At 63.6% G+C, this 224,842-nt stretch carries 208 protein-coding genes and 5 tRNA genes (2 of these 213 only partly in view); 126 read left to right on the top strand and 87 right to left on the bottom strand.

Annotation, left to right across the window (positions count from 1 at the left end; all coding sequences use genetic code 11):
• A protein-coding gene (locus tag BMI86_RS14145; protein WP_078541967.1) for a hypothetical protein crosses the window boundary here: on the top strand, positions 1–68 show its end. Its footprint begins 340 nt before the window's first position; only the last 68 of its 408 coding nucleotides appear in the window; its start codon lies beyond the left edge, outside the window; its stop codon occupies positions 66–68.
• A gap of 4 nt (positions 69–72) precedes the next feature.
• Here the strand turns inward: BMI86_RS14145 and BMI86_RS14140 are convergent, their stop codons facing one another.
• On the bottom strand, positions 73–735 hold the full coding sequence (locus tag BMI86_RS14140) for an arylesterase (protein WP_246831717.1): 663 nt from the start codon (positions 733–735) through the stop codon (positions 73–75).
• Between the two features lie 40 nt (positions 736–775).
• On the opposite strand from BMI86_RS14140, the gene BMI86_RS14135 reads away from it, so the two are divergent.
• Positions 776–1,474: an ABC transporter ATP-binding protein gene (locus BMI86_RS14135; RefSeq protein ID WP_078541965.1), complete on the top strand. Its 699-nt coding sequence runs from the start codon at positions 776–778 to the stop codon at positions 1,472–1,474.
• On the top strand, positions 1,471–3,978 hold the full coding sequence (locus BMI86_RS14130; protein WP_078541964.1) for an FtsX-like permease family protein: 2,508 nt from the start codon (positions 1,471–1,473) through the stop codon (positions 3,976–3,978). Before BMI86_RS14135 ends, BMI86_RS14130 begins: the two co-directional genes overlap by 4 nt.
• 137 nt (positions 3,979–4,115) lie before the next feature.
• Here BMI86_RS14130 and BMI86_RS14125 read toward each other — a convergent pair whose 3' ends face one another.
• Complete coding sequence (locus BMI86_RS14125; RefSeq protein WP_078541963.1) at positions 4,116–4,577, bottom strand: lytic transglycosylase domain-containing protein; 462 nt, start codon at positions 4,575–4,577, stop codon at positions 4,116–4,118.
• Positions 4,578–4,679: 102 nt separating this feature from the next.
• Complete coding sequence (locus BMI86_RS14120; protein ID WP_078541962.1) at positions 4,680–6,908, bottom strand: heavy metal translocating P-type ATPase; 2,229 nt, start codon at positions 6,906–6,908, stop codon at positions 4,680–4,682.
• Between the two features lie 126 nt (positions 6,909–7,034).
• Between BMI86_RS14120 and BMI86_RS14115 the strand changes: the two genes are divergently transcribed.
• The 3 genes from BMI86_RS14115 (at position 7,035) to mnmH (ending at position 9,021) form a co-directional block, all read left to right on the top strand.
• Positions 7,035–7,241, top strand: coding sequence for a DUF2892 domain-containing protein (locus BMI86_RS14115; protein WP_078520385.1), 207 nt, complete (start codon positions 7,035–7,037; stop codon positions 7,239–7,241).
• 146 nt (positions 7,242–7,387) lie between these two features.
• Positions 7,388–7,972, top strand: coding sequence for a L,D-transpeptidase (locus tag BMI86_RS14110; protein WP_078541961.1), 585 nt, complete (start codon positions 7,388–7,390; stop codon positions 7,970–7,972).
• Entirely contained in the window at positions 7,972–9,021 is a 1,050-nt protein-coding gene (gene mnmH, locus BMI86_RS14105; RefSeq protein WP_078541960.1) for a tRNA 2-selenouridine(34) synthase MnmH, read from the top strand. The genes BMI86_RS14110 and mnmH overlap by 1 nt, the downstream gene beginning before the upstream one ends.
• Before the next feature lie 173 nt (positions 9,022–9,194).
• Here mnmH and selD read toward each other — a convergent pair whose 3' ends face one another.
• Entirely contained in the window at positions 9,195–11,360 is a 2,166-nt protein-coding gene (gene selD, locus BMI86_RS14100; RefSeq protein WP_078541959.1) for a selenide, water dikinase SelD, read from the bottom strand.
• Between the two features lie 137 nt (positions 11,361–11,497).
• Here selD and BMI86_RS14095 point away from each other — a divergent pair.
• A tRNA-Met gene (locus BMI86_RS14095) sits at positions 11,498–11,574 on the top strand.
• Between the two features lie 76 nt (positions 11,575–11,650).
• Here the strand turns inward: BMI86_RS14095 and BMI86_RS14090 are convergent.
• The 10 genes from BMI86_RS14090 to xdhA form a co-directional block, all read right to left on the bottom strand.
• The gene (locus BMI86_RS14090; RefSeq protein ID WP_078541958.1) at positions 11,651–13,840 is read right to left on the bottom strand and encodes an OmpA family protein; all 2,190 of its coding nucleotides are present in this window, start codon (positions 13,838–13,840) and stop codon (positions 11,651–11,653) included.
• A 161-nt stretch (positions 13,841–14,001) separates the two neighbouring features.
• Positions 14,002–15,288 (bottom strand): FAD/NAD(P)-binding oxidoreductase, encoded by a 1,287-nt coding sequence (locus tag BMI86_RS14085; RefSeq protein ID WP_078541957.1) that lies wholly within the window; start codon positions 15,286–15,288, stop codon positions 14,002–14,004.
• Positions 15,289–15,504: 216 nt separating this feature from the next.
• Positions 15,505–16,590: a BMP family ABC transporter substrate-binding protein gene (locus tag BMI86_RS14080; protein ID WP_078541956.1), complete on the bottom strand. Its 1,086-nt coding sequence runs from the start codon at positions 16,588–16,590 to the stop codon at positions 15,505–15,507.
• Between the two features lie 55 nt (positions 16,591–16,645).
• Positions 16,646–17,578 (bottom strand): ABC transporter permease, encoded by a 933-nt coding sequence (locus BMI86_RS14075; RefSeq protein WP_078541955.1) that lies wholly within the window; start codon positions 17,576–17,578, stop codon positions 16,646–16,648.
• Entirely contained in the window at positions 17,575–17,910 is a 336-nt protein-coding gene (locus BMI86_RS14070; protein WP_078541954.1) for a hypothetical protein, read from the bottom strand. The genes BMI86_RS14075 and BMI86_RS14070 overlap by 4 nt, the downstream gene beginning before the upstream one ends.
• Complete coding sequence (locus BMI86_RS14065; protein ID WP_078520376.1) at positions 17,907–18,986, bottom strand: ABC transporter permease; 1,080 nt, start codon at positions 18,984–18,986, stop codon at positions 17,907–17,909. Before BMI86_RS14065 ends, BMI86_RS14070 begins: the two co-directional genes overlap by 4 nt.
• Positions 18,983–20,497 (bottom strand): ABC transporter ATP-binding protein, encoded by a 1,515-nt coding sequence (locus tag BMI86_RS14060; protein ID WP_078541953.1) that lies wholly within the window; start codon positions 20,495–20,497, stop codon positions 18,983–18,985. The genes BMI86_RS14065 and BMI86_RS14060 overlap by 4 nt, the downstream gene beginning before the upstream one ends.
• Positions 20,494–21,429, bottom strand: a complete 936-nt coding sequence (gene xdhC / locus BMI86_RS14055; RefSeq protein ID WP_078541952.1) for a xanthine dehydrogenase accessory protein XdhC — start codon at positions 21,427–21,429, stop codon at positions 20,494–20,496. Before xdhC ends, BMI86_RS14060 begins: the two co-directional genes overlap by 4 nt.
• Positions 21,426–23,705, bottom strand: a complete 2,280-nt coding sequence (xdhB, locus tag BMI86_RS14050) for a xanthine dehydrogenase molybdopterin binding subunit (protein ID WP_078541951.1) — start codon at positions 23,703–23,705, stop codon at positions 21,426–21,428. The genes xdhC and xdhB overlap by 4 nt, the downstream gene beginning before the upstream one ends.
• Positions 23,702–25,072, bottom strand: coding sequence for a xanthine dehydrogenase small subunit (xdhA, locus tag BMI86_RS14045; protein ID WP_078541950.1), 1,371 nt, complete (start codon positions 25,070–25,072; stop codon positions 23,702–23,704). Before xdhA ends, xdhB begins: the two co-directional genes overlap by 4 nt.
• Before the next feature lie 245 nt (positions 25,073–25,317).
• Between xdhA and dnaE the strand changes: the two genes are divergently transcribed.
• On the top strand, positions 25,318–28,818 hold the full coding sequence (gene dnaE, locus BMI86_RS14040) for a DNA polymerase III subunit alpha (protein WP_078542101.1): 3,501 nt from the start codon (positions 25,318–25,320) through the stop codon (positions 28,816–28,818).
• Positions 28,819–28,821: 3 nt separating this feature from the next.
• Here the strand turns inward: dnaE and BMI86_RS14035 are convergent, their stop codons facing one another.
• Together BMI86_RS14035 and BMI86_RS14030 are read right to left on the bottom strand one after the other, a co-directional pair.
• A complete protein-coding gene (locus BMI86_RS14035; protein ID WP_078541949.1) occupies positions 28,822–29,247 on the bottom strand; it encodes a hypothetical protein in 426 nt (141 codons plus the stop codon).
• Positions 29,247–29,453 carry a SlyX family protein gene (locus BMI86_RS14030; RefSeq protein WP_078541948.1) on the bottom strand — a complete coding sequence of 69 codons (207 nt, stop codon included), beginning with the start codon at positions 29,451–29,453 and terminating at the stop codon, positions 29,247–29,249. The genes BMI86_RS14035 and BMI86_RS14030 overlap by 1 nt, the downstream gene beginning before the upstream one ends.
• Before the next feature lie 75 nt (positions 29,454–29,528).
• On the opposite strand from BMI86_RS14030, the gene hisS reads away from it, so the two are divergent.
• The 3 genes from hisS to hisG are packed head-to-tail and all read left to right on the top strand — an operon-like array spanning position 29,529 to position 32,811.
• The gene (gene hisS / locus BMI86_RS14025) at positions 29,529–31,031 is read left to right on the top strand and encodes a histidine--tRNA ligase (RefSeq protein ID WP_078541947.1); all 1,503 of its coding nucleotides are present in this window, start codon (positions 29,529–29,531) and stop codon (positions 31,029–31,031) included.
• Positions 31,031–32,101 carry an ATP phosphoribosyltransferase regulatory subunit gene (locus BMI86_RS14020; protein ID WP_078541946.1) on the top strand — a complete coding sequence of 357 codons (1,071 nt, stop codon included), beginning with the start codon at positions 31,031–31,033 and terminating at the stop codon, positions 32,099–32,101. The genes hisS and BMI86_RS14020 overlap by 1 nt, the downstream gene beginning before the upstream one ends.
• Positions 32,098–32,811, top strand: a complete 714-nt coding sequence (gene hisG / locus BMI86_RS14015) for an ATP phosphoribosyltransferase (RefSeq protein WP_244176591.1) — start codon at positions 32,098–32,100, stop codon at positions 32,809–32,811. Before BMI86_RS14020 ends, hisG begins: the two co-directional genes overlap by 4 nt.
• Positions 32,812–32,874: 63 nt before the next feature.
• Here hisG and BMI86_RS14010 read toward each other — a convergent pair whose 3' ends face one another.
• From BMI86_RS14010 to BMI86_RS13980, 7 genes are all read right to left on the bottom strand, one after another.
• The gene (locus BMI86_RS14010) at positions 32,875–33,816 is read right to left on the bottom strand and encodes a glyoxylate/hydroxypyruvate reductase A (RefSeq protein ID WP_078541945.1); all 942 of its coding nucleotides are present in this window, start codon (positions 33,814–33,816) and stop codon (positions 32,875–32,877) included.
• A complete protein-coding gene (gene rodA, locus BMI86_RS14005) occupies positions 33,813–34,958 on the bottom strand; it encodes a rod shape-determining protein RodA (protein WP_078520366.1) in 1,146 nt (381 codons plus the stop codon). The genes BMI86_RS14010 and rodA overlap by 4 nt, the downstream gene beginning before the upstream one ends.
• Positions 34,955–36,904 carry a penicillin-binding protein 2 gene (mrdA, locus tag BMI86_RS14000; protein ID WP_078520365.1) on the bottom strand — a complete coding sequence of 650 codons (1,950 nt, stop codon included), beginning with the start codon at positions 36,902–36,904 and terminating at the stop codon, positions 34,955–34,957. Before mrdA ends, rodA begins: the two co-directional genes overlap by 4 nt.
• An 11-nt stretch (positions 36,905–36,915) precedes the next feature.
• The gene (locus BMI86_RS13995; protein ID WP_078520364.1) at positions 36,916–37,455 is read right to left on the bottom strand and encodes a rod shape-determining protein MreD; all 540 of its coding nucleotides are present in this window, start codon (positions 37,453–37,455) and stop codon (positions 36,916–36,918) included.
• Complete coding sequence (gene mreC / locus BMI86_RS13990; protein ID WP_078520363.1) at positions 37,452–38,414, bottom strand: rod shape-determining protein MreC; 963 nt, start codon at positions 38,412–38,414, stop codon at positions 37,452–37,454. Before mreC ends, BMI86_RS13995 begins: the two co-directional genes overlap by 4 nt.
• Before the next feature lie 52 nt (positions 38,415–38,466).
• Positions 38,467–39,498, bottom strand: coding sequence for a rod shape-determining protein (locus BMI86_RS13985; RefSeq protein WP_038064670.1), 1,032 nt, complete (start codon positions 39,496–39,498; stop codon positions 38,467–38,469).
• Positions 39,499–39,823: 325 nt separating this feature from the next.
• A complete protein-coding gene (locus BMI86_RS13980) occupies positions 39,824–41,383 on the bottom strand; it encodes a 2-isopropylmalate synthase (protein WP_078542099.1) in 1,560 nt (519 codons plus the stop codon).
• A 310-nt stretch (positions 41,384–41,693) separates the two neighbouring features.
• Between BMI86_RS13980 and BMI86_RS13975 the strand changes: the two genes are divergently transcribed.
• Genes BMI86_RS13975 through BMI86_RS13965 form a run of 3 tightly spaced genes read left to right on the top strand, consistent with a single transcriptional unit; the run spans position 41,694 to position 44,570 of the window.
• Entirely contained in the window at positions 41,694–42,359 is a 666-nt protein-coding gene (locus tag BMI86_RS13975) for an SDR family NAD(P)-dependent oxidoreductase (RefSeq protein WP_078541944.1), read from the top strand.
• Complete coding sequence (locus tag BMI86_RS13970) at positions 42,353–43,051, top strand: SDR family oxidoreductase (RefSeq protein ID WP_078541943.1); 699 nt, start codon at positions 42,353–42,355, stop codon at positions 43,049–43,051. The genes BMI86_RS13975 and BMI86_RS13970 overlap by 7 nt, the downstream gene beginning before the upstream one ends.
• Entirely contained in the window at positions 43,044–44,570 is a 1,527-nt protein-coding gene (locus tag BMI86_RS13965) for a cryptochrome/photolyase family protein (RefSeq protein ID WP_078541942.1), read from the top strand. Before BMI86_RS13970 ends, BMI86_RS13965 begins: the two co-directional genes overlap by 8 nt.
• A gap of 22 nt (positions 44,571–44,592) precedes the next feature.
• On the opposite strand, the gene BMI86_RS13960 is transcribed toward BMI86_RS13965, so the two are convergent.
• Complete coding sequence (locus BMI86_RS13960; protein ID WP_078541941.1) at positions 44,593–46,080, bottom strand: 2-isopropylmalate synthase; 1,488 nt, start codon at positions 46,078–46,080, stop codon at positions 44,593–44,595.
• A 228-nt stretch (positions 46,081–46,308) separates the two neighbouring features.
• Between BMI86_RS13960 and BMI86_RS13955 the strand changes: the two genes are divergently transcribed.
• Positions 46,309–47,967: an NAD+ synthase gene (locus BMI86_RS13955; RefSeq protein WP_078541940.1), complete on the top strand. Its 1,659-nt coding sequence runs from the start codon at positions 46,309–46,311 to the stop codon at positions 47,965–47,967.
• Between the two features lie 21 nt (positions 47,968–47,988).
• Here the strand turns inward: BMI86_RS13955 and BMI86_RS13950 are convergent, their stop codons facing one another.
• Genes BMI86_RS13950 through BMI86_RS13940 form a run of 3 tightly spaced genes read right to left on the bottom strand, consistent with a single transcriptional unit; the run spans position 47,989 to position 51,085 of the window.
• Positions 47,989–48,645 carry a hypothetical protein gene (locus BMI86_RS13950; protein WP_143593819.1) on the bottom strand — a complete coding sequence of 219 codons (657 nt, stop codon included), beginning with the start codon at positions 48,643–48,645 and terminating at the stop codon, positions 47,989–47,991.
• An 18-nt stretch (positions 48,646–48,663) separates the two neighbouring features.
• Positions 48,664–49,248, bottom strand: coding sequence for a hypothetical protein (locus tag BMI86_RS13945; protein WP_078541939.1), 585 nt, complete (start codon positions 49,246–49,248; stop codon positions 48,664–48,666).
• Between the two features lie 16 nt (positions 49,249–49,264).
• Complete coding sequence (locus tag BMI86_RS13940; RefSeq protein ID WP_078541938.1) at positions 49,265–51,085, bottom strand: TadE/TadG family type IV pilus assembly protein; 1,821 nt, start codon at positions 51,083–51,085, stop codon at positions 49,265–49,267.
• A gap of 376 nt (positions 51,086–51,461) precedes the next feature.
• On the opposite strand from BMI86_RS13940, the gene dnaG reads away from it, so the two are divergent.
• The 8 genes from dnaG to ribD all read left to right on the top strand — a co-directional run bounded on the left by dnaG (position 51,462) and on the right by ribD (position 59,528).
• Positions 51,462–53,441: a DNA primase gene (gene dnaG, locus BMI86_RS13935; RefSeq protein WP_078541937.1), complete on the top strand. Its 1,980-nt coding sequence runs from the start codon at positions 51,462–51,464 to the stop codon at positions 53,439–53,441.
• A gap of 182 nt (positions 53,442–53,623) precedes the next feature.
• Positions 53,624–55,639 (top strand): RNA polymerase sigma factor RpoD, encoded by a 2,016-nt coding sequence (rpoD, locus tag BMI86_RS13930; protein ID WP_078541936.1) that lies wholly within the window; start codon positions 53,624–53,626, stop codon positions 55,637–55,639.
• A 62-nt stretch (positions 55,640–55,701) separates the two neighbouring features.
• On the top strand, positions 55,702–56,070 hold the full coding sequence (locus BMI86_RS13925) for a hypothetical protein (protein WP_078541935.1): 369 nt from the start codon (positions 55,702–55,704) through the stop codon (positions 56,068–56,070).
• A gap of 191 nt (positions 56,071–56,261) precedes the next feature.
• Positions 56,262–56,981 (top strand): hypothetical protein, encoded by a 720-nt coding sequence (locus tag BMI86_RS13920; protein WP_078541934.1) that lies wholly within the window; start codon positions 56,262–56,264, stop codon positions 56,979–56,981.
• A 94-nt stretch (positions 56,982–57,075) separates the two neighbouring features.
• Positions 57,076–57,399: a hypothetical protein gene (locus BMI86_RS13915; protein WP_078541933.1), complete on the top strand. Its 324-nt coding sequence runs from the start codon at positions 57,076–57,078 to the stop codon at positions 57,397–57,399.
• Positions 57,399–57,815 carry a secondary thiamine-phosphate synthase enzyme YjbQ gene (locus BMI86_RS13910; protein ID WP_078541932.1) on the top strand — a complete coding sequence of 139 codons (417 nt, stop codon included), beginning with the start codon at positions 57,399–57,401 and terminating at the stop codon, positions 57,813–57,815. The genes BMI86_RS13915 and BMI86_RS13910 overlap by 1 nt, the downstream gene beginning before the upstream one ends.
• A 142-nt stretch (positions 57,816–57,957) precedes the next feature.
• A complete protein-coding gene (nrdR, locus tag BMI86_RS13905) occupies positions 57,958–58,428 on the top strand; it encodes a transcriptional regulator NrdR (RefSeq protein ID WP_075774214.1) in 471 nt (156 codons plus the stop codon).
• The gene (gene ribD / locus BMI86_RS13900; RefSeq protein WP_078541931.1) at positions 58,425–59,528 is read left to right on the top strand and encodes a bifunctional diaminohydroxyphosphoribosylaminopyrimidine deaminase/5-amino-6-(5-phosphoribosylamino)uracil reductase RibD; all 1,104 of its coding nucleotides are present in this window, start codon (positions 58,425–58,427) and stop codon (positions 59,526–59,528) included. The genes nrdR and ribD overlap by 4 nt, the downstream gene beginning before the upstream one ends.
• Here ribD and BMI86_RS13895 read toward each other — a convergent pair.
• The 3 genes from BMI86_RS13895 to BMI86_RS13885 form a co-directional block, all read right to left on the bottom strand.
• On the bottom strand, positions 59,498–61,513 hold the full coding sequence (locus tag BMI86_RS13895; RefSeq protein WP_078541930.1) for a capsular polysaccharide biosynthesis protein: 2,016 nt from the start codon (positions 61,511–61,513) through the stop codon (positions 59,498–59,500). The two genes, ribD and BMI86_RS13895, sit on opposite strands and share 31 nt — an antisense overlap.
• Positions 61,513–62,637 carry a polysaccharide biosynthesis/export family protein gene (locus tag BMI86_RS13890; RefSeq protein ID WP_078541929.1) on the bottom strand — a complete coding sequence of 375 codons (1,125 nt, stop codon included), beginning with the start codon at positions 62,635–62,637 and terminating at the stop codon, positions 61,513–61,515. Before BMI86_RS13890 ends, BMI86_RS13895 begins: the two co-directional genes overlap by 1 nt.
• 85 nt (positions 62,638–62,722) lie before the next feature.
• Positions 62,723–64,009 (bottom strand): capsular biosynthesis protein, encoded by a 1,287-nt coding sequence (locus BMI86_RS13885; RefSeq protein ID WP_078541928.1) that lies wholly within the window; start codon positions 64,007–64,009, stop codon positions 62,723–62,725.
• 208 nt (positions 64,010–64,217) lie between these two features.
• On the opposite strand from BMI86_RS13885, the gene BMI86_RS13880 reads away from it, so the two are divergent.
• From BMI86_RS13880 to BMI86_RS13855, 6 genes are all read left to right on the top strand, one after another.
• Positions 64,218–64,841: a riboflavin synthase gene (locus tag BMI86_RS13880; protein WP_078541927.1), complete on the top strand. Its 624-nt coding sequence runs from the start codon at positions 64,218–64,220 to the stop codon at positions 64,839–64,841.
• Positions 64,838–65,995, top strand: a complete 1,158-nt coding sequence (gene ribB / locus BMI86_RS13875; protein ID WP_078541926.1) for a 3,4-dihydroxy-2-butanone-4-phosphate synthase — start codon at positions 64,838–64,840, stop codon at positions 65,993–65,995. The genes BMI86_RS13880 and ribB overlap by 4 nt, the downstream gene beginning before the upstream one ends.
• A gap of 3 nt (positions 65,996–65,998) precedes the next feature.
• Positions 65,999–66,544, top strand: coding sequence for a 6,7-dimethyl-8-ribityllumazine synthase (locus BMI86_RS13870; protein WP_078541925.1), 546 nt, complete (start codon positions 65,999–66,001; stop codon positions 66,542–66,544).
• Positions 66,541–67,059 carry a transcription antitermination factor NusB gene (nusB, locus tag BMI86_RS13865; protein WP_078520341.1) on the top strand — a complete coding sequence of 173 codons (519 nt, stop codon included), beginning with the start codon at positions 66,541–66,543 and terminating at the stop codon, positions 67,057–67,059. Before BMI86_RS13870 ends, nusB begins: the two co-directional genes overlap by 4 nt.
• A gap of 122 nt (positions 67,060–67,181) precedes the next feature.
• On the top strand, positions 67,182–67,526 hold the full coding sequence (locus BMI86_RS13860) for a hypothetical protein (protein WP_078541924.1): 345 nt from the start codon (positions 67,182–67,184) through the stop codon (positions 67,524–67,526).
• A gap of 374 nt (positions 67,527–67,900) precedes the next feature.
• Positions 67,901–68,359 carry an MmcB family DNA repair protein gene (locus BMI86_RS13855; protein WP_078520588.1) on the top strand — a complete coding sequence of 153 codons (459 nt, stop codon included), beginning with the start codon at positions 67,901–67,903 and terminating at the stop codon, positions 68,357–68,359.
• A 3-nt stretch (positions 68,360–68,362) separates the two neighbouring features.
• Here BMI86_RS13855 and BMI86_RS13850 read toward each other — a convergent pair whose 3' ends face one another.
• Positions 68,363–68,572 carry a DUF6324 family protein gene (locus BMI86_RS13850; protein WP_078520339.1) on the bottom strand — a complete coding sequence of 70 codons (210 nt, stop codon included), beginning with the start codon at positions 68,570–68,572 and terminating at the stop codon, positions 68,363–68,365.
• A gap of 130 nt (positions 68,573–68,702) precedes the next feature.
• Between BMI86_RS13850 and BMI86_RS13845 the strand changes: the two genes are divergently transcribed.
• The 4 genes from BMI86_RS13845 to BMI86_RS13830 all read left to right on the top strand — a co-directional run bounded on the left by BMI86_RS13845 (position 68,703) and on the right by BMI86_RS13830 (position 73,390).
• Positions 68,703–68,779: transfer RNA gene (locus tag BMI86_RS13845), tRNA-His, on the top strand.
• 100 nt (positions 68,780–68,879) lie between these two features.
• Entirely contained in the window at positions 68,880–69,443 is a 564-nt protein-coding gene (locus BMI86_RS13840; protein ID WP_078541923.1) for a PAS domain-containing protein, read from the top strand.
• Positions 69,444–69,609: 166 nt separating this feature from the next.
• Positions 69,610–73,026, top strand: a complete 3,417-nt coding sequence (locus BMI86_RS13835) for a CheR family methyltransferase (RefSeq protein WP_246831716.1) — start codon at positions 69,610–69,612, stop codon at positions 73,024–73,026.
• Positions 73,010–73,390 (top strand): response regulator, encoded by a 381-nt coding sequence (locus BMI86_RS13830; RefSeq protein ID WP_078542098.1) that lies wholly within the window; start codon positions 73,010–73,012, stop codon positions 73,388–73,390. The genes BMI86_RS13835 and BMI86_RS13830 overlap by 17 nt, the downstream gene beginning before the upstream one ends.
• Here the strand turns inward: BMI86_RS13830 and BMI86_RS13825 are convergent.
• Positions 73,374–74,270 carry a LysR substrate-binding domain-containing protein gene (locus BMI86_RS13825; RefSeq protein ID WP_078541921.1) on the bottom strand — a complete coding sequence of 299 codons (897 nt, stop codon included), beginning with the start codon at positions 74,268–74,270 and terminating at the stop codon, positions 73,374–73,376. The genes BMI86_RS13830 and BMI86_RS13825 overlap by 17 nt on opposite strands.
• Positions 74,271–74,385: 115 nt before the next feature.
• On the opposite strand from BMI86_RS13825, the gene BMI86_RS13820 reads away from it, so the two are divergent.
• The 5 genes from BMI86_RS13820 to BMI86_RS13800 all read left to right on the top strand — a co-directional run bounded on the left by BMI86_RS13820 (position 74,386) and on the right by BMI86_RS13800 (position 80,288).
• Entirely contained in the window at positions 74,386–75,450 is a 1,065-nt protein-coding gene (locus tag BMI86_RS13820; protein ID WP_078541920.1) for a putative sulfate exporter family transporter, read from the top strand.
• 150 nt (positions 75,451–75,600) lie between these two features.
• Positions 75,601–76,080, top strand: coding sequence for a MarR family transcriptional regulator (locus tag BMI86_RS13815; RefSeq protein WP_078541919.1), 480 nt, complete (start codon positions 75,601–75,603; stop codon positions 76,078–76,080).
• Positions 76,077–77,852: a hypothetical protein gene (locus BMI86_RS13810; protein ID WP_078541918.1), complete on the top strand. Its 1,776-nt coding sequence runs from the start codon at positions 76,077–76,079 to the stop codon at positions 77,850–77,852. Before BMI86_RS13815 ends, BMI86_RS13810 begins: the two co-directional genes overlap by 4 nt.
• A 4-nt stretch (positions 77,853–77,856) precedes the next feature.
• The gene (locus tag BMI86_RS13805) at positions 77,857–78,897 is read left to right on the top strand and encodes an HlyD family secretion protein (protein WP_078541917.1); all 1,041 of its coding nucleotides are present in this window, start codon (positions 77,857–77,859) and stop codon (positions 78,895–78,897) included.
• A gap of 953 nt (positions 78,898–79,850) precedes the next feature.
• On the top strand, positions 79,851–80,288 hold the full coding sequence (locus BMI86_RS13800) for a hypothetical protein (protein ID WP_168173858.1): 438 nt from the start codon (positions 79,851–79,853) through the stop codon (positions 80,286–80,288).
• A 173-nt stretch (positions 80,289–80,461) separates the two neighbouring features.
• On the opposite strand, the gene BMI86_RS13795 is transcribed toward BMI86_RS13800, so the two are convergent.
• The gene (locus BMI86_RS13795) at positions 80,462–80,968 is read right to left on the bottom strand and encodes a hypothetical protein (RefSeq protein ID WP_078541915.1); all 507 of its coding nucleotides are present in this window, start codon (positions 80,966–80,968) and stop codon (positions 80,462–80,464) included.
• 597 nt (positions 80,969–81,565) lie between these two features.
• Here BMI86_RS13795 and BMI86_RS13790 point away from each other — a divergent pair.
• From BMI86_RS13790 to BMI86_RS21025, 4 genes are all read left to right on the top strand, one after another.
• Positions 81,566–82,333, top strand: a complete 768-nt coding sequence (locus tag BMI86_RS13790; RefSeq protein ID WP_210402726.1) for a recombinase family protein — start codon at positions 81,566–81,568, stop codon at positions 82,331–82,333.
• Between the two features lie 171 nt (positions 82,334–82,504).
• Complete coding sequence (locus BMI86_RS13785) at positions 82,505–82,894, top strand: hypothetical protein (RefSeq protein WP_078541914.1); 390 nt, start codon at positions 82,505–82,507, stop codon at positions 82,892–82,894.
• 3 nt (positions 82,895–82,897) lie between these two features.
• The gene (locus tag BMI86_RS13780; protein WP_078541913.1) at positions 82,898–83,545 is read left to right on the top strand and encodes a hypothetical protein; all 648 of its coding nucleotides are present in this window, start codon (positions 82,898–82,900) and stop codon (positions 83,543–83,545) included.
• A 588-nt stretch (positions 83,546–84,133) separates the two neighbouring features.
• Positions 84,134–85,240, top strand: a complete 1,107-nt coding sequence (locus BMI86_RS21025) for a hypothetical protein (RefSeq protein ID WP_143594809.1) — start codon at positions 84,134–84,136, stop codon at positions 85,238–85,240.
• On the opposite strand, the gene BMI86_RS13765 is transcribed toward BMI86_RS21025, so the two are convergent.
• Both BMI86_RS13765 and BMI86_RS13760 read right to left on the bottom strand, forming a co-directional pair.
• Entirely contained in the window at positions 85,129–86,811 is a 1,683-nt protein-coding gene (locus BMI86_RS13765) for a site-specific integrase (protein WP_348638956.1), read from the bottom strand. The two genes, BMI86_RS21025 and BMI86_RS13765, sit on opposite strands and share 112 nt — an antisense overlap.
• A 138-nt stretch (positions 86,812–86,949) precedes the next feature.
• Positions 86,950–87,024 (bottom strand) — tRNA-Gln (locus BMI86_RS13760).
• A gap of 99 nt (positions 87,025–87,123) precedes the next feature.
• Here BMI86_RS13760 and BMI86_RS13755 point away from each other — a divergent pair.
• On the top strand, positions 87,124–88,314 hold the full coding sequence (locus BMI86_RS13755) for an NAD(P)/FAD-dependent oxidoreductase (RefSeq protein ID WP_078542096.1): 1,191 nt from the start codon (positions 87,124–87,126) through the stop codon (positions 88,312–88,314).
• A 140-nt stretch (positions 88,315–88,454) separates the two neighbouring features.
• On the opposite strand, the gene BMI86_RS13750 is transcribed toward BMI86_RS13755, so the two are convergent.
• Positions 88,455–89,759 (bottom strand): UDP-glucose/GDP-mannose dehydrogenase family protein, encoded by a 1,305-nt coding sequence (locus BMI86_RS13750; protein WP_078541909.1) that lies wholly within the window; start codon positions 89,757–89,759, stop codon positions 88,455–88,457.
• A gap of 312 nt (positions 89,760–90,071) precedes the next feature.
• Here BMI86_RS13750 and BMI86_RS13745 point away from each other — a divergent pair, with 312 nt between their 5' ends.
• The 4 genes from BMI86_RS13745 to BMI86_RS13730 all read left to right on the top strand — a co-directional run bounded on the left by BMI86_RS13745 (position 90,072) and on the right by BMI86_RS13730 (position 92,431).
• Complete coding sequence (locus BMI86_RS13745) at positions 90,072–90,260, top strand: hypothetical protein (RefSeq protein ID WP_172976163.1); 189 nt, start codon at positions 90,072–90,074, stop codon at positions 90,258–90,260.
• A 272-nt stretch (positions 90,261–90,532) separates the two neighbouring features.
• Positions 90,533–91,576, top strand: coding sequence for a TRAP transporter substrate-binding protein (locus tag BMI86_RS13740; RefSeq protein ID WP_078541908.1), 1,044 nt, complete (start codon positions 90,533–90,535; stop codon positions 91,574–91,576).
• 162 nt (positions 91,577–91,738) lie between these two features.
• Positions 91,739–92,056: an antibiotic biosynthesis monooxygenase gene (locus tag BMI86_RS13735; protein ID WP_078520328.1), complete on the top strand. Its 318-nt coding sequence runs from the start codon at positions 91,739–91,741 to the stop codon at positions 92,054–92,056.
• A gap of 102 nt (positions 92,057–92,158) precedes the next feature.
• Positions 92,159–92,431 (top strand): hypothetical protein, encoded by a 273-nt coding sequence (locus BMI86_RS13730; RefSeq protein WP_078520327.1) that lies wholly within the window; start codon positions 92,159–92,161, stop codon positions 92,429–92,431.
• Positions 92,432–92,446: 15 nt separating this feature from the next.
• On the opposite strand, the gene BMI86_RS13725 is transcribed toward BMI86_RS13730, so the two are convergent.
• A complete protein-coding gene (locus BMI86_RS13725; protein ID WP_078541907.1) occupies positions 92,447–92,911 on the bottom strand; it encodes a YdcF family protein in 465 nt (154 codons plus the stop codon).
• Positions 92,912–92,987: 76 nt separating this feature from the next.
• On the opposite strand from BMI86_RS13725, the gene BMI86_RS13720 reads away from it, so the two are divergent.
• A complete protein-coding gene (locus tag BMI86_RS13720; protein ID WP_078541906.1) occupies positions 92,988–93,587 on the top strand; it encodes a rhodanese-like domain-containing protein in 600 nt (199 codons plus the stop codon).
• Positions 93,588–93,590: 3 nt separating this feature from the next.
• Here BMI86_RS13720 and BMI86_RS13715 read toward each other — a convergent pair whose 3' ends face one another.
• A complete protein-coding gene (locus BMI86_RS13715) occupies positions 93,591–94,304 on the bottom strand; it encodes a DUF6782 family putative metallopeptidase (protein WP_143594808.1) in 714 nt (237 codons plus the stop codon).
• 41 nt (positions 94,305–94,345) lie between these two features.
• Positions 94,346–96,529: an excinuclease ABC subunit UvrB gene (uvrB, locus tag BMI86_RS13710; RefSeq protein ID WP_078542095.1), complete on the bottom strand. Its 2,184-nt coding sequence runs from the start codon at positions 96,527–96,529 to the stop codon at positions 94,346–94,348.
• Between the two features lie 413 nt (positions 96,530–96,942).
• On the opposite strand from uvrB, the gene BMI86_RS13705 reads away from it, so the two are divergent.
• Both BMI86_RS13705 and BMI86_RS13700 read left to right on the top strand, forming a co-directional pair.
• Positions 96,943–97,254 (top strand): ETC complex I subunit, encoded by a 312-nt coding sequence (locus tag BMI86_RS13705; protein ID WP_078520323.1) that lies wholly within the window; start codon positions 96,943–96,945, stop codon positions 97,252–97,254.
• Positions 97,255–97,610: 356 nt separating this feature from the next.
• Positions 97,611–98,141 (top strand): hypothetical protein, encoded by a 531-nt coding sequence (locus BMI86_RS13700; protein WP_078541904.1) that lies wholly within the window; start codon positions 97,611–97,613, stop codon positions 98,139–98,141.
• Between the two features lie 70 nt (positions 98,142–98,211).
• On the opposite strand, the gene BMI86_RS13695 is transcribed toward BMI86_RS13700, so the two are convergent.
• From BMI86_RS13695 to BMI86_RS13680, 4 genes are all read right to left on the bottom strand, one after another.
• Positions 98,212–99,417, bottom strand: a complete 1,206-nt coding sequence (locus BMI86_RS13695) for an ABC transporter permease (RefSeq protein ID WP_078520321.1) — start codon at positions 99,415–99,417, stop codon at positions 98,212–98,214.
• Complete coding sequence (locus BMI86_RS13690; protein WP_078541903.1) at positions 99,417–100,121, bottom strand: ABC transporter ATP-binding protein; 705 nt, start codon at positions 100,119–100,121, stop codon at positions 99,417–99,419. Before BMI86_RS13690 ends, BMI86_RS13695 begins: the two co-directional genes overlap by 1 nt.
• Complete coding sequence (locus tag BMI86_RS13685) at positions 100,118–101,335, bottom strand: efflux RND transporter periplasmic adaptor subunit (protein WP_246831714.1); 1,218 nt, start codon at positions 101,333–101,335, stop codon at positions 100,118–100,120. The genes BMI86_RS13690 and BMI86_RS13685 overlap by 4 nt, the downstream gene beginning before the upstream one ends.
• 223 nt (positions 101,336–101,558) lie before the next feature.
• Positions 101,559–103,631: a [FeFe] hydrogenase, group A gene (locus BMI86_RS13680; RefSeq protein ID WP_078541901.1), complete on the bottom strand. Its 2,073-nt coding sequence runs from the start codon at positions 103,629–103,631 to the stop codon at positions 101,559–101,561.
• 159 nt (positions 103,632–103,790) lie between these two features.
• Here BMI86_RS13680 and BMI86_RS13675 point away from each other — a divergent pair, with 159 nt between their 5' ends.
• From BMI86_RS13675 to BMI86_RS13655, 5 genes are all read left to right on the top strand, one after another.
• On the top strand, positions 103,791–104,639 hold the full coding sequence (locus BMI86_RS13675; RefSeq protein WP_078541900.1) for a hypothetical protein: 849 nt from the start codon (positions 103,791–103,793) through the stop codon (positions 104,637–104,639).
• Between the two features lie 128 nt (positions 104,640–104,767).
• Positions 104,768–105,589: a lytic transglycosylase domain-containing protein gene (locus tag BMI86_RS13670; protein ID WP_246831713.1), complete on the top strand. Its 822-nt coding sequence runs from the start codon at positions 104,768–104,770 to the stop codon at positions 105,587–105,589.
• A 68-nt stretch (positions 105,590–105,657) separates the two neighbouring features.
• The gene (locus BMI86_RS13665) at positions 105,658–106,125 is read left to right on the top strand and encodes a GNAT family N-acetyltransferase (protein ID WP_078520315.1); all 468 of its coding nucleotides are present in this window, start codon (positions 105,658–105,660) and stop codon (positions 106,123–106,125) included.
• Positions 106,126–106,167: 42 nt separating this feature from the next.
• A tRNA-Arg gene (locus tag BMI86_RS13660) sits at positions 106,168–106,244 on the top strand.
• 500 nt (positions 106,245–106,744) lie between these two features.
• Positions 106,745–107,218 (top strand): glycine zipper 2TM domain-containing protein, encoded by a 474-nt coding sequence (locus BMI86_RS13655; protein WP_078541898.1) that lies wholly within the window; start codon positions 106,745–106,747, stop codon positions 107,216–107,218.
• Positions 107,219–107,266: 48 nt separating this feature from the next.
• Here BMI86_RS13655 and BMI86_RS13650 read toward each other — a convergent pair whose 3' ends face one another.
• The 5 genes from BMI86_RS13650 to BMI86_RS13630 all read right to left on the bottom strand — a co-directional run bounded on the left by BMI86_RS13650 (position 107,267) and on the right by BMI86_RS13630 (position 113,581).
• Positions 107,267–109,105 carry a heavy metal translocating P-type ATPase gene (locus tag BMI86_RS13650; RefSeq protein WP_078541897.1) on the bottom strand — a complete coding sequence of 613 codons (1,839 nt, stop codon included), beginning with the start codon at positions 109,103–109,105 and terminating at the stop codon, positions 107,267–107,269.
• A 132-nt stretch (positions 109,106–109,237) separates the two neighbouring features.
• Positions 109,238–110,482, bottom strand: a complete 1,245-nt coding sequence (locus BMI86_RS13645) for an MFS transporter (RefSeq protein ID WP_078541896.1) — start codon at positions 110,480–110,482, stop codon at positions 109,238–109,240.
• A 169-nt stretch (positions 110,483–110,651) separates the two neighbouring features.
• Entirely contained in the window at positions 110,652–111,641 is a 990-nt protein-coding gene (locus tag BMI86_RS13640) for a PAS domain S-box protein (RefSeq protein WP_078541895.1), read from the bottom strand.
• Positions 111,642–111,782: 141 nt separating this feature from the next.
• A complete protein-coding gene (locus BMI86_RS13635) occupies positions 111,783–112,682 on the bottom strand; it encodes an HAD-IIA family hydrolase (RefSeq protein WP_348638955.1) in 900 nt (299 codons plus the stop codon).
• 116 nt (positions 112,683–112,798) lie between these two features.
• Positions 112,799–113,581 (bottom strand): DeoR/GlpR family DNA-binding transcription regulator, encoded by a 783-nt coding sequence (locus BMI86_RS13630; RefSeq protein WP_246831712.1) that lies wholly within the window; start codon positions 113,579–113,581, stop codon positions 112,799–112,801.
• 181 nt (positions 113,582–113,762) lie between these two features.
• On the opposite strand from BMI86_RS13630, the gene BMI86_RS13625 reads away from it, so the two are divergent.
• Positions 113,763–115,400, top strand: a complete 1,638-nt coding sequence (locus tag BMI86_RS13625; RefSeq protein WP_078541893.1) for a Na/Pi cotransporter family protein — start codon at positions 113,763–113,765, stop codon at positions 115,398–115,400.
• Positions 115,401–115,442: 42 nt separating this feature from the next.
• Here BMI86_RS13625 and BMI86_RS13620 read toward each other — a convergent pair whose 3' ends face one another.
• Complete coding sequence (locus BMI86_RS13620; protein ID WP_246831724.1) at positions 115,443–116,357, bottom strand: LysR family transcriptional regulator; 915 nt, start codon at positions 116,355–116,357, stop codon at positions 115,443–115,445.
• A 153-nt stretch (positions 116,358–116,510) separates the two neighbouring features.
• On the opposite strand from BMI86_RS13620, the gene chvE reads away from it, so the two are divergent.
• The 14 genes from chvE (at position 116,511) to BMI86_RS13555 (ending at position 132,901) form a co-directional block, all read left to right on the top strand.
• Positions 116,511–117,566, top strand: a complete 1,056-nt coding sequence (gene chvE, locus BMI86_RS13615) for a multiple monosaccharide ABC transporter substrate-binding protein (protein ID WP_078541891.1) — start codon at positions 116,511–116,513, stop codon at positions 117,564–117,566.
• An 82-nt stretch (positions 117,567–117,648) separates the two neighbouring features.
• Complete coding sequence (gene mmsA / locus BMI86_RS13610) at positions 117,649–119,169, top strand: multiple monosaccharide ABC transporter ATP-binding protein (RefSeq protein ID WP_078541890.1); 1,521 nt, start codon at positions 117,649–117,651, stop codon at positions 119,167–119,169.
• 8 nt (positions 119,170–119,177) lie between these two features.
• Positions 119,178–120,380: a multiple monosaccharide ABC transporter permease gene (gene mmsB / locus BMI86_RS13605; RefSeq protein WP_078541889.1), complete on the top strand. Its 1,203-nt coding sequence runs from the start codon at positions 119,178–119,180 to the stop codon at positions 120,378–120,380.
• Between the two features lies 1 nt (position 120,381).
• The gene (gene araD1 / locus BMI86_RS13600) at positions 120,382–121,368 is read left to right on the top strand and encodes an AraD1 family protein (protein WP_078541888.1); all 987 of its coding nucleotides are present in this window, start codon (positions 120,382–120,384) and stop codon (positions 121,366–121,368) included.
• Between the two features lie 8 nt (positions 121,369–121,376).
• Positions 121,377–123,119 (top strand): L-arabinonate dehydratase, encoded by a 1,743-nt coding sequence (araD, locus tag BMI86_RS13595; RefSeq protein WP_078541887.1) that lies wholly within the window; start codon positions 121,377–121,379, stop codon positions 123,117–123,119.
• The gene (locus BMI86_RS13590; RefSeq protein WP_078541886.1) at positions 123,119–124,030 is read left to right on the top strand and encodes a Gfo/Idh/MocA family oxidoreductase; all 912 of its coding nucleotides are present in this window, start codon (positions 123,119–123,121) and stop codon (positions 124,028–124,030) included. The genes araD and BMI86_RS13590 overlap by 1 nt, the downstream gene beginning before the upstream one ends.
• Positions 124,031–124,040: 10 nt before the next feature.
• Complete coding sequence (locus tag BMI86_RS13585) at positions 124,041–125,558, top strand: aldehyde dehydrogenase (NADP(+)) (protein WP_078541885.1); 1,518 nt, start codon at positions 124,041–124,043, stop codon at positions 125,556–125,558.
• Positions 125,559–125,582: 24 nt separating this feature from the next.
• Positions 125,583–126,431 carry an SMP-30/gluconolactonase/LRE family protein gene (locus tag BMI86_RS13580; RefSeq protein WP_143594807.1) on the top strand — a complete coding sequence of 283 codons (849 nt, stop codon included), beginning with the start codon at positions 125,583–125,585 and terminating at the stop codon, positions 126,429–126,431.
• A gap of 496 nt (positions 126,432–126,927) precedes the next feature.
• The gene (gene pstS, locus BMI86_RS13575; RefSeq protein WP_078541883.1) at positions 126,928–127,980 is read left to right on the top strand and encodes a phosphate ABC transporter substrate-binding protein PstS; all 1,053 of its coding nucleotides are present in this window, start codon (positions 126,928–126,930) and stop codon (positions 127,978–127,980) included.
• Positions 127,981–128,059: 79 nt separating this feature from the next.
• Entirely contained in the window at positions 128,060–129,028 is a 969-nt protein-coding gene (gene pstC, locus BMI86_RS21020; protein WP_143594806.1) for a phosphate ABC transporter permease subunit PstC, read from the top strand.
• Between the two features lie 3 nt (positions 129,029–129,031).
• Positions 129,032–129,871, top strand: coding sequence for a phosphate ABC transporter permease PstA (gene pstA, locus BMI86_RS21015; protein ID WP_143594805.1), 840 nt, complete (start codon positions 129,032–129,034; stop codon positions 129,869–129,871).
• A 29-nt stretch (positions 129,872–129,900) separates the two neighbouring features.
• A complete protein-coding gene (pstB, locus tag BMI86_RS13565; protein WP_075776999.1) occupies positions 129,901–130,680 on the top strand; it encodes a phosphate ABC transporter ATP-binding protein PstB in 780 nt (259 codons plus the stop codon).
• A 69-nt stretch (positions 130,681–130,749) separates the two neighbouring features.
• Positions 130,750–131,847, top strand: a complete 1,098-nt coding sequence (locus BMI86_RS13560; protein ID WP_078541882.1) for a transglutaminase domain-containing protein — start codon at positions 130,750–130,752, stop codon at positions 131,845–131,847.
• 79 nt (positions 131,848–131,926) lie between these two features.
• A complete protein-coding gene (locus BMI86_RS13555; protein WP_078541881.1) occupies positions 131,927–132,901 on the top strand; it encodes a glyceraldehyde 3-phosphate dehydrogenase NAD-binding domain-containing protein in 975 nt (324 codons plus the stop codon).
• A 55-nt stretch (positions 132,902–132,956) separates the two neighbouring features.
• On the opposite strand, the gene BMI86_RS13550 is transcribed toward BMI86_RS13555, so the two are convergent.
• Both BMI86_RS13550 and BMI86_RS13545 read right to left on the bottom strand, forming a co-directional pair.
• Entirely contained in the window at positions 132,957–133,676 is a 720-nt protein-coding gene (locus BMI86_RS13550) for a Bax inhibitor-1/YccA family protein (protein ID WP_078541880.1), read from the bottom strand.
• Positions 133,677–133,810: 134 nt separating this feature from the next.
• Positions 133,811–134,041, bottom strand: coding sequence for a DUF1127 domain-containing protein (locus tag BMI86_RS13545; protein ID WP_078541879.1), 231 nt, complete (start codon positions 134,039–134,041; stop codon positions 133,811–133,813).
• A 111-nt stretch (positions 134,042–134,152) separates the two neighbouring features.
• Between BMI86_RS13545 and BMI86_RS13540 the strand changes: the two genes are divergently transcribed.
• Complete coding sequence (locus BMI86_RS13540; protein WP_168173857.1) at positions 134,153–135,001, top strand: LysR family transcriptional regulator; 849 nt, start codon at positions 134,153–134,155, stop codon at positions 134,999–135,001.
• Here BMI86_RS13540 and BMI86_RS13535 read toward each other — a convergent pair.
• Entirely contained in the window at positions 134,992–135,960 is a 969-nt protein-coding gene (locus BMI86_RS13535; RefSeq protein ID WP_078541877.1) for an NADPH:quinone oxidoreductase family protein, read from the bottom strand. The genes BMI86_RS13540 and BMI86_RS13535 overlap by 10 nt on opposite strands.
• A 394-nt stretch (positions 135,961–136,354) precedes the next feature.
• Between BMI86_RS13535 and BMI86_RS13530 the strand changes: the two genes are divergently transcribed.
• Both BMI86_RS13530 and BMI86_RS13525 read left to right on the top strand, forming a co-directional pair.
• Entirely contained in the window at positions 136,355–136,717 is a 363-nt protein-coding gene (locus tag BMI86_RS13530) for a helix-turn-helix transcriptional regulator (RefSeq protein WP_078541876.1), read from the top strand.
• 147 nt (positions 136,718–136,864) lie between these two features.
• Positions 136,865–137,683: an inositol monophosphatase family protein gene (locus tag BMI86_RS13525; protein WP_078541875.1), complete on the top strand. Its 819-nt coding sequence runs from the start codon at positions 136,865–136,867 to the stop codon at positions 137,681–137,683.
• Between the two features lie 132 nt (positions 137,684–137,815).
• Here the strand turns inward: BMI86_RS13525 and BMI86_RS13520 are convergent, their stop codons facing one another.
• Complete coding sequence (locus BMI86_RS13520) at positions 137,816–138,799, bottom strand: Hint domain-containing protein (RefSeq protein WP_078541874.1); 984 nt, start codon at positions 138,797–138,799, stop codon at positions 137,816–137,818.
• Positions 138,800–139,011: 212 nt separating this feature from the next.
• On the opposite strand from BMI86_RS13520, the gene BMI86_RS13515 reads away from it, so the two are divergent.
• Together BMI86_RS13515 and BMI86_RS13510 are read left to right on the top strand one after the other, a co-directional pair.
• Positions 139,012–139,791 (top strand): SDR family oxidoreductase, encoded by a 780-nt coding sequence (locus BMI86_RS13515; RefSeq protein ID WP_078541873.1) that lies wholly within the window; start codon positions 139,012–139,014, stop codon positions 139,789–139,791.
• A gap of 87 nt (positions 139,792–139,878) precedes the next feature.
• Positions 139,879–140,979: an ABC transporter ATP-binding protein gene (locus BMI86_RS13510; RefSeq protein ID WP_078541872.1), complete on the top strand. Its 1,101-nt coding sequence runs from the start codon at positions 139,879–139,881 to the stop codon at positions 140,977–140,979.
• A 4-nt stretch (positions 140,980–140,983) separates the two neighbouring features.
• Here the strand turns inward: BMI86_RS13510 and BMI86_RS13505 are convergent, their stop codons facing one another.
• From BMI86_RS13505 to ccmI, 3 genes are read right to left on the bottom strand one after another with little or no spacing between them, the layout of a single operon-like run.
• A complete protein-coding gene (locus BMI86_RS13505) occupies positions 140,984–141,229 on the bottom strand; it encodes a DUF1289 domain-containing protein (RefSeq protein ID WP_078520289.1) in 246 nt (81 codons plus the stop codon).
• Entirely contained in the window at positions 141,226–141,699 is a 474-nt protein-coding gene (gene ruvX, locus BMI86_RS13500) for a Holliday junction resolvase RuvX (protein ID WP_078520288.1), read from the bottom strand. The genes BMI86_RS13505 and ruvX overlap by 4 nt, the downstream gene beginning before the upstream one ends.
• The gene (gene ccmI, locus BMI86_RS13495; protein ID WP_078541871.1) at positions 141,696–143,270 is read right to left on the bottom strand and encodes a c-type cytochrome biogenesis protein CcmI; all 1,575 of its coding nucleotides are present in this window, start codon (positions 143,268–143,270) and stop codon (positions 141,696–141,698) included. Before ccmI ends, ruvX begins: the two co-directional genes overlap by 4 nt.
• 192 nt (positions 143,271–143,462) lie before the next feature.
• Here ccmI and BMI86_RS13490 point away from each other — a divergent pair, with 192 nt between their 5' ends.
• From BMI86_RS13490 to BMI86_RS13470, 6 genes are all read left to right on the top strand, one after another.
• The gene (locus BMI86_RS13490) at positions 143,463–144,707 is read left to right on the top strand and encodes a sarcosine oxidase subunit beta family protein (RefSeq protein WP_078520286.1); all 1,245 of its coding nucleotides are present in this window, start codon (positions 143,463–143,465) and stop codon (positions 144,705–144,707) included.
• Positions 144,707–145,066, top strand: coding sequence for a hypothetical protein (locus tag BMI86_RS21010; RefSeq protein ID WP_143594803.1), 360 nt, complete (start codon positions 144,707–144,709; stop codon positions 145,064–145,066). Before BMI86_RS13490 ends, BMI86_RS21010 begins: the two co-directional genes overlap by 1 nt.
• Positions 145,066–145,389, top strand: coding sequence for a sarcosine oxidase subunit delta (locus BMI86_RS13485; RefSeq protein ID WP_078541870.1), 324 nt, complete (start codon positions 145,066–145,068; stop codon positions 145,387–145,389). Before BMI86_RS21010 ends, BMI86_RS13485 begins: the two co-directional genes overlap by 1 nt.
• Positions 145,386–148,340 (top strand): sarcosine oxidase subunit alpha family protein, encoded by a 2,955-nt coding sequence (locus BMI86_RS13480; protein WP_078541869.1) that lies wholly within the window; start codon positions 145,386–145,388, stop codon positions 148,338–148,340. The genes BMI86_RS13485 and BMI86_RS13480 overlap by 4 nt, the downstream gene beginning before the upstream one ends.
• The gene (locus tag BMI86_RS13475; RefSeq protein ID WP_078541868.1) at positions 148,333–148,884 is read left to right on the top strand and encodes a sarcosine oxidase subunit gamma family protein; all 552 of its coding nucleotides are present in this window, start codon (positions 148,333–148,335) and stop codon (positions 148,882–148,884) included. Before BMI86_RS13480 ends, BMI86_RS13475 begins: the two co-directional genes overlap by 8 nt.
• Positions 148,885–148,947: 63 nt before the next feature.
• Entirely contained in the window at positions 148,948–149,418 is a 471-nt protein-coding gene (locus BMI86_RS13470) for a hypothetical protein (protein WP_078541867.1), read from the top strand.
• A gap of 194 nt (positions 149,419–149,612) precedes the next feature.
• Here BMI86_RS13470 and BMI86_RS13465 read toward each other — a convergent pair whose 3' ends face one another.
• Both BMI86_RS13465 and BMI86_RS13460 read right to left on the bottom strand, forming a co-directional pair.
• The gene (locus tag BMI86_RS13465; RefSeq protein ID WP_078541866.1) at positions 149,613–151,202 is read right to left on the bottom strand and encodes a hypothetical protein; all 1,590 of its coding nucleotides are present in this window, start codon (positions 151,200–151,202) and stop codon (positions 149,613–149,615) included.
• Between the two features lie 218 nt (positions 151,203–151,420).
• A complete protein-coding gene (locus BMI86_RS13460) occupies positions 151,421–154,855 on the bottom strand; it encodes a pyruvate carboxylase (protein WP_078541865.1) in 3,435 nt (1,144 codons plus the stop codon).
• 190 nt (positions 154,856–155,045) lie between these two features.
• Between BMI86_RS13460 and BMI86_RS13455 the strand changes: the two genes are divergently transcribed.
• Positions 155,046–156,494, top strand: coding sequence for a TrkH family potassium uptake protein (locus BMI86_RS13455; protein WP_078541864.1), 1,449 nt, complete (start codon positions 155,046–155,048; stop codon positions 156,492–156,494).
• Here BMI86_RS13455 and BMI86_RS13450 read toward each other — a convergent pair whose 3' ends face one another.
• Positions 156,495–158,369: a trypsin-like peptidase domain-containing protein gene (locus BMI86_RS13450; RefSeq protein WP_168173856.1), complete on the bottom strand. Its 1,875-nt coding sequence runs from the start codon at positions 158,367–158,369 to the stop codon at positions 156,495–156,497. It abuts the gene before it with no gap.
• A gap of 276 nt (positions 158,370–158,645) precedes the next feature.
• Here BMI86_RS13450 and BMI86_RS13445 point away from each other — a divergent pair, with 276 nt between their 5' ends.
• The 8 genes from BMI86_RS13445 (at position 158,646) to glmM (ending at position 169,308) form a co-directional block, all read left to right on the top strand.
• Complete coding sequence (locus BMI86_RS13445) at positions 158,646–159,593, top strand: glycine--tRNA ligase subunit alpha (protein WP_078541862.1); 948 nt, start codon at positions 158,646–158,648, stop codon at positions 159,591–159,593.
• Positions 159,590–160,066, top strand: a complete 477-nt coding sequence (locus BMI86_RS13440; protein ID WP_078541861.1) for a DUF6446 family protein — start codon at positions 159,590–159,592, stop codon at positions 160,064–160,066. Before BMI86_RS13445 ends, BMI86_RS13440 begins: the two co-directional genes overlap by 4 nt.
• Position 160,067: 1 nt before the next feature.
• Positions 160,068–162,230: a glycine--tRNA ligase subunit beta gene (gene glyS / locus BMI86_RS13435; RefSeq protein ID WP_078541860.1), complete on the top strand. Its 2,163-nt coding sequence runs from the start codon at positions 160,068–160,070 to the stop codon at positions 162,228–162,230.
• 165 nt (positions 162,231–162,395) lie between these two features.
• Positions 162,396–164,936, top strand: coding sequence for a putative PEP-binding protein (locus tag BMI86_RS13430; protein WP_078541859.1), 2,541 nt, complete (start codon positions 162,396–162,398; stop codon positions 164,934–164,936).
• Between the two features lie 256 nt (positions 164,937–165,192).
• Entirely contained in the window at positions 165,193–165,873 is a 681-nt protein-coding gene (locus BMI86_RS13425) for a cell wall hydrolase (RefSeq protein ID WP_078541858.1), read from the top strand.
• Between the two features lie 114 nt (positions 165,874–165,987).
• Positions 165,988–166,908: a dihydroneopterin aldolase gene (locus BMI86_RS13420; protein ID WP_078541857.1), complete on the top strand. Its 921-nt coding sequence runs from the start codon at positions 165,988–165,990 to the stop codon at positions 166,906–166,908.
• Positions 166,909–166,948: 40 nt separating this feature from the next.
• Complete coding sequence (folP, locus tag BMI86_RS13415) at positions 166,949–167,968, top strand: dihydropteroate synthase (RefSeq protein ID WP_078541856.1); 1,020 nt, start codon at positions 166,949–166,951, stop codon at positions 167,966–167,968.
• On the top strand, positions 167,965–169,308 hold the full coding sequence (gene glmM, locus BMI86_RS13410; RefSeq protein WP_078541855.1) for a phosphoglucosamine mutase: 1,344 nt from the start codon (positions 167,965–167,967) through the stop codon (positions 169,306–169,308). The genes folP and glmM overlap by 4 nt, the downstream gene beginning before the upstream one ends.
• A gap of 130 nt (positions 169,309–169,438) precedes the next feature.
• Here glmM and BMI86_RS13405 read toward each other — a convergent pair whose 3' ends face one another.
• A complete protein-coding gene (locus BMI86_RS13405) occupies positions 169,439–169,831 on the bottom strand; it encodes a hypothetical protein (RefSeq protein WP_078541854.1) in 393 nt (130 codons plus the stop codon).
• A 161-nt stretch (positions 169,832–169,992) separates the two neighbouring features.
• Here BMI86_RS13405 and BMI86_RS13400 point away from each other — a divergent pair, with 161 nt between their 5' ends.
• Entirely contained in the window at positions 169,993–170,598 is a 606-nt protein-coding gene (locus BMI86_RS13400) for a hypothetical protein (protein ID WP_078541853.1), read from the top strand.
• A gap of 64 nt (positions 170,599–170,662) precedes the next feature.
• On the opposite strand, the gene ilvC is transcribed toward BMI86_RS13400, so the two are convergent.
• A complete protein-coding gene (gene ilvC / locus BMI86_RS13395) occupies positions 170,663–171,781 on the bottom strand; it encodes a ketol-acid reductoisomerase (protein WP_281478199.1) in 1,119 nt (372 codons plus the stop codon).
• Positions 171,782–171,810: 29 nt separating this feature from the next.
• On the opposite strand from ilvC, the gene BMI86_RS13390 reads away from it, so the two are divergent.
• The 7 genes from BMI86_RS13390 (at position 171,811) to ureC (ending at position 176,257) form a co-directional block, all read left to right on the top strand.
• Positions 171,811–172,269, top strand: a complete 459-nt coding sequence (locus BMI86_RS13390; RefSeq protein WP_078541851.1) for an Lrp/AsnC family transcriptional regulator — start codon at positions 171,811–171,813, stop codon at positions 172,267–172,269.
• A complete protein-coding gene (locus tag BMI86_RS13385) occupies positions 172,266–172,727 on the top strand; it encodes an Lrp/AsnC family transcriptional regulator (protein WP_078520267.1) in 462 nt (153 codons plus the stop codon). Before BMI86_RS13390 ends, BMI86_RS13385 begins: the two co-directional genes overlap by 4 nt.
• A 177-nt stretch (positions 172,728–172,904) precedes the next feature.
• Entirely contained in the window at positions 172,905–173,690 is a 786-nt protein-coding gene (locus BMI86_RS13380) for an urease accessory protein UreD (RefSeq protein ID WP_168173866.1), read from the top strand.
• Positions 173,691–173,699: 9 nt separating this feature from the next.
• The gene (locus BMI86_RS13375; RefSeq protein WP_075776945.1) at positions 173,700–174,002 is read left to right on the top strand and encodes an urease subunit gamma; all 303 of its coding nucleotides are present in this window, start codon (positions 173,700–173,702) and stop codon (positions 174,000–174,002) included.
• 59 nt (positions 174,003–174,061) lie between these two features.
• A complete protein-coding gene (locus BMI86_RS13370) occupies positions 174,062–174,241 on the top strand; it encodes a hypothetical protein (protein WP_143594802.1) in 180 nt (59 codons plus the stop codon).
• 4 nt (positions 174,242–174,245) lie between these two features.
• Positions 174,246–174,551 (top strand): urease subunit beta, encoded by a 306-nt coding sequence (locus BMI86_RS13365; RefSeq protein ID WP_078520264.1) that lies wholly within the window; start codon positions 174,246–174,248, stop codon positions 174,549–174,551.
• Positions 174,551–176,257 (top strand): urease subunit alpha, encoded by a 1,707-nt coding sequence (gene ureC / locus BMI86_RS13360; RefSeq protein ID WP_078541848.1) that lies wholly within the window; start codon positions 174,551–174,553, stop codon positions 176,255–176,257. Before BMI86_RS13365 ends, ureC begins: the two co-directional genes overlap by 1 nt.
• Before the next feature lie 8 nt (positions 176,258–176,265).
• Here ureC and BMI86_RS13355 read toward each other — a convergent pair whose 3' ends face one another.
• Positions 176,266–176,616: a hypothetical protein gene (locus BMI86_RS13355; RefSeq protein WP_078520262.1), complete on the bottom strand. Its 351-nt coding sequence runs from the start codon at positions 176,614–176,616 to the stop codon at positions 176,266–176,268.
• 70 nt (positions 176,617–176,686) lie between these two features.
• On the opposite strand from BMI86_RS13355, the gene ureE reads away from it, so the two are divergent.
• From ureE to BMI86_RS13300, 11 genes are all read left to right on the top strand, one after another.
• Positions 176,687–177,199 (top strand): urease accessory protein UreE, encoded by a 513-nt coding sequence (gene ureE, locus BMI86_RS13350; RefSeq protein ID WP_078541847.1) that lies wholly within the window; start codon positions 176,687–176,689, stop codon positions 177,197–177,199.
• On the top strand, positions 177,192–177,830 hold the full coding sequence (locus BMI86_RS13345) for an urease accessory UreF family protein (protein ID WP_078541846.1): 639 nt from the start codon (positions 177,192–177,194) through the stop codon (positions 177,828–177,830). The genes ureE and BMI86_RS13345 overlap by 8 nt, the downstream gene beginning before the upstream one ends.
• Positions 177,831–177,839: 9 nt before the next feature.
• On the top strand, positions 177,840–178,466 hold the full coding sequence (gene ureG, locus BMI86_RS13340; RefSeq protein ID WP_078541845.1) for an urease accessory protein UreG: 627 nt from the start codon (positions 177,840–177,842) through the stop codon (positions 178,464–178,466).
• A 289-nt stretch (positions 178,467–178,755) separates the two neighbouring features.
• The gene (gene urtA / locus BMI86_RS13335) at positions 178,756–180,036 is read left to right on the top strand and encodes an urea ABC transporter substrate-binding protein (protein ID WP_078542093.1); all 1,281 of its coding nucleotides are present in this window, start codon (positions 178,756–178,758) and stop codon (positions 180,034–180,036) included.
• A gap of 58 nt (positions 180,037–180,094) precedes the next feature.
• Positions 180,095–182,077, top strand: a complete 1,983-nt coding sequence (gene urtB / locus BMI86_RS13330; protein ID WP_078541844.1) for an urea ABC transporter permease subunit UrtB — start codon at positions 180,095–180,097, stop codon at positions 182,075–182,077.
• A gap of 94 nt (positions 182,078–182,171) precedes the next feature.
• Positions 182,172–183,395 (top strand): urea ABC transporter permease subunit UrtC, encoded by a 1,224-nt coding sequence (gene urtC, locus BMI86_RS13325; RefSeq protein ID WP_078541843.1) that lies wholly within the window; start codon positions 182,172–182,174, stop codon positions 183,393–183,395.
• Positions 183,392–184,162 (top strand): urea ABC transporter ATP-binding protein UrtD, encoded by a 771-nt coding sequence (gene urtD / locus BMI86_RS13320; protein WP_078541842.1) that lies wholly within the window; start codon positions 183,392–183,394, stop codon positions 184,160–184,162. Before urtC ends, urtD begins: the two co-directional genes overlap by 4 nt.
• A gap of 16 nt (positions 184,163–184,178) precedes the next feature.
• Complete coding sequence (gene urtE, locus BMI86_RS13315) at positions 184,179–184,874, top strand: urea ABC transporter ATP-binding subunit UrtE (protein WP_075776995.1); 696 nt, start codon at positions 184,179–184,181, stop codon at positions 184,872–184,874.
• Between the two features lie 216 nt (positions 184,875–185,090).
• On the top strand, positions 185,091–185,564 hold the full coding sequence (locus BMI86_RS13310) for a c-type cytochrome (RefSeq protein WP_078541841.1): 474 nt from the start codon (positions 185,091–185,093) through the stop codon (positions 185,562–185,564).
• Positions 185,565–185,653: 89 nt separating this feature from the next.
• Complete coding sequence (locus tag BMI86_RS13305) at positions 185,654–186,148, top strand: DUF6647 family protein (protein WP_078541840.1); 495 nt, start codon at positions 185,654–185,656, stop codon at positions 186,146–186,148.
• A gap of 166 nt (positions 186,149–186,314) precedes the next feature.
• Positions 186,315–186,878 carry a CHAP domain-containing protein gene (locus tag BMI86_RS13300; RefSeq protein WP_078541839.1) on the top strand — a complete coding sequence of 188 codons (564 nt, stop codon included), beginning with the start codon at positions 186,315–186,317 and terminating at the stop codon, positions 186,876–186,878.
• Positions 186,879–186,899: 21 nt separating this feature from the next.
• Here BMI86_RS13300 and BMI86_RS13295 read toward each other — a convergent pair whose 3' ends face one another.
• Entirely contained in the window at positions 186,900–187,301 is a 402-nt protein-coding gene (locus tag BMI86_RS13295; protein ID WP_078541838.1) for a hypothetical protein, read from the bottom strand.
• 27 nt (positions 187,302–187,328) lie between these two features.
• Positions 187,329–188,531, bottom strand: a complete 1,203-nt coding sequence (locus BMI86_RS13290) for a pyridoxal phosphate-dependent aminotransferase (protein ID WP_078541837.1) — start codon at positions 188,529–188,531, stop codon at positions 187,329–187,331.
• Between the two features lie 82 nt (positions 188,532–188,613).
• Here BMI86_RS13290 and BMI86_RS13285 point away from each other — a divergent pair, with 82 nt between their 5' ends.
• From BMI86_RS13285 to BMI86_RS13265, 5 genes are all read left to right on the top strand, one after another.
• A complete protein-coding gene (locus tag BMI86_RS13285) occupies positions 188,614–188,991 on the top strand; it encodes a helix-turn-helix transcriptional regulator (protein ID WP_078541836.1) in 378 nt (125 codons plus the stop codon).
• A complete protein-coding gene (locus BMI86_RS13280) occupies positions 188,991–189,266 on the top strand; it encodes a succinate dehydrogenase assembly factor 2 (RefSeq protein WP_078541835.1) in 276 nt (91 codons plus the stop codon). The genes BMI86_RS13285 and BMI86_RS13280 overlap by 1 nt, the downstream gene beginning before the upstream one ends.
• A gap of 158 nt (positions 189,267–189,424) precedes the next feature.
• Positions 189,425–189,907, top strand: coding sequence for a winged helix DNA-binding protein (locus BMI86_RS13275; RefSeq protein ID WP_093477043.1), 483 nt, complete (start codon positions 189,425–189,427; stop codon positions 189,905–189,907).
• Between the two features lie 103 nt (positions 189,908–190,010).
• The gene (locus BMI86_RS13270) at positions 190,011–191,183 is read left to right on the top strand and encodes a serine hydrolase (protein ID WP_143594801.1); all 1,173 of its coding nucleotides are present in this window, start codon (positions 190,011–190,013) and stop codon (positions 191,181–191,183) included.
• A 16-nt stretch (positions 191,184–191,199) separates the two neighbouring features.
• On the top strand, positions 191,200–191,589 hold the full coding sequence (locus BMI86_RS13265; RefSeq protein ID WP_078541834.1) for a DUF2237 domain-containing protein: 390 nt from the start codon (positions 191,200–191,202) through the stop codon (positions 191,587–191,589).
• A 3-nt stretch (positions 191,590–191,592) separates the two neighbouring features.
• Here BMI86_RS13265 and epmA read toward each other — a convergent pair whose 3' ends face one another.
• Entirely contained in the window at positions 191,593–192,633 is a 1,041-nt protein-coding gene (epmA, locus tag BMI86_RS13260) for an EF-P lysine aminoacylase EpmA (RefSeq protein ID WP_078541833.1), read from the bottom strand.
• 98 nt (positions 192,634–192,731) lie between these two features.
• On the opposite strand from epmA, the gene efp reads away from it, so the two are divergent.
• Positions 192,732–193,301, top strand: a complete 570-nt coding sequence (efp, locus tag BMI86_RS13255; RefSeq protein WP_078520244.1) for an elongation factor P — start codon at positions 192,732–192,734, stop codon at positions 193,299–193,301.
• A 66-nt stretch (positions 193,302–193,367) separates the two neighbouring features.
• Here the strand turns inward: efp and BMI86_RS13250 are convergent, their stop codons facing one another.
• Together BMI86_RS13250 and BMI86_RS13245 are read right to left on the bottom strand one after the other, a co-directional pair.
• The gene (locus tag BMI86_RS13250; protein ID WP_078541832.1) at positions 193,368–194,258 is read right to left on the bottom strand and encodes a DMT family transporter; all 891 of its coding nucleotides are present in this window, start codon (positions 194,256–194,258) and stop codon (positions 193,368–193,370) included.
• Entirely contained in the window at positions 194,255–195,079 is an 825-nt protein-coding gene (locus BMI86_RS13245) for an alpha/beta hydrolase (RefSeq protein WP_078541831.1), read from the bottom strand. The genes BMI86_RS13250 and BMI86_RS13245 overlap by 4 nt, the downstream gene beginning before the upstream one ends.
• Positions 195,080–195,142: 63 nt before the next feature.
• On the opposite strand from BMI86_RS13245, the gene BMI86_RS13240 reads away from it, so the two are divergent.
• Positions 195,143–195,733 (top strand): hypothetical protein, encoded by a 591-nt coding sequence (locus BMI86_RS13240; protein ID WP_078541830.1) that lies wholly within the window; start codon positions 195,143–195,145, stop codon positions 195,731–195,733.
• Between the two features lie 7 nt (positions 195,734–195,740).
• On the opposite strand, the gene BMI86_RS13235 is transcribed toward BMI86_RS13240, so the two are convergent.
• The 5 genes from BMI86_RS13235 to fabA all read right to left on the bottom strand — a co-directional run bounded on the left by BMI86_RS13235 (position 195,741) and on the right by fabA (position 200,100).
• Positions 195,741–196,412 carry a haloacid dehalogenase type II gene (locus BMI86_RS13235; RefSeq protein WP_078541829.1) on the bottom strand — a complete coding sequence of 224 codons (672 nt, stop codon included), beginning with the start codon at positions 196,410–196,412 and terminating at the stop codon, positions 195,741–195,743.
• Between the two features lie 51 nt (positions 196,413–196,463).
• Entirely contained in the window at positions 196,464–197,243 is a 780-nt protein-coding gene (locus BMI86_RS13230; RefSeq protein WP_078541828.1) for a pyrroline-5-carboxylate reductase dimerization domain-containing protein, read from the bottom strand.
• 255 nt (positions 197,244–197,498) lie between these two features.
• A complete protein-coding gene (locus tag BMI86_RS13225) occupies positions 197,499–198,287 on the bottom strand; it encodes an SDR family oxidoreductase (RefSeq protein WP_075776916.1) in 789 nt (262 codons plus the stop codon).
• 42 nt (positions 198,288–198,329) lie between these two features.
• On the bottom strand, positions 198,330–199,559 hold the full coding sequence (fabB, locus tag BMI86_RS13220) for a beta-ketoacyl-ACP synthase I (RefSeq protein ID WP_078541827.1): 1,230 nt from the start codon (positions 199,557–199,559) through the stop codon (positions 198,330–198,332).
• Between the two features lie 31 nt (positions 199,560–199,590).
• Positions 199,591–200,100: a bifunctional 3-hydroxydecanoyl-ACP dehydratase/trans-2-decenoyl-ACP isomerase gene (fabA, locus tag BMI86_RS13215; RefSeq protein WP_075776914.1), complete on the bottom strand. Its 510-nt coding sequence runs from the start codon at positions 200,098–200,100 to the stop codon at positions 199,591–199,593.
• A gap of 151 nt (positions 200,101–200,251) precedes the next feature.
• Between fabA and irrA the strand changes: the two genes are divergently transcribed.
• Positions 200,252–200,677: an iron response transcriptional regulator IrrA gene (gene irrA / locus BMI86_RS13210; RefSeq protein WP_078520235.1), complete on the top strand. Its 426-nt coding sequence runs from the start codon at positions 200,252–200,254 to the stop codon at positions 200,675–200,677.
• A gap of 166 nt (positions 200,678–200,843) precedes the next feature.
• Here the strand turns inward: irrA and BMI86_RS13205 are convergent, their stop codons facing one another.
• The 7 genes from BMI86_RS13205 to BMI86_RS13175 form a co-directional block, all read right to left on the bottom strand.
• Positions 200,844–201,791 (bottom strand): AEC family transporter, encoded by a 948-nt coding sequence (locus BMI86_RS13205; RefSeq protein ID WP_078541826.1) that lies wholly within the window; start codon positions 201,789–201,791, stop codon positions 200,844–200,846.
• Positions 201,791–202,594 (bottom strand): MBL fold metallo-hydrolase, encoded by an 804-nt coding sequence (locus BMI86_RS13200; protein WP_078541825.1) that lies wholly within the window; start codon positions 202,592–202,594, stop codon positions 201,791–201,793. Before BMI86_RS13200 ends, BMI86_RS13205 begins: the two co-directional genes overlap by 1 nt.
• Complete coding sequence (locus tag BMI86_RS13195; RefSeq protein WP_078541824.1) at positions 202,591–203,409, bottom strand: TatD family hydrolase; 819 nt, start codon at positions 203,407–203,409, stop codon at positions 202,591–202,593. The genes BMI86_RS13200 and BMI86_RS13195 overlap by 4 nt, the downstream gene beginning before the upstream one ends.
• Positions 203,410–203,431: 22 nt before the next feature.
• Positions 203,432–204,556 (bottom strand): DNA polymerase III subunit delta', encoded by a 1,125-nt coding sequence (locus tag BMI86_RS13190; RefSeq protein ID WP_078541823.1) that lies wholly within the window; start codon positions 204,554–204,556, stop codon positions 203,432–203,434.
• Positions 204,557–204,784: 228 nt separating this feature from the next.
• On the bottom strand, positions 204,785–205,399 hold the full coding sequence (tmk, locus tag BMI86_RS13185; protein ID WP_078541822.1) for a dTMP kinase: 615 nt from the start codon (positions 205,397–205,399) through the stop codon (positions 204,785–204,787).
• A gap of 6 nt (positions 205,400–205,405) precedes the next feature.
• On the bottom strand, positions 205,406–206,581 hold the full coding sequence (locus BMI86_RS13180) for a D-alanyl-D-alanine carboxypeptidase family protein (RefSeq protein WP_078541821.1): 1,176 nt from the start codon (positions 206,579–206,581) through the stop codon (positions 205,406–205,408).
• Between the two features lie 15 nt (positions 206,582–206,596).
• Entirely contained in the window at positions 206,597–207,562 is a 966-nt protein-coding gene (locus tag BMI86_RS13175) for an SPOR domain-containing protein (protein ID WP_078541820.1), read from the bottom strand.
• A gap of 182 nt (positions 207,563–207,744) precedes the next feature.
• Here BMI86_RS13175 and BMI86_RS13170 point away from each other — a divergent pair.
• Together BMI86_RS13170 and BMI86_RS13165 are read left to right on the top strand one after the other, a co-directional pair.
• A tRNA-Ser gene (locus tag BMI86_RS13170) sits at positions 207,745–207,834 on the top strand.
• A 162-nt stretch (positions 207,835–207,996) separates the two neighbouring features.
• Positions 207,997–209,271, top strand: a complete 1,275-nt coding sequence (locus BMI86_RS13165) for a tyrosine-type recombinase/integrase (RefSeq protein ID WP_078541819.1) — start codon at positions 207,997–207,999, stop codon at positions 209,269–209,271.
• Positions 209,272–209,474: 203 nt separating this feature from the next.
• Here the strand turns inward: BMI86_RS13165 and BMI86_RS13160 are convergent, their stop codons facing one another.
• Both BMI86_RS13160 and BMI86_RS13155 read right to left on the bottom strand, forming a co-directional pair.
• Positions 209,475–209,996, bottom strand: coding sequence for a hypothetical protein (locus BMI86_RS13160; RefSeq protein ID WP_078541818.1), 522 nt, complete (start codon positions 209,994–209,996; stop codon positions 209,475–209,477).
• A 259-nt stretch (positions 209,997–210,255) separates the two neighbouring features.
• A complete protein-coding gene (locus BMI86_RS13155) occupies positions 210,256–210,654 on the bottom strand; it encodes a transcriptional regulator (protein ID WP_078541817.1) in 399 nt (132 codons plus the stop codon).
• A 356-nt stretch (positions 210,655–211,010) separates the two neighbouring features.
• Between BMI86_RS13155 and BMI86_RS13150 the strand changes: the two genes are divergently transcribed.
• Entirely contained in the window at positions 211,011–211,829 is an 819-nt protein-coding gene (locus BMI86_RS13150; protein WP_210402724.1) for an HNH endonuclease signature motif containing protein, read from the top strand.
• 113 nt (positions 211,830–211,942) lie between these two features.
• On the opposite strand, the gene BMI86_RS21005 is transcribed toward BMI86_RS13150, so the two are convergent.
• From BMI86_RS21005 to BMI86_RS13130, 5 genes are all read right to left on the bottom strand, one after another.
• The gene (locus BMI86_RS21005) at positions 211,943–212,716 is read right to left on the bottom strand and encodes a hypothetical protein (protein WP_143594800.1); all 774 of its coding nucleotides are present in this window, start codon (positions 212,714–212,716) and stop codon (positions 211,943–211,945) included.
• Positions 212,700–214,220: a dGTP triphosphohydrolase gene (dgt, locus tag BMI86_RS13145; RefSeq protein WP_210402723.1), complete on the bottom strand. Its 1,521-nt coding sequence runs from the start codon at positions 214,218–214,220 to the stop codon at positions 212,700–212,702. Before dgt ends, BMI86_RS21005 begins: the two co-directional genes overlap by 17 nt.
• A 146-nt stretch (positions 214,221–214,366) precedes the next feature.
• Positions 214,367–215,413 (bottom strand): P63C domain-containing protein, encoded by a 1,047-nt coding sequence (locus tag BMI86_RS13140; protein WP_210402722.1) that lies wholly within the window; start codon positions 215,411–215,413, stop codon positions 214,367–214,369.
• Between the two features lie 258 nt (positions 215,414–215,671).
• Positions 215,672–216,694 carry a hypothetical protein gene (locus BMI86_RS13135; protein WP_078541814.1) on the bottom strand — a complete coding sequence of 341 codons (1,023 nt, stop codon included), beginning with the start codon at positions 216,692–216,694 and terminating at the stop codon, positions 215,672–215,674.
• Positions 216,694–217,398, bottom strand: a complete 705-nt coding sequence (locus BMI86_RS13130; RefSeq protein WP_078541813.1) for a hypothetical protein — start codon at positions 217,396–217,398, stop codon at positions 216,694–216,696. Before BMI86_RS13130 ends, BMI86_RS13135 begins: the two co-directional genes overlap by 1 nt.
• A 965-nt stretch (positions 217,399–218,363) precedes the next feature.
• On the opposite strand from BMI86_RS13130, the gene BMI86_RS13125 reads away from it, so the two are divergent.
• From BMI86_RS13125 to BMI86_RS13110, 4 genes are all read left to right on the top strand, one after another.
• The gene (locus BMI86_RS13125) at positions 218,364–218,666 is read left to right on the top strand and encodes a hypothetical protein (RefSeq protein WP_168173855.1); all 303 of its coding nucleotides are present in this window, start codon (positions 218,364–218,366) and stop codon (positions 218,664–218,666) included.
• Positions 218,667–218,742: 76 nt separating this feature from the next.
• Positions 218,743–219,279: a hypothetical protein gene (locus BMI86_RS13120; protein ID WP_078541811.1), complete on the top strand. Its 537-nt coding sequence runs from the start codon at positions 218,743–218,745 to the stop codon at positions 219,277–219,279.
• Between the two features lie 569 nt (positions 219,280–219,848).
• A complete protein-coding gene (locus BMI86_RS13115) occupies positions 219,849–220,274 on the top strand; it encodes a hypothetical protein (RefSeq protein ID WP_168173854.1) in 426 nt (141 codons plus the stop codon).
• A gap of 111 nt (positions 220,275–220,385) precedes the next feature.
• A complete protein-coding gene (locus BMI86_RS13110) occupies positions 220,386–222,371 on the top strand; it encodes a DUF927 domain-containing protein (protein ID WP_078541809.1) in 1,986 nt (661 codons plus the stop codon).
• Between the two features lie 77 nt (positions 222,372–222,448).
• Here the strand turns inward: BMI86_RS13110 and BMI86_RS21000 are convergent, their stop codons facing one another.
• Positions 222,449–222,898: a hypothetical protein gene (locus BMI86_RS21000; RefSeq protein WP_143594798.1), complete on the bottom strand. Its 450-nt coding sequence runs from the start codon at positions 222,896–222,898 to the stop codon at positions 222,449–222,451.
• Between the two features lie 206 nt (positions 222,899–223,104).
• Between BMI86_RS21000 and BMI86_RS13105 the strand changes: the two genes are divergently transcribed.
• Together BMI86_RS13105 and BMI86_RS13100 are read left to right on the top strand one after the other, a co-directional pair.
• Positions 223,105–224,550 (top strand): serine protease, encoded by a 1,446-nt coding sequence (locus BMI86_RS13105; RefSeq protein WP_078541808.1) that lies wholly within the window; start codon positions 223,105–223,107, stop codon positions 224,548–224,550.
• Between the two features lie 99 nt (positions 224,551–224,649).
• Positions 224,650–224,842, top strand: partial view of a class I SAM-dependent DNA methyltransferase gene (locus BMI86_RS13100; protein WP_078541807.1) — the start only. It continues 1,829 nt past the right edge of the window; the window shows 193 of its 2,022 coding nt (coding positions 1–193); its start codon is at positions 224,650–224,652; its stop codon lies beyond the right edge, outside the window.

The raw sequence follows: 224,842 nt of genomic DNA, 5'->3' as shown, positions 1-224,842 counted from the left end.
AGCTGTCGAAGGCCGCCGAGGCGCAGATCGCGGCCTGCAAGGCGGCCTATCCCGAAGAGGAGAGCTGAGCGCTCAGCTCCCCGTTTTCACCTTCGCCAGAAGCTCCAGCACCTTCGGCCCCAGAGCAGAGACCACCTTCTTCACCCCTTCGGGCGAGGGGTGGATATTGTCGGGCTGCATCAGGTCGGTCTTGGCGCGCTCCTCGATCGGGGTCTCCGTGATCGGAGCGAGCAGGTTGGGCACCAGAACCGCATCGTATTTCTGCGCCAGATCGGGATAGATCGCGTCGAAATCCTGCTGGTATTTCGGCCCGAAATTCCCCGGCGCGGGCAGCCCCGCCAGCAGCGCCGGGATGCCCTTCGCCTGAAGTTTCGCCAGAATGCCATCGAGATTCGCCCGGGCCTGTTCGGGCGGCAGTCCGCGCAGCAGATCGTTGCCGCCCAAGGCCACGAGCACCGCGTCGGGCTGCGGCGTCAGAAGCCAGTCGATCCGCGACAGCCCGCCCGCCGTCGTGTCGCCCGAGACGCCCCCATTGATCACCTTCACATCCTGCCCATGACCCTGCAGCCAGCCCTGCAGCTGCGGCACCAGCCCGTCGGCCGGATTAGCGAGCCCATAGCCTTGGGTCAGCGAGTCCCCCAATGCGAGGATCGACACTTCCGCCATCGCGGGCCCGGCCCCCAGAGCCAGCCCTGCGGCGATAAAACCCGCAGCGATCCGCTTGCGTATCCCCATCCGCGGCCCATATCCCTTTGAAGCAAAAGAAAGACGGCGCATGAGTGACACGATCCTTGAGTTGAAAGACGCGCGGCTTGCGCTCGATGGCAATACCGGGCCGGTCGAGATCCTCAACGGGATCGACCTGAGCATCGCGAAAGGGGAAAGCGTCGGGCTTACGGGGCCGTCTGGATCGGGCAAATCGTCGCTCCTCATGCTGATGGGCGGGCTCGAACGCGCCACCTCCGGGTCTGTCACCGCTTTGGGCCATGATCTCTCGAAGCTGTCCGAGGATGCATTGGCGCGGTTTCGTCGGGGTAATATGGGGGTGGTTTTCCAAAGCTTCCACCTCATCCCGACGATGACGGCGCTGGAAAACGTCGCGATGCCGCTGGAAATCGCGGGGGTGGAGCGTCCGTTCGAGCGTGCCGCGGCAGAGCTGGAGGCCGTCGGGCTGGCGCATAGGCTCGATCATTATCCCAGCCAGATGTCGGGTGGCGAGCAACAGCGCGTGGCCCTGGCCCGCGCGGTCGCGCCGCGGCCTGCGATCCTGCTGGCCGATGAACCCACCGGCAATCTCGACAGCGCCACGGGCGAGACGATCATCGAGCTGCTCTTCGGCCTTCAGGAAAAGCACGGCGCGACGCTGGTTCTCGTGACCCACGCGCCCGAACTGGCCGCGCGCTGCGACCGCATCGTGGAGCTGCGCGACGGCGAAGTCGTGGGCGATCACATTGCATCGGGCACCCCCGCATGAGCCTCGCGCTCTCCATCGCCCGGCGCGAGCTGCGCGGCGGCATTCGCGGCTTCTGGGTGATGCTGCTCTGCCTGATGCTGGGCGTGGCGGCAATCGCCTCGGTCGGGCTGGTGCGGTCTGCGATCGAGCGCGCGCTGTCGGATCAGGGCGCGGTGCTGCTGGGCGGCGACGCGCAATACGAATTCACCTATCGCCGCGCCAAGCCCGAGGAACTGCAATGGATCACCGATCGCGCCACCGCGGTCTCCGAGGTGATCGATTTCCGCTCGATGCTGTCGACCGGCACCGATCCCGCCGACCGCGCGCTGACGCAGGTGAAGGCGGTGGACGGGGCCTATCCGCTGACCGGAAAGCTGCAGCTTGATCCGCCCGTCGCCTCCGATGCGCTGAAGGGGCAGGGCGGTGTGCCGGGGATCTTCCTCGATCCGATCCTCGCTGATCGGCTAGGCCTGAGCCCCGGTGATAAGGTGCAGCTTGGCGGGCAGGATTTCGTGATGATGGCGCGGATCGTGCGCGAGCCGGATTCGACCCGGACGGGGATGGGGCTTGGCCCGCATTCCATCGTCTCGCTGTCGGCCATCGAGAACACGCCGCTTCTCTCGCCGGGTTCTCTTTTCGAGACCGAATACCGCGCGACCCTGCCGCCAGACACCGACCTCGCCACCCTGAAACAGCAGGCCGAAACCCGGTTCGACGGGGCCGGTATGCGCTGGTCCGACCGTCGCCGTGCCGCGCCGGGGGCGGAGCGTTTCGTGCAGCGGCTGGGCTCTTTCCTCGTGCTGGTCGGGCTTGCCGGGTTGGCCGTGGGCGGGGTCGGCATCTCCGCCACCGTCGCTGCGTGGATCGAACGCAAGGCGCCCACCATCGCCACTCTGCGCGCGCTCGGCGCGACCGGAGGCACGATACGCGCAGCGTTTCTGCTGCAGCTCGCAGCCCTCGGCCTTGCGGGTATTCTCGCCGGGCTCGTCCTTGGCGCCGGTCTCGTCCTCGGCGCATCCGGGCTGATCGAACGCTCGCTGCCGCTGCCGGTCGAGATCGGCCTCGATCCCGGCCCGCTGGGCGAGGCCGCGCTTTACGGCGCACTCGTCGCGATGCTGTTTGCCCTCTGGCCGCTCTCGCGCATGTCGAAGATGCGCGCGGCGACGCTTTACCGCGACACCGGCGCAGGCCGCCGCCTGCCGGGCTGGCCCACGCTTGTGCTGACGGCGGCGCTTCTGACGATCATCGTCACCGTCTCGGCGTGGTTCTCGGGCCTTTGGACGCTGACGCTGGCGAGCCTCGGCGGCATCGCCGTGGCGCTTCTGATCCTGACGCTCGCGGCGAGCCTGATCCGCTGGCTGGCGCGCCGCGCCCAGCATAGCGCCCGGGGCCGCCCGGTGCTGCGCGCAGCCCTTGCCGCGATTGGCGCGCCGCGTTCCGAAGCGCGCTCGGTCATCCTGTCGTTGGGCCTCGGCCTCTCGGTTCTGGCGGCCGTGGGGCAGGTCGATAGCGGTTTGCGCGGGGCGATCGACCGCGATCTGCCGAAGGTCGCGCCCGCCTATTTCGTGATCGACATCCAGCCCGATCAGATCCAGCCCTTCACCGATCTGCTGGCGGAAATGCCCGAAGTCACCAAGGTCGAAAGCGTGCCGATGCTGCGCGGCGTGATCACCAAGATCAACGGCGAGGACGCGCGCAAGACGCATGGCGAGCATTGGGTGCTGCGCGGCGATCGTGGCGTGACCTATGCCGAGACCCCCCGCGAGAAGATCACTGCGGGCGAGTGGTGGCCGAAGGATTATAGCGGCCCGCCGCTGGCCAGCTTCTCGGCCAAGGAGGCGCAGGAGATCGGCCTGAAGCTCGGAGATACGATCACGGTGAACATCCTCGGGCGCGACATCACCGCGAAGGTGACCTCGTTCCGCGATGTGGATTTCTCGACCGGCGGGATCGGTTTCGTTCTCACGCTCGATCCGGCGGCTTTGCGCGGCGCGCCCCATACATGGCTCGCCACGATCTACGCGCCGCCAAGCGCCGAGGCGCAGGTGATGCGCGATCTGGCGGAACGCTTCCCGAATATCACCGCGATCCGCGTGCGCGATGCCCTGCAGCGCGTGACCGATGCGCTCTCGGCTATCGCGCGGGCGACCTCGCTGGCGGCGGGCGTGACGCTGCTCACCGGCTTCGTCGTGCTGATCGGCGCGGCGGCCGCGGGCGAGCGGGAACGCGCCTGGGAGGCGGCGATGCTCAAGACGCTCGGCGCCACGCGCGGTGCGATCCTTGCGAGCTTCGCGCTGCGTTCGGCGCTGATGGGCGCGGCTGCGGGTCTGGTCGCGATTCTGTTTGGCGGGCTCGCGGGCTGGGCCGTGGTCGATCTGGTGATGGGGGCGGAGTTCCATTTCGCGCCGCTCCCCGCGCTCCTGATCGTCGCGGGCGGCGTGATTGCGACGCTGCTGGCTGGTCTGGTTTTCGCACTGCGCCCGCTTGCGGCCCGGCCTGCGGGGGTGTTGCGCGCGCCTGAGTGAGGGCGGCGTTGCCTGCAAAGGTTGGTCGCCTCCGGCGGGGATATTTCGGCCAAGAGGAAGGTAAGGCGCTTTGCTTCGCCTTGGTTCAAATATCCCCCGCGGAGCGGCCCTCAGGCAGGCCCTGCGCAGGTCGCGGGTCAGCGCAGCCCGGTTTCGCGGAGCAAGCCGCGCCGTTTTGCTTCGTAGTAATAGCCGCGCGAATACCATTTCACCGCGCGATCTTCCGAGCCGTCCGAGACCAACCACGCGCCGCGCAGGTATTTCACGGCGTATTTCAGGTTGGTGTCGGGATCGAGCAGGTCATGCGGTTTGCCCCGAAATCCCATGCCGCGCGCGGTCTGCGGCAGGATCTGCATCAGCCCGTAATAGGGGCCGTTGCGGGCATCGGCGCGGTAGCGGCTCTCGCGCTGGACCACGCGGTGGGTGAGGCTGCGCGGCACCCCGTAATGGTCGGAATAGCGGTTGATCAGAGCGCGGATTTCCGGCGTCTCGTTGCGATGGAGCGGCAGGGCATAGGCCGGTTTCGCCATCGGTCGCGGCGAGCCGCCACAGGCCGCGAGAGCGCCGAGCGAGAGCAGAAAGAGGCGACGAGTCAGCATACGGGCGCTCCGAAGGTGGGACGTCGCAGCTAAACGTCCTCCTTGCCGCTTGGGAAGGGCGGAGTTCCAGCCTCGGCGCGCTCTCGCCGATCCGCGCCCGGATCAGCGCAGGGCGCGGCGCAGGCGCAGCGCGTTGGTGACCACGAAGACCGAGGAGAATGCCATCGCGCCCGCCGCCAGCATCGGTGACAGGCCGGGCCCGCCGAAGGGCACGAGGATGCCCATCGCGACCGGGATCAGCGCGACGTTATAGGCGAAGGCCCAGAACAGGTTCTGCCGGATATTGCGCATCACCGCGCGCGACAGCTCCAGCGCCATCGCGACGCCGTTGGGATCGCCGCGCATCAGCACGACCTCGGCTGCCTCGATGGCGACATCGGTGCCGGTGCCGATCGCGAGCCCCACATCGGCAGCCGCGAGCGCAGGCGCGTCATTGATGCCGTCGCCCACGAAGGCGACCGGGCCGATCTGGCGCAGGCTTTCGACCGCGTCGCGCTTGCCGTCGGGCAATACTTCGGCCTCGATCCGGTCGATGCCGAGATCGTGGCCGACCGCTTCCGCAGTGGCGCGGGTGTCGCCGGTCACCATCGCCACCTGCTTGCCCGCCTTGTGCAGGGCGTCGACCGCTTCGCGCGCCTCGGGTTTGATCGGGTCCGACAGCGCCATCAGCGCGACGGGCCGGTCGTCGAGCGACATCCAGACCGGGGTTCGGCCTTTCGCGGCCAGCGCCTTCGCACGTTCGGCAAAGGGTGCGATATCGGCCCCGGCCTCTTCCATCGCACCGGCATTGCCGATCCAGAGCTTGGCCCCTTCTGCCTGCGCGCGCAGCCCCTTGCCGGACAACGCCTTGACGCGTTTGACCGGCGCATGGGCGATGCCGCGCGTCTCAGCCTCGGCGAGGATCGCACGGGCCAGCGGATGCTCCGAGCGCGCCTCGGCGCCTGCGGCCAGCGCGAGGATTTCCGCCTCGGGCAGATCGGCGAGCGGTTCGAGATCGGTCAGGGCGGGGTGGCCTTCGGTCAGCGTCCCGGTCTTGTCGAAGCCCACGACTGCGACTTCCGAGAGGCGTTGCAGCGCGTCGCCGCGGCGGAACAGCAGGCCCAGTTCGGCGCCGCGCCCGGTGCCCACGAGGATCGAGACGGGCGTCGCCAGACCCATCGCGCAGGGGCAGGCGATGATCATCACCGAGATCGCCGCGACGAAGGCATGCGAAAAGCCCATGCCCGCGATCATCCAGATCGCGAAAGTCAGGAGCGACAGCGCCATGACTACGGGCACGAAGACGCGGGTGACCTTGTCGACCAGCGCCTGCACCGGCAGTTTCGCGCCCTGCGCGGCTTCGACCATCGCGATGATCCGCGACAGGACGGTGTCGCCGCCGGTCGCGGTGACGCGGTAGCTGAGTGCGGATTCGCCGTTCACGGTCCCACCGGTGATCACATCGCCTTCGGTTTTTGCGACAGGGACCGGCTCGCCGGTCAGCATGCTCTCGTCGATATGGCCCGCGCCCTCGGCGATTACCCCATCGAGTGCCACGCGCTCGCCGGGGGCGAGCAGCAGGATGTCGCCGGGCACGAGTTCCTCGATCGGACGTTCCTCGACGCCGTTTTCGGTCTGCACGCGCGCGGTCTTGGGCTGCAACCCGATCAGCCGCGAGATCGCCTCGCCTGCGCGGCCCTTGGCGCGTGCCTCCAGCCAGCGACCCAACAGGATCAGCGTGACGATGGTCGCCGCCGCCTCGAAATAGACGCCCCGCGCGGCCTCTGGCAGAAGGCCGGGCGCAAGCGTGACAAGGGCGGAATAGATAAACGCGGCGAGCGAGCCCATCGCGACGAGCGAATTCATCTCGGGCGAACCGCGCAACAGCGCGGGCACCCCGATGCGCAGAAAAACGCGGCCTGGGAAGGCCAGCACCAGCGCGGTGAGGATCATCTGCACCCACCAGCTTGCCTGAATTCCGATCGTATTGGCGATCAGGTGATGCATGCCGGGGATCATATGCGCGCCCATTGCGAGCACGAAGACCGGGGCGGTCAGCGCGAGCGCGGTCAGGAACTGGCGCTTGAGCTGGCGCGCCTCCTGCATCTGGCGCTCGGCGGCGCTGGGACCGCTGGCCATCTCCTCTTTCAGACGGCCCGGATAGCCCGCCTGGTCGAGCGCCGTTTTGAGGCTTTCGAGATCGGCAGGCCCGTCGAACTCGACATGCGCACTGCGCGCCATCAGGTTGGCCGAGGCGTTCTGCACGCCGGGTTGTGCCATGAGTGCGCGTTCGACCCGTCCGGTGCAGGCCCCGCAATGCATGGCGTCGATGATAAAAGTGGCTTCGCTCATAGGGCGTTATCTGATCCTGCACGGGGCTGCGGTCAAGCGTCGCGCGACATATGCAAACAATTGAATTTGTCGTGAGGAACTGTTATATCTTCTGACAACGTAACCTTTTTCGTGGAGTGCCCTCGAATGAACCTCGACCGTGCGATTTTTGCCTTTGCTGGCGTGATGATCCTAATCTCGCTGCTGCTGGCCGTTTATGTCTCGATGTACTGGCTGTGGTTCACCGCCTTCATCGGCGCGAACCTGCTGCAATCGGCTTTCACCGGCTTCTGCCCGGCTGCGATGATCTTCGGCAAGTTCGGCATCAAATCGGGCTGCGCTTTCGGTAAGTAATCGACAAAGCGGCAACGATTGGCGCTGGCCTTTTTCTGACCCGAGACCAAATTCTTGAGAGGGTGGGGCGGCTTTGCTAGCCTCACCCTTGGTTTGTGTCGAACGCTTTGCCGGGAGACGCCGCAGGATTTTGCAGGAGTTTGATCATGGATCGCCGCGCTTTTCTTCTTTCGCTGGCCGCTTTGCCCTTCGCAAGCCTGCCCGCTTTCGCCGCAAGTGAGCCTGCGCAAACTATTGAGACCGCGCCCGCGAAGCGCTGGCCGATCGGCTCGCAATATTACCCGACCAAGGTCACGGTGAAACCCGATCTGCCGGTGGGCTCGATCATCATCGTCTCGGATAAGTTCTTCCTCTATCACATCACCGCGCCGGGCGTGGCGATGCGCTATGGCGTGGCCGTGGGCAAGGATGAGCTGAAGTTCCGCGGCACCGCGACGGTGGCGCGCAAGGTCAAATGGCCGAGCTGGACGCCCACGCGCGAGATGATCGAACGCAATCCGGCTTACAAGAAATACGAGGACGGGATGAAGGGCGGGCCGGAAAACCCGCTCGGCGCGCGGGCGATGTATCTCTATCAGAACGGGCGTGACACGGCGATCCGCATCCACGGCACGACCGAACCGCGGTCGATCGGCCATGCGGTCTCGAACGGCTGCATCCGGATGGTGAACGATCACGTCATCGAGCTGTTCAACAGCGTCCCCGTCGGCACGCAGGTCACTGTCTACTGATGAAACTTACCTCGATTGCCGAGGTCGCCGCGCTCGATTTCGACACGATCATCGATGTGCGCTCACCTTCGGAATTCGCCGAGGATCATATCCCCGGCGCCATCAACCTGCCCGTGCTCGACGATGAGGAGCGCGCCCGTGTCGGCACGATCTACAAGCAGGTCGCGCCTTTTGACGCCCGCAAGATCGGCGCGGCGCTAGTGGCGCAGAATGCCGCCAAACATCTGCAGGGGCCGCTGGCCGATAAGGAAGGCGGCTGGCGGCCGCTGGTCTATTGCTGGCGCGGCGGGCAGCGGTCGGGGTCTTTCGCGACGATCCTCAAGCAGGTCGGTTGGCGCGTGGAGCTTGTCGAGGGCGGCTACAAGGCCTTCCGGTCGCTGGTGGTGGAGGCCGGGCTTGCCGAGCTGCCCTGTCCGGTGGTCGTGCTCGATGGCAATACCGGCACCGCGAAGACCGACATCCTGAAAGCCGCGCGGGCGCAGGGTGCGCAGGTCATCGATCTGGAGGGGCTCGCCAACCATCGCGGCTCGCTCTTCGGGGCGATGGAGGGCGGTCAATCGAGCCAGAAGGATTTCGAATCGCGGCTGATCATGGAGATTGCGGCGCTCGATCCGGCGCGGCCGGTGCTGCTGGAGGCGGAAAGCTCCAAGATCGGCGATCTGCAGCTACCCGCCGGGATCTGGGCCGCGATCAAGGATGCGCCGCGCCTGCGGGTCAGGGCGCCGCTGTCGGAGCGGGCGGAGTATCTGGCGCGGGCCTATGCGGATATCACGGCGGATGCCGATCGGTTGCTGGCGGTACTCGATCAGCTGCGGCCCTTCCAGCCCGCCGAGCGGATCGCGGCGTGGCAGGCACAGGCCACGGCGGGGGAATATGCGGCGCTGGCGGGCGAGCTGATGCGCGACCATTACGATCCGCGCTATGAGAAGCACCGCGCGCGCCATGTGGAGCGGGAGCGGGTGATCGAGGCGCAAAGCCTCGCGCCGGAGGCGATCGAGGGGCTGGCTGCGCAGGTGGTGAAAGAGGCGCAGGAGATGGCGGAGCGCTGAGGGACGCGCCCGAGCCTCGGGCGGGCGCCCACCTCGATGCGTGGCTGGGTGATTTATTTAGCAAGCCCGAAAGACCGTTAGGCCCGCGATGCCATCGCCAATGCGCCCTCCCGGAGGGAGGGTCGGGCGCGGCCCGGGCTGGTCGCCCGTGCCGGAAGAGAGATGCGAGGCACTCACCGCACCCGCAGGAACGCCGGACCCTCCGCAATCACCCCGATCTGCGCGGCGCGGTAGCCTGCCGCGTCCAGCTTTGCCAGAACTTCCGCCGCCTGAGCCTCCGGCACGCTCGCCAGCAGCCCGCCCGAGGTCTGCGGATCGTGCAGCAGCTCCGCGCGTGGTCCCGGCGGGGCGGTCATACGGCCTGCGCAATTGGCGATGTTCTGCGGCAGAAGCGTCGAGTGCTCGCCTGACTCGGCCAAAGCCTCGGCCCCGTTGAGCAGCGGGATCGCGGCAAGGTCCAGCTCTGCCGAGACGCCAGACGCCTCGCACAGCCCCAGCAGATGCCCGGCGAGGCCAAAGCCCGTCACATCCGTCATCGCCGAGGCCACGGGCGCGAGGATCGCGGAGGCCTCGGCGGAACTGCGGCCCATGCTCTCCAGCGCGCCTGCCACCACCTCGCCCGGCGCGTGTTTCGCCATCTCGGCGGCGAGGATCACGCCCGTTCCAAGCGGCTTCGTCAGGATCAGCACCTCGCCGGGCGTCGCGCCATCTTGGCCCAGCGGCCTCCCTGCCAGCCCGGTCACGGTGAAGCCCAGTGTCAGCTCCGCGCCCATCGAGGTGTGCCCGCCGACGAGGTCGCAGCCCGCGTCGCGGAAGGCCTCGGACGCGGCGCCCAGCATTTCGCGCAGGGCCCGCGCGCCCAGTTCCTCGGATTGGCGGGGCAGGGTGACCTGGGCGAGGGCCGCCTGCGGGGCCGCGCCCATCGCCCAGGCGTCGCTCATCGCATGCAGCGCCACGATCCGGCCCAACAGCCACGGGTCCTCGGTGAAGGCGCGGACGTGATCGGTGGTGAAGGCCTGCGTTTGCGTGCCGCAAGACAGCACGGCGGCATCGTCGCCCGGACCACTCAGCACATCGGCGCGAGCGGGCGCGGGCAGATCGGACAGCGCCTCGCGCAGCGCCTGACCGCCGAGCTTCGCGCCGCAGCCGCCGCACATCGGTTTGCTGCCCAGCACCTCCGCGATCCCTTGCGCATGCTCGCGCGGCAGGGGCGGCGTCGGCATCGCGGGCAGATCGTGGACCTTCGCCATGAACTTGCGGTCAATGTGGTCCTTCCACCGCCACAGCCATTTCCCGTTCAGCGGCAGGCCCCATTTGTCCGCCACCGCCTGTTTGCCGCCCGTGGAGATCAGCTTCAGATAATCGCGTTGCGGCTGATAGGTCTTCATCGGTCCGCCTGACGCCGCCGCGCGCAGGTTGGCGAAAAGCGGCTTCGCTTCGCGCACCGCATAGACGCCCGCCTTGGGGCGCGGCGCGTGGCTGAGATGTGCGATGTCGCCTGCGGCGAAGATCGCGGGGTCGGAGCTTTGCAGCGTCGGGCCGACCGTGACGAAACCGTCGGTCAGATCGAGCCCGGTCTCGGGCAGCCAGTCGGCGGGTTTCGTGGCGCCCGTGCCGATGATGAAATCGGCCTCGGCTGTGCGTCCGCCTTCCAGCAGGAGCCGCCCTTTTTCCGCGCCGATCAGCGCCGCGTCGGTCTCGATGGTCACGCCGAGCCGCGCGCAGTGCGCCAGCATCGCGTTCCGAGCGCCGGTGCCGAGCGCGCGCAGCGCCTCGGGTGCTGCCTCATAGACCGTGACCTGCGCCTGCGGCAGACGGTGAGCGCAGGCCATCGCGAGCTCCACCCCCGCCACGCCGCCGCCGACCACGGCGACCTTCGGCGACTCGGGCGGATTGGCTGCGAAAGCGTCCCAGGCATCGGCGAAAGCGTCGAGCGGCTTCGCGGGCGCGACGTGGTCGAGAAAGCCCGGAAGTTGCGGCATCTCGGCCGTGATCCCGATATCGATCGAGGCCACGTCATAGGCGATCGGCGCACGCCCTGGCACTTCGATCAGCCGCCGCGCCCGGTCGAGCCCCGTGGCGCGCCCCAGAACCAGCCGCGCGCCCGCATGCCGCGCGAGCTTCACCAGATCGAGCTGCAGCTCGTCGCGCGTGTAATGCCCCGCGACATGGCCCGGCAGCATTCCCGAATAGGCCGCGGAGGGGGTTGGATTGATCACGGTCAGCCGGACACCCGGCAGCGGGTTCATCCCCCACATCCGCAGCACCAGCGCATGGGTATGTCCGCCCCCGATCAGAACGATATCGCGTGTCAGAGGCAGGGCAGGGGCGGCGTGCATGGTCTCTCCTTTTCCCCTCATGCCTAGCCTTTGCGCGCGGCTTCGCCAATTCCCAATATGCCGCAGCGAAATGGGGGCAATTTTCCCGCAAAACGTCCTTGACTGGACGATCCGCTTTGCCTAGTTAGCCCCCCAGTGGCTAGGTAGCTCAGCTGGTTAGAGCACACGACTCATAATCGTGGGGTCGGGGGTTCAAGTCCCCCCCTCGCCACCACTCCTCCCCCTCTTTCGGGAGAGATGCGAAAAGGGCGCCCCGCAGGGCGCCCTTTGCTTTTGTCTCAGGCTCAACCTCAGTTCGAGGCGGTGCGCAGAAGATCGGTGATCCGGCGCACCACGGCACGGCGGTTGGCTTCCGAGGCACCTTCGGTCTGCACCTTCAGGTCCTGCTCGCCATAGCCCTGCACCACAAGGTTCTCGGCGGGGACGTCGAAATACTCGCTCAGAGCCAGCGCAACCGATTCCGCGCGACGGTCCGAGAGCGCGAGGTTGTAGGCGGCGCTGCCGACGGCGTCGGTATGGCCTTCCACGAGGAACAGCTCGCGCGGGTTCTCGTCGATGCGCTGCTGGATCGCCTGACCCAGAGCCGAAAGGGCCTGCGCCTGATCGGGCTGGATCGCTGCGGAGCCGGTCTCGAAGTTGATGTTCTCGACCGAAATCGCGGGGGCGAGATCACGCACCGGGGTGATGTTGCGCACCTGCGAGAGCGTGAAGGTACGGTCGATGCCGCTCTGACGGGTCAGCGCATCACGGAGCGCTTGCTCGTTGCTGGACGAAACCGTCGCGACGGGCTTGGGCTTGGGAAGCGCCGAGACGTCGACCGGATCGGCGCCGCGCGCGTCGTCGACTAGCAGGTACTGCGTGCCGTCGGGCTGGACCAGCGTCCGCTTCAGGATCTGACGCTGGGCGTCATAGACGGTGACGATCTGGCTACCATCTGGCTTGGTCACGATCGTGCGCGACGAGCCGTCCGCGTAGTCCTGCGTGCGGATTTTCGAGCCGGGCTGACGCAGCAGCGCGTTGTCGTCCTTCACCAGCTGGTAGGAGCCGTCGGGCTGTTGCACCACAACGCGGTCGCCCGAATTCACGGCCACTTTCGAGCCGTTGTTCAGGATTGCCCCCACGGCGAGCGCCCCAAGACCGGAGAGCGCGGCGGTTTCCAGCGTGCTCAGACGGTCTTTCTTTTTCTTCTTCGACGAGTCGGTTTGCGCGGTTGCCTGCGCCTGAGCGTCGGGCTTGGCGTCGACCGAGGTCGCGAAGTCTTCGGATGCGCTGCGCGCGGTGTCCTCGGTCACCGTCTCTTCGGTGGCATTGGCGGTGTCGGTGCTGTCAGTCGGCGCGTTGAGCGCCTCGTTCTGCACCGCTTCGCCTTCGATCGCGGCTTTCGTATCGGTCAGCGCGTTCTCCAAGAGCTTCGTCGCCTTGGTGGCCGCGGTGTCTTGCGTGTCCGCCTGCTGATCGGTTTCGGCATTGGCGGTCGTGTCCGCGCTGGCCGAGCCGTCTGCAGTCGCGTCGGCATTGGCGGCCTCGTCCGGCTGGATCACCTTCGGCTCGACTTCCGCGCCGGACCCGCCGTTGCCTTCCTGCACGACCTGCGTGTTGGAAGTGGTGTCCGTCGAGGTCTCGCCTGCAGGTTTCGCCTCGGGCTCTGCCGTCGCGGTGCTGTCCGCCTGGGCCTCCGAGTTCTCCATCGCGTTTTCGGTGGTGGCGGTCACCGGGGCAGGGGCGTCCTGCGAGGTGGTGTCGGGGCTGAGCGTGTTCGTCGCCTCGGCGTCCGTCTGGTCGTCGGCCGCGGTGGTGGCATCGTTCGAGCCATCAGCCGTTGCGGTGGTCGCGCCATCGGTTTCAGCCGTAGCGGAGCCATCGGTTTCTGCGGTGGTCTCTGCGTCTGCGGTCGTATCCGCCGAGGTCGAGCCATCGGTGTTTGCGGTGGCCGAACCGTCGGTCTCTGCCGGTGCCGCAGCATCGGGCTGCGGGTCGGTGGCAGCGGCTGCGTCGGTCTCGGCAGAGGCATCGGCATTCGCATCGGTATTGGCATCCGTCGTCGCAGCGGCGGCTGCGTCGGCGTTGGTATCGGTGCCCGTGGTCTCGGATTGAGTGGTCACATCCGCGCCGCCTTCGACTGCGGCTTTCGCGCTGGCGTCGGGGGTGTCACCGCTCGCAGCCGGGTCCTGATCGGCGGGCGGGGCTGCGCCTTCGATCGCGGCTTTTGCGGCCTGATCGGCTTCGCTGTCGCTCATCGGCGCGTCGGCATTCGCCGGATCGGTGCCTGCCGCAGCTTCGGCGGAGCCATCGGCATTTGCCGCGTCGGCCTCGCAATCGGCTTTCGCCTTATCCATCGGGGTGCCATCGGCGACCGCCTTCGCGATGCATTCAGCGGCGGCGGTATTGCTATCCTGGGCAAGCGCACTGAACGGCAGGATCGCCGGGCTCAGCGCGGCGAGGCCGGCAACGAGCGCGGTGGTCGTCTTCAACGTCTTCATGTCGTCTCCCTTTCATGCGGCATCTGGCCGCGTGTCGGGGGTTCAAACGTCTCACAGACCCGTGTGTTCCGGCGCTCTGCTGACCATCGGCAGGAATCAGCACGGGGCGGACCTGCTGGCCCGCCCCGTGATTTGCGAAGATAAACCTGTGCCGGTGCGGCTCAGTGGGTCTTCTTGACCGCTTTCAGCTTGTCGATCCCGAGCATCTTCATCGCGGTCTTCTCGTAGAACGGCTCCGAGGTGCCTTTGCGCAGTTTGCGCATGAAATACTTCTCGAAACCGATCTTGGCGAGGTGGACCCATTTGCCCTGGCTCGACCAGTTGACATTGCGCGGCGGAAGCTGCGGCTGGGCCACGAAGGCGATGCCGCTATCGCCGAAATCGGCCAGACAGATCGCGTTCCAGGTGCCGGTCTCGTCGGGCTCCTGACCTCGCACGATATTGCCGAGGTTATGCGCGGTGGCGGTGACCATCGACTCGATCATGAAGCCGGTTTTCGGCACGCCGCAGGGCACCGGGGTCGGCCCCATGGGCGGAATAGCGATGCCGACGCCGATGCCGAAGACGTTTTGGTATTTCGGGTTGCGCTGGTGCTTGTCGACGATGACGAAGCCGCGCGGGTTCACGAGACCTTCCAGCCCCATGACCGCCGGGATGCCGCGGAAGGGCGGCAGCATCATCGAGTATTTGAACGGCATCTCATGGGTCGCCTTGACGGAGCCGTCATCGGCGATCTCTTCGACATGCATCACGCCGTCTTCGACCTTCTTCACGCGGCTCGAGGTCATCCACTTCATGTGCTTGTCGCGCATCGCGCCTTCGAGAAGGCCCTTGGTGTCGCCGACGCCGTCGAGGCCGAGATGGCCGACGTAAGGCTCGGAGGTGACGAAGGTCATCGGCACTTGATCGCGGATCTTCGCCCGGCGCAGCGCGGTGTCGAGGATGAAGGCGAATTCATAGGCTGGGCCGAAGCACGACGCGCCTTGCACCGCGCCCACGATGATCGGGCCGGGATCTTCGCAGAAGCGCTTGAAGGCGGTGCCGGCATCCTCAGCGTGATCGACATGGCAGACCGAATGGGTGAAGCCGTCGGGCCCGAGCCCTTCGATCTCGTCGAAGGCGAGTTCAGGGCCGGTGGCGAGCACGATGTAATCGTAGGAAACCTCGCGGCCATCCTCCAGCTCGACCTTGTTGTCATCGGGGTGCAGGCGCTTTGCCGCGACCGGGATGAACTTGATGTTCTTCTTCTTCATCGTCGGTTCGAGATCGACGGTGATGTCCTTGCGGTCGCGCCAGCCGACGGCGACCCAAGGGTTGGAGGGCACGAAGTGGTACTTCGGGTCCTTGGTAATGACGGTGATTTCGTCTTCCTTGCGGACTTGGTCACGCAATTCATAAGCCATGATGGCGCCGCCAAGACCTGCGCCGAGCACCACGATATGTGCCATTTTGTTCCCTCCCGTTACCCGGTCATCAACTTGTCACGTCTAACTCGATAGATGCAATTGTTTGAATGTGTCAAGAAGACCCGCCTTTCAAATCCTGCGACGAATCAGCCTGTGGAACAAGTCTGACGCTAACGTGAAGTGAAAAGACACTTGTGAAACAACGAAAAAGGGCCGGCGCGTGGCCGACCCTTTCCTATTCGCATCAGTAGGACTGACTTACTTCGGCGGCTCTGCCGTGATCCCCTCGACGTAGAAGGTCATCGAGTGAAGCTGATCGTCGGTCGCCATTTCGCCATCGGCGAGGAAGGCCGTGCCGTCCTGCTTGTTCAGCGGACCGGTGAAGGGATGGACCTTGCCCGAGCCGATATCTTCCTTGAGCTGCAGCGCCTCTTTCTTGACGTCGTCCGGCACGGCCGAGGAGATCTCGCCGATCTCCACCATGCCGCTGTCGATGCCGCCCCAGGTGGCTTCCGACTTCCACGAGCCGTCCATGACCGCACCGACGCGCTCGATGTAATAGGGCGCCCAGTTGTCGATGGTCGACGCGACGCGCGGCATCGGCGCGAAGCTCGACATATCCGAGGCCTGACCGAAGGTGATGACGTTGCCCGCTTCCTGAGCTTTCGCCTGCGGCGCGGTCGAGTCGGTGTGCTGCAGCAGCACGTCCACACCATCGGCGATCAGGGCTGCGGCCGCGTCGGCCTCTTTCGCCGGATCGAACCAAGTGTAAGCCCAGACGACTTTCATTTCGACGTCGGGGTTCACCTTCTTCGCGGCCAGATAGGCGGAGTTGATGCCCTGATAGACCTCGGGGATCGGGAAGGAGCCGATATAACCGATCTTGTTGGTCTTGGTCATGCGGCCGCCGATGGTGCCCTGAATGGCGCGACCCTGGAAGAATTTCGCGTCATAGGTCGCGACGTTGTCGGCGAGCTTGTAGCCGGTGGCGTGCTCGAATTTCACGTCGGGGAATTTCTTGGCGACGTTCATCACCGCGTCCATGTAGCCGAAGGAGGTCGCGAAGATCAGCTTGTTGCCGTCCAGCGCCAGCTGGGTCAGCGCGCGCTCGGCATCAGGGCCTTCCGGCACGTTCTCGATGAACGAGGTCTTCACCTTCTCGCCGTATTTTTCTTCGATCGCCTGACGACCTTGGTCGTGCTGGTAGGACCAGCCCATGTCGCCGACGGGGCCGACATAGATGAAGCCGATTTTCAGCGGCTCGTCAGCGGCGAAAGCCGGGACGCCGACGCCCGCGACGACGGCCGTTGCGGCGGTGGTTTTCAAAAAGGATCTGCGGTTCATCGCGTTACTCCAAGTTGGGTGGCGGGCCTCTTGATGGGGCCCTTCGAGAGATGCCTCAGCTCGAGGCGTGGAAAGACTTGCCGAGGCTGGCAGGCGCGGCCTGCACGCCGTGGCGGTGAATGGCGGACAGGATGACCAGCACCACGATGGTGATGACGTAAGGGGCCATCGAGAGGATATGCACCGGGATCGCATAGCCTGCGGCCTGCAATTGCAGCTGCAGAGCGGTGATGCCGCCGAAGAGGTAAGCGCCCAGCAGCACCCGCCACGGGCGCCAGCTTGCGAAGACCACGATGGCGAGTGCGATCCAGCCCGCGCCTGCGGTCATGCCTTCGGTCCATTGCGGCACGCGCACGAGGCTGAGATAGGCGCCGCCCAGGCCGGCCAGCGCCCCGCCGAAGGCCAGCGTGGCGAAGCGCACGGCGACGACGCGGTATCCCAGCGCGTGGGCGGCGTCATGGCTTTCGCCCACCGCGCGCAGGATCAGCCCGGCGCGGGTGGAGCGCAGCACGTACCAGACCACCGCGACGAGGATCAGCGAGAGATAGACGATCCAGTCATGGGAGAACAGGATGCGGCCCAGCACCGGAATATCCGAGAGCGGCCCGAAGTCGATCTTGGCCGTCGGCGGCGGGCGCACACCCTCGTAGCCCTTGCCGATCAGCGCGCTCAGGCCCAGCCCGAACAGCGTCAGCGCAAGGCCCGTCGCGACTTGGTTCGACAGAAGCTTCTGCGTCAGGAAGGCAAAAAGCGTCGCCAGCAAGGCACCGGCGATCGCGCCCATCAGGAAGCCCAGAACCGGGCTGCCGGTCGCGACGGCGGCGGCGAAGCCTGCGACCGCGCCCATGATCATCATCCCCTCGACGCCGAGGTTGAGCACGCCCGATTTCTCGGCGACCAGTTCGCCGGTCGCGGCCAGCAGAACCGGGGTCGATGCGCCCATCAGCGTCGCCGTCAGGGTGATGATATCGATGCCGCCTACGATCATAGTGCGCCTCCATGTCCCCAGAACAGAACCGGCCCCCAAGCCAGATAGCCGCCGACGAGGCCGACGATGAGCCCGGCCACAGAGGCGTAACGCTCGCGTCCATGCAGGGTGGGGCGGCGGGGCTCTTCGCTGTCGGGGCGCGCGCCGATGCGGTAGATCACCGCCCGTGAGGCTCCCAGCGCCAGCTCGAACACCACCATCATCACCACGCCGATCACCACGAAAGCCCAGAACGCCTGCGCCACCGCGAGCAGGTAGTACAGGCCCAACCCCATGACGGTGCCGCCAAGGAAGATGATCATCAGGCGCAGCGAAGGGAGTTTGCGCGTCATGCCGCGACCCTCCCGAAACGGATGCGGAAATTGGTCAGCACGTCGAAGGCCAGCAGGAAGAACAGCAGCATCCCCTGAAAGACCTGGATCGCCGCCGAGGGCAGGCCGAGCATCAACTGCGCCATGTCGCCGCCGATATAGGTCAGCGCCATCAAGAGCCCCGCCAGCAGGATGCCGATCGGATGCAGGCGGCCAAGGAAGGCCACGATGATCGCGGTGAAGCCGTAGCCCACGTTGAAACTGTCGGTGATCTGACCCGAGGGGCCGGAGACCTCGAACATGCCCGCAAGCCCTGCGAACGCGCCGCCCATCCCAAGCCCGAGCATCACCAGCCGCGCCGGGATCACGCCTGCGAAGCGTGCAGCCCGCGGCGCCTCGCCCGCGACGCGGATGCGGAAACCGGTGATATGGCGGTGCATCAGCCCATAGGTGAAGATCACCGCGATCAGCGCCGCGACGACGCCCCAATGCATGCCCGTGCCTTCGATCAGCTCGTGATTGAAGGCCGAGGGGTAGTCTTGCAGGTTGCGCGAGCCGGGAAAGCCGAAACCTTCAGGGTTCTTGAGTGGGCCGAAGGCCATATAGGCCAGCAGGTTCTCGGCCACGTAGACCAGCATCAGCGAGACGAGAATTTCCGAGGTGCCGAACAGCACCTTCAGCACCGCCGGGATCATCGCCCAGAGGAAGCCGCCAAGCGCGCCCAGCACGATCATCGCCGGGAACAGCCAGTGGCTCTCAGCCGGGTACATCTTCAGCGCCAGCCATGCCGAGAACAGCGCGCCCATGATGTATTGCCCTTCGGCGCCGATATTCCAGATGCCCGCGCGAAAGCCCACGGCGAGCCCGCAGGCGATCAGGATCAACGGCCCGGCCTTCACCAGAAGCTGGCCACGGAAATAGCTGGCATTGCCGCCGAAGAGCGGGTCCCAGAAGATCACGCGGATCGCCTCGACCGGGTGCTTGCCCAGTATCGCGAACAGGATGCCGCCCGCGATCATGGTGGCGATCACGGCGAGGAGCGGGGTCGCGTAGGACCAGAATTGCGACGGGGTGGGGCGTCGGACGAGGGTGATCATACCGCGGCCTCCTGCATCCCGTGCGCACCGCCCAGCATCATGCCGATCTCTTCGATCGTCAGCCCCTGGGTCGGGCGCGAGGCGCTCAGTCGGCCTTCGTTCAGCGCCGAGAAGCGGTCGGAGATTTCCATAAGCTCATCGAGGTCCTGACTGATCGCGATCACCGCAGCGCCTTTCGCGGCGAGGTCCAGCAGCGCCTGCCGGATTGACGCGGCGGCGGCGGCATCGACGCCCCATGTCGGCTGGTTCACCACCAGCACCGCGGGGTTTTGCAGCACCTCGCGGCCGATCACGTATTTCTGCAGATTGCCGCCCGAAAGCGCGCGGGCCGCGACATGCGAACCCGGCGTGCGCACGTCGAAGGCCTGAATGATCTCGTCGGCGAAGGTCTTTGCCGCGCCCTGATCGACGAAGCCGTTGCGGGTCAGCGGCTTGCGCATCGTGCCGGTGAGGATCGCGTTCTCGGTCAGGCTCATCGCGGGGACGGCGGCATGGCCCAGCCGTTCTTCGGGCGCAGCCAGCAGCCCCTTCGCGCGGCGGCCGTTCGGCCCGAGCCCGGAGATATCTTCGCCCATCAGGCTGACCGTGCCGGGGGCGGAGGGCCGCTCGCCCGACAGGGTCGCCAGCAATTCTTCCTGACCGTTGCCCGCGACGCCGCCGATGCCCAGCACTTCGCCCGCGCGCAGCTCGAGGCTGAGGTCTTTCAGCGAGGGGCCGAACTGCGACAGCGGCGCGAGCGACAGGCCCGAGACTTTCAGAACGACGTCGCCCAGCTTGCGCTCGGCCCGGTCGGTGACTTTCAGCTCCGCGCCGACCATCAGCTCGGCCAGCTCGCGCGCGGTCTTCTCGCGCGGATTGCAGCTCGCCACCACCTTGCCCGCGCGCAGGATCGTCGCGCCTTCGCAAAGCGTGCGGATTTCTTCAAGCTTGTGGCTGATATAGAGGATTGCGGTGCCCTCGGCGGAGAGCTTGCGCAGGGTGTGGAACAGAATCTCGACCTCTTGCGGCGTCAGAACCGAGGTCGGCTCGTCCATGATCAGAAGCTTGGGGTCCTGCAGCAAGCAGCGCACGATCTCGACGCGCTGACGCTCGCCCGCGGAGAGGTCGCCCACTAGTCGTGCGGGGTCTAGCGGCAGGCCGTAGGCGGTGGAGATCTCGCGGATACGCTTGGCAAGCTGGCGCATCGGCGGCGGGTTTTCCATGCCAAGCGCCACGTTCTCGGCAACGTTAAGCGCCTCGAAAAGCGAGAAATGCTGGAACACCATCGCGACGCCAGCGGCGCGCGCGGCGCGCGGATCGGCGGGCGCGAAGGACTGGCCCGCGAAGTGCATCGTCCCGGAATCGGGCTTCACCAGCCCGTAGATCATCTTCACCAGCGTTGATTTGCCGGCGCCGTTTTCGCCCAGCAGGGCGTGGACCTCGCCCGGACGCACCGAGAAGCCGACGCCGTCATTGGCCACGACACCAGGATAGGCTTTCGTCAGCCCGTCGATCTTGAGCAGCTCCGTCACCCGGCGCGTTTCCCTTTCCCCGTCGCCGCTTGCGCGGCGTTCAGCTCTTTCACTAGCCCGGTCGCTACCCCAAGGGCAATGGCTTGAGGATGCTTCCCCAAGGTCGGATCGCCTATCGGGCAGGCAATGCGCGAAATTTGTGCATCCGAATGACCGAGCGCGGCGAGGCGCTTGCGGAAGCGGACCCATTTGCTGTCCGACCCGATCAGGCCGAGTCCGCCGAAGCCATGGGCGAGCAGCCGGTGGCAAAGCTCCAGATCGAGAGAATGTGAATAGGTCAGCACGAAGTGGCGGGCCTCAGTTGGGGCGAGGGAGACCAGATCGGCCGGGTTCTCGGCGATCAGCGGTGTGACGCCTTCGGGTATCATGTCGGGAAACCGCTCCGCCCCGCTATCGGCCCAGAATAGCGCGAGGCCGGGAAGGGGGCTCAGCGCCCCGATCAGCGCGCGCCCGACATGGCCTGCGCCCCAGACCCAGATCGGGCTGGGCGGCGGCGCGACGCGTTCGATCAGCCAGTTCTCGACCAGCAGCGGCGGCGTCTCGCCGCGATCGCGGGCGCGAGCCAGCGCGCGGGTGACGGCCAGCGGCTCGGGCGTACCCGGCGTCAGAGGGCGTGCGTGCCAATCGCCCGTGATCTGCGCGACGGTGGTCCGGTCCATCCGCTCGTAGCCCAGCACCGCGGCCCCGCCGCAGCACTGGTTCATCGCGGGGCCCAGCGGGATTTTCTCGATCCCCGTCAGCCCGCCCCGCGCCTTCGCGATGGCGGAGAATTCCAGCGCGCCACCGCCGATCGTGCCTTCGACATGATCCGCCCAGACCAGCATCTCCGCCCCGTCTTCGCGCGGGGTGGAGCCTTGAGCGCGCGCGACCACGACACGGGTGAAGGCTCCGCGGTCTGCCGCGCGGGCGAGGGCTGCGGGATCGAGGCTCATGCGTCCCCCCTTGCCCGGTGCACGGCAGCCAGAACCGCTTCGGGCGTGGCGGGCGCCTGCAGATCGGGCCAGTTCGGGCCGCAGAATTTGCACGCGTCCTGCAGCGCGAGGAAGGCCGAGATCGCCAGCATGAAAGGCGGCTCACCCACCGCCTTGGAACGATAGATCGTGTCCTCGCGGTTCGGCTCGTCCCAGAGCGCGACGTTGAAAATACGCGGGCGGTCCGAGCAGGCGGGGATCTTGTAGGTCGAGGGCGCATGGGTGCGCAGACGCCCCTTGTCGTCCCAGACCAGTTCCTCGGTCGTGAGCCACCCCGCGCCCTGCACGTAGCCGCCTTCGATCTGGCCGATATCGATGGCCGGGTTCAGCGAGGCCCCCGCATCGTGCAGGATGTCGGTGCGCAGGATACGGTTCTCGCCGGTCAGCGTGTCGATCACCACCTCGGTCACCGCCGCGCCATAAGCGAAGTAGAAGAACGGTCGGCCCTGACCCTTGATCCGGTCCCAGCTGATCTTCGGCGTGGCATAGAAGCCGGTCGAGGAGAGCGATACCCGCGCCTCGTAAGCGAGCTTCACCAGCTTCGCGAAGGGCAGGGCGTGATCGCCCGCGCGCACCTCGCCATCGGCAAACGTCACGTCTTCCACCGCAGCGCCCGCGCTTTCGGCCATGAAACCCGCCAGCCGCGCCTTGATCGTCTCGCACGCGGCCTTCACCGCCATGCCGTTCAGATCGGCCCCCGAGGAGGCCGCCGTGGCGGAGGTGTTGGGAACTTTGTCGGTGGCCGTCGCGGTGATGCGCACATCCTCATCCGTGACGCCGAAGACCGAGGCCGCGACCTGACAGACCTTGCGATGCAGGCCCTGACCCATCTCCGTCCCGCCGTGGTTCAGCTGGATCGAGCCGTCGGCATAGACATGCACCAGCGCACCCGCCTGGTTCAGCTGGGTCAGCGTGAAGGAGATGCCGAACTTCACCGGCGTCAGCGAGATGCCGCGCTTCAGGGTCGTATTGGTGGCGTTCCACTCGGCCACGCGGGCCTTGCGGGCCGCGAACTCGGCGGATTTCTCCAACCGCTCGGTGATCTCGGGCAGGATGAAATCCTCGACCGGCTGGCCGTAATGCGTGCTCTGCCCGCCCTCGGGGTCGTAGTAGTTGCGCTTGCGCAGATCGAGCGGATCGATCCCCATCACATGGGCGAGGTGATCGAGCGCGGCTTCCGTGCCGATCATGCCCTGCGGGCCGCCGAAGCCCCGGAAGGCCGTCGCGCTTTGGGTGTTGGTGCGCAGCCGGTGGCTCTCGATCTTCACATTTGGCAGGTAATAAGAGCTGTCGCTGTGCAGCATCGCGCGGTCGCAGACCGGCAGGCTCAGGTCGGGCGACCAGCCGCAGCGGGCGAGATGGGTGAACTCGGCCGCGACGATCTTGCCCTCGGCATCTGCGCCGAGCCGGTATTTGATCCGGAAATCATGGCGCTTGCCGGTGATGACCATGTCGTCGTCGCGGTCGTAGCGCATCTTGCAGGGCCGCCCGGTGGCACGCGCGACCACGGCGCAGGCGATGGCGAGCGCGTTGCCTTGGCTCTCTTTGCCGCCGAAACCGCCACCCATCCGGCGCATCTCCACGCGGACGTCGTGCATCGCGCAACCGAGCGCGTCGGCCACCTTGTGCTGGACCTCGGACGGGTGCTGCGAGGAGCAGCGGATCACCATCCCCTGATCGTCAGGCAGCGCGAGGGCGGCTTGCCCTTCGAGGTAGAAGTGCTCCTGCCCGCCCATGTCGAAGCTGCCTTCAACAATATGCTCGGCCTGCGCGAAGCCTTCGCCGGTATCGCCGCGCGCCCATGTGACCGGGCCGCCTTCAAAATGGCTGTTCGCGTCGAGCGCCTCATCGACTGTCAGGATCGCCGGACGGGGCGTGTAGTCGATCTTCGCCAGCCGCGCGGCCTTGCGCGCCGCATGATGGCTGGTCGCCGCGACCACGAAGATCGGCTGGCCGACGAAATGCACGACGCCTTCGGCCAGAACCGGTTCGGGTTCGGGCGCGGGCGAGGCGTTATTGGCAAACGGCATGTCCTCGGCCGTCAGCACCGCGACGACACCGGGCGCTGCGCGCACTGCGCTCAGATCGAGCGAGGCGATCTCGGCATGGGCCTCGGTCGAGAGGCCGAAGGCGAGGTGCAACGTGTTGCCGGGGCAGGGGATGTCATCGACGTAGCGCGCCGCGCCGGTGACATGCAACTGCGCGGAATCGTGGGGTTTCTTGGTGCCGACGCTCATGGTTGCACCTCCAGAATGGAGAGTGCGCCTTGGGCGTTGCGGACGTATCGGATCAGCATCGCCTTGGCGGCTTCCATCCGGTAGGCATCCGAGGCGCGCATGTCGGTGAGCGGCGTGAAGTCCTGATCCAACGCGGGCAAGGCGGCCGTGATCGCCTCTTCGGTGAAGGGCTGCCCCTCAAGCGCCGCTTCCAGTGCCGTTGCGCGTTTCGGGATACCCGCCATGCCGCCGAAGGCGATGCGCGAAGCGCCGATCTTGTCATCATCGCGCGGGATACTCAGCGCGCCACAGACGGCGGAGATGTCCTGATCGAAGCGTTTCGAGAGTTTGTAGCAAGCTAGATCGGGCGCGGATTTCGGGAAGCTGACGCTTTCGACGAATTCGCCGGGCGCGCGGTCCTGCTTGCCGTAGTCGAGGAAGAAGCTCTCAAGCGGGATCGTGCGGCGCGCCTCGCCCTTGCGCAGCGTCAGCTCCGCGCCCATCGCGATCAGGACGGGCGGGCTGTCGCCGATGGGCGAGCCGTTCGCGATATTGCCGCCGATGGTCGCCGCCTGTCTCACCTGTTCGGAGGCGAAGCGGCGGAGCAATTCGGCAAAGCTGGGGAGTGTGTCGCGGATCGCCTCGCGCAACGCGGCCAAGGTGACGCCCGCGCCGACGATGTAGCGGTCGTCGGTTTCCTCGATGATCTGCAGATCCGTGCAGTTGTTGAGGAAGGCGACCTCTTTCAGCTCGCGCAGCTGCTTCGTGACCCAGAGACCCACATCGGTCGCGCCCGCGATCAGCGTGGCGTCGGGATGGGCGAGATACCAGTCTGCCAGCGCATCCGCGCTATCGGGCAGGAAGACGTGATCGGCCTTTGGCGCGACGTCTGCCAGCTCAGGAACCGTGTCGTGCATCCATGCGGGCACGGCCTTGTCCTGCGCGGCTTCGGCGGCGCGGATGATCGGCGCGTAGCCGGTGCAGCGGCACAGGTTGCCTGCGAGCAGATCGTCGTGATCGCGGCGCCCATTGAGATGCCCCGCCGCCATCGTGGCGATGAAGCCGGGCGTGCAGAAGCCGCATTGCGAGCCGTGATGATCGACCATCGCCTGCTGAACCGGGTGCAATTCGCCCTTCGGCCCGGCGACGCCCTCGACAGTGCGCAGCGCGCGGCCGTGCAGATGGGGCATCATCATCAGGCAGGCATTGAGCGGTTTGGCGCCCTCCGCGTCGGTCACGATGACCGAGCAGGCCCCGCAATCGCCCTCGTTGCAGCCCTCCTTGGTGCCGGTCAGCCCTTCGGCGCGCAGCCAGTCGAGCACAGATTGCGTCGGATCGGTAAGCGTCACCGTCCGGGTTTCTCCATTGAGAAGAAACGTGATCTCCATACGAAAAATCCGCCGCCTTACCAGTCGTCCCTGCGGTCCCCCTCGATGCGGCGTAGAACGGGACCGGCCCAGCAAAGCCGATGCAGACAGGCTTTGGCAAGGGATTCGCGGCGGTGCGTTGCCTGAAACTTGATCCGGTGATCAAGAATTGGGCGCTCAGCCGCGCCAAGTGGTCGAGCGCAAAGCGTCGGGCGGACGCGGCGAGAGGCTGGCGCGGGGCGCTGCTACCCGCTAAATCTGGTGGCATGACCAGCCCCCGATTCATTCATCTGCGCGTCCATACCGAGTATTCATTGCTCGAAGGCGCCGTGCCCGCCAAGAAACTCGTGAAGATGTGCGAGTCGGCGAAGATGCCCGCTGTCGCCGTGACCGACACGAACAACATGTTCGCGGCGCTCGAGTTTTCCGTGACCGCGACGGGGGCGGGGCTGCAGCCGATCGTCGGCTGTCAGGTCTCGTTGGAGTTCGATCCGGCCAAGCCGGGCGAGCGTCCGCGCCTTCCCGCACCGATCGTTCTGCTGGCCCAGACCGAGCGCGGCTACGAGAACCTGATGAAGTTGAATTCGTGCCTCTATCTCGACAAGCACGGGGCGCTGGTTCAGGTCACGCTGGAGGAGCTGGAGCGGTATTCCGAGGGCCTGATCTGCCTTTCGGGCGGCCCAGACGGCCCCGTCGGGCGGTTGATCCGGAACGGCGCGAAGGACCGTGCCAAGGCGCTGTTGCAGCAACTTGCCGGGATCTTCCCGAACCGCCTCTATGTCGAATTGCAGCGCCACCCGGGCGAGGGCGGCACGCTGACCGAGGCCGAGATTGCGACCGAGCGGCCCTTCGTCGAATGGGCCTATGAGCTGGGTCTGCCGCTGGTCGCCACGAACGACGTCTATTTCCCGAAGCCCGCGATCTACGAGGCCCATGACGCGATGATCTGTATCGCGGAAGGCGCCTATGTCGATCAGATCGAGCCGCGCCGGCGTTTGACCCCACAGCACTATTTCAAATCCGAAGGCGAGATGGTCGCGCTCTTCGCCGATCTGCCCGAAGCCGTGGAGAACACCGTCGAGATCGCGAAACGCTGCGCTTTCTCGACCTATAAGCGCGCGCCGATTTTGCCGAAATTCGCCGATGACGAGGTGGTGGAACTGCGGCGTCAGGCTTGGGACGGGTTGCGCAACCGCCTTGACGTGATCCCGCATGCCGCTCCGGTCGAGGATTACGAGAAACGCCTGCAATTCGAGCTCGACATCATCGAGCAGATGGGCTTCCCGGGTTACTTCCTGATCGTTGCGGACTTCATCAAATGGGCCAAGGATCACGACATTCCGGTCGGGCCGGGGCGTGGCTCGGGCGCGGGTTCGCTCGTGGCTTACGCGCTGACCATCACCGACCTCGATCCGCTGCGCTATTCGCTTCTGTTCGAACGCTTCCTCAACCCCGAACGTGTCTCGATGCCGGACTTCGACATCGACTTCTGCATGGATCGCCGCGAGGAGGTGATCCAATATGTTCAGAATAAATACGGGCGCGAGAAGGTTGGCCAGATTATCACCTTCGGCGCGCTTCTGTCCAAGGCCGCCGTGCGCGACGTGGGCCGAGTCTTGCAGATGTCCTACGGGCAGGTCGACAAGCTGTCGAAGCTGATCCCGGTCGAAGGCGTGAAGCCCGTCAGCATCGAGAAGGCGCTGGCCGACGAGCCGCGCCTGCGCGAAGCGGCCCGCAACGAAGAGGTCGTGGCACGGCTTCTCGATTATGCGAAGGCCATCGAAGGGCTGCTGCGGAACGCTTCGACCCACGCGGCGGGCGTCGTGATCGGCGACCGTCCGATCGACGAGTTGGTGCCGCTCTATCAGGATCCGCGCTCGGACATGCCCGCAACCCAGTTCAACATGAAATGGGTCGAGCAGGCGGGTCTCGTGAAGTTCGACTTCCTCGGCCTGAAGACGCTGACAGTGATCCGCTCGGCGATGGAGCTGATCTTCAAATCGGGCCGTCCGCTGCATGTCGATGCCGCCGGTAATCAGCTCTACGAGCCTGCCGAGGGTGCGGAAAACCATATCAACGCGATCCCGCTGGATGACGAGAAGACCTACAAGCTCTACGCCGATGCGAAGACCGTCGCCGTGTTCCAGGTGGAATCGGAGGGCATGAAATCGGCCCTGCGCCAGATGAAGCCCACCTGTATCGAGGACATCGTCGCACTGGTGGCGCTCTATCGTCCCGGCCCGATGGAGAATATCCCGACCTATTGCGAGGTGAAGAACGGGCTCAAGAAGATCACCTCGGTCCACCCGACCATCGACCATATCCTTGAAGAGACGCAGGGCATCATCGTCTATCAGGAGCAGGTGATGCAGATCGCGCAGGTCATGGGGGGCTACTCGCTTGGCGGCGCAGACCTTCTCCGTCGCGCGATGGGTAAGAAGATCAAGGAGGCGATGGACGCCGAGCGCCCGAAATTCGAGGCGGGCGCGGCCAAGAACGGGGTCGACAAGAAGAAGGCCTCGGAGGTGTTCGACCTTCTGGAGAAATTCGCCAATTACGGCTTCAACAAATCCCACGCGGCGGCCTACGCGGTGGTGTCCTATTACACCGGCTGGCTTAAGGCGAACCACGCGGTCGAGTTCATGGGCGGCGTGATGAATTGCGATATTCATCTGACCGACAAGCTCGCGATCTATGCCGACGAGGTGCAGAAGAAGCTCGGGATCGAGATCATTCCGCCCTGCGTGAACCGCTCGCTTTCGACCTTCGACGTGGTCGATCAGAAGCTGGTCTATGCGCTGGGCGCGCTGAAGAATGTGGGCGTGGACGCGATGCAGATGATCGTGACCGCGCGCGGCGACGAGCCGTTCAAGGACCTGTTTGATTTCGCGCGGCGCGTGGACATGAAGCGGGTGGGCAAGCGCCCGCTGGAGATGCTGGCGCGGGCCGGGGCCTTCGATCTTCTGGACCCGAACCGCAAGCGCGTTTGCGAGTCGCTGGAATCGCTGATGGCGTGGTCGGGCGCGGTGATCGAGGCGCGCGAGTCGGCGCAGGTGTCGCTGTTCGGCGAGGCGGGCGACGATCTGCCGCCGCCGCGTCTGGCCGATACCGACGACTGGCTGCCGGGCGAACGTCTGGCCGAAGAACACAAGGCCATCGGCTTCTACCTCTCGGGCCACCCGATCGAGGATTACCTGCCCGCGCTCAAGCGCAAGAAGGTGCTGAGCTGGGAAGAGGTGCAGCAAAAAGCCGTGGGCGGTCCTTTCGTGACCAAGATCGCGGGCGAGGTCGCCTCGGTGCGCGAGAAGAAATCCGCCAAGGGCAACCGCTTCGCCTTCGTGGCACTCTCGGATGCGTCGGGGCCCTACGAGGTCGCCTTCTGGTCCGAGGCGCTGGAAGCCTGCCGCGATGTGCTGGAAACCGGCAACCTTCTGGTGCTGACCGTGAAGGTCGAGGTGGATGGCGAGTCGGTGCGTATGGTCGCCACTTCGGCCCAGACCGTGGAGAAGGCGACGGCGGATGCGGGGTCATCCGGGCTTCTTGTTCATATCGACAACAATGACGCGGTCGCCTCTGTTGCGAGCCTCGTCGAACGGGTCGCCCGCGAAGGGAAGGTGCATTCGCGCGGCCCGATCAGCTTCATGGTCTATGACAATGAGCGCGGCTGCCGCTACCAGATCACCGCGATGCCCGAGGCGCCGGTCAACGCACAGGTGAAAGGCGCTTTGCGCTCCTTGCGCGGGGTGAGCGAGGTCGAAGAGGTCTGAGCCTCACAGGCTGCGCGCCACCCATGCCAGCCGCAGCGTTATCGCGGCGGCAAGGGCGGTGGCGAACTCGCCCCAGCGCAGCAGCGCCAAGCCGCGCAGCAGATCGGGCTCGTTGATCCCGTCGCGTACCGCACCGGAGATCATCCCCATCTCCAGCCACGCCGCCGCGCCCAGCACGGCAGTTGCCAGAAAACTCATTGAGACCAAAATCATGGTCTGTCGATGGCTGCGCAGCCGCCAGATCAGCCCGCACATCAGCGGCACGGCGAAGAACACCTGCATCGCGAGGATGCCGCTGCCCTGCCACAGCTCGAACCGGTCGATCGTCGAACGAAGGTCGATGCCCGGGGGCCAGATCAGCAAAGCGGTGTAGATGAGCGCTTGGGCACTCACGAAGACACCGTTCAGCCCCCAGAGCGCCGCGTCCATTACCAGTGCGGCGGTTTCTGGTCGGCCAGGGGGATCGCGCTGCCGCTGTCATATTCGCGCTCGGCCTCGCGCTCCATCAGCAGGCCCAGATGGCGCTCCAGCCGTTCGATCTGACGGGCTTGCGCGACGATGACATCGGACAGCTCGTCCACCGTTTGCGTCAGATAGGCGATCTGTTCTTCCGCCCGTTCCAGCCGTTCCTGCATCTGCCGTTCCTATTGCTTGCCGGGGCCAGCCCCTTGGGCTACACCCTCGCGCGAGATAAGATCAGGTGCAAGCCGATGGCGAAACAGAAAAAGCAGCCCCGTCCCAAGGCAGAGGCCCCGAAGGGCTTCCGCGATTATTTCGGGACGGAGGTGACCGAGCGGGCCGATATGCTGGCGAAGATCGCAGAGGTCTATCGCACGCATGGCTTCGAGGCGCTGGAAACTTCGGCGATCGAGACGGTCGAGGCACTGGGTAAATACCTCCCCGATGTGGACCGCCCGAATGCGGGCGTCTTCGCGTGGCAGGAGGAAGATGACGGCAAGTGGCTGGCGCTGCGCTACGACATGACGGCGCCGCTGGCCCGGGTCGCGGCGCAATATCGCAACGACCTGCCGACGCCCTATCGTCGCTTCACGATGGGCCCCGTCTGGCGCAACGAAAAGCCCGGTCCGGGCCGGTTCCGCCAGTTCTATCAATGCGATGCCGATACCGTGGGCGCGCCTTCGGTGGCGGCCGATGCCGAGATTTGCGGGATGCTTTCGGACGCGTTGGAAGCCGTCGGCATTCCGCGCGGCGATTACGTCGTGCGGGTGAACAACCGCAAGGTTCTGAACGGCGTGATGGAAGTCGCGGGCGTTCTCGACCCGGCCGATCCGACCAAGTTCGAGGAAGAGCGCGGCATCGTCCTGCGCGCCATCGACAAGTTCGACAAGTTCGGTGAGGAGGGCGTGCGCCTTCTGATGGGCGAGGGGCGTCTGGACGATTCCGGCGACTTCACCAAGGGCGCGGGGCTGTCCGAGGCACAGGCCGATACGGTCATGGGCTTCATGGAGGCCAAGCGCGAAGACAACGCCGCCACCGTCGCGCGGCTGCGCGAGTTGGTCGAAGGCTCGGCGCTGGGTGCGGAAGGCGTGGCCGAACTCGAGCAGATCGCCTCGCTTCTCGACGCGCAGGGCTACGGTCCCGACCGCATCGTGATCGACCCCTCGGTCGTTCGCGGTCTGGGCTATTACACCGGCCCGGTTTTCGAGGCCGAGCTGACCTTCGAGATCACCGACGAGAAGGGCCGCCCGCGCCAATTCGGTTCGGTCGCAGGTGGCGGGCGCTATGACGATCTCGTCAAGCGCTTCACCGGTCAGGTCGTTCCGGCCACCGGCGTCTCGATCGGCGTCGACCGCCTGCTGGCCGCGCTCCGCGCCAAGGGCCGCATCGGCGGCTCCGCGCAGGGCCCGGTCGTCGTGACCGTGATGGATCGCGACCGGATGGCCGAATACATGGCGCTGGCCTCCACGCTGCGCGGGGAAGGCATCCGCGCCGAGGTCTATCTGGGCAACCCGAAGAACTTCGGCAACCAGTTGAAATACGCCGATAAACGCGAAAGCCCGGTGGCGATCATCCAAGGCTCGGACGAGGCAGACCGCGGCGTCGTCCAGATCAAGGATCTGATCCTTGGCGCGAAGATCGCGCAGGACGCGACGGTTGAAGAATGGAAATCCCAACCGGCGCAATTCGAGGTTCCGACCGGGGAAATGGTCGCAAAAGTGCAAGAAATCCTTGCGCGCTACGAGGCCGAGTGATGGCGGACAAGGCGAAAGCGCGGGGACAGGCAAGCCGCCTGCTGGAGCAATTCCTCAACGCGGGTGCGGTCGAGGTCACGCCTGACATCCTGCAACCCGCCGAGGCGCTTCTCGACCTTTACGGCGAGGATATTCGCGCCCGCGCCTATGTCACCGCCGACCCGCTGCGCGGCGAGATGATGCTGCGCCCGGACTTCACCGTGCCGGTCGTGCAGGAGCATATGGCCAATGGCGCCGAACCTGCGCGCTACGCCTATGCGGGCGAGGTGTTCCGCCGTCAGGATCATCGCGGTGCCGCGCGCGCCCATGAGTATTTTCAGGCCGGGTTCGAAATCTTCGACCGCGCCGACCCGGAAGCCGCCGATGCGGAGGTTTTCGCGCTGTTCGCGGGGCTTCTCGCCAAGCTGAACCTGTCCGCCACGATCGGCGATATGGGCCTGCTGCGCGCCGCCGTCGACGGGCTCGACACGCTGCCCGAACGCAAGGCCGCGCTTGCCCGTCACATCTGGCGTCCCAAGCGCTTCCAGCATCTGCTTGCCCGCTATTCGGGGCAGGTCGAGGTGCCGAAAGCCCGCGCCGATCTACTGACCGGCCAACGCTCCGGCGCGCCGTGGATCGGGCTTCGCTCGCGCGAGGAGATGGAGGCGCGGATCGCCACGCTCGCCGCCGATGCCGCTGCCGCGCCGATCCCGACCGATGCGGTCGCCGCGATGGGCAAGCTGGCTGAATTGCGCTGTGCCGCCGATCAGGCGCCTGCCGCCCTGCGCGCGCTGAACATCGCTGCCATCGAACCCGCCATCGCGCGGCTCGAAAAGCGCCTCGACGCGCTCGCCACGCGCGGCATCGACCTCTCCGCGATCACTTTCGACGCGAGCCACGGCCGCTCGACGATGGAATATTACGACGGCTTCGTCTTCACTTTCACCGCAGCCGATCCGGCGCTGCCGCCGGTCGCATCCGGTGGGCGCTACGACGCGCTGACCCGGCAACTGGGGCAGGGGCGCGAAATCCCCGCCGTGGGCGGCGTGATTCGTGCGGGACTGATGTCCGATCTGGAGGCGCAAGCATGAGTGAGGCCATGATCAAGCTCGGTGTGCCCTCCAAGGGGCGTCTGATGGAGAAGACCTTCGACTGGTTTGCGCAAGCAGGCATCACGCTCAAGCGCACCGGGTCGGAGCGCGAATATGCAGGCGCGGTCGAAGGGGCCGAGGGCGTGCAGCTCGTGCTGCTGTCGGCCGGAGAAATCCCGCGCGAACTGGCGGCGGGCCGCATCCATCTGGGCGTCACCGGCTCGGATCTCGTGCGCGAGAAGCTGGCCGATTGGGAAAGTCAGGTCGCCGATCTCGCGCCGATGGGCTTCGGCCATGCCGATCTGATCATCGCGGTGCCGGCCTGCTGGTCGGATGTGGACAGCCTCGAAGACCTCGACGCCGCTGCCCACCGTTTCCGCGCCACCCACGGCTTCCGCCTGCGGATCGCCACGAAATACCATCGGCTGGTGCGCGAATTTCTGACCCGCGAAGGCGTGGCCGATTGGCAGCTTGTCGACAGCCAAGGCGCGACCGAGGGGACGATCGCGAACCTCACCGCCGAGGCCGTGGCCGACATCACCTCGAGCGGCGAAACGCTGCGCGCGAACCACCTGAAGATCCTCTCGGACGGGCTGATCCACCAATCTCAGGCGACGCTGTTTGCGTCGCGCGCCGCCGACTGGTCGGGGCAGGAAAGCCGCCTTGCGGGTCTCGCGCAGCAGCTCGGACTGCCCGCGCCAACGCTCTGATCTTCCTCTTGGTCGAAATATCCCACGGGGGTCCGGGGGTGTGAAACCCCCGGCCTGCGCCGCTCAATAGCCCCGCGACCGGTCCACGCGATAGAGGAACGGCTCGCCTGCCTCGCCCCGCCGGATATTTTCCGCGATGACTTCGGACGCGGTCTGTGCCCGGCTCTCGGCGGCGATGTGGGGCGTCACCGTCACGTGGGGATGCGCCCAATAGGGGTGCTCGGGGGGCAGGGGCTCGACGCGGAAGACGTCGAGCGTCGCATGGCCGATCTGGCCGCGATCCAGCGCCGCCAACAGCGCGTCATCGTCGATCAGCGTGCCGCGACCCGGATTGATGATCCGCGCGCCTTTTGGCATCTGCGCCAGCGTTTCCGCGTTCAGAAGATCGGTGGTCTCGGGCGTGTCGGGCAGGATCGAGACGAGAATCTCCGCCTTCGACAGCGCCTCCGCCAGACCGTCATCGCCGCTCAGGCAGGTGATCCCGGGGATGTCCTTGGGGCTGCGGCTCCAGCCGGTGACAGCAAAGCCCAGACCCGCGAGCGCCTCGGCGCAGGCCTTGCCCAAAGCGCCCAAGCCCAGCATCACCACCGATCGGTCCCGCGCCAAGGGCGGCACGCCCCCGTCATGGTGCCAGACACCGTCCTGCTGGGCCAGTGTCGCGTCGATCCCGAGGTGGTAGCGCAGCACATGGCCGGTCACGTAATCGACCATGCCGCGCTCCAGCCCCGCATCCACCATCCGGCACAGCGGCTGGGTGAGGGTCTCGTTGCCCACCACGCGCTCGACGCCGGCCCAGAGGTTCAGCACAGCCTTCGCACCGGTATAGGCGGTGAAATCCTGCACCGGTCCCTGCGGCGAATAGACGACATAGTCGACCCGCGCGGGGTCGATCTCGTCCGGCTGGACGATCTGCGCCTCGACGCCGGTGGCCGCGATGGCCTCTGTCAGCGGGCGTTCGTAACGAGCCCAGTTCTCGGGCTTGTCGGCGAAAAGGACGCGGATCATCTTTGCCTCGGTCTATGGACATGGGCGCTTTGCACCAGCCCGAAGGCCGCAAGCAGGATCATCATGGCGGTGCCCCCGTAACTGACGAGGGGTAGCGGCACCCCCACGACGGGCATCAGCCCCATCACCATCGCCATGTTGATCGCGAAGAAGAAGAAGAACGTCCCCGCGACCCCGAAACTGAGCAGCGACGCGAACCGATCCTTCGTCGCCATCGCGGTGTAAAGCGCGAAGCCGATGATGCCGGTGTACAGCATCAGGAGGGAGAAAGCGCCGACGAAGCCGAACTCCTCGGCGAGCGTGGTGAAGATGAAGTCCGTGTGCTTTTCCGGCAGGAAGTTCAGCCGCGATTGCGTGCCCTGCATGAAGCCGCGCCCCGACCAGCCGCCCGAGCCAAGCGCGATCTGCGCCTGCATGATGTTGTAGCCCGCACCAAGCGGGTCGGAGCCGGGATCGAGGAACGTGTCGATACGCTTGTACTGGTAGTCGTGCAGCAGCTGGTACTCGGTGCCGCGGCTTTCCATCACGCCGAAGACAAGCCCGACGACCAGCGCGATCACGGTGCCGAAATACCAAAACGACACCCCGGCCGCGAACATCACGAAGGCCCCGCCCAGCACCAGCATCACCGCGGTGCCGAGGTCGGGCTGGGCCAGCACGAGGAAGGTCGGCGCGAGAATGATCACCGCAGGGATGAACACCCAGAGCGGGCGCGAGACCTTCTCCACCGGTAGCCAGTCGTAATAGGCGGCCAGCAGCATCACGAGGGTGATTTTCATCAACTCGGAGGGCTGAATACGCAGCGGGCCGATCTCCAGCCAGCGCTGTGCGCCCATGCCGATCGCGCCGAAGAACTCCACTGCCACCAAAAGCAGAAGCGCCACGAAATAGGCCAGCGCCGAGACATTGCGCCAGAACCAGACCGGGATGAAGGCCACGGTGAACATCGCGATCATTCCGAGCGCAAAACGTTTCATCTGCGGCTCGGCCCAGGTGTGGATATTGCCGCCCGCGACCGAGTAGAGCATCAGGAAGCCCGCGCAGGCCACCGCCGTCAGCAGGATCACCAGCGGCCAGTTCAGATAGAAGATCTTGCGCCATCCCGTCGGGACGGTCTTGAGATTGCTCTCGAGATAGCTCATGCGCGCGACCTCGATTGCGGCTTCTGCACGGTGTCGGGGTCGACCAGATCGAGCGTTTCGTTCAGCTCCTTGGCCTTCGCGCGGGCGAAGGACGGGTAGGCATCGTCCGGGGGCAGACCGCCCGCCAGCGCGAACAGCAACACGTCGCGCGCGATCGGGGCGGCGGCCGTCGAGCCGCCCGAGCCGTGTTCGACCACGACCGAGACCGCGTAGCGCGGATTGTCGATGGGGGCGAAAGCCACGAAGAGCGCGTGGTCGCGCCGGTTCCAGGGAAGCTGCTCGTTGCGGATCACGCCGCGGGCACGTTCGGCCTTGGTGATGTTGCGGACCTGGGAGGTGCCGGTCTTGCCCGCCATCTTCCATTCCTTCATCGCGATGCGCGAGCCGCGCGCGGTGCCGCGCGAGGAGTTCACCACCGCGGTCATCCCCTTGCGCACGCTGTCGAGATAGACCTTCTCGACGCCCAGATCGTCGGTGACGCGGATCGGTTGCTCGACCCCGTCACGGGCGCGGATCAGACGCGGCTCGACCTTTTTCCCGCTGGCGATGCGCGCCGCCATGATCGCGAGATGCATCGGCGAGGCCAGCACATAGCCCTGACCGATCGCCGCGTTCGCGGTGTCGCCGATCAGCCAGTCCTTGCCGTAACGCTCCCGCTTCCACTCCTTGGTGGGGGCCACGCCTTCCTTCACCGCCGACATCGGCAGGTCGGGCCGGACGCCAATACCCAGACGCTTGGCCATGTCGCTCATCTTGTCGATGCCGACGCGCTGCGACAGCTCGTAATAATAGACGTCGCAGGACTGCTCCATGCTCTTGGTCATGTTCACATGGCCATGGCCCGCGCCTTTCCAGCAGTGGAAGCGGCGGCCCGCAATCTCGACATAGCCGGGGCACCAGATGGTTTCCTCGGGCGTCACCAGCCCCGCCTCCAGCGCGGCGAGCGCGGTGACCATCTTGTAGGTCGAGCCCGGCGGGTAGAGGCCCTGCACGGTCTTGTCGGCGAGAGGGCGGTGATCGTCCTGCGTGAGGCGCTGATAATCGGCGACCGAAATCCCGCGCACGAAAAGGTTGGGGTCGAAGCTCGGCGCGGAGGCGCAGGCGAGCACGTCGCCATTGGTCACATCCATCACCACGGTCGCTGCGGATTCCTCCTCCAGCCGCTGCAGCGCATAGTTCTGCAGACGATAATCGAGCGTGAGCTGAAGGTTCTCGCCGGGCTGGCCGGGTTCGCGCGACAGCTCTCGCATCTCGCGCCCGGCGGAGTTCACCTCGACACGCCGCTGACCGGCCGCGCCGCGCAGCACGCTTTCCTCCTTGGCCTCGATCCCGGTTTTGCCCAACTGGAATTTCGGGATCAGCAGAAGCGGGTCGGGGTCTTCCATCTTGCTCAGATCGTAATCCGAGACCGGGCCGACATAGCCGATCACATGGCCGAAATCCTCGCGGCGCGGATAGAGGCGCGACAGGCCGACATCGGGGCTGACACCGGGCAGCGAGGGGCCGTTCACCGCGACGCGCGAGAACTCGTCCCATGTCAGGCGGTCGGCCACCGTGACCGGCGTCGTCGGTGGGCGGCGGCGGATGTCGTGCAGGATGTCTTTCGTATCGCCATCGGTGATCGGGATCAGACGGCGCAACGCGGCCAGCGTCGCATCGACGTCGTCGGTATCCTCGCGGGTGATCGTGACACGGTAATTCTGCTCGTTGCCCGCAAGCATGACCCCGTTGCGATCGAAGATCAGCCCGCGCGCTGGCGGGATCAGCCGGATTTTCACCGAGTTGCCCTCGGCCAGCAGACGGTATTGCTTGGCGTCTTCGAGCTGCATCTTGCGCATCCGCGCCGCCAGCACGGCCACGACCGCCGCCTGCGCGCCGCCCAAGAGCAAGCCGCGTCGCGTGATGCGGCGGGTGCTGACTTCGGTCTCTTTCGGGGATCGTCTCATTCTGGGCCCCCTCACATTCGATGTCCGTAGGCGTCGACCTCGCCCGGTGCTGCGCGGCGCAGGCCGAAGGCCACCCGCGACACCAGTACCACCACCGGATAGGCGGCCAGCGTCACCAGCATCTGGAACAGCTCCAGCCCGAGGCTCGGCTGATCGACCATCGTGACCAGCAGGACTATGCGCTTCACCGCCACCATAGCGATCAGCAGCCCCGCAACCAATGCCCATTCCAGCGCGAAGGGCAGATCGCGCAGGCTTTGCTCGCGGCGGCGCAGAAATTCGGTCGCGCCGAGGACGATCAGCGCCCAAAGTCCGATGGGCCGCCAGAACATGATGTCTTCAAGCAGGAAAACCAGGACGATCAGCAGGGCCGGGGCGTATTCGGGACGCCGCAGTACCCAGGCGAGCGTCAGGGCCAAGGTCAGGTCGGGGCCGGGCAGGCCGCCCGGCGAATGGTCGACCGGCATCAGGCGCACGAAGATCAGCACGAGGCCGATAACGACGAAGAGCGTTCGGTAGCTGAGACGACGGCGGGTGATGGGGTCGATCATTGGCTGCCCCCGTTGCCGTCCTCCGACCCGTCATCGGGTTCGAGCGCGCCCTCGGCGGCCTCCGAGCGCGCCTTCTCGGCGGCTTCCTGTTCGATGACTTTCGGATCGGGCGCGATCAGCCCGCCTGCATTCTCGATCCGCTCGGCCGGGTGCGAGCGCAGCACGCGCAGGAAGTCGAGCCGCTCGTAATCGGCCGCGAGGCGCACGCGCAGCCGCTTGTCGCGGCCCTGGAAGACCTGACCGACCAGCAGTCCCGCCGGGAAGACCCCACCATCGCCCGAGGAGATCACGCGGTCGCCCGGGCGCACGCGGTCGGGATGTTCGAGGAAATCCACGAACGGGTAGGGGGAGTTGTCGCCCGCGAGGATCGCGTTCTGCCCCGAGGCCGGGATCGAGACCGGGATGCGGCTCGAGGCGTCGGTCAGCAGCAGCACCCGCGAAGTCGAGGAGCCCACGCCCGAGATCCGGCCCACAAGGCCCAGCCCGTCCATCGTGGCCCAGCCATCGACGATCCCGTCGCGCTTGCCGACATTCAGCAGTACCGATTTGCGGAACGGCGAGCCGCTATCGGCCAGCACGCGCCCCGACACGGAGGTCAGCTTCGGATCGAGCCGCACCTTGTTCTGCGCCAGAAGCTTCGCATTTTGCTGCTCCAGCTGAACGGCGGCTTCTTTCCACGCCTTCATCTGCTGCAGCTCGCGGCGCAACTCCTGGTTCTGCTCGTAGATGCGGGAATAGGATTGGAAGCCCTCGACCATGTCGGTCAGTTTCGTGACCGGCGCCATCGCCCAATCGAAGCTGGGCACGAAGCGATCCACGAGGGCAGAGCGGAACCGCTCCATCCGCGGGCTGTCGATACGCCAGACGAGGAAGAGGGCGAGCAATATGACGACTAGAACCGCAACGCCCAGTCGGCGCAGCGGTCCGATATAGTCTTGGTCGTCGCGATTTCTGGCCAAATCCGTCTCCGGTCAGATCACTGGCCGGGCGTGGTGCGATCCCGGCCCCGTCTCAGCTGTCGTAATCAATGACGTGGCGAAGCTGCTTTTCATATTCAAGCGCCTTGCCGGTGCCGAGGGCAACACAGTTGAGCGACTGATCGGCGATCGAGATCGAGAGGCCCGTCTGCTCGCGCAGGGCCAGATCCAGCTCGCCCAGCAGCGCGCCGCCACCCGTGAGCATCACGCCACGGTCGACGATGTCGGCGGCGAGGTCCGGCGGGGTCGTTTCCAGCGCCTGCATCACCGCGTCGCAGATCGACTGGACCGGCTCCGACAGCGCCTCGGCGACTTGCGCCTGCGTGATTTCGGTTTCCTTCGGCACGCCGTTGAGCAGGTCGCGGCCGCGCACGTGGAGCGACATGCCGCGCCCGTCATCGGGCATCCGCGCGGTGCCGATCGTGGTCTTGATCCGCTCTGCAGTGGATTCGCCCACGAGAAGGTTCTGGTTGCGGCGCAGGTAGGAGATGATCGCCTCGTCCATACGGTCGCCGCCCACGCGCACCGAGCGCGCATAGACGATGTCGCCGAGCGAGAGGACGGCCACCTCGGTCGTGCCGCCGCCGATATCGACCACCATCGAGCCCGTGGGGTCGGTGATCGGCATGCCGGCGCCGATGGCCGCTGCGATCGGTTCTGCGATCAGGCCGGCGCGGCGCGCACCTGCCGAGAGAACCGACTGACGGATCGCGCGCTTCTCCACCGGGGTCGCGCCATGCGGGACGCAGACGATGATCTTCGGCTTCGAGAAGGTCGAGCGTTTGTGCACCTTGCGGATGAAATGCTTGATCATTTCCTCGGCGCTGTCGAAATCCGCGATGACGCCGTCGCGCATCGGGCGGATCGCTTCGATAGATCCGGGGGTCCGGCCGAGCATCAGCTTGGCGTCTTCACCGACTGCCAGCACCTGCTTTTTGCCGTCCTTGACGTGATAGGCGACCACAGAGGGTTCGTTCAGCACGATACCCTTGCCTTTGACATAGACCAGCGTGTTCGCCGTCCCGAGGTCGATCGCCATGTCCGAGGAGAAGATCCCACCAACCATATTACGCCTGTCCCATCCCAAATTTCTTAGAAACACCGCGACTCGCGCCAAGCCACGGCCCGCGCCTCGTATAGTCAAAGCGGCCCTTACGGGGAAGCGGATTTGCGCCACAGGCAAGGCCCCCCTGCGGTTATCCGCTGAGGCCAGGTCAAGGGATTGACCTTTTTCAACATTTTGGACGGATTTTGCCCGGAAAAAGTGCTTGAAATTACAGATATACGATACGTCACGAAATCGTGCTGAAATCGGGAAAATCGCGCGGGTCCAGAATGAAAACGGGCAGCCCTTCGCGGGCTGCCCGAAAGCTGTGCAACTAGTGGTCGGCTCAGAGCTTGTAGCTCACCGTTTTCACATCCGCATCCGGCGCGGTTTTCTGGCTGCGGAAGCGCAGACGGTTGAGCGCGCCGACATAGGCCTTCACGCTGGCGAGGATCGTGTCGGTATCCGACGCCGCCCCCGTGCCGATCCGCCCGTCTTCCTCGAGGCGGACCGAAACGGTCGCCTGTGCGTCGGTGCCTTCGGTCACGGCATGCACCTGATAGAGCTTCAGCTTCGCATGCGTCGGGTAGATTTCCTTCACGCAGTTGAAGACCGCATCGACCGGACCATCGCCTTGGCACTTGCTGGATTTCTCCTCGCCATCGACGAGCATCTTCAGCTCGGCTTCCTGCCCGTCCGAGCCGCAGACCACGCGCAGCCATTTCACCTGCAGGTAGTCATCGGCCGTGTTCGCGGCGCTGTCGGTCATCAGCGCGATCAGGTCCTCGTCGTAGATTTCCTTCTTGCGGTCGGCCAGCGCCTTGAAGCGGACGAAGACGTCCTTGAGCTGGTTGTCGCCCAGCTCGTAGCCCAGATCCTTGAGCTTCGCGCGCAGCGCGGCGCGGCCCGAGTGCTTGCCCATCGCGATATTCGCCTCGTTGAGGCCGATATCGGCGGGCTTCATGATCTCGAAGGTCTCGACATTCTTCAGCACGCCATCCTGGTGGATGCCGCTTTCGTGCAGGAAGGCGTTCTTGCCGACGATCGCCTTGTTGAACTGCACCGGGAAGCCCGAAACCTGCGCCACGCGGCGCGAGATGTTCATGATCTTCGTCGTGTCTATATGGGTTTGGTAGGGCATGATGTCCTGACGGACCTTCATCGCCATCACGACCTCTTCGAGCGCGGTGTTGCCCGCGCGTTCCCCCAGACCGTTTATCGTGCATTCGATCTGGCGCGCACCCGCATCGACCGCGGCCAGCGCGTTCGCCGTCGCCATGCCCAGATCGTTGTGGCAGTGGGTCGCGAAGATGATCTCGTCGGCGCCCGGCACCCGCTCGAGCAGCATCCGGATCAGATCGGCGGATTCGGTCGGCGCAGTATAGCCCACCGTGTCAGGGATGTTGATCGTGGTGGCGCCCGCCTTGATCGCAATCTCGACGACGCGGCAGAGGTAGTCATGCTCGGTCCGGGTCGCGTCCATCGGCGACCATTGAACGTTGTCGCACAGGTTGCGCGCGTGGCTGACGGTCTCGTGGATGACGTCGGCCATCTCGTCCATCGTCAGGTTCGGGATCGCGCGGTGCAGCGGCGACGTGCCGATAAACGTATGGATGCGCGGCGATTTCGCGTGCTGCACGGCCTCCCAGCAGCGGTCGATATCGGGCAGTTTCGCACGAGCCAGCCCGCAAATCGTCGAGAACTTGGCGCGTTTCGCTATATCGCTGACGGCTTCGAAATCGCCCTCGGAGGCGATGGGGAAGCCGGCTTCGATGATGTCGACGCCCATTTCGTCGAGCAGATCGGCGATCTCGAGCTTCTCGTCATGGGTCATCGTCGCGCCCGGCGATTGCTCGCCATCACGCAGGGTCGTGTCGAAAATCAGAACGCGGTTTTTGTCGATCATGGTCTGGGCCATCTGCTAGTCTCTTTCGTCTTGGCTCTTAGCGTTACTTGGTCCCGAAAGCCAGCATTGCGCGGTGGCTTTCGGAAGTTGTCCGGGCGCTGGTTACCCCTGAGCGTTCGCGCCCGAAGGCACGCTCAGAGGCTGCTAAGAAGAAGGAGACCACGGGGCATCGCGCCTTGGGCGAGAGCCCCGGCTGCGGTGAGTTGAATATGCTTAACCCGTGTCATGAGGGGCACTATAGGCGCCAAGTGATAAATGAAAAGCAAAAAAGGAACCGCTCGCGGCGGGGGCGCGTAGCCTTTGGGCGCATATGACGGAGGCGACAGTGGCGGGTCAGGCAATCGTGATCGGAGATACGGGCGGGATCGGTTCGGCGATCCGGGCCGAGTTGGAAGCGCGCGGCTTCGCGGTGAAGGGGTTGTCGCGGTCGCGCGATGGATTCGATGTGACGGATGAGCGTTCGGTCGAGGCGGGTTTGCGCGAGATCGAGGGGCCGGTCAATCTGATCTTCGTGGCCTCGGGCGCACTTGGCACGCCGGAAAAGGCGCTGTCGCATCTGACGCCCGAGGAATTGCAGACCCAGTTCGCCGTGAATGCGATGGGCCCGGCGCTGGTGCTGAAACACGCCGCCCGCCTGTTGCCCCGCGACCAGCCCGCACGGTTTGCGGCGCTCTCGGCGCGGGTCGGCTCGATCGGGGATAACGGCTTGGGCGGCTGGTATAGCTATCGGACCTCGAAAGCGGCGCTGAACCAGGTGCTGCACGGCGCGGCGATCGAACTGGGGCGCTCTCACAAGCAGCTCGTGGTCGCGGCGCTGCATCCCGGCACGGTCGACACCCCCTTTACCGCCGATTACCCGCGCGACAAGCTCGCCCCGGAAGACGCCGCGCGCCGGTTGCTGGATGTGCTGGACGGGCTGACCCCCGCGCAATCGGGCGGGTTTTACGATTACGCAGGCAAGGAGATCCCATGGTAACCCGAAACGCCATCGTCACCGGCTCCGCGCGCGGGATCGGCCGCGCGATCACCGAGGCGCTGCTGGATCGCGGCTGGCAGGTCGCGGCGCTCGATCTGGATATCGACCCGCTGGAGGCGCGCGAAGGCTTGCAGGCGATCTGCTGCGATCTGGGGAGCGAAGCCGACATCCGCTCGGCCGTGGCCGACGCCGGGTTCGAGGCGCTCGATCTCTTGGTGAATAATGGCGGGCCAGCCAATCCCGAATGCGGACCGCTGGAGGAACTGACGCTGGAGGCGTGGCATAGGTGGATCGACCCGCATCTGACCGGCACGTTCCTGATGACGCGCGAGGCTCTGCCCGCCTTGCGCAAGGGGCAGGGGGCAGTGGTCAACATGGCCTCGACCCGCGCGCTGCAATCCGAGCCTGACACGTTTGCCTATGCGGCGGCGAAGGGCGGCGTCACCTCGCTGACCCACGCAATGGCGGTGAGCCTCGGGCCAGACGTTAGGGTCAACGCGATTGCGCCCGGCTGGATCAATTCGAGCGGCGAGGCCCTGAGCGAAGAGGATCACGCGCAGCATCCCGTGGGCCGGGTCGGCGCGCCGAAAGACATTGCCGAGGCCGTCCTCTACCTCGCTGACGCGGGCTTCGTGACGGGGCAGGTGCTGGTCGTCGACGGCGGCATGACCCGAAAGATGATCTATGACTAAGCTGATCGCGGTGCTGGGCGACCAGCTGAGCCATGACGGCGCGGCTTTGCGCTGCGGCGACAAAAGCGCGGATGTGGTTGTCATGGCCGAGGTGCGCGAGGAAGCGACCTATACCGGCCATCACAAGCAGAAGCTGGCGCTGACCTTCGCCGCGATGCGCCGCTTCGCCGACGAGTTGGAGCGCGACGGCTGGCAGGTTCGCTATACGAAGCTGACCGACGACGACAACGCAGGCTCGCTAGTGGGCGAATTCGCGCGCCGCGCCGAGGAAGAGGGGGCCGAGGAGGTGGTGACGCTCGTCCCCGGCGAATGGCGCTTGCGTCAGGCCTTCGAGAGCGCGCCGCTCAAGATCCGCCAATTGCCCGACGACCGCTTCATCTGCTCCGAGAAACGTTTCGCGGAGTGGGCCGAGGGGCGCAAGGAGCTGCGGATGGAGTGGTTTTACCGCGAGATGCGCCGCGAGACGGGGCTCTTGATGGAGGGCGACGATCCGGCAGGTGGTGAGTGGAACTTCGACAAGGAGAACCGAAAGCCCGCCCAGCCCGACCTGTTCCGAGAGCCCGCGCCGACCTTCCGCAAGGATGCGCTGGTGCAGGAGGTGCTCGAGATGGTCGAGGCGGAATTCCCGAACAATTTCGGATCGCTCGACGAATTCAACTGGCCGGTCAGCCGCGCGCAGGCCGAACGCGCGCTGGAGCATTTCATCGCCCATAATCTGCGCGATTTCGGCACCTATCAGGATGCGATGCTGGCCGAGGACCGGCTGCTGCATCACTCGACCCTGTCGTCGAGCATCAATCTCGGGCTGCTCTCGCCGCTGGAGGTCTGCAAGGCCGCCGAAGAGGCCTACAAGGCAGGCGATGCGCCGATCAATTCGGTGGAAGGGTTCATCCGGCAAATCCTCGGCTGGCGCGAATATATGCGTGGGATCTATTTCCGCGAGGGGCCGGAGTATACCTCGCGGAATGCGCTGCACCACAAGCGCGACCTGCCGTGGTTCTACTGGTCGGGCGAGACGGAGATGGCCTGCATGAAGGCCGCGATCGGGCAGACCCGCGATCTGGCCTATGCCCATCACATCCAGCGTCTGATGGTCACGGGCAATTTCGCGCTGCTGGCCGGGATCGATCCGCGCCAAGTGCAGGACTGGTATCTCGCCGTCTATATCGACGCCTATGAATGGGTGGAGGCGCCGAACACGGCGGGGATGAGCCAGTTCGCGGATGGTGGGGTGGTGGCCTCGAAGCCTTACATTTCCTCGGGCGCTTATATCGACAGGATGTCGGATTACTGCGCGGGCTGCGCCTATGATGTGAAGGCGAAGGACGGCGAGAAGGCTTGCCCGTTCAACAGCCTCTACTGGCATTTCCTTGATCGGCACCGGGAGCGCTTCGAGGGCAATCCGCGCATGGGGCTCGTCTATCGCAACTGGGACAAGCAGAAGAAAGAGACTCGCGACGCCAAGCTGAAGACAGCGGAGGCGGTGTTCGCAAAGCTCGACAAAGGCGAGGCGCTGTAGCGCGCCTGCCCAGTAACTTCGATCAGTTCGCGGACGGCTCCGCCGTGGCCGGTTCGTTCGCCGGGGCAGGCGGGGTCTCCGCGCTGGCATCGGGCGTCGGCTGGGTGGCAGGCGCGCTGGTGTCCTGCAGCTTGTCATTCGACCATTCGCCGCTCGCCACCGTGCCGGAGGCATAGGTCATCGTGCCTTGCCCCTCGCGTTTGCCATTCGAGAAGCTGCCCACATAGGTGTCGCCATTGGCATAGGTCGCGCGGCCTTGCCCGTCGATTGCGCCGTTGCGCCACTCGCCCTCATAGGTGAAACCATCGGGCATGGTCAGCTTGCCGGTCCCGTCGCGCTGGCCGTTCTTGAAGGCGCCCTCATAGGTCGTGCCATCAGCATAGCGCGCGGTGCCCTGACCTTCGCGCTGCCCGTTCACCCAGTCGCCCTCGTAGCTGTAGCCGTCCGGGTAGGTCATCTTGCCCTTGCCGTCATTGCGCGCGTTCTTGAACTCGCCCTCATAGACGAGCCCGTTCGCGTAGCGCGCGGTGCCGGTGCCCTGAATGACGCCATGCGCCCAGCCGCCCTCGTAGCTGGAGCCATCGGGATAGGTGATCTTGCCCTGACCGTCGGGCAGGTCGTTCTTGAAACTGCCCTCGTAGACCGAGCCGTCGGGGTACTGCACCTTGCCCTGACCTTCGATGCGGCCTTCCTTCCATTGGCCGGTATAGACATAGCCGTCCTTGCCGCGGAACGTGCCGGTGCCGTGGCGCTTGTCGAGCAGGAAGTCCCCCTCATAGGTGTCGCCATTGGCATAGGTGACCTTGCCCGCGCCGTGGCGCTTGCCGTTGACCATCTGGCCCTCGTAGACATCGCCATTGGGTTGGGTCAGCTTGCCGCGACCGTTCATCTGGCCAGCCTTCCAGTCGCCGACATAGGTCAGCCCGTCCGCCATCGTCAGCGTGCCGGTGCCGTCGCGCTGGCCATGCGCCATCTGGCCCTCATAGGTGGAGCCATCGGGATAGGTGATCTTGCCGTTGCCCTGCTTGACGCCGCCCAGCCAGTCGCCCTCGTAGCGATAGCCGTTCGCGCTCTCCAAGGTGCCCTTGCCGTCATGCATCGCGTTGCGGAACTGGCCCTCATAGACCGAGCCGTTGGCGTAATGCGCGGTGCCGGTGCCGGTGATCTGACCGTTGAGCCAGTCGCCCTCATAGGTGCCGCCATCGGCGAAGGTGATCTTGCCCTTGCCGTTGGGTTTGCCGTTGTCGAACTCGCCCTCGTAGATCGAGCCGTTGGGGAAGCGCGCGCGGCCCTTGCCCTTGATCTCGCCCATCACCCATTGGCCTTCGTATTCGTAGCCCGAAGGAAGCTTGTAGCTGCCATAGCCGTCCTGCTTGCCATCGGTGAAGGTGCCCTCGTAGAGGCCGCCGTCATCGTATTGCTTGGTGATGACCTCTTGCGCCGGCGCGATCTGCGCGGTCCAGCCGATCAGAACTGCCAATGTCGCGATGCGAAGCTGCGCGCCTGCCATGCGTGCCCCCTGATGGTGCTGCCTGTGCTCCGGTCTCGCGAGCGCGTGGATTCGCGCTCTGCCGTGCTTGGGGAAAGGTTAATTGCGTGGGGGTAGCCTGACAAGCGGGCAGGGCGGTCCGTGTCGGGGGCGCGGAAGGGAAGGGGCGGCAAATGCAGGGCAGCCATCCCCTTTTCACCCCAGCGTTTTCTGCTAAATGAGAGGGCGATAACAGCCCCGAGGACGCTTATGGCCGATCGTTTCCGCCTCACCATGGCCCAGCTCAACCCCACCGTGGGCGCGCTGGAGGCCAATGCCGAGAAGGCCTTCGCCGCTTGGGAAGAGGGCAAGCGCGCGGGCGCCGACATGGTCGTGCTGCCCGAGATGTTCCTGACCGGCTACCAGACGCAGGACCTGATCGCGAAGCCCGCTTTCGTGCGCGACGCGGTCGCCGCGATGGAGGCGCTGGGCGCGCGGATCACCGATGGTCCGGCGCTGGGCATCGGCGGGCCCTACTGGACCGAGCAGGGGCAGTATAACGCCTATTGGGTCTGGAAAGACGGCGCGCTGGTCGCGCGGATGCTGAAACACGATCTGCCGCATCACGGGATTTTCGACGAGTATCGCATCTACGACACCGGTCAGATCTCGGGGCCCTATGCGATCAACGGCGTGCGGGTCGGTACCCCGATCTGCGAGGATGCGTGGCACCCGGATGTGGCCGAGACGCTGGCCGAGACCGGGGCAGAGATCCTGATCGTGCCGAACGGCTCGCCCTATCACCGGGGCAAGCTCGACGTGCGGATGACACATATGGTCGCGCGCGTGGTCGAGACCGGGCTGCCGCTCGCCTATCTCAACTCGGTCGGTGGGCAGGACGATCAGGTCTTCGACGGGGCTAGCTTCGTGCTGAACCGTCACGGGCAACTGGCCGCGCAATTCGCGCCTTTCGACGATATCATCGACCATGTCGATTTCGAGCGTGATGGCGAGGGCTGGGTCTGCATCGCGGGTCGCGACGATCCGCAGCCTTCCGAATGGGAGCAGGATTACCGCGCCATGGTCGAAAGCCTTGGCGATTACCTGCGCAAGTCTGGGTTTTCCAAGGTCGTGCTCGGCCTGTCGGGCGGGATCGACTCCGCGCTGGTCGCGACGATCGCGGCGGATGCGCTGGGGCCGGAGGCCGTGCATTGCGTGATGCTGCCCTCGGAATACACTTCGCAGGGCTCGCTCGATCACGCGGCCGATCTGGCAAAGCGGCAGGGGATGCGTCTCGACACGGTGCGTATCGACGGGGCGCGCGATGCGGTCTCGGAGGCGCTCGCCCATCTGATGGAGGGCACCGAGCCCGACGTAACCGAGGAAAACATCCAGTCGCGCCTGCGCGGTGTGATGCTGATGGCGCTGTCGAACAAGTTCGGCGAAATGCTTCTGACCACCGGCAACAAATCCGAGATGGCCGTGGGCTATGCGACGATCTATGGCGACATGGCGGGCGGCTACAATCCGATCAAGGATCTCTACAAGACCCGCGTTTTCGAGACCTGCCGCTGGCGCAATACGAATTACCGCGACTGGATGAAGGGTCCGGAAGGCGAGGTGATCCCGCGCGAGATCATCGACAAGCCGCCGTCTGCGGAGCTACGCCCCGACCAGAAGGACGAGGACAGCCTGCCGCCCTATCCGGTGCTCGATGGCATCCTCGAAGGTCTGGTGGAGCGCGACGCCTCGGTCGCCGATCTCGTGGCCGAAGGCTACGAGCGCGAGACGATCAAGAAGGTCGAGCATCTGCTCTATATCTCGGAATGGAAGCGCCACCAGTCCGCGCCGGGCACGCGCCTGTCGAGCAAGGCGTTCTGGCTGGATCGCCGTTATCCGATCGTCAATCGCTGGCGCGATCACGGCTGAGCGCGGCGTTCGCGCTGCCGCTCAATCTGCGTCGCTCCACGTCAGACGTGCGACGCGGGGGCGGGTGACGATGAAATTGTCGAACGAGATCGCGTCGTGGAAGCCGACGAAATGCTTGGTCGGATCCTCGCCGATTGACGTCAGATAGGCCTTGTACGCTTCAGAAAGCTTGAAGGGGAGGTCATAAGCGTAGGAGGTCTCCACGATGAGCGCCTGATCGCCCGCCGCGAGGACCGGAATGCGATCCGCCTCGAGATCGAGCGCCTCCTGCGTGTAGCTTTGCGCCAGACCGGTCGCGTAGGAATCGTCCAGCTTCACCTTTTTTGCGTCGCTGCCTTCGGTGGGATCGTTGCAGGCGTGTCCCAGATCAAGCGGATCGTCCCAACAGCTTACCAAGGTCACACGCATCCAGCTACGCGACGGGTCGCTATTGCCGGTCGCAAAATCGTAGACCTGTTTGATGCCTGCGACGAATTTCGGACCGATTGGATCCCGTTCGCGCGAGATCAGGTCCGAGACCGTTACATTGGCCCGTGTCGCGGCGCCGCGAATTTTAAACACATCATACATTTCGATCGACAGGATCAGCCAGCCCGACAGCATGATGAAGGCCATCAGCCCTTCGATCGGGATGGATCCGGTCTCGTCGTCGCGGAGGCGGCGGAGTAAATTGCGCATCTTTGCCATGACCATCGCTCAGGTCCCTCCTGCAGCAGAGGCGACCGCCGGTTCGATCACGATCGCGGTCGTTGCCACCAAGGCATAATCGCCATCCGCGCCGACCGGCGATGCTTCGAGGAAGGCTTGTGCGATGAAATCTTCCAGCAGCATCGGCTTTTCGCGCAGGCAGACCCGCACGAGGATCAGTTGATCCGGGGCGGCGGATTCCAGCGTGCCGGCGGGCGGTGGCTTGGTTACGTCCGAGAAATCCTCGCAGCGCACCGGGTGATTGGCGATCGAGGAGGTCCAGTTCGTCTTGTCGACCTGAAACATCTCGACCGAAACCCGGTTCATGCAGCTGCTCCCGAAGAAGCCCGCCTGTTTGCAGATTTCGTGGCGCAGCGTTTTCTCGTCGATGCTGGAGTAGTTCCCGATGCGGATGATCCGGCTCGTGGCTTCGGTCGCGCGGGTCAGCAGGGTCTGCTTGATGAAGATCACGCCCAGCTCGATGCCGGCGAACATGAAGAAGATCAGGAACACGATCCAGAGCAGGGCGGGGATCGTCACCGCCCCGTCCTCCGCCTTCAGGAAGGCTCGTTTATGTGTCAGCCTCAGTGCCATGCTCTGCGCTCTCCGGTCAGTTCGTCAGGCGCAGGGTAGAGATCTGCGTCGCGATCGAGGAAAACGCATCCGCGAGATTGGCGGAGTCGACGTCATACTGGTAGCTCGGACCCGAACTGCAATCGGCGAGCGCGGTCTTGCCGCTCTGCGGTGCATCCACGGCCACGGTGAAGACGATGATATCTTTGCTTTTCCCGGCCTGGCACACGTCGTGCAAGTTCTTGTCCTTCTCCGAGAACATCGAGGAGATAGCCATCTCGTCATAGATCGAAGCCACGGATTCCTGCGGGTCTAGGCGCTGGCGCGGCGGCAGAAGGAAGGTCTGGATCACATATTGCAGCGTCCATCCTTTGCTCCAGACGGTGCGCCAGTCGATCGCATGCAGGTCGCGATGCTCGAACTGAGGCACGTCCTCGCAGACAGTGTCCCAGTAGTAGCCGTATCTCCAGTTGTATTTGAGCTCTTTGTGGCATTCCCTCGTGGTCGTGTAGGTGCCGATGTCCTCCGGTGCGTACCAGTTGCGATCGGCGAAGGAGTAGTAGGGCTTCTCTCCCTGATCTGCGCGGTCTTGCGAGAACCAGTACATTTTCGACATGGTCGTGCTGTCGTCATTGAAGGCCGTCGAACTATCGACAGAGAACAGGCCGGAACCGCCCGTCCGATACTGCATCCGCGTCGAGAAGGTGCGTGTGTTCTGACCGTCGGTCATCAGGATCATCACCTTCATCGAGCGTTCGTCGATGCTCTGACCGGTCGCGGGATAGGGCAGGGGGCGGTCGTCCACATCAGCGGAGATCGTCCCGTTTTGGACCAGGGCAGCCGAGACCGGTTTGGCCGAAGGGTCGAGCAGCGCGAAGCCCCAGCGAGCGCCGATGTCGATCGCTGTGTCACCTCCTGCACGCAACGACGCAATCTTGTTCACGACGTCGTTCTGGTTGTCCTCGAAGGCCATGACGTCGGAATAGCTGTGATCGTAGCAGTTCTCGCCGGAGTTGCTGAGGTATTTCCGGACATACATGTTTTGGCCGATGAAATCATAGCTCCAGCCATACATGGTGCGCTGCAGGCCAGTGGTCGGCAGGCTCACGCTGTTGAACCCCTGAAGCTGCACGTCTGCGCAGGTGTTGTAGCTGTGATCGGACGACAGGTTGTAGACCGAGGCCAGAGCCGGGCCGAGCGAGACCTGCTGATTGTACGGTACGATCGAGATCGATAGGCGACCGGCCGGCGCGCCCGGAGGCTGAACGTTGTCGAACATCTTGTTGGTGAAATTCGTCGCGGCATCGCGTAGCGAGGCGATCTTCGTCTCGCCGTAATAGGAGCCGGAATCCGTTTGACCCATAGAGCCGGAGACGTCGAGAACCATTGAAATCTCGACATTGCCGATCGATTCCTCGGCTTTGGCTGCGGTGTTGGAGCGGAAGGAATCGACGCCGAAGCCGATCAGGTCACCGAAGATCGTCGGCATGTCATCCTGCGCGGTCATCGATACGCGGCGGTATTCCTTCTGCTGGCCCTCTTCGACCACGGGCTCGATATTGAGATAGTCGAGGCCGCTGGTGGAGAGGTAGTCTTTCGCCACGGTCGCGGGATCGAGCGTCTGATCCAGATTGGCCGCGGCGAGCGCGGCTCGGTCGAGCGAACTTTGGATAAGCGTACGGCGTTCGTCTTGGCGGACGAAATCAATCGCAATGCCGCCAATGACCATCAGCACGATCAAAACCTGCAGGCTGAAGATGAAAACCGCTCCATCCTCATCCTGCGCGAACCGCCCCATTCGGGCGCGCGCGGCTTCGATACGGCGTGCCAAGCCGTTTTGTTCGGTTTTGTCCCTCATCCCCGACCTCCTTCTCCTTGTCCCATGGCCTCGCCGCCAGCGGAGAAAACTCGCAAAAAATCACCGGATGAAACTGCATAATTCCTGAGGCGAAATTAAGGCAAAACCTTGTCTAACTTCATGGAATTGTTGTGCTTTAAATGTGGAATGCCGCGGTGTGTGTGAGATAGTTTCCCAATCGACCACCAATCTGAGGGGCTTCTGACGCTGGGTGCCGTCTTAGAGACTGAGTCGTTTAAACTAGGTTAACTCGCCGCAAGAGGCGGATTTCTCACCTTCGGCTGACGCGAAGTTCTCGGCGCGCGCGAGGCCGAAAGCTGTGGGTAGCTCCGCGGGTCCTCTCGACTCTGCCGCGCATGGAGACAATATAGAGAGCATGAGCCTGCCACCCGGATTTCTCGACGAATTGCGCAGCCGTTCCTCGATCGCTCAGGTCGTGGGGCGCAAGGTCATTTGGGACATGCGCAAGTCGAACCAGGCCAAGGGCGACATGTGGGCGCCGTGCCCCTTCCATCAGGAAAAATCGGCCTCGTTCCATGTCGATGACCGCAAGGGCTATTACTACTGCTTCGGCTGTCACGCGAAGGGCGACGCGCTGAGCTTCGTGCGCGAGACCGAGAATGTGAGCTTCATGGAGGCGGTGGAAATCCTCGCCCGTGAGGCCGGGATGCAGATGCCTGCGCGCGATCCGATGGCGCAGGAGAAGGCCGATCTGCGCACCGAGCTGGCCAACGTGATGGAAGAGGCGGTGAAGTATTTCCGCCTCCATCTGAATACGCAGGCCGGGAGCGCCGCGCGCGACTATCTGGCCGGGCGCAGCCTGAACAAACCCGCCATCGACCGCTTCGAGATCGGCTTTGCCCCGCCCGGCTGGCAGGGCCTGCGCGATGCGCTCAAGGCGAAGGGGATTTCCGACGAGCTGATCAAGGGCGCCGGGCTTGCGAAGGACAGCCAGAAGGGGCGCGAACCCTTCGACGTCTTCCGCAACCGTATCATCTTCCCGATCCGCGATCCGCGCGGGCGCTGCATCGCCTTTGGCGGCCGGGCAATGGATCCGAACGATCCGGCGAAATACCTGAACTCGCCCGAGACCGCGCTCTTCGACAAGGGACGCTCGCTTTATAACCACGGTCCCGCGCGCGAAGCCTGCGGCAAGGGCGCGCCGCTTGTGGTCTGCGAAGGCTATATGGATGTGATCGCTATGGTCGAGGGCGGCTTCGGCGGGGCGGTCGCACCGCTCGGGACCGCGATCACCGAAGATCAGCTACGCCTGATGTGGCGCATCCATGACGAGCCGATCATCGCGCTCGATGGCGACACGGCGGGCCTGCGTGCGGCGCTGCGGGTGATCGATCTCGCGCTGCCGCTCTTGGAGGCGGGGAAGGGCGTGCGTTTCGCGATCATGCCGCCGGGGCTCGACCCGGATGACGTGATCCGCAAGCAGGGCCGCGAGGCGATGGAGACGATCCTCGCCGAGGCAAAGCCGATGGTCTCGCTGCTGTGGCAACGCGAGACCGAGGGGAGAGTCTTCGACAGTCCCGAGCGCCGGGCGGCCCTGGACAAGAGCCTGCGCGCCGCGATTGCGCGCATTCAGGATCCGTCGATTCGTGGCCATTACGGGGACGAGATCAAACGCCTGCGCTGGGAGCTGTTCGGCACCGGTCCGCAGGCTGGCCCACAGGGCGGCGCGCAAGGATCCCGCGGGGGCTTCACGCCGGGCGGTTTTGGCCCCGGCGGCAAGCGCGGCAAGGGCCGCTTCGGTGCGCCGCCGCCGGCCTTGCCCGAGACGCGCTCCTCGCTTCTGGCGACCGCGCCGAGCGACGTGGCCGAGCATTTGCGCGAGGCGATGATCCTCGGCATCTGCGTCACCCACCCGGCGCTGATCGCGGAATTCGAAGCGGAACTGGAGGCCGTGCCGCTGCGCGACGCGACGCATGATCAGCTGCGGCACCGGATGCTCGCCCATGTCGCCGCGCCCGCCCCGGAAATCGCGAAAAACCTTTACGCGGAAATGGCGGCCGACCTTGAAAAACTGTTGAACCTGCCCCATTTGCGCTCTGCCCCTCCGGTTCGCAACGCTGAGAACCTCGATTTGGCGCGGATGTGCCTGACCGAGGAACTGGCCAAGCTGGACGCCGCTCGCGCCGTGCGCGAAGAGGTCGCCGATGCGATGGAGGATCTGGCGGGGCTTGCCGACGAAGGCGTGACATGGCGTCTGGCGCAAGCAGCATCGCTTCGCCATCGCGCAGAGAGATCGAAACTGGAGGACTCCTCCGATATGGGCGAAGATCAAGCGGCGCTGTCCGCGACGCTTCAGGCCATGATCGACGGGGAAATCTGGCGTAAGAAACATTGAGCCGGATGGCTGCGGGCCAACGGATTACGGAAAAGCGAATTGTTGCGGACACATTCAGAATCAACTTTCTGTCCACAGCCCTCGCGCCCCTGTGATTCGCCGCCGCGATTCGATACACAGACGAGATATGATTCGCTTTCGTCATAGCTTGAGCCCAACCAAGCCCTGACCGAGGAGCCCACATGGCCGCCAAAGACATCGACGACAATAAATCCGACACCCCGAGCGACGACGCGACGTCCTTCGATATGAGTCAGGCCGCCGTGAAGCGGATGATCGCCGAGGCGAAGGAACGCGGGTTCATTACCTATGACCAGCTCAACAAGGTGATGCCGCAAGATCAGGTCTCCGGGGACCAGATCGAAGATGTCATGTCGATGCTCTCCGAAATGGGCATCAACGTCATCGAAGCCGAAGAGGCCGATGAGGAAGAAAGCAGCAGCCAGGGCGGCGAAGTCGCGACGACGGCTTCGGGGTCGCGCGAAGTCGCGGTCTCGACCACCAGCTCGGAAACGCTCGATCGTACCGATGACCCGGTGCGGATGTATCTGCGTGAGATGGGCTCGGTCGAGCTGCTGTCGCGCGAGGGCGAAATCGCGATCGCCAAGCGCATCGAGGCTGGCCGCAACACGATGATCGCGGGGCTCTGCGAGAGCCCGCTGACCTTCCAGGCGATCACGATCTGGCGCGACGAACTTCTCAACGAAGAAATTCTTCTGCGCGACGTGATCGACCTCGAGACCACCTTCGGCAACTCGCTCGAAGGGGTCGAAGGCGAAGAAGAAGAGATCGCACCGCCCACCGTCGGAGCCGAGACGACGACAGAGGGCAGCAAGAAATCCGAAGATAGCGGCAATTCGGAGCCCGAGCTCGACGCGGACGGCAACCCGATTCAATCCGACGATGACGACGAGGACGAAGGCGCGAACCTTTCGCTCGCCGCGATGGAAGCCGCGCTGAAGCCGCGTGTTCTCGAGACGCTCGAACTGATCGCGCGCGACTATGCTCAGCTTGCCGAAATGCAGGACCTGCGGATGTCGGCGACGCTGAACGAGGATGGCTCCTTCTCTGTCACCGAGGAAGCCGCCTATCAGAAGCTGCGCTCCGAGATCGTCGAGCTGGTGAACTCGCTTCACCTGCACAACAACCGGATCGAAGCGCTGATCGACCAGCTCTACGGCATCAACCGCAAGATCATGTCGATCGACAGCGGCATGGTGAAGCTCGCCGATCAGGCGCGCATCAACCGTCGTGAGTTCATCGAAGAGTATCGCGGCTACGAACTGGACCCCAGCTGGTCCGAGCGGATGCAGGCGAAGTCGGGCCGCGCTTGGCAGTCCCTGTTCGAGCGTTCCGCCGACAAGGTGGAAGAGCTGCGCGGGGAGATGGCTCAGGTCGGACAGTATGTCGGCGTCGATATTTCCGAATTCCGCCGCATCGTCCAGCAGGTCCAGAAGGGCGAAAAGGAAGCCCGTCAGGCCAAGAAAGAGATGGTCGAGGCGAACCTGCGTCTCGTGATCTCGATCGCGAAGAAATACACCAACCGCGGCCTGCAATTCCTCGATCTCATTCAGGAAGGCAATATAGGCCTCATGAAGGCCGTGGATAAGTTCGAGTATCGCCGCGGCTACAAGTTCTCGACCTATGCGACGTGGTGGATCCGTCAGGCGATCACCCGCTCGATCGCGGATCAGGCGCGCACCATCCGTATCCCGGTCCACATGATCGAGACGATCAACAAGCTGGTCCGCACCGGTCGCCAGATGCTCCACGAGATCGGCCGCGAGCCGACGCCGGAAGAACTGGCCGACAAGCTGCAGATGCCGCTCGAGAAGGTCCGCAAGGTGATGAAGATCGCCAAGGAGCCGATCTCGCTCGAGACGCCGATCGGCGACGAGGAAGACAGCCAGCTTGGCGATTTCATCGAGGACAAGAACGCCGTTCTGCCGCTCGACTCCGCCATTCAGGAGAACCTGAAGGAGACGACGACGCGGGTTCTGGCCTCGCTCACCCCGCGCGAGGAGCGGGTTCTACGGATGCGCTTCGGTATCGGCATGAACACCGACCACACGCTCGAAGAGGTGGGGCAGCAGTTCTCGGTCACCCGCGAACGTATCCGTCAGATCGAGGCGAAGGCGCTGCGCAAGCTCAAGCACCCGAGCCGGTCGCGCAAGATGCGTTCGTTCCTCGACCAGTAATAGCATTCGATCAGGACGCCCCCGGTTTCGGGGGCGTTTTCATGTCATCCGGGGAGGGGAGCATGAAAGTCTTCACTACGTTTGTGGCTGTAGCCCTTCTGGTCGCTGGGTCCGCCAGCGCCGCCGAGCGCGCGCAATTCTACATTCCCGACAAGCCCGCCAAGCTGGTCTATCTCTTCACCTGCGAAGGGGAGAGCCAGGACGAGATCGCCGAGAATTGGGAGAAGGCCAAGGCCGTCTTCGCCAGCGATCATCAGGAAGAGGCTGCGCGTCTGGAGGCGAAAACCACGGCGCAGCGCGAGAGTGGCCACGCCCCGAGCCAAGAGGCGATCGACGCGCATAACGTCGAATTCAACGCGCATAAAGCCGCGGTCGAAGCCGATCTTGCTCCGCTGGGCTGCAAGATGAACGGTCTCGTTCACGTGCCGTGACGGAGGGCGGTCCGCTTGCATTGCTGCGTCAAGGCGGCGGCCCCTAAAACAGCATATTTCGCACATTTCTTGAGCATTTCGGGAGTTGGAACGGCTTTTTCGTCGCTCAAGTTGCTGGAAAGTTTGCAATTCCCCTGATCGTGTTACTGTCACCCTACGGACAGTTGGGGTGTTCGGTGGGGGAGAGTTAAATGCGGCTGCGCAATTACGCGCCAGCCCTACTGAAGCCATTTAATGATGAGTTGACGCGAAAGTTTCTGTTCGCTTTGCTTTTAGTGGATTCAGTGCTGCTGGCTGTTTTTATCGCTTATCAGGTCTTTGGCCTCAATCAGGGCGACGGGCTGATCGCCCGGCAGTTCTGGCGGTTCGATATCGGCCTCGACATCAGCTTTTCCGAGAGTTTCGGGTTCTTCAAATGGACGTCGATCATGGTGTTCATGATCGCGTCGTTTCTGAAGAAGCCCAATGCGGTCAGCGTAGTCATATTCGCTGTCTTCGCCATTCTGCTTGCCGATGACAGCAAGCAGTTGCATGAGCATGCGGGCCGGTTTTTGAGAGAAGGGGCGTTTGCGCAAATCGTCTCCGATCCCCATGCCGCGCAGGCGATCGGAGAGCTCGTCTATCTTGCGGGGCAGGGTGTCATCGTGGTCGCACTTCTGTGGCTCGCTTATCGCTTCGGGGCGCCGGAGCAGCGCCTCTATGTGCTTCGCTTTTCTGCTTCGATCTTCGGTCTCATCGTCTGTGGAGTGGGGTTTGACGCAATCCATAGCGTGTTCGAGGGCGCTCCGCTCTCATGGCTTCTCGGCTTGATCGAAGATGGCGGTGAGATCACCTTCGCCTCCATCGCCTGCGGCTACGGTTTCAGTTACCTGCTCGCGCAGTTCCAGAGTGACGAGGTTTCCCACGCGTAGTGGCGGCCTAATTCGTGTGGCGCGCTTGGGCAAAAGGCGTTGCCTGTCGTCTTGCGGCGGTCCAAATTGAGGCGACCCAATAACCGGAGATACCATGTTTAAATTTGCGCCTGTCTTGCTCGCCCCTCTCGTTCTCGCTGCCTGTCAGGTCGGCACGATGCAATCGGGCACGCCGCGCATGGATCAGGCGGGCACCTGTTTCCTCTACGTACAGGAAGAGGCAGGCGGCACCTATTCGGTGATCTCCGGGGTAGGTGACGGCACGCCGCAACCCAAGGCCATGGTCAAGCGCGGGCTAAGCGGCGCGCAGACCGATGCGGTGTGGGCGAAAGAGCGCAAGATCATGGACATCAACCCCGAATGCCTCGCGATCGTCGCGACGGATCGGTCCGAGGCGCGTCCCGCGCCGAAAAGCTGATGCATCGCCGGTTCGAGATCGCAACATCGGGCCCGGGTCTATACGAGTTCACGCGTGACGTGGCGGCTTGGGTCGCGGGCGCCGATGCGGAGGAGGCGTTGCTCACGCTTTTCATCCGTCACACCTCGGCCAGTCTCGCGATCCAGGAAAATGCCGACCCGGAAGTGCGCACCGATCTGAAGGAATTCTTCCATCGGCTCGTGCCGCCCACGACCGATCCCAGCATGTCCTACCTGACCCATACCTATGAGGGGCCGGACGATATGCCGGCCCATATCAAATCGGCGCTTCTGCCGGTCAGCTTGCAGATTCCTGTCATTTCGGGGCGTATGGCGCTCGGAACGTGGCAAGGAATTTACCTTTTCGAACATCGCAGTCGAGCGCATCGCCGCGAGGTCATGGCGCTCCTGCGCTGAGTCTCATTCGCCACAGGCAACCGCCACATCTGGGGTCGAAAGATTTTTCCTACCCAAACCATCGACGCTAGGCTAAGGTCTTGTGGATAAGAGGGGCATGCAGACCCTATCGTGAGGCGGGACAACGAACGGGGGAAAGCGAATGCGCTGCCCATTTTGCGGAAATGTCGATACTCAGGTGAAAGATAGCCGTCCGGCGGAAGATCACGTCGCGATCCGGCGACGTCGGTTCTGCCCGGCCTGCGGCGGTCGTTTCACCACTTACGAACGCGTCCAGCTGCGCGACCTCGTGGTGATCAAGACCTCCGGCAAGCGTGAGGATTTCGATCGCGACAAGCTCGAACGCTCGATCCGGATCGCGATGCAGAAACGCCCGGTCGAACCCGAGCGGATCGACCAGATGATCTCCGGCATCGTTCGGCGTCTGGAAAGCATGGGCGAGACCGACATCTCCTCGAAGGTGATCGGCGAGATCGTGATGGAGACGCTCGCACGGATCGACACGGTCGGCTACGTCCGGTTCGCCAGCGTTTACAAGAACTTCCAGGAAGCGGACGACTTCGACAAGTTCGTCTCCGAATTGCGTCCGCCGGGGGCGGGCGACCCCGAGTGACCCAGAACGACCGGCGGTTCATGTCGATGGCCCTGACGCTTGCGCGCCGGGGCCTTGGCAATGTCTGGCCGAACCCGGCCGTCGGCTGCGTGATCGTGAAAGAGGGTCGCGTCGTCGGACGCGGCTGGACCCAGCCGGGCGGACGGCCCCATGCGGAGGTGCGTGCGCTCGCACAGGCGGGGGAGGCGGCGCGTGGCGCCACGGCCTATGTCACGCTGGAACCCTGCGCCCATTACGGCAAGACGCCGCCCTGCGCGATGGCGCTGAGCGAGGCCGGGGTGGCGCGGGTCGTCTCGGCGATGGAAGACCCCGATCCGCGGGTCTCGGGCGGCGGTCATGCGATGCTGCGCGAGGCCGGGATCGAGGTGGAGACCGGGCTGATGGAGGCGGAGGCGCGCGATCTGCAGGCGGGGTTCCTCAGCCGCGTGACCCGCGCGCGGCCGTGGCTTGCGCTGAAGCTTGCGAGCAGTTTTGACGGGCGCATTGCGACCTCGACCGGCGAGAGCCAATGGATCACCGGGCCGCAGTCGCGCGCGCTGGTCCATGCGATGCGCGCTGAATTCGACGCGGTCATGGTGGGCGGCGGGACCGCGCGGGCCGACGATCCGCTGCTGACCGTGCGCAGCTTCAAGCCGCTGCGCCAACCTCTGCGGATCGTGGCATCGGCGATGCTGGATTTGCCGCGCAAGCGGCTTGCCGGGTCGCTGGACGTCGCGCCGCTCTGGCTGATCCATGGGGCTGATGCTCCCGATGAAGCGAAAGATTACTGGCGCGAAGTGGGCGCGGAGCTGATCGAGGTGGCCGAGACAGTTGGCGGCGGTCTCGATCCGCTGGCGCTGATGGAGGCTCTGGCCGGGTTCGGCCTGACCCGCGTGTTCTGCGAGGGCGGCGGTAAGTTCGCGGCCTCTCTGATCAATGCCGGGCTGGTGGACGAGCTGATCGGCTTCACGGCGGGCATGGTGCTGGGCGCGGATGGTCGCGCCGGGGTCGGCGATGTGGGGCTTAGTGCGCTGGCCTCTGCGCCGCGCTACACGCTGGTCGAAAGCCGCCCCATCGGCGACGACCTGCTTCACCGCTGGCGGCGCCAGAGCCACGCGTAGGACGCGAACACGCCTTGCAGCTTCGCGCCGATCCGGTTGAGCGGGCCCCGGGGTAGGGTGCGGCCCTCGCTCAGGCGATCCAGCGCGACCTCGACCGGGCAGGGCAACCCGCTGACCGGGTCGAGATAGCGCGGATAGGCGATCAGCGCGGCATGGGTGAGCTGCAGCAGATCGGGGCGCGCCGCTCTGCGCGCCGGAACAGGCCCGAGATCGCGTGTGAGCCCCCAGCCGGCATAGAAGGGCGCCCCGAGGGTGGTGACAGCCTTGCCGCGCAAGAGAGCCTCGAAGCCGAGGCCGGAAGTCATCGTCCAGACCTCGTCCACCGCGTCGATCAGCGCAGCGGTGTTGGTCTCGGGCAGGATCAGATCGGCATATGTCTTCGCCACTTCATCGGGTACGACGCCGGGACGCAGACCAGCGACGACATCGGGGTGAGGTTTGAAAAGGATAACTGAATCGGGGTTCTCGGCCCGGGTTCTCTCCAGAAGCATCGCATTTGTGCAAGTCTCCCCCGCGCCGAGGCGGATTGAGGCATCGTCTTCGACCTGGCCGGGCACGAGGATCTTATGGCCTTGGGGCAGGTCGGGAAGCGCGCCGCCGAGATTGTATTTCGTCAGGCCCTCAGTCGTGATCCGTTGGATGAGCTTGCGCACCCGCACCTCGCCGCCCGGCGGCAGAGGCCGCGCGATCAACGCCTCCAGATCACTGGGATGGGTCGGGTCGTAGAAGATGCCAGTGCGATCCGCGATCAACGAGAGCGGCGGGACGAGTTCGGCGCCGAGGCCGCGTGAGCGCAGAAACCCGTCTTCGACGCGGATAGGGTCGCGGTCGTCGTCTGGGGCCTCGCGCGTGGCCCAGTAAAGAAAGGGCCGCGTCGGGTCGGGTGTCTCGCTGAACCGCAGCGACTCGTGCCGCCCGAAGAATTTCCGCAGATGCGGGCGTTTCCACAGCGACATGCCGCCCGCGACATAGCCCTGCCGATCCTCGCGATAGGCGCGGGTTTCGGCCTCGAGCTGATCCACCGCCTCCTCGAAGCTGCACAGGCGCTTGCGGCAGGGATCGAACCAGATCGGCGCGAGGATATGCGACACCGCGAAAATCTGCGCGCGGGTCAGGCTGCGCGATCTGCGGCGTACGGGGTTTTCGTCCTGCGTGAGCCCCCAGCCCCCATAGAACGGTTGGCCGAAAACGCGCGGCTTGTGGCCTGCGAGGATCGCCTCGTAGCCCATGAGCGACGACACGGTGTAGACCGCGATCGCGCCTTCGAGCAGCTTCCATGGCGAGACCGGCGCGTCGTAAATCTCGGAATTCGCGTCGCAGTCTTCCGGCCCGTAATGGCCGCCCCGCAACCCGGCGCGGGTTTCGGGATGGGTCTTGATCAGGATGCGCGCACCGGGGTTTTCGATCCGCGCATAGGCCAGCATTTCGCGGAACGTGGCCGCCGTCGCCCCGCCATGGGTGATCGAGCCATCGTCCCGCGTCTGGTCGATCACCAGAACATAGCCTGGATCGGGGACGGGCAGGTCCGGGTCGAAATCGTTGTATTTCGAAAGCTCCGAGGCTTTCAGCCGGGCAATCCCGTCGCGGGCCCGCTGCAAGACGGCGCTATCGTCGAGCGGCTCGGTCGCAAGGAGATGTTCGAGCCGCGAGGGCTGGGCGCTGTCGAAATGGACGCCCATCGGGTCGAGGATCAGGCCCAAAGGTGGCGCGCCGGTTCGACCCGAGTGGATCGAACGCAGAAACGCGTCCTCCACCCGGATCAGCGGTACGCCGCGCTTGGCGGCCACCGCCTCACCACGCGCCGCATAGGGCGAGCGGCCCCAGACCATCACGCCATCGTCGGGGCCGGGCAGGCCGAAGCGCGGCGCATGGTCCGCTGCCCGCAAAATCTCCCGCAGGCGCTTCTGGCGCAGCACCCCGCCATTGTAGAAAAAAAGCCGCCGGGGGATCGCCCCGGCGGCCTTGTGGTCATTGTCGCGGGGCATCAGTTCCCGGCGAGCGTATTGAGCGTGTTCACCGTGCCCAGCGGCTGGGTTAGCGCCGAGAGCGTCTTCTGCCACTGCACGAAGGGCGCCTCGGTGACGTAGACCGTGTCGCCGTCGCGGATTGCGAAATCGCGCGCCATGAACATGCCGTTGGGCTGGGTCAGGTCGAGCACGTAGATCATGCGCTGATCGCCGACCAGGTCGGTGCGGCCAAGCACCTTCATCGCGATATCGGCTGGCTCGTTGCGCAGCACGAAGACGCCGGTCGGATCGGCGAGGTTCGACTGCAAGCCGCCCACCGTCGCGATGGCCTCCAGCGCCGAAAGCGTCTGGGTCTCGAAGGGCACGCGGGCCTGCTTGCCGGTCGCGCCGAGCGAGGTGAAGGCGCGCTGGTCCTTCTCGACGAGGATCACGTCGCCATTGCGCAGCGCGATGTCCATCTTGGGGTTCTCGTAGAGATCCTTGAGCCAGATCGAGCCCGACATGCCGCCGCGCGTCACGGTGATCTTGGCGACCTCGGGGGGGATCGATACGCCGCCCGCCTTGGCGATCATCGCCGAAAGCGTCCGGGTGGGCCGCTCGATCGGGTAGACGCCTTGACCGTTGATCGCGCCCATGACCGAAACCGTCGCGCCATCGCCGGCCACGCGGGTCACGAGAACCTGCGGGTCCGGCGTTTGCGCGTCGAGCTTGGTGGTGATGATGCGGCGCAGCCCGTCGGGCGTGTTGCCCGCGGCTTTGATGCGGCCCGCATAGGGAACGAAGATGAAGCCCGCGCCATCGACCTGCACCTCTTGCAGCTGGGTCGCGTTGGCGCCCTTGCTGGCGAGCAGCCCGTCATCGACGTTCTCCCAGATCGTCAGCGAAAGCGTATCGCCCGGACGGATCGTGTCGGAGCCGATCTGACCGGCATTGATGAAACTGGAGGTAAAGCCGAGCGCCGGTTGCACGGCAGTTGCGCGGGTGACGAAGTCGTTCACCTTGACGACGAACGCATCGCCCTGGCGCATCACGGAGCCTGCGAAGAGCTCGCGCTTGTTGGGGCCGGAGCGCGGAAGACCACAAGATGCGGTCAAAAGCGTGGCGGAAAGGCCCGTCAAAACGGCCCTACGGGAAGGGGTCATGGTCACTGCTCGAGCTCCTCGTTCGGGATGCTGCTTATCGTTTTGCGACCAAGCTACCGAAGCCTCGGGAAAAAAACGAGAAAAATTATCGCACCACCTGCAACTGTTGCCGTGGGGCCGCGTTGCCTGCGACCAGCGCATCATAGGGATCTTCGGCGGCCAGCATCATGTCGACCACCTGTCGCAGCAGGGCGCGGCGGCCTTTCGCAGAGTAGAAGCCGCCCGGAACCTGGCTCGTTTCCAGCAGGTAGTGACGGTAGTCGCGATAGGCGCGGCTGTCGGGCCGGGCCGGGCTTGCGAAGAAGGCCTCGAGCGGTTGCGCGGAGGTGAATTCCGGCTTGTCGAAGATCGCACGGCCCAGCGATTTCAGCGGCAGCCCGCGCCAGAGCGCCTGCTGCGCAGCGGTCGAATTGACCGTGACGGCGGAGCGCGCCTGCGCCAGAAGCCCGGCCAGCTTGCCGCCGCGCACGAAATGCACGCGCGACGCCAGCCCATGTGCGCGGGCCGCTTTGCGGATCGTCTCGCGGATGGGCGCGCGCCCATCTTCGAGCGGATGGGCCTTGAAGACGAGGTGATGATGAGGCGGGGCGCCTTTCGCGAAATTCTCCATCACCAGATCGATGAACTCGGTCTGGCTCGCGAAGGGCGAATGCATCCGGAAGCTGGAATCGTGTTCGAGCTGCAGCAGCACGAGATGATAGGGGAAGCCGCCATGCCGGATGCGCCGCGTCGCGCGTTTACGCTCCAGCATATGCAGCGGCATCAGCAGCAGGCGGCGCAGCCAGAGGCGGAATTCCTGAAACACCGTGATGTCGCGATGCGGCCGGAAGCGGCGATAGGGGCCGGGGCGGAGCATCACGAAAAAATGGTAGAGCGCGCCGTAGAAAACGTGGTGGCGCATATCGCCCCAGCGGGGCGGCGCGTCGGGAAACTCGATCTCGGATTGGGCGAGCGCGGTGCGCATCTGCGCCACCGACATCTCCATCAGCCGGGAATGCCCGTTCGAGCCGCCGCGCTCGTAGGTCACCCAATAGGGGCGGACGTACCCCTCTTCGAAGACATGCACGTTGAGGCCCATCGCCTTCGCGATCTCGACAGCCTGCGCATGGATCGGGCGGGTGTCGCCATAGAGCACGAGATCGGTGATGGCTTTCTCGGCGATCAGGGCGCGCAGGTGATCGGCCCAATCCTCCGGCGGGGCGTCGAAGCGCAGGTAGGAGGCGCGGTCGAACCAGAAGACCTCATCCCCGCGGTTGAAGCCCACGCGCCAGACCGTCGCCCCCGCCTGCCTGAGCATCGCGCCGAGCTGATGAAAGAAGGGGCCGTGGGGCCCCTGCAGCATCAGGAAGTGGCGATTTTCGAAACGGTTCATCCAGTCGTGGGTCCTTGGCCTGCCTCCGTGATTGCGCAGGATGCGCGCGAAGTCACGGAGTTTGTGGGGTAATCCCTTAAATATTGGACAATTTTAGGGCAGGCGCTGTGCGGCGCCGCGCAGAGTGTGACGGGACGGCGAGGCGCTCGTCTCTTGCGAAGGCGCGCCCTGCGGGCTAGCTAAGGTCCGAAATCTGAGGGGATATGCCATGTTCACCGGGATCGTGACCGATATCGGAGAAATTCTGGAGCTGGAGCAGCGCGGCGATCTGCGCGCGCGGATCGGCACAAGCTATGACGTGGGCAGCATCGAGTTGGGCGCGTCGATTGCCTGCGACGGCTGCTGCCTGACCGTGATCGCAACCGGCACCGAGCCGAAAAAATGGTTCGATGTCGAGATTTCAGCCGAGAGCCAGACCAAGACCAATATCGGCGGCCGCGGCAATGACGCGAGCGGCGGCTGGCAGGTGGGTCAGAAGATCAATCTCGAACGCGCGCTGAAAGTGGGTGACGAGCTGGGCGGTCACATCGTGTCGGGCCATGTCGATGGCGTGGCCGAGATCGTCGCGATGGTGGATGAGGGCGACAGCACGCGCTTCACCTTCCGCGCACCGGAGAGCCTCGCGAAATACATCGCGCCGAAAGGCTCTGTCGCGCTGAACGGCACCTCGCTGACCGTGAACGAGGTCGATGGCGCGACGTTCGGCGTCAACATCATCCCGCATACCAAGCAGGTCACCAACTGGGGCCATGCCAAGGCGGGCGACCGGATCAATCTCGAGATCGACACGCTCGCGCGCTATGTCGCGCGGCTGCAGGAGTGGAACACATGACCACCGACGGCAAGCCCCTGACCCCGGTCGACAAATCCGGCACCCATGACGTGCCCGGCGAGGTCGAGGAAAGCCTGCGCCACGTGATCGCGCCCGCTGAGGACATTATCGCTGAGGCGAAGGCCGGGCGCATGGTGATCCTCGTCGATCACGAGGATCGCGAGAACGAGGGCGATCTGTATATTCCCGCCGAGAAATGCACCCCCGAGGCGGTGAACTTCATGGCGACCTACGGGCGCGGGCTGATCTGCCTGCCGCTCACCTCCGATCGCGTCGACCAACTGGGCCTCGCGCCGATGGTGCGCGCCAATTCGATGCGCCACGAGACGGCCTTCACCGTCTCGATCGAGGCGCGCGAGAACATCACCACCGGCATTTCCGCCCATGACCGGGCGCAGACGATCAAGGTGGCGATCGACCCGAGCAAGGGGCCGCAGGATATCGCGTCGCCCGGCCACATCTTCCCGCTGCGTGCGCGCGACGGTGGGGTGCTGGTGCGCGCGGGCCATACCGAAGCCGCCGTGGACGTGGCGCGTCTGGCCGGGCTCAAGCCCGCCGGCGTGATCTGTGAAATCATGGGCGATGACGGTCACATGCTGCGCCTGCCGGGGCTGATCGAGTTCGGCAAAAAATACGGGCTGAAGATCGGTACGATCTCGGATCTGATCGCCTATCGCCGCCGCCACGACAATCTCGTGCGCGAGGGCCTGCGCCAGATGGTCACCTCCAGCCATGGCGGTGAGTGGGAGATGCGCGTCTTCACCGACATGGCCGAGGGTGTCGATCACATCGTTCTGGTGAAGGGCGACATCTCAACGCCCGAGCCGGTTCTGGTGCGTACCCATTCGCTCAACATTCTCGACGACGTTTTGGGCATCGGCCCCGGTCCCGCCGACGAGGTGCGTCGCGCGATGGAGATCGTGGCTGCGGAAGGTCGTGGCCTCGTCTGCCTGTTCCGCGACCCGTCGAACCGCCTGCTGCGCGAAGAGGATCAGGGGCCGCGCACGATCAAGCAGATCGGTCTGGGCTCGCAGATCCTGTCCTCGATGGGGCTGCATGACATGATCCTTCTCACCGACAATCCGCAGACGAAATATGTGGGCCTCGACGCTTATGGCCTGCGCATCGTCGGCACACGCCCCATTACGGAGTAAGACATGGCCGGAATCTCGCATTACACGCTCGACCTGCCGAAATTCGACAGCGCGCCGCGGCTGCTGATCGTGGTCGCGCCGTATTACAAGGATATCGCGGACAACCTGATTGCGGGCGCGAAAGCCACGGCTAAAGAGGCGGGGGCCCATGTCGACGTGATCGAGGTGCCCGGCGCTTTGGAAATCCCGACCGCGATCGCGATGGCGGCGCGCATGGCCGATTACGACGGGTTCGTGGCGCTTGGCTGCGTGATCCGCGGCGAGACCACCCATTACGACACCGTCTGCAACGACAGCTCGCGCGGGCTGACGCTGATGGGGCTCGAAGGGATTTGCATCGGCAACGGCATCCTGACGGTCGAAAACTACGAGCAGGCCGCCGTGCGCGCCGACCCTGCCGATCAAAACAAAGGTGGCGGTGCGGCTGCTGCGGCCTTGCATCTCATCTCATTGTCGCGCAAATGGGCGCGCCGGACGAAGGGTATCGGGTTCAAGCCCGCCGAATCCTTCCGTATCGCCGGCGACACTGACGGATCGAACAACGCATGACCGACGACGCCTCCTCCGACGCGCCCCAAGACGCCCCGAAACCGCGCAAGCTCACCCAAGAGGAGAAGCGCCAGATGAAATCCGCCTCGCGTCTCTACGCGGTTCAGGCGCTGTTTCAGATGGAAGCGGCCGGGCAGGGCGCGGACAAGGTGCGCCGCGAGTTCGAGAATTTCCGCTTTGGCGCCGTGGATGAGGACGGCACCGAAATGGCCGAGGGCAATCTCGACCTGTTCCGCCGTTTGATCGACGATGCGGTGACCTGGCAGGCGAAGATTGACCAGGCGACCGACCGCGCGCTGGTGGCGAAATGGCCGATCGACCGGATCGACCCGGTGCTGCGCGCATTGTTCCGCGCCGCCGGGGCCGAGCTGATCACCCCCGCGACGCCGCCGCGCGTCGTCATCACCGAGTTCGTCGACGTGGCGCGGGCCTTCTTCCCTGAAGGCAAAGAGCCGAAATTCGTCAACGCGGTGCTCGATCACATGGCGCGCGCGCTGCAGCCCGACGCGTTCTGAGCGCGCTCACTCGCGACACCATGCCACGGGCAAACACCCGCTTATCTCGCATTTGCCGCCCGTTTCCCTGTTTGAAACTTGGGAATATGCACTAGATTGTGAGGTAAGCAGGAGGATTTTTCATGCCCGAACTGGTCCGGCTCTACATCAAGAACGTCGTCATCGGCTTCTTCATCGCGCTTGCCTTCGTTGGCCTTCTTCTCGGCTTTAATGTCGGCAATCTGCGCCACCTGATTTTCACGTCGGATATCGGCTATATCGCGATGGCGCTGCTGGTCGTGTTCAACACCATCGTTTTCTCCGGTGTGCAATTCGCGATCGCGGTGATGCGCATGGCTGAGGATGACGACAGCTCCGGCGGCGGTAAGCGCGACGGCATTCCCACCGATATGGCAGCCGAGCATCTGGCGATACCGGTTCCGGTCGATACGCCGAAATCGCGCCAGCAGATGCAGTTGCGCCGCTGACCGCATCCGCTTCCCAAGACGACAAAAGCCCCGACCGATCCGGCGGGGCTTTTTGCTGTCTTGCGATGGGTAGTGTGACGGAAACCGCAGCAGACGTGTAGACGAGAGTTCCCGGAGACCTGAAAAGTCAGGTGGGCGCCAGATACCGAGGCCAGGACCCCGGCAGAGCCAGCTCCCTCAGGAATGGTATAGGCCACTGGAAAAGGGTCTTTCACAGAAAGAGCAGTAACCGTCAGCCCCCCAGATAGGGGTGAAATCGGGTTCCGACAAGGGGGAGAATGAACAGCGCCACTCGAGCGCCCCAGGTGCGGAGGAGAAGGGCGCGTGTGTCGGGTGACTAGACTTTTGTTCACACTTCGTTCATGTTGTCCCGCATGACGCAGATTCCGCTTTCCGAACTTCAGCCGGGCCAGGTGCTTGCGCGTGGCACGGCCCGCGCGCTGTCCGAGCTGGGGCTCGACAGCTTGCCGGAAATGGTGCTGCGCCCAAGGCTTCGCGCCGATCTGATGGCGATCGACCGGAAGGGCGAAATCTGGATTGTGGAGTGCAAGTCGAGCCGCGCCGATTTCACCTCGGATCGGAAATGGGACGGATATCTGGACTGGTGCGACCGCTATTTCTGGGCGGTTGACCAGGATTTCCCCACGGATCTACTGCCCGAGGGAACGGGGCTGTTCATCGCGGATGGCTACGGCGCCGAGATGATCCGCGAGGCACCGCTGTCCAAGCTTGCGCCGGCGCGACGCAAGGCGCTGACGCTCGATTTCGCGCGCGCGTCGGCACGGCGGTTGCAGCGGCTGTGCGATCCGGGCGCGATTCCGCCCGGATTTTGAGGCTCAGCGCTTCTTGCCCTTGCCGCCCTTGCTCATTTCGCGCGCGGCTTCGGCGGCTGCTTGCAGTTCTTCGGCGATTTCCATCGCCTCGTCGGGATCGAAATCGAGCGGCAGCTCGACGCCTTCGCCCTCGACATAGATCCGCACCATCCCGAGCGAGGTCGGGCCGATTTGCAGATTCGCGGAGATGTCGCTTTCCTTGTCGATGCTCATCGAAAACTCCTGAGAGGTTGGATGGAAAATGCACCTAACCCCCGCGACGTGCGCAGGCAAGACTTGGTGCGAATTTCTCGTCATCGGACACTTGCATTCCGCGCGCGAGGGGTCTAAATCCCGCGCCAGTGCCGCCTTAGCTCAGTTGGTTAGAGCGCTGGATTGTGGATCCAGAGGTCCCCCGTTCAAGCCGGGGAGGCGGTACCATCCCCCCCCTTCAGATACGTTATCGGTGGTATTTCGCCTCGCGCGCTGGACTTTTCCGCGCAATGATCAATCTTGTTTTCTCAAACGCAGCGGAGGCTTCATGCCTGTTTACACAGATTACGATTTGCCAGATGCGCTGGTCAGCTATTGCGACAAGTCGAATGTCGCGCTGACCATTGCCGCGGCTGATCTCGAGGATGTGCCGCTTGTCTACGTGAATCAGGCGTTTCTCAATCTGACCGGGTATTCCGCTGAAGAGGTGCTGGGGCAGAACTGCCGCTTCCTGCAGGCAGGGGCCGCAACCGAGGAAGAACGCTCAGCGATGCGGGAGTTCATCGACGACGAAGACATCTCCGCGGGCCGTTTTCGCGTCACCAACAGCCGCGCGAATGGCGAAACCTTCCAGAATTTCGTCTTCATGACGCGTCTGCGCGAACCCAATGGAGAGACACGCTTGTTTCTCGGGTCGCAGTTCGACCTGACCTCCGCGGCGGAACGTCAGAACGTGAAGGTTGATATCGCTGCGCATGACGAGAGTCTGCTGCGCAATGCCGACGATCTCGCCGCGATGTCGCGCGGATTCGGTCTCGCGATGATCGGCTCTGCCAAGGTTCTGTCGGAGAGCCTCTCCACAATGGCCACGATTATCTACCGCGAGGGCTAAGAATGGCTGCGGCCACGGTTATGTGTTCAGTACTATGTCAAATGTTATTGCAGGGCCCTGAGGCTAGTGACACCGATCTCCGGATGAACTGCAAAGAGAACTATAGAGAAGGGCGCGCAGGGCGCGCCCTTTTGGACGCGCGCTGCGCGGATCGGCGGGCCGTGCAGTGACGGACGCCCCCGAGGATCTATACGTTGTCGGCATCGGCGCCTCCGCCGGTGGGCTTGAAGCGCTTCGCGACCTTCTGGAGCCCGCGCGGGTGGATGACCCCAGCGCCTATGTCGTGGTTCAGCATCTCGATCCGAACCACGAGTCGCTTCTGGCGGAATTGCTCGGCCGGTCGACCTCGCTCGAAGTGCTTCAGGCCGAAGATGGCGCGAAGCTGGAGGCCGGGCATGTCTACACGATCCCGCCGGGTTACGGGCTGGAGGTCGAAAACGGGCGCCTGAAGCTTTCGGAATTCGCCCAACCCCGCGGTCTTCGCCGTCCGATCGACGATTTCTTCGTGTCGCTGGGGCAGGACCTCGGGCGCCGCGCGGTCTGCGTGATCCTGTCGGGCACCGGCACGGATGGCTCCGTCGGGCTGCGCGCGGTGAAAGAGCATGGCGGCTTCTGCATCGCGCAGGATGCCACCGCACGTTACGATTCCATGCCGAATTCGGCTGTCGCGACCGGGATGGTCGACGTGGTCAGCGCGCCGTCCGACGTGATCGCGCGGATCACCGAATTCCGCAATGTCGACCCGGATCAGGTGAACACGGCGCCGCCGGTTTCCGGAACGCTCGATGAGATTTGCGCGGCGCTGAACCGTCTGACCGGACATGACTTCGCGCAATACAAGCGCTCGACCCTCGAGCGTCGGATCCAGCGCCGGATGCAGGTCGTGGGCATTCTGCACCCGCGCGAATATCTCGAACGGCTCGAGCGCGAAGAGGACGAGCCTCTGGCGCTGCTGGGCGACCTGCTGATCAATGTCACCCGCTTCTTCCGGGACAGCGCGCATTTCGAAGCGCTCAACGAGACGGCGATCAAGCCGATGGTCGAGAAGGCCGATGATGGCGGCGCGCTGCGCATCTGGGTGCCGGGCTGTTCGAGCGGCGAAGAAGCCTACACGCTGGCGATGCTCATCGACCGGGCGATCCATGCGAGCGACAAGGAAATCGATTTCCAGATCTTCGCCACCGATATCGACGAGCGGATGCTCGCGATCGCGCGTGAGGGGCGCTATCCGGTCTCGGTCCTGCTCGACCTGCCCGAAAGGTACCGCGATCTCTACACGATCGGGCGCGAGGGCAATTTCCAGATCACCGCCGCGCTGCGTGACCGGGTGCGCTTCTCGCCGCATTCGCTGATCAAGGATCCGCCGTTCTCGCGGCTCGACCTGGTGTCGTGCCGCAACTTGCTGATCTATTTCGGCGAGAAGTTGCAAGCGCGGGCCCTGCCGATCTTCCATTACGCGCTCAATCCGGGTGGCGTTCTCTTCCTCGGCCCGTCCGAGACGATCGGGCGGCATGAGGAACTTTTCGATCCCATAGACGGCGCGATGCGCATCTTCCGCAGCATAGGGCCCCGGTCTCCTTATCCGACCGAACTGCCCATGCGCTCCGACCCTCATGCGCGACTTGCGCCACTCCGACCCAAGACGACTGACAGAAGAACCAAAGACTGGAACACGACCTTGGCCAGTAATCGTATCCTCGATCTTTATGCGCCCGCGACGCTGAATGTCGATCGCGACGGGGCGATCCTCGCCGCGACAGGGCGCTTGGGCAAGTATCTTGAGATCGACCCGTCCGAGACCGGGCAGGGCTATGCGCAATCGCTCGCGCGCGCGGGCCTGCGCGAGGCGCTCTCTGCGGTGATCCGCGAGTCGGCGGAGCTTGGCACGCGCAAGATCGTGCGCGACGTCGAAGTGATCTCGGAAACCGGGCGGCAGCGTGTCGATGTGCTGGCCGATCCGCTCTCCGACGATACGCTGCTGATCGTTTTCCGCGACCGTGGCCCGTTCGAAGCGTTGGACGAATATGATTTCGACGAGATCGCGCCGTCGGAAAGCCATGTGCAGGTGCTGGAAGCCGAGTTGCGCGCGACCCGCAACCGCCTGCGCACGACAGTCGAAGAGTTGGAGACCGCCAACGAAGAGCTGAAATCCTCGAACGAGGAAATGATGTCGATGAACGAGGAGTTGCAATCGACAAACGAAGAGCTCGCGACGGTCAATGACGAACTCAAGACCAAGGTCGAGGAGCTTTCGACCGCGAATGCCGATCTGCGCAACATCTTCGATTCCAAGCTGCATGCGCTGGTGACGGTCGATCGCAAGCTGCGCCTGCGCAACTTCACCGATGGCGCGAGCGAGATGATCCGCCTGCGCGGCAGCGATCGCGGACGTCCGCTCGACGACATTCAGAACCTGCTCGACACGCCCGAGGTGATGATCGAATTGATCAATGTGGTCCTTGAGGGCGAGTTGCCGCGACCGCGCCGGGTCAAGTCCACCGAACTCGGCAAGGTCTGGTCGCTCTCCGCGACGCCGTATCTGAATTCGCGTGGCGAGGTGGAAGGCGCGACGCTCGTCTTCACCGACATCACCGAGGCGTTGCGCCTCGAAACCGAGCTGACGCTGAAGGGCGAGCGGCTGCAACTCGCACTGGAAATCGCGCAGATCGGGGTTTGGTCGATCACTGAGCCCAATGGAGTTGTCGAAGTCGACGAGGCTGTCGCAGCCTTCTTCGAATTCGAAGCGGCCGGCACCTATCCGATCGAGCGGTTCTTCGAACGCATCGCGGAACATGACCGTGCCCGTGTCGAGCAGGCGTTGCGCGAGGCCCGCGAGACTGGTTCCGAATTGGAAGTCGATTATGAACTCGACCTCCCCTCCGGCACGAAGCGCCATCTGCGCGCAACGGGTCGGACGATGGGCGAGGGGAATGAAAACCGCCTGCTGGGGCTCAGCGTCGATATCACCGCCGATGAAGAGGCGGCGCAGATGCGCGAGCTGATGCTGCGCGAGATGAACCACCGGGTGAAGAACCTGTTCTCCATCGTCTCGGGCATGCTGCGCATCGCGGGGCGTTCGGCGGCCAGCCCGCGCGAGTTGGTCGAGGATGTCGGCCAGCGGATCAACGCGCTTGCGCGCTCGCATGATCTGGCCCGCACTCGCACCTCTGGTGCGGCGATCCCACTGCGCGAGGTGATCGAAACGACTCTGGCCCCCTATGACGACCCGTCGAAATTCCTGATCGATGGGCCGGATGTTGATGTGCCGACGCATCACCTGACGGCTCTGGCGCTGATTTTCCACGAATGGAGCACTAATGCCGCTAAATATGGGGTATTGGGGCCGCGAGAGGGTGATCTCGAGATCACATGGTCGATGGAAAACGACGATACCGTGATACTTTCGTGGAACGAGCGGTACCGTGAAGCGTTGCAACTCGACACCAACAAACAGGGCTTCGGCTCGACGTTGGTCGATATTTCCGCAAGCCAGATATCGGCGCGGGTCGACACGCGTCAGACACCGGAAAGCCGTTGCAACAGGATTATCTTCGCGCATGAAATCGATGGCGACGCTGACTGAGAAAGCACCGAGCGAGGTGCTCCTTGTCGAAGATGAAGCCGTCGTCGCGCTTGATCTTCAGTTCATGCTTGAGGATCTCGGGATGGAGGTCTGGGGGCCCTGCGCCACCGTGCGCGCGGGGTTGGACCTGGTCCGAGATCGTTTGCCCGGCGCCGCGATCCTCGACGTGATGCTGGCCGACGGTGAGGTCTACGAACTGGCCGATCATCTTCACAAAGCGGGCGTGCCGCTTCTGTTCCATTCCGGCCACGCCGAGGCCAATCAGCTGCGCGAGCGCTATCCCGGCGCAGCTGTCTGCCCGAAGCCCGCGCTCCCCTCGGAGATCGAGGCGAAGCTCGCGAATTGGTTCATTCCGTCTGAGTGAGATCGTCCAGCTGGGACTGATCGATCCGTGCCAGCAGGTCGCGCGTGGCGTGGCTGACATGGTGGTCGCGGTGCCGCAGCGCATAGAAGGGCCTCGGCGCGAGGTGCAACTCCCAATCCTGCACCGTTCCAAGGCTCAGTGACCGCGCGACGACATGGGCCGAGAGTATGGTGATCCCGGCCCCTGCCTCGACCGCGCTCAGCACCGCCTCGTTCGAGGGCAGGACCAGCGCCGCTGAGAGCGCGTGCGGCGCGACGCCAAGATCGGCAAGGGCCGTTTCTGCGGTAGAGCGCGTGCCAGAGCCCGGCTCGCGCAGCACCCAGCTCGCCTTGCTCAGCGCGCGCGCATCCAGCTTGCCGGGCGGCGGCGCGGCGCTGACCAGCATCAGCCGATCCGCCCCGATCTGGACCCGCTCCAGCTTTGCATCCTCGACATCGCCCTCGACCAGCGCGAGATCGTGCAGGCCTGCGCGCAGACGCTCTGCCGCTTCCTGCGTGTTCCCGATTTCCAGCGTGACCTCGATCCCCGGGCGGGCTTGCCGGAAAGCGGCGAGGTAGGGCGGCAGCCAGTAGCCCGCGATGGTCTGGCTGGCGATCAGGCGGATATGCCCGCGTTCGAGGCCGCGGGTCTCGGCCAGCATCGCCTCCGCCTCGGCAAACCGTGCCAGCACCGCGCGCGCCTCGGGCAGAAAGGCGCGGCCCTCCTCGGTCAGCGAAATCCCCCGCCCGATCCGGTCGAACAGCGCGATCTTATGACGCGCCTCGAGCGCCGCAATGGCGGCTGAGGCCGTCGATTGCGTCATGTTCAGCCGGGCGGCGGCGCGGGTCATGTGCTGCTCTTCCGCGACCGCGACGAAAACGCGGAGTTGTTCGGGGGTCATGCGTGTCTCTGGTTCGAATGATCGATAAAGTCGATCATATCGACAAAAACATTTCGTTTGAAGAATGAATTGGCGCGGGCAATTACAGGACAAGACCAGACGATAGGAGGCCGCCGTGCCGCACCATTCGACCCTTGCCTGCAGCCTCACCCGCCCGCGGCTTGCGCTTCGCGCGTTCGCGCCTGGGCTTGGGTTGAGCATCGGCGTCGCCGCGCTCGCGGCCTTGGGCGGTTTGGCTGAGCACGCGCTGTTCGGTGCGGCATGGCTGGAGCCGCTGGTGTTGGCGATCCTCATCGGTGCGGTAGTGCGCTCCCTCTGGACGCCGCCTGCGCGCTTCGAAGCCGGTATTCGATTTTCCGCCAAGTCGGTGCTGGAGATTGCGATCGTGTTGCTTGGCGCCTCGGTGAGCGCCCAGACGCTTCTGTCGGTGGGGCCGGGCCTTCTGGGCGGCATCGTCGCGGTGGTCGCGCTGATGGTGCCCGCCGCCTACCTGCTGGGGCGGGCCCTGCGCCTACCGGCCCGCATGGCGCTTCTGATCGCCTGCGGCAACGGCATCTGCGGGAACTCCGCCATCGCCGCGGTCGCCCCCGTGATCGATGCCGATAGCGACGATGTGAGCGCCGCCATCGCGTTCACCGCCGTGCTGGGCGTGGCGGTGGTGCTGTTGCTGCCCGTCGTCGGTCATGTCGGAGGTATGAGCGTGAGCGGCTATGGCATCCTGTCGGGGATCACGGTCTACGCGGTGCCGCAGGTTCTGGCGGCCGCAGCGCCGATGGGGGCCGCAGCGATCCAGCTCGGCACGCTGGTGAAGCTGGTGCGCGTCCTGATGCTGGGGCCGATTACGGTGGTTCTGTCGCTTCTCGCGCCGCATCTGCCGACCGACGGGCGCTCTGTCACGCCGGAAGGGCGCGTGCGGCGCGGGCTGATGCCGCCGCTCTTCATTCTCGGGTTCCTCGGGATGATCGTGCTGCGCTCTGCCGGGGCGCTGCCGGAGGCTGCGCTCGTGCCGATGGGGCAGGGGGCGTCCATCCTGACGGTGATCGCGATGGCGGCGCTGGGGCTTGGCGTCGATGCGCGGGCGGTAGCCGCCGCCGGGCCGCGTGTGATCGCGACGGTGACGCTGTCGCTGGTCATGCTGGTGGGCGCTGGTCTCGGTCTTGTGACCTTGCTTTCCGCCTGAGCGCTCGCGCTGAATGCACGGCGCGATCCGGGGGCTTTCGCAATTTCGCACGGCCCCCTGTGCGGGCTGCCTGTGTTGATCCTCGCGACCCAGAGGATATGTGGGATGGGACGAAAACGTTAGCAGGCTAACTTTATTCCCGAGGCCCCCATGTCCGACCGCGCCGCCATTACATCCGCACCCACCGAAGCCGCCCGCCGCGACCGTGCCGAGTTGACGCGCACGATGATGCTGCTGGCGCGGTCGGTGCGCGCGATGTTCGACGCGCAGGCGCGGGACATGGGGCTGACCTTCGCGCGGGCGCAGGCGATCCTTGCGATCTCCCGCGACGAGGGGCTGAACCAGACGCAGCTGGCCGAGATGCTGGCGATTGAGACGCCGACGCTGAACCGGACGCTCGACGGGCTGGAAAAGCTCGATTTCGTGGAGCGCCGCGCCGATCCCGACGACAAACGCGTCCGCCAGATTTTCCTCACCGAACATGCCCGCGCAAATGCCTCCGAGATCGAAACCTTCGTCGAGGCTCTGCGCGCCCGGCTCTACGACGGTATCGACGCCGAGGAGGTCGCCCGCGCCCGCGAGACGATGGAGAGGATGCAGGCCAATCTCGAAAGGATGCGCGGCGAATGAACTCCCAGATTCGCGACATCAACGGCCCGGACGCGAGTCCGACGGCTGCCGAACCGGTATCGCCGCGCGAGCGCGTGCGGCCCGAGGCGGCTCCGGTCAACGACGCCGAGATCGCGCAGAACGAGGCCGCAGAGGCTGAGACCGCCGAGACGGAGACCGCGCCCCAGCCCGCCGCGCCTGCGGAGCCCGACCATTCCGCAGGCAAGCGGATCGTCTATGCCAGCGCCGCCGTCTTCGTGGCCCTGTCGCAGTCGTTGGCGACCGGCTTCGTTTCGGCCAATCTGCCGCAGCTGGCGGGCGATTTGCACGCAACCACGAACCACACTTATTGGGTGATGGCCGCCTTCATGGCGCCGCGCGCCTCGATGCCGCTGATGCTGATCCGCATCCGCGACCAGTTCGGCCTGCGCCGCTTCGCCGAGGTCGGGATCGTCTGCTTCGTGTTGGCGATGGTGCTGAACCTCTGGGTCGACGACCTGCATTCCGCGGTCATCGTGGCCTTCCTGAGCGGCTGCGCCGCGGCCCCGTTGTCGAGCCTCGGCTTTCTTTACATGCTGGAGGCCATTCCCGCGGCTCAGCGCCTCAAGGTCGCGATCCCCGCTGTCCTGACGATGATCATGGTGGGCAGGCCGTTGGCGCGGGTGCTGCTGCCCGAACTCACCGCGAATGCCAGTTGGCACGCGGTGAGCCTGTTCCAGATGGGCATGGCGCTGGTGGCGCTGGCGCTGATCTTCGCGCTGCCGCTGACGCCGCGCCCGCTGCAAAAGGTTCTCAAGCCGCTCGATTTCGTCTCTTTCAGTCTGCTCGCGGTTGGCTTCGGCGCGTTCACAAGCGTCTTCATGTTCGGTGCGCTCGACTATTGGACGCAGACCGAATGGCTAGGCGTGGCGCTCGTCGCTGCGATCGTGATGGTCGCGGGCGCGGTGCTGATCGAAATGCAGCGGGCCAATCCGCTGATCGATTTCCATTGGCTGCTAAGTCCGCCGATCCTGCACCTGGCGGGGACCCTGCTGGTGTTCCGCATCGCGCTGGCCGAACAAAGCGCGGGCGCCGTCGGTTTCCTGCGCACGATGGGGCTGCAGCCCGGGCAGGAGCAACTGCTGTTCGGGATCATCGCGCTGTCGATGCTGGCCGCGACCGGTGTCCTGATGCTGACCAATAGCGGAGCGCGCGCGCCGCTGTTCCACGGGATTGCGCTGGTGCTGATCGCGGCAGGGGCGTGGCTCGACTCGCAATCGACCGCGCTCACCGGGCCCGAGCAGATGTATCTCAGCCAAGCGATGATCGGCTTTGCCGGTATTCTGTTCCTGCCGCCAGCAATGGCGAAAGGGTTAGGAGCCGCCTTCGCGAAGGGGCCGCATTACCTGCTGAGCTTCGTCGTGCTGTTTCTGGCCACGCAATCCATCGGCGGGGTCATCGGCTCCGGGCTGTTCCGGAGCTTGGTGGTCGACCGCACCGCCTATCACATGGCGCAGCTTTCGCCGCAGATCTCGGCCGACAACCCGATGTTGAGCCAGACCCTCGCGCAGAGTGCCGCATCGCTGGGCAGCCAGACTGCGGATGCCGGGGCGCGGGCAGGGGCCGCGCTGTCTTCCGTCGCGTCTACGGTGCAGCAGCAGGCCACCATTCTCGCCTATGACGATGCGTTCCGCGCCGTTTTCTGGTTCGCGCTGGCGGCCTTGGCCGGGCTGATCGCCCATGTCGCCCTGCACCGAAGCTGGCCCCTCCCGCGCCTGCGCCTCACGCCCTCCATCCCTGTTTCCACGAGTTGATCCGATGTCCCAGACCCGCCGCTATATCGCTTCCGCCCTGATCCTTCTCATCGCGCTCGCCGGTGTCGCGACCGTGCTCTACGCATGGCGCTTGCCGCCGTTCCGCTCTGACGTTGCCTGGACCGACAACGCCTATCTGCAGGGCAAGGTCACGCCGATCTCTGCGCAGGTCGCGGCCGAAGTCACTGCGGTCCCGGTCAGTGATTTCGAGGAGGTCAAGAAAGGCGATGTGCTTGTGCGTCTCGACGATCGCGCGCTGAAAGCGGCGGTGGAGCAGGCGCAGGCTGCGCTCGAGACGGCGAAGGCCGCGCAGTCGAACGGGGCGCAGGCGGTGAATTCGGCGAAAGCTACGCTCGAGGCTAAGCAGGCTTCGCTCGCCTCGGCGAAGGCCGCCGAAGCCACAGCGCAGACCGCGCGCGACCGGGCTTCGAAGCTGACGAAGAAAAGCTATGTCTCGCAATCGGATGCCGATCAGGCGCAGCTTACGCTCGATCAGGCGAAGGCGGGCGTACAGGAGGCGCAAAGCGCCATCGACGTGGCCGAGCAGGCGGTTCAGACGGCACAGTTGAACAAACGCTCGCTCGCCGCGAAAACCGATGCGGCGCAGGCCGCGCTGGATGCGGCGCAGGTGGCGCTCGACCATGCCGTGATCCGTGCGCCCGAGGATGGGCGGCTGGGTCAGGTCTCGGCGCGAGTCGGCAAATTCGTCAGCGCCGGGAGCACGCTGGTTTCGCTCGTGCCTTCCGATCTCTGGCTGATAGCGAATTACAAGGAGACTCAACTTGCGGGGCTGCAGATGGGCGAGCCGGTGACCTTTACCGTCGATGCGCTGGGAAAGACCGAGTTCAAAGGCCATATCGAGCGGTTCTCGCCCGCGACGGCAGGGCAGTTCAGCCTGTTGTCGGGCTCCAATGCGACCGGGAATTTCACCAAGATCGCGCAGCGCGTGCCGGTCCGGATCGCGATCGACCCCGATCAACCGCAGGCCCAACGACTGGCCCCGGGTCTGTCGGCCGAGGTCAGTGCCCCGCAGCACGGATCGTGATCCGTCGTTAGCTATGCGGAAGGCGCAGCGCGGCTATGTCGAATAAGCTGTTTCTGCGGCGCAGCATTTGTGCGAAAAAGACTTCAACGCAGCGAGCAAATCGTTGCAACAGTTCCTGAGGCTCTTTCCTCCTCCCTGAGCCTCGGAAATTGGCGGTGGCCTCTCTCCTCCTCCCTGAGGTCACCGCCTCCTCCTCCCCTTAGATGACCGACATGCGCCACCAAACGGCGCCGTTTTCAATCGTGAAAACGCGTTCGAGCTGTTGTTCGGCGCGACCACATGAAGGTCCGGTTGGAATAGTTGGTCAGCGTGATTCCGGCGGCGAAGTGAAGCCGTCCGTCCTCGAGCGAAGGGGGCTGCGATTTGTGGCCGTCGTTTGGGTCGAGAGAGCGCAGCTCTGGAAATGTCGCGTCGCCGCCTCGTGTTGCCAAGCCAAGCAGACGTCGATTTCACGGCCTGAGCGGCCAGAGAAACCTAAAACAATTCAGTTCTACTGAGAAAAGTGGCTGGGGCGGTAGGAAACGCAGCCATCTTTCTCGCAGTCAACGCATACAAGCGCTTACGGTGAACTCTAGGCCGATTGTGTGACTTGGTGTGTTACCGGCGCGTGTTCCCATTAATTCGACGCTAGTTGCCGGCGCTATACTGAGCAAGTCCAATTTTCCTGACATACTTCCGCGCCTTGTTTCGAAGGCGCGCCTCTTTCGCCTCGCATTCTTCAAATTCAAGGCAAGACGATATCTTATGACATGACTGTGATGAGAGCTTTCCCAACCTATCGCAGTTGCCTTGAACAAAAAAATTGGGGCGGTGTACTGGGGCTGAACATGGTCCGCTCTTTATACGCGGGCAGATTTTGAACCCTTCCGCGTCGCAAAAAAACTGTTGAGAGAAATGTGCTGGGTGCACCTGCTACGTGCCGGGAAATGCTTCTTGCAAATGTACGTAAAGCTATGATCCAAGTTTTTGTCATAAGACATATCTATTACGGCAAAGGGAAACGCATGCCCACTGTTCAGCGCATGAAATACTGCCCCACTTGCGGCGCGAAAACACTCCATATCCAACAACGGCCGAATTATCTGCTGCATGTCGTGCTCACCGTTCTTACGGCCGGCCTCTGGCTTGTCCCGTGGCTGCTGTTCATCGGCCCGAGCACGCCGCAATGCACTGCGTGCGGAGGCCCTGACACGATCGGCGATCTCGTCGCGCAGCCCGGAAAGGTGCTCGAAAACAGCCGTAATGCCCGAGAGGCATACGAGGCGCACAAAGCCCATAAGCAGGCTGTGAAAGAAGCCCAATCCAAGGCACGCGCCGAGAGGAGCGCAGAACGCGAGGCAGCTCGTGTCGAACGCGAAAAGGCCAAGATTAAGAAATACCACGATGCCTAAGTGGATCAGTGTGGAATTGGATCGGACGATGCTACGAAAGGTAGCGTCGATCTCCGTGTGGCCGCCCGCATATGCTAAAGGCGCGAAAAATTCGTTGGCGTAAATTGAGGGGTGGCGGCGACAGGATCACAAAGAAATACTCCCAAATCAGTTTTCGCGGTGCTCCTCCCCGGTCAGTTGTCCGTCGCCTTGATCTTCCCGAGGTCGACCCAGCTCGCGATGTAGTTCTTGCTCTCATCGAGCACTATCGTGTTGAAGTTGTCTTTGTCCCAAATTGCAGTGGCAGCGGGATAGCCAATTGTATTTGTAACCCAGCGGCGTTGGCTCGGGACAATTATTACCCGCCCGAGAAAGTGAACCATTAGACTTCCGATGCACGTCCCATCGGGCCAGCGTTGGCCCTTCACCTGAATCACAAGGATTATGTTCTTTCCTATCGACGGCGCGAGGCCACCAACCGGACCCTTTGGGCGTTCAATCACCCTGAAGCCGGCGAGATCCAACTGATCGGTCGCATAGGCTTTCACCTCACCGATGTTGGTCCAGCACCCATTTTCTGCGGCGTCCAGTACCTCGACCCAAGCTCCATCGAAGTCGGTCGGTGCCCAAAGTGTTTCTTCGGCTACACATTGCGTGCCTGTCATCACGGTGAGGAGCGCGAGAATGGCAAGTCGTGTCAATGCGAAGGCCCTCCGATCCGTTATCGAAGACTGTACCTCGCGTGTTCGTGATGACAATCGGTTCGTAGTACCGAGAAGCCGATCCGGTTCCGTCTTGAACGTCGTTTAGACTTATCAAGATAAACGCCAGCTTATCGCTTGATTAATTTTGGGGGCTTGCAGCCGGCCTCATTCTTCGAATTTCAACGAAATATGGACTGAAAACGTTGAAGAGTGTTTGGTTATGATAAGGGGGGGGGCAGTGATTATTAGTTGAAATATGATTAATATCAATTTGTTAGTGGTTTTGTTCTTATAATTTGTAATCAAATTTCAGGCTTTTCGACGTTTCCTAGTACGGTTGCGTCTCAGAACACGTGCTGAATTTATCGGGGTCTACGTCGCGACCGCTGCCACAAGTCCCGTTGTCGGTCTGATCGAGTAATGATCGACCTTTCAAATCAAGCAGAATTCGTAATTTCTGCCAGTCTAAATCGACGAGCAAAGAGTGGGCAACCTTTTCGGACACAGGAAAATAGCGACTCTGGGCCAGTCTTCGGATTCCATTCTCGTAATCACCCTGTACAAAACTGAGCAACGAACGTTGATTAGTTTTGTATGAGGCTCAAGACCATGCCCCCGCTCAGATACGTCGCCTACTACCGCGTCTCGACTAAGCGCCAAGGCGCATCTGGCCTCGGGCTAGACGCTCAACGTGAGGCCGTCGAGTTGTTCACGGCGAAAAGTGATTGCGCGGTGCTGGCGGAGTTCGTCGAAGTCGAAAGCGGCAAGCGCAGGGAACGGCCCGAGCTCGACCAAGCCCTAAGGTGTTGCAGACAAACAGGTGCGGTTCTGCTCATAGCCAAGCTTGATCGCCTCGCGCGCAACGTTGCGTTTGTCTCGTCGCTTATGGAGAGTGGGACCGAGTTCATCGCCTGCGACAATCCACACGCGAATCGGCTTACGGTTCACATCCTCGCGGCCGTCGCCGAGGACGAGGCCCGCCGGATCAGCGAGCGGACCAAGGCAGCGCTGGCGGCTGCAAAGGCGCGTGGTGTGGCCTTGGGCGGAGATCGAGGCTATCGCCCCTTAGGAAGGCCGGACGGCGCACTGGCGGCTCTCAAGGCCGCCACAGACGACTTTGCTATGTCTATCGCGCCAGTCATCATAGACATCATGCAGGCTGGGCATAACTCGCTCTACGCGATCGCAACCGAGCTAAACCAGAGGGGTATACGCACTCGCCGGGGTGGACGCTGGCATGCTTCGACAGTCCGGAACTTGGTCAATCGCATTTCGTGGCCCCAGCCAGCCCCACGCATCACGGAAGCAAACTCAGGAAACAGGCCGCCGAACATGGCCGAAACTGATACAATTATAGGCTAACTGAACAGGCCCGCCCACGACGAACATTTGTCAAGCAATTTTGCCCTTGGCAGCCAATCACACCACAATAGAGGCAGCCTCAGGAACCCCGGCTATTGCGACAGCATCGCTTTTTATGCGAAGGAAACACTGAATAGATTTTCGTCAACCGACCCACGCAGCAGGGGAACTATGCCAATCAACATTCAGATCGAAGATGCTGATTTGGACGGTTTTAGTGACCCGGCCAAAGAAAGCGTCAAAACGGCAGGCGAAGAGTTCATAAGGCATGTCATCAAAGAAGCGAATCGGTTGGAATCAGCCCAAAATGCTGGAAACGGTCCGGTGGAGATAACAAAGGCCATGGTTGACAACGCTGCGCTTATCCAGCGACACGCTGTCGGGGGCAAGAAGACACCGACGCACATAAAGCTTCTTCGTATCGCGTCGTCTGTCCTATCGCTTCTCGTGGGCATCATGTACGACACCACAAAGCTACAACAAAATAGCTACATGGCTACCTTCGTAATAGTTATTGCATTAGCCATCCTAGCCACCACCCTGTCAACTTTGAAGGAGTGAGAAATGACCGATTCACTCCGCAAAGACGTAGCGCACGAGCTAGAACTGCTCAAACATGAGGCGCGAGGCCATAGGACCTTCGCAATGCGACTGGAACTTATACTTCGCATATATATCTATTTCGGCATTGTTATTGCTAGCGGTGCCCTTGCCTACTTCGGCCTCAGCTTCCTGAAGATTGAATTGACAGCCGAGCAACGCATGTCGCTAATTGTAGCTGGCGCGGGCATTTCGGTTTCTGTGATGTCGGCCGCACTCCTTGCCATCCGGCGCCAGCAAGCGATTCTCAGGTCGGATACCTACCTCAAGGTCGAGCAAGGTTACGACTTGGTGCGAGAGTGGGCAACGTTCGAGGAAAACAGTCGACGTGTTTTGGAGGACAAAGGTATCGAATTTAACGCCCGGTCGCCACGCTTCATTGTCTCCATGCTTGAGAGCCACAATCTTGTTTCCAGCGACCTTGCTAAAGAGATTAGCGCCGCATTGGATGTTAGAAACAGAGTTGTCCATCAAGCGGCACCAGTGCCTCAGCCTGAAATTGAGGATGCCACCCACACCCTCTCGATCTCCAATGCTACGTTGAATCTGATCCTGGATAGCGCCGACAAAACCCAAAACGCCCCAATGCCAAGCACTTCAAGAGAGGTGTAGGGACGAGGAAAAAATCTCGATCTCGATAACGACTCATAAGCGAAGAAAGCCTCCGTCATGAAGGCTCACTCCACCATATGAGTATGCGGTGGACAGTCGGCACCGGCCCCATTGGTTTGCTGGCGTAGCGGCCAATAGGATGTCACATGGAAATCAAAAGCGCCCCGCTAGAGCCGGACGCCGTTCCGACGCAGCATCTCATATGGGGAAATAGATGACACACCTTTAGCGTTCCCGGCATCTGGAATCTTGATCTTGTTTTTCCGAGGCGGTTCACTCGTGTCCAGCGTCACGATCTGGTGCCCCCCGCTCAGCGCATGCGCGACAAGCTGGTAGTCGGCTTTGTTTAAGAATTCCGCGACAGCGGCCGGCGTATAGCCGTTGGAGAGCTCATCGCCTAAGAGAGTTCCGCAACTGCGGGCGCAAACGCTTTGCCTTGTTTGACAGGCTGAAACCCGGCGAGTAGCTTCGAGACGTCCACGAACGTGGGTCCGATAAGAGCTCAGCGATCGCGAGCCGCCTTCACCATCAACGTTATTTCCGAGCCGTCCTCTGCCCGAGTGACGCAGAAATTGGTCGCGTAATCCCGTGCAGCAGCAAGACACTCGCCGTCAGGCCCTCACCCACGAAATGCCAAAAACGGTTTCAGGCAATGCTGGCGACGATCAGAAACGCCAAATTTCAAAGGTCTTCTCGGTGCGCGCAGGCAGGAAGTACGAGTGTCTTATTAGAGGTGAAGAAGAACAGACTGAGGAAGATAGAGAGCTTTTACACTTCCTTCAGGCAAACGTGCTGTTCGACTTCCTGCAAGAACAAGAACATGCCCCGACGCGTAAGCGACTCAGGTCCCATTCGAAGCAGGAGAAGCATCGTCTGATGCTGGCTGGCGCGGTGGCCCTTGCATTGCAGGCCCAGCGAGGTGGAGCGGACACTGTCTTTGCAACGATCAATCTTCGAGACGGTGAGCCGCATAGCCAAGCACTGCGCAATATGCGCCGGGTGGTTCTGCAAGAGACAGGGGTCAGAATCAGCTGGGCAGGGGTTTTCGTGCCGGTCACAGGACGGACCCGCAAGACACAGGCGCATGTCCATGTCCTGATCTGCAACCTCAAGGTTCACAGCCCGGCGTGGGACGCGGTCAATCGCTTCATGAATGCTCGCAATCGCAAGTTACCGCGTAGTTGCCACATGACATGGGCCTTTGGCCTCGATGGGCTGGCTCAATACCTAGAGGGCAAGAAGAACCTCTGCCGGCGCGGAGCCGAGGTTATCAAGACCGACGATGTTCTCAGAGAGGCTGAGAAGCTGTGCCGCTACGGCTTCGACGCGTTGAGGGAGACCCTTCAGGGCACCCTTCAGTCGCTTTCTAAACTTGGTTGCGCAGGGTCGCTGGCGACGACCGGCTGTGCTAGCGAGCTTAGCCCAGCAAGTGCCAGTTTGATGGAGAACGGAAATTATGAGGCGATAGAGCCTGGTGAACGACAGGAGCCTCCAAGAGCGGCTACAGAGCCCACCATTCGGGCAGTTCGGCCGCGCCCGCCGCCTCGGCTGATAATGGCGTTCTATGGGCTTCTGAGGGGCTCTCATCGAGAGCTGAAGCTCTGGGCGCCAGTGATAAAGTCAGCGTTGATGCCGGGATACTGGATGCCTTCGATCGCCTCTTTCAGGCGCGAGATTTCAAACCCCTTGATGTAGCGACCATCTTCCCCTGTTAAGGTGTGGCCGGCGAGCCGCTTTCTCATCGTGGCATTGTCGCAGGCATTCGCTAGCGCCGTAATCGCAGAGTGCCGGAGGCCATATACGGAGACCCCCTCGATGCCGAGGTGGGGCAGCTTTTCGTTCAGGCGTTTGCAGATGTATTGGCTGTAGCGACCAGCCTTGCCTTGTGCCGACAGGTCAGGAAAGAGGCGCGTCTGACCGGCCGATTGCAACTTCTGAACGTAAGCTGAGAAGCCTAAATCGCTCAGTATAGAGTGCACAGGGACTTGCCGGCGCGAAGCGGCATTCTTCAGCTGCTTGCCCGTTGAAGCAGCCCCCTCTGCAGTCACCCCACCGTTGATGTCGATAACGGTGCTTCCGTCGACTTCGGAGACGTCCGAGAGATGCAACTGCGCGATTTCTTCTGGTCGAAGCGGGTGAAAGGCCATGAATAGTGGCAGCCAATACCATGAGTCTTTGATGATCTCGGTGCCCGGCGAAAAGCGCCGTTGTCGCCCCCGGCAGCCCCTATAGATGGGGGCTGAGAACAACATTCTGATCTGCTCCGTCGACCAGCTTCGCCGCTCCTCGTTCGTGCCGATGGTTCGCTTGCTGCTTTGATGGACCCCGGCCGCCGGGTTCTCTCGGATTTCGCCTTGGCGCACGGCCCAATGAAAGAGTGCAACTACGTTCTTCATGTGCTTCGCGACTGTCGTCGAGCTGAGCGGCTCTAGGTCGCCGGCGTCGACGCTCTCGACAAGCTCAGGCAGCGTCAGCCTGCGAAGAGCGCTACTCTTTCCGCGTTTCTTCGGCAGTCGGCGCACGAGATCGAGGAATTCGGCGACCTGCTTGCGCGTGATCGACGCGAGCGGCACTTCTCCGAAGTGCTCGTTCAGCAGGGCAAATGTGTTGTGGTTCTCACGCTGAGCGTCTGCGCGCCAATGGCCCCCTTTGACCTTCTCTTTCTCATACTTCTTAAAAGCCTCTTCTAGAGACAGCGTCGGCGCCGGCGGGTCTATGTCGCAGCCTAAGAAAAGGGGGTCGGCTGGCACGGCGGTGAAGTCACCGTCATAACGAGCCGCTGAAATGCGTGAGGCTTCAGCCCCCGCGCGCAGAAGCTTGAAGCAAAATTCGCGGTACTCGGGGCTATTGAAGGGGGCGGTGATGGCGTTTTCCGCCAGCACCTCATCGGCAGTTGGTCCGGCATTCTGCCACCACTTCATTCGAAGCTGCTCACGCGCTCCCTCGACCCGACGCGAATTGCGCGCCGCACCCTCATCAGAATAGGCACGTCGATTGAGCCAATCGAATTCCTTCAGGAACTCGGTGAAGGTTGCGCGCGCGAGCTCGTTGAGCTTCTCGCGGTCGAGTGTGCTGTCCGACATGGCCTCAGCGAAAAACAGGTCTAGCCGAGAGGAGAGCTGCCTCGCCATCTGAACGGCCATATGATGATTGCAGGGCGGCAGGGCGCGAACGAAATCGGAGCGACCTAGTTGCGTGACGAGCCGAGTTGGGATTCGGCGACGAAAGTATAGGCGACGGTTCTTGAGTAAAAGATGCTTTGACATGTGGCCCTCGATTAGGTCGAGGGAGCACGGCACCGGCGACGTTGTGTGACCGTCTTGTGTGACCAAATCGCCCAAAGACCGGCCTCACGACCTTAGCGGCCAGAGAAACCTTAAGCATTTCAGTGTTGTCTGGAAAAGTGGCTGGGGCGGTAGGATTCGAACCTACGGTGCGCGGTACCAAAAACCGGTGCCTTACCACTTGGCTACGCCCCAACGTGGGGGGGTATGTAGCCAAGTGGGCGCGGGGCTTCAAGAGGAAAATCCGACAAATTTCGATTGCGCGTCACGCGCCGCTACGGCAAGCGAGACGGCATGGAAAATTGCGATGTTTTAGTGTTGGGCGCAGGGGCCGCCGGACTGATGGCCGGGATCGAGGCGGCGCGGCGCGGGCGCTCGGTGCAGGTGCTCGACCACGCGCGGCGCCCCGGCGAGAAGATTCGAATCTCTGGCGGCGGGCGGTGCAACTTCACCAACCGTCTCCTGACCCGGCAAAACGCGACCGAACGATTCCTGTCGCGCAATCCCCGCTTCGCGCTCTCGGCGCTGTCGCGCTACACGCCCGCGGATTTCATCGCGCGGCTCGATGCGGCGGGGATCGCCTGGCACGAGAAGCATCTCGGACAGCTCTTCTGCGACGGCAAGGCCACGCAGATCATCGACCTGCTGCTGCGCGATCTGCGCGCGGCAGGGGGCGTGCTGTCGCTCGAGACGGAGATCGAGCGGGTGGAGCGGGAGGGCGGTGGCTTTCTCGTCACAACCTCGCAAGGCCCGATCCGCGCGGCTTCGGTGATTGTCGCGACGGGCGGCAAGTCGATCCCGAAGATGGGCGCGTCCAGCCTCGGCTACGAGATCGCGCAGACGTTCGGCCTCGATATCGTGGAGACGCGACCCGCTCTGGTGCCGCTGACCTTCGCCGAGCAGGATCTGGCGCGCACCGCGCCGCTGTCGGGTCTCGCGCGGCCCGTCGATCTGCGCCTCGGCAAGACGCATTTCGTCGAGGATCTGCTGTTCACCCATCGCGGGCTGTCCGGGCCGGCGATTCTGCAAATCTCCAGCTATTGGCGCGAGGGTGACACGCTCAAGGTCGATCTCGCGCCGGGCAATGACATCGCGGCGGCCCTGTCGGAGCAGCGCGACGCGGCGGGCCGGCAGGCGCTGCACAATGCGCTCGCGCGGCATCTGCCCGAGAAGCTCGCGCATTTCGTGGTGGCGGAGGCGAAGCTATCGGGGCGGCTGGCCGAGCAATCGAACAAGGATCTCGCCAAGCTCGACGATCAGATCCATCGCTGGCAGGTGCGGCCGGTCAGCTCGGAAGGGTATCGCACGGCGGAGGTCACGCTGGGTGGCGTGTCGACCGATGCGCTCGATGCAAAGACGATGCAGGCGAAGCAGGTTCCGGGGCTCTATTTCATCGGTGAAGTGGTGGACGTCACCGGCTGGCTCGGCGGCTACAACTTCCAATGGGCCTGGGCCTCGGGCTGGGCCGCGGGGCAGGTGGCCTGACCACGCGCCTCTTCCTCTTGGGAAAAATATCCCGGGGGGGCCCGAAGGGCGGGGGCAGAGCCCCCTCCCTCTTAAGTTTTGTCGCCCTCCGGCGACGGAGGCAGAGCCCCCTCCCGGATCGGTTTCAATGCCGTCGGGCGTTACCGCCCGACGGCGACGTAATCCGCGAAGCCCGCCTTCCTGACGTCCTTCTCGGCGTAGATGTTGCGCAGGTCGGCCATGCGCGCGGTCTCCATCGTCGCTGCGATCTTCTGCAGGTCGAGCGCGCGGAACTCGTTCCACTCGGTCAGGATCACCACGCAATCGGCCTTCTCGGCTGCGGCATAGGCGTCATCCATCCAGGACACGCCGGGAAGCAGCGCTTCGCCCTCGCGCTTGCCCTGCGGATCGACCACGCGGACCTTCGCGCCGCCGCCCACGAGCGCGGGCACGATGGTCAGGGCAGGCGCCTCGCGCATGTCGTCGGTGTTCGGCTTGAAGGTCACGCCATAGATCGCGATCGTTTTGCCGTTGACCGAGCCGCCGCAGAGATCCACGACCTTCTCGATCATCCGGCGCTTGATGTCGTCATTCACCTTGATGACCGTCTCGACGATCTCCATCGGGCAGGAATAGTCCTGACCGATCCGCGCCAGCGCCGCGGTGTCCTTCGGGAAGCACGAGCCGCCATAGCCGGGGCCTGCATGCAGGAACTTGTTGCCGATCCGGCCGTCGAGCCCCATGCCGCGCGAGACCTGCTTGATGTCGGCGCCGGTCTTTTCGCAGAGCCGTGCGATCTCGTTGATGAAGGTGATCTTCGTCGCGAGGAACGCATTGGCCGCGTATTTGATCATCTCGGCGGTTTCCAGATCGGTATAGAGGATCGGGAATTCGCGCAGGAAGAGCGGGCGGTAGATCTCGCCCATCACCGCCTCGGCTTTCTCCGAGGTGGTGCCAACGACGACCCGGTCGGGCCGCATGAAATCGTCGATCGCCGCGCCTTCGCGCAGAAATTCGGGGTTCGAGGCCACGTCGAATTCGATGTCGGGGCGGGTCTTCCGGACGACCTCGGCGACCTGACGGTTGGTGCCCACCGGCACGGTCGATTTCGTCACGATCACCGCATAGCCGGTCATCGCGTTGGCGATCTCCTCGGCGGCGGCCATCACATAGGTCAGATCCGCATGGCCGTCACCGCGCCGCGTCGGCGTGCCGACCGCGATGAAGACCGCATCGGCGCCTGCGACCGCAGCCTTGAGATCGGTGGTGAAGGTCAGGCGTCCGCCTTCGACGTTCTTCACCATCAATTCGTCGAGCCCCGGCTCGTAGATCGGCACGCGGCCGCCCTCGAGCATTTCGATCTTCGCGGGGTTCTTGTCGACGCAAACGACCTCATGGCCGAAATCGGAGAAACACACCCCCGAAACAAGGCCAACATAGCCCGTGCCGATCATCGCGATTTTCATATTCTCGTCCTTGCCTGTGCTGTGTCGGTGCCTTGATTCCCGGGCGGCGAAATTGCAAGCCGGTTCCGGACAAGTTCTCGTAATTCTTCTCAGAATCCGCGTCACTCCAGAAGCGCGGAATGGTAGCCTGTGCCGCGTTAGACACGAATTCTGGGCATTTCATGCAAGAAAAGTGCCAAAGTGCAACAGTCTTCGCCTCTGCGTGAATGGGCCGTGTATTTCACTCTTTGCAATCCCGGGAAGCTGTGTAAGTCTCGCCGGGAAGCTGCCAGAAAAGTCCGGCGGCTCCCTACGGTAATGACGGAGATTACTATGAAAAAGATCGCTACCATCGCCCTGGCCCTCGGCCTCACCGGTTCGACCGCTTTTGCTGGCGGCTACACCGCTCCGGTCGTCGAGCCCGAGCCCGTTGTGGTTGAGCAGTCGTCGTCCTCGAACGCCGGCATCATCATCCCGGTTCTGCTGCTGCTCGGCGTTGCTGTCGCAGCCTCGAACAACTAATTTCGGGTAACACCGAATTGGAAGGGGCCGGACGTACGCGTTCCGGCCTTTTTCATTTCCGGAGATACGGGGTAGGGCCTGACGCTCCGGGGACAGGAAAAACCCGCGCTTGGCGCGGGTTTTTCTTTTGCGGGAAGGAGCGGTTTTGCCATGCGTCGAGTACCGCTGCTGTGGCCGCACGACAGGTCCCGTCATCTCGCGAAAAGCAAAACTGGACGTTGGGGGCATCCGCCGGGTAAATCCGCTTTGGACCGCGTGAGAGGGAGACCCGCATGAGCCAGAGATTTACCCGCCGTGAGAGTTTCGCCCTTGCCGCCGGTGCCGCCGCCTTGGCCGCGCCGCCTGTGCTGGCCGCAGAGCCCGAGGTCACGCTGCGCCTGCATCAATTCCTGCCGCTGACCAGCTTCGTGCCCGCCCATATCCTCACCCCTTGGATCAAGGCAGTCGAGGAGGCGTCGCAGGGCCGGGTGCGCATCCAGCATTACCCCTCGATGCAGCTTGGCGGGAAGCCGACCGATCTTATCGATCAGGTCACTGACGGGGTTGTCGACATTGTCTGGACGCTGCCGGGCTACACGCCGGGGCGGTTTCCGCGCACCGAGGTGATGGAGCTTCCCTTCCTGGTCGCCGAGGCCGAGGCCGCGTCTGCCGCGCTGTGGGAGCTGGCGCAGGCGGAGATGGTCGATACGGATTTCCGCGACATTCACCTGCTGGGGACCTGGGTGCACGGGCCGGGCGTGATCCACGCGAACAAACCTGTGCGCGCGATTTCCGATTTCGAAGGGCTGAAACTGCGTGGCCCGTCGCGGGTCACGACGAAGCTGCTCGAGCATTTCGGCGCGACGGCTGTCGAGATGCCGGTTCCGGCTGTGCCCGAGGCGCTCTCGCACGGGACGATCGACGGGGCGCTCCTGCCCTGGGAGGTCTCGGCCTCGCTGCGGATCGGCGAGCTGGTCCATCACCACACGCAATTTGCAGGCCCCTCGATCTACACGGCGAGCTTCATTCTCGCGATGAACAAGGACCGCTACGCCGCGCTTGACCCCGATCTGCAGGCCGCGATCGACAGCGTCTCGGGCGTTGAGTTCTCGGCGCAGGCGGGACACCTGCAGCAGGCCGAGGATATCCCCTCGCGTCAGGTCGCGATGGATCTGGGCAATGAGATCATCACGATCCCGGCCGAGGATACGTTGATCTGGAAAGACGCGTCGCAGCCGGTGATCGACGCATGGGTTGCCGAGATGGAAGAGAAGGGGGTGCCGGGTGAAGAGTTGTTGACCTCCGCCCGTGCCTTGATCGAGAAACATTCGTTCTGAGGTTGGGGCGCAGTGAGCTGGTTCGTGGGCGCCGATCTGCTACGCATCGCGCTGACCGTGGCGGTCCCGGCGCTGGCGCTTCTGCCACTCTGACGCAGGTCCGCAAAAGAGCGGTGATTTCTGCGCGCTTCTGTGCGAGCATGATGCCGAGGAGGACCGCCCATGACCGAGATTACCAGCGATTTCAAAGGGCAGACCGTGATCTGCACCTTCGAGATGACGCCCGCCACAGCCGACGAGCTGATGGAGAAGCTGCAAGCCGCCTATTCCGAGGTGATCTCGAAAGCGCCCGGTTTCATCGGCGCAGGCCTGCATATGAACGACGCGCGCACGCGGATCGCGACCTATTCGAAATGGAACGAGCGGGGCGACTATCAGGCGATGCTGCGCAGCCCCGAGATGATTTCGCGGAACCGTGTGATCTACACGCTGTGCCGCAATTTCGAGCCGGTGATGTACGAGGTTTCCGCCGACTTCTGACGGACCGGCATGCGTATTGCTGCGCTGCCGAATTGGTCGCGTGGAGAGGGAACTTCGGGGCGCTCTTCGCGTTGTTGTGAAAAGACATATCGGAGTGACATCATGGAAAGCGTTCTGCAAGCAATCGGCACGGTCGGCCTGATCTTCCTCGTGCTCGCAGGTCTTCTGGCGGGCTGGATCGCTAGCGTCGTCTCGGGTGGGCGTCACAAGGCCGCCTATCTCGCGATCGGTGTGGTCGGCGCCCTCATCACCCCCTTCATCGTCGCCCTTCTGGGCGGGGCGGTGCTGGCGGCGGGCGGGCTGCTTGCGATCATTGCCATCGCGCTTGTCGGCGCAGTCATCGTGCTGGTTATCGGCAAGATGATCCTCGACTGACGCAAGGCGCGCGCCTCAGGGCAAAGGCCCGCCGCGCGCCAGCCACCATCCCAGCTTCAGGTAGGCGAACCCTTCACGGGCGCGAGCCTTCGCGCTCGCCCGATGCGGCGGACAGTCCGCGCGCGCCCGAAGCCCCATCTGCCGCGCGATCATCACCGCGCGCGGCGCGTGATAGGGATCGGTGACGATGATCACCTCGTCGCTCTCCAGATGCGCCCGCGCGAAGCCGATATTCTCGTAAGTGCTGGTCGAGCGATCTTCGAGAAAGATCACCTCGGTCTCCACGCCTTCCGCGCGCAAGATCCGGGACATCACCTCCGCCTCGCTCGGCGGATGCCGCCCGACACCTCCGCAACAGATCACCCGCTCCGCCGCGCCTTGGTGCCAGAGCGCCGCCGCATGAAGGGTGCGCCGTTGCAAGCTGGGTGAGGGGAGGCCATCTGCCCAAACCGCTGCACCAAGGATCAAAATCGCTCTCATTTCGTTGAGCTAAAGTTTCACACTGCCGGCGACAAGGCTGGCAGTCGTGTTATGATCACGAAAAAGGGAGGTTAACATGCGTTTCATTTTTCTTGCCGCGCTGCTGGCTGCCGCGCCTGTTTTGGTCGAGCCCGCTTTCGCCGAGCCGGTCAATATTCGCCCCGACGTCATGTCCGTCACGGTCGACACTGCCAAGGGCCCGGTCGAGATCAAGCGGATTCAGGATAATGAGAACAAGCTCGAGGGCGATTGGGCCAAGACCTCGCGCCCCTGTCCGAGCTTCTGCATCCAGCCGATGATCCCGGCCCCCGGCGTGACCCCGGTAGGGGAGCTGGAGATGCTGGAGTTTCTCAAGGATCCCAACGTGGTGGTCGTCGACGGGCGGGTGACCCGCGACTTCGAGGGCGGCGCGATTCCCGGTGCGATCAACATCCCCTATATGGAAGCCCCCGACCGTCTGGGCGAGCTTGGCTGTCAGCCTGATTTCGAGGGCTTCATCTGCGACGGAGAGGATGTGAAATCGGTCGCGCTTTACTGCAACGGCCCGTGGTGCGGCCAGTCGCCCACCGCCGCCCGCCGCATGATCGAAGCCGGTTTCCCGGCGGAAAAGATTTATTACTACCGCGGCGGAATGCAGCAATGGCGGCTGCTGGGGCTGACGGTCAGCGGGGGCTGAACCTCAGTCTCCGGGCTCTGTGCAAGGGTAGGCTTCGCCATCGGGTAGCCGGCAAAGCGCGTCGAAGAAGCTGCTGGAAAGCCGATCATAGCTGAGCATTCTGTGTTCCCGGTCGCGGGATTCGAGATAGTCGCTGCACGACGCGAGGTAGTATAGCTCGCGTCGTGCATCTTTCGCGTACCACTGGGTGAAAGCGGCGCTAGCCGCGCTGATGAGGTCGCCCGAGCGGCCCATTTCTGTCTCGAAGGCTGCGGCGATGTCGTCCTGCATCGGCCATCCTGCAAGCGCGTCCCAGGCGTCGGGCATCCCGGCTTCGCGCAGATCCCAAGCCACAGCGAGGCTGAAGGTCGTCGCGTCCGCCTCCATCGCGAAGATCGCGCGGGCATTTTCCTTCATCGACAGGTTCGGATCGGGACAGGAGCCGTGGAATTTCTGCTCCAGATGACGCAATTCATGAATCAGAACTGCCTTTTGCAGGGCGGGTGCCATGTCGGTGGCGATCACGAGCCGGGAGGAGCGCGGCTCGAAATATCCCCGCGCATCGTGGAGCGTGTCGGCGAGACACAGCTCGCCAGCGTCTTGAAAGAGCGCGACATGTAGGCTCGGCCAGCGGTCGAGGGCGGGACGCAGCTGTGTGACGAGCGCAGCGATTTCGGGTGGCTTATCGAAGGGTGGGGCGGCGCAAGTGAGGATCTGGGCGTGCGCCGGTCCGGTCATCACACCGAGCCAAGCGCCCAGGGCAATGTACCGGACGAGCCTCACCGCCCCTTCTTCCGCTTCACACCCCCGCGCTGACCCGGCCGTCCCGCAGTTGACCGGCCCTGCGCCTTGACCGCGGCCTCGCTGGCCGCCTCCACCGCCGATTGCCGCGCGAGCGGGTCGTCGTGGACGGCGAGGTCCACCGCCTCCAGACGTTTCACCTCGTCGCGCAGGCGGGCGGCTTCCTCGAATTCCAGATCCTCGGCAGCCTTGCGCATCTTCGCGCGCATGTCGTCGAGATGCGCCTGCAGGTTCGCACCAGGTTTGACCGCATCGACCTTGGCGGTGACGCGCGACATATCGGTGTCGCCTTGATAGAGGCCCGCCAGAACGTCATCGACGTTCTTCTTGATCGTCTCGGGCGTGATGCCGTGTTCTTCGTTATAGGCGATCTGCTTGGCGCGGCGGCGATCGGTCTCGTCCATCGCGCGCTGCATCGAGCCAGTGATCTTGTCGGCATACATGATGACCCGCCCCTCGGAGTTCCGCGCGGCGCGACCGATGGTCTGGATCAGCGAGGTTTCCGAGCGCAGGAAGCCCTCCTTGTCGGCATCGAGGATCGCGACGAGCCCACATTCGGGAATGTCCAAGCCCTCGCGCAGCAGGTTGATCCCGATCAGCACGTCGAAGGCGCCGAGGCGCAGGTCGCGCAGGATTTCGATCCGCTCGATCGTGTCGATGTCGGAGTGCATGTAGCGCACGCGAACGCCCTGTTCGTGCAGGTATTCGGTCAGATCCTCGGCCATGCGTTTGGTCAGCGTGGTGACCAATGTGCGATAGCCGCGCGCGGCGACGGTGCGGATTTCGTCCAGAACATCGTCCACCTGCGTCTCGACCGGGCGGATCTCCACGACCGGGTCCAGAAGGCCCGTGGGGCGAATGACCTGTTCGGTGAAGACGCCGCCGGTCTGTTCCAGCTCCCACGCGGCGGGGGTGGCCGAGACGAAGACCGATTGCGGGCGCATCGCGTCCCATTCCTCGAATTTGAGCGGGCGGTTATCCATGCAGGACGGCAGACGGAACCCGTGTTCGGCCAGCGTGAACTTGCGCCGATAGTCCCCGCGATACATGCCGCCGATCTGCGGCACGGTGACGTGGCTCTCGTCGGCGAAGACGATCGCGTTGTCGGGGATGAACTCGAACAGGGTAGGCGGCGGCTCGCCGGGTGCACGACCCGTGAGATAGCGCGAGTAGTTCTCGATCCCGTTGCAGACGCCGGTCGCTTCCAGCATCTCCAGATCGAAATTCGTACGCTGTTCAAGGCGTTGCGCCTCCAGCAGCTTGCCTTCCTCTTCCAGCTGCTTCAGCCGGAGCGCCAATTCCTTGCGGATGCCCTTCGCGGCTTGCTGCAGGGTCGGGCGCGGCGTGACGTAGTGGCTGTTCGCGTAGATGCGGATCTGGTCGAAACTGTCGGTCTTCGCGCCCGTCAGCGGGTCGAATTCGGTGATCGCCTCCAGCTCTTCGCCGAAGAAGGAGAAGCGCCAGGCGCGGTCCTCCAAGTGGGCGGGCCACAGATCGACCGTGTCGCCCTTCACGCGGAAGGCGCCGCGCTGGAAGGCCGCGTCGAGTCGCTTGTATTGCTGCGCCACCAGCTCGTTGATGAACTTGCGTTGCTCGATCAGATCGCCGGTCTTGAGGTCCTGTGTCATCGCCGAATAGGTCTCGACCGAGCCGATACCGTAGATGCACGAGACCGAGGCGACGATGATCACGTCATCACGCTCCAGAAGCGCCCGGGTGGCAGAGTGACGCATCCGGTCGATCTGCTCGTTGATCTGCGATTCCTTCTCGATATAGGTGTCCGAGCGCGGCACATAGGCTTCGGGCTGGTAGTAGTCATAATAGGAGACGAAATATTCCACCGAGTTGTCGGGGAAGAAGCTCTTGAACTCACCGTAGAGCTGCGCGGCCAGCGTCTTGTTCGGCGCGAGGATGATCGCGGGGCGTTGGGTTTCCTCGATCACCTTGGCCATGGTGAAGGTCTTGCCCGTGCCGGTCGCCCCCAGCAGTACCTGATCGCGTTCGAGCGCCTCGACACCGGAGGACAGCTCCGCAATCGCGGTCGGCTGGTCGCCAGCCGGGTTGAACTGAGTCTGCATCACGAACCGCTTGCCGCCTTCCAGCTTGGGGCGGGTGAGCACGTCGGGGCGTTCGGAGGGCAGATTGGTATTGTTGTGAGGCATCGCGCAGACCTTTTGCTTGCCCCCCAAAGTTGTCCTCTTTTCGTTCGCATTCAAGGGTTTGCGAAAGGCGTTACGGAAGGCTTAACGCAGAGTTTCGAATTGTCTATATTTAACAGGGGTTTGCGCCTCTGTTTGGCTTGAATTCGTGGCGGGTCGCGCGCATCTTGCCTTTTGCAAGCAGCATCAGACTGCCGGCCGGCGCACCACCCCCACCCCTTGCTCCCCAGCCGGTCGGCAGTTCCTCAACTTACGGGTGCTTTCGGTATCCTCCCGGCACGGCGGGCGGCGGCGTCATCGAAGGGTCCGGCATGTCATGCACAATCGCCTCGCCTCTTTCGGCTTTGCGCTCCGGGGCTTGCGATTTGGCTCAGATGCACTAAGAAAAGCGAGAGGTATCGCAGAGGAGTTTGCCCATGCGCGCGCGCATCTACCAACCCGCCCGCAACGCCATGCAATCGGGCACCGCGAAAACGCGGTTCTGGTATCTCGACTATGTCGCCTCCGACGCGCGTGAGATCGACCCGCTGATGGGCTGGACCAGCTCCAACGACACGCAGGCCCAAGTGCGGCTGCGCTTCGAGACCCGCGAGGCCGCCGAAGCCTATGCCAAGGAAAAGGGCATCGATTACGTCGTGACCGAGCCGCATAAGCGCGCCCCGAATGTCCGCGCCCGCGGCTATGGCGAGAACTTCGCCACCGACCGCCGCGCGAACTGGACGCACTGAATACCTGCGATTTCGGCGAAAGCTTTCCCGGCTAAGGGGGAGCTTTTCCGCACCGCGATCACCCGTTTTCCACGTGAATGAAGCTGGGGCGTCAGGCTGCGTTTCGGTTTCTTCCTGCGTTCCAACCTGTGCCACCGACGGTCTCGCGCAGGTTCCAACGTGGCCCGAATTTCCGACGTAGCTCTGCGTTCCATCCAAAGAGCCCGTCGCTTTGTTCCTTGGCATTATCGCGCTCACGATTTTCGACGTTTGAGCAGAGTTTTTCCGAGCCTGCTCGCGCTCAGGAACGGTGATCTTTCCGCAGTGTTCTCTCTCTGCCGGCTGACGGTCGGCGCATGAAATGCAAGGAGAACACTATGACCTACACCATCAAGTCGATCGCTCTCGCAGGTATTCTGGCCACCGCCGCGCCCGTTGCGGCCCTGGCTCAGGCTGACGTCTCCACCGGAACGGACGCTGGCGCATCGGTCTCGGCGCAGGCTGCAGGCGCTGATGTCGGCGCAAGCGCGGATATGGGCGCATCGACGGACGCCGCAACGACTGCGGGCTCGAATGGTGGAATGGGCCAAGATGGGTCGGTGAAGACCTATGGTCAGCTCGTCGCGGACCTTCAGGCCAATGGCGCTGCGTCCACCGACCAGTTCGCCGATTATGAAGTGGGAACCGATGGCGAAGCCGAGATCGTCGCCCTGTCCGATCTGAAGGGTAAAGGCGCCGAGAATGGCTCCGCGGCTCTTGAGAACGCAATGGGCGCTGACGTGGATGCCGATTACAGCCAGCTTCCGTCCAGCGTCTTCGACGGCACCGACTACACGCCCGAGGATGTCGCTGCCGCCTATATCAACGCCGAAGGCAATCTGATCGTCGTGGTCGACAACAACGCCTGATCACCTTCGACGATACATGATCCCGAAGCCCCCTGTCCTACGCGACAGGGGGCTTTTTTGTGCCTGACATCTACTGATAATGCAGCGCATCGATCGGATCGAGCCGGGCCGCCCGCCGCGCGGGAAAGTAGCCGAAGACCATCCCCACCACGGCGGAGAAGCCGAAGGCGAGGGCGATGACATTCAGGCTGGGCGAGAAGGGGATCGCCATGATCTGCGCCGCGACATAGGCGAGGCCGAGGCCGAAGAGGATGCCGATGATCCCGCCCAGAACCGACAGCACCACCGCCTCGACGAGAAACTGCATCAGGACCTGATGCGCCTGCGCGCCGACCGAGAGGCGGATGCCGATCTCGCGGGTCCGCTCGGTCACCGAGACCAGCATGATGTTCATGATACCGATCCCGCCCACGAGCAGGCTGACCGCCGCGACGGAGGAGAGCAGGCCGGTGAGAACCGAGTTGACCGAATTGAGCATCGAACTCAGTTCCGCCATGTCGAAGACCGAGAAGTCGTCGTCTTCACCGATCGCGATACGGCGACGCTCGCGCATCAGCGCCTCGATATCGGAGGTGGCCCGCTCCACGGAGGCCGTCCGGGCCACCTGAAGCGAGATCGAAGAGACGTCCTGACTGCCCATCAGCCGCCTTTGCACCGTTCGGACCGGCATCAGCACGAGGTCGTCCTGATCCTGCCCGAAGGACCCGGCGCCCTTGGACTTCAGCACGCCGATCACCTCGCAGGAGATCGACTTGATGCGGATCTTCTCGCCGGTCGGATCGGTCGCGCCGAACAGGGTCGTCCGTACGGTCTCGCCGATGATGCAAAGATTGGCGCCGCTGCGGTCCTCCGCCGGGGTGAAGCTGCGCCCGAGCGCGATCGTCCAGCCTCCGATCTCGAGATAGGGCGACGTCGTGCCGGTGATCGATGTCGTGCGATTGTTGTTACCGAAGACCGCCGTGGCTGCGGTCGAGACGACAGGCGCGACGGCCGAGAGGCTGCTCAGGTCCTCCAGCGCTTCTGCATCCGAAAGCTTGAAGGGCGGGGCGGTATCGCGCGATCCGGGCCCCATCATCCGCGCCCCCGAGCGCAGCACCAGCACATTCGTCCCGAGCGATTCCACATTGGCCGAGACCTGCTCGGAGGAGCCTTGCCCGACGGTCACCATCGCGATGACGGCGGCGACCCCGATCACCACGCCCAGCACGGTGAGAAAGGACCGAAGCGCGTTGCGGATGATCGCGGTGAGCGCGAGGCGGATGGTTTCCCAAAGCATCACAGCGCTCCTTCGTGCATCTTCTCGTCGCGCACGACGCGACCATCGGTGAAGACGACGAGGCGGGAGGCATAGGCGGCCATATCCTCCTCATGCGTGACCATCACGATGGTCAGCCCGGACTCGCGGTTGAGGTCCTGCATCAGGTTCATGATCTCGACGCTGCGTTTGGTGTCGAGATTGCCCGTGGGCTCGTCGGCGAGCATCACCATCGGCTCTCCCGCCAGCGCCCGCGCGATGGCGACGCGTTGCTGCTGACCGCCCGAGAGCTGCGACGGCGTGTGATCCTCGCGTCCCTCGAGCCCGACCCGCGCCAGAGCCTGACGAGCCCGCGCCACACGCTCGGCCTTGCGCATCCCCTTGTAGATCAGGGGAAGTTCGACATTTTCCAGCGCGGTGGTGCGCGGCAAAAGGTTGTAGCCCTGAAAGACGAAGCCGAGGTAATGCCGGCGCAGCAAGGCGCGCTGGTCGCGGTTCAGGGTCGCCACTTCGACACCGTTGAACAGGTAATTCCCCGCGGTCGGCCGGTCGAGACAGCCGATGATGTTCATCGCGGTCGACTTCCCCGACCCCGAGGGCCCCATGATCGCAAGGAATTCCCCCGGTTCGACGCGAAGGTCGACGCCATCGAGGGCGCGCACGAGGGTTTCGTCGTGGCCATAGTGGCGCTCGATCCCGCGCAGCTCGAGAAGCGGCTCACTCATCGCGATGCATCCCGCTGATCGGTGATGACCTGATCGCCAACGGCCAGATCGCCCTCGGTGACGATCGTGAACTTGCCGTTCGTCGCCCCCGGTGTGACCGCCACTTCGACGGGGGTGCCGTCGCGAAGAACCCAGACGGATTTCCCGCTCGCGGTGCCGCTCTCCGAACTCGGTCGGCTCGGTATCACGAGGCCGATGAGCCCGCTCGCGCCATTGCCCGCATCTTCGACCTCTTGCGGGGGCGCGTAGCGCAGCGCCGCATTCGGGATCAGAAGCGCGTCCTTGGCCTCGTCCACGGTGATCGTCGCCGTCGCGGTCATGCCGGGGCGCAGGAGAAGATCGGAGTTGTCGACCGCCAGCACGCCCTTGTAGGTCACGACATCGTCGGTGGTCTCGGGGGCGTAACGCACCTGCGTGATCGTCGCCGGGAAGGAGCGACCGGAATAGGCGTCGACGGTGAATGTCGCGTCATTGCCGACCGCGACCTGACCGATATCCGCCTCGTCGATATCGACGAGCAGCTGCATCCGGCGCAGGTCCTCGGCCAGCGTGAACAGGGTGGGCGCGGACAGCGAGGCGGCCACGATCTGACCGGCCGAGACATTGCGGTCCAGAACGACGCCGTTGATCGGGGAGCGGATGACCGATTTCTCCAGATCGTCCTTCTCCAAAGCGAGGTTCGCCTCGGCCAGCGTCAGCGACGCTTTCGCGGCCTGAACCGAAGCTACGGCGCGATCACGCTGCGCGATATAGGTGACGAAGGTGCTGTGCGTCGAAACCCCGCGCCGGTCCAGTTCGGCCTGTGTCTCATAAAGCGCCGTCGCTTCCTTCTGCGTGGCTTCGGCCTGTGCGAGCTGCGCCTTGGCGGCCGCGAGCGCGGCTTCGGCATTGGCGACCTGCGCCTTGAATTTCGTGTCGTCGAGCCGGGCGAGGACCTGACCCACTTCGACCTCGTCGTTGTAATCGACATCGATGCTATCGAGCGTGCCCGACAGCTCCGAAGAGACCTCAACCTCCGTCGTGGGCTGCACCGTGCCGGTCGCGGTGACCGTGACGGTCAGATCGCCGCGCGTGACCTCTTGCGTCACATAGCGCGTGCCCGTGGTGTCGCCGGAGGGCGCAAGCCACAGCCACGCGCCGATCGCGATCACGACGGCACCCGCGCCAAAGGCCCAGAGTCGCCAGGGGCGTCCGCTCTTCGCAGTGGACAGCATTTTTTCGATTTCGTCGCGGCTCTGGCTTGGCATAGGTCTTCCGTTCCGGTGTCTCTTCCCGCAGGGCAGGGCAGGTTTACTACGTGCCGGAGCATGAACCCCGTCGCCCGCTATGGCTTTGCTCTAGAACAAGAAAGGAAAAAGAAACGCGCTTGTGATCGCTGGGGCGATGAATTTGTGACCTGTCTTTACTCTCGACGCGGAAAGCCTGCGCAGGAGAGTGTCAAAGGACGGTGCGCGTGAGGGTCTGGATCACCGTCTGAGAATAGCCGTCAGCTTCCACGGTGCTCAGCTCCAGATCGAAGCGGCTGCGGCTCCCGTCGGGGGCGAGGACCGTGAGATCGTCGATATCCGAGGCGCGCTCCATCTGATGACGCGCATATTTCGCGCCGCGCAGGTTCGGCGGGAGCTTGGCGTTGATGAGCCCCGCGATCTCTTCCGCGCCGGTCAGCACGCCGAAGGGAGAGGCGGTCGACCAAACCCCGTCGGGATGAAACAGCTTTGCGGCCGCCGCACCATCGCGCCGGTCCACGCAATCCAGAAAGCGCATCAGCAGCGAGCGCTCGGAACGTCTGGCGGCGTAATGGGTGTGAAGCAGACGGTGCGCGGTCGGCGAGTTCGGCGCGCCCAGTTCCGAGGCGTAAAGCGCCTGCACATCCGCATTCTCATAGGAGCGACGGCGCGGCGCCTTCGCATCCACACTGTAGATCGCCTTGGCGCGTTTTTGCAAAATATGCGGGTCCATGGATTTCGGCTCGCCACCGCCGCCGAGGCAGCCGCCGACGCAGGCCATGACTTCGATCGCGACATAGTCGTCGCGCCATGCCTCGTCTTCCAGCATGCGCTGGGCCGACGCGATCCCGTTGCACACGGCCACCGTGCCGACGCCGGGAATGGTGGCGGTTTTCACGCCCTCGCGGACGCCGCGCAGCGCCTCCCATTCCAGCGGCAGATCGTGCTCGACCCCTTTGAAATGCGCAGCCGTGCGGACCATCGCCTCCATGACACCGCCGGAGGCGCCGAATATCTGGGCGGCCCCGGTGCTCTCGCCCAGCGGGCTGTCGAATTGCCCGTCCTCGGAGAGCGCCCCGAACGGGATGCCCCGCGACCGGATCATCCGCGCCAGTTCGCGGGTGGTGAGCACATGATCCACGTCGCCGGAGACGCCGGGGCGCTGGGCCTCGTCCTTCTTGGCGGTGCAGGGCATCACGCTCACGACATAGGGCTCGGCTTTGCCGTCCGCGAAATCGGGCCCGAGGGAGCGTGAAAAACGGCCCCGTTTCGCGATCGCGCCATGCATCTGCTGGGGGGATTTGGTCGTGCTCAGATGCGGCAGAAGATCGGGGCGGTTCAACTCGACCCAATTCACCCAGCCCGGACAGCAGGAGGTGAACAGCGGGAGCTCCGTCCCGGCTTCGAGCCGCGACAGCAGTTCGGTGCCTTCCTCCATGATCGTGAGATCGGCGGCGAAATTGGTGTCGAATACGTAATCGAACCCCAAGAGTCGCAGCGCGTTGATCAAGCGCCCCGTGCTGACGGTGCCCGGCTCCAGTCCGAATTCCTCGCTGATGGCGATGCGGGTCGCCGGGGCCACCTGAACGACGGAGACGCGCCGATGGGCGTCGAGCGTGTGCAGCACCGCGTGCCAATGCGGAGCCTCGATCAGCGCGCCGACAGGGCAGACAAGCGTGCACTGGCCGCAGGAGATGCAATTGGTCTGCGACAGCGGCACGTCGAAGACCGTGACGGGGCGGCGGTCAAATCCGCGATTGGCGAACCCGATGACATTCTGGTTCTGCACGCTGTCGCCGCAGACCTCCGCGCAAAGCCCGCATTCGATGCATTTCGACAGATCGCGCCAGATGCTGGGGGAGGTATGATCGGTCGCGAGCTCTTCCGAGGCGGCAGGCGCCCCCGCGGGCATCTTCGGCCAACGCTCCTCCCATTGGTTCTCATGGACAAGACGCTGGAGCTGGCACGCCCCGTTCACCTCGCAGCGCATGCAGTCATTGGGATGACGCGCGAGCAGCCATTGCGCATCGGCTTTCCGAAAGGCTGCCAGCGCCTCGGTGTCCGTCGCCACGACATCGCCCTCCTTCGCCAGAGTGCGGCAGGCCGGTTGCGGATTATGGGTGCCCTCAATCTCCACGAGGCACATGCGGCACACGGCATGGGCGGGCAGGCCGGGATAATGGCACAGCGTCGGGACATGGATGCCCGCCTGCTTCGCCGCCTCCAGCAAGCTGCTGCCCTCGTCGACTTCGACGTGCCGCCCGTTGATCGTAAGCGTGATCATGCGAAGGGACCTCCCGTCTCTTTAGTATAGCAGAGGCATGGCTCGCGGCAGAAGTCCCGCCTTCGGCCCGCCCGCAATCGCGTCCTTTCCAGCAGTTTCCCAATTTTCGGGTCAGTCGTGCTACACTGAAAGCCGATGGTGCTCGAAAGGACGACGTAAATGGCCCGAGCCACCCGGATATTTCAGCCCGCCTCACACTGGGGTCTCGGCAGCTACTGGCAGGGCGAGTGCCCGCCATGGATCGCGCTCGTCGTAGTGCTGATCGGTGGGCGGTTGGCTGTCGCCGAGCTGTGGCACGCCTTGTCATCGCCGCTCTCGACGCCGCTTTTCGCGTTGCTGTTCCTCGCGGATATGACACTGGCGCTGTGGCAACTGGTGGGCGCGTGGCGCAGCCTGTCGCATTGGATCGACGCGCAGGCGCAGGGGCATGTGCTGCTGGCGGGGCGCGTGGCGGTGGTGGCGGTCGCGGTGGTGACGGTGGCCCATGCGCTCGATCAGGCCGCGCGGCAGACCACTGCCCTGGCGCCGATCGCCTACGCGGGGCCGCAGCCTTTGGAGGTGCGCAACGGCGTCGCTTATCTGACCGGTGATATCGGCTACGATCTTCTGGCGCGGTTCGAGGCGACCCCGGCGACGGGCGTCTCGGCGGTCGATCTCGACAGTGCCGGCGGGCAGGTCTTCGCCGCGCGGGCGCTGGCGCAACGCGTGCTGGCGCGGGGGCTGAGCACGCAGGTGACGAAACGCTGCTATTCCGCCTGCACGCTGATCTTCATGGCGGGCGCGCATCGCGATCTTGGGCCGGAGGGCACGCTGGGCTTTCACGGCTATAGCTTGAAAGCCTATCCGCTGCCGATCGATGTCGCGAAAGAGGAAGCGATCGACCGCGCCTTCCTGCGCGATCGGGGCGTGACGGCCAGCTTCTCCACACGCGCCTTCGCGACACCGCATCGCGATATCTGGCGCCCGGACCGCGAAGTGCTCGCCGCCGCAGGTGTGCTGCGCGACTAAGGCTCGGCCTCGACGTCGCTCTGGCGCCATGCCGGAATTCCCGCTAATTTTCAGCCATGAAAATCCTCCTCTCAGCCCTGTTTTTCTGTGTCCTCGCGGGGACGCTGAACGCACAGCCTGTGCGGGCGATGATCGGACCTCCGGCGCCCGATCTGCGCTGCACCGAGGACGGGCGCCGCTGCATCGGGCTGAAAAACTATTTCGCCGATACCTGCGGGCTTATAGAAAACGCGGCGCAGGAGGCGGGGATCGACCCGGGCTATTTCGCGCGGCTTCTCTGGCGCGAAAGCCGGTTTGATCCGGCGGCAATCAGCCCCGCGGGTGCGCAGGGGATCGCGCAGTTCATGCCCGGCACGGCGCGGCTGCGCGCGCTTGCCGACCCGTTCAACCCCGCCGAAGCGATCGAAGCGTCGGCGCGCTATCTGGCCGAGATGGCGACGCGCTTCGGCAATCCCGGTCTCGCGGCGATCGGCTATAACGGCGGCGAGGACCGCGCGGCGGGGTTCATCGCAAAGACCGGCGGGCTTGCGGGCGAGACCCGCGCCTATGTGCGCGCAATCACGGGCCATTCCGCGGAGGATTGGCGCGACGCCCCGCCCGAGGAGGTGGATTACCGGCTCGATGGGGAGACGCCTTTCCTTGCGGCCTGCACCAAACTGGCGAAGGGCCGGGCGATCCGGGAATTCCGCGATCCTGTCCCGCCCTGGGGCGTGATCGTGGCCGCCGGGCGCACCCAGCGGTCGGCTGAGGTGTTCGGGAAACGGGCCGCGGCGCGTCATTCCGGCGCGATTGGGGACGCCAAGCTGCGCTTCGTGCGCGCGGTGATGCCGGGCTTCGGCCGGCGCGCGCAATACACCGCGCAAGTCCCGGCAGGTTCGCGCAAAGAGGCGCTGGCGACCTGCGAGAAAATCCGCGGACAGGGCGGGTTCTGCAAAGTCATCCGCAACTGAGGCGTTTTCGCGCTGGAGGCTAGCGCGCCCCGCGCCTAATCTGCCGCCGATACGGATGAGGACGCCCCATGGAAGACACGATCGAAATCGCGCGCGAAACCCCGCTGGGCGCGGATCTTGCAGAGCTTCACGCCCGCCACGCTGCGGCGATGCACGAAGATACGCCGCCCGAGTCGATCCATATGCTGCCGCCAGATGCGCTGGCTGCGCCCGGCATTTCCTTCTTCGTGATGCGGCAGGCGGGGCGCCCGGTTGGCATGGGCGCGCTGAAGCGCATCGCGCCCGATGAGGGCGAGATCAAATCGATGCATATCCTCTCCGAGATGCGCGGGCAGGGGCTCGCGCGGCGGATGCTCGAGGCGCTGATCGCGGCGGCGCGCGACGAAGGGATGGCGCGGCTCTATCTCGAGACCGGATCGCAGGACTCCTTCGCCCCGGCGCGCCAGCTTTACCTGCGTGCGGGCTTCGCCGAATGCGGGCCTTATGTCGGCTACCAGCCCGATCCGAATTCCGTCTTCCTGATGCGCGCGATCTGAACTTGCACCACGCGCCCCGATCGCGCATTTAGGGGGCCACGCGGTCCCTTAGCTCAACTGGATAGAGCAGCTGACTTCTAATCAGCAGGTTCGGGGTTCGAGTCCTCGAGGGATCGCCAAATTAGAATTCAGAACTAGTAGCTGCTGAGCAAGCTAAATAGTAAATAGGCCGCCCCGTCGGGACGGCCTTTGTGTTATCTAGCGGCGATCATAATCACCAGCGTCAGAACAGAGGCAACTGCCCCTACGATGTCGCTGACATTTGCCAACGTCGCGATGTCCAGCATAGCGAACCTCTCGGTTACGTTATGCCTGCTTTGGAGCGCGTCCCAGCGCAGGCTTCTGCCCCGTTTAGCTATGCATCTCTTTGTTGCGTTTTTAGCTTACGCTCCACAACGATATATAGTCTCCCGTAGTGCATCGCGCAACGTTTGGTACAATATTTAGTGGATTTTTGCCTTTTCTTGAACGCTGCTCCTCCGTTTCCCCACTCAGGCCTCCGCCTGCGACTTATTCAACCTCATTGTCCGAAAACAAGGAAACGCGCTCTGAATCGCGGCAAGCTTCTTTTACGCCCGGATGTCAAAGGCATGCGGCGGAGCTACCATGGAGGTTCAAAATGCGTATTTTTCTTCTTGTTCTGCCTGCGGCGCTGAGCGTTGCCGCCTGCAACCCGACGCCGGGTCCCTATGCGAACGGTCCCTATACCGGTCCCGGCCCCGGCCCGCGCACCACCTACAGCTATGACAGCATCGAATATGGCCGCATCGTTTCGGTGCAGCCGGTCACGATGCGCCGCACCACAGACGGCGACCAGATCGTCGGCGCGGTCACGGGCGGCCTCGTCGGCGCGGTGATCGGGCACCAGTTCGGCTCCGGAACCGGCAAGGACGTGATGACCGGCGCGGGCGCGATCGCGGGCACAATTATCGGCAGCAACGTCGCCAGCCAAGGCGGCACCTACACGTCCTATGCGTGGACCGTGCGGCTCGACAATGGTGGTTCGATTACGGTCATCCAAATGTCGAACCAGTTCCGCGTCGGTGACAGGGTGAGCGTCGTGCGCAGCGGCAATCAGGTTTACCTGCGATAACGCCACTGGGCACAGGCTTGAGTGAGGGTGCGACGTCGTTTTGCGTCCTCACTTGGGCCTGATCCGAAGGGCGCGCAGGGCGTTCAGGATCACGGCGACGTCGATCGCCTCCTGCAAGATGGCGCCCTCCACCGGCGTGAGGTAGCCATAGGCGGCCGCGATCATGCCGAGCACCGAGAGGCCGATCCCGGCGGCGACGCTCTCGAAGGCGATCCGCCGCGAGGATGCGGCGATTTCGATGCCCGCGCGCAGTTGATCGATCCGGTCGACGAGAAGCACCACATCGGCCGCTTCCGCCGAGGCGGCGGCCCCGCGCGCGCCCATGGCGACACCGACATCTGCGGCGGCAAGCGCGGGCGCGTCGTTCACGCCATCGCCCACCATCATGACCGGCCCGTGTTTGCGCTCGGAGAGCACGAGGAGAACTTTCTGGTCCGGTGTGAGGCCTGCGCGCAGCCCGTCGAGGCCGAGCCCCTCGGTCACGCGTTCGGCCACATCCGTCCGGTCGCCGGTGGCGAGCAGAATCCGTTCGATCCCCTCGTGGCGCAGCCCGTCGAGCATGGCGCCCGCATCGTCGCGCAGCGGATCGGCCATCACCAGATGCCCGGCCATGCGCCCGTCCACGGCGACCGCGACGAGAACCGCCCCGGCGGCCATCGTCGGGTGGTCCCCCGGTTTGCGCCCGACGCGTGCCGCCACGAAATCGTCGCCGCCCACGATGACCTTGCGCCCTTCGACATGGCCCACGACACCTTCGCCCGCGATTTCCGCCACATCCGACGGGACGGGCAGGGTGAAACCGCGCTCTTTCGCGGCGGTGACGATCGCCTGTGCCACCGGGTGTTTCGAGGCCTGATCGAGGGCTGCGGCGAGGCGCAGGATCTCGTCCTCCTCCATCCCGTCGTGACTGTCGATCGACACGATCTGCGGGCGGCCTTCGGTCAGCGTGCCGGTCTTGTCGAGGACCAGCGTGCCGATGCGCGCCATCGTCTCGAGCGGTCCCGCCCCCTTGATCAGCACGCCGTAATGCGCCGCGCGCGAGAGCCCCGCGACCAGAGCGACCGGCACGGCGAGGATCAGCGGGCAGGGCGTGGCGACCACGAGAACCGCAACGGCCCGGATCGGGTCTCCGGTGAACCACCAGGCCGCGAAGGCGATGACGAGGGTGACCACCAGAAAGCCCAGAGACCAGCGATCCGCGAGGCGCGACATCGGCGCCTTGGAGGCCTGGGCTTCCTCGACTAGCCGGACGATCCCGGCATAGGTACTGTCCTTCGCAGGCCGCACCGCCAACAGATCGAACGCCTCGCCCGCATTGGTCGAGCCGCTCATGACGTCGGCCCCATGCGCCAGACGCACCGGCAGAGACTCCCCGGTCAGTGCCGAGGTGTCCAGAAAGGCCGTCTCGGAGGCCAATGTCCCGTCCACCGGCACCACGTCGCCCTGATGGATCAGCAGCCGATCCCCGGGGGCGATCTCGTCGAGCGGAATATCCTCCAGCCCGCCGTCACGATGCCGGGTCGCGGTCCGCGGGACACGCGAGAGAAGGTCGTGCATCTCACGCCGGGCGCGGCCCTCGGCGAAGCTCTCAAGAAAGGTGCCGCCGGAATACATGACCGCCACGACCGCCGCGGCGAGCGTTTCGTCGAAGACGAGGGCGGCCGTCATCGAGAGTGCGGCCACGATATCCAGACCGACTTCGCCGCGGCGGAGGCTGCGGGAGATCTCAAAAACAAGCGCGGCAAGGGTGGGCACGACGCCAACGATCCAACTGGCTTTCGCCAAGGCGTCCGCGCCAGCCGCCCAGAAGGCGAGGCCCACCACCAGCGCCGCTACAGCAAGCGCGAGGAGGGCGAGCTTCAGACGGTCGGTTCCGCGCTGTTCCATCCGGTCTGTGGTCCTTCTGCACGTCTCACGGTCGATGGCGCCTCACATCTCCAAAGCGTGCGCGCCGTCACCGTGATAGCGCATCCCGGTGATCGGTCCAGCCTCCAATTCGGTTTCGCGAATGTGCTTCGGTCAGCGCAAAGGCGCGCGGCTGCGATCCGGAGTGAAGACGAGCGCGATCACAGCGATCAAACCCGCCACGAGCATGTAAAGCGCGGGGGCGGTGACCATGCCGGTCGCGGCGATGAGGCTCGTGGCGATCATCGGCGTGAGGCCCCCGAAGATGCCGAGGCCGATATTGAAGGCGACGGAATAGCCCGAGAGCCGGTCCCGCTCGGGGAACATTTCCGCGAACAGTGCGGGGCCGGAGCCCAGCGGCACGGCCAACAGGAGGAAGGTCACCGCATGGGCGATGACCACGGGCAGCAATGCGCCGCCCGACACGAGCATCCATTCGTGCAGAGGCCATGCGACCAGCGCCAGCAGCCCGATCGCCAGGGCGATCCAGACCCGACGCGGCACCCACCGGTCGCCCACGATCGCCGCCAGCGGCATCGCCGGGATCACGAGGACCGTCATCGCGGTGTTGATCAGCAGCGCCGTGTCCCGCGCCATCAAGCCCTGACCCGACAGCCATTCCGGAAGATAGACGAAGGCGATGTAGTAGCAGGTGCCGTAGCTGGCCGCGAAGGCCACCGCCAGAAGCGTCTCTCTGCGGTTCGTCGTGAAGGCTTCGAGCAGAGGCGATGTCTCGTCGCGCCCCGCGTGATGCTGCTGGAAATGCTCTGATGTGTGCAGGTTGCGGCGGATCAGGATTGCCACTGTGCCAAGGAGCGCGCCGCCGAGGAAGGGCAGACGCCACGCCCAATCCGCAAGCGTCTGCGCATCGAAGAGGTTCGTCACGAGCGCTGCTGCCCCGACCCCCAGAAGCGAGCCCGACATGGAGCCGATATTGGCCCAGCTCCCCGTCAGGCCGCGTTTCTTCAGGGGCGCGGTTTCGACAAGATATGTGGCCGAAGACGAGAACTCCCCACCGACCGACAGGCCCTGCAACAGGCGCACCAGAACCAGAAGCGCCGGCGCCAGAACGCCGACCTGCGCGTAGGTCGGCAATATGCCCAGAAACAGCGTCGGCATCGCCATCATCACAACCGATATCTGCATCGTGCGCGCGCGCCCATAGCGGTCGCCGAACCAGCCGAATACCGCTGCGCCAAGCGGGCGCATCAGGAAACCGGCCGCGAAGATCCCGTAAGTCGCGATCAGGCCCGCAGTCGGGTCGTTGGACGGAAAGAAGACCGGGGCGATGACGCCTGCAAGATAGCCGTAGAGCGCGAAGTCATACCATTCGACCACGTTGCCGATGAAACCGGCCATGATCCGATGCCGAAGCTCCGCCGGTTTTGCTGTGCTTCCGTCCGGTGCCATGGTCGAGCCTCGCGATTTTCTTTTTATCTTCGCGACATAGGTAGCCTTTTCTTCGGGCCGGACGCAAATCGTGGCCCAAAAACCTCGGTCTGCAGGGGCAGTTCCGTGTCCGGTGGCCTCACGGCATCTGCGCTACCATGGCCAGGTCGAGGTCCAGGGTCGCGATCAATCCGTCTGGCGTGAAATCGCGCGAGAAGCTACCGCCTAGCGAGGTGGACACGGTGAGCCGACAAAGCGATGTGCCGAACCCTTTGTTTTCGTCCTTGCCGGATCCCGATTCGGTGATGCCGGGCTCTTTCCATGCGAGCCTAAAGCGCTCGTCCTCGATCTCTGCGCTAATCTCGACGCCGTGGCCGCTCTGCGACAGGCCCCCATATTTCACCGAATTCGTCGCGAGCTCGAAGAGAACGAGCGTCAGGGGCGTGATCGCGGCAGGGCGCACCTGAATATCCGGAAGCGAGGTCTGGACGCTCGCCCCTTCGCTGAAGGGTTTCAGGATGGTGCTCACGAGATAGGACAGCGGCATGCCATCGGGTTGTTCACCCGAAGGGTCGTTCACGGTCATCGAGTTGAGCGACGCGATCGCGTGCAGGCGGCTGCGCATCTCGGAACTGAGCTGCTCTGCGCTGTCTGCCTGCCGCGCGGCGACGGCAATCAGGGACGCGGCCACGGCGAAGGCGTTGCCGACCCTGTGGCGCATCTCGGACAGCAGCAGCCTTTGCTGCTCCGCCAGTTGGTGTTGCAAGGTGATGTCGCGCGCGATCTTCGACGCGCCGACGACTTGGCCATCGGCATCGCGCACGGGCGAGACGGTCAGAGACACCGGAACGGGGCTGCCGTCCTTGCGCTGGCGGATCGTCTCGTAATTGGCGATCCGCTCGCCGCGCCGCAGACGGGCGATGAAATCGACCTCCTCATCCATCCGGTCGTCGGGAAAGATGATCGTGATCGGCTGACCGATGGCTTCTTTGGCAGTGTAGCCGAACAGGTTTTCCGCGCCGCGATTCCAGCTCAGGATGATGCTGTTGAGGTCCTTGGTGACAATCGCATCTTCCGAGCCTTCCACAATCGCAGCCAAATGCTGTTGGATGCTTTCTGGTGAGTCCATGACAGGTCTGGCCTCCGTGCTCCTCGGGGGACACACATACTAAAAGGTGCATATCAAGTATAGCCCATCGCGGTCGGGGCGGGAGCGCGCGCGATGGCTTTGAAAAATCATATCATTTCGCCGGGGTCAGCGGCGACGCGCTCACGGTCGTTCCAGAACGAAATCCGGAACGATGCCGCAGGAGGCGATGGCCGCCTGCGCGTCTTCGCCGCCGAAGAAACCGTATCCCGCGATCAGGGCAGAGCGGATTCCGGTCGCCTGTGCGCCGAGAATGTCGGTGTGCAGGCTGTCGCCCACCATCAGCACGCGCGCAGGATCGACCGGACCGAGACGCGCGAAGGCGATGTCGTAGATATTGTTGAAAGGCTTGCCGTAGAACTCGGGCGAGATGCCCGTCGCATCGGCGAGCCTATGCGCGAAGTGACCCGGCTCCTGCGAGAACCCGACCTCACGGGGGGCGACGATATCGGGATTGCCGACCCAGACCGGGCGCGGGTTGTCGCGGAGGGACGCTTCGAGCAGGTCTTGTCGCTCTTCGGTCCAGTCCGCCGCGCCGATCAGCAGGAAGCCTTCGGCCGCGTCATAGGCGGTGCGGTCTTCGGCGAGCCATGTGACGTCGAACTGATCCAGCTCGTCATCGCCCGTCGTTTGGCTCGCCATCAGGCCCCAGGCCCGGGCAGGCGCTTCGCGCAGGGCTGCAACGAGAGCGGTGCGACTGGTGACGACATCCTCGGGCGCGAAGTCATAGCCGAGCCGTGCGTATTTCCGCATCAGGCTGTCATGCGGGACGCCCGCCGCGTTCGACACGACCATCACCCGCTTGCCCTGCGCTTGCAGCGCCGCGACGCGCTCGGGCGTGCCTTCGATCGCGGTCTCGCCGATATTGAGCACGCCGAACGCATCGAGCAGGAAGACGTCGAACAGATCGGCAAGTTCCGAGAGATCGCGGGCCATCTGGCTTGTCGTGCCCGCGCCCGGGGAGGGCAGTCGATGGCGCGCGCGCTCATAAGCTACGAGCGCTTCCTGCGCGGTCATTGTCATCAGAGGATCGTCCCTTGCACCTTCGCCGATATCCGTTCGCTTACCACTACTGCGGCAAGGATCACCAGCAGGTTCAGGCGTGCGGCGCGCTGGCATTCCTGCCCTTGTCAGAGGCGTCACTTCGCGAGCAACACCTCCACGGCGTTCTCGCGCAGCGCCTCTTTCAGATCGGCGGGCGGGGCGCGGTCCGCCACCACCGAGGCGAGCGCGCCTAGCGTGGCGGCGCGGGTGAAGCCGTGAATGCCGAATTTCGACCCGAGGATCAGCAGCATTCCGGCCTGCGCCTGCGCAAGCATCACGCGCTTGATCGCGGCAAAGCCCGGAATGGTCTCGGACACGCCCTCGATCGAGAGCGCGGTCGCGCCGATCACCGCTCGGTCGACGTGATGGCGCGACAGGAATTCGAGCGTCTCTTCGCCCACGACCGCCGATTCCGTCGGCAGGTAATTCCCCGGGGCAAGGATCACCTCCGCCCCCTCGCTCCCGCCCAGAAGCATCGCGATGGGCAGGGAATTGGTGATGACGCGGCAGGGCGTGCCTGCCATGGCGAGAAACCGGGCCATCTGCTGCGTGGTCGAGCCGGAATCGATCATCAGCGTCTCGCCGGGTGCGACCTGCGCTGCGGCCATGCGCCCGATCCGCTCGCGTTCCTGAAACTGGTCGCGTTCGCGCTCGTCCAGCGTCGGGTAATGGCCCGGATCGGGGCGCGAGGCCCCGCCATGCGCGCGGTCGATCAGCCCCTTCTCTTCGAGCGCATCGAAGTCGCGCCGGATCGTCTCCGTCGAGACGCCGAACTGCGCCGCGAGTTGCGAGATGCGCAGGTGGGGGCGCAGCTTCAACTCGAACAGGATCTGCTCGCGCCGGTCGCGTTTGCGCAGTCGCTGTCCCTCTTGTTTCACGCTCGCATCCATCGCTTTTCCCGAAGGTGAGAAAACTCACCGAACTTTAAAATTGATGTGGTCTATGCCGCATAAATTCAAGAAAAATGTTGCGAACCCCACATTTTGATGCAGTTTAACGGGGTAGAGCCGCGTGGTCGTAGAGGGAAACCGAAGCCGAACGCGGGATTTGGGAGAGCTTATGATCTATTTCCTGATCAATCTCGCGGGCGCGGTGGCGCTGCTGCTTTGGGCGGTTCGTTTGATCCGCACCGGGGTCGAGCGCGCCTTCATGGCCTCGCTGCGCCAGTTCCTGCGCCGCACGGCGGGCACGCGGATCAGCGCGATGGCCGCGGGGACGGGGGCGGCGATGCTGCTGCAAAGCTCGACCGCCGTCGCGATCCTGACCGCCGGTTTCGCCGCGAGCGGGACGTTGGCCGCCGTGTCGGGCGTGGCGCTGGTGCTGGGCGCCGATCTGGGCTCGTCGATCGTGGCGCAGATCCTGCTCTCGCCGATCCATGTTCTGGTGCCCGCGCTTCTCGTGATCGGGGTGACGCTGTTTCTCAAATCAAAAGCCCGCCGTCCGCGCCAAGCGGGGCGTATCTTCGTGGGGCTGGCGCTGGTGCTGCTCTCGCTCGGTCTGATCGGCGAGGCGACGGCGCCCCTGCGCGACAGCGAACTGGTCGATGCGGTGCTGACCCGGCTGGGTAGCGATCTCGTCTCGGCCTTCGTCCTCGGGGCCTTGCTGACATGGGCGATGCATTCCTCGATCGCGGCGGTCTTGATGTTCGTGACCTTCGCGGGCCAGGGCCTGCTGCCGGGGACGGGCGCAGCGGCGATGGTGCTGGGCGCGAACCTCGGCGGGGCGATCATCCCGGTGATGCTGACGTTGTCCGCCGATCCGATACCGCGCCGCATCATGGTCTCGAATTTCGTCCTGCGCGGGGGCGGGGCCGCGCTGGTGCTGATCGGTCTGATGGCTTTCCCGCATGCGCTCGACTTTCTGGGCGCGACGACGGCGCGGCAGGTGATCAACCTGCATCTGGTCTTCAACCTCGGCGTCGCGATCCTGTCGCTTCCGCTGATCCCTGGGGTGTTGCGCCTTGCCGAGGCGGTCGTCGTCGAGCGCAAGGACCTGTCGCCCTCCCGGATCACCGCGCTCGATGAAAAGGGGCTGGGTGACGCGGGTCATGCCCTTGGCAATGCCGCGCGCGAGTTGCTGCGCATGGGCGAGCAGGTCTTGGAGATGCTGCAGCCGGCGCTCGGGCTTTTCGTCCGTTGGGATCCGGAGGTCGCCGCCCGTATCAAGCGCAACGAGAGCGAAGTCGACCGCATGCATTACGAAATCAAGCTCTATGTCGCGCGGCTCAATGAGACGCGGCTGAGCACCGAACAATCGCGTCGCGCGATGGAGATCGCAATGGTGGCGAACCATCTCGAGGATGCGGGCGATCAGATTTCGACCAATCTCGTCGATCTCGCCCAGCGCATCCACGAACGCGGCCTGACATTCTCGGATGAGGGGCTGCGGGAGCTGACCGATTTCCACGACCGCGTCACCTCGAACACGCGTCTTGCCCTGAACGTCCTGATGTCGGGGGAGATCGACGATGCGCGCCAGTTGGTCGAAGAGAAAGACCGGACTCGCGCCGCTGAGGCCGAGTTGCAGGCGGCCCACCTTGCCCGGCTGCGCGCGAATAACAGCGCCTCTATCGAGACCACGAATATCCATCAGGAAACCGTGCGCGCGCTGAAGCAGATCAATACGGACGTGACCTATGTCGCCTATCCAATCCTCGAACAGGCAGGCGATCTGCGCGCAACGCGCCTGACCGGGTGAGCTAAGCGGATGGGGATGTGGGGACGTGGCCGCTGTTTGAAGTCAGCTTGCCTGCCCCGAGAGCTGAAGCAACTCCTCACGAAGTCTCAGCGCGAGCGGAGACAGGGGCCGTCGGCGCAGGCCCAGCAGGTAATAGGACGACACCCGAAATTCCTGCTGGATGCGCAGAACCGCGAAGCCCGCATTGACCGGGTCCCGGATCAGAAGCTGCGCAACCTCTTCCGAGACGGCGGCCACGGCGTCGCTTTGCGCGAGATAGGCGATGGTGAACAGCAGCGACGGGCTGTTCACGCAGTCGCGCGGCTCGGAGAGGCCCAGCGCTGCGAAGGCCTCGAAGGTCGCCTCCCGGATCGGCGCGCCGCGCTGTTGCAGGATCCATTCGTAGTCCCCAAGCTCGGTCATCGTGACGAAGGGCGAGAGGGCCAGCGGGTGATTTGCGCGCACGAGAAAGACGATTTTCTCGTCGCGCATCGGGGTGATGTCGAAAAGCTCGCTGTCGAACTCGGGCAGAACCCGGGCGAGGATGAAATCCATCTCTCCCGCCGCGAGATATCCCAACAGATCGCGTGACGGCAGAACCTCCACCGAGATATCGCTCTCGGGCGAGGCGCGTTTGACGGCGCGGATCGCGGGCACGAGATAGCCCACCGCAGGACCGGTCACCGCGCCGATCCGCACGCGCCCGGCATGGCCGCTGCGCAGCGCCTCGATGTCGGAGCCCATGCTCTCGAGTTCGCGCAGAACGGCCCGGGCGCGGCGCAACACGGCCAGACCGATCTCTGTCGGCTCCATCCCCTTGGGCTGCCGGGTGAACAGCGGTGCGTCGACCCGGCGCTCCACCTCGGCGAGCATCCGGGACGCGGCCGGCTGGGTCATGGCGCAGCTTTCGGCGGCGAGCTGGAGTTGCCCGGACTCTGCTACCGCCCGGATGAGACGCAGCTGCGCAGGTTTCAGCATCAGGTGAGAAAGGGGCATATCACTTTCGGTATGCAGATTGCGTTGAATGTAATTTTATCATCATGCTCTCACATTGCTAGTGTTTCTCCCACGCCCGGTATCGGGCTGCGCGAGGAGGACAGACGGGTCGCGCACCGTCATAGGGAGGACACCATGAAAATCAAAACCGCCGCCGCAGTGCTGGCGATCGGCACCGCTATGCTCGGTTCCGGAGCTTGGGCCGAAACCGTAGGCATCTCGATGCCGACCAAATCGTCGGCTCGCTGGATCTCTGACGGCAACTCGATGGTCGAACAGTTCCAGGCCGCAGGCTACGACACTGACCTGCAATATGCGGAAGACGATATTCCGAACCAGCTCGCTCAAGTCGAGAACATGATCACCAAGGGCGTGGACGTTCTGGTGATCGCGGCGATCGACGGCACGACGCTGTCGAACGCTCTGGCCAACGCGAAGGCCGCCGATATCAAGGTCATCGCGTACGACCGCCTGATCCGCGACACGCCGGATGTCGACTATTACGCGACCTTCGATAACTTCAAGGTCGGCGTGGAGCAGGCCAATTCGCTGGTGCAGGGGCTCAAGGAGCGTTTCCCCGACACGAAGCCGTGGAATGTCGAACTGTTCGGCGGCTCGCCGGACGATAACAACGCCTACTTCTTCTATAACGGCGCGATGTCGGTGCTGCAGCCGCTCATCGACTCGGGCGATGTCGTGATCCCGTCCGGGCAGATGGGCATGGACACGGTCGGCACGCTGCGCTGGGACGGTGCGGTCGCACAGTCGCGCATGGATAACCTTCTGTCGGCCAACTACACCGACAAGCAGGTGCAGGGTGTGCTCTCGCCCTATGACGGGCTGTCCATCGGTATCCTGTCCTCGCTCAAGGGCGTGGGCTACGGCTCGGGCGACATGAAGATGCCGATCGTCACCGGTCAGGACGCTGAAGTGCCTTCGGTGAAATCGATCCTCGCGGGCGAGCAATATTCGACCATCTTCAAGGACACCCGCGAACTGGCGAAAGTCACCGTCGGCATGGTCAACGCGATGCTCAAGGGCGGCGAGCCCGAGATCAACGACACCGAGACCTATGACAACGGCGTCAAGGTGATCCCGTCCTACCTGCTCCAGCCGGTGCCGGTGGACAAATCGAACTGGGAAAAGGTTCTGATCGGCTCCGGTTACTACACCAAAGATCAGATCGAGTAAGCCGGGCCTCCCCGACTTGCCACGCGCTGGTCGCCCTTCGGGGCGGCCGGTCCCCCACTCGATTTGACGCCGGAGAGGTCGGATGACCACCCTTCTTGAAATGCGCAACATCACCAAGACCTTTCCTGGTGTGAAAGCGCTCGACGACGTCTCGATCGCGGTCCGTGACGGTGAAATCCACGCGATCTGCGGCGAGAACGGCGCGGGAAAATCGACCCTGATGAAAGTGCTCTCAGGCGTCTATCCCGCAGGCAGCTACGAGGGCGAGATCGTCTATGACGGCGCCGCTGCCGAATTCCGCGATATCCGCGACAGCGAAGATCGCGGTATCATCATTATCCATCAGGAACTGGCGCTCGTGCCGCTTCTGTCGATTGCCGAGAACATCTATCTGGGCAATGAGCGCGCCCAGAGCGGCGTGATCAACTGGCAGGAGACCTTCCAGCAGACCGAAGGCCTGCTGAAGAAGGTCGGGCTGCGCGAGGCGCCCGGCACGCTGGTCGACAGCCTCGGCGTGGGCAAGCAGCAACTTGTCGAGATCGCGAAGGCGCTGTCGAAGAACGTGCGCCTCTTGATCCTCGACGAGCCGACTGCGGCGCTGTCGGAATCCGACAGTCAGGCGCTGCTGGATCTGCTGCTGGAACTGAAGGCGCAGGGCGTCACCTCGATCATCATCAGCCACAAGCTGAACGAGGTGAAGCGCGTGGCCGACAGCGTGACAGTGATCCGCGACGGCGCCACGATCTCCACCATCGACGCGCGCGGCGGTGACCTCACCGAAGACCGCATCGTGCGCGACATGGTGGGCCGCGACATGGCGCATCGCTTCCCCGACCGGACCCGTCGTGCGGGCGAGGTGCTCTTCGAGCTGAAGAACTGGAACGTGCGCCACCCCGAACATCGCGACCGCCAGATGATCCGCGACCTGTCGATGCATGTGCGCGCCGGCGAGGTGGTCGGCATCGCGGGGCTGATGGGCTCGGGCCGCACCGAGCTTGCAATGAGCGTCTTCGGGCGCAGCTACGGGCGCGACATTTCGGGCGAGGTGCTGATCCACGGCAAGCCCGCGGATGTCTCCACCGTTGACCGCGCGATCGCAGCGGGGCTCGCCTATGTCACCGAGGACCGCAAGAGCCTCGGGCTGATCCTCGAAGAAACCATCCAGCGCAACACCAGCCTCGCCAATCTCAGTGCCGTGGCGAAGAACGGCGTGGTCGAGGACTTCCGCGAAACCGAAGTGGCCGAGAAATACCGCCGGGACCTCAATATCCGCACGCCTTCGGTCTTCCAGAAGGTGATGAACCTCTCGGGCGGCAACCAGCAGAAGGTCGTGCTCGCGAAATGGCTCTTTACCGAGCCGGAGGTGCTGATCCTCGACGAGCCGACGCGCGGCATCGATGTCGGCGCGAAATACGAAATCTACGGGATCATCAATGAACTGAGCGCGGCCGGGAAGGCCGTCATCATGATCTCTTCGGAGATGCCGGAACTTCTGGGCATGTCCGACCGGATCTACGTGATGAACGAGGGCAGCTTCGTAGGCGAGTTGAACGCCGAAGAGGCGAGCCAGGAGCGCATCATGTCCTTGATCGTTAGGGAATAGGGAAAGTCATGGACCAGATCGAACAAGCAAATTCCGAGCCTTCGGGAGGCCTTGGGATCGGCGCCTACATCGCGCGCCACATCCGCGAATACGGACTGCTGTTTGCGTTGATCGCGATCATGCTGTTCTTCCAGATCGTGACGGGCGGCACGCTGCTCAAACCGGTCAACATCACCAACCTGTTCCTGCAGAACAGCTACATCATCATCATGGCGCTGGGCATGTTGCTGGTGATCGTGGGGGGCAATATCGACCTCTCGGTCGGCTCGGTCATGGGCTTTATCGGGGCCTTCGCCGCGGTGCTGATCGTGTCGATGGACCTGCCGGTCGCGGTGGCGATCCCGGCTTGTCTGGTGATGGGCATGGCGATCGGCGCGGTGCAGGGCTATTTCGTGGCCTATTGGAAAATCCCCTCCTTCATCGTGACGCTGGCGGGGATGCTGGTGTTCCGCGGGCTATCGCTCTGGCTGCTCGAAGGGCAGTCCATCGGCCCGTTCCCGAAATCGTTCCAGGCGCTCTCGACCGGGTTCATTGCCGACCCGTTCGGCGTGGGACGTCCGAACACGTTGGCACTGGCGGTCGGTGTCGCGGCTGTGGTGCTCTTGGTGTGGCTGGGCCTGCGGGCGCGGTCGCGCGATGCGCGCTACGGGATCGAGGGCGAACCCCTTGGCCTCTTCGTGCTGCGTAATGCGATCGTCGCCGTGGCGCTTCTCTTCGTAACGTGGAAGCTCGCATGGTTCCGCGGCCTGCCGAATGTGTTGCTGTCGATGGTGATCCTGACGATCATCTATGTCTTCGTGACCGAACGCACCACGCTGGGCCGTCGGGTCTACGCGGTGGGCGGCAACTCCAAGGCGGCCAAGCTGTCGGGCATCCGCACCGAGCGGCTGACCTTCCTCACCTTCGTGAACATGGGCCTTCTGGCCGCGCTCGCCGGTCTCGTCTTCGCGGCACGCCTGAACACCGCCACGCCGAAAGCAGGCTTTGCGGTGGAGCTCGACGTGATCGCGGCCGTGTTCATCGGGGGCGCCTCCATGTCGGGCGGTTCCGGCAAGATCATCGGCGCGGTCGTCGGCGCCTTCATCATGGGCGTGATGAACAACGGCATGTCGATCCTCGGGATTGGCATCGATTACCAACAGGTCATCAAGGGACTCGTGCTGCTCGCCGCCGTCTTCTTCGATGTCTACAACAAGAACAAGGAAGCCTGAGATGTTGCTCTCGCAATTGACCCTTGCCGACGGATCGCGCGCCGTGGCCGTGCGTGAAGACGGCCCCGCGCATCTGGTGCCGGACGTCTCCACCACCCGCGATCTGGCGCTGGCCGCGATCGCCGCCGGGCACGATCTGGCGACCGAGATCGCCGCGCGCGGGCAGGGGGAGGCGGTGGACCTAGAGGCTGCCTATGCCGAGGGGCGGATGCTGGTGCCGCTCGATCATCCCGATGCCGCGCATCTGCATCTGACCGGGACGGGGCTGACCCATCTGGGCTCCGCCTCCACTCGCGACGCGATGCACACCAAGGTCACCGAGGAGATGACCGACAGCATGAAGATGTTCCGCATGGGGCTGGAGGGCGGAAAGCCCGCCGCTGGCTCGGTGGGTGTCCAGCCCGAGTGGTTCTACAAGGGCAACGGTCTGGCGGCAGTCGCGCCGGGCGCTGCGCTGACTTCGCCGAGCTTCGCGCTTGACGGCGGCGAGGAGCCGGAGGTCGCGGGGCTCTACGTGATCGCGCCCGACGGGCAGCCGGTCCGTGTGGGCTTCGCGCTTGGCAACGAGTTCTCCGACCACGTCACCGAGCGCGGCAACTACCTGTGGCTCGCCCATTCCAAGCTGCGCCCGGCGAGCTTCGGCCCCGAGATGCTGGTGGGCGATCTGCCCGAAAGCGTCGAGGGCACCAGCCGCATCCTGCGCGATGGCGAAACGGTTTGGGAAAAGCCGTTCCTGTCGGGCGAGGCGAACATGTCCCACACGATCGCCAATCTGGAACATCATCACTTCAAATACGCGCCCTTCCGCGATCCGGGCGATGTGCATGTGCATTTCTTCGGCACCGCGACGCTCAGCTTCGCCGACGGGATCAGCGCCGAACCGGGGGACGTGTTCGAGATCGAATGCCCCGCTTTCGGTCTTCCCCTTCGCAATCCGCTCGCCCGCAACTCCGACGCATCGGCCCCCGTGGCCGTCGCCAGCCTCTGAGGTCCGATATGGCTTTCACACCCGCCCCTTGGCCCCGCAAACTGCGTTCGCAGGAATGGTATGGCGGCAATACGCGCGACACGATCTATCACCGCGGCTGGATGAAGAACCAAGGCTATCCGCATGACCTGTTCGACGGGCGCCCGATCATCGGCATCCTCAACACATGGTCGGATCTGACGCCCTGCAACGGCCACTTGCGCGAGCTGGCCGAGAAGGTGAAGGCGGGCATCTGGGAGGCCGGTGGCTTCCCGGTCGAAGTGCCGGTCTTCTCAGCCTCGGAGAACACGTTCCGCCCGACCGCGATGATGTTTCGCAATCTTGCAGCCCTTGCGATCGAAGAGACGATCCGCGGCCAGCCGATGGACGGGGCGGTGCTTCTGGTGGGCTGCGACAAGACCACGCCGTCGCTGATGATGGCGGCGGCGAGCTGCGATATCCCGTCCATCGTCGTGACCGGCGGGCCGATGCTGAACGGCTATTTCCGGGGCGAGCGTGTGGGCTCGGGCACGCATCTGTGGAAATTCTCCGAGGCCGTAAAGGCGGGCGAGATGACGCAGGAGGAATTCCTCGAAGCCGAGGCGTCGATGAGCCGATCCTCGGGCACCTGCAACACGATGGGCACGGCTTCGACGATGGCGAGCATGGCCGAGGCGCTTGGCATGGCGCTGTCGGGCAATGCCGCGATCCCGGCGGTGGACAGCCGCCGCCGCGTGATGGCGCAGCTTTCGGGCCGCCGCATCGTGCAGATGGTGAAGGACGATCTGAAACCCTCCGACATCATGACCAAGCAGGCTTTCGAGAACGCGATCCGCACCAATGGCGCGATCGGCGGCTCGACCAATGCGGTGGTGCATCTGCTGGCGCTGGCGGGGCGCGTCGGTGTGGATGTCACGCTCGATGACTGGGACCGCTGCGGGCGCGATGTGAAGACCATCGTGAACCTGATGCCGTCGGGCAAATACCTGATGGAAGAGTTCTTCTACGCGGGCGGTCTGCCGGTCGTGCTGAAGCGTCTTGGCGAGGCGGGGCAGCTGCACAAGGATGCGCTGACCGTGTCCGGCGGGGCGATCTGGGACGAGGTCAAGGACGTCGTGAACTGGAACGAGGACGTGATCCTGCCCGCCGACAAACCGTTGACCGATCAGGGCGGCATCGCGGTGGTGCGCGGCAATCTCGCGCCGAAAGGGGCGGTGCTCAAACCCTCTGCGGCGAGCCCGCATCTGCTGACACACCGTGGGCGCGCCGTCGTCTTCGAGGATATCGACGACTACAAGGCGAAGATCAACGACGACGCGCTCGATATCGACGAGACCTGCGTGATGGTGCTGAAGAATTGCGGGCCCAAGGGCTACCCGGGCATGTCCGAGGTGGGCAACATGGGTCTGCCGCCGAAAGTGCTGAAGAAGGGCATCACCGATATGGTCCGCATCTCGGATGCGCGGATGTCGGGGACGGCCTATGGCACGGTCGTGCTGCATACTTCGCCCGAGGCGGCAGCCGGAGGGCCGCTGGCGGTCGTGCAGAACGGCGACATGATCGCGCTCGACGTGCCGAACCGGAGCCTGACGCTCGAAATCTCGGACGCGGAGCTGGCCGAGCGCCTTGCCGAGTGGCAGCCGAGCCATGAGCGGCCCGATGGCGGCTATGCGTGGCTGCATCAGGCGCATGTGATGGGTGCCGATACCGGGGCGGATCTCGATTTCCTCGTCGGCTGCCGGGGCAACCCGGTCGGAAAGGACAGCCACTGATGAAACTCGCGCTCGTCGGCATCGGCAAGATCGCTCTGGATCAGCACGTGCCCGCAATCGCTGCCAGCTCCGATTGGGAACTGGCCGCGACGGTCTCGCGGCATGGGACGGTCGAGGGGGTGCCCGCCTATACGCAGATGGAGGAGATGCTCTCCGCCCATCCCGAGATTGAGGTGGTGAGCCTCTGCCTGCCGCCCGTGCCGCGCTTTCTGGCTGCGCGCGCAGCGCTTGAAGCCGGGCGGCACGTGATGCTCGAAAAGCCGCCCGGGGCGACCTTGGCCGAGGTGCATACGCTTGAGGCGATGGCCTCTGCGCGGGGCCTCACGCTGTTCGCGACATGGCATTCGCGCATGGCCCATGCGGTGGCCGCCGCCAAGGCGTGGCTTGCGGATCGCAAGGTGCAGTCTGGCCGGATCACATGGCGCGAGGATGTGCGCAAATGGCATCCCGGGCAGGACTGGGTGTTCGAGCCCGGCGGCATGGGCGTTTTCGATCCGGGCATCAACGCGCTCTCGATCCTGACGGAAATCCTGCCCGCGCCGGTTCACCTGACCTCGGCGGAGCTGGAGTTTCCCGCCAACCGACAGGCCCCCATCGCCGTGCGGCTGAACTTTACCGGCGCGATCGAGGCGGATTTCGACTGGCGACAGGAAGGCCCCCAGACCTGGGATATCGAGCTGGAAACCGATGCCGGGTCGATGGCGTTGCGCCTTGGTGGCAACGTCCTTGAGATCGGCGGCGCGAAAGCCGAGGGTGCCGAGAGCATCATGGAAGAATACCCCGCACTCTATGCCCGCATGGCAGAGCTGGTGCGGCAAGGCGCATCCGATGTGGATCTCGCGCCGATGGTGCATGTGGCCGATGCGTTCCTGCTGGGCCGCCGCACCGCTGTTGAAGACTTCGAATTCTGAAGGATACCAAATGACCTATACCCCGCATGGCAAGCATCTGATCGCAGGCGATTGGGTAAAGACCGAAACCCGTTTCACGTCTGATCCGGCGCATGGGCCCTCGCATGAGTTCTGCATGGGCACGGTCGAGATGGTGAATGCCGCCTGCGAAGCGGCCGAGGATGCGTTTTGGGACTATGGCTATTCGAGCCGCGAAACCCGCGCCAAGTTCCTCGAGATGATTGCCGACGAGATCGAAGCGCGCGGTGAGGCGATTACCGAAATCGGCACGCAGGAAAGCGGTCTGCCCGAAGCGCGCCTGAATGGCGAGCGCGGGCGCACCACCGGCCAACTACGGATGTTTGCGGATCACATCCGCAAGGGCGACTATCTGGATCGCCGCCACGACAAGGCGCTGCCCGATCGCCAGCCGCTGCCGCGCCCCGATCTGCGGATGATCCAACGTCCCATCGGCCCGGTTGCGGTCTTCGGCGCGTCGAACTTCCCGCTCGCGTTTTCGACGGCGGGCGGCGACACGGCCTCGGCGCTGGCGGCGGGCTGCCCGGTCGTGGTGAAGGGCCATCCGGCGCATCCCGGCACCGGAGAGATCGTGGCCGAAGCGATCAAGGCCGCCGTCGAGAACTGCGGAATGCCCAAGGGCGTGTTCAGCCTCGTCCAAGGCGGCTCGCATGATGTGGGGCAGGGGCTGGTGCAACACCCGCTGATCAAGGCGGTGGGCTTCACCGGCAGCTTGGGCGGCGGCAAGGCGCTTTATGACCTTTGCGCGCAGCGTCCCGAGCCGATCCCCTTCTTCGGCGAACTGGGCTCGGTCAACCCGATGTTCATGCTGCCCGAAGCGATCAAAGCGCGCGGTGAGGATCTGGGCGTGGGCTGGGCGGCCTCGCTGATGATGGGGGCGGGCCAGTTCTGCACCAATCCCGGCATCGTGGTCGTCAGGGAAGGCACCGAGGGCGAGAGTTTCGTGAACGCGGCCCTCGCAGCGCTCGAGGCCGGTGGCTCGCAGGTCATGCTGACCGACGGCATCGCCGAAGCCTATACCAAGGGCGCCGCGCGGTTCGAGGAAGCTGGCGGCGTTCAGCAATTGCTCACTCAGGTCTGTGACCGGCGCGAGGCCAAGCCCTACCTGTTCCGCGTCTCCGCCGCCGACTGGCTGGAGAACGAGGTTCTCTCTGAGGAGGTGTTCGGCCCGCTTGGTCTGATCGTGACGGTCAAGGATGACGACGAGATGGTGAAGGTCGCGCGCAGCTTCTCGGGGCAGTTGACCGCGACGCTGCATATGGATGACGGCGATGCGGCGCTGGCCGGACGGCTGCTGCCGGTGCTGGAGCGCAAGGCGGGCCGGGTGCTCGCGAATGGGTTCCCGACCGGCGTGGAGGTCTGCGACGCGATGGTCCATGGCGGGCCTTACCCGGCGTCCACGAATTTCGGCGCGACCAGCGTCGGCACGCTCGCGATCCGGCGTTTCCTGCGGCCCGTTTGTTTCCAGAACATTCCCGAGAACCTCTTGCCCGAAGACCTGCAGGGGTGAGAGGCTTCCGCAAATCGCGGGAGGATTCATATGAGCGTGTTCGATGACAGGGTTTGCGAACTGGGCGAGGGGCCGTTCTGGCATCCCGAGCGCAGCCAGTTCTTCTGGTTCGATATCCTGAACCGCAAGCTGCTGACGCGCGATGCCAACGGGCCGCTCGAATGGCAGTTCGAGGGCATGGCCTCTGCGGCAGGCTGGGTGGATCGCGAGCGAATGATCCTCGCGACCGAGACTGGCCTGTCGCTGTTCCACATCGGCGAGGGCACGCTGGAGCCGCTCGTCGAAGTGGAGTCCGACGATCCCGGCACCCGCTCGAATGACGGGCGGGCGGATCGGCAGGGCGGCTTCTGGTTCGGCACGATGGGCAAAGAGGCCGAGCGCGGGCGCGGCACGATCTATCGCTATTATCGGGGCGAGCTGCGCCGCCTCGTCTCGGAGATTTCGATCCCCAACGCGATCTGCTTCACGCTCGATGGTCGCACGGCCTATTTCGCGGATACGCCCAGCCGGAAGGTCTGGTGTCAGTCGCTCGATGCGGAGGGCTGGCCCGAGGGCGAGCGTCGGCTTTTTCTCGATCTGTCATCCGAGGGTCTCTACCCCGACGGCGCGGTGGTCGATGCAGAGGGTGGCTTCTGGTGTGCGCTTTGGAGTTCGGGGCGGGTGGCCCGTTTCGATGCGGAAGGCCGCATGACCCATCATCTCGATTTGCCGGGGAAGAACAGCACCTGTCCGGCCTTCGGCGGCGCGGATATGCGCGACGTGCTGGTCACGAGCGCGCTGGAGGGGATGACCGATCCCGATGCGGATCAGGGTCTGTCCTATCTGCTGCGCGCGCCGGTCGTCGGTGTGCCCGAGCCGCACGTGATCTTGTGAGCCCCGCCGCCGGGTGAGCCGGGCGACGTCTGCGCGTCGGCCCTGCCAGGTGAGCGTGACGGCTCATCCGGTCCCTTTTCAGCGCAAAGCAATGGCGACTCGGCATCGCCGGGGTGGGGTGATCGGAGGGGCGATCCGGCCTCTGCGACGGGATCGCGACAGTGAAACCGTCACAAAAAACGCCTGCTATCTGTCATTTTCTCGCGGCGATTTACACAAAGGCTGGCCGGAAATCGGCGCGCCTCGCGCCGTCGCGATGTTGGCGTGATCGAAAATCATCGGCGAAAGGCCCTATGGAGCTTCCGGTTTCGCGGATCCTTGCCCAAGGCGCGCCGTGATGCAGAAGTCCCTAAACACGCCAGATTATCACGCTCTGTCACGCAATCGCGACTGTTACATAGCTGTCAAAAAGCCCCGTCATGAGTGCACCCAGCGGACGGGACGAGTTTCGTTACCGCGTTCATAGCTTCCGAATTCTGACAGCGAGGACTGTTCAATGTTCATCACCCGCCTCACCCTCACCGCCGCGATCGCCGGTGCGACGCTGGCTTCGGCCGCCGCGGTGCAGGCCGCCGACATCTCCGGCGCCGGCGCGACCTTCCCCTATCCGATCTACTCGGCCTGGGCGAAAACCTACAAAGAGAAGACGGGCACGGGCCTCAACTACCAGGCCATCGGCTCGGGCGGCGGTATCAAGCAGATCGAATCCCGCACCGTGACCTTCGGTGCCTCGGACAAGCCGCTGGGCGGCGACGAGCTGGAGAAGAACACGCTGGTTCAGTTCCCGACCGTCATGGGCGGCATCGTCCCGGTCGTGAATGTCGACGGCATCAAGCCGGGCGAGCTGGTTCTCGACGGCGAGACGCTGGCGAAAATCTACGAAGGCAAGATCACCAAGTGGAACGATCCGGCCATCGCCAAGCTCAACGAAGGCGTGAAGCTCCCCGACGCGGCGATCGCCGTCGTCCACCGTTCGGACGGTTCGGGCACCACCTTCAACTACACCTATTACCTCGCCTCGGTCGACGAGACCTGGAAGAACGACATCGGCGTCTCGACCGCTGTCGAATGGCCGGTGGGTCTTGGCGCCAAGGGTAACCAGGGCGTGGCTGCGAACGTCGATCAGACGAAGAACTCGATCGGCTATGTCGAATATGCCTACGCGCTGCAGAACAACATGACCTACACGGACATGATCAACAAAGCAGGCAAGAAAGTCGCGCCGAAAGCTGAAGCCTTCGCCGCAGCCGCCGCCAATGCCGACTGGTCGAGCCAGCCGGGCTTCGGTGTCATCCTCGCCAACCAGCCGGGCGACAAGACCTGGCCGATGACCGCGGCGACCTTCATCCTGATGCACAAGGATGCCAAGGACGGTGCAGCTTCGACCGAAGCGCTGAAGTTCTTCGACTGGGCCTATGCGAACGGTGGCGACGCGGCGGCCAAGCTGGACTACATCCCGATGCCCGAGAACGTCGTGGCTCAGATCAAGAAAGAATGGGGCCAGATCAAAGGCAAGGACGGCAAAGCTGTCTGGTCGATGAACCACTGATCCTTCTTTCCATAAAACACCTTCGGGGGAGGGCTGCATTTGCGGCCCTCCCTTTCTGCGATTTTGAGTGGAGTGCGCGATGACGGCGACAAGCGATTACGACAGCGGCGTGAAGAGCACGCGCCCGGTGGCCCAGTCCGACCGGATATTCGGCTCTTTGACGCTGGCCGCCGCGGTGGTGGTTCTGCTGGTTCTTCTGGGCGTGTTCGTCTCGCTCGTCATGGGGGCGTGGCCGGCGTTCAAGGAATACGGGCTGCCGTTCCTATGGACCGCGAAATGGAACCCGGTGACCGACAAGTTCGGCGCGCTGGCGCCGCTTTACGGCACGGTCGTCACCTCGATCATCGCGATGGTCATCGCGGTGCCGGTGGGGCTTGGCATCGCGATCTTCCTGACCGAGACCTGCCCGCGCGTGCTGCGTCGCCCGCTGGGGATCGCAATCGAGCTGCTCGCGGGCATTCCCTCGATCATCTACGGCATCTGGGGCCTCTTCGTCTTCGCGCCCTTCATGCAGAGCTATATCCAGCCCTTCCTGATCGACACGCTGGGCCATGTCCCGGTGATCGGCGGGCTTTTCGCGGGCCCGCCCTACGGGATCGGGATGCTGACCGCGGGGCTGATCCTCGCGATGATGATCCTGCCCTTCATCGCGTCGCTCGCGCGCGATATCTTCCAGACGGTGCCGCCGATGCTGCGTGAAAGCGCATACGGCATGGGCATGACCCGCTGGGAGGTGAACCGCCATATCGTGATCCCGCATGTGCGCACCGCGCTGGTGGGCGGCATCATGCTGTCGCTTGGCCGCGCGCTGGGCGAGACGATGGCCGTGACCTTCGTGATCGGCAATGCGCATCGCATCTCGGGCTCGATCCTCGCGCCGGGCACCACGATCTCGGCAGCGATCGCCAACGAATTCACTGAGGCCACGACGCCGATCTACACCTCGTCGCTGATCGCGCTGGGCCTCGTTCTGTTCATCCTCACCTTCATCGTGCTCGCCGCTGCCCAGTGGATGCTCAAGCGCATGAAGCAAAAGTCGGGAGCGTAAGACATGGCTTCGATGACCCGCAGAAAGACCGTCAACGCGGTGATGATGACGCTGTCCACGGGGGCGGCGGCGCTCGGCCTCTTCGTGCTGGCCGTGATCCTGCTCTACCTGCTCTACAAGGGGGCGAGCGCGCTGAACCTTTCCGTCTTCACGCAAGACACGCCTTCGCCGATGGAGCCGGGAGGCTTGCGCAATGCGATCCTCGGCTCGGTGATCATGTCGGTGATTGCAGTGGCGATCGGGACGCCGATCGGTATCCTCGCCGGAACCTACATGGCCGAATACGGGCGCTATGCGAAGCTGTCGAAGGTGATCCGCTTCGTGAACGACATCCTGCTGTCGGCACCCTCGATCATTGTGGGCCTCTTCGTCTATCAGGTGCTCGTCATCAGCCTCGGGCATTTCTCGGCGCTCGCGGGCTCGGTCGCGCTGGCGATCCTCGTGATCCCGATCGTCGTGCGCACCACTGAGGACATGCTGCGCCTCGTGCCCGACCAGCTGCGCGAGGCGGGGCTTGCGATGGGTTGGCCGCGCTGGATCGTGATCCGCACGGTCGCCTACAAGGCGGCGATGGCGGGGATCGTGACCGGCGTGCTCTTGGCCATCGCCCGGATTTCGGGCGAGACCGCGCCGCTTCTCTTCACCGCGCTGTCGAACAACTTCTTCAGCCTCGATCTGACGCAGCCGATGGCCTCGCTGCCGATCACCATCTTCCAATTCGCGCTCTCGCCCTATGACAACTGGCAGGCCCTTGCATGGGCAGGCGCACTTCTCATCACCGTCGCGGTGCTGGCGCTGTCGATTGTCGCCCGCCTCGTCACCTCCAAGAAGGAGAAACACTGATGGACACCCTCATTCGCGACCGCTCGCCGATGACCTTCGACGGGGTCGATCCTGCGCCGAAACCGCGCATTTCGATCAAGAACCTCGATTTCTTCTACGGTGATTTCAAAGCCCTGAAATCGATCAATCTCGACCTGCCCGAGAACCGCGTGACTGCCTTCATCGGCCCGTCGGGCTGCGGCAAGTCCACGCTCTTGCGCGTCCTCAACCGGATGTATGACCTCTATCCGAAGCAGACCGCGACGGGGGAGGTGCTGCTCGATGGCGAGAATATCCTCGGCAAGAAGGTCGATCTGAACCGGTTGCGCGCGAAAGTGGGCATGGTGTTCCAGAAACCCACGCCCTTCCCGATGACGATCCACGAGAATATCGCTTTCGGCCTGCGCCTCGCGAATTACGCAAAATCCGAGATCGACGACCGGGTGCAGGCGGCGCTGAAAGGGGCGGCGCTCTGGGACGAGGTGAAGGACAAGCTGCAAAGCTCGGGCCAGTCGCTCTCGGGCGGTCAGCAACAGCGCCTGTGCGTCGCGCGCACCATCGCGGTGGAGCCGGAGGTGATCTTGCTCGACGAGCCCGCTTCCGCGCTCGATCCGATCTCGACCGGCAAGCTGGAAGAGACGATCCACCAGCTCAAGGAGCAGTTCACCATCGCCATCGTCACCCACAATATGCAGCAGGCGAGCCGCGTCTCCGACCGCACCGCCTTCATGTATCTGGGCGAGTTGATCGAAGAGGGCGAGACCGCGCAAATCTTTACCCGCCCGCGGGTCGAGCGCACCTCGGATTACATCACCGGGCGGTTCGGCTGACCGAACTGCTGCCTTGTTCTTGCAGGGACGTGGGCGTAGAACGCGGCCAGTATTCAGCGGAGTGGTGACATGGCTTTGAACAGACGGCGTCTTCTGCAACTCGGTGCGGCTTCGATGGCGCTGGCGGCCAGCGCGCGCGGTGCGATGGCCGCGTTCGACCCCAAGCCCACGGGCTGGCGCAGCTTCGAGCTGGTCACCAAGGTCAGCCTGCCCGGCGGTGGCGAGACGGCGCAGCTTTGGGTGCCGGTACCTTCCGTGCATGGCGAGGGCTGGATGAAGCCCGGCGCGGTGAACTGGGAAAGCGATGCGGACGAGGTTCAGATCGTGAACGCGCCCGACACCGGCACGCCGATGGTGCATGCGGTCTGGGGTGCCTCCGACGGCCCGCGCAAGCTGACCCTGACGACGCAGGCGCAGACGCAGGATTTCGTGGTCGATCTGAGCAAACCGGGCGACGTGGAGCCGCTCGACGAGGTCGAGCGTGCGCGCTTCACCGCCGCGACCAAGCTGCTGCCGACCGACGGGATCGTGAAGCAGACCGCCGACTCGATCACCCGCGGGAAGACTGGCGATCTGGAGAAAGCCCGCGCGATCTACGAATGGATCGTCGAGAACACCGTGCGCAATCCGAAGACGCCGGGCTGCGGTCTGGGCGATATCTCTTTCATGCTGACCTCGGGCGACCTGTCGGGCAAATGCGCCGATCTCAACGCGCTCTTCGTCGGGCTGTCACGTGCTGCCGGTCTGCCTGCACGTGACGTCTACGGTATCCGCGTCGCGCCCTCGCGCTTCGGCTATAAGAGCCTCGGCCTGAAATCCGACGATGCCACCGGCGCGCAGCATTGCCGCTCGGAAGTCTGGCTGAGCGGCTTCGGCTGGGTGCCTGCGGACGCCGCCGATGTGCGCAAGGTGATGTTGCAGGAAGGCGAAGGTCATCTGGGGCTCAAAGACCCCAAGGTGGTCGACGTGCGCGCGAAGCTGTTCGGCGCATGGGAAGGCAACTGGGTCGGCTATAACTACGCGCATGACGTGGACCTGCCGGGGTCGGACGGGCCGGAGCTGCCCTATCTGATGTATCCGCAGGCCGAGATCGACGGGAAACGCCGCGACTATCTCGACGCCAAGGACTTCACCTATCAGATCACCGCGCACGAACTGCCGGCCTGAAGTCTCTCGTATCGGTGACAATCGCGCACTTTCCCTTGGCGCCCTGCGGCGCTAAGGGCGTTTGCAGGAGGTGCGCCAGATGCGTGTTTTCATAAACGGGTTCGGACGGATCGGTCGCTCGGTGCTGCGCGCCTGGGCGGAGGCGCCTGCGCGCTGGCCGGGACTGGAGATCGTGGGCGTCAACGATATCGAAGCGCGCGAGATGCTGGCTTACCTGTTCGAATATGACAGCGTGTTTGGCCCGTGGCGCGGCACGGTCGCACTGGAGCCGGGCGCGCTGGTGATCAACGGCACCCGGATCGCGCTGCACCGGGCGGATGATATCTCCACGCTCGATCTGTCGGATGTCGATCTGGTGATGGAATGCACCGGCCGCGCCGACAGCTCGCAGATCGCGGGGCAGGGGATCGCGGGCGGGGCAGCCCGCGTGCTGATCTCGGGGCCTGCGAAAGCGGCCGAGATCACGGTGGTGCTGGGCGCGAACGACGCGGCGCTGAACGGGCAGAAGATCGTCTCCAACGCGAGCTGCACGACGAACGCGCTGGCGCCGCTTGCGCGACTGATCGATGCGGAATTCGGGATCGTCACCGGCTCGATGACGACGGTGCATTGCTATACCGGCTCGCAGCCCACGGTCGACAAGCCGCGCGGCCCGATGGAGCGCTCGCGCGCGGCGGCGCTCTCGATGGTGCCGACGACGACCTCGGCGGGCAAGCTGATGGAAGAGGTGCTGCCCGATCTCGCCGGTCGCCTGATCGCGCAGGCGGTGCGCGTGCCCACGGCCTCCGTCTCGGCGGTCGATCTGGCGGTGACGGTGAAAAATCCTGCCACGGTCGAGCAGGTCAACGCGGTGCTGCAAGGCGCGGGCGGCGTGATTGGCACGACCGGGAAGCCGCTCGTCTCCACCGATATGCGTGCGCGTCCCGAGAGCATCGTCATGGCGCTGCCCGAGACCCGTGCGACCCAGCACGGGCTGATCCGGGTCTTTGGCTGGTATGACAATGAATGGGGCTTCTCCAACCGCATGCTCGATATGGCGCTGCGGATGGGCTGACATGAAAAAGCCCCGCCGGATGGGCGGGGCTTTCATTGTCTGGCTTGGGCGCGGATCAGTTCCGGTTGCCCATGAATTGCAGCAGGAACATGAACAGGTTCAGGAAGTCCAGGTAGAGCTGCAGCGCGCCGATGATGGCGGCCTTGCCCATGAACTCCGAGTCGCTGGCCGCAAGCTGCAGGTAGGTGTTCTTGATGTTCTGCGTGTCGTAAGCCGTGAGGCCCGCGAAGATCAGAACGCCGATCACCGAGATCGCGAAGGCCATCGCCGAGGAGGCGAGGAAGATGTTCACGATCGACGCGACGATCAGGCCGATCAGACCCATCATCAGGAACGAGCCCATCGCGCTCAGGTTACGCTTCGTAGTGTAGCCGTAAAGCGAAAGACCCGCGAAGGAGATCGCCGTCACGAGGAAGGTCTGCGCGATCGAGATGCCGGTATAGGCGGCGAAGATGAAGCTGATCGACAGCCCCATCAGCGCGGCATAGACGAAGAACACGATCTGCGCCGTGCTGGTCGACATCTTGTTGATCATCGCGCCGAAGGCGAAGACGATCGCCAGCGGAGCCAGCATCACAACCCATTTGAGGCCCGAGCCGAAGATCGCGGCAACGAGCGCCGGGTTCGTACCCACACCAAACGCCACGGCCCCGGTCACCAGCATCGCCAGCGACATAAGCCCGTAGACCTTGTTCATATGTGCGCGAAGACCCTCGTCAATCGCAGCCTGACGCGTGCCCGCCTGGGGGGTCCGCATCGTTTCGAAATCAGCCATCAGCACCTCCAACTATATCTCCCGGTCGTCCCTCGGACCGGTTTCGGTACCGATATTGGCAGAGCAGCCCCGAAATTCAAGATTTGGGGCCGCTCGAAAATGCCTCGTTTCGCACTGTTTTCACGTCTTTTGTCTCAGCGGCCCGCGCGCCAGTGATCGGGGGCGTCCCAAATCCGGCGCCGTGCCTCGAATGCGGCCTCGGTCTCGCTCAGCCCGAGGTCGTCGAGAAGCCTTGAATCAAGGCGCTCGAGCGCCCGGCGCGACCGGTGATAGGCGGCCATGCGTGCGAGGGTCGCAAAGAGGCCCTGCCTTGCGGGACGGGCAGGGGCGCAGCAGGCGGCGTTGCGCCGGGTCAGGAAGGTCATCGTCTTATCCTCCGTGGCAGATTTTGTGCAAAGAAGGATGGCGCAAGTTTATTGATGATGAAAACGAATGATTGTGCTATTGAGCATCACGAAACGTGATGGATGGGTGGCATGGCGCAAAACCTCGATATCGCGGCGCTGCGGGCGCTCCTCACGGTCGCCGAGACCGGGTCGGTGACGCAGGCGGCGCGACTTCTGAACCTGACGCAATCGGCGGTCTCGATGCAGATCCGTCGGCTGGAGGAAGCGCTCGACAAGGGGCTCTTCGACCGGGCGAACCGCAAGATGGCGCTGACCCGTGCGGGGCGCTCGCTTCTGGACCACGCCCGCCGGATCTGTGCCGAGAACGATGCGGCGCTGGCGCGGCTGCGCGCGACAGATGCCGAGGTGACCGTGCGGTTCGGTCTGCCCTATGATCTGGTCAGCCCGCAAATGCCGGGCCTGCTGCGCGCGATGGCCGAGCAATGGCCGATGGTGCGCCTGCAGCTTGTCTCGCGCCGCTCGTCGGTGCTGCGCCGGATGTTCGATGCGGGGGAGCTGGATATTATCCTGACCACCGAAGACAAGCCCGGACACGAGGCCGAGGTGCTGGCTTCCGATGATCTGGTCTGGATCGGTGCGCAGCTCGGGCGGGCCTTTTGCGAGCGCCCGCTGATGCTGTCGATCGAGGAAAGCTGCGCCTTCTATGATGCGGCGCTGGAGGCGCTTGAATCGGTCGGGATCGAGGCGAAATCCGCTTTCGAGGGACAATCGGACGAAATGGCAAGCGCAACGGTGGCGGCTGATATGGGCGTCGCGGTGCGTCTGTCGCGATATATTCCGCTGGGCTGCGTGGCCCTGGGGCCCGAGAGCGGCCTGCCGGCGATCGGCCGCTCTCGCATCTGCTTCTATGACACGGGACGATTGACCGGCGACCCGGTCGACGCGTTTCGCGCCATGCTCCGCGAGGCCTATGCCTGAGCGCCGATCTCGATGACCAGCTTGCCGGTGGAGCGGCGCGCGCGCAGGTCCTCCAGCGCGTCGGGGATCTGCTCCATCGGATAGGTCGCGCCGATATGCGGGGTGAGCCCGCCCTGAGCGAACCAGTCGAAGAGCCGCGCCATCGAACCGGTCAGCACCTGCGGGTCGAGCTTGAGATAGCCGCCCCAGTAAAGCCCGTGGATCGCGATATTCTTCACCAGCGCGTGGTTGAGCGGCAGCTTCGGCTGGCTGCCGCTGGCGAACCCGATCACGAGGTAACGCCCGCCGGGCTTCAGCGCGCGGAAGGCCGCTTCGCCCGCCGGGCCGCCGATCGCGTCATAGACCACATCGCAGCCGCCAAGCGCCTTGATGGACCCCTTGAGGTCGTCGCTCTCGCTGTCGAGCGTCTCATCGGCTCCGGCGTCCCGCGCGATTTGCTGCTTCGCCTCGCCGCGCGCGCAGGCGATCACCCGTGCGCCCATCTTCTTGCCGATCTCGACCGCGGTGAGGCCGACACCACCAGCGGCGCCCAGAACCACCAGCGTCTCGCCCTCTGCAAGCGCTGCGCGCGTCTCCAGTGCCACATGGCTGGTGCCATAGGCGATCTGGAAGGCCGCGGCCTGCGCGTAGCTCATCACGTCCGGCATCGGGGTGCAGCGGCTCTCCGGGAAATTGCCCGCCTCGGCCAGCCCGCCTTGACCCGCAAAGACCGCAACGCGGGTGCCCGGCGCGAGGGTGCAGCCTTCGCCCGCCGCGATGACCTCGCCCGCGAGCTCCATCCCGAGCGTGAAGGGCGGGGTGGGAGTGTCTTGGTATTTCCCCTCGATCATCAGCAGGTCGGCGAAGTTCAGGCCGCAGGCTCGGACAGCCACCTGAACCTCGCCGGGCCCCGGCGCGGGCAAGGGGATTTCGGTCAGTTCGGGGCGTTGCCCGGGGGCGGTTTGGACATAGGCGCGCATCGAATGCTCCGGAAGGTTGTGTCTCGAGGCGGGGCGGCCAATCGCGCGAACCCCTCGTCGCCCGTGATAAACCGCGCGAGAGATCAGGACCAGCCCGCACATCCGGCGTCGGAAACGGCCCCGCGGCAGGTCCGATCCGCGGGTTGACGCGCGAATCAATCCCTCGTGAAAGACCGGTTAGCGCCACCATCTTCCCCTACGGCACCTGAGTCGCTGATTTGCAAATCGCAAAACACGTGGAAGGCGAATAGCGGGCGACCTATCCTTTAGGTTAGGTGTGCTGCGGAAAGCCGCAAATTCCCTGTCTTTTTAGACAGGTTTGCGATTTTACCCGCGCAGGCCACACTCAGCGCACGGTAGTTTGCGGGTGAAATTGGCTTAAAGGGGAAAGAGTATGAAGCATCCGGTTGATGTCCACGTGGGCAAGCGGATCCGGCACCGGCGCTGGATGATTGGGATGACCCAACAACAGCTTGCGGACAAAGTTGGGATCAAATTCCAGCAGATTCAGAAATACGAAACCGGGATGAACCGCGTTTCGGCATCTCGGCTCTGGGATATCGCGGATGCGCTCGAGGTTCCGATCTCGTTCTTCTTCGAGGGTCTCGCGGAAGACAGCGGGATGCAACCGGAAGTGGCGGGGGATATTCTGTCCGACAAGGAGGCGCTCGCGCTCGTGCGCTCCTACTACGCGATCCCGGAGGCGCAGCGCCGCCGGCTGTTCGAATTGGCCAAGGTTCTGTCCGACGCGGCCTGAGCGCCACGCAGACGAGTTTAGGCGCAACTGGTGACCGAATGTGGGGCGGTAGGCAGCTTGACCCGGAGAAGGGGGGCGGTTACCGCTCCCCTTAATCTCATTTCTGGGGGGCGGTTGCGGTGACGGCACGGCCCGGGGAGGACACCGATGCTTGATCTCGATACCGATACCCGCGCGGCGCTCGCCGCGCTGGCCAATGACCTTGCCGATTGCGCCCGTCGCGAGACCCTGGCGCAGTTCCGGCCCGTGGGCGGGATCGGCGCGGATAACAAGCTCGAAGGTGGTTTTGATCCGGTGACCGAGGCTGACCGCTCCGCCGAGGCCGCGATGCGCGCCCTGATCGCGGAGCGCCGCCCGCAAGACGGCATCTACGGTGAAGAACATGGCGTGACCCGCGGCGAGAGCGGCCTGACCTGGGTGCTCGACCCGATCGACGGCACGCGCGGCTACCTGTCGGGTACGCCGACCTGGGGCGTGCTGATCGCGCTATGCGCCGAGGAAGCGGATGGTCCCGGCGCGCCGATGATGGGCGTGATCGACCAGCCCTATATCGGAGAGCGTTTCACCGGCGGGTTCGGGCGTGCGACGCTCGAGGGGCCGCATGGCGGGCGCGACCTTGGCGTGCGCTCCGGTCGTGGGCTCGAGAGCGCGACGCTTTTCACCACCTTCCCCGAAGTCGGCACGCCCGACGAAGGCGCGGCCTTCGCGCGTCTGTCGCAACAGGTGCGACTGACGCGCTACGGGATGGACTGCTACGCCTATGCGCTCCTCGCCGCCGGTCAGATCGATCTGGTGGTCGAGGCGGGGCTGCAGCCCTATGACGTGGCGGCCCCGATCGCCTTGATCGAGGCGGCGGGCGGCCTTGTGACCAACTGGCAGGGCGGTCCGGCTCATCGCGGCGGGCAGGTGCTTGCTGCGGCCTCGCCCGAGATCCACGCAGCCGCGCTCGAAGTGCTGAACGGCTAACGTCTTCCTCTTGGCAAAAATATCCCGGGGGGTGAGGCGGGATCAGCGGCCTTCCAGTGGAAGGACGCCCCGCCGAACGCCCGAAGCGCGAGCGGAGGGCAGAGAAGAGCGGGGGCATTGCCCCCTCCGCGCTTAGTCTTTGCGCTTGCGGAACAGCTTCTCGCGCCCGATCCGGTCCAGCAGTTCGCGCGTGGCTTCCGTGCCGAAATGCTGGCGATGGGCGAGGTCGGGCAGGCGGTTTGAAATCTCGCGGCCCAGTTCTTCGGGAAGCAGCGAGAGCGTCGCCTCCGAGACCATCAGGCTTTCCACCGGGATACCCTCGGCATAGATGATCTCGTGCCGGTCGAAGACCAGCGCGTAGTAATCGACGAAACCGCCCTCACGAAGCCAGACATTCTCGCCATCGACGAGGTGCTTGGCCTGCACGAGGATTTCCGACGTGTCGCCCAGCTTGTGTACGCCGCGGCGATAGAGGAACACGCGGTGATGGGGCGAGATCACCAGATCGCCCTCATTGCCCAGCACGCCCGCCGAAATCACGACCGGCGCAAAGGACCCCAGCGCGCGCATCGTCGCCTTCGCCACCAGCTTCACCGGCTGCGGGCCGTTGTCGCGGGTCAGCACCCGCGCGCCCGGGGTGAGTTGCTCGATCGGCATCTGCGCGCCACCTGCCAGCGTGATCATCGTGCCGGTGGTGAAGGCCACGCAGACGAGGTCCGACAGCAGCGCCTCGCCGGGATCTTCGCTGGCTTCCAGCAGCGTGTAGTCGAAGCGCGCCGCCATTGGTGAAAGCGGCAGCGCATAAAGCGCGCCGGTGGCGTCGTGGCGGATCATCAGGATATCGACCGTGTCGCCCTCGGGCGTGATCAGCAGGTGCCGCGCGATCAGCGCGAGCGCATCGCCCGGCGCGCCGATCTCGGAGCCTGTCGCCACGATCGGCGCGGCCCCTTGCTGGGCCAGCACGAGGCGGCGCGGTTTGGCGGCGCGATGAAGCTGATAGATGTCGCCGGGTTCGCAGTCTTCGGCAGGACCGAGCGCGTCGCCATGATTGGCCCCGGAAGTGACCCAGATATCCTCGGCCTCGAAGACGTGAACGATCTGGCTCGGGTTGGACACGCGCTCTCCCTCGCCCTGCCGGGCCGTCTGAAACTGATGGATCGCATCGGCTTACCGCGGGCCGCTCCCGATGGTCAAGCTGCGACAGCGCGCTTGTCCTCCCCGGCGCGCAAGCTACTGTCCGAGGCGACGCTGGCAGGGCGGCGCGCGGCGTTTCGCGCGCGGGGCCCCGCCGGAGCACGCCGGAGAATGACAGCAAAGGAGAGGGCGCGATGGATCTTGGGATCAAGGGCCGCAAGGCGATCGTATGTGCGGGGTCGAAAGGGCTTGGACGGGGCTGCGCGATGGCGCTGGCGCAGGCGGGCGTCGAGATCGTGCTGAACGCGCGCGGCGCCGATGCGCTGGCCGCGACCGCGAACGAGATCATGGCCGCGACCGGCGTGACCGTGACGCCCGTGGCCGCCGACATCACCACGCCCGAGGGGCGCGCGGCGGTGCTGAGCGAAGCGGGCGAGGTCGACATTCTGGTGACCAATGCGGGCGGCCCGCCCCCGGGCAACTGGCGCGACTGGTCGCGTGACGATTTCATCGCGGCGCTCGACGCGAACATGCTCGCCCCGATCGCGATGATGCAGGCGGTTTTGCCTGCCATGATCGAGCAACGCTGGGGCCGGGTGGTCAACATCACCTCGCAATCCGTGCGCGCGCCGATCGCGCAGCTCGGCCTGTCGAACTCCGCGCGCTCGGGCCTGACGGGCTTCGTTGCGGGCACGTCGCGGCAGGTCGCCGAATATGGCGTGAACATCAACAACCTGCTGCCGGGCCTGCATGCGACCGACCGTGCGGTGTCGCTCGATACGGCGGCGGCGAAGACGAAGGGCATCTCGGTCGAGGAGGCGAAAGCGCAGCGCGAAGCGACGATCCCGGTGCGCCGCTACGGCACGCCCGAGGAGTTCGGGGCGACCTGCGCCTTCATGTGCTCTGTTCATGCCGGGTTCATGGTCGGGCAGAACGTGATGCTCGACGGCGGGCTGAACAACATCTCGATCTAAGCTGGACCTACCGGGCTTGCTTGGGGGGCGGGGGGCTGTTATCTCCCGCCCTGCATTGCCTGACACTTTCGGTCGAGATTTCGCTGCATGAGCGCACAATTACCCCCTCCGCGTCTCGAAGTTCGCGCGCTTGGCCGCGTGTTCGACGGGCGGGCCGTCGTCGATGACGTGTCCTTCGCGATCCCCGCGGGGCAGGTGACCTGTTTGCTGGGCCCCTCGGGCTGCGGCAAGTCGACGACGCTGCGGCTGATCGCGGGCGTCGACATGCAGGATAGGGGCGAGATCTACGTTGATGGCAAGCTGATCTGCGACACGGTGTTCCGCATCCCGCCCGAGCAACGCGCGATCGGGCTGATGTTTCAGGACTTCGCGCTGTTTCCGCATTTGACCGTGGCCGAGAATATCGCATTCGGCCTCAAGGGAGATGCGGCGGCGAAGCGCGCCCGCGTGACGGAACTGCTCGAGAAGGTGCGGCTCACGCGGCATCGCGACAGCTATCCGCACGGGCTTTCGGGCGGCGAGCAGCAGCGCGTGGCGCTGGCGCGTGCGTTGGCGCCCCGGCCGCGTATCCTCTTGATGGACGAGCCTTTCTCGGGACTGGACGAGCGTCTGCGCGACGATATCCGCGACGAGACGCTGGCGCTTCTGAAAGAGGAAAACACGGCCGTTCTTCTGGTCACGCATGAGCCGCATGAGGCGATGCGGATGGCCGATGAGATTCTGCTGATGCGCGGCGGGAAAATCGTGCAGCGCGGTGCGCCCTATAACCTCTACAACGCGCCGGTGGATCGCGCGGCGGCGGCGTTCTTCTCGGATGTGAACGTGCTCAAGGGGCAGGTGCAGGACGCGCTGACCGTGACTCCCTTCGGCGATTTCCTGACGCCGGGCCATGCGGATGGGACCGAGATCGACATCGTGATCCGCCCGCAGCACCTTAAGATCGATTTCGACCGGGCAGGGCGCGGCCCGGCCCCGACGCCGCAGGACGGCACGCCCGCGCGGGGCGTCGTCGAGCGCGCGCGCTTCCTGGGTCGCGAGAGCCTCGTCGAGTTTCGGATGGATTTCGACGGCACGATCCTGCGCGCCAGCGTCCCCAACGTCTTCCTGCCGAAGCCCGGCACGCCGATGTGGTTGATGATCCGCCGTGATCGCTGCTTCGTCTTCCCGGCGAAAGAGGCTGGCGCCTAACCGTTCAGCGGTCCTGCCGCCCTGCGCGCCCGCCCCGGCGTTTGCGCAGTTGCGGCGCGCGCTCGGGCAGTTCCGCCATCACTTCGCGACGCGCCTCGGGCGTCATCCGCGACCATGCGCCGATTTCTTCCATCGTGCGGTAGCAACCGATGCAGATCCGCGCCTCGGGGTGGATCTGGCAGAGCTTGACGCAGGGGCTCTCGATCTCGGCGCGTTTCCAGATGCCGTCGCTGTCGGAAGGATTGTTCATGCCGCCCCCAGATAGCGCAGTCGATCCAGCGCGCCTTGCAGGATGAAGCTCGCCGCGACGTGGTCGATCGCCTCGGCGCGTTTGGCGCGCGACATGTCGGCCTCCAGCATCGCACGTTCGGCGGCGACCGTGCTCAGCCGCTCGTCCCAATAGCCGATCGGTAGATCGGTGAGGCGGCTGAGGTTGCGGGCGAAGGCGCGGGTCGATTGGCAACGCGCGCCCTCGGTGCCGTCCATGTTCTTCGGCAGGCCGAGGATCAGGCCCTTCAGCTCGCGCTCCGCCACGATCTTCAGAAGCGCCTCGGCATCGACGCCGAACTTCTTGCGTTTGATCGTCGAGAGCGGCGTCGCGACCGAGCGCAGCCCGTCGGACACCGCGACGCCGATGGTCTTGGTGCCCAGATCGAGCCCCGCGACCCCGCCCATGCGGGGGATCGCTTCGGCGAACTCTTCGATCGTCTCGCAGATCATTCCGCCACACCTGCCGATTTCGCCGCCGCCTCGACCTGAGCCAGCGCGTCCGGATTGTCGGCCAGCGCCTTTTGCGCCTCGCCCCAGGCTTCCTTGGCGCGTGCGTTCTCGCCCAGAGTCGCGAGCGACGAGATCACGCGGGCCCATTCCTGCGGCGTGCCGCCGTCGGTGGTCAGCCGGTCAAAGAGACCGTCGACCATGCCCTGGATCATCTGCTGGCGCTCCTCGGGCGTCATGGACTGCGCGTCCTTCATCTGCTGGGCGCTCGGGCCGGGGAGGGCGGGTGCCGCTTGCGGTGCGCTTTGCCCCGCCGAAGCGCCGCCCATATCCTTGAGCGCCTGACCAGCGGGCGCCTGATGGGCTGCGTCGATCTTCGCCATGTCTTCCGGGCGCGAGCCGAATTTGCCCTTCGCTTCGCCATAGATCGCATCGGCGCGGTCGACCTCGCCGATCATGCGCAGCGAGGAGATGAGACGTGCCCAGTCATCCGCGCTACCACCTTCCTGTGCGAGCCGGTCGTTCAGCCGCTCCACCATCGAGCGGATCATATCCTGACGTGCCTCGGGCGACATGTCCGCCGCCGCCGCGACATCGGCCTGCGACGGGCCGGGGGCGCCGCGCGGTCTGGGCGGGGTGTAGTCCTTCTCGCCCGCGAGCCATGCCAGGTCGTTAATGTTCTGCCGCATCATCGGCACCCAGGGGTCGCTATTCTCCGAGTTGCGCAACGCGCTGTCCCAGAAGCGGAACGCGCGGTCGGCACGCCCGTTCTGCAGCATCATCAGGCCGACATAATAGAGCGACAGCCCGTTCTTCGGATCCATCGTCAGTGCGGTCGCGAAGACTTTCTCCGCCTCGGGGGTGATCATTCCGCCTGCCGCCACGGCCATCATGTCGCCCAGCTCGGCGTAATCCTGCGCCGTCGCAGAATCGCCCTTGGTCGCGACGAGACGCTGCTGCGCCTTCCATGCGGCATCGAAGTTGCCCAGCGTTGCCTCGTTGCGTGCCAGCAATTCGAGACCTTTCGGATCGTTGGGCTTTTTCGCCACGGCTTCGCGCAGCTTCTTCATCAGTGCGAGGAATTGCGGATCCGGGTTGGATTGGGGGGCGGTCGCGCGGGCCTTTGCCATTTTCTCGGCTTCGGCCTGCGAGGGGCGGCTGTCATAAAGCTTGTCGGCATCCGCAAGACGCACGCCGATAGGCTGGTCCTCGTACCCGTCCTGCCCCACGTAATCGTAAAGCGCGAATGCCCCGCCGAAAATCACGACGACGCCGAGCACGACTGCGATGGTCGCCCCTTTCGGCGCGCGGCCCAGATCGGAGCCTGCCTGTGCCTTGCGGTCGGCCTCGAGCATCCGGCGCGAAATTTCCAGCTTCGCGCGGTCGGCTTCCTCGCGCGAGGTGACGCCGCGTTCGACGTCGCGCTCCAGATCGCGCAGCTGGTCGCGATAGACCTGCACGTCATACGAGGCCGCAGGGGCCATCTCGTCCTCGCCGCGCCCACGCAGCAGCGCAAGGGCGAACAAAAGCGCGATGACCGCAACGAGCGCGGCGGCGATAATCCAGAACAGCATGGCGTCTCCTCATCCTTCGTTCCCCATTTAGGCGAGATGAGGCCGCGCCGAAAGGGTCTAGCGCGTGAATGGAACCCGATGTCGCAGGCCCATGTCGCTTTTTTCCCTGCGATGCCGCAACAGGGGGGCTTTCGTCCGCCGCCCCGGTCCATCACAAAGGCGATAGAGTCGAGACTGCTCGGAGGCGCGCTCATGAAACGCTATTCGATGTTTGCCGTTGCACGTGAGGCGATGCGCTTCCATCGCGGCTGGGAACGAGCCTGGCGCTCCCCCGAGCCGAAGAAACGCTACAAGGTCATCGTCGTGGGGGCGGGCGGGCATGGCCTCGCCACCGCCTATTACCTCGGCAAGGTGCATGGCATCACCGATGTCGCGGTGATCGAGAAAGGCTGGCTGGGCGGCGGCAATACGGGCCGCAACACCACGATCATCCGCTCGAACTACCTGCAGGACCCGTCGGCGGCGATCTACGAGAAAGCCCGCGCGCTTTACGAGGATCTCAGCCAGGATCTGAACTACAACGTGATGTTCTCGCCGCGCGGTCTTCTGATGCTGGGCCAGACCGAGCATGAGGTGCGCGGCTACAAGCGCACGGTGCACGCGAACCGCCTGCAGGGCATCGACACGGAATGGATCGGGCCGCAGCAGGTCAAGGATCTCGTGCCGATCATCAATATCGACGGGCCGCGCTACCCGGTGCTGGGCGCGCTGCTGCAAAAGCGCGGCGGCACGGCACGGCACGATGCGGTGGCCTGGGGCTATGCGCGGGCCTGTTCCGATATGGGCATGGATATCATCCAGAAATGCGAAGTGACCGGCGTGCGCACCGAAGGCGGCAAGGTGCAGGGCATCTCGACCAGCAAGGGCGAGATCGACTGTGAACAGCTCGCCATCGTCGTCGCGGGGCACTCCTCGGTCATGGCCGAAATGGCGGGCTTCCGTCTGCCGATCGAGAGCGTGGCGCTACAGGCTTGGGTCTCCGAGCCGATCAAACCCTGCATGGATGTGGTCGTGATGGCCAACACCGTGCACGGCTACATGTCGCAATCCGACAAGGGCGAGATGGTGATCGGCGGCGGCACGGACGGGTTCAACAACTACACCCAGCGCGGTTCGTGGCACCATGTCGAGGAAACCACCCGCGCGCTGGTCGAGACCTTCCCGATCATCTCGCGCCTCAAGATGCTGCGCCAGTGGGGCGGCATCGTGGACATGACCGGTGACCGCTCGCCCATCCTGTCGAAAACCCCGGTCGAGGGCATCTTCGTCAATTGCGGCTGGGGCACCGGCGGGTTCAAGGCGATCCCGGGCTCGGGCTATGGCATGGCCGAGCTGATCGCGCGCGGCCACTCGCCGCTGACCGACCAATTCGGCCTCGACCGCTTCAAGGAAGGCCGCTTCATCGACGAAAGCGTCGCCGCAGGGGTGGCGCACTGATGGGGCAAGATGAAAACGAAGTCAGGGACTTTGTCTCCCAAGTCCTTAAAGGCATTTCGGACGGTGTTCGTGATGCACAAAAACACGCAATGGACACAGACGGAGTTCCAATTGCAGTTGGCTTGCATGATGGAAAGCCCGTTGAACTAAAAGAAACGGCGGTCGAGTTTGATCTCAATTTGATCGTATCGAAATCTGCGACGATATCCGGAGAAGTCGGTGCAGGTGGGGTCGTCGTCAAGCTGGTCGGAGTTAAGGCTGAGGGGCAAGGCGAGAAAACATCTCAAACAGAAAACAACCACAAAGTGCGTTTTTCTGTCCCCCTCTATTTTTCCTCGAACTATCAAAGGGATAAATAATGCTGACCCTCACCTGTCCCTGCTGCGGCGTCACCGCCGAGGAAACCGAATTCGCTCCGGGCGGCGAGGCGCATCTCAAGCGCTTCGGGCCGGGCTCGTCGGATGACGAGTTCGAGGGCTACCTGTTCGCCCGCAAGAACCCGAAAGGCGTCCATTTCGAGCGCTGGCGGCATGCCTATGGCTGCGGCAAGTGGTTCCTGGCTGCACGCGACACCAACACGCTCGAGGTGTTTGCGACCTACAAGGCGCAGACCACCGAGCCCCCCGCCGATGTGATCGCGAAGATCAAAGCGAAACGCCCCGACTGGGAGGGCTATAAATGAGCACGCGTCTTTCCAAGGGTGGTCGTCTGATCGACCGCGCGAAACCGCTCGCCTTCACCTTCAACGGCAAACCGATGCGCGGCTTTGCGGGCGATACGCTGGCCTCGGCGCTCTTGGGCGGCGGTCAGGTCATGGTGGGCCGGTCGTTCAAATACCACCGCCCGCGCGGCATCGTGGCGTCTGGCGCGGAAGAGCCGAACGCGCTCGTCGGTCTGGGTCGTAACGCGCGGTTCGAGCCCGATCAGCGCACCACCACGACCGAGCTGTTCGAAGGCGCCGAGACCACGAGCCAGAACCACTGGCCATCGCTCGACTTCGATATCGGCGAGATCAACAACACCTTCTACAAATTCCTGCCCGCAGGTTTCTACTACAAGACCTTCATGGCGCCGCGCGCTGCGTGGAAACACCTGTTCGAGCCCATCATCCGCAAATCCGCAGGTCTTGGCGGCGTGCCGAAAGAGGCCGACCCGGATCGCTATGAACAGGTCTATGCCCATTGCGATGTGCTCGTCGTGGGCGGCGGCGTGGCGGGTCTTGCCGCGGCGCTGAAAGAGGGCCGCGCGGGCAAGCGGGTCTGGCTGATCGAGCAGACCCCGAACTGGGGCGGGCGCACGCCGGTCGATGGCGGTCAGATCGACGGTCATGACGCGCAGAACTGGATCGACAGCGCGCTGGTCGAGCTGTCCTCGATGGAGAATGTCACGATGCGCACCCGCCTGATGGCGGCGGGTCTGCACGATCATGGCTATGTCATCGGCTACGAGAACCTTGCCGACACCACCCCCGGCGATGGCCGTCCGCGCCACCGCCTCTGGCGCATCCGCGCGGGCCACACGATCACCGCGACCGGCGCGATCGAACGCCCGCTCGCCTTCGCGGGCAACGACGTGCCCGGCGTGATGCTGGCCTCGGCGGTGCGCGATTACATCGTGAACTGGGCCGTCTCGCCCGGCGATCGCACGGTGCTCGTGACCAACAATGACGACGCCTATCGCACGGCGCTCGCGATCCTCGATGCGGGGCTGACGGTCTCGGCCGTGGTCGATGCGCGCGAGGAAACCCACGGCGCGCTGCCCGAAGCCGTGAAGGCGCGCGGCGTGCGCGTGCTCGAAGGGCGCGGCATCGCGAAAGTGCTGGGCCGCAAGGGCGTCTCCGGTGTCGAGATCTGCGCACAGGCAGGCGAGGGCGGTGCGGTCGAGATGATCGACTGCGATTGCGTCGCGATGTCGGGCGGCTGGTCGCCGGTCGTGCATCTGTGGTCCCATTGCGGCGGCAAGCTGACCTGGGACGATGCGCGCGCGATGTTCCGCCCCGATCCCAACCGTCCGCCGACCGGCGCGGATGGGACCGGCATGGCGACGGTCGTGGGCGCCGCCAATGGCGATCTGACGCTCTCCGAGGCGATGGGCGGTCTGGGTATCGGCGCGGCGTCCGAGGAAGAAGCGCCGCTCGCCCCGGTTTGGATGATGCCCGCGGGCGCGCCCGACGCGCTGCGCTTCAAGAGCTTCCTCGACTACCAGAACGACGTGAAGGTCTCGGACGTGCAGCTGGCCGCGCGCGAGGGTTACGAGTCGGTCGAGCATACCAAGCGCTACACCACGCTCGGCATGGCGACCGATCAGGGGAAACTGAGCAATATCAACGGGCTCGCGATCCTCTCGGATGCGCTTGGTCAACCGATCCCGGCGACCGGCACCACCACCTTCCGCCCGCCCTACACGCCGATCTCGCTCGGCGCTGTGACGGCGGAGGCCAAGGGCGAGCTGTTCCAGCCGCTGCGCCGCACCCCGATCCAGTCCTGGCACGAGGCCAAGGGCGCGCATTGGGAACCGGTGGGCCATTGGCGTCGCCCCTATTGCTACCCGAAATCGGGCGAAAGCCATCGCGACGCGGTCAACCGCGAGATCACAAATACCCGCAAGAATGTGGGCATGCTCGACGCCTCGACGCTGGGCAAGATCGTGGTGAAAGGGCCGGATGCGGGGAAATTCCTCGACATGCTCTACACCAACATGATGTCGACCCTGCCGGTGGGCAAATGCCGCTACGGGCTGATGTGCAACGAGAACGGCTTCCTGATGGATGACGGGGTCGTGGCGCGGCTCGACGAGAATACGTGGCTGTGCCACACGACCTCGGGCGGGGCGGATCACATCCACGGCTGGATGGAAGACTGGCTGCAATGCGAGTGGTGGGACTGGAAGGTCTATACCGCGAACCTGACCGAGCAATACGCCCAGATCGCCGTCGTCGGACCGAAATCGCGCGAGCTGCTGGAGCGCTTGGGCGGCATGGACCTGTCGAAAGAGGCGCTGCCCTTCATGAAATGGACCGAGGGCAAGCTGGGCGCTTTCGACGCGCGCATTTTCCGCATCTCCTTCTCGGGCGAGTTGAGCTACGAGATCGCGGTGCCCGCGAGCCAAGGCCTCGCGCTGTGGAAGGCGCTCATGGCCGAGGGTGAGGCGCTTGGCGTGATGCCCTACGGCACCGAGGCGCTGCATGTGATGCGCGCCGAGAAGGGCTTCATCATGATCGGCGACGAGACCGACGGCACGGTGATCCCGCAGGATCTGGGGCTGAACTGGGCGCTCTCGAAGAAGAAGACCGACTATCTGGGCAAGCGCGCGCAGGAGCGGTCCCACATGACCGACCCGAACCGCTGGAAGCTGGTCGGCCTCGAGACGCTCGACGGCTCGGTGATCCCCGATGGCAGCCACGCGCCCGCCGAAGGGTTCAACGACAACGGCCAGCGCAACACGCAAGGCCGCGTGACCTCGACCTATTACTCGCCCACGATCGGCAAGGGGATCGCGATGGGGCTGGTGCTCAACGGGCCCGACCGGATGGGCGAGGTGATCGAATTCACCGGCGAGGGCGAGGAAATGGTCAAGGCGCGGATCGTCGATCCGGTCTTCTACGATAAGGACGGGGAGAAGCAGAATGTCTGAGGCCGTCAGCGCCCTTTCGGGCCAGACCCACGAAGGGTTCGTCACCGTGTCCGAGGCTGGGCTGGTGGGCATGATCTCGATCCGCTCCGATCTGGAGGCCAAGGGGCTCGCCAAGGCGCTCAAAGCCGAGGGGCTGCCCGTCCCCGGCCCGCGCCGGATCGAGACCGCAGACGGGCGCTCGATCGCGTGGATGAGCCCGGATGAGCTGTTGCTGATCTGCGCTCATGACGAGGCGCCCGCGCTGACCGACCGGCTGGCCAAGGCGCTTGCCGGGGATCACGCGCTGGTCGTCAACGTCTCGGATGCGCGCGCGATGTTCACCATCCGCGGCGAGAAGGCGGATCAGGTGGTGATGAAGCTCTCGCCCGCCGATATCGCGACCCTGCCTGAAGGCGAGATCCGCCGTTCGCGCACGGCGCAGGTCGCGGCTGCGTTCTGGCGCTCCGGGGAAAGTGAGATTTCACTCATATCTTTCCGCTCGGTCGCAGGCTATGTTATGGGATTGCTTGAAGTTTCCGCCCGTGAGGGCAGCGATCTCTTTTAACATCCGGGCGTTGGTCTTGCATTAATCGGGCCGCTTTGTGCCCGATTAATTTGTCGAGGCCATATGTTCCGTCCATTTCTTTTCGCAGCTTTCGTCGTCTTTTCCACTGGCCCGGTTCTGGCCAACCCCGAGCAGCCGAAGCTGCCGCGCGGGACGCAGGTGATGCGTTGCACCTTCGAGACCGGCCATCTGTCGAATTCGACGCCCGGCGAGGTCGATCTGCTGAAAATCCCGGGCGGGGAATGGAAGGTCTACGACACGTTCCTCCATCATTTCGACTTGCCGATGCAGCCGGTGCAGGTGCTCGTCGACAATCCAAAGCGCACGACGTTTGGCTGGAAGGTCGACAGGCTCAAGACCAAGCGCAACTTCTACACCCCGCGCGTCGAGTTCCGCGTGACCCGTTTGAAGGCCAGTGGGCGGGCCTCGATCGCGGTGCGCCCGCGAGGCTATCGGTCTGAGACGGCTTGGGGCTCCTGCGATCCGATCCATGAGATCCGAGCCGGGGCAGGGGGCGCGGCCTCTTCGTCGTAGAATTCCGATAAGACATCTTAATCAACGGCGGGCGTCCCCGAGCGTCCGTCATCTGTCGAACGTGCAGAGGGTGTTTGGCGGCACGTCTGGCCGCTGCCGACCTCCGGATGCGCGCAGACACCCTTTGCGACGCCGCGAGGAGCGATCCTCTACGGTGATCCTCGTCTCTAGAGCTTCATGCGCGAGCTTGTCGCTCAGGGCACAGGGACTTCCTCGGAAGCCGCCAAGTCTGGACGCTGCGTCCTGAGCGCGACGCGCGTTTCGCTGGCTTTGCGGCGCGCGGCTGTCAGCTCCGCCATCGCCTGTTGGTCGTCGATGCGCCCGAGATTGGCACCGCCAAATTCATAATCGAACGGGACGTCGTGAAGCTCAGGATCGACCTGGAAAATAATATCGTTAACCGCAAAGCTGTTTTTACGATAACCCTCCTCGATTGAGAGAGACAGGGAAATCAGATGTCGACTGTTGAAAGGCGACATGAAGAAATTGCGCGTAAGTGCCGGGAAAATGAGCCCGATTGTCGAGCTGTAGTATATTTCGAGGAACATAAGATCGACTTGGCGTTTCGCAGCATTTTCCGGCAGCGTTTCAACCCACTTCTGATATTCAGGTAGAAACGTTCTATATGTCTTGCGATCGAACTCCTTGCCCGGCACGATTAACAGCCGCTTGACTTGCCAGCGCAGATTATTTCGTCCCTCATCGCCCAGCTTGTCGATGAACACGGCACGTAACAAGTCAGTTTGGTGACCGCGCAGGATCACCATTCTATCCTCGAGGCATTCATGCAGCCCGTGAGCGACTTCTCGGGTCAGCTTTTTCTTGAACCCGAGCGCGGCATGGAATTCGGCTTCGAACCGCGAAACATCCTCTTCAGAGACCTTGATATTCCGCTTGTCGTGGATTTCATGGTCGACCTGCAGAACCTTCGCGAGTGTTCCAGCGATCGTTGCGTCGATCCTGCTCGCGTAATTATGGATATGGGTGAAAAATTGGTCGAAGCCCGCGAGGTTCGTGCGCGATATCGAAGCGAGCAAGCGGCTATCCTGCCCTCCCGATAACGGGAGCGCGGTTTTGAAATTGGCGTTGATCTCTCCGATAACCTTAGAGGTTCGTTGAATTATTTCTCCGTAAATATCGTCATGCGATCGATCCGTCGTGAAATCCTCGTCGCGGGGCCAAAAGCGAGTTTCGGAGAAGTCATTGAGATCGAGATGGAAATTCGGATTACCGCGACGGACATCCTTATCGTAGGTATGAAACAGGCTGTAATTGCCTTCGCCGCGCTCGATGAGAGAATGGTCGTATAGCGGATGAGGTGTCGCATCGCGTTCGATGCAAAGGGCAAGGCTCGACGCGACCTGTCGCTCTTCACGGTCATAGACCATGCCATTCATACCGACTGCGTCACTGTAAAATCGCTTTGAATCGCCTTTGGCAATAAATACATTATACCGACCGGAAACATAAAAGAGCCAGTCTTCGAAATCCTCGAAGAAGCTATCGCGATCCAAATCGAGTGACGGGATTTTATGGGTGCCCTTCACCAAGGTCTCGTTATCGACTCCGATACCGATGAAAAGGCCGATCGCACGGCCCTTGGTATCTTCCAGCTTCGAAACGCATACTCCGTCGCCGACATGAAGGTGCCAGCCGCCGAAACTGTAACGCTTCAGGATCGTGTCCGTAATCTCACGTTGTGTCAGGAGATATTGCCAGCGCGAGATTTTCTCGAAATTGATGCCTGCTTTCGCGCAGCCGGACTCCGCTCTAATCGTCGTCATTCACAAATCTTTCTGAAAATTATGAATAGATTTAGATACTGATAAAACTCTCAGCGATACTATGAACCCGGACGTTCTTGTCAACGCTGCCGGTAGGGCGGTCGACAATGAACGGGGCTTCTGTGTCCCCACCTACGTTCAGGCCCTAATCTTGCCAAAAGACACAAAAGCGCGCCGGGGCGGGGCCTCGGCGCGCGTTCTGTTCAATGCAGGGAAGATTACTCCAGTTCGACCAGCAGATCCTTCGCGTCGATCTGCGCCCCCGGCGAGACATGGATCGCCTTCACCGTGGCTTCGCGGTCGGAATGGATGCCCGTCTCCATCTTCATCGCTTCGATGGTCAGGAGCATATCGCCCGGTTTCACCTTCTGGCCGACATTGACCGCGATCGAGGCGATCGAGCCCGGCATCGGCGCGCCGATATGGTTCGGGTTGCCCGCTTCGGCCTTCGGCTTCGCCGCCGTCGTCGCCTTCACCGCGCGGTTCGGGACGCGCACGGCGCGAGGCTGGCCGTTGAGTTCGAAATAGACCTTCACCTCGCCCAGCTCGTCGGTCTCGCCGGTGGTGAGATAGCGGATTTCCAGCGTCTTGCCGGGGTCGATCTCGGCGGAGATCTCGTCCTGCGGCTCCATCCCGTAGAAGAAGACCGGGGTCGGCAGGGTGCGCACCGGGCCATAGGCTTCGTGGCGGCTCGCGTAATCGGTGAAGACCTTGGGATACATCAGGTAGCCCGCGAGATCCTCATTGTCGATTTCGCGCCCGTCGAGCTGATCGGAGACCTCCTTGCGGGCGGCTTCCAGATCGACCGGGGGCAGGTTCTTGCCCGGGCGCTCGGTCGAGGGATGCTCGCCCTTGAGCACCTTCTTCACAACACCCTCGGGCCAGCCACCGGGCGGTTGGCCGAGATTGCCGCGCATCATGTCGATGACCGAATCCGGGAAGGAGACATCCTTGGCCGGGTCGAGCACGTCTTCCTTCGACAGGCCCTGCGCCACCATCATCAGCGCCATGTCGCCCACCACTTTCGAGGACGGCGTGACCTTAACGATGTCGCCGAAAATCTGGTTGGCATCGGCATAGGCCTGGGCCACCTCGTGCCAGCGCTCTTCCAGCCCCAGCGAGCGCGCCTGCGCCTTGAGGTTGGTGAACTGGCCGCCGGGCATCTCGTGCAGATAGACCTCGGAGGCCGGGGCTTCGAGACCGCTCTCGAAGGCCGCATATTGGTGACGCACGGCCTCCCAATAGTTCGACATCATGCGGATCGCGTGGATATCGAGACCGGTGTCGCGCTCGGTATGGGCCAGCGCCTCCACGATCGAGCCGAGGCAGGGCTGCGAAGTGCCGCCCGAGAAGGCGTCCATTGCCGCATCCACCGCGTCGACGCCCGCATCGGCGGCGGCGAGAATGGTCGCGCCCGCGATTCCGCTCGTGTCATGGGTGTGGAAGTGGATCGGGATATCGACCTCTTCCTTCAGCGCCGCGATCAGTTTGCGGGCGGCGGCGGGTTTCAGCAGGCCCGCCATATCCTTGAGACCCAGCACATGCGCGCCCGCGGCCTCCAACTCTTTCGCCATGCCGATATAGTATTTCAGGTCATATTTGGCGCGGTCGGGATCGAGGATATCGCCGGTGTAGCAGATCGTGCCTTCGCAGATCTTGCCGCTCTCGATCACCGCATCCATTGCGACGCGCATGTTCTCGACCCAGTTGAGCGAGTCGAAGACGCGGAACACGTCGACGCCACTTTCCGCCGCCTGACCCACGAAGAACTGCACCACGTTGTCGGGGTAGTTCGTATAGCCCACGCCGTTCGAGGCGCGCAGCAGCATCTGCGTCAGGATGTTGGGCATCTCTTCGCGGATGTCGCGCAGGCGCTGCCACGGGCATTCCTGCAAGAAGCGGTAAGCCACGTCGAAGGTCGCGCCGCCCCAGCATTCGACCGAGAACAGATCGCTGAGGTTCGAGGCATAGGCGGGGGCTGCCTTGATCATGTCGATCGAGCGCATCCGGGTCGCGAGCAGCGACTGGTGGCCATCGCGCATCGTGGTGTCGGTCAGCAGAAGTTTCTTCTGCGTCTTCATCCAGTCGGCGACCGCTTTCGCGCCTTCCTTCTCCAGCAGGTTCCGGCTGCCCGGTTTTGCCTCATCCCTGAAGGCGGGCAAGCGCGGCGGTTTCGCCTCCGCATGGGGTTTGTTGCGGCCCGCGGTCTCGGGGTGACCGTTCACGGTGATATCCGCGATATAGGTCAGGATCTTGGTGCCCCGGTCGCGGCGCTGCTTGAAGTCGAACAGCTCTGGCGTCGTGTCGATGAACTTCGTCGTGTAGCTCATGTCGAGGAAGGTCGGGTGCTTGAGCAGGTTGATGACGAAGTCGATATTCGTGCTCACCCCGCGGATACGGAATTCGCGCAGGGCGCGGTCCATCCGGCGGATCGCCTGATCGGGATCCTGCGCCCAGGCGGTGACCTTCACCAGAAGCGAGTCGTAATAGCGGGTGATGACGCCGCCCGCATAGGCGGTGCCGCCATCGAGGCGGATGCCGTTACCGGTCGCCGAGCGATAGGCGGTCAGGCGGCCGTAATCGGGGATGAAGTTGTTTTGCGGGTCTTCGGTGGTCACACGGCATTGGAGCGCGTGGCCCGACAGTTCGATCTCGTCCTGAGATTTCGCGCGGGTGGCTTCGGCCAGCGTCGCGCCCTCGGCGATCTTGATCTGGGCCTGCACGATGTCGATGCCGGTGACCTCTTCGGTCACGGTATGCTCGACCTGAACGCGCGGGTTGACCTCGATGAAGTAGAACTTGTCCGAGTCCATATCCATCAGGAATTCGACCGTGCCGGCACATTCATAGCCGACCGCCTGACCGATCTTCAGCGCGAGCTGGCAGACCTCTTCGCGCTGCTCGTCCGAGAGATAGGGGGCAGGGGCGCGTTCGACGACCTTCTGGTTGCGGCGCTGCACGGTGCAGTCGCGCTCGTAGAGGTGATAGAGATTGCCATGCGTGTCGCCCAGCAGCTGCACCTCGACGTGGCGCGCGCGGATGATCATCTTCTCGAGATAGCCCTCGCCATTGCCGAAGGCGGCTTCGGCTTCGCGACGGCCCTCGCGGACCTTCTCGACCAGTTCGTCCTCGCCGAGGATCGGGCGCATGCCGCGACCGCCGCCGCCCCAGCTGGCTTTCAGCATCAGCGGGTAGCCGATCTCGGCGGCCTCTTTCTTGATCGCGTCGAAATCCTCGCCCAGCACTTCGGTCGCGGGGATGACCGGCACACCGGCCTTGATCGCCACGCGACGCGCCGAGGCCTTGTCGCCGAGCGCGCGCATCGTTTCGGCCTTCGGGCCGATGAAGGTGATGCCGGCGGCGTCGCAGGCTTCGACGAAATCGGGGTTTTCCGAGAGCAGGCCATAGCCCGGGTGGATCGCATCGGCACCGCTTTCCTTGGCGACGCGGATGATCTCCTCGATCGAGAGATAGGCGCCGACGGGGGAGAGGCCCTCGCCGATGCGATAGGCTTCATCGGCCTTGAAACGGTGCAGGCCCAACTTGTCCTCTTCGGCATAGACGGCGACCGTCTTCTTGCCCAGCTCGTTGGCGGCGCGCATCACTCGGATGGCGATCTCGCCACGGTTGGCCACGAGGATCTTGTTGAACATAGCGTTCTCCCTGTTGTCGAAAGTGGCGCTACGGTAGCGTTGCCGCGCCGCAGCGCAAGGGCCTACCTGCAAAGTTGGGCAAATTTACTGACCAAACCGCTCGGGTTTGCAAAGTCACGCTGCGCCACTGCAGGTCCCTCCGGGCCCGTCTGGGATTGACTAGACCGGCGCTCTGGGCAAGGTGGGGCGCATGATCGATCTGCGCCCGGTTGGATATATCATCGGAATGCTGACATCCGTGCTGGGGCTGACGATGCTTATCCCGGCAGCGGTGGATTTGGGCTATGGTGCAGCGCATTGGCTGGTCTTCGTCGAAAGCGCGGTGCTGACGACGACGGCGGGCGCGCTGCTGGCGCTGGCCTCGCGTGACGGGCTGGCCCGGACGCTGTCGATCCACCAAAGCTTTCTGCTGACCTCGCTCGTCTGGCTGACGCTCCCCTTCTTTGGAGCGCTGCCTTTCATGCTGGGCGTGCCGCATCTGTCGCTGGTCGATGCCTATTTCGAGGCGATGTCGGGGCTGACCACGACCGGCACCACGGCGATTCCCAATCTCGACGGGTTACCGCCGGGGGTGAACCTCTGGCGCGGGTTGCTGCAATGGCTGGGCGGTCTGGGGATCATCATCGTCGCGATGATCTTCCTGCCGGTGATGAAGGTCGGCGGGATGCAGTTCTTCCGCTCGGAAGGATTTGATACGCTTGGAAAAATCCTGCCGCGCGCGATGGATATCTCGACCGCGCTGATCCGCATCTATGTCGGGCTGACCATCGCCTGCGCGCTGACCTATCTCGGCCTCGGGATGAAGGGGTTCGACGCGATCATGCATGCGCTCACCACGATGAGTACGGGCGGGTTCTCGAATTACGACGCCAGCTTCGCCACCTATAAGGGCGCGCCGGAATACGCGGCCTCGGTTTTCATGGCACTGGCGGCGATGCCGTTCATCCGCTTCGTGCAGGTGATGCGCGGCGACACGATGCCGCTCTGGCGCGACCCGCAGGTGCGCGCCTTCCTGCGCTGGATGGGCTATGCGATCGCGATCATCGTGCTTTACCGGATGATCCGCCATGAGGCGTCCTTCTGGCCGACGTTGCGCGAGGTGACGTTCAATGTGGTCTCGACCTTCACCGGCACGGGCTATGCCTCGGAGGACGTGACCCAATGGGGGCATCTGGCCTTCACGATCCTGCTGATTTCCGGGCTGATCGGGGGCTGCACGGCCTCCACCGCCTGTTCGGTCAAGGTGTTCCGCTACCTGATCCTTCTCGAAGCGATCAAGGCGCAGATCCAGCGGCTCTACTCGCCGCACCGTCTGCTGAAGGTGCAATATGACGGCCGCCCGGTCGAGGATAGCGTGGTCAACTCGGTGATGGCCTTCTTCTCGTTGTTCATCCTGATTTTCGGAATGCTGATCATCGCGCTGACCTTCACCGGCCTCGGGACCGAGACGGCGATGACCGCCGCCTGGACCTCGATCGCCAATATCGGCCCCGCTTGGGGGCCGGAGATCACCGCGAACGGCTCTGTCGCAGATTTCCCTGACAGCGCGAAATGGCTGATGAGCGCGGCAATGTGCCTCGGGCGGCTCGAATTGATGAGCGTGCTCGTGCTGTTGCTGCCGCGCTTCTGGCGGGGCTGATCACTTCCAGCAGGAAATCTGCACCACCATCCCGTCCGCGATCTGCTGAAGGTCTTCGGGGTCGCGGTTGCCCGAGATACCTGCCGCTTTCGGGGTAAAGCCATTGTCCGACAGGCCCGGCGCCATCGCCTTCGCCTGCAGCGCGACGGTCAGGTTGTCGGGCAGCACGCGGTTGGCGTTATCATTCGAAGGCAGCAACATCCCCACGACCGCGCCGGAGCCGTCGAGAACCGGCCCGCCCACATCGCCCGCGCGGGTCTGCGCCTCGATCCGGGCCTGATTGTCTTGCCCTTCCAGCCCCTTGAGGGCGGAGAGCGTGCCGAAATTCAGCACCGGCGCGGAGAGCGCTTCGGGATAGGAGAAGCCCGCCACCGCCACCTTGCTCCCGGCCATCGGGGCATCGGGGTTGAACTTCGCGACCTCCTTCGGCGCCAGCGTGTCATTCGGGGTCAGAACCGCATAGCCCTTGGCGCCGCCGTCGAAGCTGAGCGAGGCGGGGTGATCCTCGATGGTGATCCGCCCGCATTGGTCGAGCCCCTCGGCGGCGGTCAGCACATGGCCATCGGCATCAATGAAGAAGCCCGAGCGCGAGAAGATCGGCGCGCGTTTCTCGATCCCGGCCATCAGGGCGGCGCGCGTCACTGACATCGGTTGTCCGAGCGTCGCGTCGAGCGACGAGGTGCCGATGGGCGTGAAGCTCTTTTTCATCGCGTCGAGCACGCGGGCCCGGCGCTTGTCGTCCCCGGCGGGCCAGACCAGCGTGAAGCCCTTGATCTGCCCGCGCGAGAGTTCCGCATGGGTGTAGGACTGCACCGCGCTGTTCTGGCCTTCGATGGTGAAGCTGTTGCCGCGGATGTTGCGCTCGCCCCCCGTCGGCACGATTTCGAGCGTCTGCATCGCGTCATAAAGGCCGCGCAGCCGGGCCGCATCACCGGGTTGCGAGATCAGAAGAACCTGCACGCCGCTGCCATCCTTGGGCGCGTAATTCACGAAAGGCGCGTTGTAGCGGTCGAATTTCACCAGCCCCATCGGCAGGTCGATCCGGATACCGGCCTGATCTTCGGTCACGGTCTGCAGCCCCAGCGCCGCACGCTCGGAGGCGACCTTGTCCAGAAGCGCCGCCTGCTGGGTCGAGGACAGCACGCCGGTTGGCTCGTAATCGTTCTTCATCTGCCAGTCGGCGATCGAATTGCGCGTGCCGCCGCCGAAAATCCCGTCGATAGCGCCCTGATAGCTGCCTTCCCATTCCAGCGCGGTCTGGATGTCGCGCTTGGTCTGCGGATCGAGCGCAGCCTCCAGCCGGCGCGAATCCCGTAGCGTCTCGACCGGTTCGGGCGCGGGGGTGACCTCTTGCGGGGCAGGGGTGTCGGCAGTGGTTGTGGTGTCGGGGCTCACCGGCTCAGGCGCGGTGGCGGTGTCCTGCGCAGACGTATCCGGGGGCGTGGTCTGGCCATCCGATTGCGCGGTCGCATCCGGCCCGTCCAGCGGCTCCACGTCGATCGGGGCGGGCATCGGCGCGCCGCGCACGTCGCTTTGGGTGTCGGCTTGCGGCGCGGGCTGTTCGGGCGCCTGCGCGGGGGCGTTCAAGGTCGCGCCGACCGGCCAGAACTGCTGGCGGAAGTTGTTGCCATCGGCCACGAAACTGTCGCGCGGGATCAGCCCCTCGCGGCGCAGAACCCGGCGGCGCGCATTTGCCTCGGCATCATCGGCAAAGGGGCCAAGCGCGATCGCGTACCACCCGGAATCGAGCCGGAAGCCAGTGGTGTCGGGGAACATGCCTGCCCAGTCGCGGGCGCGCGCTTCGGCTTGGGCGAGCGAGCTTTTCGCCTCGATCTGCACCCAGGCTTCGGCCCAGGCCGTTCCGGTCCAGATCATGCCGGTGAGGCTGGCTCCGACGACGATTGAAACTGTCCGTGAAATTGCCCGCATTGCTGCCCCCGTAAAATATGCTTTTCCCCCGACCTTAGCGAAACGCGGGCGGAGGTCACCCCCCAAACGCCCTCTTTTGAGTCATGAAATCCGCCGTTGTGGGGCGGGGGCCTCAGCTTTGCATGTCGAGTTGCGCAGATCGTCCGCCCTAATCCTTGCAGGGCGTTGACGCCCCCGCGCCCCTTGCCTAGAGAGAAGGCGCTTCAACGGAAGGTGCGAAATATGGCAAACCCGGACGCCCCGAAATCCTTTCAGGAAATCATCCTGCGCCTGATGAGCTATTGGGCCTCGAAAGGCTGCGCGGTGATGCAGCCTTATGACATGGAAGTGGGGGCAGGCACCTTCCACCCGGCGACGACGCTGCGCGCGCTCGGTTCCAAGCCGTGGGCGGCGGCCTACGTCCAGCCCTCGCGCCGTCCGACCGATGGCCGCTATGGCGAGAACCCGAACCGCCTGCAGCACTACTATCAGTATCAGGTGCTGATCAAACCGAGCCCGCCGGACCTGCAGGAGCTGTATCTCGGCTCGCTCCGCGCAATCGGGATCGACACCGAACTGCACGATATCCGCTTCGTGGAAGACGACTGGGAAAGCCCGACGCTCGGCGCGTGGGGGCTTGGCTGGGAGGTCTGGTGCGACGGGATGGAAGTCAGCCAGTTCACCTATTTCCAGCAGGTCGGCGGCCATGACTGCAAACCGGTCTCGGGCGAGCTGACCTACGGGCTCGAGCGTCTGGCGATGTATGTGCTGGGCATCGATCACGTCATGGACATGCCCTATAACGACCCGTCAGCGCCGATCGCGCTGAAATACGGCGACGTGTTCCGCCAGACCGAGCAGGAATATTCGCGCTGGAATTTCGACGTGGCCGATACCGAGACGCTGCTGCGCCATTTCGAGGATGCCGAGGCCGAATGCGAACGTATCCTCGCCTCGCCCGAGGCGGACGATGCGGGCCGCAAGATCATCATGGCGCATCCCGCATACGACCAGTGCATCAAGGCGTCGCATCTCTTTAACCTTCTGGATGCGCGCGGCGTGATTTCGGTCACCGAGCGTCAGGCCTATATCGGCCGGGTCCGTGCGCTGGCCAAGGCCTGCGCCGACGCTTTCGTGCAGACCGAAGCGGGCGGGGCCTCGCAGAGTGAAGCCAACGAGGCTGTCGCGTGAATGGTAAGCTCATCGGAGGCGGCATCGTGGTAATCGCGCTCGTCTTCGGCGCGGTGGTCTATTATTCGCAGGAATACGGCTATTACGACGAGATCGCGCCGGGCTCCGACGCGGCGAAAGTCTCGCTGATGGAACTGGACGGCACGACGCAGGACCCGTTGCAGGCAGAGGGCTACAAAGGGATCGACGCGGACAGTTCGCCCCTGCGCTACCGGGCGTGCTTCGACACCGATCTGTCGATTGCAACGGCGACCGAGACCTATGAGGTCTACGACCGACCGACCCCGCTGATCGGCCCGAAATGGTTCGACTGCTATGATGCGAAAACCATCGGCGCGGACCTCGAGGCAGGCCGTGCGGTGGCCTTCCTGTCGCAACACAACATCCACCCCGGCGTCGACCGGGTCGTGGCTCTTTATCCCGATGGCCGGGCCTATGTCTGGCACCAACTGAACGACGAAGCGGAGAAATGACATGCCCGATCTTCTGATTGAACTGTTCTCCGAAGAAATCCCCGCGCGGATGCAGCCGAAAGCCCGTGAGGATCTGAAGAAACTGATTACCGATGGCGTGGTCGAGGCAGGTCTGACCTATGCCTCCGCCGGCGCTTTCTCGACCCCGCGCCGCCTGACGCTGACCGTCGAGGGGCTGACCGCCAACTCGCCGACGCTCCGCGAAGAACGCAAGGGCCCGCGCACCGACGCGCCCGAGAAGGCGATCGAGGGCTTCCTGCGCTCGACCGGGCTGAGCATGGATCAGCTCGAGGCGCGCGACGACAAGAAGGGGCAGGTCTATTTCGCCGTGATCGAAAAGCCCGGCCGTCCCGCGACCGAGATCGTGGCCGAAGTGCTGGAAAAAACGATCCGCAACTTCCCCTGGCCGAAATCGATGCGCTGGGGCGAGGGCAGCCTGCGCTGGGTGCGCCCGCTGCATTCGATCCTCGCGATCCTGACCGACGAGGCCGGCGCGACTGTCGTGCCGCTCGACGTGGACGGCATCGAGGCGGGCGACACCACGCGCGGTCACCGCTTCATGGCGCCCGACGTGCTTCAGGTCTCGGGCTTTGAGAGCTACGCCAAGCAGTTGAAAGCCGCCAAGGTCATGCTCGACCCCAACGAGCGTGCCGAGGCGATCGACCACGATGCCGCGCAGATGGCGTTCGCCAAGGGCTGGGAAGTGGTGCCGGACAAGGGTCTTCTGGCCGAGGTCTCGGGCCTCGTCGAATGGCCCGTCACGCTGATGGGCGAGATCGACGGCGAATTCCTCGACCTGCCGCCCGAGGTGCTGCAGACCTCGATGAAAGAGCATCAGAAATTCTTCTCGGTGAAGAACCCCAAGACGAGCCGGATCGAGGGCTTCGTGACCGTCGCCAACCGCGAGACCGCCGATCACGGCGCGACCATCCTCGCGGGCAACCAGAAAGTGCTCTCGGCGCGTCTGTCGGATGCCAAGTTCTTCTGGGAAAACGACCTGCGCACCGTTCAGGCCCACGGGCTCGAAGGGATGGGCGCGGGGCTCGACGCCGTGACCTTCCATAACCTTCTTGGAACTCAGGGCAGCCGTATCCGCCGCATCGAGACCCTCGCGCGTGAAGTCGCGCCGCTGGTTGGCGCCAAGCCGGACCTCGCCGCCGAGGCCGCCCGCGTCGCCAAATCCGATCTGCGCTCGGAAATGGTCTATGAATTCCCCGAGCTGCAGGGCGTGATGGGCCGCTACTACGCGCAAAAGGCGGGACTGTCCGACGCCGTCGCCGATGCCTGCCGCGACCATTACGCGCCGCTGGGCCCGTCCGATGCGGTGCCGTCCGAGCCCGTCTCGATCGCCGTCGCGCTCGCCGACAAGATCGACACGCTGACCGGCTTCTGGACGATCGGCGAGAAGCCGACTGGCTCGAAGGACCCCTTCGCGCTGCGTCGCGCGGCGCTGGGCGTGATCCGGTTGATCTCGGCGAATGGCCTGCGGATGTCGCTTAAAGCAATTTTCGCGGCAGGAATTACCGCAGTCGACAAGGACCGAGAAAAAATGAAAGTGGGAGATATGGCGAATATCGGGGACACGCCGAGTATCGCCGGAATTGGCGCGCCCGCTCCCACTGACCGGTCAAATGAAGTCGCCGACCTCATGTCCTTCTTCCACGACCGCCTCAAGGTCCACCTGCGCGACGCAGGCATCCGTCACGACGTGATCGACGCCGTGCTCGCCATGCCGGGCAGCGACGATCTCACCCTCGTCGTCAAACGGGCCGAGGCGCTGTCGGACTTCTTCAAGACCGACGATGGCGAGAACCTGATCCAGGGTTTCAAGCGCGCGAATAACATCCTCACGCAGGCCGAGGAAAAGGACGGCGTGGAATACAGCTTCGGCGCCGATCCGAAATTCGCGGAGACGGACGAGGAAAAGGCCCTCTTCGCCGCGCTCGACGCCGCCGAAGCCAAGATCGCCCCGGCGATGGCAGACGAAGATTTCGCCGCCGCCATGTCCGCCATGGCCGACCTGCGCGCGCCGATCGACGCTTTCTTCGAGGCGGTGCAGATCAACGCCGACAACCCGATCTTGCGGCGCAACCGTCTCAACCTGCTTTCGCGCATCCGGCAGATCTGTCTCGATGTGGCCGACCTCACCAAGATCGAAGGCTGATCCTTCCTCTTGGTGTAAATATCCCCGCCGGAGGCGCCCCCACGGCGCCTCCTGTCGCAAGGCCGAAACAGGGCGGGCCAGTGACGCCACGTCTTCTGTCCGAATGTCACACTTGCGAGGGCGGGGAATCAGCCTATCCTGCGTCGAGAGAGAAGGCGCGCTGCAATGCAGAAACCCGTTGAAAACGCTGATTTTGTGACCCTTACGCCCACGGCGTCGGTCGATAAGGCGCGTCACGGCTGGCGCGCGAAATGCCTTCAACGGCTGATCCGGCTCGACCTTCCCGTCCCGAAAACCGTCGCTCTGCCCGCCGAAACCGTGCGCGCGATCGCGTCGGGACAGGTTTTCGACATGGCCGCAATTGCGGATTGCTTCGGGCCGCAGATGCTGGTGTCGGTGCGGCCGAGCCCGGAAAATCCCGAATGGGGCGGGCCGGGCACGGTGCTCAATGTCGGCATGAATGACGACATGCATGCGGTGCTGTCCAATACGCATGGCAGCGAGGCCGCCGACGCGCTCTATCTGCGCTTCGTGCAGCTCTACTCAATCCATGTGGCGCGGCTCGATCCGGACATGTTCCAGCAGGAGCCCGGGCCGGGCGCGCTGGAAGCCGCGCTCGACGCCTATGAAGAGGAAACCGACGAGCGGTTCCCGCAATCGGGCGCCCAGCAGCTGGCCGAGGTGCTGCGCTCCATGGCGCGGGCCTGGGAGGGCACGACCGCGCGGCTCCTGCGGCAGGCCAAGGGCGCGCCGCCCGATGCGGTGCTGGGGCTTCTGGTGCAGGAGATGGCGCTGGGGATCGGGCCGGGCCTGTCGGGCTCGGGCACGATGCAATTCGTCGATAGCGTGACCGGCGCGCCGCAGATCACCGGGCGGTTCCGCGGCCAGAGCCAGGGCCGCACCAGCGCGGTCGAGACGCTTTATCTCACGCGCGATCCGCGCGGGGCCTCGCTCGAAGAGGCGGATGGCCGTGTCTTCGACACGCTGAAGGATTACGGCGCGCGTTGCCGGGTGAAGCTGCGCGAAGAGATGCAGATCGAGTTCACCATCGAAAGCGGCAAGGTCCATGTGATCGACGCGGTGCGGGTGCCGCGCTCGTCGCGGGCTGCCGTGCGCATCGCGGTGGCGCTGGCCAATGACGATGTGATCTCGCGCGAGGATGCGCTGCTGCGGGTCGAGCCGCGCGCCATCACCGAGCTTTTGCACTATCAGGTCGATCCGCGTGCGCCGCGGGACGTGCTGGCACGCGGGATCGCGGCCTCGCCGGGCGCGGCCACCGGCAAGATCGTGTTCTCGGCCGCCGCCGCGCAGGCCTCTGCCGCGCGCGACGAGCCCTGTATCCTCGTGCGCCGCGAAACCTCTCCCGAGGATATCCGCGGGATGCATGCGGCCGTCGCCGTGCTGACCGAACGCGGCGGGATGACCTCCCACGCGGCGGTGATCGCGCGCGGTCTGGGCCTGCCCTGCATCGTCGGCGCCGAGATCGAGATCAACAGCCGCGAGCGCCAGTTCCGCGGCCCCAAGGGGCGGCTGTTCCGCGAGGGCGACACGATCACGCTCGACGGGACCAATGGCGAGGTGCTGGTTGGGACGGCGGAGATGCTCGCGCCCGCGCTGGATGACGGGTTCCGCACGCTTCTGAGCTGGGCCGATCTGGTGCGCGATATCGGCATCCGCGCCAATGCCGACACGCCGGAGGACGCGCGCACCGCGCTGATGTTCGAGGCCGACGGGATCGGGTTGTGCCGGACCGAGCATATGTTCTTCGACGAAGACCGCCTGACGGTGATGCGCGAGATGATCTTCGCCGACGGGCCGGAAGATCGCCGCGCCGCTCTTGACCGGTTGCTGCCGATGCAGCGGGACGATTTCGGCGCGCTGTTCGAGCTGATGAAGGGGGAGCCGGTCTGCATCCGTCTCTTCGACCCACCGCTACACGAATTCCTGCCGCATGACCGCGAGGGGATGCGCGAACTGGCCGAGGCGCTGGACCGTCCGCTGTCCGAGGTCACGCGCCGGGTGGAGGCCCTGTCCGAGTTCAACCCGATGCTCGGGATGCGCGGCGTGCGCTTGGGCGTGACCGTGCCCGAGATCTACGACATGCAGGCCCGCGCGATCTTCGAGGCCACCGTGGAGGCGCTCCGCCGGGGCGCCGAGGTGGTGCCCGAGATCATGATCCCGCTCGTCTCCGCCTCGCGCGAGGTGGAGATCGTGAAAACTCGGGTCGATGCGGTCGCCGCCGCCGTGCGCACCGAGACCAAGGAAGATTTCACCTACCGCCTCGGCGTGATGGTGGAGACGCCCCGTGCGGCCCTGCGCGCCGGTGAGATCGCCGAACACGCGGCCTTCCTGTCCTTCGGGACCAACGACCTCACGCAGATGACCTACGGGCTCTCCCGCGACGATGCGGGCCGCTTCATGTCGACCTATGTGAACCAGCAGGTCTATAGCGAAGACCCGTTCCATATCCTCGATGTAGAGGGGGTAGGGGAGTTGCTGCTGATCGGGGCTGCGCGCGGACGCTCCGCCCGGCCCGATGTCACGATCTCGGTCTGCGGCGAACATGGCGGAAACCCCGAATCAATCGCCTTCTGCCGGGCTGCGGGATTCGATTATGTCTCCTGTTCGCCTTTCCGGGTGCCGGTCGCCCGTCTCGCGGCTGCCCATTTCGCACTCCTTGCGCCGCGCGGTCGATCTTTTCCCTAGAGGTAAGGTCACAGAAGCGAAAATTTGGCCGTTTTTCTCAAATACCATTGGCAAATCTTCGCGCGTCGCGATATGCGATTCGAGAGGGACATAGCACGCAAATCACCGTGCATTTTGGCAAGATTCCGCCGTGACTCCGTAGGGGGTCGCGCATTTTTTCGTGAAAACCTAGACATGGATAGCTCGCTCGGGTAAGCGATGCGCCGTCGCGGCTCAATGGGGGGTGCGCGGCGATTGACCTTATCGGAAGAAAACCATGTCACTGCTGAAAAGCTGGACGGGGGGTGCTGCCATCCTCCTCGCCCTCGCCGGAGGCTTGCGTGCCGAAGTCACGGTAAGCCAGTCGAACGACCCCACTGAGGTCGCCGAACAAGGACTGATGTCGGTCCTGTGGACGGAGCGCTCCGCGATGAGCGCGATCGACAAACGACGCGTCACCGCGCTCACCATGGCGCCGGAACGCTCGAAAAAACATGCGACTCTGCCGGAAGTCCTTTCGGCCAAGTGGCTGGCCGCGCAACCCGCTGCCAAGGGTGGCGAGCAGTTCCAATGTCTCTCGCAGGCGCTTTACTTCGAAGCGCGTGGCGAAGGCGTGAAGGGCCAGCAGGCCGTCGCCGAGGTCATCCTGAACCGTGTCGACGATCCGCGCTTCCCCGGTTCGATCTGCGGCGTTGTCCATCAGGGCAATTCGCGCGCCTGCCAGTTCAGCTGGTATTGCGACGGTCGCTCCGACACCGTCCGCAACAAAGGTGCCTACGCCGAAGTCGCGAAAGTCGCCCGGGCGATGATCGACGGTGCGCCGCGCTCGCTGACCGACGGGGCGACCTACTTCCACACGCGCGCCGTGCGCCCGAGCTGGTCGCGCCGCTTCGCGAAAACCGCGTCGATCGGCCATCACATCTTCTACGCCAACCCGGTGCGCACCGCCTCGAACTGAGGCCGCGCTTTCAGGGGCCCGCGTCGCGGGCAGGCGATGAAATGACGGTTGAGGGTGGGCTTCGGTCCGCCCTTTTTCTATGCTCGACATGACTGAAAAATTCCCGAGGCGCGCATGAGTTCCGATATTTCCCTCGCCTTTTCGCATCCCGAAGCGCGGGCGGCGGCCTCTGCGCCGACCGACCCCCGGGATCGCATCTCGCTGCGCGACCATGTGGTGGAGGCCGATATCGGTGCCTTCCAGCAGGAGCGTGGCCACACACAGCGCCTGCAATTCAACGTGGTGGTGGAGGTCCGGCCCACGCCGGAGCCGATCGAGGACGACGTGGATCGCATCCTCTCCTATGACCGGATCACCGAGGCGATCGCGGCGGAATTGGCCGAGGAACGGGTGAACCTGCTGGAGACGCTCGCAGCCGGCGTGGCAGAGCGTATCCTCGCCAGCCCGCAAGCGATGCGCGTCTTCGTGCGGATCGAGAAGCTCGACCGCGGCCCCGGTGCGCTCGGCGTCGAGATCGTGCGCTCCCGTGCCTCCGTCCCGGTGAAAAGCGTCGATGAGAGCGGGGTGGAGGAAAGCCTGCACCCGGTCGTTGCCTATCTGTCGAACGCGGCCATCGACGCGCCGGACCTGGCGGCGCGGCTCGACGTGCTGCAGGAGACGGGCCATCCGGTGATCCTCGCCGTGGGGCTGCCCGACGGCGCCGTGCCCGAGAGCGGGCAGGGGCCCACGCAGCGCCGCATCGACCTTCTCGCGATCGAGCAGAACGCATGGCGGCTCGCGGCCCGCGATCCGCGCTGCGTTGTGGTTGCCACCCGCACCGAGATCGACTGGGCAATGCGTCACGGCCAGATGGTCGTCTGGGCGCCCTCCAAGATCGTGCTGGACGCGACCGACGGCCCGAAAAGCCCCGCGCGCGACGCGATGGCGCTGGCGCTGTGGCTGGCCGAGCAGATGGCCGCGACACGGCTGGAAGTTCACGGGACTGTTTCAGCCCCGGCAGGAAGCCGCGTGCCGGTCGAGACGCGCCCGCTCTGAACGGCTTGAACTCTCGGGCGCAATCGGGTGAATGGTGCGCATGGAGAAGCTCTATTATCGACCCGTCGCCCGAACCGACTCCGCCCGTCCCGACACGGCTCTGACCCTCGCCGGGGGGTGGTGCTGGTTCGATGAGGTGGAGATTCTGCGCCGCGATGGCGAGCCAGAGATCATCCCCGTGGCCCATCTGCCCGAAGAGGTGATGGAGCGGCTTTGCGCCCCGCGCACCCCGGTCGCCGGGATCACGCTCGATGCGCCGCGGATCATGGGCATTCTGAATGTCACCCCTGACAGCTTCTCCGATGGCGGGCGCTTCGACGTCGAGGACGCAGCGATCGAGCGTGCCGTCGCGCTGCGCAAGATGGGCGCCGACATTCTCGACATCGGCGGCGAGTCGACCCGTCCCGGCGCCACGGAAGTCGAGGAAGACGAAGAGATCGCCCGCACCGCGCCCGTGATCGCGGCGCTGCGCGATGCCGATTTCGACGCGCCGATCTCCATCGACACCCGCAAGTCGCTGGTCGCGGATCAGGCGCTGGAGGCGGGGGCCGCGATGCTCAACGATGTCTCCGCGATGGAATTCGATCCGGCGATGGTCGAGGTCGCGCAGGTCTCCGGCGCGCCGATCTGCCTGATGCATGCGCAGGGCCTGCCCGAGACGATGCAGGACGATCCGCGCTACACGGATGTGCTGCTCGACGTCTACGACTATCTCGAAGATCGCATCGCGCTGGCCGAGGATTACGGCATCGCGCGCGAGGCGATCATCGCCGATCCCGGTATCGGCTTCGGCAAGACCGCGCAGCACAATCTCGCCTTGATCCGCGGTCTCAGCTTGTTTCACGGGCTGGGCTGCCCGGTCCTGCTCGGGGTGTCGCGCAAACGCTTCATCGGGGCCGTGGGCGGCGCCGAGGAGGCCGATAGCCGCGCCCCCGGTACTCTGGCCGTGACGCTCGCCGGGCTCGATCAGGGCATTCAAATTCACCGCGTCCACGATGTGGCCGAGATCGCCCAAGGCATCCGGCTCTGGGACGCGATCAAAAGAGGTTTTGAGGAATGAGCAGGAAGCTTTTTGGCACTGATGGTGTCCGCGGCGAGGCCAATTCCGGCAACATGACCGCCGAGATGGCGCTGAAACTGGGCGCCGCTGCGGGCCGCTATTTCCGGCAGGACGACTCGCGCGGCCACCGCGTGGTGATCGGCAAAGACACGCGGCTCTCGGGCTACATGTTCGAGAACGCGCTGACCGCGGGTCTGACTTCGACGGGGATGAACGTTCTGCTGCTCGGCCCGGTGCCCACGCCCGCCGTGGGCTACCTGACCCGCTCGATGCGCGCGGATATGGGGATCATGATCTCCGCCAGCCACAATCCGGCCAAGGATAACGGGATCAAGTTCTTCGGTCCCGACGGGTTCAAGCTCAGCGACGAGGCCGAGACCGAGATCGAGGCGATGCTCGACACCAATATCCGTCTCGCGCGCCCCGAGAATATCGGCCGCGCCAAGCGGATCGACGACGGTCTGGGGCGCTATGTCGAATATGCCAAGACCACCTTCCCGAAGCTGCGCAAGCCCGACCTGAAAGTCGTCGTCGATTGCGCCAATGGGGCGGCCTATCGTGCGGCCCCCGATGTTCTATGGGAGTTGGGCTGCGAAGTGATCCCGGTCGGCGTCTCGCCCGACGGGCGCAACATCAACGACGGTTGCGGCTCGACCCATGTCAGCACCTGCGCTGAGGCCGTGGTGGCGCATGGCGCCGATCTCGGGATCTCGCTCGACGGCGACGCGGACCGGGTGATGATCATCGACGAGACCGGCCATGTCGCCGATGGCGATCAGATCATGGCGCTGTTTGCGAAACGCTGGGCCGAATCCGGTCAGCTTACCGGCGGCGCGCTGGTGGCGACCGTGATGTCCAACCTCGGTCTGGAGCGTTTCCTTGAGGCCGAGGGGCTGCGGCTCGAGCGCACCAAGGTCGGCGACCGCTACGTGGTCGAGCGGATGCGCGAAGGCGGCTTCAATCTTGGCGGCGAGCAATCGGGTCATATCGTCATGACCGACTACGCCACCACGGGTGACGGCCTGATGGCGGGGCTGCAATTCCTCGCCGCGATGGTCGAGACCGGGCTGCGCGCCTCCGACCTCGTGCGGCAATTCGAGACTGTGCCGCAAATGTTGAAAAACGTAAGGTATCAGGCGGGACAGGAGCCTCTGAGCGCCGATAATGTTGCAAAAGCGATATTGGACGCGGAGACCCGTCTGAACGGTCAGGGCCGTCTTCTGATCCGCAAATCCGGCACCGAGCCGCTGATCCGCGTGATGGCGGAATGCGAGGACGAGGGCCTGTTGGAAGCGACCGTCGACAGCATCGTCGCCGCCGTCGAGGCCGAAACCGCGTAAGGGGGGCGCTGCCCCCGTCGCCGTAGGACGACAATCAACGGAGAATGAAGGGGCTCTGCCCCCGGCCTGCGGCCGTCCCCGGGATATTTTGAAAGAGCGAAGTAGAGGGGGCCGCGCGCCCCCTTTTTTCTTACCCGCCGAAGAGGTCCAGCCCCAGCCAGATCAGGGCGACCGCTTCGAATACGGTCCAGAGCACGCCGACCCAGCGCCAGAAAGTCGGGCCGGCCTCCGCGCGCCAGACCGAGCGGGTCAAACCGATCAACACAGCGATCCGGTAGATCCCCGCGGCCACAGCGAAGCTTCCGAAGAACGCGCCAAGATGACCCGGCGAGATCAGTGCGGTGAACAGCGCTAGGATCACGATCAGCGGCACCACCACCAGCGCGGGCCCGTAATTGCCCGCCCAGAACGTATCTCCCGGCGCGAGCCGCCCGGCGAAAAGATCGCCGAACCATTTCGGGGTGAAGAATTTTGCGCGCTCCTCGAAGATCGCTTCGAGTTCCTCGTGGTCGGGTTCGGCCATCTGCTTCCCTTTCAATTCGCGGAACTGTGACAAGAAACCCGTAGCCCCGCAAGGCGACGCGCTGCCGCGGTCAGCGTCTGGAGTGACCAAAACGTGACTGAACTTCAAGGCCTTCCGCGGCTTTGGAGCAACGGAGGGGCGATATTTACCGGAGGTGCGTCATGGACCAATCATCCATTTTTCCCACATCAGATTTCTGGCCGCTCGCGATCGGCTTCCTATCGCTCTCGATCAACTATTTCGTCCAGGGCGGCGCGGCCGTCGCGAACGGCCCGAGCTGGTCCGGCGACCCGCTGGCGCAGGAGCGCACCTTGGGCCTCTGGGGCATCTTCCTTGGCGGGTTCGGCCAGCTTCTGACCGGTATCTACCTGATGGTCGGCCTGACTTGGTTTCCGGTCTTCGCCAATGCCGCGCCGCTCTACATGGCGGCTGTCGCCTTCTCGCTCTACGGCATCCACTGGTTCGTCATCGGGTTGCGTCGCTACACCCATTCCGATCCCGGTCCCGAGGCGTGGATGGCGATCCCGCTGTTCGGGTTGAGCGCGATGGGCACGATCTCGTTCTGGGGCAATGGCGATATCCCCGGCGCGATCCTCTTCATCGGCCTGATGCTGATCTACCTCGCCGAATTCGGCGCACGCTGGACCAATAGCGAGACGGCGGAAAAAGCGGGTGGCGTGTTCCAGCTGCTGACCGGCGTGTGGCTGTTCTACCTCGCCTGGGGCGTGACGATGAACATGGCCAACGGCGCGAGCTACTGGGTGTAACCCCACATATAAAAGAACCCCCGGCGCATAGGCCGGGGGTCCGATCTCGTCGCTGTCGTGCAGATCAGTTGCGCGACTTGTCGACCATCTTGCCCTTGGAGATCCAGGGCATCATGGCGCGCAGCTTCTCGCCGACTTGCTCGATTTCGTGCTCGTCGTTGATGCGACGGGTCGCCTTGAAGAAGGGCTGGCCGACCGCGTTTTCCTGCATGAAGTCACGCACGAATTTGCCGGTCTGGATGTCGGTCAGGACATCCTTCATGCGCTTCTTGGTTTCCTCGTAGGGGAGGATGCGCGGACCCGAAACATACTCGCCATATTCGGCGGTGTTCGAGATCGAGTAGTTCATGTTCGCGATGCCGCCTTCATAGATCAGGTCGACGATCAGCTTCACTTCGTGGAGGCACTCGAAATAGGCCATTTCCGGCTCGTAACCGGCTTCCACGAGGGTCTCGAAGCCCATGCGGATCAGCTCGACGAGGCCGCCGCAGAGAACCGCTTGCTCGCCGAACAGGTCGGTTTCGCATTCCTGACGGAAGTTGGTCTCGATGATGCCCGAGCGGCCGCCACCGATGGCCGAGCAGTAGCTCAGCGCGATGTCCTGCGCCTTGCCGGTCGCGTCGTTTTCGACCGCGAAGAGGCAGGGCACGCCGCCGCCCTTGGTGTATTCGCCACGCACGGTGTGACCCGGGCCTTTCGGCGCCATCATGATCACGTCGATGCCGGGCTTCGGCTCGATCAGGCCGAAATGCACGTTCAGGCCGTGGGCGAACGCGATCGCCGAGCCGTCTTTCAGGTTGTCATGGACGTACTTCTTGTAGGTCTCGGCCTGAAGTTCGTCGGGCATGGTGAACATGATCACGTCACACCAGGCAGCCGCTTCCGCGATACCCATCACCTGCAGGCCTTCGGCTTCGGCTTTCGCTTTCGAGGGCGAGCCGTCGCGCAGCGCAACGGCCACGTTCTTCGCACCCGAGTCGCGCAGGTTCAGCGCGTGGGCGTGGCCCTGCGAGCCGTAGCCAAGAATGGCGACTTTCTTGTCCTTGATCAGGTTCACATCGCAATCGCGATCGTAATAGACGCGCATGGCGTTCCTCCTTCTTTTCTGAGGCTGAGAATAGAACGTTCTGCGCGAATATGCGTTCAGAAGTTGAGCGTAATCGCTAAAGAGGATAAAAGTCATTCGCGCTTTTTGGTAAAATCGGAAAAATCATGCAGATCGACGATACGGACCGACGGATATTGCGTCAGATGATGGCGGAGCCGGGTCTCCCCTCGGCCGAACTGGCCGAGCGCGCGGGCGTCACGCCCGCGACCTGTTGGCGCCGGATCGAGAAGTTGCGCGAAGGCGGGGTGATCCGCGGGGAAAAGGCGCTGATCGACTGGCACGCGCTCGGCTGGGCGGTCGAGGTTTCCCTGCGCTTCACCTTGGATAAGACCAACCCGCGCGCTTTCGACGAATTCACCGCCGCCGCGCGCGAGGTCCCGGAAGTAATTGAAATCCAAAGCTTCCTCGGCTCCACCGATATGCGCCTGCAGGTCATCGCCCGCGATATGGCGCATTATCAGGAGATCTACCGCAACCGCATTCTGACCCTGCCGCATATCGCCGAACTCGATGCTCTGATGCTGATCTCGACGATCAAATCCAGTGCGGAGCTGCCGATATGAGCCTCGATCTCGACGATTTCGACCGCCAGCTGCTGCGGGCGCTGAGCCGCGATTCCACGCAGAGCGCGGGCGCGTTGGGGCGCAAGCTCGGGCTCTCTCAGCCCGCGACATGGCGCCGAATCCGTCGGATGCAGGAGGCGGGTGTGATCGCAGGGCGCCGCGTCATCGTCGATCCCGAGGCGCTCGGTTTCGGTGTGACGGTCTTTCTGGGCGTGAAGCTCGCTGCGAAAGGCCGCGTCAGTCTCGAGGATTTCGAACGCGCGGTGACCGCGATCCCCGAAGTGCAGCTCGTGCAGCACGTCCTCGGGCTCTTCGATTACCGGCTGCGCGTCACTGCCCGCGATCTGCCCGACTTCGAACGGGTTTTGCGGCGTCGGATCATGACCTTGCCCGGTGTCGGGCAGGTCGAGGCGAATGTGCTTCTCAACGAAGAACGTCGTCCCGGCCCCTTGGGCTGATTCATTACAGTTGAAAAATTGGGCAAACTGCGCGTGAAATGGGCGCAGCTGCCGTTGTGCTTTGGTCAAAGCCAAATCTGCGCGAGCAAGGCATGGACCGCTTCGTTGGTGCGGTTTTGGATCGGGGGGGAGGGACCCATGTTCGACGCGAAAATACAGACTACGGCTGCAGTCGAGATGCAGCGTTCGCGCGGCGTGGCGCGGGCCGCCTTTTCCGGTGCACGGCTGACCGGCCTCCATCAAAGCGGCTCCGCGAAAGCCATTCTGCCGCGCGTTCCGGGCGCGGCAGAAGTGGTTTTCCTGAACACTTCCGGTGGCTTGGCCTCTGGAGACCGGCTTTCCTACAAGACCGATCTGGAAGATGGCGCGAAACTCGTGGCGACGACCCAAGCCGCCGAGCGCGCCTATCGCGCCGATGGAGATCAGGCGCAGGTCGAGGTGCATCACAATGTCGGCGCCGGGTGCCACCTCGATTGGCTGCCCCAGGAGACGATCCTGTTCGATCGCTCGAAACTTGCGCGCGACACGACGATTTCGCTGGCCGCCGATGCGTCCTGCCTGATGCTCGAGGCGGTGGTTCTGGGCCGGATCGCAATGGGCGAGCGGGTGCAGGACTTGCAGTTTTTCGACATGCGCCGGATCGATCGCGCCGGAAAACCTGTCTTTTTCGAGCCCTTCTTGCTGAATTCCAACATTTTGGCCAAGGGCGCGCGCAGCGCGGTTCTGGGCGAGGCGCGCGCTTTCGCGACGCTCGTTCTGTGCCAGCAAGGTGCGGAAGACGCGGTGGAGCCCCTGCGCGCGGTGCTCGATGAGCCAGGCGTCGAAGGGGCGGCTTCGGGGTTCGACGGGAAATGCGTCATCCGGCTGCTCGCGCGGGACGGTTGGCCGATGCGGCGACAAATTCTACGACTTTTCAATACGTTGCGACGCGGTGAAGCGGCGCCGCGCGTGTGGCAGATCTGAGGGAATACGATGAACCTGACACCGAGGGAAAAGGATAAGCTGCTGATCAGCGTTGCTGCGATGGTCGCGCGCAACCGGCTGGAACGCGGCGTGAAGCTCAATCACCCGGAAGCCATTGCAATCATTTCGGATTTCGTCGTCGAAGGGGCCCGCGAGGGGCGCTCCGTCGCCGATCTGATGGAGGCGGGGGCAGGGGTGATCTCGGCCGATCAATGCATGGAGGGCATCCCCGAGATGATCCATTCCATTCAGGTCGAAGCGACCTTCCCGGACGGCACGAAGCTCGTCACCGTCCATCATCCGATCCGCTGAGATAAGTTCAGCTTATACAGACCGACCCGAAATAAGTTTTTCTAATGAAAGGCCGTCCGATGAAATTTGTAGCCGCTCTCGCCGTCCTCGCGCCCACTGCCGCGCTGGCCCATCCCGGCCACAGCGCGGGGAGCACATCGTTCTTCCACGACGGTCCGCTGATCGGGCTCCTTGCGCTCGCAGCGGTCGCCTATGTCGGACCGGAACTGGCGCGCGCGCTGCGTCGCAACAAGGAGTGAGCCGATGATCCCCGGAGAAATCCTGCCCGCGGCGGGCGAGATCACGCTGAATGAGGGCTGCGAGGCGATCACGCTGATGGTCGCCAATACCGGCGACCGCCCGGTGCAGGTCGGCTCGCATTACCATTTCGCGGAGACCAATCCGGGGTTGGAGTTCGACCGGGACGCCGCGCGGGGCTACCGTCTGGACATCGCAGCCGGAACGGCGGTGCGGTTCGAGCCGGGCCAGAGCCGCGAAGTGCGGCTGGTACCCTATCGCGGCTCGCGTGAAGTCTATGGATTTAATCAGAAAGTTATGGGGGCGCTCTGATGCCGGCCACGATCTCGCGTAGCACCTATGCCGATATGTTCGGTCCCACCACCGGCGACCGGGTGCGGCTCGCCGATACCGATCTGATCATCGAGGTCGAGCGCGACCTGACCACCTATGGCGAGGAGGTCAAGTTCGGCGGCGGCAAGGTGATCCGCGACGGCATGGGGCAGAGCCAGATTTCCCGCGCGGGCGGCGCGGTCGATACGGTCATCACCAATGCGCTGATCGTGGACCATTCGGGGATCTACAAGGCGGATGTCGGCCTGAAGAGTGGGCAGATCGTGGCAATCGGCAAGGCGGGCAATCCCGACACGCAGCCGAATGTCGACATCATCATCGGGCCGGGGACGGAAGTCATTGCCGGGGAAGGGAAAATCCTGACCGCTGGCGGGTTCGACGCGCATATTCATTTCATCTGTCCGCAGCAGATCGAGGATGCGCTGGCGTCGGGGATGACGACGATGCTGGGCGGCGGCACGGGCCCCGCGCATGGCACGCTGGCCACGACCTGCACGCCGGGGCCGTGGCATATCGCGCGGATGCTGCAGAGCTTCGATGCGCTGCCGGTCAACCTCGCGCTGTCTGGCAAGGGCAATGCTTCGCGCCCCGAGGCGCTCGTCGAGATGGTCGAGGGCGGTGCCTGCGCGCTGAAACTGCACGAAGATTGGGGCACGACGCCGGGCGCGATCGATTGCTGCCTGTCGGTGGCCGACGACATGGATGTGCAGGTGATGATCCACACCGACACGCTCAACGAGAGCGGCTTCGTCGAGAATACGCTGGCCGCGATCAAGGGCCGCACGATCCACGCCTTCCATACCGAAGGCGCGGGGGGCGGCCATGCGCCGGATATCCTGAAGGTGGTGAGCGCGCCGAATGTGATCCCATCTTCGACGAACCCGACGCGGCCCTATACCGGAAACACGATCGAAGAGCATCTCGATATGCTGATGGTGTGCCACCACCTCGACAATAAGGTGCCCGAGGATGTGGCCTTCGCCGAAAGCCGTATCCGGAAAGAGACGATTGCGGCCGAGGATATCCTGCATGACATGGGCGCGATGTCGATCATCAGCTCGGACAGTCAGGCGATGGGGCGCGTGGGCGAGGTCATCATTCGCTGCTGGCAGACGGCGGACAAGATGCGCAAACAGCGCGGGCGTCTGCCGGAAGAGCAGGGCGACAATGACAATGTGCGGGTGAAGCGGTTCATCGCGAAATACACGATCAACCCGGCGATTACCCACGGGATGAGCCAGCATATCGGCTCGATCGAAGTGGGGAAGCGTGCCGATCTGGTGCTGTGGAACCCGGCCTTCTTCGGCGCGAAGCCCGAAATGGTGCTGATCGGGGGCTCGATTGTCTCGGCGCAGATGGGCGATCCGAACGGCTCGATCCCGGCACAGCCTTTCTATACGCGCAATATGTTCGGGGCGCTGGGTGGCGCGCGGCACGCGAGTTCCGTCACCTTCGTCAGTCAGGCGGCGCAGGCCAACGGGCTGGCGGCGAGCCTTGGTCTGCAAAAGCAGACGCTTGCCGTCGAGGGTACGCGCGGCATCGGCAAGGCGCAGATGATCCACAATGCGGCGACGCCCGAGATCGACGTGCATCCCGAGACCTATGAGGTGCGCGCGGATGGCGAATTGCTGACCTGCGCGCCCGCGGAGGTTCTGCCGCTGGCACAGCGTTACTTCCTCTTCTGAGGATGGCGTCAGCCGCCGGATACGAGGCGCAGCCCCACGTTGACGGGTCTGTCCCGAACGAGTTCGGGCAGGCGGTTCCGCGTCGGATCATGCGGTCGGGTCTGCAGCGTGCGGGTCACTTTCTCGCGCTGAAAGGCCGGGTCGGAGCGGATTTCGGGCGGCAGCAGGCGCGGCTCCAGCACCTGGCGGCGGCTGGTGACGATCTCCACCTTCGTCCAGCGGCCGAGACAGGGCATGTCTGGCTGGGTAAGATAGGCCTCGCGCAGCTCTGCCTCGCGGCGTTTGAGTTGTGCGATCTGCGCGCGGATCTGGGCCAACTCATCCGCGGGAGTGCGCGGTTCGAAGCAATGGTGGAACATTGAAAGACTCCTTTGCTGCAGAGCAGTCTGCGGTCGGAGGTTTGAGAAAGCGTTAAGGGGAGCCGAGAGAATGAGCGATTATCCCAAGGCCGAGAAAGTCGCGCCGAAAGGTGCCTGGCAGGCGGCGGTCGACTATGTGGCGCTGGATTACGAGGGGCGGTTTCTGCGCCGCAAGCGGCTGGTTGCGGGCTCGGGCGCGGGGTTTCTGGTGGATCTGCCGGAGGTGACGAATCTGACCGGCGGCGAGGCCTTCGTGCTGGAGGACGGGCGGTTCATCGAGGTGCGTCCGGCGCTGGAGCCGGTGCTGGTTGTAAAGGGCGATCTGACGCGGCTGGCTTGGCATATCGGCAACCGTCATACGCCCTGCCAGATCGAGGCGGAGCGGCTGGTGATCCGCGCCGATCATGTGCTGGAAGCGATGCTGAAACAGCTGGGCGCGGAGGTGTCGCCCGCGGTCGAGACCTTCCAGCCCGAGGGCGGCGCCTACGGGATGGGGCGCACGATGGGGCATGAGCACGGGCATTCGCATCACCATGGGCATTCCCATTCGCACAGCCACGACCATCATCACGACCATGCCTGATCCGACCGCGTCCCTCTCGCTGATGCAATGGCTCTCCCCGGCCTTTCCGACCGGGGCGTTCGCCTATTCGCACGGGCTTGAGCAGGCGGTGGCGGCGGGTGAGATCGGGGGTGCGGCGGGGTTCGCCATTTGGCTGGGGGATGTGCTGGAGAATGGCGCGGGCTGGTCGGATGCGGTGCTGCTGGCCTGCGGGCTGCGCGGTGGCGATCTCGACGAGCTGGATGCGTTGGGGCGCGCGATGGCGGGTTCGGCCGAGCGGCTGCGTGAGACGGCGGAACAGGGCGCGGCCTTCACGCTGGCGCAGGCCGGGTTGCGGGGCGTCGAGCTGCCGCCGCGGATTTTACCGGTCGCACTGGCCGAGGCGGCGCGCGATCTGGACCTGCCGGCCGCGCAGGTGATTTCCCTCTTCCAGCATTCTTTCGCATCGAACCTCGTCTCTGCGGCGATCAGACTTGTCCCTTTGGGACAAATCGCCGGGCAAACGGTGTTGAGCGAGCTGCACGGAAAAATCGCCGAGATCGCGGCACGCGCGGCGCAGGCGGAACTGACTGACCTGAGCTTCAGCGCCTTTCGCGCCGAGGTCTCGGCCATGAAACACGAGACGCTCGATGTGCGTCTCTTCAAGACTTGAGGTGAGGATATGGGCAACGGACCTTTGCGCGTTGGTATTGGCGGACCGGTGGGCGTGGGCAAGACCACGCTGACCGAGCAACTCGCGCGGGCCTTGGCGTCGCGCGTGTCGATGGCGGTTGTCACGAACGACATCTATACGCGCGAGGATGCCGAGGCGTTGATGCGCGCGCAGGTGCTGCCGGGCGAGCGTATTCGCGGCGTCGAGACGGGGGGCTGCCCGCATACGGCAATCCGTGAGGATGCGTCGATCAATCTGGCGGCCATCGCCGATCTGACCGCGCAACTCCCCGATCTGGAACTGGTGCTGATCGAGAGCGGCGGCGACAATCTGGCCGCCACCTTCTCGCCGGAACTGGCCGATCTGACGATCTATGTCATCGACACGGCGGCGGGGCAGGATATCCCGCGCAAACGCGGTCCGGGACTGACGAAGTCTGACCTTCTGGTGGTGAACAAGGTCGACCTCGCGCCGCATGTGGGGGTCGATCTGGCGCAGCTCGAGGCGGATACGCAAACCGCGCGTGGGTCGAAGCCCTATGTTATGGCGCGGCTGCGCCAAGGTGCGGGCATCGAGGAGATCGTCGCATTTCTCGAGCGCGAGGGTGGTTTGGCGCTGAAACCGATTCCAGCCTGATAACGAAATAGTTGCCCGTTTATTGGGCGAAAACTCACAATTTGTGCGAAAACTTCGGCAGACCCGCCCATTCGGCGGGTTTTTTGCTGCGTGGTGCCGGATTTTTTTGCCGCATCGCAGCGCGAGGGATTGGATGTCGGAGGCGCTCGGCTGTGCGCCCCTGGTCGGAGGGATGGCCTCGACCGTTACCAATAGTGGAGGTTCGGCACCTGCAGAATGAGCCCATCAAGGGCCGCGCAGGGTCGACGCTAACGAGGGAAATGAAATGATCAATCGGCGTAAACTTATGATGTCTGCGGCTCTGGCCGGGGCCATGTCGATGAGCGGGGGCTTCGCCTTCGCGCAGGAGGACGACAAGATCAAAGTTGGCGTTCTGCACTCGCTGTCGGGCACGATGGCGATCTCGGAAACCACGCTGAAGGACACGGTCCTGATGCTGGTCGAAGAGCAGAACAAGAAAGGCGGCATCAACGGCAAGATGCTCGAGGCGGTCGTGGTCGACCCGGCCTCCGACTGGCCGCTGTTTGCCGAAAAGGCGCGCGAGCTGATCACCGTGGACAAGGTCGACGTGATCTTCGGTTGCTGGACCTCGGTGTCGCGTAAATCGGTTCTGCCGGTCCTCGAGGAACTCAACGGTCTGCTGTTCTACCCGGTGCAATACGAGGGCGAGGAAAGCTCGCGCAACGTGTTCTACACCGGTGCTGCCCCGAACCAGCAGGCGATCCCGGCGGTGGATTACTTCCTCGAAGAGCTTGGCGTCGAGAAATTCGCGCTGCTGGGCACCGACTATGTCTATCCGCGCACCACGAACAACATTCTTGAAGCCTATCTGCAGGACAAGGGCATCGCGAAGGAAGATATCTTCGTGAACTACACCCCCTTCGGTCAGTCGGACTGGTCGAAGATCGTCTCCGACGTGAAGGCGCTGGGCGCGGACGGCAAGAAGGTCGGCGTGATCTCGACGATCAACGGCGATGCCAATATCGGCTTCTACAAGGAGCTGGCGGCGTCGGGCATCACCGCCGAGGATATCCCCGTCGTGGCCTTCTCGGTCGGCGAAGAGGAGCTGTCGGGTCTGGGCGAGGCGGATCTCAAGAACCTTGTCGGTCAGTTGGCCGCGTGGAACTACTTCGAGAGCGCCGACACGCCGGAAAACGCGGCCTTCATCGAGCAGTGGCACGCCTTCACCGGTGACGACAGCCGCGTGACCAACGACCCGATGGAAGCCACCTATATCGGCTTCAACATGTGGGTGCAGGCGGTCGAGCAGGTCGGCTCCACCGATATCGACGAAGTCATCGCCGCGATGCCGGGGCAGGAATTCCCGAACCTCACCGGCTCCACAGCGAAGATGCTGCCGAACCACCACCTGACCAAGCCGGTCCTCATCGGCGAGATCATGGAAGACGGTCAGTTCGACATCATTTCGCAGACCGACCCCGTGCCGGGCGACGCCTGGACCGACTTCCTGCCGGAATCGGCGGTGCTCAAGTCGGATTGGCCGGGTCTCGATTGCGGCATGTACAACACCGAGACCGAAACCTGCGTTCAGAAGAAATCGAACTACTGATCGTGTCTTGGCCGGGAGGGGGGCGCCTCTCCCGGCCGTTTCATCCTAAGGGGACGGGATGCGCAAGTTTTTGATCGCGCTCGGGATTGTTCTGGCATTGGCTCTGCCGGGGCTGGCGCAGGACGCGGGCGACGCGCCGCAGGCGGAGGCCACGCAAAGCGAAGCCACGGGGCTGCGCGCCGTCCTTCAGGACTATGCCAAGCAGATCGCCAAGCCGTCGCGCCGCACGATCGGCCCGGTCATCGAGGCGGTCGCCGGTTCGGGCGAGGGGGCCTCGCGCTTCCTGCAGGCCTGGTCCGACAAGCGCGTGGGGCTGCGCGAAAGCGATGGCGCCTTCTTCATCGTGAAGAAATCCGGCAGCGAATATGAGCTGAGCGATCCGGTCACCGGAGAGCCCGCCGGCACCGCGCCGAAATCCGACATCAAGGAAGTGAAGCCGAATTCCGGTGTGCGGGCCGAGATCGGCGTGGCGCTGGTGCGGTTTCTGCTCAGCGATCCCGATCCGAAGAAACGCCGCGAGGCGCTGACCGCGATCGACCGCAACGGCGAGGCCTCGCATCTGGAGCCGCTGCGCGCCTCGATCCCCGACGAGCCCGATCCCGCGATCAAGGCGGAAAAACAGCGGCTGGAACGCCTGCTGACGATCCGCTTCGGCAAGGATGCCGAAGAGCGCGTCGCGGCGATCGACAGTTTCGGGGCCGATCTGGGGCTGGATTTCCGCGCGACGCTGAACCCGCTGGTGGCGACGACCCGCAAGGTGTTCGAAGGCGCGCCCGAGGGCAATGTTGCGGAAACCCTCAAGCCGGGTCGCGATATCCCCGAAGATGAGGCCTATGCGATGCTGGTCTCGGCCGATATGGCGCCCGCGCGGATTTCGGCCTCCGAGATGCAGCAGGCATTGGCGGCGCATGTCGAGAACGGTCAGGTGGGCGGGCTGCCGCTGGCTGCAATGGCCGATCCGGCCAAGCGCGAGGAGGCCTATGCGACGCTGGCCGCTGCCGGCGAGGTGCCAACACGTCTGACCGATGCAGAGGCTGAGAAACTCGTCGCCGATCACCAATACGCCGATATCTATGCCGAGCCCGACCCGGAAGTGACCACCGCCGCCGAGGCTGCGCTGACCCGCGTCAGCCGCACGGTTGCGGGGATGCAGACGGTCGATCTCGGCCTCGATGCGCTCTCGCTCGCCTCGATCTATTTCCTCGCCGCCATCGGGTTGGCGATCACCTTCGGGGTGATGGGCGTGATCAATATGGCCCATGGCGAGTTCATCACGATGGGCGCCTATACCGGCTATGTCGTGCAGCTTTTCGTGCCCGATTATACGCTGTCGATCCTGATCGCGCTGCCGCTGGCCTTTGCGATCACCTTCGGGGCCGGCGTCGCGATGGAGCGGCTGGTGATCCGGTACCTCTATAAGCGCCCGCTGGAGACGTTGCTGGCGACCTTCGGTATCTCGATCGCGCTGCAGCAGCTCTTCAAGAATATCTTCGGCACGCAAGCGCGTCCGCTGACCTCGCCGCCCTGGCTGGAGGGGGCATGGACGCTCAACGACGTGGTGTCGATCAGCTATATCCGCATCGCGATCTTCGTGCTCGCGCTGATTTTCCTCGCCCTCTACCTCTGGGTGATGCGCAAGACCCGCCTCGGGCTGGAGGTCCGCGCGGTCACGCAGAACCCGTCGATGGCGGCGTCTATGGGCATCAACCCGGATCGCATCAACATGCTCGCCTTCGGGTTCGGCTCGGGTATCGCCGGGATCGCGGGCGTCGCCATCGGGCTTTTCGCGAAAGTCACCTCCGAGATGGGGCAGGACTATATCGTGCAGAGCTTCATGACGGTCGTGGTCGGCGGCGTCGGCTCGATCTTCGGCACGCTGGCGGGCGCGACCCTGATCGGCGTGCTGCAAAAGGGGATCGAATGGCTGAACCCGTCGAATACGCTCGCGGCGCAGACCTACATGATCCTCTTCATCATCATCTTCATCCAGTTCCGCCCGCGCGGCATCATCGCGCTCAAGGGCCGGGCCGCGGGGGATTGAGCATGAGACAGACCCTTATCCCTTCCTCTTGGTCCAAATATCCCGCGGGGGTGCGGGGGTGCGAAACCCCCGCCGCAACCTCGGAGGTCCGCGCATGAAATCCGGATTTCTCGCCAAGAACCCGTCCGTCTTGTGGTTCCTGCTGATCCTCGCGATCTTCACGCTGGGCGTCACCTTCCTCTCCCACGCCTACGGGCCGGGGGCGATCTCGACCTCGATGGTCAAGACGCTGGGCAAGACGCTGTGCCTGTGCCTGATCGCCATCGCGATGGATCTGGTCTGGGGCTATACGGGCATCCTCTCGCTCGGCCATTTCGCCTTCTTTGGCTTGGGCGGCTACATGATCGGCATGTGGCTGATGTATGAGCGCACCCGCGACATCGTGCTGCAATCGGCGGGCGAGTTCCCGATGACCCCGCAGGAGGTCAATGACGCCATCGGCACGCAGATCTTCGGCGTGGTGGGCGGCTCCGATCTACCCGCGATCTGGACCTTCGCAGGCAACCTGCCGATGCAGCTGTTGTTCGTGGTGCTGGTGCCGGGGCTGCTGGCGCTGATCTTCGGCTGGCTCGCGTTTCGCTCGCGCGTCACCGGTGTTTACCTGTCGATCCTGACGCAGGCGATGACGCTGGCGCTGTCGCTCTACCTCTTCCAGAACGAGAGCGGGCTGCGCGGCAATAACGGGCTTTCGGGGCTGCAGAACATTCCGGGCGTAGGCGCGGGGCAGGATCATCTGTCGATCTGGTTCCTCTGGGCCTCGGCTCTGGCGCTGGGTCTGGGCTATATCGCGGCGTCGCTGATCGTCTCGGGCAAGTTCGGCTCGGTCATTCGCGGCATCCGCGACGACGAGGCGCGGGTGCGCTTCCTTGGTTATTCGGTCGAGGGCTACAAGCTGTTCGTCTTCACCCTGACGGCGGTGATCGCGGCCATTGCGGGCGCGCTCTATTACCCGCAGGCGGGGATCATCAACCCGGGCGAGATGGCGCCCATCGCGTCGATCTATCTTGCGGTCTGGGTCGCGATCGGCGGGCGCGGGCGGCTCTATGGCGCGGTAATGGGGGCGGCTTTCGTCTCCATCGTCTCGAGCTGGTTCACCGGGGGGCGCGTGCCCGATCTGCCGCTGGGTTTCTACACCATCGACTGGGTCGACTGGTGGCAGGTGCTGTTGGGGCTCGCCTTCGTGCTGGTGACCTTGTTCGCACCGAAGGGACTGTCGGGGCTGATCGATCTCTTCGAGGGCATCCGCCGTCCGAACCGCCATGGCGCGCCGCTCGGGCCGGATAAGGGCTCCTTCCGGGAAGAGGAGGCGCAGGAATGAATGTCGCGATCAAACCGGGGGCGGGGGCGCAGACCCTGCTGGAGGTCTCCGGCATCTCCGTCAGCTTCGACGGGTTCAAGGCGATCAACAATCTCAGCTTCAATATCGGTCCGACCGAGCTGCGCGCCGTTATCGGGCCGAACGGGGCGGGCAAGACGACCTTCATGGATATCGTCACCGGCAAGACCCGGCCCGATGAGGGCTCGGTGTTGTGGGGGGAAAGCTCGACCAACCTGCTGCGTTTGAACGAGGCGAAGATCGCGCGGATCGGGATCGGGCGGAAATTCCAGAAGCCCACCGTGTTCGAGGATCAGACCGTCACCGAGAACCTGATGATGGCGCTCAAGGCCAATCGCAGCCCCTTCGCGGTGCTGGGCTGGAAGGCCGGCGATGCCGATCGTGCGCGCGTCGAAGAGATCGCGGCGCAGGTGGGCCTCGCCGATCAACTGCCGCGCAAATCGGGCGAGCTGAGCCACGGGCAGAAGCAATGGCTGGAGATCGGGATGCTCTTGGCGCAGGAGCCGAAGCTGCTGCTGGTCGACGAACCCGCCGCCGGGATGACCTTGGCCGAGCGCGAGCAGACGACCGCGCTGCTGGTCGATCTGGCGCGCGATCATGCGGTGGTCGTGGTCGAGCACGATATGGAATTCGTGCGCCGTCTGAACTGCAAGGTGACGGTGCTGCATGAGGGGTCGGTTCTGGCGGAAGGCTCGCTCGACCATGTGACCGCCGACAAACGCGTGATCGAGGTGTATCTTGGCCGCTGATCTGACAAAACCCGCGATGCTGAAGACCGAGGGGCTGACGCTCCATTACGGGGGCAGCCAGATCCTGCACGGGATCGACATGGTGGCGCGTGCGGGCGAGGTGACCTGCATCATGGGCACGAACGGGGTGGGCAAGACCTCGCTGCTGAAGGCGATCTCGGGGACGCATCTGCGCTCGGGCGGGTCTGTCACGCTCGATGGCGCCGAGATGGGCCGCGTGCCGCCGCAGGCGATGGCGAAGGCGGGGCTGGGCTATGTGCCGCAGGGCCGGATGATCTTCCCGCTGCTGACGGTGCGCGAGAATATGGAGACGGCTTTCGCCTGCCTTCCGAAATCCGAGCATGTCATTCCGGATGAGATTTACGAGCTCTTCCCGATCCTGAAGGACTTCCTCAATCGCCGGGGCGGGGACCTCTCGGGCGGGCAGCAGCAGCAATTGGCGATTGCGCGGGCGATGCTGATGAAGCCGAAGCTGTTGTTGCTGGACGAGCCCACCGAGGGCATCCAGCCCAACATCATCCAGCAGATCGGGCGGGTGATCTCCTACCTGCGCGAGAAGGGCGATATGGCGATCGTGCTGGTCGAGCAGTATTTCGACTTCGCGCATGATCTGGGCGATAGCTTCTACGTGCTCAAGCGCGGCGCGGTCGCGATGGAGGGGACGAAAGAGACCCTGACGCGCGAAGCATTGCGCGAGGTGGTCAGCGTCTGAGGCGCAGGGCGCGGCCAGCTTCGCGCCTTCGCGAGGTTCGTGCCTCATCGCTGTCCGTTGCCTGAGCGCGGCTGCGAGAGCCTATCCTTTGTCTAATTGTCCGACTCGCCCCTTTGGGCGCATCCTTTCCGCAAGGTCAGGTCTGTTTGGACGTAAGGCCGGACCTCAGGGAGAGGCGCGCCGGGAGGGGCGCGTCTGTTAGGGAGGGAGAAACCCATGAAACGCGTTCTTATTCTGGCCGCGCTTGGCGCGCTGGCCAGCTCTTCGGCTGTGGTGGCTCAGGAGGTCTCGGTGGAGCGGGGCAAACTGGTCTCGATCACCTCGGGTTGCCACGACTGCCACACCGCCCGGTATAACGAATCCGGCGGCAAGATCGACCCGGAGGCGGCGCTCAAAGGCGTGCCGCTTGGCTGGCAGGGGCCGTGGGGCACGACCTATGCGGTCAATCTGCGCGACGAGATCAAGGACATGGACGAGGACGGTTTCGTGAAATACGCGCAGACCTTCGACGCCAAACCGCCGATGCCGTTCTACAACGTGCATGCGATGCCCGAGAGCGATCTGCGCTCGCTTTACCAGTACATCAAGTCGCTCGGAGACCCGGGGGAGCCGATGCCCGAGGCCTTGCCGCCCGGGGAGGCTCCCACGACGCCCTATATCGTGATGGCGCCGCCGATGATGCCGAACTAGGGCGGCGCGGTTTGCGCCATCGGCCCGAATGATCGGCATCAATTCCGAGATCCGCACGCAGCTGCTATCCTGTCAGGAGAGGAGGCGTGATGATCCGAGCCATCGTCATAGGGCTTGCACTGTTATGTCCGGCAGCGGTCGGGGCCTGTCCCGCGCCGCTGCCGATGTCCGTGCCCGATGCGGTGACGGAGGCGCTCGCCGAATGGATCGAGGCGCATAGCGACTACACGGTGCCGGAGGGCGCGCCTGCGATCTTCATGTGCCAGAGCGGGGAGGTCATCACCTATGAGGGGCACGACCTTCTGGTCGATTCCGATCTGCGCGCGGCCTATGATCTGGTGGAGGATCGAATCTTCCTCGTCGGACCTTGGTCCGAAGACGATCCGATGCAGCTATCCTCACTGCTGCATGAGTTGATCCATCGCGCTCAGTTCCATGCGCGCGACTGGCCCTGTCCGGCGGCGGCCGAGCCGGAGGCCTACCGTCTGCAGGAGGCGTGGCTGGCCGAGCGGGGAATCGATCCGGGCTTTGAATGGGTCGAGATTTACCTGCATGCGCGCTGTCCCTCGGACCGTCACCCGTAGAACGCGCATTCGCGAGATCGCAAAAGGTTCCCAAGATAACATTCCTGTAAGCGGATTGTTGCCAACCCGCTGATGCGCGGCGAAATTCTCCTTCGGCGAAGGGGGTATTCGGGGCTATGGAGGAGGTAACGAAGACGCAACAATTCGACATCGACAGTGATCGCCCATGCTCTCTATCTCTGACCTTGCGGGCCGCGCGGCCCCTCTTTCGCTTGTTCTGATCGCGGCTCTGACCGTCTCGGCCTGCACCCCGACCACCGGCGACCGGATGGGCTTTGCCAGCGCGCGGGATCAGGCGAGCTCCGTCAACCTCGAACGTCGCGCCTATGCGGTCGAAGTGGCCAAGCAGATGCGCGCCAAGCGCCAGCGTGTCTGGTGTGTGCCGTTTGCGCGCAATGCCTCGGGCATCGACATTCGCGGCAATGCCAAGACGTGGTGGTCGCAGGCGAAGGGACTGTATGCGCGCGGTCATCAGCCGAAGGTCGGTGCGGTGATGGCGTTCTCGGCGACCGGTCGCAATCCGCTGGGTCATATCGCGGTGGTCTCGGGCGTCGACTCGCCGCGTCAGATTCGCGTCGATCACGCGAATTGGGAGCGTAACAAGGTGTCGCTCGACATGGTCGTGGTGGATGTCTCGGAAAAGAACGACTGGAGCCGTGTGCGCGTCATGAGCAATCCCGGCGCGCTGGGCCGCGTCTATCCGATCACCGGGTTCATCTCGAAAGGCTGAGGCCGGAGAGGGCGGGGGCGCTCAGCCCTCGCTGGTCAGCCGTTCGGCCTTTTTGCGCACCAGCACGCTGCGCAGGTCGTGCATCGTCAGCAACAGCGTATCCGTGATCTCTTCGAGCTGGGCATCGGTCGCCTTCGACTGCGCCCATTGCGTGACGAGATTGAGGTGATCGACCGCGCGCAGGATGTCGTCGACATCGCGCTGGGCGAGCACCTCGCGGCGATGCGCCATCCACGCCTCGATCTCGGCGCGATCGTCCTCAGTCAGAACCCGGTCGCCTTGCGGTTTGATCTCGCCGTTGCGGATGTTGATATTAGCGATCGGGTCCATCTCGATCCGGCGCTGACGGTTCTCGGTGTCGACGCGAAACACCGTCGCGCCGTTTTCCTTCACCCGGAAGTAATACTCGGGCAAGTCAGTCATTCGCCAGTCTCCCTCGGCCGTTCCGCCTTATGACAGCCCTTCGCAGAAGGCCTTGATCCGGGCGCAGGCCTCGGTCAGGGCCGCGTCCGATGTAGCGTAGCTGATGCGGAAATTCGGTGAAAGCCCGAAGGCCGCGCCGAAGACCACGGCGACGTTGTTTTCCTCCAAGAGCGCATTGGCGAAATCCTCGTCGCTCTCGATCTTGCGCCCGCCTGCGGAGGTCTTGCCGATGCAGTCCTTGATCGAGGGGTAGACGTAGAACGCGCCCTCGGGCGTCGGGCAGGAGATGCCGGGGCAGGCGTTGAGCCCGGCCACCACCAGATCGCGCCGCCGCTTGAAGGCGGTGCGGAAGGTGTCGATGAAATCCTGCGGACCGTTGAGGGCCTCGACTGCGGCCCATTGCGAGATCGAGCAGGGGTTCGAGGTGGATTGCGATTGCACCTTGCGCATCGCCGCGATCAGCTCTTTCGGGCCGGCCGCGTAGCCGATCCGCCAGCCGGTCATCGCATAGGCCTTGGAGACGCCGTTGACCGTCAGCGTGCGATCATAAAGCGCGGGCTCGACCTGCGCGGGCGTGGTGAATTCGAACCCGTCGAAGGTGAGATGTTCATACATGTCATCGGTCATCACCCAGACATGCGGGTGGCGCATCAGCACCTCGGTCAGCGCGGTCAGTTCTTCGCGCGAATAGGCAGCACCCGAGGGGTTCGAGGGCGAGTTGAAGAGGAACCACTTGGTGTTCGGCGTGATCGCGGCTTCCAGCGCCTCGGGGCTGATCTTGTAGCCCATCGCGGGATCGCCCGGCACGAAGACGGGCGTGCCGCCGCCGATCAGCACCATATCCGGGTAGCTGACCCAGTAGGGGGTCGGGATCACCACCTCGTCGCCGGGGTTGAGCGTCGCCATCAGCGCGTTGAACAGCACCTGCTTGCCGCCCGAGGAGACGGAGACCTGCTCGGGCGTGTAGGACAGTCCATTCTCGCGGGCGAACTTGGCGCAGATCGCCTGTTTCAGCTCGGCGATGCCGTCGACGGCGGTGTATTTGGTCTTGCCTGCGTCGATCGCGGCTTTCGCGGCGTCCTTGATCGACTCGGGCGTGTCGAAATCGGGCTCGCCCGCCGAAAGGCCGATCACATCGCGGCCTTCGGCGCGCAATTCGGCCACCTTCCCGGTCATCGCGACCGTCGGCGAAGGTTTCACCCGTGCAAGCGTGTCGGAAAGGAATGCCATCGCGTCGCCCTTGATTTGTAACTCGTTCGGCAAACTTCTAGGCTCGGCACCAGAAGCGTTCAAGCGAAAGCGGGAGAGAGACATGGTCGACGATTGGTATGGCGAGGCGAGCGCAACGTTCGGCGACCGGCTTGCGGGCGCGCGCGAAGCGGCAGGGTTGAGCCAGGAGGATCTGGCAACGCAGCTGGGCGTCCGGCTCGAGACGCTGCAGGCTTGGGAAGAAGACGTGCTGGAGCCGCGCGCGAACCGGCTGCAGATGCTGTCGGGGATGCTCAACGTGACGCTGATGTGGCTGCTGACCGGATCGGGCGAGGGGCTTGACGGCCCGCCCGAACAGGGAGAAGACGCAAAGGCGGAACGCGCCCTCGTGCGCGAAATCCGGGAAGTGCGGTCCGGGCTCGAAGATCTCGATGTGCGGCTGGCACGGCTGGAGAAGCGCTTGGTGGCAGGAGAGAGTTGATGACAGAGACGCGAGAGGCGCGGCTGAAACGGATGAAGATGCGCAGCTGGCGGCGCGGGATCAAGGAAATGGACTTGATCCTCGGGCCTTACGCCGATGCGTGTCTGCCGGAACTCGATGCCGCCACTCTCGATCTCTATGACCAGCTTCTCGAAGAGAATGATCAGGATCTGTATCCGTGGGTCTCGGGCGCGCAGCCTTGCCCGCCGAAATACCTCGAATTGCTGTCCGTAATCGGCCAATTCGCCCGCGAACGGCACATTACGAAAACCTGAAAACGGCGCGGAAGCCCCGGATTTCATAGGGTTTTGCGCGAATTTTCGGAGAATTCGGGCCGCTTAACGGTATCTTTGTCATTTCCCGCCACTGTCTTGCGTCAGGGGCAGCGAAACTGGCGGAGAATGCTATGACCGTGCAGAAATCTGCAAGCGACATGACGCCCGTCCCGGCGACGCCGGGGCTGATGGCGGGATACTTGGACAGCCTTTCGCTGCTGGAGCGGCTGCACCGCTTGCTGCTCGACGTCATCAAGGACGAGTTCGAGCGGCTAGGCATCCTCGAGATCAACCCGGTGCAGGCGCTTTTGCTGTTCAACGTGGGCGAGAACGAGGTGACCGCGGGGGAGCTGAAGACCCGCGGCTATTATCAGGGCTCGAACGTCTCCTACAATCTCAAGAAGCTGGTGGAGGCGGGCTACATGCACCATCAGCGCTGCGAGATCGACCGACGCTCGGTGCGGGTGCGCCTGACCGCGAAGGGGCGCGAACTGCGCGAGAATGTGGCGACCCTGTTCGAGCGCCACGCCTGCGGGATGGAGACGCGCGGCGTCATCACCTTCGACGCGATGGAGGAGATGAACCACACCCTGCGCCGGATGGAGCGCTACTGGACCGACCAGATCCGCTATATCTACTGAGCCTTGTGCAGGTCGCGTTTGCGCGATGACGCCCGGTTCTCCTTGCCGCAACAGCGTGAGGCGTGCTTCCTTGCCGTGACGATATGCGGCGAGGGGACGCGGGATGAAACAGCTTGGACAGAAGGCGATGCGGGGCGCGATCCGGGTCGGCATGGCGGCGGCGCTGCCGATTGCGGGGCTCGCATGGTGGAAGCGCGACGAGATCGCGCGGCTGCGCGCTGTGAACCGTCTGTTCGAGCCCGACCGGATCGTCGGCAATTTCTCCAACATGCCCGCGCTGTTTCATTCGCGCGAGATCGCACGTGGCGACGGGCCGGTGTCGGAGTTGGCCCTCGGCGCGGAGGAGGCGCTGCCCGAGGGCGTCGAGGATTGGATCGACCGGCGCTGGGTCACCGCGCTGGTGAAGCTGCGCCACGGCCAGATCACCCATGAACGCTATTTTCGCGGCACCGCGCCGGAAGATCTGCGCATCTCCTGGTCGATGGCGAAGAGCTTCCTCTCGGCCACGCTGGGCATCCTGCACCATCAGGGCGTGATCCCCGATCTCGACGCGCCGCTCACCCGCTTTGCGCCGCAGCTGAAGGGCTCGGGCTATGAGGGCGTGTCGATCCGCGATGCGCTGGTGATGTCCTCGGGCGTGGCCTTCAACGAGGACTATCTGGATTTTCATTCGGATATCAACAAGATGGGCCGGGTGCTGGCGATGGGCCGGTCGATGGACGCCTTCGCCGCCTCGCTCAAGATCCGCGAGGCGGAGCCGGGCGCGCGGATGCTCTATGTCTCGATCGACACGCATGTTCTGGGCATGGTGATCGCCGGCGCGACCGGGGCCGATCCGGCGGAGGTGATGGGAGAGCTGCTGATCGCGCCGATGGGGCTGGAGGCCGCGCCGGTGATGCTGACCGACGGGCTGGGCGTCAGCTTCGTCCTTGGCGGGCTGAACCTGCGGACGCGGGACTATGCCCGTTTCGGTCAGATGTTCCTGCAAAAGGGTTTCTGGAACGGCCGCCAGATCGTCCCCGAGGACTGGGTTACGCAATCGACCGCGCTGCAGGCGCCGAAGGGCGAGGGCTACGGCTATCAGTGGTGGGTCCCCGTCGACACGGCGGAGCACGGCGGCGACTATTTCGCACGCGGCATCTACGGCCAGCACATCTATGTCAGCCCCGCGACCGACACCGTAATCGCGCTCAACGCCGCCGACTGGCGTTTCAAGGAGGAGGGCGTCGAGGAGGAAAATCTTGCCAAGCTGCGCCGCATCGCAGAGGTTTCCTGAAAGGGAGGGCCGCGCGATGCAGATGTATGAGGCGATCAACGTGCTGGGCGGAACCTTGCAGCCCTGTTCGCTCAAGCCCCGGACCGGGTTCTTCCGCGATGGCAGATGCAACACCTGCTGGGAGGATAGCGGTTCGCATACGGTCTGCGCTGTGATGACGGCGGAGTTTCTCGCCTTCTCGAAATATCTCGGCAACGACCTGAGCACGCCGCGCCCGGAATATGATTTTCCGGGGCTGAAACCGGGCGACCAATGGTGCCTGTGCGCCTCGCGCTTCTTGCAGGCGGTGCAGGAGGGCTGCGCGCCCGAGGTGATGCTGGCTTCGACCCATCGCGATGCCCTGCGGGTGGTGCCGTTCAAGATGCTGGCCGATCATGCCGCCGAGAAGAAGGGCGGGAAGGGCTGAGTTTCAACCCGTCGCGCCACCCACCGGCACCCAGAGCACATCCTCGATCTTCGGCGCGCCGGTCGCGAGCATCACCAACCGGTCGAAGCCAAGCGCGATGCCCGACGCCTCGGGCATGATCTCGAGCGCTGCGAGGAAATCTTCGTCGATCGGGTAACGCTCGCCGTAGAGTTCTTCCTTCAGATCCATATCGCCCTCGAAGCGGCGGCGCTGTTCGGCCGGATCGGTCAGTTCGCCGAAACCATTCGCGAGTTCGACCCCACAGGCGTAAAGCTCGAACCGTTCGGCGACGCGACCGTCGTCCGGGGCCGGGCGGGCCAGCGCGGCCTCGGCCAGCGGATAGCGATCCAGAATCGTCGCGTGGCCGTGGCCCAGATGCGGCTCGACCTTCGCGACCAGCAGTTTCGAGACGATGTCGGACCAGCTATCCGCATCGGCCACCGCGAAGCCTATCGCCTCGCATTGCGCGCGCAGGGCTTCCGCGTCGGTCTTGGCCCCGTCGCAGGCGGCGAGCAGGTCGATCCCGGCATGGCGCTGGAAGGCGTCCGCGACCGACAGGCGCTCGGGTTCGGCGAAGGGATCGCATTCGGCGGGGCCATAGCGGAGCACCGTCGATCTTGCGGCCTCGGCTGCCAGCCGCAGCATCGCCGCGCAATCGGCCATCAGCGCGGTATAGTTTTCGCCCGCGCGATACCATTCCAGCATAGTGAATTCGGGCGAATGGCGCTTGCCCGCTTCGCGATTGCGCCAGACATGGGCGAAGGCGGCGATGCGCGGCTCACCCGCCGCCAGCAGTTTCTTCATCGCGAATTCGGGCGAGGTGTGCAGATACATCCGCCGCGCCGCGCCGTCATTGCCGATCATCTCGGTGGCGAAGGCGTGCAGATGCGCCTCGTTGCCGGGTGAGACCTGCAGCGCGCAGGGATCGACCTCGACGAAATCCTCTGTCGCGAGCCAGCCGCGGATCGCGGCCTGAATGCGGTTGCGCGCGAGAAGGGCGGGGCGGCGGTCGGCGTGGCGCTCGGGCGTCCAGAACGGGGGCATGGAAGGCCTTTCAGGCTGGAAATCGGGGCGCAAATGGTTTAGGCGCTCTGCAATCCGGGCGCCAGAGCCTGTTTATCCGAATTCAAAGGGGTCCTTTCATGGCGAAAGTCATCGCTTCCTCTGTCCGCAAGGGCAACGTGCTTGAAATCGACGACAAACTCTACGTCGTGATCACCGCGCAGAACATCCATCCCGGCAAGGGCACGCCTGTCACGCAGGTCGATATGCGCCGCATCTCGGACGGCACGAAGGTGTCGGAGCGTTGGCGCACGACCGAGCAGGTCGAGCGTGCGCATGTCGAAGAGCGCGAGTACGATTTCCTCTACGAGGATGGCGAAGGCTATCACTTCATGGACCCCGAGACCTATGAGCAGCTCGCGGTGCAGGATGACGTGATCGGCGATGCGAAGGTGTTCCTGCGCGACGGCATCCGCGTCCATCTCAAGACCTTCCAGGAGAACGCGATCGCGATCGACCTGCCGCAGAAAGTCACCGTCGAAGTCGAAGAGACCGAGCCGGTCGTGAAGGGTCAGACCGCCTCGTCGAGCTACAAGCCCTCGATCTGCACCGGCGGGATCCGCGTGATGGTGCCGCCGCATATCGGCGTGGGCACCCGCATCGTGATCAACACCGAAGACACGACCTACGTCGAGCGCGCGAAGGACTGATCCTTGCCGCGATCTTATAGAAGAGGCGCCCTGCGGGGCGCCTTTTTTGTTTGCGGATTGGGTGGGTCAGACGGGGCGTTGCGTGGGGCGCGCAGGCCAGACCTCCAGCAGCCCGGCGCCCAGCACCAGCGCGCCGCCTGCGATTTCCAGCGCGGCGAGCTGTTCGCCCGCGATCAGTGCGGCGGAGACGGCGCCCACCAGTACCTCGCTCATTAGCAAGATCCCGATCCGCGCCGGTTCGAGCCGCACGGTCGCCCACATCAGCGCCGCGGTCGCAGCGCCCCACCAGAACACCCCGGCAGCACCGATCAGTCCAACCGACGCGGCCCAATCGACGCCCGCAGCGGGGAGCGGCGCAAGGAACGGCGCGAGGCAGAGCGCGGTGAGGGCCGCGCCGGCCGCGAAGACGAAGGTGGCAGGACCGGGCGAAAGCGTCGATCTGGTGCGCATCCCCGTGGTCGCGACCGACCAGATCACGCCGCCTACAAGCGTCATCCATTCGCCCAAGCTGCTGGGTAGCGGCATGCCACCGCTTCCGCCCAGCATCAGGCCGAGCCCCGCTAGGCCGATGACGATCGCGGCCAGTCGCAGGCGCGAGATCGGCCAGCCCAGCACGAACCGTCCGATCACCACCGACCAGACCGGGGTGAGAAACCACAGCAGGATCACCAGCGCGACGCGGCCATAGAGAAAGCCGATCGAATAGAGCGCAAAGGCCGTCCCGCCAAGCGCGACCGAGATCAGCGCGGCTGGCGTGGCGGCGGCGAGTTCGCAGCGCTTGGTCCAGGCGACGGGCGCAAGGGCCACGCAGGCGACCAGGGTAATCGCGACCGTACCCCAAGCGCCCGCCAGACCGTGCCCGTCGAGCGCGCGCACCGGGAGCCAGTAAAGCCCCCAGAGCGCACCCGTAATTAGCGTGATTGCGCTGGCGATGAAGGTGACACGGGCCTCGCTCACCCTTTGATCCGTTCGACCCACGCTTCGAGGGCCGCAAGCGACTCGGGTTCGTCGAGGAAGGGGATGTGGGCGCGGTCGGCGACGCGCGCATAGATCATGTCCGGACGGCGGCGCTGCATCTCGTCCACCGTGGCGTCGCTCAGCAGATCGGAATTCGCGCCGTGGGTCAGGACGATCGGCAGCCCTTCGGTGGCCTCGAAGAGCGGCCAGGCTGGCTCGACGCCGCCCTTGAAGGCGCCGAGGAAGGCATCGCGTAGGGCCGGATCATAATTGATCTTCAGCCCGTCATCGGTCTCCACGTAATGGTGGCGGACCTCCATCGCCCAGCGATTGGGCGGCACCTTGTCGAAACCGATCATCGCCTCGGGCAGCTTCTCGGCCATTTCCGCATAGCTCTTCGCCGCTGGGTTGCGCCCGATATAGTCGAAGATCTTGTTCAGCCCCTTCTCGTCGAGGACAGGCCCGACATCGTTCAGCGCGAGCCCGGTCATGCGCTCTTTCGCGGTTAGCGCGAGATACATCCCCACGAGGCCCCCGCGCGACGTGCCGAGGATCGCGGCCTTCTCGATCCCCAGATGATCGAGCAGTTGCAGCGCATCCGCCGCTTCGCGCGGCACGGTATAGGTTTTCTCACCGGTCCAGTCGCTCTCGCCACGGCCGCGATAGTCCATGCAGATCAGCCGCACGTCCTTGAGATGCGGCGCGACGTAGTCGAAATCGCGGGTGTTTCGCGTCAGCCCGGACAGGGCCAAGACCGGCACGCCGCTGCCACTGTCGCGATAGGCGATCTTCGCGCCATCATCCGCGGTAAAGAATTCCATTACGCCGCTCCTCTCTGGATTGCTGACCTGTCAGCGATCATAGTGCGTTAGAGGGAGATCGCCATGGCTGACACGCTGGAAAGATTACACGAAAGACTGAGTGCGCTCGAAGACGAAATCGAAGCGGAATGGGAGCGCAGGCGCGAGGCGATGGCGTTCCGGCTCGATCACAACCGGGTGGTGTTCGAGGCGGGCGTGCGAGATGCGCATCGGCAGGCGCGGGTGGGGCTTTTGCGTTTCCTGTCCTATGCGCGCCCGATGGTCATTCTGACCGCCCCGGTGATCTATTCGCTGATCGTGCCCTTCGTGCTGCTCGACCTCTTCGTAAGCCTCTATCAGGCGATCTGTTTTCCGATCTACCGCATCGCCAAGGTGAAGCGCGCCGATCATATCGTGATCGACCGTCAGCATCTGGCCTATCTCAATGCGCTGCAGAAGCTGAACTGCGTCTATTGCGGATATTGCAACGGGCTTCTGAGCTATGTGCGCGAGATCGCGGGCCGGACCGAGCAATTCTGGTGCCCGATCAAGCACGCGCATCGGGTGAAGGGGCCGCATCTCCGCTACCGCGATTTCGTGGAATACACGGATGCGGAAGGATTTCAGGCGCAGACAATGCGGCTGCGGCGCGCGCTGCGCGAGATGGACGAGTGAGCGCCTCTCAGAGGTGGTCGGGCACCGCGCGCAGATCCGTCAGGATCGCCGCCGGTTTGTAGGGCAGTCGCTCGACCGGAGCGTTTGCGCGGTTGACCCAAAGGACGTGGAAGCCCGCCTTGGCCGCGCCCGCCGCATCCCAGCCATTCGACGAGACGAAGCAGGTCCTCTCCGGATCGACGCCCATCTTCTGCGCGATCATCTCGTAGACGGCGGCGCGGGGTTTGTAGTGGCCGATCTCGTGGATCGAGAGCACTTCGTCGAGCAGATGCCCGACCCCCGCCGCATGGACCGCAGCCCCCAGCATGTCCGGCGCGCCATTCGACAGGATCGCACGCCCCACACCGCGATGATGCAGCGCGTCGAGCATCTCGGGCACTTCGGGGAAGGCGGGCAACTCGCGGTAAAGCGCCATCAGCCGCTCGGCCAGATCGGGATCGTCGAGGTCCTGCGCCGCCATCGCCCAATCGAGCCCGTCGCGGGTCAGCTGCCAGAAATCGACGTAATCGCCCATCACCTCGCGCAGCCAGCTATATTCGAGCTGTTTGCGGCGCCAATCGGCGGCAAGGCGCGGCCAGATCTCGGTCAGGCGCGGCTCCTCAGCGGCCAGATTGCGCGCGGCGGCGTCGACGTCGAAAAGCGTGCCGTAGGCGTCGAAGACGCAAAGCTGAATGGACATGATATTTCCTCCCGAGCCTCACCCTAGCGTCGGCGGGGCCGGGTGCAAGGGTCAGTAGATGTCGCGCGAGGCTTGCGTCGCGGCGACGAGCCCTTCGGCGAGACGCTCGGCAAAGCCGTTGTCGCGCAGAGTGGTCAGGCCCTTGGCTGTTGTGCCCGCGTAATCGATCATCTCCTGCACATGGGCCTGAGGCGTCGGGCCCTCGGCCATCATCTGCCCGGCGGAGAGGAATAGCTGGCGCACGGCGCGATCAGCGATCTCGGGCGGGACGCCCTGATCCTCGGCATGACGCACCATTGCGGCGGCGCAGGCGGCGACGAAGCCCGGTACTGGGCCGGTCATCGCGGTGAAGAGGTCGATCTGGGCCTCGTCATGCAGTTCCTCAGTCTGCCCGCAGGCCTCAAACAGGGCCCGGGTGCGGGCGCGGTCCTCCTCGGTCACGGCATCGCTCGCGAACCATGGGCTATAGGCGAAGCCCTTTGCGGCGGCCGGGCTCGACATGGCACGGATTGCGCGCGGGCTGGCGCTGATGCGGGTGAGGTCGGCCAGTGGCACGCCCGCCATGACGGAGATCACCAGCTTGTCTTTCGCATCGATCGTGAGGTCTCTCGCTGCGGCGGGCGGCACGCAGAGGATCACCACGTCGCAAGCCTCTGCCAGCGCCTGCGGATCGGTCATGACGTTCTCCGGCGGGAAGCCGTCAATGTCAGGTCGCGTGCCGGAGCGGTTGGCCATCAGAAGCGACCTGGGTTCCGCGCGCCAGAGCGCCTCGGCGATCGCTGCGCCGAGCATCCCTGAGCCGATGATGCCGATAGAGAAATCGAGTGCCATGCGCGCCTCCCTGCGTGTTCGGGAAAGCCTAACGCGGGGCAGGGGATGGGGGAAGGGAGGGAATGGGTAGCAGGGCGCGCGGCGGCCCGTGGGGTGGCGCACCATTACTTGGGGGCTGGGCGCTTTATCTCAGCCACATACTTCTGTCGTTTGAGCGGTGTGCGTGGGTGTCAATGCGCCAGCCCGTCGGGACGGGCCGGCGCGCGCCCTGCGGCTTCGCCGCGTTCCGGGCGCCTATCGTCCGCGCGAGACTTCTTACAGGTTCTCCGCCGCGGGCATGCCCATGACGTGATAGCCGCTATCGACCGAGATGATCTCGCCGGAGGTGCAAGCGCCATAGTCCGAGAGCAGATAGACAGCCGTGCCGCCGATCGCTTCCAGCGTCGCGTTGTGGCGCAGGGGCGAATTGTGCTCGGTGTGGCGGAAGGTCTTGCGCGCGCCGCCGATCGCAGCGCCGGCCAGCGTCTTCATCGGGCCGGGCGAGATCGCGTTCACGCGGATGCCGTCGGGGCCCAGATCGGCCGCCAGATAGCGCACCGCCGATTCCAGCGCCGCTTTCGCCACGCCCATCACGTTGTAATAGGGCGTCACGCGCTGCGATCCCATATAGGTCAGCGTGATCATCGAGCCGCCTTCGTTCATCAGTTCCGAGGCGCGCTTGGCCACGTCGATGAAGCTGTAGCAGGAGATCGTCAGCGAGTTCTTGAAGTTCTCGCGGGTGGTGTTGATGAACCGGCCCGCAAGCTCGCTCTTGTCGGAATAGGCGATGGCGTGCACGACGAAGTCGATCGAGCCCCATTCCTCTTTCAGCTTGGCGAAGGCGGCGTCCATCGAGGCGTCGTCATTCACGTCCACATCCAGCAGGAATTTCGAGCCCACGCTTTCGGCCAGCGGTTCGACTCGCTTGCCGAAGGCTTCGCCCTGATAGGAGAACGCCAGTTCCGCGCCTTGCTCGGCCAGTGCCTTCGCGATCCCCCAAGCGATTGAGCGCTCGTTGGCGACCCCCATCACGAGGCCGCGCTTACCCTTCATCAGTTCCGCCATTCCCGTCCCTGCCGCCGTTTCTGTCGCCGTTTGTTCTTGCCGTTAGTCTTTATACTTGCTCATCACGAGCGACGCGTTGGTGCCGCCGAAGCCGAAGCTGTTCGACAGGACCGAGTCGAACTCGACATTGTCGATCCGCTCCATCGCGATCTCTTCGGGTTTGATCTCCGGGTCGAGCTCGGTGATGTTGGCCGAGGCCGTGATGAAGTTGTTTTCCATCATCAAGAGCGAATAGATCGCCTCATGCACGCCGGTCGCGCCGAGCGAGTGCCCGGTGAGCGATTTAGTCGAGGAGATTTTCGGCACGTTTTCCTCGCCAAAGACGCGGCGCACGGCCTGCACTTCGGTCACGTCGCCTGCGGGCGTCGAGGTGCCATGCGCATTGATGTAGGAAATCTTGCGGCCTTCCGGAAGGGTGCCGACCGCGAGCTTCATTGACCGCTCGCCACCTTCGCCCGACGGTGCCACCATGTCGTGGCCGTCCGAGGTCGCGCCGTAGCCGGTGACTTCCGCGTAGATTTTCGCGCCGCGCGCCTTGGCGTGCTCGAGCTCTTCCAGCACGACGACACCGCCGCCGCCCGCGATAACGAACCCGTCGCGGGTCGCGTCGAAAGCGCGCGAGGCCAGCTCGGGCGTGTCGTTATATTTCGACGACATCGCGCCCATCGCGTCGAACAGACAGCTCAGCGTCCAGTCCAGCTCCTCGCCACCGCCGGCGAAGACGATGTCCTGCTTGCCCATCTGGATCAGCTCGGTGCCGTTGCCGATGCAATGCGCCGAGGTCGAGCAGGCCGAGGTGATCGAGTAGTTCACGCCCTTGATCTTGAACGGCGTGGCCAGACAGGCCGAGTTCGTCGAGCTCATGCAGCGGGTGACCATGAACGGCCCCATCCGCTTGGGCGAGCCCTTCTCCATGACGATGCGATGCGCCTCGAAGAAGTTCGAGGTGGACGGACCGCCCGAGCCCATGATCAGGCCGCTGCGCGGGTTCGAGATGTCGCTCTCTTCGAGGCCGCTATCGGCCAGAGCCTGCTCCATCGCGATGAAGTTATAGGCGGCACCCGGACCCATGAAGCGCAGGTTGCGCTTGTCGATATGGTCCTCGAGCGTGATCTTCGGCTGGCCTTTGACCTGGCTGCGGAAGCCACGCTCGGCGTAATCCTCGGCAAAGACGATGCCGGATTTGCCGGCCTTCAGGCTGGCGGTGACTTCTTCGGCATTGTTGCCGATGGGCGAGACGATGCCCAAACCGGTGATGACGACGCGGCGCATGCGGGCCTCCTGTCTTGTCTGTCTATGGGGGTCAGCTCTCGGAGAGCGCGACCTTCATGTCCTTGACCTCGTAGATCACGTCACCGTCGGCCTCGACGATCCCGTCTGCGACACCCATGGTCAGGCGACGGGTCTGAACGGCCTTGGTGAAGTCGACCTTGTAGGTCAGCATTTTGCGATCCGGGCGGACCATGCCGGTGAGCTTAACCTCGCCCACGCCAAGCGCATAGCCGCGACCCTGCCAGCCACGCCAGCCCAGGTTGAAGCCGGTCAGCTGCCACAACCCGTCGAGGCCGAGGCAGCCCGGCATGATCGGATTGCCGGGGAAATGGCATTCGAAGAACCACAGGTCCGGGGTGATGTCGAACTCGGCGACCACATGGCCCTTGCCGTGCTTGCCGCCATCGCCCGAGATGTCGGTGATGCGATCCATCATCAGCATCGGCGGCGCCGGAAGTTGTGCATTGCCGGGGCCAAACAGCTCCCCGCGTGCACATTTCAGAAGATCTTCTTTCCCGAAGCTCGTCGGAAACCCAGCCATCGGCGCTCCTTCCCGGTTTTGGCGTGCTTTTGCATCCCTCTATCACCGCGTGGCCGCGTGGCGCAAGGGCGACGGTGACAGGCCGCGCCCCTGCGCGGTTGCATTGAAACCTGAGTGGAAAAGTCTCATATAGGGAACAAGGAGACATGACATGGCTGTGACGAATTCGACCGAACAGCGCCGCGGGCAGGACTGGCTGAGCCGTGGCGGGCTGCGCCCCACCCGTCAGCGACTGGCGCTGGCCACATTGCTCGTGGGCGATGGGGAAAATCGTCATGTCACGGCCGAAAGCCTTTACGCGGCCGCCTGCGATGCGGGCGAAAAGGTCTCGCTCGCCACCGTCTACAACACGCTCAAGGCGTTCTGCGACGCGGGGCTGATGCATGAGATAACGGTGGATGGCGCGCGCAGCTATTTCGACACGCGCATGGACGATCACCCGCATTTCTTCTGGGAAGACGACAACCGCTTGTCGGATGCCCCGGCCGAGGAGTTAAAACTCGCCTCGATCCCGCAGGCGCCCGAAGGCGCCGAGATCACCCGCGTCGACGTGGTGATCCGCGTCCGCAAGGCCTGATTGCCGCTTCCTCTTGGTGAAAATATCCCGGGGTGAATGGCCGTAGGCCAAAGGGGCAGAGCCCCTTTTTTTCTTGTTTTGTCGCCCTCCGGCGCCAGAGGGGCAGAGCCCCTCGACACGTCAGTCTTGTCGCCCTCCGGCGACGGAGGGGCAGAGCCCCCAAACCTCATGGCAGGATCGCAAGCCAGCCCCAGATCGTCAGAATCGACAGCGCCGTCGCGATCAGCACGGCCGAGGCCGCAACTCTGCGCGCCACCCCGTAGATATTCGCAAACAGATAGGCGTTGACCCCCGGCGCCATCGCCGCCGTCAGCGTGGCCGAACGCAGCGCGGATGTGTCCACCTTGAAGGCGAAATGCGCGAGCCCGTAAGTGATCGCCGGATGCAGCATCAGCGACAGGCCGGTGACCATCGCGATCGCTTTCGCATCGCCCTCGGGACGATAGCGATAGAGCACGCCCCCTAGCCCGAACAGGGCCGCAGGCAGCGCCGCGCGCGCCATCATGTTCATCGCTTCCATCAGCGGATGGGGCAGGGGCTGGCCCGTCAGCGTGGTGAGGATCTTGATCGCGAAGCCCGTCAGGATGCCGATCACCAGCGGGGTCCGCAGCACGCCGATCAGCGCGTTGAGCCCCACGCGCCCGAGCGAGGTGCCGGTGCCCGACGAGCGCACCATCTCCATCGCGAGGATGCCGATCGTGTAGAGGAAGGGCGAATGAACCGAGATGATCGCGAAGTTGCCCGACAGCGCATCGGTGCCATAGGCGCGCTCGGTAATCGGCACGCCCAGCAGCAGCGAATTCGAGAACAGGCAGGCGAAGCCGATGGCGACGCTCTCCGGACCGTTGCGGCCTATCATGCGCGCGCCGGTGATGCCGATGGCGAAAGAGATCAGCGCGCCTGCGTAGAAGGACGCCATCATCGCCCAGTTATAGCTCTGCGTCAGGTCGAGATTGGCAATCGAGCGCGCCAGCAGCACCGGCACCGCGAAGTTCTGCGCAAAGCGCATCAGCCCGTCGACCGCGCCTTCGGAGAACAGCCCGCGCCAGGCCACGACATAGCCGAAGCCGATGACGAGGAAGACCGGCAGGATGACGTCGATCAGAACGCTCATCAGAGACCGAAATCCAGAACCATCCCGTCATGGGCAGGGCGAATGTGATCCGGCGTTTCTTCGGCGACGGTGTCGTGGTCGAGGTCGATATGCATGTTGGTGAGCACCGCGCTTGCGGGCTGCGCACGCTCGATCCATTCCAGCGCGCGGGCCAGATGCGCGTGGGTGGGGTGCGGCGTGCGGCGCAGCGCGTCGAGCACCCAGCAATCGAGGCCTTCGAGATAGGCCCATGCCTCTTCGGGAATGTCCGAGACGTCCGGCAGATAGGCCAGTCCGCCGATCCGGAAGCCGAGCGCGTCGATATTGCCATGCTCGACCCGGAAGGGCTGAAACTCGATCGAGCCGCCCGCACCAGTGATCTGGAAGGGCCGCTCGCGATGGATCGATTTCAGCTCGCAGATCGGTTTGTAATTGCTGTCCGAGGGCTGGACGAAGGCATAGGCGAAACGGTCGAGCAGCGCGGCCTCGGTATCGGCATCGGCCCAGACGGGCAGGCGGGTGCGCATGTTGAAGACGATCTGGCGCAGATCGTCGAGTCCGTGGACGTGATCGGCATGGCTGTGGGTGTAGACCACCGCATCCAGCTCGCCCACGCCCGCGGTCAGCAGCTGCTGGCGCATGTCGGGCGTGGTGTCGATCAGGACCCGCGTGGTGCCCGACTGGGCGACCCGCTCGACCAGCATCGAACAGCGCAGCCGGTGGTTCTTCGGGTTCGCCGGGTCGCAGTCGCCCCAATTGTTGCCGATGCGCGGCACGCCCCCCGAGGAGCCGCAGCCGAGGATCGTGAAGCGCATCCGACTCATGCAGCGATGCTCCCCCGCTCGCCATGCTCGGCGGCTTTCCAGAACAGGCGGTCGAAATTGGCCTGCGTCGCGGCGGCGAATTCCTCGAGCGGCAGGCCGAAGACATCGGCGCCGACTTTCGCGGTGTGGGCCGTGTAGGCGGGCTCGTTGCGCTTGCCGCGATAGGGCGGCGGCGCGAGATAGGGGCTGTCGGTTTCCACGAGGATCCGGTCGAGCGGCGCGGCGGCGAAGATGTCGCGGACTTCCTGGCTTTTGGGGAAGGTCGCGATGCCGGACATCGAGAGATAGAAGCCCAGATCGACCGAGACCTGCGCGAGGCGGGGACCCGACGAATAGCAATGCATGACGCAGGAATAGGGCTTGGCCTTCATCCCCTCGGTCAGGATCGCTTCCATGTCCTCGTCGGCATCGCGCGAATGGATGATCAGCGGCAGACCGATCTCTTGGGCTGCTTCGATATGCAGGCGCAGAGAGGTTTTCTGAATCTCGGCACTCTCGGCGGTGTAGTGATAGTCGAGCCCGGTCTCGCCTATACCGACGAATTTCGGATGCTTCGCGAGCGCCACCAGCTCGTCCACCGTGGCCATAGGTTCTTCGGCCACGCTCATCGGGTGCGTGCCTGCAGCGTAGAAGACGCCGCGATGCGCCTCGGCGATGGCGCGCACGGAGGGCTCGTTCTTCAGCTTGGTGCAGATGGTCACCATCCGCGTCACCCCGGCGGCGTTGGCGCGGGCGATGATGTCGTCGCGCTCACCGTCGAAATCGGGGAAATCGAGATGGCAATGGCTGTCTGTGATCTCGGGCGGGAGGGTCAAAATCGGCTCCTTTCGCGCCGCATCAGGAGGCGGCGGCTGTGATCTCCAAGACGATATCCATCACGAGCGCGGCAGGGTCAAGGTTGACCGCCCGGCCATGGGCTGCCCGCGCGCCCATGCTCTGATGGAGGGCAGCCCATTTCATCGCTGCCTGATCGTCAGGCGACAATCGTGCGAGAAGCTGCGCCTCGCCGGGGGCTGCCTCGGGGTGGGGCGGTCCCATCACGCCCGCGCGTGCGGCGCGCGAGAGAAACAGGTCGATCAGGTTGAGCACGAGGATGAAACGGTTCTCGTTTGCCTTGCCCACGCAGCTTTCGGCCAGCGCCAGCGCGCCTAGACGGTCGAGCCGGGGCAGGGTGCCCATCAGATCCACGAGCTTGGCATAGGTCGTCATGCCGTCCTGATTGATCAGCCGGATCGCGGCACCGACGGAGCCGCCCGACAGCGCGGCCAGCGCGTGGTGGTCGAGATCCGGCGGCTCGCCTTCCTCTTCGGCGGCGGCGATGGCAGCTTCCATCTGATCGGGTGTGAGCGTGCCCAGCCGCAATTCCCGGCAGCGCGAGCGGATCGTCGGCAGGAGCCGCGCGGGTTGATGCGCGATCAGCAGGAAGGTCACGCGCGGCGGCGGCTCTTCGAGCAGTTTCAGTACCGCGTTGGCGGCCTGGGTGTTCATCTCGTCGGCGGCGTCGATGATCACCACGCGCCGTCCGCCCTCGGCAGCCGACAGATGCAGGAAGGAGCGCAGCTTGCGCACCTCGTCGACGCGAATGTCCTGCGACAGTGCGGATTCGGTGGCGTTCGCGCCGCGCTTGAGCACGAAAATGCCCGGCTCCGATCCGGCATGGATACGGCTGAGCGCCGGGTGGTTCGGATCGGGGTCGAGGCTGGAGGGCTGTTCCGGCTCGCCGAACAGGCCGGGGCCGTCATCCTCGGGTCGGGTCATCAGGAAGCGCGTGATCCGCCAAGCGAGCGTCGCCTTGCCCACACCGCGCGGCCCGGTCAGCAGCCAGCCGTGATGCAGCCGCCCCATGTTGAACGCGTCGAGGAAATCCTCTTCGGCCCGCGTCTGACCGACCAGACGCAGCGTGTCGCGCGGGTGTCGCGCACCGGGCGCAAGGGTTGGATCGGGAAGGTCGGCGAGGCTCATGGCGGCACTCTAGTTGCGCGCGCGGGCGGTTTCCAGCGGGGTTTTTGCGGAAGGTTCGGGGACTTGGCGATTGGCGTGGGGCGGGCAGCCCCGGGCAGCGCCCGCCCCTCCCACCGGGAGGGCGCATTGGCGATGACATCGTGGGCACGCGGGTTTTCCTGGGCTTTAGAGATAAAACGCCAAGCCACCAATGCGGCGAAGCGCCCACCCGAGGGTCTGGCGCTGCCCTTAGCTCTGCAGTTCCGCCTGCACGGCGCTCAGCACATCGGCGGCAATCGCATCGGCCTCGCGCGCGCCGTCGATTACCCGGAAGCGGGGCGCGAATTCCTCGGCTAAGGACAGGAACCCCGCGCGCATCTTTTCCTGCAGCCCGACGCCGAAATCCTCGAACCGCTCCTCGGTGCCCTGACGCCCCTTGGCGCGGGCGAGGCCGGTGGCCGGGTCGATGTCGATCAGCACGGTCAGGTCCGGCTCGCGCCCGATCATCAGGGCGTGCAGCTGATCGACCACCGCGCGCAGATCGCCGCGCGAGAGGCCCTGATACATCCGGGTCGAATCCGCGAAACGGTCGCAGATCACGACCTTTCCGGCGGCGAGCGCCGGTTCGATCACGCGCTCCAGATGGTCGCGGCGCGCGGCTGTGAACAGAAGGATCTCGGTCTCTGCGGACCAGCGGTCGGGATCGCCCTCAAGGACCAGACGGCGGATTTCCTCGGCCCCCGGAGAGCCGCCGGGTTCGCGCGTCAGAACGACCTCGCGCCCCGCGTCCCGCAGGGTTTCGGCCAGCATCCGTGCCTGTGTGGATTTACCCGATCCGTCGATCCCCTCGAAGCTGATGAACATGCGCGCTTAGCTGTTCACCCGTTCCATCGCGGCCTCGAACGCCTTGCCCGACAGCCGCGCCAGCGCCGCTTTCACGCGCACGACAAAGCCGCCTTTCTTGATGTCCTCGGTGGCGACGAGCGGCACTTCGTTGGCATTGTCGAGGCCCGGCACGGTGATCACCAGCTTGCCGACTTCCTGACCTTGCTTGATCGGGGCCTGCAGCGGGCCTTTGAACACGGCCTCGGCGGTCACCTTGTCCTTCGCGCCCGCTGGGACCAGCAGCGACAGATCGGTTTTCGGCGCAAGGCCGACGGTCGATTTGCCGCCCAGCCAGACCGGCGCTTCGGCGAGCTGGGTGCCCGCCTTCGCCACGTCCTTCATCACGAACTGACGGAAGGCCCAGTTCGCGACCGCTTCGCCTTCCGACCGGCGCGACTGCTCGGAGGGCATGCCTGCCAGCACGAAGACGATGCGGCGCTCGCCCATCACGGCGGAGCCCACGAGACCATAGCCCGCTTCCTGCGTGTGGCCGGTCTTCATGCCATCGGCCTTCCAGTCGGCGGCGCGGATGTCCAGGAGGGGATTGCGGTTCTCGGCATTGGCCGGGGCGCGGTCTTTGTAGTTGAAATGGGTCTCGCTGAAGAAGTGATAATATTGCGGGAAATGGGTGATGATCCGGCTCGCGACGATACCGAGATCATGGACCGACATGCGCTGGCCGGGGTCGGGCCAGCCGTTCGAGTTGGCGAACATCGAGTTCTTCATGCCCAGCTCATGCGCGCGCTCGGTCATCAGATCGGCGAAGGAGGACTCGGAGCCCGCCAGCCCCTCGGCCACCACGACGCAGGCGTCGTTGCCCGAATTGATGATGATGCCCTGGATCAGATCGCGCACGGTAGGCCGGTCGGTCGTGTTGAGGAACATCGTCGAGCCGCCCATCGACTGCGCATGTTCCGAGACCGGGAAGGTCGTGTCCATCGTGACCCGGCCGTCTTCCAGCGCCTCGAACAGCAGATCGAGCGTCATCAGCTTCGACATGGACGCCGGGGGCAGCGGGATATCCGCGTTCTTCGCCATCAAGACGGTCTTGGTCGACAGGTCATAGACCCAAGCCGCATGGGCCTTGGTGTCGAAGGCGGCGGCGGGCAGGGCGAACAGGCAGGCTGCAAGCGTGGCGGTGATCAGGCGAATGAAGGTCATATCTTCTGCGTAGTCCTATTTCGAGACGGGGTAGGCGTCGGGATAGCCCAGCCCGTGAATTTTGGTCTTGAGCGCGTCGAGGTCGGATTTCGTGGGCGCAGGGCCCGCGATCACGCGCCAGAAGGTCTTGGAATGGCTCTGTTCCTTCTTGATCTCGGCGATCACGCCCGCCTTGGCCATCTGGCTCTGGGCGCGTTTCGCATTCGCCTCGACGGAGAAGATGCCGATCTGGATATAGCCTGCGCCGGTGCTCATTTTCGGCGTGCTCGGCTGCGGAGTTGCCGCAGCTACCGGGGCTGCGGGGGCGGGCGCCGGGGCAGGGGCCGCACCGATTGCGGGCTTGACTGGTTTCGCTGCGGGCTTCGGCGTGCCCTGCGCCTTGGCGATGCCGGCCGCCGCGGTCGATGTCACCTCGTCGAGCGACTTCTGCTCGACCTCTTCAGGGGCCGCGATCACCGGCTTGTCGACGAGCGGCGCGGGCTTGTCTTCCTTGACCGGAACCGTCTCGCGGCGCAGCGCCACGACGGAGAGCTCGGTCGGCGCGCCCGCCAGCAGCCCCAGCGCATCGGCCGCGTCCGAGCTGACCTGCAGTTTCGGGCCGGGATTGTCGGTCTCGCGCTTGAACAGCGCACCGATGACGAATTTGCCGTTCGACGGGTTGCGGATGATCACCCGCTCGGGGTCTTTCACGTTTGGATGCGCGACCCAGACGCCGCCCAGCGAGGGGCGCCCGTCCCACAGGCCCTTTTCGTCGACCGAGAAGACCTGCGGCGCTTCGACGTCGCGCTCGATCATCTTCTGGCCGTTTTCGGTGACGGTTTCGGCGTCGCCGGGGCTCGCGGTCTCGTCCGCAGGCTTCTTCTTGAACATCCCGAACGGGGAGCCGCCGCTTTCCTGACAGCCTGCCAGCGCGATCCCCGCGCCCAGCATCAGGGCAAAGCCCGTCACCCGCTTGCGCGTCATCTTCTTCTGCTCAGTCATCCTGTGCCCCTTTTCGCGCGGTTTGCCCGCCTCTTGCCTGCGCGTCTGCACCGCTTGCGCCATGCGTTACGCGCGATCCTAGCGATTTGCAGAGCCCGTGAAAAGCTGCCCCAACGCCCACGCGCGGAAATCGGCGCGCAAGACTTTCAGAATCGCGTGAAGCGGTCTAAGCGAAGCCGGTCGGAGGAGTGGCAGAGTGGTTTAATGCACCGGTCTTGAAAACCGACGTAGGTGAAAGCCTACCGTGGGTTCGAATCCCACCTCCTCCGCCATATGCTGCAAGCGTTGAATGTGCGTAGACAGTTGTTTTCCTAGAAAAAATAATGAACTTGGCGCGAGCGGCTCAGGTCTTCTATGCCGATTTGCTGCACATTTTGCTGCACAAACTGCTGCACATTTGCGGTTGTTGAGGGTTGTGATGGGGGAGATCCGTGATGTCGATAATGGCTAGGGGCAAAGGGGAAAAGCTCTACCTCGTGAAGCGTGTTCCAACGAAATATGCGTCGGTCGAAAGCCGTAAGACGGTTTGGATTTCTCTTGATACGGACTCGAAGTCTGTTGCCGGGGAGAGGGGTGGAGCCGCGTGGAGACAGCAGGTCTCGGAGTGGGAAGCATTGCTTGCCTGCGGAGGTGCCAATTCGGAGCTGAAGCTAGACGCAGCTCGAACGTTAGTGGGATCTAAGGGGTTCGACTATTTGTCCTCGAAAGATCTGCTCGCCGGACCCGTGTCTGATATCATCGCGCGTGTTGAAGCGATTTCGATGAAAGGGCGAAAGACGAGAGCGCAGGAAGGTCGCGCTCTACTGGGCACGTTGCCTGACCCAGGCCTAAAGGTTAGCCGCGCCCTGGAGCTTTTCTGGGAGCTCACCTCTGATGAGATGAGGGGAAAGAGCGAGGATCAAGTCCGTCGCGCTCGCAATCCGGTCATAAAGGCGGTGAAGAACTTCGTTGAGGTTATAGGCGACAAGCCGATCCATGAGATTACTCGCGACGATATGCTCGACTTCCGTCAATGGTGGGCAGATAGGCTCGAGCGGGAAGGGTTAACCGCGAACTCCGCGAACAAGGATCTGACCTATCTCGGAAAGGTGCTCAAGCGTGTCAATGAGCTCAAGCGCCTGAAGCTTGATCTGCCGCTCGGTGGATTGAGTTTCAAAGAAGATGAGGCAGAACTCAGGCCTCCATTTTCAAGCGATTGGATACGTGACAAGCTTCTCGCGAATGGCGCCCTCGCAGGTCTCAATGTCGAAGCTCGTTGCGTCCTGCTCGGAATGATCAACACAGGCTATCGCCCGAGCGAAGGAGCGGCGCTTCTACCACAGCACATTCGTTTGGAAGGTGCCGTCCCCTATGTGATGATCCGTCCCGATGGACGTCAGCTCAAGACGCGAAATGCCAAGCGAGATATTCCCCTCGCTGGAGTTAGCTTGGATGCGTTGCGCGAGTGTCGAGACGGATTTCCTCGATATCGAGACAAGCCAGGCCTGTCTGCGACGATCAACAAGTTCTTGCGAGAAAACGGATTGCGAGAAACCGAAGACCACGTTCTCTACAGCCTTCGACACTCCTTTGAGGATCGCCTCTTGGCGGCGGGGGTGGATGAGCGTGTCCGCAGAGATCTCATGGGACACGCTCTAGATCGGGAGCGCTATGGTGCAGGTGCGTCCCTCGAGATGGCGCACGCGATCATTCAGCGCGTGGCCTTCTGAGCTTGCGCAAGCTGTCTCGCGCGTTCGAGCGCAGAGCAGTCAGAGTTCAAGCGCGTGAGCTCGTTCTCAATCCGGATGAAGAAGGGCAGGAAGATGGTGTCTTCTGTGACAAGCGTTGCGAGCGTATCGCGCGCTTTTTCCAAACGGTCGCGCTCACACTCAAGTTTCTCTGACGGCTGCATATTCGCAATGGCTCCATGGAGTTAACCTCGGAGCTGCCATTGCGGGACGTCGGTCCGAACTGACCGATCGAGCTTGTCCATCGCCTTCGACAGGACGACGGCTTGCTGCAAGCCGTCTGAGCGCTTGTCAGGGTCTGTAAGGTCTTGCTTTTCGATTTCCGAAAGCCTGGTGGAAATTGCTTCACGCTTGTAGCGGTTGATCAGTTTCGCGAGGGTCTTTGCAGCTTCAAGCAGCAATTCCACTTCGAGCTCCGCCCTCCCCAAGGCTCCGGTATAGCTTGGTGCGCCTTCAGGTGTTGTCGGGAACTCAAAGGCACCCGAGGCGGAGACTGGATCGGTGTCTTGCGTAAAGTCCGGCGCCTGCCTGTTCATGCCATCATAGCACATCACAAGGTGCTGCCAGAGCTCCTCTTGGGCATTGCTCTCTAACCACTCTCCGAGAGGCGGTTTAGATATCGGTTGAACAAGATCAACAGATTGGCGCGCACGCGCACGCTGACGCTCGACTTGCAGGCGTTTACGCTCAGCAGCGCTCATGGCCATTCGAACTACCTCGTAATGTGATTGTGACGATAGAAATCACAGATGGATGCGAGGGTGGTATTTGCAAGGGCGCCGACAAGGAAAAAATTACTATGCGGATCAGTTTTCGACGTCGGTCTGCTTTCCAAGGAATGGGCGTGGGCCTGCCCCGCCTGCGGGGAACGGGGCGAGGTCTCCAGAAAAATTGCTCGAGGGCTATTAAAACGGGGCGATCCATCTTTTGCTTGCTAGGGTGGGATCAGCCGTTGGTCCGCAACGATCATTTCCCGAAAATTGCCCGCAGAGCATTCCGAGACTTCGCCGTGAGCCGAGGGTCGCTGTTCTCGGAGGCTTCGCGGAGTTCATTGAGCCAACCGCGCTCATTCTCGGTCACGGCCGTCCCGAAAATCTCGTCGATCGCTAAGGCCGCCGTCTTTCCTACGGCCTGTTCAAGAGAAAGGCGCATGAGGAAGGCGGGGTCGCATTCAAGTGCGCGTGCTAATGAAGGTATGCGATCGAGCGGGATTTTGGTTTTGCCAGCCTTGAGCAAAGACATCATGTTCGCGTTGACGAAGCCAGCTTCGATCGCAATCTCCGCTTGGGTCTTGCGGTGCCCAAGCGCCAGTATCCGATCACGCATGAATTTCGCAGCTTCGCTGTTTTGGAAGGGGTATTTCATTTATTGATCTCTTTCGATGGTGCTGCAGAGACCGTAGCGCTTGAGTGTTTGACGAGCGGGTGGGGAGTGTATCGCTCAAGATGGGATGTCGAAGTCTTAGAAATAAGCGACCTGTCTGATGGGGAAGCGTCGGGTGCTCAGAGATCGAGAAAGAACGAACCCTCCGGGTAAAATGGAGGTTGCAGTGCTTTCTTGGTCGATTGTTCCACTACGCGATGGCGCGACGGACGGCACTTCACACGTATTCAAAAGCGTTGCGCTCTATGGTCAGCCTCAGGAGGGAAGTTCATGGAGCGAATGAGACTTCACAATTTACGTGCTCTGCCGAAAGCGATTTCTCTGGTATGGAAGGCTGTGTGTTAGACATCGTCAGCAAGAAAGCGTCTGTGCGCAGAAGCTTAGAAGGGAACAATGTGGCAAGAACAATTGGAACGTCAGAGGCTTTAGCTGCTTACAAGCAGGCTGTGCGAGTTTGGGAAGGAGAAATTAGTGAGGCACAGGCGCGTAAAATCCTAGCTAAAGAGTTTGAAGTAAATAATGCCTCTGCAAGCGACATGATCCGAAACTTAGCGCAGATGCTCAAAGGTGAATTGTATCATAGAACGTTGAATTTGTTAACTACGCGTATTTTTTTCGATCAAATCGGTTCAGAATTTGGAGTGTCTTTTCTTCTGAATGCAATTAAGTCGACCAAAGCGCACATAGACTACTACGAGGCTCTTGAAAATGGCGGAAATAGGCCAGGCTTGAAAGCACTATGCGCAGAATATGAGAGGCTTCTCCCTGAAAGTGTTTATTCTGCTGAGGACCTATTTTCCCAAAGCTTCCAGAAAAGAGTAGACGCCTCCTTTCAGGATATTCCAGAGGCGCGTCAGAATAGGCTCAAAAATGCCTCTAGTGTCCCAATGAGGCGTATCGTTAAGACCGTCGCTTACAGCCGGAATCCCGACGTTGTAGCTGAAAGGTTGTATCAAGCAAACGGCACTTGCGATCATTGTAAAAAACGCGCGCCATTTACGAGGATCTCTGGCGGGGCCTACTTGGAAGTTCACCATATTATCCCGTTGTCTGAAGGCGGTATGGATGTTCTGGAAAATGCCGCTGCCCTTTGTCCAAATTGCCATCGAGAGGCGCACTTCGGCATACATTGGAAGGCGTTTCGCGAACAAACATGATCTGGTAGCGTGTCTGATAATCTGATTGCGTAATTCAGATATTTTGGTTTGCGGCTAGAGGGGGCTTCTGCGTTGAACTGCTGAGGCAGGCGTAGGAATTTAGAGCGTTGCACCTAGTGCAGATTGGGTAGCGCGAGCTGGACGTTTCGCAGGAAATTCGTTACGTCAAAGGGAGTGTTCAGTCCTTCGGAAACATGGGCTTGAAGCGCTTTTCTCAGTTTCTCGAAGCGAATACGCTCAAGGTGCTGCGTGTGGAATGAGTGCCATTCCGACTCAAGTAGTTCGTTCCAGCCTTCGCGCTCGAGAACCTCGTTTACAAAATCGGAGAGGCGAGGCCCCCAACGAAACCCTTTCATTAAAGCGTATCTGAAGGCGCGAACAGTATTACCCTTAGGGTTTGGATTTGGTCGAAGGTTTATCTCAAGCACCTTTTGATTCAGCTCTCCAAAATAGTCTGGAGTTGTCTTTAGTTTTCTATGATCAAGGTCATATAGAATAGCGTCGCATCTGAAGAACGTAGCTCTCCGAAGGTCTCCAACGGTGCGCACCTTGGCGTGGCCGGCAACATTCGCCCATGTTCGCTCTAACGGCCAAACATCTATCTGCCATTTTCTGGATGGAAGGGCATAGCCACCGAACCGGTTCACACGGGCACCAATTGCCGTCATGTATTTTTCAAAACTGCGGAGATCGTATGGGGCGATCACAAAGTCTAAGTCCGACCTAAAACCTGTGTTTCCGAACAAAGCGAGGTCGCGCAGCATGCCGCCAACCAACACTAAGCGCCCGTGTCTACGAAGCTCTCTCACAGTGTCGCGAACATCTTCACGACCACGATATCGCGATGCGAAAAAATATTGAACCTTGCTCTCAAGCTCTCGTTCCATCGACTTTTCTCATTGCCCGGTAATGCTGTTCAAGGTCTTGGTGAAGATCAATGCAGAATCCGTCCGTCATGCCCGAAATCATGTCCGTAAGAAGCTGCATCTCTTTGTAGCGTATGGGTAGGCCAGGATCGCTGTGGTATTGGCGAACTTTACCTTCAAACATGCGTCGATAGTTTTTCGAAATGCGACTATAGACATATGCTGCGAATGGCGTTTTTCGATCACTCGAGAGTTCTTCGTAATCAACTCTTTGGCTGATTCCAATCCAAAGAAAGTCCATAAGGCGATTGATCACATTGAACCCATTGAGCTCAACTTCAAGAACGGATTTATGGCTGAAAGCGTTTTCGCGATCGAATTTTTTTAGCGCGCGGCAGAGAGATGAAGCCGCGGATTCCTTGATCAATTCGCCTTGGAAGGCTCCAGAGAGGATTGCGTCGTAATTGTTTCTGAAGGCTTCGGCCACTGCAGAGACCATCAGATGGATTGCATGGACGCGAAACTTCTGGGTTGCGACGTCTTGAAGCTCGTTCGGGTGTAGCTTTTGTTTTCGTAGGGTGTCCAATTCCCAGTGAGTAATTTCGCATAGGTGTTTTGTTACACCGTCGAGCTTTTCCTCTCCTTCAGGGTGATATTCTAGCGCTGCTAGCAAGTCGTTAAGCGAGACCAGCCCTTTCTTAATGGCATCTTCGGCATCCAATACGGAGTAGGCGATGTCATCGCAGGCCTCCATGATTAAGGCGAGTGGATGCCGAGCATCGTCCCGGAGTTGAGTTACTATTCGGATTCGGTCGACGACGTCTTTTTCAGAAGCGAAGTATCCGACCTTTTTTCGTGCTTGAACATTTTCATTGGTCGCATCTGAAGCCGCCACATATTTCATTAGCGAGGCAAGTGTTCCAACCGAGAGATTTAGCCCTAGATCGTCGCCAATAACCTGAAGTTTGGTTAGAACGCGAAGAGTTTGTGCATTTCCTTCGAAGAGCAAGAAATCTAGCTTGTGTTGCTTGGTGAGCCGCTTGACATCAGAAGCCTCCGCCGAGAGTTCCGTGTCATTCGGTGGGCCAAAGAGCACATCTTCGTTTCTTTTGAACCACGCCCGAATTGCGAACTCGCCTTGATGCCCGAATGGGGGGTTGCCAATGTCGTGTGCCAAGCCGACAGCTGCAAGCGTTGCAGGTATCGATCGGGAAGCGTCTTTCGGAAGCTTCTCTGCTAGCGTGTGAGCGATTTCCAGGCCAAGCGAACGGGCTAAATTGGCAACTTCGTAAGAGTGAGTCAGGCGGGTTCGAATGCTCTCGATGCTTTCTAAGGGGAAAACCTGCGTCTTGTCGCCCATCCGACGGAAGGGCGTCGAGAATAGGATGCGATCGTGGTCGCGTTCTTGCGGTAGACGAAACTGACCTTGTGCAAAGGCAGGTCCTAACGGTCTGTCCTTAGGTTTCTCGCGCCCCAGCAAGTCTGCGAATCGCTTCTCGCTCAGCAAACAGTCCCAATCCATCATCTGTGCTAGCACTCCCCGCTGAAGCTTGGCTTAAAGCTCATGTTTGACAATGGGTAGTAGTATAGAAGTCAACGTCGACTTCATCTAGAGCTTAGGTGCATTGGTCGCGAAAAGATCGCAAGTTGTGAAGGTTGCGGGGCATGCCTTCATTTTCGCTCACCGGCGCGTGGCTTGGTGCCCGGTGTGTCGCCTAAGGGTAGCTCAAGCGTGGCACCGCGTTTGGGAAGAGAACGGTTTAGCAAAAGCTTAAAGGTTTCCCAGTCCGGCGATGCCTTCATGAGGGTGATCACGGCATGAAGGTGTTGTGCCAATGCGGGGTGTCCGACGTCATCGGACAAAAGTTGGTGCAACTTCCCCCTTTTGGCTCCGGATGGGGCCTTCGGCATGCGGGCTTGGAGTTCTTCGGTAATCCCCGGCGCCAGACGATCATAAACAAAGTCAGTTGTGTATTTCGCCACCACCTGTGGCGGGTTTACGCCGCGCCCACGCCAAGTCCATCCGCGCAGTCGGTAAATCTCCTTGTAAAAGTCGTCAGGGAAGCGCTTCGCCCACGCGGCCAGCTCCTTGAGTAGGAAAGCATCAAGGACTTCCTGAAGCGCGCGCCGGGTGCGCACGTCCTGATATCCGGTCGCTTCGTCGACGAGCGCGACGATCCCAACCTCTGCCAAGCCACGGATCAACATATCGGCCGCATGGATCATCTTCTCGTAGCGGGCGGGGACCTTGCCCGACGTCTGAAGACTTTGATCTCGAAACTTGAGGTAGACCTCAGCAACTCTTTTCAGCGCGATCGCATTGTATCCAACGCCTTTCCCACCGCTCTTGGTGCGATAGAACACAGGCTTCGAGATGTTGAGAAGGTCTTCATCTACGAAAGGTTGCAGCACTTCGGCTTGGAGAAAGAAGGGCTTTTCATCTGCTGTAGTTAATACCCCCGTTCCTGCCTTCGGAGACCTGGCACGTCCAAGAGAACGCAGGAATGATGCCTGAGTGATGATCCGCCGATCATCTGCGAGAACCGCGCATCCAAGTTGCGCGGAAGCGAGGTCGAACTCGCCTTCATAAAAGGCCTCAGGCAAATCTGCTGACCACCGTGCCTCCGCAGCGCGACGCGCGATTGCCTTCCGCTCTTCCGCGGTCAGTGCCTGTGCGCGCGCCTGTCCGCCTTTGGATTTGGGGTTCTGGTTAGTCACGCTGTGGCCTCATGCTTGCTTGAAGTTGATGCAAGCATAATGCTTGCTCAAAGGACTTGCAAGCATAGTGGCATGAGCGAGCAAGGCTCTGTCAATGGTCGACATCGCTCCCACAAAATTCTCCCATGACGGAATGCTTAGGCGGCATCACGCTTAGATCAACCGCGCTCTCAAGAAGGCTTCCTCTGCCTTGTCCGCTACGAACTGGACCGCCTGCCGCTGCGAGTGCATTTAGAAATCTCCCGATTGCGAAGTCATTCAAGTCACGTGCGCGCTAGCGGTCAGACAAAGCAGCGGCGCTTCGTCAGTTTCGCTTGCCGCCCGCAAATACTCGATCCCGCTGATCCCTTCATGATGAAGGGTCTCCGCGATGCTGATCTGGCTGGCGAGGCCGAGCACTCCGCCTTTGAGCCCATCTGTAAGCAGGCGTGCTTGCGACAGAGCTTCGCGGCGAAGTGCTCCCACATCGTCATTCTCGCCAGCGCTCCGGCCAATCAGCCGGCTATAAGCGTCCGGGTTGAGTTGCTCCAGTAGCGCCATCTGTCGCTCTAGCTCTGAGCGCGCTAGCTTCTGCGCAACTTCTAGTTCGTCAGCTGCAAAGAGAGCTTGAATAGCTGCCTCTTGGCAAAGCCGGATTGCGGCGGCGAGCGTCCATATGCGGTCAAGTTGCGCCATCGGCAGGGACTCGAGTTTTTCGATGTCGGCGTCGCGCATGAAGTGAACTTCGATCCGTCTCGCAGAGCGGGCGAGGGAGAGCTGGAGTTGTTCTGCAACGCGCTTGGGATCTCGCCGATCAATCAGCGTGTCAACATTCTGAAGGTCCGCGCCTACGTCGGCAAAGGTCGCTTTCAGGTCATCCTCGCGACGCTCGGATGTAACAAGAGCAACCTCTTCGGACAGGGCGTCCAAGCGCTTCTCAATCGCGTTCAGCTTGGCAATGGTGGCCGCAAACCCGGCTATAGAGACGCCTAGGCCAAGCCCGGAAAGTGCCAGCGTGCCATATTGGAGGTTCTGCATGAGCACCATGCTGTTCTGCAGATCAGCAATGCCTCGCTTCAACTGTTCGTTCTGGACGACCGAAACTACGCTGAGAGGTGAGAAGCCGCCAGAACCGGCTGAGCCGATCGCGCTTTGCATGAGCTGCTGCAATGCGGAAGTCTGCTGAACATGGCCGAGAACTTTCCCGGTTGCCGTGTCCTTGATGATGGCCCCGACGACCGAAGCTTGTTGAGAATTGACCAAGCTTACGAGATGAGCGGGAACGTCATATAGCAATGGCATCAGGTGGTCTCCTCGAGTTTGTTGGCGCCAGCTTTCAAAACAAAAGCCTGAAGCTTCGTGATAAGGGACGGAGAGTCGGCCGGCAGGCCAACCCCGAAAACGGCGGCGTTTGCCAAGTTGATGATACGCTGCGCGAGCCGAGCGCGAGATTTGTCGAGAGCATAGTCAACGCCCTTCATGCCGGCGAGAGATAGGCCTGTGAGAGCGACGCCCCCCGCCAGGAGAAGGGGCACACTGACGGCCGACGTCGAAAAGAATACCAAGGTCGACGTGGTGACGGTTGCAAAAGACACGACCGCTGGCAGGCTTGCTACCGAGACGGTCAAAGTTCCCACACCGAGGAGGGCAGGGAGTGCGGCGTGAAGGTGGTCGCCGAGATCGGATTTCAAATCTAGCTCGCCAACCAGCGTCGATATGCTCTCTTCAGCACGAGCGAGCGCCTCCCGACACTGTTCTTCTGCCCAAGGTTCGATAAGTTCTTTGGCAAGCGTTTTCGCGCGCAGTTGGGCCCGGGTTACTCGAATTGCAGACATCTTGGCGATGTGGCTTTCGATCGAAGAGACGAGAGATGGAAACGCATCTTCGAGCTGATTGGTGATCGCTATCAGCTCGTTATCGCGCCAATCCAATAATTGGATGCGTGCTTCAAGTTCGTTCAGGTCAAAGGCGATGGGCTCAAACTCCGGTGGCGAACGAAAGTGCATCGCTCGACGATCTTGCAAACTACATCGAAGATACTTTGCCAAAGTTGCGCTGTTGCGCCAGCCATATTTACATCGGAGCGGCTATTTTTGCGGCCAGTCAGAGATCTTGTGTCTCGTCAGGGATGACGGTGCGAAATCGCTCTGTAATGTGCGTTTCGATCGGCTCGCATGCGTAAACTGCACTTAACCTGATAGTTTCAATCGGAAAGAAAACGTAAAGCTAGAGCCGAAAAACGTAAAGTTTAGCTGACGAAAATAAGGCAAAAACGCTCAATTCGCTTTACGTTTTGGGAGAGTTGGCGCTTCAATGATGCCTCGGCGTAAACCCTTAGCTGCCGAATTCGCCCAATAATACCTAGACTATTCCTGATTGGGTTTACGTTAAGTTGACAAAAACGGCCTTCGAAATCGATTTTTCCTCACCCACCATGGTGAAGTGGATCGAAATAGTCTGGTCGGCAATCGAACGGAGCGCTGCTCGCTGCGCGTGACATTCGCATATTTCGAGCTCGAACGACTTGGATGGAGCAACCGACGCGGCCGAATTTCATTGGAAAGTGCAGCTCGATCCACGGCGTTCTCTCTGGCACATGCGTGTTGATGCTCAGGAAGTGTTACGGGTGGCTACAAGTTCGGGATGTCCTGGGTGATCTTCCAAGGCGTTACTTAGACGAAGCGAGTTCTGAGCAGCAGACGGCTGACATGCGACGCAAGTAGAGGCGGTATCGTATACCCGGAGTATCTGCTGCGCCGGGCGTGCCTGTTCCGAAGCAGCTAAACGCCCCGGTCCTCCGCCTTGATATGTTGATTGGGTCGTGAGCTAGATAGCCATCTAGCTTATGAGCTAGTTAGCTACCTCACGAAGAGGCATGCTCGGCCGGAGGGCTAACCTTTTTGAAGCTGGCTGCCGGCGGCGCAGTCCTGTGTTGCCAGGTCGCGACTTCCATGCTGAACTCCTAAGCACATTGATCCTGATCGAGGAGCAAGGCCGGATGTCGATGGAAATCTACCAGTTTGTTGCCCCTGTGCTCGCACTCGCGTTTTGCGGCGTCTTGATGCTGCAGGCCAAATACGTCTCGTGGCAGTTTGATCGAGACCACGGTGACGAGAGGGCGGTTAGGAACAACTTCGTCCAATGGCTTCTTCATCCCACAAAACGCGATTTGCTCGACGAAAATGTTCGGCTCCGCAGTGACCTCGCTAAAGCCAAAGAGGAGTGTGAGAGGCTCCGAGCGATCGTCCGGACACGGAATTCTTCGGCCGATTGACGGATCGTGCATTTTTCCTATTGCGCTCGGTGTCGGTTTTTGTGTAACCGTAACCTTGCTTGATAGGAGAATCGTCATGGCCTTAACGAATGCTGAGAAGGTGCGGCTCCACCGCGAACGCCAGAAGGCGAAGAAACAGGAGGATCTGAAGAAGCCGTCATCGCCAAGCGACTTGTTTCAGAAGCCATTCTACGAGTTCTTTCCCGTGGATGAGCAGGTTGGTTCATCTTTTGCGCAATCGCTCGAGCTCTGTGGAATTTCTCCTCCACTGATTGAAGATGACTCCGGTCCGGAAGCTGTGACGCTCGATACGCTTGAAAGCCCTTCAGAGGAGGGTGGCCACAGCAATCCCTTCGGCTCATCGAAGGGGACATCTCTCGGCCGTGCTGAAGTTACGGTCGGTTGCTTGATCGAGGCGGCCAGAGATTTGGCAATCCAAATTCGGGACTACAAGAAGTCGGAGATCGAAGCGCGGATTGGTGAGATTGAGGCTTCTGACCTTAGCGATCCCGATGCCCGCAAGCGCGCGTTTGAAGAAGCGGCCCGGTTGAGAAAGCTGCTCGATGAGTTCGACAAGCAACTGAGGCTGAGTTTTCCGACTTGGAAAGCTTGAGGCTGCTAATGGTCCGAGTGATGTGGTCCCACGGTCCCACGGTCCCACGGTCCCACGGTCTAAGATGGCACTGGGGGCGAAGGAGCCTCTGACCGTAAGCTCGGCCCGCTAACTCCTAGGACAAAGCTAGCTTCCGACCTGATCGCATGCGCGGCAGGATGGGGAATAATGTCCATACACTTAATGCGCGAAACCGCCTGAAGTCCCTTGAATTTATGGGGCTTCGTTGAGGGTGCCCAATCGTTGTCTAGTAGCGAGTAGTAGCGAGTAGTAGCGAGTAGCGACAGCGTATGGCGTGCTCATCGTTCTCAATCCCTACCAAGCAAGCGACCGAAACTCTCGGTTCCAACAACCCACAACCCAGACCATAGAGAAGACACATGCCACCGAAGCGTCGCACAGCAGTTATCAGTTCTGTTCGTTCCCCAGTCCTACGCCCTTGGAAGAGGCTGAGTTCGCAAGAGCGTCGGCGGGAGATTTTCCGCTTCGCTCAGTTCAACAGAGGCTTAGCAATCACGCTGAACCTCGCGCCGGATTTCGAAGCTCTCTTGAAGCGAAAGCCGCAGCCGATGCGTGAAGTCAGCAAGAGGCTTAACGCACAGCTCAATTCAAAGGATCTCCGCCAGCTTCCGGCGACCTTTGTCCTGGAGGCTACAAGGGACACCGATCGGCTTCACCTCCATGGGATATACATCGATGGCTGCATTCCAAGAAAATCGGTCGCGGAAGCCATGCGTCGGGCAGTCGGCTATGTCGGCGGTCGTCGCGGTGCTCGCCAGTTCAAGTCAAAGCTCGTTTATGAAGGCAACGGTTGGAAAGGGTATCTCTCGAAAGATCTCGCCTTCACCGCCCGTTTGCTCGCCCTGATGAGCGAAAACCAACTTTGGTGGACCAGTAGAGCGATGACGCAACTGGTCCGGGCAGATTACGAGTCCAGGCGTCTCGGACAGCATCCTGCGAACCTTTCTACTGCTCCGGTCAACGCCGCTAGCTGATCCACCGGGCCGCTGCGTCCGACCAGAATTCCTTCATTTTTGAACCGTCCGGCATGGCCTCAAGGCTGTGAACGACCCCGTCATGCTCTGAAGCGAGCAGTAAGGAAAAATATGAAAGACCACATCTCACAAAACGATCATGCCGGCTGCTCTATCTCGGAACTGCCTTTGGGTATTGAGTGCGAAGGGCAGGGGGCCGTGTTCTCCGAAACTGCTGACCGCGCGAATTTGGATGAGCTCGCAGCGGAAGCAGATGCTCGGCCTCCCATCGAACTCCAACCTCGTCCGGTTGGAGTAGAGGAAGGTGCCAAAGAGGAGCCTCAGAAGGTCATCGATCTTCACGCAGCAAAAGCGGGAGCAGCTAAGCAGGCGGCCAAAGCACCTTTCGATGTCGCAGGTGGAGATGTGACTGCACCGGTCGCTTCGTCGAGCGCTTCAATTCCGCCGGGCTTCAACCTTGAAGAGGATGGCCTTTTCTACATGGCCGAGAGCGATGCGGAACCGATCTCCGTTTGCTCGCCGATCCGCGTCGAGGCTAGTTTTTCGAATGGAGAAGGCAGGGGGTGGGGCAAGGTCGTTGCCGTGAAAAATGCTGATGGCGACTGGCATAAGACTTCGGTTCTTAATTCCGACCTGCAATCGAAGCCTCAGATTGTGATCGCAACCCTGGTCGATAGTGGTCTCGAGCTGGGGCGCGGAAAGAAGGCCAAGGAGCAGGTCATTGAACTGCTCAAGACCTGGAAGCCTGAAGAGCGGCTTCGGACGGTGACACGGGCGGGGTGGGTGGATGAAAGCTATTCGGCATTCGTCATCGGCGACTCTGCGATAGGCAAAACCAAAATCCTCCCGGTGGGTTTGGAGGGGTCTGCTACGACTACCGCGGGCTCGGTGGAAGGCTGGAAGCGTGACGTTGCTTCACTCTGCGCCGGCAACCATTTGATGATCTTGGCGGTCTCGCTCAGCTTCGCTGGTCCGCTTCTTGCGCTGCTTGGGCTCGGCGGTGGCGGTCTGCATTTTCGGGGTCAGTCCTCTTCAGGGAAGACGACTATGCTTAAGCTGGCAGCGTCGGTCTGGGGCGGCGAAACCCTCATTGGCCAGTGGCGCGCAACCAGCAACGGTCTTGAGGCGATTGCTGCGCGCCGCAACGACATGCTGCTGGCGCTCGATGAGCTTGCTGAAATCCCGGCCCGTAGCCTCTATGACGCCATTTACATGCTCGCAAACGGTGTGGGCAAAACCCGGATGTCCAAAGATGTTGAGCTGGCTCAGCAAGCTCGTTGGCGCTTGGCGTTAATCTCGTCGGGGGAAATCAGCATCGAGGAGAAGCTCGCAGAGGCGCGCCTCACAGCCATGGCGGGTCACGAGGTGCGTTTGGTCGATATCGAAGCTGATTGCTGTGCATATGGTGCGTTTGATGTTCTCCACGGCGCAGGTGATGGCGCGGCGTTTTCTGGGGTCGTTCAGAAAGCGGTTCGCGAACAATTCGGTTGCGCCGGTCGGGAGTTTGTTCACCAGATCATTTCTTGCGGTGTTGGTCGGGACTGCGACAGGCTGTGCAGGATGGTCAATTCAAGCGCTGAGCGCATGGTATCGTCGCTTCCCTTAACGATCGATGGACAAGTGTCTCGCGTCGCTAAGAGGTTCGCAGCAATTGCTATCGCGGGTGAGCTTGCGACGCGCCTTCGACTCACGGGTTGGGCGCAAGGTGACGCGACTAGTGCGTCCACGCGCGCATTCCTCGACTGGTATGATCGGCGCTTTGTCGACGTGCTGGAAGATGGCGCTGGCTACGTGAAGGCTTTGCAAAAATATTTGACGGCGAGTCTCACAACCCTTCCGCTTGTCGATGGGGCGCATTCGGGCGTCGCTCCTGAGGGATGGCGCGACATGACAAAAGCCTATCTGACCTCGCAAACCTGGACACAGCTCTTCCCGGCCGAAGCAGGGGCGCTTGCGGCTAAGCGCATGGTCGAGCTTCATCTCTTGGTGCCCGGTGAGGAGGGGCGCCTCCAGCGTAAGGCGCCGCGCGCTATCCCCGGTCGGCCGCGCCTCTACACGGTCGACGTGAGCCGCGTGATGTCTTTTAAGGAAGTCTGAGGACGCGATCTTCGTGAAGACGTGGGAGGGCTCTTTGGCCCTCCCCACTCGAAGCGACGATTGCCCGTGGCGGGTGTTCAGCGTCCAATATGCTGACGCATCCTACTCATGATTTTCCCGGTCCAACCATCTCCGGTCACATCACCGCTGAAGCCAGTGTCTTTCGAACCTTCGACCTGCACGAGGACACGGATGCCAGCCGGTGTCGGTTTGTAGTAGATGCCAGCGATCACATTCCAATCGTGGAGGGTGATGCCATGTTCGCCGGTTACGCGTCGAGCTGATCTGTCGGCAGATCTGAGAGCAAAGCCAGTTTCACCTAGAGCCAACTTCGCAGCGTCATAGACTTGTTCTTCGCTCGCATTGCGGAAGAGCGCGGTTTCTCGATAGGAAGACCAGCCTACCTTCCCCTCAGCTGCTGAGAAATCCGCCTCTGCGCTGCTTGAGGGCAACATGCTCTGTGAGGCGCAACCAGACAATGCGACCGTTGTTGCAATCAAGATTACTTTTGAAATTCGCTTGCTCATTAACCCTCCAAACTTGGCTGCTCGATGAATTAGCGCCAAGATCGCGAATTAAACAACCCGGCGACGGCATATCAGCCGCAATTTCTGCGGATTGGCTGTGCGCATTTCTGCGTTTGATGATTTCGCCCCGGAGGTCTGAATGATCGGTGTTCTTGACCGAACACAGGCGCTGAGCCATTCTTATCTAGGATTGGCGGAGTTATTCGATGCGTGCACTTTTAAGTGCTGGTCTTCTGATATTCATGTGGGTCTGTTCGGCGAGTGCTTGGACAAGAAGCGAACTCGTCGAGCCCTTCCGCGCCAGTGATCTGACCGCCCAGGAAGTCCGGTTTCTTCAAGCGGCTCTCGCACTAGACGGTTCTTACTTGGGTATGATCGATGGCAAATGGGGAGCCGGAAGCGCGAGCGCTCTACAGGCCTACGCTCGGAAGAGCGGCATCGACTTTAGCGCAGGCGAACTGCCCAACCTCGCGCCGGTGGCTTTGGTGGTCGATGAGATTAAGACGATCTCGGATGGTGGCTGGTCACGCTACTACTTCGATTTTGCCGATTTATCCTTCCTGTCGCCACAGAAGACTATGTCTTCGCATGTCAGCGCGAACGGTCTCAATCTCGATTTCGACGACAGCGCTTCGACGTTGTCGATCTCTTTGACTTCAGGCGATATCGGCCGAGCAGTTGCTATGCACCGCTACGCGCTCGATACCTCAGTTTCTAACCTATACACGGTGCGCAAAGATCATCTGCTGATTACGTCAGCTCGCGTAGCTGGAGGCAAGACACTCTACGTGCGCTCTGATCGCATACGTGTTGGAGAGTGGTCGACGATCCTTGTGTCCGCCCAAGATCGCGATGCTGGTCGTTTGGCGTTGGTTACGGCGTCAATTCTCCCCCATCGAGGCACTGAACTGGATCTTCCGGAGTATGGCGAGCTTTACACTGGGGTTATGGCGTTCCTCGATGAGGCCAAGGATCTCAGCCCTAAGCCGCGAGTTGGCGAGGGCACTGTTGGTGAAAAGCCTCCCGCTCTCCCTGGAGAAGACGAGGGCGGAACTGGCACGGGCTTCGCAGTCGCTCCAGACGGAAAGATTCTGACCAACAATCACGTCGCAGGGGATTGTCGTAAGATCACCGTGGACGGCTCGCCCGCAAAACTGATTGGAAAGGATGAGGATTTCGATCTCGCACTGGTGCAGGTCGAGAACGTCACCGGCCTAAAGAGTGTTACCTTCGCGGCCAAGCCTGCAAGCTTGAACGCAGATGTCACGATCGCAGGATATCCGCTCGCTGGCTTGCTGAGCGGCCTGAATGTCACGCGCGGCTCAGTAACAAGCATCAAAGGGCTGGGAGGTGACGGCAGCCGTATGCAGATCTCCGCGCCGGTTCAGCCAGGGAACTCGGGTGGTCCGGTCGTCGATGCACATGGCCATGTCGTCGGGGTCGTTGTATCGAAGCTAGACGCGAAACTGGTGCAGGACGCGATTGGGGACATCCCGCAGAATGTGAACTTCGCCATCCGGGGTGAGATTGCGAAGCTGTTTCTTTACCAGAACGGTGTGACGCCTCAGACGAGCGACGCAGGCGAACAGATAGCTCCAGAGCAGATGGGCAAGATTCTGACGTCCGTTACCCATTTCATCACCTGCGAATAGGGGGGGGCGCTTGGAAGGGGCTGCAGCGGCTGATCGTCCGAATTGTTCTTGCACCCAAGGATGCCTACTCCCATCCTGCGCGTGAATTTCGAGGGGTCTATGAGCAACAACGACATCAAGAGCTTAAGCAGTTTCGTCTGGTCTATCGCAGAACTTCTTCGCGGCGACTTCAAGCAATCCGAATACGGCAAGGTGGTCCTGCCTTTCGTGGTCCTGCGCCGTCTCGACTGCATTCTAGAGGCGAGCAAGCCCGACGTGCTCGCCATGGCCGAGAGCCTGCCCGCGGACATGG

This window comes from Thioclava sp. DLFJ5-1 (assembly GCF_002020115.1).
Lineage (GTDB): Bacteria > Pseudomonadota > Alphaproteobacteria > Rhodobacterales > Rhodobacteraceae > Thioclava > Thioclava sediminum.
The sequence above is the reverse complement of the archived record's forward strand: the minus strand, read 5'-3'. Positions and strand labels throughout refer to the sequence as shown.

Bases quoted from the DNA above. Each gene is read 5' to 3' on its own strand.
- BMI86_RS14140 (WP_246831717.1), bottom strand. From the start codon at position 735: ATGGGGATACGCAAGCGGATCGCTGCGGGTTTTATCGCCGCAGGGCTG.
- BMI86_RS14135 (WP_078541965.1), top strand. From the start codon at position 776: ATGAGTGACACGATCCTTGAGTTGAAAGACGCGCGGCTTGCGCTCGAT.
- BMI86_RS14130 (WP_078541964.1), top strand. From the start codon at position 1,471: ATGAGCCTCGCGCTCTCCATCGCCCGGCGCGAGCTGCGCGGCGGCATT.
- BMI86_RS14125 (WP_078541963.1), bottom strand. From the start codon at position 4,577: ATGCTGACTCGTCGCCTCTTTCTGCTCTCGCTCGGCGCTCTCGCGGCC.
- BMI86_RS14120 (WP_078541962.1), bottom strand. From the start codon at position 6,908: ATGAGCGAAGCCACTTTTATCATCGACGCCATGCATTGCGGGGCCTGC.
- BMI86_RS14115 (WP_078520385.1), top strand. From the start codon at position 7,035: ATGAACCTCGACCGTGCGATTTTTGCCTTTGCTGGCGTGATGATCCTA.
- BMI86_RS14110 (WP_078541961.1), top strand. From the start codon at position 7,388: ATGGATCGCCGCGCTTTTCTTCTTTCGCTGGCCGCTTTGCCCTTCGCA.
- mnmH (WP_078541960.1), top strand. From the start codon at position 7,972: ATGAAACTTACCTCGATTGCCGAGGTCGCCGCGCTCGATTTCGACACG.
- selD (WP_078541959.1), bottom strand. From the start codon at position 11,360: ATGCACGCCGCCCCTGCCCTGCCTCTGACACGCGATATCGTTCTGATC.
- BMI86_RS14090 (WP_078541958.1), bottom strand. From the start codon at position 13,840: ATGAAGACGTTGAAGACGACCACCGCGCTCGTTGCCGGCCTCGCCGCG.
- BMI86_RS14085 (WP_078541957.1), bottom strand. From the start codon at position 15,288: ATGGCACATATCGTGGTGCTCGGCGCAGGTCTTGGCGGCGCCATCATG.
- BMI86_RS14080 (WP_078541956.1), bottom strand. From the start codon at position 16,590: ATGAACCGCAGATCCTTTTTGAAAACCACCGCCGCAACGGCCGTCGTC.
- BMI86_RS14075 (WP_078541955.1), bottom strand. From the start codon at position 17,578: ATGATCGTAGGCGGCATCGATATCATCACCCTGACGGCGACGCTGATG.
- BMI86_RS14070 (WP_078541954.1), bottom strand. From the start codon at position 17,910: ATGACGCGCAAACTCCCTTCGCTGCGCCTGATGATCATCTTCCTTGGC.
- BMI86_RS14065 (WP_078520376.1), bottom strand. From the start codon at position 18,986: ATGATCACCCTCGTCCGACGCCCCACCCCGTCGCAATTCTGGTCCTAC.
- xdhC (WP_078541952.1), bottom strand. From the start codon at position 21,429: ATGAGCCTCGATCCCGCAGCCCTCGCCCGCGCGGCAGACCGCGGAGCC.
- xdhB (WP_078541951.1), bottom strand. From the start codon at position 23,705: ATGAGCGTCGGCACCAAGAAACCCCACGATTCCGCGCAGTTGCATGTC.
- xdhA (WP_078541950.1), bottom strand. From the start codon at position 25,072: ATGGAGATCACGTTTCTTCTCAATGGAGAAACCCGGACGGTGACGCTT.
- dnaE (WP_078542101.1), top strand. From the start codon at position 25,318: ATGACCAGCCCCCGATTCATTCATCTGCGCGTCCATACCGAGTATTCA.
- BMI86_RS14035 (WP_078541949.1), bottom strand. From the start codon at position 29,247: ATGGACGCGGCGCTCTGGGGGCTGAACGGTGTCTTCGTGAGTGCCCAA.
- BMI86_RS14030 (WP_078541948.1), bottom strand. From the start codon at position 29,453: ATGCAGGAACGGCTGGAACGGGCGGAAGAACAGATCGCCTATCTGACG.
- hisS (WP_078541947.1), top strand. From the start codon at position 29,529: ATGGCGAAACAGAAAAAGCAGCCCCGTCCCAAGGCAGAGGCCCCGAAG.
- BMI86_RS14020 (WP_078541946.1), top strand. From the start codon at position 31,031: ATGGCGGACAAGGCGAAAGCGCGGGGACAGGCAAGCCGCCTGCTGGAG.
- hisG (WP_244176591.1), top strand. From the start codon at position 32,098: ATGAGTGAGGCCATGATCAAGCTCGGTGTGCCCTCCAAGGGGCGTCTG.
- BMI86_RS14010 (WP_078541945.1), bottom strand. From the start codon at position 33,816: ATGATCCGCGTCCTTTTCGCCGACAAGCCCGAGAACTGGGCTCGTTAC.
- rodA (WP_078520366.1), bottom strand. From the start codon at position 34,958: ATGAGCTATCTCGAGAGCAATCTCAAGACCGTCCCGACGGGATGGCGC.
- mrdA (WP_078520365.1), bottom strand. From the start codon at position 36,904: ATGAGACGATCCCCGAAAGAGACCGAAGTCAGCACCCGCCGCATCACG.
- BMI86_RS13995 (WP_078520364.1), bottom strand. From the start codon at position 37,455: ATGATCGACCCCATCACCCGCCGTCGTCTCAGCTACCGAACGCTCTTC.
- BMI86_RS13985 (WP_038064670.1), bottom strand. From the start codon at position 39,498: ATGGTTGGTGGGATCTTCTCCTCGGACATGGCGATCGACCTCGGGACG.
- BMI86_RS13980 (WP_078542099.1), bottom strand. From the start codon at position 41,383: ATGATCGACAAAAACCGCGTTCTGATTTTCGACACGACCCTGCGTGAT.
- BMI86_RS13975 (WP_078541944.1), top strand. From the start codon at position 41,694: ATGACGGAGGCGACAGTGGCGGGTCAGGCAATCGTGATCGGAGATACG.
- BMI86_RS13970 (WP_078541943.1), top strand. From the start codon at position 42,353: ATGGTAACCCGAAACGCCATCGTCACCGGCTCCGCGCGCGGGATCGGC.
- BMI86_RS13965 (WP_078541942.1), top strand. From the start codon at position 43,044: ATGACTAAGCTGATCGCGGTGCTGGGCGACCAGCTGAGCCATGACGGC.
- BMI86_RS13960 (WP_078541941.1), bottom strand. From the start codon at position 46,080: ATGGCAGGCGCGCAGCTTCGCATCGCGACATTGGCAGTTCTGATCGGC.
- BMI86_RS13955 (WP_078541940.1), top strand. From the start codon at position 46,309: ATGGCCGATCGTTTCCGCCTCACCATGGCCCAGCTCAACCCCACCGTG.
- BMI86_RS13950 (WP_143593819.1), bottom strand. From the start codon at position 48,645: ATGCGCAATTTACTCCGCCGCCTCCGCGACGACGAGACCGGATCCATC.
- BMI86_RS13945 (WP_078541939.1), bottom strand. From the start codon at position 49,248: ATGGCACTGAGGCTGACACATAAACGAGCCTTCCTGAAGGCGGAGGAC.
- BMI86_RS13940 (WP_078541938.1), bottom strand. From the start codon at position 51,085: ATGAGGGACAAAACCGAACAAAACGGCTTGGCACGCCGTATCGAAGCC.
- dnaG (WP_078541937.1), top strand. From the start codon at position 51,462: ATGAGCCTGCCACCCGGATTTCTCGACGAATTGCGCAGCCGTTCCTCG.
- rpoD (WP_078541936.1), top strand. From the start codon at position 53,624: ATGGCCGCCAAAGACATCGACGACAATAAATCCGACACCCCGAGCGAC.
- BMI86_RS13925 (WP_078541935.1), top strand. From the start codon at position 55,702: ATGAAAGTCTTCACTACGTTTGTGGCTGTAGCCCTTCTGGTCGCTGGG.
- BMI86_RS13920 (WP_078541934.1), top strand. From the start codon at position 56,262: ATGCGGCTGCGCAATTACGCGCCAGCCCTACTGAAGCCATTTAATGAT.
- BMI86_RS13915 (WP_078541933.1), top strand. From the start codon at position 57,076: ATGTTTAAATTTGCGCCTGTCTTGCTCGCCCCTCTCGTTCTCGCTGCC.
- BMI86_RS13910 (WP_078541932.1), top strand. From the start codon at position 57,399: ATGCATCGCCGGTTCGAGATCGCAACATCGGGCCCGGGTCTATACGAG.
- nrdR (WP_075774214.1), top strand. From the start codon at position 57,958: ATGCGCTGCCCATTTTGCGGAAATGTCGATACTCAGGTGAAAGATAGC.
- BMI86_RS13895 (WP_078541930.1), bottom strand. From the start codon at position 61,513: ATGCCCCGCGACAATGACCACAAGGCCGCCGGGGCGATCCCCCGGCGG.
- BMI86_RS13890 (WP_078541929.1), bottom strand. From the start codon at position 62,637: ATGACCCCTTCCCGTAGGGCCGTTTTGACGGGCCTTTCCGCCACGCTT.
- BMI86_RS13885 (WP_078541928.1), bottom strand. From the start codon at position 64,009: ATGAACCGTTTCGAAAATCGCCACTTCCTGATGCTGCAGGGGCCCCAC.
- BMI86_RS13880 (WP_078541927.1), top strand. From the start codon at position 64,218: ATGTTCACCGGGATCGTGACCGATATCGGAGAAATTCTGGAGCTGGAG.
- ribB (WP_078541926.1), top strand. From the start codon at position 64,838: ATGACCACCGACGGCAAGCCCCTGACCCCGGTCGACAAATCCGGCACC.
- BMI86_RS13870 (WP_078541925.1), top strand. From the start codon at position 65,999: ATGGCCGGAATCTCGCATTACACGCTCGACCTGCCGAAATTCGACAGC.
- nusB (WP_078520341.1), top strand. From the start codon at position 66,541: ATGACCGACGACGCCTCCTCCGACGCGCCCCAAGACGCCCCGAAACCG.
- BMI86_RS13860 (WP_078541924.1), top strand. From the start codon at position 67,182: ATGCCCGAACTGGTCCGGCTCTACATCAAGAACGTCGTCATCGGCTTC.
- BMI86_RS13855 (WP_078520588.1), top strand. From the start codon at position 67,901: ATGACGCAGATTCCGCTTTCCGAACTTCAGCCGGGCCAGGTGCTTGCG.
- BMI86_RS13850 (WP_078520339.1), bottom strand. From the start codon at position 68,572: ATGAGCATCGACAAGGAAAGCGACATCTCCGCGAATCTGCAAATCGGC.
- BMI86_RS13840 (WP_078541923.1), top strand. From the start codon at position 68,880: ATGCCTGTTTACACAGATTACGATTTGCCAGATGCGCTGGTCAGCTAT.
- BMI86_RS13830 (WP_078542098.1), top strand. From the start codon at position 73,010: ATGGCGACGCTGACTGAGAAAGCACCGAGCGAGGTGCTCCTTGTCGAA.
- BMI86_RS13825 (WP_078541921.1), bottom strand. From the start codon at position 74,270: ATGACCCCCGAACAACTCCGCGTTTTCGTCGCGGTCGCGGAAGAGCAG.
- BMI86_RS13815 (WP_078541919.1), top strand. From the start codon at position 75,601: ATGTCCGACCGCGCCGCCATTACATCCGCACCCACCGAAGCCGCCCGC.
- BMI86_RS13810 (WP_078541918.1), top strand. From the start codon at position 76,077: ATGAACTCCCAGATTCGCGACATCAACGGCCCGGACGCGAGTCCGACG.
- BMI86_RS13805 (WP_078541917.1), top strand. From the start codon at position 77,857: ATGTCCCAGACCCGCCGCTATATCGCTTCCGCCCTGATCCTTCTCATC.
- BMI86_RS13800 (WP_168173858.1), top strand. From the start codon at position 79,851: ATGATCCAAGTTTTTGTCATAAGACATATCTATTACGGCAAAGGGAAA.
- BMI86_RS13790 (WP_210402726.1), top strand. From the start codon at position 81,566: ATGAGGCTCAAGACCATGCCCCCGCTCAGATACGTCGCCTACTACCGC.
- BMI86_RS13785 (WP_078541914.1), top strand. From the start codon at position 82,505: ATGCCAATCAACATTCAGATCGAAGATGCTGATTTGGACGGTTTTAGT.
- BMI86_RS13780 (WP_078541913.1), top strand. From the start codon at position 82,898: ATGACCGATTCACTCCGCAAAGACGTAGCGCACGAGCTAGAACTGCTC.
- BMI86_RS13765 (WP_348638956.1), bottom strand. From the start codon at position 86,811: ATGTCAAAGCATCTTTTACTCAAGAACCGTCGCCTATACTTTCGTCGC.
- BMI86_RS13755 (WP_078542096.1), top strand. From the start codon at position 87,124: ATGGAAAATTGCGATGTTTTAGTGTTGGGCGCAGGGGCCGCCGGACTG.
- BMI86_RS13750 (WP_078541909.1), bottom strand. From the start codon at position 89,759: ATGAAAATCGCGATGATCGGCACGGGCTATGTTGGCCTTGTTTCGGGG.
- BMI86_RS13745 (WP_172976163.1), top strand. From the start codon at position 90,072: ATGAAAAAGATCGCTACCATCGCCCTGGCCCTCGGCCTCACCGGTTCG.
- BMI86_RS13740 (WP_078541908.1), top strand. From the start codon at position 90,533: ATGAGCCAGAGATTTACCCGCCGTGAGAGTTTCGCCCTTGCCGCCGGT.
- BMI86_RS13735 (WP_078520328.1), top strand. From the start codon at position 91,739: ATGACCGAGATTACCAGCGATTTCAAAGGGCAGACCGTGATCTGCACC.
- BMI86_RS13730 (WP_078520327.1), top strand. From the start codon at position 92,159: ATGGAAAGCGTTCTGCAAGCAATCGGCACGGTCGGCCTGATCTTCCTC.
- BMI86_RS13725 (WP_078541907.1), bottom strand. From the start codon at position 92,911: ATGAGAGCGATTTTGATCCTTGGTGCAGCGGTTTGGGCAGATGGCCTC.
- BMI86_RS13720 (WP_078541906.1), top strand. From the start codon at position 92,988: ATGCGTTTCATTTTTCTTGCCGCGCTGCTGGCTGCCGCGCCTGTTTTG.
- BMI86_RS13715 (WP_143594808.1), bottom strand. From the start codon at position 94,304: ATGACCGGACCGGCGCACGCCCAGATCCTCACTTGCGCCGCCCCACCC.
- uvrB (WP_078542095.1), bottom strand. From the start codon at position 96,529: ATGCCTCACAACAATACCAATCTGCCCTCCGAACGCCCCGACGTGCTC.
- BMI86_RS13705 (WP_078520323.1), top strand. From the start codon at position 96,943: ATGCGCGCGCGCATCTACCAACCCGCCCGCAACGCCATGCAATCGGGC.
- BMI86_RS13700 (WP_078541904.1), top strand. From the start codon at position 97,611: ATGACCTACACCATCAAGTCGATCGCTCTCGCAGGTATTCTGGCCACC.
- BMI86_RS13695 (WP_078520321.1), bottom strand. From the start codon at position 99,417: ATGCTTTGGGAAACCATCCGCCTCGCGCTCACCGCGATCATCCGCAAC.
- BMI86_RS13690 (WP_078541903.1), bottom strand. From the start codon at position 100,121: ATGAGTGAGCCGCTTCTCGAGCTGCGCGGGATCGAGCGCCACTATGGC.
- BMI86_RS13685 (WP_246831714.1), bottom strand. From the start codon at position 101,335: ATGCTGTCCACTGCGAAGAGCGGACGCCCCTGGCGACTCTGGGCCTTT.
- BMI86_RS13680 (WP_078541901.1), bottom strand. From the start codon at position 103,631: ATGATCACGCTTACGATCAACGGGCGGCACGTCGAAGTCGACGAGGGC.
- BMI86_RS13675 (WP_078541900.1), top strand. From the start codon at position 103,791: ATGGCCCGAGCCACCCGGATATTTCAGCCCGCCTCACACTGGGGTCTC.
- BMI86_RS13670 (WP_246831713.1), top strand. From the start codon at position 104,768: ATGATCGGACCTCCGGCGCCCGATCTGCGCTGCACCGAGGACGGGCGC.
- BMI86_RS13665 (WP_078520315.1), top strand. From the start codon at position 105,658: ATGGAAGACACGATCGAAATCGCGCGCGAAACCCCGCTGGGCGCGGAT.
- BMI86_RS13655 (WP_078541898.1), top strand. From the start codon at position 106,745: ATGCGTATTTTTCTTCTTGTTCTGCCTGCGGCGCTGAGCGTTGCCGCC.
- BMI86_RS13650 (WP_078541897.1), bottom strand. From the start codon at position 109,105: ATGGAACAGCGCGGAACCGACCGTCTGAAGCTCGCCCTCCTCGCGCTT.
- BMI86_RS13645 (WP_078541896.1), bottom strand. From the start codon at position 110,482: ATGGCCGGTTTCATCGGCAACGTGGTCGAATGGTATGACTTCGCGCTC.
- BMI86_RS13640 (WP_078541895.1), bottom strand. From the start codon at position 111,641: ATGGACTCACCAGAAAGCATCCAACAGCATTTGGCTGCGATTGTGGAA.
- BMI86_RS13635 (WP_348638955.1), bottom strand. From the start codon at position 112,682: ATGACAATGACCGCGCAGGAAGCGCTCGTAGCTTATGAGCGCGCGCGC.
- BMI86_RS13625 (WP_078541893.1), top strand. From the start codon at position 113,763: ATGATCTATTTCCTGATCAATCTCGCGGGCGCGGTGGCGCTGCTGCTT.
- BMI86_RS13620 (WP_246831724.1), bottom strand. From the start codon at position 116,357: ATGCTGAAACCTGCGCAGCTGCGTCTCATCCGGGCGGTAGCAGAGTCC.
- chvE (WP_078541891.1), top strand. From the start codon at position 116,511: ATGAAAATCAAAACCGCCGCCGCAGTGCTGGCGATCGGCACCGCTATG.
- mmsA (WP_078541890.1), top strand. From the start codon at position 117,649: ATGACCACCCTTCTTGAAATGCGCAACATCACCAAGACCTTTCCTGGT.
- mmsB (WP_078541889.1), top strand. From the start codon at position 119,178: ATGGACCAGATCGAACAAGCAAATTCCGAGCCTTCGGGAGGCCTTGGG.
- araD1 (WP_078541888.1), top strand. From the start codon at position 120,382: ATGTTGCTCTCGCAATTGACCCTTGCCGACGGATCGCGCGCCGTGGCC.
- araD (WP_078541887.1), top strand. From the start codon at position 121,377: ATGGCTTTCACACCCGCCCCTTGGCCCCGCAAACTGCGTTCGCAGGAA.
- BMI86_RS13590 (WP_078541886.1), top strand. From the start codon at position 123,119: ATGAAACTCGCGCTCGTCGGCATCGGCAAGATCGCTCTGGATCAGCAC.
- BMI86_RS13585 (WP_078541885.1), top strand. From the start codon at position 124,041: ATGACCTATACCCCGCATGGCAAGCATCTGATCGCAGGCGATTGGGTA.
- pstS (WP_078541883.1), top strand. From the start codon at position 126,928: ATGTTCATCACCCGCCTCACCCTCACCGCCGCGATCGCCGGTGCGACG.
- pstC (WP_143594806.1), top strand. From the start codon at position 128,060: ATGACGGCGACAAGCGATTACGACAGCGGCGTGAAGAGCACGCGCCCG.
- pstA (WP_143594805.1), top strand. From the start codon at position 129,032: ATGGCTTCGATGACCCGCAGAAAGACCGTCAACGCGGTGATGATGACG.
- pstB (WP_075776999.1), top strand. From the start codon at position 129,901: ATGACCTTCGACGGGGTCGATCCTGCGCCGAAACCGCGCATTTCGATC.
- BMI86_RS13560 (WP_078541882.1), top strand. From the start codon at position 130,750: ATGGCTTTGAACAGACGGCGTCTTCTGCAACTCGGTGCGGCTTCGATG.
- BMI86_RS13555 (WP_078541881.1), top strand. From the start codon at position 131,927: ATGCGTGTTTTCATAAACGGGTTCGGACGGATCGGTCGCTCGGTGCTG.
- BMI86_RS13550 (WP_078541880.1), bottom strand. From the start codon at position 133,676: ATGGCTGATTTCGAAACGATGCGGACCCCCCAGGCGGGCACGCGTCAG.
- BMI86_RS13545 (WP_078541879.1), bottom strand. From the start codon at position 134,041: ATGACCTTCCTGACCCGGCGCAACGCCGCCTGCTGCGCCCCTGCCCGT.
- BMI86_RS13540 (WP_168173857.1), top strand. From the start codon at position 134,153: ATGGCGCAAAACCTCGATATCGCGGCGCTGCGGGCGCTCCTCACGGTC.
- BMI86_RS13535 (WP_078541877.1), bottom strand. From the start codon at position 135,960: ATGCGCGCCTATGTCCAAACCGCCCCCGGGCAACGCCCCGAACTGACC.
- BMI86_RS13530 (WP_078541876.1), top strand. From the start codon at position 136,355: ATGAAGCATCCGGTTGATGTCCACGTGGGCAAGCGGATCCGGCACCGG.
- BMI86_RS13525 (WP_078541875.1), top strand. From the start codon at position 136,865: ATGCTTGATCTCGATACCGATACCCGCGCGGCGCTCGCCGCGCTGGCC.
- BMI86_RS13515 (WP_078541873.1), top strand. From the start codon at position 139,012: ATGGATCTTGGGATCAAGGGCCGCAAGGCGATCGTATGTGCGGGGTCG.
- BMI86_RS13510 (WP_078541872.1), top strand. From the start codon at position 139,879: ATGAGCGCACAATTACCCCCTCCGCGTCTCGAAGTTCGCGCGCTTGGC.
- BMI86_RS13505 (WP_078520289.1), bottom strand. From the start codon at position 141,229: ATGAACAATCCTTCCGACAGCGACGGCATCTGGAAACGCGCCGAGATC.
- ruvX (WP_078520288.1), bottom strand. From the start codon at position 141,699: ATGATCTGCGAGACGATCGAAGAGTTCGCCGAAGCGATCCCCCGCATG.
- ccmI (WP_078541871.1), bottom strand. From the start codon at position 143,270: ATGCTGTTCTGGATTATCGCCGCCGCGCTCGTTGCGGTCATCGCGCTT.
- BMI86_RS13490 (WP_078520286.1), top strand. From the start codon at position 143,463: ATGAAACGCTATTCGATGTTTGCCGTTGCACGTGAGGCGATGCGCTTC.
- BMI86_RS21010 (WP_143594803.1), top strand. From the start codon at position 144,707: ATGGGGCAAGATGAAAACGAAGTCAGGGACTTTGTCTCCCAAGTCCTT.
- BMI86_RS13485 (WP_078541870.1), top strand. From the start codon at position 145,066: ATGCTGACCCTCACCTGTCCCTGCTGCGGCGTCACCGCCGAGGAAACC.
- BMI86_RS13480 (WP_078541869.1), top strand. From the start codon at position 145,386: ATGAGCACGCGTCTTTCCAAGGGTGGTCGTCTGATCGACCGCGCGAAA.
- BMI86_RS13475 (WP_078541868.1), top strand. From the start codon at position 148,333: ATGTCTGAGGCCGTCAGCGCCCTTTCGGGCCAGACCCACGAAGGGTTC.
- BMI86_RS13470 (WP_078541867.1), top strand. From the start codon at position 148,948: ATGTTCCGTCCATTTCTTTTCGCAGCTTTCGTCGTCTTTTCCACTGGC.
- BMI86_RS13465 (WP_078541866.1), bottom strand. From the start codon at position 151,202: ATGACGACGATTAGAGCGGAGTCCGGCTGCGCGAAAGCAGGCATCAAT.
- BMI86_RS13460 (WP_078541865.1), bottom strand. From the start codon at position 154,855: ATGTTCAACAAGATCCTCGTGGCCAACCGTGGCGAGATCGCCATCCGA.
- BMI86_RS13455 (WP_078541864.1), top strand. From the start codon at position 155,046: ATGATCGATCTGCGCCCGGTTGGATATATCATCGGAATGCTGACATCC.
- BMI86_RS13450 (WP_168173856.1), bottom strand. From the start codon at position 158,369: ATGATCTGGACCGGAACGGCCTGGGCCGAAGCCTGGGTGCAGATCGAG.
- BMI86_RS13445 (WP_078541862.1), top strand. From the start codon at position 158,646: ATGGCAAACCCGGACGCCCCGAAATCCTTTCAGGAAATCATCCTGCGC.
- glyS (WP_078541860.1), top strand. From the start codon at position 160,068: ATGCCCGATCTTCTGATTGAACTGTTCTCCGAAGAAATCCCCGCGCGG.
- BMI86_RS13430 (WP_078541859.1), top strand. From the start codon at position 162,396: ATGCAGAAACCCGTTGAAAACGCTGATTTTGTGACCCTTACGCCCACG.
- BMI86_RS13425 (WP_078541858.1), top strand. From the start codon at position 165,193: ATGTCACTGCTGAAAAGCTGGACGGGGGGTGCTGCCATCCTCCTCGCC.
- BMI86_RS13420 (WP_078541857.1), top strand. From the start codon at position 165,988: ATGAGTTCCGATATTTCCCTCGCCTTTTCGCATCCCGAAGCGCGGGCG.
- folP (WP_078541856.1), top strand. From the start codon at position 166,949: ATGGAGAAGCTCTATTATCGACCCGTCGCCCGAACCGACTCCGCCCGT.
- glmM (WP_078541855.1), top strand. From the start codon at position 167,965: ATGAGCAGGAAGCTTTTTGGCACTGATGGTGTCCGCGGCGAGGCCAAT.
- BMI86_RS13405 (WP_078541854.1), bottom strand. From the start codon at position 169,831: ATGGCCGAACCCGACCACGAGGAACTCGAAGCGATCTTCGAGGAGCGC.
- BMI86_RS13400 (WP_078541853.1), top strand. From the start codon at position 169,993: ATGGACCAATCATCCATTTTTCCCACATCAGATTTCTGGCCGCTCGCG.
- ilvC (WP_281478199.1), bottom strand. From the start codon at position 171,781: ATGACTTTTATCCTCTTTAGCGATTACGCTCAACTTCTGAACGCATAT.
- BMI86_RS13390 (WP_078541851.1), top strand. From the start codon at position 171,811: ATGCAGATCGACGATACGGACCGACGGATATTGCGTCAGATGATGGCG.
- BMI86_RS13385 (WP_078520267.1), top strand. From the start codon at position 172,266: ATGAGCCTCGATCTCGACGATTTCGACCGCCAGCTGCTGCGGGCGCTG.
- BMI86_RS13380 (WP_168173866.1), top strand. From the start codon at position 172,905: ATGCAGCGTTCGCGCGGCGTGGCGCGGGCCGCCTTTTCCGGTGCACGG.
- BMI86_RS13375 (WP_075776945.1), top strand. From the start codon at position 173,700: ATGAACCTGACACCGAGGGAAAAGGATAAGCTGCTGATCAGCGTTGCT.
- BMI86_RS13370 (WP_143594802.1), top strand. From the start codon at position 174,062: ATGAAATTTGTAGCCGCTCTCGCCGTCCTCGCGCCCACTGCCGCGCTG.
- BMI86_RS13365 (WP_078520264.1), top strand. From the start codon at position 174,246: ATGATCCCCGGAGAAATCCTGCCCGCGGCGGGCGAGATCACGCTGAAT.
- ureC (WP_078541848.1), top strand. From the start codon at position 174,551: ATGCCGGCCACGATCTCGCGTAGCACCTATGCCGATATGTTCGGTCCC.
- BMI86_RS13355 (WP_078520262.1), bottom strand. From the start codon at position 176,616: ATGTTCCACCATTGCTTCGAACCGCGCACTCCCGCGGATGAGTTGGCC.
- ureE (WP_078541847.1), top strand. From the start codon at position 176,687: ATGAGCGATTATCCCAAGGCCGAGAAAGTCGCGCCGAAAGGTGCCTGG.
- BMI86_RS13345 (WP_078541846.1), top strand. From the start codon at position 177,192: ATGCCTGATCCGACCGCGTCCCTCTCGCTGATGCAATGGCTCTCCCCG.
- ureG (WP_078541845.1), top strand. From the start codon at position 177,840: ATGGGCAACGGACCTTTGCGCGTTGGTATTGGCGGACCGGTGGGCGTG.
- urtA (WP_078542093.1), top strand. From the start codon at position 178,756: ATGTCTGCGGCTCTGGCCGGGGCCATGTCGATGAGCGGGGGCTTCGCC.
- urtB (WP_078541844.1), top strand. From the start codon at position 180,095: ATGCGCAAGTTTTTGATCGCGCTCGGGATTGTTCTGGCATTGGCTCTG.
- urtC (WP_078541843.1), top strand. From the start codon at position 182,172: ATGAAATCCGGATTTCTCGCCAAGAACCCGTCCGTCTTGTGGTTCCTG.
- urtD (WP_078541842.1), top strand. From the start codon at position 183,392: ATGAATGTCGCGATCAAACCGGGGGCGGGGGCGCAGACCCTGCTGGAG.
- urtE (WP_075776995.1), top strand. From the start codon at position 184,179: ATGCTGAAGACCGAGGGGCTGACGCTCCATTACGGGGGCAGCCAGATC.
- BMI86_RS13310 (WP_078541841.1), top strand. From the start codon at position 185,091: ATGAAACGCGTTCTTATTCTGGCCGCGCTTGGCGCGCTGGCCAGCTCT.
- BMI86_RS13305 (WP_078541840.1), top strand. From the start codon at position 185,654: ATGATCCGAGCCATCGTCATAGGGCTTGCACTGTTATGTCCGGCAGCG.
- BMI86_RS13300 (WP_078541839.1), top strand. From the start codon at position 186,315: ATGCTCTCTATCTCTGACCTTGCGGGCCGCGCGGCCCCTCTTTCGCTT.
- BMI86_RS13295 (WP_078541838.1), bottom strand. From the start codon at position 187,301: ATGACTGACTTGCCCGAGTATTACTTCCGGGTGAAGGAAAACGGCGCG.
- BMI86_RS13290 (WP_078541837.1), bottom strand. From the start codon at position 188,531: ATGGCATTCCTTTCCGACACGCTTGCACGGGTGAAACCTTCGCCGACG.
- BMI86_RS13285 (WP_078541836.1), top strand. From the start codon at position 188,614: ATGGTCGACGATTGGTATGGCGAGGCGAGCGCAACGTTCGGCGACCGG.
- BMI86_RS13280 (WP_078541835.1), top strand. From the start codon at position 188,991: ATGACAGAGACGCGAGAGGCGCGGCTGAAACGGATGAAGATGCGCAGC.
- BMI86_RS13275 (WP_093477043.1), top strand. From the start codon at position 189,425: ATGACGCCCGTCCCGGCGACGCCGGGGCTGATGGCGGGATACTTGGAC.
- BMI86_RS13270 (WP_143594801.1), top strand. From the start codon at position 190,011: ATGAAACAGCTTGGACAGAAGGCGATGCGGGGCGCGATCCGGGTCGGC.
- BMI86_RS13265 (WP_078541834.1), top strand. From the start codon at position 191,200: ATGCAGATGTATGAGGCGATCAACGTGCTGGGCGGAACCTTGCAGCCC.
- epmA (WP_078541833.1), bottom strand. From the start codon at position 192,633: ATGCCCCCGTTCTGGACGCCCGAGCGCCACGCCGACCGCCGCCCCGCC.
- efp (WP_078520244.1), top strand. From the start codon at position 192,732: ATGGCGAAAGTCATCGCTTCCTCTGTCCGCAAGGGCAACGTGCTTGAA.
- BMI86_RS13245 (WP_078541831.1), bottom strand. From the start codon at position 195,079: ATGGAATTCTTTACCGCGGATGATGGCGCGAAGATCGCCTATCGCGAC.
- BMI86_RS13240 (WP_078541830.1), top strand. From the start codon at position 195,143: ATGGCTGACACGCTGGAAAGATTACACGAAAGACTGAGTGCGCTCGAA.
- BMI86_RS13235 (WP_078541829.1), bottom strand. From the start codon at position 196,412: ATGTCCATTCAGCTTTGCGTCTTCGACGCCTACGGCACGCTTTTCGAC.
- BMI86_RS13230 (WP_078541828.1), bottom strand. From the start codon at position 197,243: ATGGCACTCGATTTCTCTATCGGCATCATCGGCTCAGGGATGCTCGGC.
- BMI86_RS13225 (WP_075776916.1), bottom strand. From the start codon at position 198,287: ATGGCGGAACTGATGAAGGGTAAGCGCGGCCTCGTGATGGGGGTCGCC.
- fabB (WP_078541827.1), bottom strand. From the start codon at position 199,559: ATGCGCCGCGTCGTCATCACCGGTTTGGGCATCGTCTCGCCCATCGGC.
- fabA (WP_075776914.1), bottom strand. From the start codon at position 200,100: ATGGCTGGGTTTCCGACGAGCTTCGGGAAAGAAGATCTTCTGAAATGT.
- irrA (WP_078520235.1), top strand. From the start codon at position 200,252: ATGGCTGTGACGAATTCGACCGAACAGCGCCGCGGGCAGGACTGGCTG.
- BMI86_RS13205 (WP_078541826.1), bottom strand. From the start codon at position 201,791: ATGAGCGTTCTGATCGACGTCATCCTGCCGGTCTTCCTCGTCATCGGC.
- BMI86_RS13200 (WP_078541825.1), bottom strand. From the start codon at position 202,594: ATGAGTCGGATGCGCTTCACGATCCTCGGCTGCGGCTCCTCGGGGGGC.
- BMI86_RS13190 (WP_078541823.1), bottom strand. From the start codon at position 204,556: ATGAGCCTCGCCGACCTTCCCGATCCAACCCTTGCGCCCGGTGCGCGA.
- tmk (WP_078541822.1), bottom strand. From the start codon at position 205,399: ATGTTCATCAGCTTCGAGGGGATCGACGGATCGGGTAAATCCACACAG.
- BMI86_RS13180 (WP_078541821.1), bottom strand. From the start codon at position 206,581: ATGACCTTCATTCGCCTGATCACCGCCACGCTTGCAGCCTGCCTGTTC.
- BMI86_RS13175 (WP_078541820.1), bottom strand. From the start codon at position 207,562: ATGACTGAGCAGAAGAAGATGACGCGCAAGCGGGTGACGGGCTTTGCC.
- BMI86_RS13165 (WP_078541819.1), top strand. From the start codon at position 207,997: ATGTCGATAATGGCTAGGGGCAAAGGGGAAAAGCTCTACCTCGTGAAG.
- BMI86_RS13160 (WP_078541818.1), bottom strand. From the start codon at position 209,996: ATGGCCATGAGCGCTGCTGAGCGTAAACGCCTGCAAGTCGAGCGTCAG.
- BMI86_RS13155 (WP_078541817.1), bottom strand. From the start codon at position 210,654: ATGAAATACCCCTTCCAAAACAGCGAAGCTGCGAAATTCATGCGTGAT.
- BMI86_RS21005 (WP_143594800.1), bottom strand. From the start codon at position 212,716: ATGGAACGAGAGCTTGAGAGCAAGGTTCAATATTTTTTCGCATCGCGA.
- dgt (WP_210402723.1), bottom strand. From the start codon at position 214,220: ATGATGGATTGGGACTGTTTGCTGAGCGAGAAGCGATTCGCAGACTTG.
- BMI86_RS13135 (WP_078541814.1), bottom strand. From the start codon at position 216,694: ATGCCATTGCTATATGACGTTCCCGCTCATCTCGTAAGCTTGGTCAAT.
- BMI86_RS13130 (WP_078541813.1), bottom strand. From the start codon at position 217,398: ATGCACTTTCGTTCGCCACCGGAGTTTGAGCCCATCGCCTTTGACCTG.
- BMI86_RS13120 (WP_078541811.1), top strand. From the start codon at position 218,743: ATGGCCTTAACGAATGCTGAGAAGGTGCGGCTCCACCGCGAACGCCAG.
- BMI86_RS13115 (WP_168173854.1), top strand. From the start codon at position 219,849: ATGCGTGAAGTCAGCAAGAGGCTTAACGCACAGCTCAATTCAAAGGAT.
- BMI86_RS13110 (WP_078541809.1), top strand. From the start codon at position 220,386: ATGAAAGACCACATCTCACAAAACGATCATGCCGGCTGCTCTATCTCG.
- BMI86_RS21000 (WP_143594798.1), bottom strand. From the start codon at position 222,898: ATGAGCAAGCGAATTTCAAAAGTAATCTTGATTGCAACAACGGTCGCA.
- BMI86_RS13105 (WP_078541808.1), top strand. From the start codon at position 223,105: ATGCGTGCACTTTTAAGTGCTGGTCTTCTGATATTCATGTGGGTCTGT.